The 227,880-nt window shown below is 66.1% G+C and carries 201 protein-coding genes, 1 tRNA gene, 1 other RNA gene and 1 pseudogene (2 of these 204 running past the window's edge); 97 read left to right on the forward strand and 107 right to left on the reverse strand.

Features of this window, described 5'->3' with window-relative positions:
• Positions 1 to 1,721 carry the 3' portion of a putative bifunctional diguanylate cyclase/phosphodiesterase gene (locus ACQR1H_RS08810; RefSeq protein WP_434907425.1) on the forward strand. Its footprint begins 493 nt before the window's first position, so the window shows 1,721 of its 2,214 coding nt (coding positions 494–2,214); the start codon falls outside the window, past its left edge; its stop codon occupies positions 1,719 to 1,721.
• On the opposite strand, the gene ftrA is transcribed toward ACQR1H_RS08810, so the two are convergent.
• Positions 1,695 to 2,726 (reverse strand): transcriptional regulator FtrA, encoded by a 1,032-nt coding sequence (ftrA, locus tag ACQR1H_RS08815; RefSeq protein ID WP_434907426.1) that lies wholly within the window; start codon positions 2,724 to 2,726, stop codon positions 1,695 to 1,697. The genes ACQR1H_RS08810 and ftrA overlap by 27 nt on opposite strands.
• Positions 2,727 to 2,825: 99 nt before the next feature.
• Between ftrA and ACQR1H_RS08820 the strand changes: the two genes are divergently transcribed.
• Entirely contained in the window at positions 2,826 to 3,224 is a 399-nt protein-coding gene (locus ACQR1H_RS08820) for a rhodanese-like domain-containing protein (protein WP_434907427.1), read from the forward strand.
• A gap of 186 nt (positions 3,225 to 3,410) precedes the next feature.
• Here ACQR1H_RS08820 and ACQR1H_RS08825 read toward each other — a convergent pair whose 3' ends face one another.
• Entirely contained in the window at positions 3,411 to 5,378 is a 1,968-nt protein-coding gene (locus ACQR1H_RS08825; RefSeq protein ID WP_316239329.1) for a methyl-accepting chemotaxis protein, read from the reverse strand.
• 337 nt (positions 5,379 to 5,715) lie between these two features.
• The gene (lepA, locus tag ACQR1H_RS08830; protein WP_316183120.1) at positions 5,716 to 7,527 is read right to left on the reverse strand and encodes a translation elongation factor 4; all 1,812 of its coding nucleotides are present in this window, start codon (positions 7,525 to 7,527) and stop codon (positions 5,716 to 5,718) included.
• A 116-nt stretch (positions 7,528 to 7,643) separates the two neighbouring features.
• Between lepA and ACQR1H_RS08835 the strand changes: the two genes are divergently transcribed.
• On the forward strand, positions 7,644 to 9,248 hold the full coding sequence (locus tag ACQR1H_RS08835; protein ID WP_434846495.1) for a glycosyltransferase family 39 protein: 1,605 nt from the start codon (positions 7,644 to 7,646) through the stop codon (positions 9,246 to 9,248).
• A 60-nt stretch (positions 9,249 to 9,308) separates the two neighbouring features.
• Here the strand turns inward: ACQR1H_RS08835 and ACQR1H_RS08840 are convergent, their stop codons facing one another.
• From ACQR1H_RS08840 to ACQR1H_RS08860, 5 genes are all read right to left on the reverse strand, one after another.
• Complete coding sequence (locus tag ACQR1H_RS08840) at positions 9,309 to 9,638, reverse strand: HPr family phosphocarrier protein (RefSeq protein WP_315800505.1); 330 nt, start codon at positions 9,636 to 9,638, stop codon at positions 9,309 to 9,311.
• A complete protein-coding gene (locus ACQR1H_RS08845; protein ID WP_006611446.1) occupies positions 9,635 to 10,036 on the reverse strand; it encodes a PTS sugar transporter subunit IIA in 402 nt (133 codons plus the stop codon). The genes ACQR1H_RS08840 and ACQR1H_RS08845 overlap by 4 nt, the downstream gene beginning before the upstream one ends.
• Before the next feature lie 195 nt (positions 10,037 to 10,231).
• The gene (locus ACQR1H_RS08850) at positions 10,232 to 10,693 is read right to left on the reverse strand and encodes an HPr kinase/phosphorylase (protein WP_315800504.1); all 462 of its coding nucleotides are present in this window, start codon (positions 10,691 to 10,693) and stop codon (positions 10,232 to 10,234) included.
• A complete protein-coding gene (locus tag ACQR1H_RS08855; RefSeq protein ID WP_315800503.1) occupies positions 10,690 to 12,495 on the reverse strand; it encodes a sensor histidine kinase in 1,806 nt (601 codons plus the stop codon). The genes ACQR1H_RS08850 and ACQR1H_RS08855 overlap by 4 nt, the downstream gene beginning before the upstream one ends.
• Positions 12,496 to 12,721: 226 nt before the next feature.
• Positions 12,722 to 13,423, reverse strand: a complete 702-nt coding sequence (locus ACQR1H_RS08860) for a response regulator transcription factor (protein WP_006611449.1) — start codon at positions 13,421 to 13,423, stop codon at positions 12,722 to 12,724.
• A 217-nt stretch (positions 13,424 to 13,640) separates the two neighbouring features.
• Here ACQR1H_RS08860 and ACQR1H_RS08865 point away from each other — a divergent pair, with 217 nt between their 5' ends.
• The 3 genes from ACQR1H_RS08865 (at position 13,641) to ACQR1H_RS08875 (ending at position 16,660) form a co-directional block, all read left to right on the forward strand.
• Positions 13,641 to 14,366 carry a HugZ family protein gene (locus ACQR1H_RS08865; protein WP_316183117.1) on the forward strand — a complete coding sequence of 242 codons (726 nt, stop codon included), beginning with the start codon at positions 13,641 to 13,643 and terminating at the stop codon, positions 14,364 to 14,366.
• A 298-nt stretch (positions 14,367 to 14,664) separates the two neighbouring features.
• The gene (locus ACQR1H_RS08870; protein WP_315800502.1) at positions 14,665 to 14,937 is read left to right on the forward strand and encodes a hypothetical protein; all 273 of its coding nucleotides are present in this window, start codon (positions 14,665 to 14,667) and stop codon (positions 14,935 to 14,937) included.
• A 109-nt stretch (positions 14,938 to 15,046) separates the two neighbouring features.
• Complete coding sequence (locus tag ACQR1H_RS08875) at positions 15,047 to 16,660, forward strand: phosphoenolpyruvate carboxykinase (protein WP_434886851.1); 1,614 nt, start codon at positions 15,047 to 15,049, stop codon at positions 16,658 to 16,660.
• Between the two features lie 252 nt (positions 16,661 to 16,912).
• Here the strand turns inward: ACQR1H_RS08875 and ACQR1H_RS08880 are convergent, their stop codons facing one another.
• The 3 genes from ACQR1H_RS08880 to ACQR1H_RS08890 all read right to left on the reverse strand — a co-directional run bounded on the left by ACQR1H_RS08880 (position 16,913) and on the right by ACQR1H_RS08890 (position 20,870).
• Positions 16,913 to 17,728 (reverse strand): acyl-CoA thioesterase, encoded by an 816-nt coding sequence (locus ACQR1H_RS08880; RefSeq protein WP_434886850.1) that lies wholly within the window; start codon positions 17,726 to 17,728, stop codon positions 16,913 to 16,915.
• A 105-nt stretch (positions 17,729 to 17,833) separates the two neighbouring features.
• Complete coding sequence (locus ACQR1H_RS08885) at positions 17,834 to 20,341, reverse strand: glycogen/starch/alpha-glucan phosphorylase (RefSeq protein ID WP_434907428.1); 2,508 nt, start codon at positions 20,339 to 20,341, stop codon at positions 17,834 to 17,836.
• 226 nt (positions 20,342 to 20,567) lie between these two features.
• Complete coding sequence (locus ACQR1H_RS08890) at positions 20,568 to 20,870, reverse strand: GIY-YIG nuclease family protein (RefSeq protein WP_434838479.1); 303 nt, start codon at positions 20,868 to 20,870, stop codon at positions 20,568 to 20,570.
• Between the two features lie 178 nt (positions 20,871 to 21,048).
• Here ACQR1H_RS08890 and ACQR1H_RS08895 point away from each other — a divergent pair, with 178 nt between their 5' ends.
• Complete coding sequence (locus ACQR1H_RS08895; protein ID WP_315800497.1) at positions 21,049 to 21,480, forward strand: hypothetical protein; 432 nt, start codon at positions 21,049 to 21,051, stop codon at positions 21,478 to 21,480.
• Positions 21,481 to 21,609: 129 nt separating this feature from the next.
• Here the strand turns inward: ACQR1H_RS08895 and ACQR1H_RS08900 are convergent, their stop codons facing one another.
• Both ACQR1H_RS08900 and pyrE read right to left on the reverse strand, forming a co-directional pair.
• Positions 21,610 to 22,425 carry a DUF2865 domain-containing protein gene (locus tag ACQR1H_RS08900; RefSeq protein ID WP_315800900.1) on the reverse strand — a complete coding sequence of 272 codons (816 nt, stop codon included), beginning with the start codon at positions 22,423 to 22,425 and terminating at the stop codon, positions 21,610 to 21,612.
• A gap of 188 nt (positions 22,426 to 22,613) precedes the next feature.
• A complete protein-coding gene (gene pyrE / locus ACQR1H_RS08905) occupies positions 22,614 to 23,171 on the reverse strand; it encodes an orotate phosphoribosyltransferase (protein WP_315800496.1) in 558 nt (185 codons plus the stop codon).
• Between the two features lie 167 nt (positions 23,172 to 23,338).
• Here pyrE and ACQR1H_RS08910 point away from each other — a divergent pair, with 167 nt between their 5' ends.
• Positions 23,339 to 23,965, forward strand: coding sequence for a glutathione S-transferase family protein (locus ACQR1H_RS08910; RefSeq protein WP_316183114.1), 627 nt, complete (start codon positions 23,339 to 23,341; stop codon positions 23,963 to 23,965).
• Between the two features lie 222 nt (positions 23,966 to 24,187).
• Here ACQR1H_RS08910 and ACQR1H_RS08915 read toward each other — a convergent pair whose 3' ends face one another.
• From ACQR1H_RS08915 to ACQR1H_RS08935, 5 genes are all read right to left on the reverse strand, one after another.
• Positions 24,188 to 24,823: a LysE family translocator gene (locus ACQR1H_RS08915; RefSeq protein ID WP_315800494.1), complete on the reverse strand. Its 636-nt coding sequence runs from the start codon at positions 24,821 to 24,823 to the stop codon at positions 24,188 to 24,190.
• A gap of 85 nt (positions 24,824 to 24,908) precedes the next feature.
• Positions 24,909 to 26,108: a glycosyltransferase family 87 protein gene (locus ACQR1H_RS08920; protein WP_316239325.1), complete on the reverse strand. Its 1,200-nt coding sequence runs from the start codon at positions 26,106 to 26,108 to the stop codon at positions 24,909 to 24,911.
• Positions 26,109 to 26,765: 657 nt separating this feature from the next.
• Positions 26,766 to 27,740: an IS110 family transposase gene (locus tag ACQR1H_RS08925; protein WP_434907314.1), complete on the reverse strand. Its 975-nt coding sequence runs from the start codon at positions 27,738 to 27,740 to the stop codon at positions 26,766 to 26,768.
• A 675-nt stretch (positions 27,741 to 28,415) separates the two neighbouring features.
• Entirely contained in the window at positions 28,416 to 31,493 is a 3,078-nt protein-coding gene (polA, locus tag ACQR1H_RS08930) for a DNA polymerase I (RefSeq protein ID WP_316239324.1), read from the reverse strand.
• A gap of 282 nt (positions 31,494 to 31,775) precedes the next feature.
• Positions 31,776 to 32,828, reverse strand: a complete 1,053-nt coding sequence (locus ACQR1H_RS08935) for an acyltransferase family protein (RefSeq protein ID WP_316216742.1) — start codon at positions 32,826 to 32,828, stop codon at positions 31,776 to 31,778.
• 151 nt (positions 32,829 to 32,979) lie between these two features.
• Here ACQR1H_RS08935 and ACQR1H_RS08940 point away from each other — a divergent pair, with 151 nt between their 5' ends.
• From ACQR1H_RS08940 to ACQR1H_RS08955, 4 genes are all read left to right on the forward strand, one after another.
• Entirely contained in the window at positions 32,980 to 34,299 is a 1,320-nt protein-coding gene (locus ACQR1H_RS08940; RefSeq protein WP_316216741.1) for a UDP-glucose dehydrogenase family protein, read from the forward strand.
• A 129-nt stretch (positions 34,300 to 34,428) separates the two neighbouring features.
• A complete protein-coding gene (gene hrpB / locus ACQR1H_RS08945; RefSeq protein ID WP_434907429.1) occupies positions 34,429 to 36,903 on the forward strand; it encodes an ATP-dependent helicase HrpB in 2,475 nt (824 codons plus the stop codon).
• 161 nt (positions 36,904 to 37,064) lie between these two features.
• Positions 37,065 to 37,565, forward strand: a complete 501-nt coding sequence (locus ACQR1H_RS08950) for a TIGR02281 family clan AA aspartic protease (RefSeq protein WP_316183297.1) — start codon at positions 37,065 to 37,067, stop codon at positions 37,563 to 37,565.
• A 191-nt stretch (positions 37,566 to 37,756) separates the two neighbouring features.
• A complete protein-coding gene (locus tag ACQR1H_RS08955) occupies positions 37,757 to 39,256 on the forward strand; it encodes a phosphomannomutase/phosphoglucomutase (RefSeq protein WP_434907430.1) in 1,500 nt (499 codons plus the stop codon).
• 63 nt (positions 39,257 to 39,319) lie between these two features.
• Here ACQR1H_RS08955 and ACQR1H_RS08960 read toward each other — a convergent pair whose 3' ends face one another.
• From ACQR1H_RS08960 to ACQR1H_RS08980, 5 genes are all read right to left on the reverse strand, one after another.
• Positions 39,320 to 40,786 carry a methyl-accepting chemotaxis protein gene (locus tag ACQR1H_RS08960; protein ID WP_315800487.1) on the reverse strand — a complete coding sequence of 489 codons (1,467 nt, stop codon included), beginning with the start codon at positions 40,784 to 40,786 and terminating at the stop codon, positions 39,320 to 39,322.
• A gap of 20 nt (positions 40,787 to 40,806) precedes the next feature.
• Positions 40,807 to 41,136 (reverse strand): hypothetical protein, encoded by a 330-nt coding sequence (locus tag ACQR1H_RS08965; RefSeq protein WP_315800486.1) that lies wholly within the window; start codon positions 41,134 to 41,136, stop codon positions 40,807 to 40,809.
• A gap of 112 nt (positions 41,137 to 41,248) precedes the next feature.
• On the reverse strand, positions 41,249 to 41,749 hold the full coding sequence (locus ACQR1H_RS08970; protein WP_315715344.1) for an Lrp/AsnC family transcriptional regulator: 501 nt from the start codon (positions 41,747 to 41,749) through the stop codon (positions 41,249 to 41,251).
• A gap of 130 nt (positions 41,750 to 41,879) precedes the next feature.
• Positions 41,880 to 42,824, reverse strand: coding sequence for an NAD(+) diphosphatase (gene nudC, locus ACQR1H_RS08975; RefSeq protein ID WP_434907431.1), 945 nt, complete (start codon positions 42,822 to 42,824; stop codon positions 41,880 to 41,882).
• 3 nt (positions 42,825 to 42,827) lie between these two features.
• A complete protein-coding gene (locus tag ACQR1H_RS08980; protein ID WP_315715346.1) occupies positions 42,828 to 43,247 on the reverse strand; it encodes an HIT family protein in 420 nt (139 codons plus the stop codon).
• A gap of 145 nt (positions 43,248 to 43,392) precedes the next feature.
• Between ACQR1H_RS08980 and ffs the strand changes: the two genes are divergently transcribed.
• The 5 genes from ffs to ACQR1H_RS09005 all read left to right on the forward strand — a co-directional run bounded on the left by ffs (position 43,393) and on the right by ACQR1H_RS09005 (position 46,942).
• An RNA gene (gene ffs, locus ACQR1H_RS08985) (signal recognition particle sRNA small type) lies at positions 43,393 to 43,489 on the forward strand.
• A gap of 146 nt (positions 43,490 to 43,635) precedes the next feature.
• Positions 43,636 to 45,474: a DNA polymerase III subunit gamma/tau gene (locus tag ACQR1H_RS08990; RefSeq protein ID WP_315800483.1), complete on the forward strand. Its 1,839-nt coding sequence runs from the start codon at positions 43,636 to 43,638 to the stop codon at positions 45,472 to 45,474.
• A 76-nt stretch (positions 45,475 to 45,550) separates the two neighbouring features.
• Positions 45,551 to 45,871, forward strand: coding sequence for a YbaB/EbfC family nucleoid-associated protein (locus ACQR1H_RS08995; RefSeq protein ID WP_315715348.1), 321 nt, complete (start codon positions 45,551 to 45,553; stop codon positions 45,869 to 45,871).
• Between the two features lie 25 nt (positions 45,872 to 45,896).
• Complete coding sequence (recR, locus tag ACQR1H_RS09000; RefSeq protein ID WP_315715349.1) at positions 45,897 to 46,496, forward strand: recombination mediator RecR; 600 nt, start codon at positions 45,897 to 45,899, stop codon at positions 46,494 to 46,496.
• Positions 46,497 to 46,516: 20 nt separating this feature from the next.
• Complete coding sequence (locus ACQR1H_RS09005; protein ID WP_315800898.1) at positions 46,517 to 46,942, forward strand: hypothetical protein; 426 nt, start codon at positions 46,517 to 46,519, stop codon at positions 46,940 to 46,942.
• A 166-nt stretch (positions 46,943 to 47,108) separates the two neighbouring features.
• Here ACQR1H_RS09005 and ACQR1H_RS09010 read toward each other — a convergent pair whose 3' ends face one another.
• Positions 47,109 to 48,491: an AmpG family muropeptide MFS transporter gene (locus ACQR1H_RS09010; protein WP_315800482.1), complete on the reverse strand. Its 1,383-nt coding sequence runs from the start codon at positions 48,489 to 48,491 to the stop codon at positions 47,109 to 47,111.
• Between the two features lie 43 nt (positions 48,492 to 48,534).
• The gene (locus ACQR1H_RS09015; RefSeq protein ID WP_434907432.1) at positions 48,535 to 49,767 is read right to left on the reverse strand and encodes a DNA recombination protein RmuC; all 1,233 of its coding nucleotides are present in this window, start codon (positions 49,765 to 49,767) and stop codon (positions 48,535 to 48,537) included.
• Positions 49,768 to 49,937: 170 nt separating this feature from the next.
• Here ACQR1H_RS09015 and def point away from each other — a divergent pair, with 170 nt between their 5' ends.
• From def to ACQR1H_RS09035, 4 genes are all read left to right on the forward strand, one after another.
• On the forward strand, positions 49,938 to 50,465 hold the full coding sequence (gene def, locus ACQR1H_RS09020) for a peptide deformylase (protein WP_315800481.1): 528 nt from the start codon (positions 49,938 to 49,940) through the stop codon (positions 50,463 to 50,465).
• 137 nt (positions 50,466 to 50,602) lie between these two features.
• On the forward strand, positions 50,603 to 51,538 hold the full coding sequence (fmt, locus tag ACQR1H_RS09025) for a methionyl-tRNA formyltransferase (RefSeq protein WP_434907433.1): 936 nt from the start codon (positions 50,603 to 50,605) through the stop codon (positions 51,536 to 51,538).
• A 116-nt stretch (positions 51,539 to 51,654) separates the two neighbouring features.
• A complete protein-coding gene (truA, locus tag ACQR1H_RS09030; RefSeq protein WP_434881936.1) occupies positions 51,655 to 52,392 on the forward strand; it encodes a tRNA pseudouridine(38-40) synthase TruA in 738 nt (245 codons plus the stop codon).
• 154 nt (positions 52,393 to 52,546) lie between these two features.
• A complete protein-coding gene (locus ACQR1H_RS09035; protein WP_434907434.1) occupies positions 52,547 to 54,604 on the forward strand; it encodes a methyl-accepting chemotaxis protein in 2,058 nt (685 codons plus the stop codon).
• A 17-nt stretch (positions 54,605 to 54,621) separates the two neighbouring features.
• Here ACQR1H_RS09035 and dapE read toward each other — a convergent pair whose 3' ends face one another.
• The 10 genes from dapE to rpmH all read right to left on the reverse strand — a co-directional run bounded on the left by dapE (position 54,622) and on the right by rpmH (position 63,770).
• Positions 54,622 to 55,776 carry a succinyl-diaminopimelate desuccinylase gene (dapE, locus tag ACQR1H_RS09040; protein WP_434894915.1) on the reverse strand — a complete coding sequence of 385 codons (1,155 nt, stop codon included), beginning with the start codon at positions 55,774 to 55,776 and terminating at the stop codon, positions 54,622 to 54,624.
• A gap of 59 nt (positions 55,777 to 55,835) precedes the next feature.
• Entirely contained in the window at positions 55,836 to 56,681 is an 846-nt protein-coding gene (gene dapD / locus ACQR1H_RS09045; protein ID WP_315800476.1) for a 2,3,4,5-tetrahydropyridine-2,6-dicarboxylate N-succinyltransferase, read from the reverse strand.
• Positions 56,682 to 57,030: 349 nt separating this feature from the next.
• Positions 57,031 to 57,726: a pyrimidine 5'-nucleotidase gene (locus tag ACQR1H_RS09050; protein WP_434838493.1), complete on the reverse strand. Its 696-nt coding sequence runs from the start codon at positions 57,724 to 57,726 to the stop codon at positions 57,031 to 57,033.
• 220 nt (positions 57,727 to 57,946) lie between these two features.
• Positions 57,947 to 59,005 carry a DUF1036 domain-containing protein gene (locus ACQR1H_RS09055; RefSeq protein ID WP_316239487.1) on the reverse strand — a complete coding sequence of 353 codons (1,059 nt, stop codon included), beginning with the start codon at positions 59,003 to 59,005 and terminating at the stop codon, positions 57,947 to 57,949.
• Between the two features lie 125 nt (positions 59,006 to 59,130).
• On the reverse strand, positions 59,131 to 60,027 hold the full coding sequence (argB, locus tag ACQR1H_RS09060) for an acetylglutamate kinase (RefSeq protein WP_315800474.1): 897 nt from the start codon (positions 60,025 to 60,027) through the stop codon (positions 59,131 to 59,133).
• Positions 60,028 to 60,102: 75 nt separating this feature from the next.
• Positions 60,103 to 60,474 carry a DUF423 domain-containing protein gene (locus ACQR1H_RS09065; RefSeq protein WP_316183285.1) on the reverse strand — a complete coding sequence of 124 codons (372 nt, stop codon included), beginning with the start codon at positions 60,472 to 60,474 and terminating at the stop codon, positions 60,103 to 60,105.
• Positions 60,471 to 61,130, reverse strand: coding sequence for a ribosome biogenesis GTP-binding protein YihA/YsxC (gene yihA, locus ACQR1H_RS09070; RefSeq protein ID WP_315800472.1), 660 nt, complete (start codon positions 61,128 to 61,130; stop codon positions 60,471 to 60,473). Before yihA ends, ACQR1H_RS09065 begins: the two co-directional genes overlap by 4 nt.
• 184 nt (positions 61,131 to 61,314) lie before the next feature.
• Entirely contained in the window at positions 61,315 to 63,180 is a 1,866-nt protein-coding gene (gene yidC, locus ACQR1H_RS09075; protein ID WP_315800471.1) for a membrane protein insertase YidC, read from the reverse strand.
• A 22-nt stretch (positions 63,181 to 63,202) separates the two neighbouring features.
• The gene (gene rnpA / locus ACQR1H_RS09080) at positions 63,203 to 63,604 is read right to left on the reverse strand and encodes a ribonuclease P protein component (RefSeq protein ID WP_315800470.1); all 402 of its coding nucleotides are present in this window, start codon (positions 63,602 to 63,604) and stop codon (positions 63,203 to 63,205) included.
• Between the two features lie 31 nt (positions 63,605 to 63,635).
• Positions 63,636 to 63,770 carry a 50S ribosomal protein L34 gene (gene rpmH / locus ACQR1H_RS09085; RefSeq protein WP_006609582.1) on the reverse strand — a complete coding sequence of 45 codons (135 nt, stop codon included), beginning with the start codon at positions 63,768 to 63,770 and terminating at the stop codon, positions 63,636 to 63,638.
• Positions 63,771 to 64,270: 500 nt separating this feature from the next.
• Here rpmH and ACQR1H_RS09090 point away from each other — a divergent pair, with 500 nt between their 5' ends.
• From ACQR1H_RS09090 to hisC, 3 genes are all read left to right on the forward strand, one after another.
• On the forward strand, positions 64,271 to 65,746 hold the full coding sequence (locus ACQR1H_RS09090) for a sensor histidine kinase (RefSeq protein WP_315715364.1): 1,476 nt from the start codon (positions 64,271 to 64,273) through the stop codon (positions 65,744 to 65,746).
• Positions 65,747 to 66,016: 270 nt separating this feature from the next.
• Positions 66,017 to 66,093: transfer RNA gene (locus ACQR1H_RS09095), tRNA-Arg, on the forward strand.
• Between the two features lie 93 nt (positions 66,094 to 66,186).
• Positions 66,187 to 67,254, forward strand: a complete 1,068-nt coding sequence (hisC, locus tag ACQR1H_RS09100) for a histidinol-phosphate transaminase (RefSeq protein ID WP_434886839.1) — start codon at positions 66,187 to 66,189, stop codon at positions 67,252 to 67,254.
• Between the two features lie 28 nt (positions 67,255 to 67,282).
• Here the strand turns inward: hisC and ACQR1H_RS09105 are convergent, their stop codons facing one another.
• The 8 genes from ACQR1H_RS09105 to ACQR1H_RS09140 form a co-directional block, all read right to left on the reverse strand.
• Positions 67,283 to 68,206 (reverse strand): cobaltochelatase CobT-related protein, encoded by a 924-nt coding sequence (locus tag ACQR1H_RS09105; protein ID WP_434907435.1) that lies wholly within the window; start codon positions 68,204 to 68,206, stop codon positions 67,283 to 67,285.
• A gap of 106 nt (positions 68,207 to 68,312) precedes the next feature.
• Complete coding sequence (locus ACQR1H_RS09110) at positions 68,313 to 69,137, reverse strand: NAD(+)--dinitrogen-reductase ADP-D-ribosyltransferase (protein ID WP_410051421.1); 825 nt, start codon at positions 69,135 to 69,137, stop codon at positions 68,313 to 68,315.
• Complete coding sequence (locus ACQR1H_RS09115; protein WP_315800467.1) at positions 69,134 to 69,295, reverse strand: hypothetical protein; 162 nt, start codon at positions 69,293 to 69,295, stop codon at positions 69,134 to 69,136. Before ACQR1H_RS09115 ends, ACQR1H_RS09110 begins: the two co-directional genes overlap by 4 nt.
• A complete protein-coding gene (locus ACQR1H_RS09120) occupies positions 69,296 to 70,486 on the reverse strand; it encodes a vWA domain-containing protein (protein WP_434907436.1) in 1,191 nt (396 codons plus the stop codon).
• Complete coding sequence (locus ACQR1H_RS09125) at positions 70,483 to 72,864, reverse strand: DUF5682 family protein (protein ID WP_434907437.1); 2,382 nt, start codon at positions 72,862 to 72,864, stop codon at positions 70,483 to 70,485. Before ACQR1H_RS09125 ends, ACQR1H_RS09120 begins: the two co-directional genes overlap by 4 nt.
• A gap of 1 nt (position 72,865) precedes the next feature.
• Positions 72,866 to 73,969, reverse strand: a complete 1,104-nt coding sequence (locus tag ACQR1H_RS09130) for an ATP-binding protein (RefSeq protein ID WP_316239458.1) — start codon at positions 73,967 to 73,969, stop codon at positions 72,866 to 72,868.
• A 29-nt stretch (positions 73,970 to 73,998) separates the two neighbouring features.
• Positions 73,999 to 75,393, reverse strand: a complete 1,395-nt coding sequence (locus tag ACQR1H_RS09135; protein WP_434907438.1) for a DUF5691 domain-containing protein — start codon at positions 75,391 to 75,393, stop codon at positions 73,999 to 74,001.
• Between the two features lie 2 nt (positions 75,394 to 75,395).
• Positions 75,396 to 76,826, reverse strand: coding sequence for an SWIM zinc finger family protein (locus tag ACQR1H_RS09140; RefSeq protein ID WP_434907439.1), 1,431 nt, complete (start codon positions 76,824 to 76,826; stop codon positions 75,396 to 75,398).
• Between the two features lie 196 nt (positions 76,827 to 77,022).
• On the opposite strand from ACQR1H_RS09140, the gene ACQR1H_RS09145 reads away from it, so the two are divergent.
• Positions 77,023 to 77,181: a hypothetical protein gene (locus tag ACQR1H_RS09145; protein ID WP_434907440.1), complete on the forward strand. Its 159-nt coding sequence runs from the start codon at positions 77,023 to 77,025 to the stop codon at positions 77,179 to 77,181.
• A 451-nt stretch (positions 77,182 to 77,632) separates the two neighbouring features.
• Positions 77,633 to 77,956 (forward strand): hypothetical protein, encoded by a 324-nt coding sequence (locus ACQR1H_RS09150; RefSeq protein WP_434907441.1) that lies wholly within the window; start codon positions 77,633 to 77,635, stop codon positions 77,954 to 77,956.
• Between the two features lie 109 nt (positions 77,957 to 78,065).
• Here ACQR1H_RS09150 and ACQR1H_RS09155 read toward each other — a convergent pair whose 3' ends face one another.
• Positions 78,066 to 79,622, reverse strand: a complete 1,557-nt coding sequence (locus ACQR1H_RS09155; RefSeq protein WP_434907442.1) for a glycosyltransferase family 39 protein — start codon at positions 79,620 to 79,622, stop codon at positions 78,066 to 78,068.
• A gap of 433 nt (positions 79,623 to 80,055) precedes the next feature.
• Here ACQR1H_RS09155 and ACQR1H_RS09160 point away from each other — a divergent pair, with 433 nt between their 5' ends.
• Positions 80,056 to 80,727: a response regulator transcription factor gene (locus ACQR1H_RS09160; protein WP_315800459.1), complete on the forward strand. Its 672-nt coding sequence runs from the start codon at positions 80,056 to 80,058 to the stop codon at positions 80,725 to 80,727.
• A 5-nt stretch (positions 80,728 to 80,732) separates the two neighbouring features.
• A complete protein-coding gene (locus tag ACQR1H_RS09165) occupies positions 80,733 to 82,172 on the forward strand; it encodes a sensor histidine kinase (RefSeq protein ID WP_434907443.1) in 1,440 nt (479 codons plus the stop codon).
• A 31-nt stretch (positions 82,173 to 82,203) separates the two neighbouring features.
• On the opposite strand, the gene ACQR1H_RS09170 is transcribed toward ACQR1H_RS09165, so the two are convergent.
• Both ACQR1H_RS09170 and ACQR1H_RS09175 read right to left on the reverse strand, forming a co-directional pair.
• Positions 82,204 to 83,367, reverse strand: a complete 1,164-nt coding sequence (locus ACQR1H_RS09170) for a TAXI family TRAP transporter solute-binding subunit (RefSeq protein ID WP_315800457.1) — start codon at positions 83,365 to 83,367, stop codon at positions 82,204 to 82,206.
• A 274-nt stretch (positions 83,368 to 83,641) separates the two neighbouring features.
• Positions 83,642 to 84,592 (reverse strand): aldo/keto reductase, encoded by a 951-nt coding sequence (locus ACQR1H_RS09175; RefSeq protein WP_434881991.1) that lies wholly within the window; start codon positions 84,590 to 84,592, stop codon positions 83,642 to 83,644.
• Positions 84,593 to 84,841: 249 nt separating this feature from the next.
• Here ACQR1H_RS09175 and ACQR1H_RS09180 point away from each other — a divergent pair, with 249 nt between their 5' ends.
• The gene (locus ACQR1H_RS09180) at positions 84,842 to 86,086 is read left to right on the forward strand and encodes an NF038122 family metalloprotease (protein ID WP_434907444.1); all 1,245 of its coding nucleotides are present in this window, start codon (positions 84,842 to 84,844) and stop codon (positions 86,084 to 86,086) included.
• A gap of 61 nt (positions 86,087 to 86,147) precedes the next feature.
• On the opposite strand, the gene ACQR1H_RS09185 is transcribed toward ACQR1H_RS09180, so the two are convergent.
• Positions 86,148 to 87,335 carry a TCR/Tet family MFS transporter gene (locus ACQR1H_RS09185; protein WP_434863974.1) on the reverse strand — a complete coding sequence of 396 codons (1,188 nt, stop codon included), beginning with the start codon at positions 87,333 to 87,335 and terminating at the stop codon, positions 86,148 to 86,150.
• Between ACQR1H_RS09185 and ACQR1H_RS09190 the strand changes: the two genes are divergently transcribed.
• From ACQR1H_RS09190 to ACQR1H_RS09200, 3 genes and pseudogenes are all read left to right on the forward strand, one after another.
• Complete coding sequence (locus ACQR1H_RS09190) at positions 87,313 to 87,597, forward strand: hypothetical protein (protein ID WP_315800454.1); 285 nt, start codon at positions 87,313 to 87,315, stop codon at positions 87,595 to 87,597. The two genes, ACQR1H_RS09185 and ACQR1H_RS09190, sit on opposite strands and share 23 nt — an antisense overlap.
• A 66-nt stretch (positions 87,598 to 87,663) precedes the next feature.
• Positions 87,664 to 87,941 (forward strand): annotated as a pseudogene (locus tag ACQR1H_RS09195) (type II toxin-antitoxin system RelE/ParE family toxin); the annotation flags it as partial.
• A gap of 16 nt (positions 87,942 to 87,957) precedes the next feature.
• The gene (locus ACQR1H_RS09200) at positions 87,958 to 88,263 is read left to right on the forward strand and encodes a HigA family addiction module antitoxin (protein ID WP_434863975.1); all 306 of its coding nucleotides are present in this window, start codon (positions 87,958 to 87,960) and stop codon (positions 88,261 to 88,263) included.
• A 78-nt stretch (positions 88,264 to 88,341) separates the two neighbouring features.
• Here ACQR1H_RS09200 and ACQR1H_RS09205 read toward each other — a convergent pair whose 3' ends face one another.
• On the reverse strand, positions 88,342 to 90,408 hold the full coding sequence (locus ACQR1H_RS09205; RefSeq protein ID WP_434863976.1) for an acyltransferase family protein: 2,067 nt from the start codon (positions 90,406 to 90,408) through the stop codon (positions 88,342 to 88,344).
• Between the two features lie 197 nt (positions 90,409 to 90,605).
• Here ACQR1H_RS09205 and ACQR1H_RS09210 point away from each other — a divergent pair, with 197 nt between their 5' ends.
• Positions 90,606 to 91,136: a hypothetical protein gene (locus tag ACQR1H_RS09210; protein ID WP_434863977.1), complete on the forward strand. Its 531-nt coding sequence runs from the start codon at positions 90,606 to 90,608 to the stop codon at positions 91,134 to 91,136.
• Positions 91,137 to 91,444: 308 nt separating this feature from the next.
• Here ACQR1H_RS09210 and ACQR1H_RS09215 read toward each other — a convergent pair whose 3' ends face one another.
• The 4 genes from ACQR1H_RS09215 to ACQR1H_RS09230 all read right to left on the reverse strand — a co-directional run bounded on the left by ACQR1H_RS09215 (position 91,445) and on the right by ACQR1H_RS09230 (position 95,778).
• Positions 91,445 to 91,732, reverse strand: a complete 288-nt coding sequence (locus ACQR1H_RS09215; protein WP_434863978.1) for a type II toxin-antitoxin system RelE/ParE family toxin — start codon at positions 91,730 to 91,732, stop codon at positions 91,445 to 91,447.
• Positions 91,729 to 92,019 carry a CopG family ribbon-helix-helix protein gene (locus ACQR1H_RS09220; protein WP_316183268.1) on the reverse strand — a complete coding sequence of 97 codons (291 nt, stop codon included), beginning with the start codon at positions 92,017 to 92,019 and terminating at the stop codon, positions 91,729 to 91,731. The genes ACQR1H_RS09215 and ACQR1H_RS09220 overlap by 4 nt, the downstream gene beginning before the upstream one ends.
• A gap of 930 nt (positions 92,020 to 92,949) precedes the next feature.
• Positions 92,950 to 94,974 (reverse strand): YgiQ family radical SAM protein, encoded by a 2,025-nt coding sequence (locus ACQR1H_RS09225; protein WP_315805266.1) that lies wholly within the window; start codon positions 94,972 to 94,974, stop codon positions 92,950 to 92,952.
• A 117-nt stretch (positions 94,975 to 95,091) separates the two neighbouring features.
• The gene (locus tag ACQR1H_RS09230; RefSeq protein ID WP_315805265.1) at positions 95,092 to 95,778 is read right to left on the reverse strand and encodes a hypothetical protein; all 687 of its coding nucleotides are present in this window, start codon (positions 95,776 to 95,778) and stop codon (positions 95,092 to 95,094) included.
• A gap of 106 nt (positions 95,779 to 95,884) precedes the next feature.
• On the opposite strand from ACQR1H_RS09230, the gene ACQR1H_RS09235 reads away from it, so the two are divergent.
• From ACQR1H_RS09235 to ACQR1H_RS09250, 4 genes are all read left to right on the forward strand, one after another.
• A complete protein-coding gene (locus ACQR1H_RS09235) occupies positions 95,885 to 96,577 on the forward strand; it encodes an HAD family hydrolase (protein ID WP_315805264.1) in 693 nt (230 codons plus the stop codon).
• Positions 96,578 to 96,698: 121 nt separating this feature from the next.
• Entirely contained in the window at positions 96,699 to 97,157 is a 459-nt protein-coding gene (locus tag ACQR1H_RS09240) for a hypothetical protein (RefSeq protein WP_434873475.1), read from the forward strand.
• Between the two features lie 131 nt (positions 97,158 to 97,288).
• Positions 97,289 to 98,119: a hypothetical protein gene (locus ACQR1H_RS09245; protein WP_434873513.1), complete on the forward strand. Its 831-nt coding sequence runs from the start codon at positions 97,289 to 97,291 to the stop codon at positions 98,117 to 98,119.
• Positions 98,120 to 98,143: 24 nt separating this feature from the next.
• Positions 98,144 to 98,974, forward strand: a complete 831-nt coding sequence (locus tag ACQR1H_RS09250; protein ID WP_316182807.1) for a type 1 glutamine amidotransferase — start codon at positions 98,144 to 98,146, stop codon at positions 98,972 to 98,974.
• Positions 98,975 to 98,979: 5 nt separating this feature from the next.
• Here ACQR1H_RS09250 and ACQR1H_RS09255 read toward each other — a convergent pair whose 3' ends face one another.
• Positions 98,980 to 99,690 carry an LrgB family protein gene (locus ACQR1H_RS09255; protein ID WP_434907445.1) on the reverse strand — a complete coding sequence of 237 codons (711 nt, stop codon included), beginning with the start codon at positions 99,688 to 99,690 and terminating at the stop codon, positions 98,980 to 98,982.
• Positions 99,665 to 100,084, reverse strand: coding sequence for a CidA/LrgA family protein (locus ACQR1H_RS09260; protein ID WP_315805260.1), 420 nt, complete (start codon positions 100,082 to 100,084; stop codon positions 99,665 to 99,667). Before ACQR1H_RS09260 ends, ACQR1H_RS09255 begins: the two co-directional genes overlap by 26 nt.
• 110 nt (positions 100,085 to 100,194) lie before the next feature.
• On the opposite strand from ACQR1H_RS09260, the gene ACQR1H_RS09265 reads away from it, so the two are divergent.
• The 4 genes from ACQR1H_RS09265 (at position 100,195) to ACQR1H_RS09280 (ending at position 105,151) form a co-directional block, all read left to right on the forward strand.
• Positions 100,195 to 101,076, forward strand: coding sequence for a LysR family transcriptional regulator (locus tag ACQR1H_RS09265; protein ID WP_434907446.1), 882 nt, complete (start codon positions 100,195 to 100,197; stop codon positions 101,074 to 101,076).
• A 192-nt stretch (positions 101,077 to 101,268) separates the two neighbouring features.
• Positions 101,269 to 102,096 (forward strand): class II glutamine amidotransferase, encoded by an 828-nt coding sequence (locus ACQR1H_RS09270; protein WP_434907447.1) that lies wholly within the window; start codon positions 101,269 to 101,271, stop codon positions 102,094 to 102,096.
• A 26-nt stretch (positions 102,097 to 102,122) separates the two neighbouring features.
• Positions 102,123 to 103,898, forward strand: coding sequence for an N-acetylglutaminylglutamine amidotransferase (locus tag ACQR1H_RS09275; protein WP_434907448.1), 1,776 nt, complete (start codon positions 102,123 to 102,125; stop codon positions 103,896 to 103,898).
• A gap of 20 nt (positions 103,899 to 103,918) precedes the next feature.
• A complete protein-coding gene (locus ACQR1H_RS09280; protein ID WP_316239440.1) occupies positions 103,919 to 105,151 on the forward strand; it encodes a carboxylate-amine ligase in 1,233 nt (410 codons plus the stop codon).
• A 7-nt stretch (positions 105,152 to 105,158) separates the two neighbouring features.
• On the opposite strand, the gene ACQR1H_RS09285 is transcribed toward ACQR1H_RS09280, so the two are convergent.
• The 3 genes from ACQR1H_RS09285 to ACQR1H_RS09295 all read right to left on the reverse strand — a co-directional run bounded on the left by ACQR1H_RS09285 (position 105,159) and on the right by ACQR1H_RS09295 (position 108,040).
• Positions 105,159 to 106,364 (reverse strand): amidohydrolase family protein, encoded by a 1,206-nt coding sequence (locus ACQR1H_RS09285; RefSeq protein WP_434907449.1) that lies wholly within the window; start codon positions 106,362 to 106,364, stop codon positions 105,159 to 105,161.
• Positions 106,365 to 106,472: 108 nt separating this feature from the next.
• Entirely contained in the window at positions 106,473 to 107,105 is a 633-nt protein-coding gene (locus ACQR1H_RS09290; protein ID WP_316239439.1) for an alpha/beta hydrolase, read from the reverse strand.
• Entirely contained in the window at positions 107,102 to 108,040 is a 939-nt protein-coding gene (locus ACQR1H_RS09295) for a ring-cleaving dioxygenase (protein WP_315805253.1), read from the reverse strand. Before ACQR1H_RS09295 ends, ACQR1H_RS09290 begins: the two co-directional genes overlap by 4 nt.
• A 138-nt stretch (positions 108,041 to 108,178) precedes the next feature.
• Here ACQR1H_RS09295 and ACQR1H_RS09300 point away from each other — a divergent pair, with 138 nt between their 5' ends.
• The 3 genes from ACQR1H_RS09300 (at position 108,179) to puuE (ending at position 110,957) form a co-directional block, all read left to right on the forward strand.
• On the forward strand, positions 108,179 to 109,084 hold the full coding sequence (locus ACQR1H_RS09300; protein ID WP_434907450.1) for a LysR substrate-binding domain-containing protein: 906 nt from the start codon (positions 108,179 to 108,181) through the stop codon (positions 109,082 to 109,084).
• A gap of 83 nt (positions 109,085 to 109,167) precedes the next feature.
• Positions 109,168 to 109,524: a hydroxyisourate hydrolase gene (gene uraH / locus ACQR1H_RS09305; RefSeq protein WP_315805251.1), complete on the forward strand. Its 357-nt coding sequence runs from the start codon at positions 109,168 to 109,170 to the stop codon at positions 109,522 to 109,524.
• A gap of 5 nt (positions 109,525 to 109,529) precedes the next feature.
• Positions 109,530 to 110,957 carry an allantoinase PuuE gene (puuE, locus tag ACQR1H_RS09310; protein ID WP_434907451.1) on the forward strand — a complete coding sequence of 476 codons (1,428 nt, stop codon included), beginning with the start codon at positions 109,530 to 109,532 and terminating at the stop codon, positions 110,955 to 110,957.
• A gap of 218 nt (positions 110,958 to 111,175) precedes the next feature.
• Here the strand turns inward: puuE and ACQR1H_RS09315 are convergent, their stop codons facing one another.
• Positions 111,176 to 112,540: an amidase gene (locus ACQR1H_RS09315; protein WP_315805249.1), complete on the reverse strand. Its 1,365-nt coding sequence runs from the start codon at positions 112,538 to 112,540 to the stop codon at positions 111,176 to 111,178.
• A gap of 80 nt (positions 112,541 to 112,620) precedes the next feature.
• Between ACQR1H_RS09315 and uraH (ACQR1H_RS09320) the strand changes: the two genes are divergently transcribed.
• Complete coding sequence (gene uraH / locus ACQR1H_RS09320) at positions 112,621 to 112,962, forward strand: hydroxyisourate hydrolase (RefSeq protein WP_316182818.1); 342 nt, start codon at positions 112,621 to 112,623, stop codon at positions 112,960 to 112,962.
• Positions 112,963 to 113,513: 551 nt separating this feature from the next.
• Here the strand turns inward: uraH (ACQR1H_RS09320) and ACQR1H_RS09325 are convergent.
• The 8 genes from ACQR1H_RS09325 to ACQR1H_RS09360 all read right to left on the reverse strand — a co-directional run bounded on the left by ACQR1H_RS09325 (position 113,514) and on the right by ACQR1H_RS09360 (position 120,627).
• Entirely contained in the window at positions 113,514 to 114,329 is an 816-nt protein-coding gene (locus ACQR1H_RS09325) for an ABC transporter permease (RefSeq protein WP_316216698.1), read from the reverse strand.
• Positions 114,326 to 115,195 carry an ABC transporter permease gene (locus ACQR1H_RS09330; protein WP_434907452.1) on the reverse strand — a complete coding sequence of 290 codons (870 nt, stop codon included), beginning with the start codon at positions 115,193 to 115,195 and terminating at the stop codon, positions 114,326 to 114,328. Before ACQR1H_RS09330 ends, ACQR1H_RS09325 begins: the two co-directional genes overlap by 4 nt.
• Positions 115,196 to 115,199: 4 nt before the next feature.
• Complete coding sequence (locus tag ACQR1H_RS09335; RefSeq protein WP_434907453.1) at positions 115,200 to 116,246, reverse strand: ABC transporter substrate-binding protein; 1,047 nt, start codon at positions 116,244 to 116,246, stop codon at positions 115,200 to 115,202.
• A gap of 24 nt (positions 116,247 to 116,270) precedes the next feature.
• A complete protein-coding gene (locus tag ACQR1H_RS09340; RefSeq protein WP_434907454.1) occupies positions 116,271 to 117,356 on the reverse strand; it encodes an ABC transporter ATP-binding protein in 1,086 nt (361 codons plus the stop codon).
• 149 nt (positions 117,357 to 117,505) lie between these two features.
• The gene (locus tag ACQR1H_RS09345) at positions 117,506 to 118,255 is read right to left on the reverse strand and encodes an aspartate/glutamate racemase family protein (protein ID WP_434907455.1); all 750 of its coding nucleotides are present in this window, start codon (positions 118,253 to 118,255) and stop codon (positions 117,506 to 117,508) included.
• A gap of 65 nt (positions 118,256 to 118,320) precedes the next feature.
• The gene (locus ACQR1H_RS09350; RefSeq protein WP_434907456.1) at positions 118,321 to 118,773 is read right to left on the reverse strand and encodes a DUF3429 domain-containing protein; all 453 of its coding nucleotides are present in this window, start codon (positions 118,771 to 118,773) and stop codon (positions 118,321 to 118,323) included.
• A gap of 4 nt (positions 118,774 to 118,777) precedes the next feature.
• On the reverse strand, positions 118,778 to 118,957 hold the full coding sequence (locus ACQR1H_RS09355) for a DUF2256 domain-containing protein (protein WP_434907457.1): 180 nt from the start codon (positions 118,955 to 118,957) through the stop codon (positions 118,778 to 118,780).
• Between the two features lie 194 nt (positions 118,958 to 119,151).
• Positions 119,152 to 120,627, reverse strand: coding sequence for an amidase (locus ACQR1H_RS09360; RefSeq protein ID WP_434898473.1), 1,476 nt, complete (start codon positions 120,625 to 120,627; stop codon positions 119,152 to 119,154).
• A 273-nt stretch (positions 120,628 to 120,900) separates the two neighbouring features.
• Between ACQR1H_RS09360 and ACQR1H_RS09365 the strand changes: the two genes are divergently transcribed.
• The 4 genes from ACQR1H_RS09365 to ACQR1H_RS09380 are packed head-to-tail and all read left to right on the forward strand — an operon-like array spanning position 120,901 to position 126,790.
• Positions 120,901 to 121,320: a hypothetical protein gene (locus ACQR1H_RS09365; RefSeq protein WP_434907458.1), complete on the forward strand. Its 420-nt coding sequence runs from the start codon at positions 120,901 to 120,903 to the stop codon at positions 121,318 to 121,320.
• 58 nt (positions 121,321 to 121,378) lie between these two features.
• The gene (ihpA, locus tag ACQR1H_RS09370) at positions 121,379 to 122,647 is read left to right on the forward strand and encodes a divalent metal ion exporter subunit IhpA (RefSeq protein WP_434907459.1); all 1,269 of its coding nucleotides are present in this window, start codon (positions 121,379 to 121,381) and stop codon (positions 122,645 to 122,647) included.
• A complete protein-coding gene (gene ihpB, locus ACQR1H_RS09375) occupies positions 122,644 to 123,630 on the forward strand; it encodes a divalent metal ion exporter adaptor subunit IhpB (RefSeq protein WP_434907460.1) in 987 nt (328 codons plus the stop codon). The genes ihpA and ihpB overlap by 4 nt, the downstream gene beginning before the upstream one ends.
• Complete coding sequence (locus tag ACQR1H_RS09380) at positions 123,623 to 126,790, forward strand: efflux RND transporter permease subunit (protein ID WP_434907461.1); 3,168 nt, start codon at positions 123,623 to 123,625, stop codon at positions 126,788 to 126,790. The genes ihpB and ACQR1H_RS09380 overlap by 8 nt, the downstream gene beginning before the upstream one ends.
• A gap of 60 nt (positions 126,791 to 126,850) precedes the next feature.
• Here the strand turns inward: ACQR1H_RS09380 and ACQR1H_RS09385 are convergent, their stop codons facing one another.
• Complete coding sequence (locus ACQR1H_RS09385; protein ID WP_434863994.1) at positions 126,851 to 127,417, reverse strand: hypothetical protein; 567 nt, start codon at positions 127,415 to 127,417, stop codon at positions 126,851 to 126,853.
• Between the two features lie 345 nt (positions 127,418 to 127,762).
• On the opposite strand from ACQR1H_RS09385, the gene ACQR1H_RS09390 reads away from it, so the two are divergent.
• Both ACQR1H_RS09390 and ACQR1H_RS09395 read left to right on the forward strand, forming a co-directional pair.
• Positions 127,763 to 128,158 carry a GFA family protein gene (locus ACQR1H_RS09390; RefSeq protein WP_434907462.1) on the forward strand — a complete coding sequence of 132 codons (396 nt, stop codon included), beginning with the start codon at positions 127,763 to 127,765 and terminating at the stop codon, positions 128,156 to 128,158.
• Positions 128,159 to 129,302: 1,144 nt separating this feature from the next.
• Positions 129,303 to 130,559 carry an aminopeptidase gene (locus ACQR1H_RS09395; RefSeq protein WP_434907463.1) on the forward strand — a complete coding sequence of 419 codons (1,257 nt, stop codon included), beginning with the start codon at positions 129,303 to 129,305 and terminating at the stop codon, positions 130,557 to 130,559.
• Between the two features lie 102 nt (positions 130,560 to 130,661).
• On the opposite strand, the gene ACQR1H_RS09400 is transcribed toward ACQR1H_RS09395, so the two are convergent.
• A complete protein-coding gene (locus ACQR1H_RS09400) occupies positions 130,662 to 131,126 on the reverse strand; it encodes a DUF4399 domain-containing protein (RefSeq protein WP_315805232.1) in 465 nt (154 codons plus the stop codon).
• Positions 131,127 to 131,453: 327 nt separating this feature from the next.
• Here ACQR1H_RS09400 and ACQR1H_RS09405 point away from each other — a divergent pair, with 327 nt between their 5' ends.
• On the forward strand, positions 131,454 to 131,906 hold the full coding sequence (locus ACQR1H_RS09405) for a cupin domain-containing protein (RefSeq protein ID WP_315805231.1): 453 nt from the start codon (positions 131,454 to 131,456) through the stop codon (positions 131,904 to 131,906).
• Here ACQR1H_RS09405 and ACQR1H_RS09410 read toward each other — a convergent pair.
• Entirely contained in the window at positions 131,903 to 132,721 is an 819-nt protein-coding gene (locus ACQR1H_RS09410) for an MBL fold metallo-hydrolase (protein WP_434907464.1), read from the reverse strand. The two genes, ACQR1H_RS09405 and ACQR1H_RS09410, sit on opposite strands and share 4 nt — an antisense overlap.
• Before the next feature lie 105 nt (positions 132,722 to 132,826).
• Between ACQR1H_RS09410 and ACQR1H_RS09415 the strand changes: the two genes are divergently transcribed.
• Entirely contained in the window at positions 132,827 to 133,732 is a 906-nt protein-coding gene (locus ACQR1H_RS09415) for an alpha/beta fold hydrolase (protein WP_434847829.1), read from the forward strand.
• Positions 133,733 to 133,737: 5 nt separating this feature from the next.
• Here ACQR1H_RS09415 and ACQR1H_RS09420 read toward each other — a convergent pair whose 3' ends face one another.
• The 3 genes from ACQR1H_RS09420 to ACQR1H_RS09430 all read right to left on the reverse strand — a co-directional run bounded on the left by ACQR1H_RS09420 (position 133,738) and on the right by ACQR1H_RS09430 (position 136,911).
• On the reverse strand, positions 133,738 to 135,264 hold the full coding sequence (locus tag ACQR1H_RS09420; RefSeq protein WP_315805228.1) for a permease: 1,527 nt from the start codon (positions 135,262 to 135,264) through the stop codon (positions 133,738 to 133,740).
• On the reverse strand, positions 135,261 to 136,010 hold the full coding sequence (locus tag ACQR1H_RS09425; RefSeq protein WP_316182836.1) for an ABC transporter ATP-binding protein: 750 nt from the start codon (positions 136,008 to 136,010) through the stop codon (positions 135,261 to 135,263). Before ACQR1H_RS09425 ends, ACQR1H_RS09420 begins: the two co-directional genes overlap by 4 nt.
• Before the next feature lie 145 nt (positions 136,011 to 136,155).
• Positions 136,156 to 136,911: a transglutaminase-like cysteine peptidase gene (locus ACQR1H_RS09430; RefSeq protein ID WP_434907465.1), complete on the reverse strand. Its 756-nt coding sequence runs from the start codon at positions 136,909 to 136,911 to the stop codon at positions 136,156 to 136,158.
• A 606-nt stretch (positions 136,912 to 137,517) separates the two neighbouring features.
• On the opposite strand from ACQR1H_RS09430, the gene ACQR1H_RS09435 reads away from it, so the two are divergent.
• Both ACQR1H_RS09435 and ACQR1H_RS09440 read left to right on the forward strand, forming a co-directional pair.
• Positions 137,518 to 143,829 carry an Npun_F0296 family exosortase-dependent surface protein gene (locus ACQR1H_RS09435; RefSeq protein ID WP_434907466.1) on the forward strand — a complete coding sequence of 2,104 codons (6,312 nt, stop codon included), beginning with the start codon at positions 137,518 to 137,520 and terminating at the stop codon, positions 143,827 to 143,829.
• Between the two features lie 47 nt (positions 143,830 to 143,876).
• Positions 143,877 to 146,102 (forward strand): CHASE2 domain-containing protein, encoded by a 2,226-nt coding sequence (locus ACQR1H_RS09440; RefSeq protein WP_434890280.1) that lies wholly within the window; start codon positions 143,877 to 143,879, stop codon positions 146,100 to 146,102.
• Between the two features lie 59 nt (positions 146,103 to 146,161).
• Here ACQR1H_RS09440 and ACQR1H_RS09445 read toward each other — a convergent pair whose 3' ends face one another.
• Entirely contained in the window at positions 146,162 to 146,557 is a 396-nt protein-coding gene (locus tag ACQR1H_RS09445; protein ID WP_315805224.1) for a hypothetical protein, read from the reverse strand.
• Between the two features lie 45 nt (positions 146,558 to 146,602).
• Between ACQR1H_RS09445 and ACQR1H_RS09450 the strand changes: the two genes are divergently transcribed.
• Positions 146,603 to 147,658 (forward strand): hypothetical protein, encoded by a 1,056-nt coding sequence (locus tag ACQR1H_RS09450; protein WP_434873501.1) that lies wholly within the window; start codon positions 146,603 to 146,605, stop codon positions 147,656 to 147,658.
• Positions 147,659 to 147,739: 81 nt separating this feature from the next.
• Here ACQR1H_RS09450 and ACQR1H_RS09455 read toward each other — a convergent pair whose 3' ends face one another.
• Positions 147,740 to 149,335, reverse strand: a complete 1,596-nt coding sequence (locus ACQR1H_RS09455; protein ID WP_434907467.1) for an ABC transporter substrate-binding protein — start codon at positions 149,333 to 149,335, stop codon at positions 147,740 to 147,742.
• A 247-nt stretch (positions 149,336 to 149,582) separates the two neighbouring features.
• On the opposite strand from ACQR1H_RS09455, the gene ACQR1H_RS09460 reads away from it, so the two are divergent.
• From ACQR1H_RS09460 to ACQR1H_RS09505, 10 genes are all read left to right on the forward strand, one after another.
• Positions 149,583 to 151,202, forward strand: coding sequence for an ABC transporter substrate-binding protein (locus tag ACQR1H_RS09460; RefSeq protein WP_434873503.1), 1,620 nt, complete (start codon positions 149,583 to 149,585; stop codon positions 151,200 to 151,202).
• A gap of 169 nt (positions 151,203 to 151,371) precedes the next feature.
• A complete protein-coding gene (locus ACQR1H_RS09465) occupies positions 151,372 to 152,325 on the forward strand; it encodes an ABC transporter permease (protein ID WP_315805220.1) in 954 nt (317 codons plus the stop codon).
• Positions 152,326 to 152,327: 2 nt separating this feature from the next.
• Positions 152,328 to 153,230, forward strand: coding sequence for an ABC transporter permease (locus ACQR1H_RS09470; RefSeq protein WP_315805219.1), 903 nt, complete (start codon positions 152,328 to 152,330; stop codon positions 153,228 to 153,230).
• 223 nt (positions 153,231 to 153,453) lie between these two features.
• Positions 153,454 to 154,503 (forward strand): ABC transporter ATP-binding protein, encoded by a 1,050-nt coding sequence (locus ACQR1H_RS09475; RefSeq protein ID WP_434898477.1) that lies wholly within the window; start codon positions 153,454 to 153,456, stop codon positions 154,501 to 154,503.
• A 29-nt stretch (positions 154,504 to 154,532) separates the two neighbouring features.
• Positions 154,533 to 154,730 carry a hypothetical protein gene (locus ACQR1H_RS09480; protein WP_434898478.1) on the forward strand — a complete coding sequence of 66 codons (198 nt, stop codon included), beginning with the start codon at positions 154,533 to 154,535 and terminating at the stop codon, positions 154,728 to 154,730.
• Positions 154,727 to 156,139 carry an amidase gene (locus ACQR1H_RS09485; RefSeq protein ID WP_434898479.1) on the forward strand — a complete coding sequence of 471 codons (1,413 nt, stop codon included), beginning with the start codon at positions 154,727 to 154,729 and terminating at the stop codon, positions 156,137 to 156,139. The genes ACQR1H_RS09480 and ACQR1H_RS09485 overlap by 4 nt, the downstream gene beginning before the upstream one ends.
• Before the next feature lie 235 nt (positions 156,140 to 156,374).
• Entirely contained in the window at positions 156,375 to 157,358 is a 984-nt protein-coding gene (locus tag ACQR1H_RS09490) for an ABC transporter ATP-binding protein (protein WP_434890285.1), read from the forward strand.
• A 124-nt stretch (positions 157,359 to 157,482) separates the two neighbouring features.
• Positions 157,483 to 157,752 (forward strand): GlsB/YeaQ/YmgE family stress response membrane protein, encoded by a 270-nt coding sequence (locus ACQR1H_RS09495; RefSeq protein WP_316182845.1) that lies wholly within the window; start codon positions 157,483 to 157,485, stop codon positions 157,750 to 157,752.
• Between the two features lie 194 nt (positions 157,753 to 157,946).
• Positions 157,947 to 159,689, forward strand: a complete 1,743-nt coding sequence (locus tag ACQR1H_RS09500; RefSeq protein ID WP_434907468.1) for a type I secretion system permease/ATPase — start codon at positions 157,947 to 157,949, stop codon at positions 159,687 to 159,689.
• Complete coding sequence (locus ACQR1H_RS09505) at positions 159,686 to 161,026, forward strand: HlyD family type I secretion periplasmic adaptor subunit (protein ID WP_315805212.1); 1,341 nt, start codon at positions 159,686 to 159,688, stop codon at positions 161,024 to 161,026. Before ACQR1H_RS09500 ends, ACQR1H_RS09505 begins: the two co-directional genes overlap by 4 nt.
• Positions 161,027 to 161,237: 211 nt before the next feature.
• On the opposite strand, the gene ACQR1H_RS09510 is transcribed toward ACQR1H_RS09505, so the two are convergent.
• The 3 genes from ACQR1H_RS09510 to ACQR1H_RS09520 form a co-directional block, all read right to left on the reverse strand.
• Positions 161,238 to 161,720 (reverse strand): CinA family protein, encoded by a 483-nt coding sequence (locus ACQR1H_RS09510; protein WP_316239416.1) that lies wholly within the window; start codon positions 161,718 to 161,720, stop codon positions 161,238 to 161,240.
• A gap of 87 nt (positions 161,721 to 161,807) precedes the next feature.
• Positions 161,808 to 163,118 (reverse strand): MFS transporter, encoded by a 1,311-nt coding sequence (locus ACQR1H_RS09515; RefSeq protein WP_316182847.1) that lies wholly within the window; start codon positions 163,116 to 163,118, stop codon positions 161,808 to 161,810.
• A gap of 120 nt (positions 163,119 to 163,238) precedes the next feature.
• Positions 163,239 to 164,159, reverse strand: coding sequence for a transcriptional regulator GcvA (locus tag ACQR1H_RS09520; RefSeq protein ID WP_315805209.1), 921 nt, complete (start codon positions 164,157 to 164,159; stop codon positions 163,239 to 163,241).
• A gap of 113 nt (positions 164,160 to 164,272) precedes the next feature.
• On the opposite strand from ACQR1H_RS09520, the gene ACQR1H_RS09525 reads away from it, so the two are divergent.
• Positions 164,273 to 164,476 carry a DUF1127 domain-containing protein gene (locus tag ACQR1H_RS09525; protein ID WP_315805208.1) on the forward strand — a complete coding sequence of 68 codons (204 nt, stop codon included), beginning with the start codon at positions 164,273 to 164,275 and terminating at the stop codon, positions 164,474 to 164,476.
• Positions 164,477 to 164,553: 77 nt separating this feature from the next.
• Entirely contained in the window at positions 164,554 to 165,150 is a 597-nt protein-coding gene (locus ACQR1H_RS09530) for a GNAT family N-acetyltransferase (protein ID WP_434907469.1), read from the forward strand.
• A 254-nt stretch (positions 165,151 to 165,404) separates the two neighbouring features.
• Here ACQR1H_RS09530 and ACQR1H_RS09535 read toward each other — a convergent pair whose 3' ends face one another.
• Both ACQR1H_RS09535 and ACQR1H_RS09540 read right to left on the reverse strand, forming a co-directional pair.
• Complete coding sequence (locus tag ACQR1H_RS09535) at positions 165,405 to 166,106, reverse strand: SDR family NAD(P)-dependent oxidoreductase (RefSeq protein WP_315805206.1); 702 nt, start codon at positions 166,104 to 166,106, stop codon at positions 165,405 to 165,407.
• A gap of 95 nt (positions 166,107 to 166,201) precedes the next feature.
• Entirely contained in the window at positions 166,202 to 167,221 is a 1,020-nt protein-coding gene (locus ACQR1H_RS09540) for a glutathione S-transferase family protein (protein WP_434838537.1), read from the reverse strand.
• Between the two features lie 110 nt (positions 167,222 to 167,331).
• Between ACQR1H_RS09540 and ACQR1H_RS09545 the strand changes: the two genes are divergently transcribed.
• Positions 167,332 to 169,116, forward strand: coding sequence for an acyl-CoA dehydrogenase family protein (locus ACQR1H_RS09545; protein ID WP_434907470.1), 1,785 nt, complete (start codon positions 167,332 to 167,334; stop codon positions 169,114 to 169,116).
• A gap of 214 nt (positions 169,117 to 169,330) precedes the next feature.
• Positions 169,331 to 170,419 carry a Zn-dependent alcohol dehydrogenase gene (locus ACQR1H_RS09550; RefSeq protein WP_434838539.1) on the forward strand — a complete coding sequence of 363 codons (1,089 nt, stop codon included), beginning with the start codon at positions 169,331 to 169,333 and terminating at the stop codon, positions 170,417 to 170,419.
• A 183-nt stretch (positions 170,420 to 170,602) separates the two neighbouring features.
• Here the strand turns inward: ACQR1H_RS09550 and ACQR1H_RS09555 are convergent, their stop codons facing one another.
• The 3 genes from ACQR1H_RS09555 to mbfA all read right to left on the reverse strand — a co-directional run bounded on the left by ACQR1H_RS09555 (position 170,603) and on the right by mbfA (position 173,734).
• A complete protein-coding gene (locus tag ACQR1H_RS09555) occupies positions 170,603 to 172,072 on the reverse strand; it encodes an amidase (protein WP_434907471.1) in 1,470 nt (489 codons plus the stop codon).
• Between the two features lie 82 nt (positions 172,073 to 172,154).
• Positions 172,155 to 172,685, reverse strand: coding sequence for a cytochrome b (locus tag ACQR1H_RS09560; protein WP_315805201.1), 531 nt, complete (start codon positions 172,683 to 172,685; stop codon positions 172,155 to 172,157).
• A gap of 77 nt (positions 172,686 to 172,762) precedes the next feature.
• Positions 172,763 to 173,734 carry an iron exporter MbfA gene (mbfA, locus tag ACQR1H_RS09565; protein ID WP_315805200.1) on the reverse strand — a complete coding sequence of 324 codons (972 nt, stop codon included), beginning with the start codon at positions 173,732 to 173,734 and terminating at the stop codon, positions 172,763 to 172,765.
• A gap of 201 nt (positions 173,735 to 173,935) precedes the next feature.
• Between mbfA and ACQR1H_RS09570 the strand changes: the two genes are divergently transcribed.
• Entirely contained in the window at positions 173,936 to 174,658 is a 723-nt protein-coding gene (locus ACQR1H_RS09570) for a hypothetical protein (RefSeq protein WP_315805199.1), read from the forward strand.
• Between the two features lie 73 nt (positions 174,659 to 174,731).
• On the opposite strand, the gene ACQR1H_RS09575 is transcribed toward ACQR1H_RS09570, so the two are convergent.
• The 4 genes from ACQR1H_RS09575 to ACQR1H_RS09590 form a co-directional block, all read right to left on the reverse strand.
• Positions 174,732 to 175,118, reverse strand: a complete 387-nt coding sequence (locus ACQR1H_RS09575) for a hypothetical protein (RefSeq protein WP_316216414.1) — start codon at positions 175,116 to 175,118, stop codon at positions 174,732 to 174,734.
• 95 nt (positions 175,119 to 175,213) lie between these two features.
• The gene (locus tag ACQR1H_RS09580) at positions 175,214 to 176,284 is read right to left on the reverse strand and encodes an alpha/beta fold hydrolase (protein WP_315805270.1); all 1,071 of its coding nucleotides are present in this window, start codon (positions 176,282 to 176,284) and stop codon (positions 175,214 to 175,216) included.
• A gap of 230 nt (positions 176,285 to 176,514) precedes the next feature.
• Positions 176,515 to 178,053, reverse strand: a complete 1,539-nt coding sequence (locus ACQR1H_RS09585) for an acyl-CoA synthetase (RefSeq protein WP_434890292.1) — start codon at positions 178,051 to 178,053, stop codon at positions 176,515 to 176,517.
• Between the two features lie 170 nt (positions 178,054 to 178,223).
• The gene (locus ACQR1H_RS09590) at positions 178,224 to 179,396 is read right to left on the reverse strand and encodes an acetyl-CoA C-acetyltransferase (protein WP_315805196.1); all 1,173 of its coding nucleotides are present in this window, start codon (positions 179,394 to 179,396) and stop codon (positions 178,224 to 178,226) included.
• A 138-nt stretch (positions 179,397 to 179,534) separates the two neighbouring features.
• On the opposite strand from ACQR1H_RS09590, the gene ACQR1H_RS09595 reads away from it, so the two are divergent.
• The 8 genes from ACQR1H_RS09595 to ACQR1H_RS09630 all read left to right on the forward strand — a co-directional run bounded on the left by ACQR1H_RS09595 (position 179,535) and on the right by ACQR1H_RS09630 (position 188,781).
• Positions 179,535 to 180,194 carry a TetR family transcriptional regulator gene (locus ACQR1H_RS09595; RefSeq protein ID WP_315805195.1) on the forward strand — a complete coding sequence of 220 codons (660 nt, stop codon included), beginning with the start codon at positions 179,535 to 179,537 and terminating at the stop codon, positions 180,192 to 180,194.
• A 90-nt stretch (positions 180,195 to 180,284) separates the two neighbouring features.
• Positions 180,285 to 181,043 (forward strand): SDR family NAD(P)-dependent oxidoreductase, encoded by a 759-nt coding sequence (locus ACQR1H_RS09600; RefSeq protein ID WP_315805194.1) that lies wholly within the window; start codon positions 180,285 to 180,287, stop codon positions 181,041 to 181,043.
• Positions 181,044 to 181,199: 156 nt separating this feature from the next.
• Complete coding sequence (locus ACQR1H_RS09605) at positions 181,200 to 182,006, forward strand: enoyl-CoA hydratase/isomerase family protein (RefSeq protein ID WP_434892710.1); 807 nt, start codon at positions 181,200 to 181,202, stop codon at positions 182,004 to 182,006.
• A gap of 41 nt (positions 182,007 to 182,047) precedes the next feature.
• Positions 182,048 to 183,916 carry an AMP-binding protein gene (locus ACQR1H_RS09610; protein ID WP_434907472.1) on the forward strand — a complete coding sequence of 623 codons (1,869 nt, stop codon included), beginning with the start codon at positions 182,048 to 182,050 and terminating at the stop codon, positions 183,914 to 183,916.
• Positions 183,917 to 184,051: 135 nt separating this feature from the next.
• The gene (locus ACQR1H_RS09615; RefSeq protein WP_434907473.1) at positions 184,052 to 185,179 is read left to right on the forward strand and encodes an acyl-CoA dehydrogenase family protein; all 1,128 of its coding nucleotides are present in this window, start codon (positions 184,052 to 184,054) and stop codon (positions 185,177 to 185,179) included.
• Between the two features lie 155 nt (positions 185,180 to 185,334).
• A complete protein-coding gene (locus ACQR1H_RS09620; RefSeq protein ID WP_434907474.1) occupies positions 185,335 to 186,579 on the forward strand; it encodes an acyl-CoA dehydrogenase in 1,245 nt (414 codons plus the stop codon).
• 122 nt (positions 186,580 to 186,701) lie between these two features.
• Positions 186,702 to 187,949, forward strand: coding sequence for an acyl-CoA dehydrogenase (locus tag ACQR1H_RS09625; protein ID WP_434907475.1), 1,248 nt, complete (start codon positions 186,702 to 186,704; stop codon positions 187,947 to 187,949).
• A gap of 184 nt (positions 187,950 to 188,133) precedes the next feature.
• Positions 188,134 to 188,781, forward strand: coding sequence for a nitroreductase (locus tag ACQR1H_RS09630; protein ID WP_434907549.1), 648 nt, complete (start codon positions 188,134 to 188,136; stop codon positions 188,779 to 188,781).
• A gap of 636 nt (positions 188,782 to 189,417) precedes the next feature.
• Here ACQR1H_RS09630 and ACQR1H_RS09635 read toward each other — a convergent pair.
• From ACQR1H_RS09635 to ACQR1H_RS09650, 4 genes are all read right to left on the reverse strand, one after another.
• Positions 189,418 to 190,101 carry an acyl-homoserine-lactone synthase gene (locus ACQR1H_RS09635; RefSeq protein WP_316182865.1) on the reverse strand — a complete coding sequence of 228 codons (684 nt, stop codon included), beginning with the start codon at positions 190,099 to 190,101 and terminating at the stop codon, positions 189,418 to 189,420.
• 82 nt (positions 190,102 to 190,183) lie between these two features.
• Positions 190,184 to 190,918 carry a helix-turn-helix transcriptional regulator gene (locus ACQR1H_RS09640; protein WP_316182866.1) on the reverse strand — a complete coding sequence of 245 codons (735 nt, stop codon included), beginning with the start codon at positions 190,916 to 190,918 and terminating at the stop codon, positions 190,184 to 190,186.
• Between the two features lie 158 nt (positions 190,919 to 191,076).
• Positions 191,077 to 191,871, reverse strand: coding sequence for an enoyl-CoA hydratase/isomerase family protein (locus tag ACQR1H_RS09645; RefSeq protein WP_434873389.1), 795 nt, complete (start codon positions 191,869 to 191,871; stop codon positions 191,077 to 191,079).
• Positions 191,868 to 192,980 carry an ion transporter gene (locus tag ACQR1H_RS09650; RefSeq protein ID WP_316182868.1) on the reverse strand — a complete coding sequence of 371 codons (1,113 nt, stop codon included), beginning with the start codon at positions 192,978 to 192,980 and terminating at the stop codon, positions 191,868 to 191,870. Before ACQR1H_RS09650 ends, ACQR1H_RS09645 begins: the two co-directional genes overlap by 4 nt.
• Positions 192,981 to 193,273: 293 nt before the next feature.
• Between ACQR1H_RS09650 and ACQR1H_RS09655 the strand changes: the two genes are divergently transcribed.
• The 4 genes from ACQR1H_RS09655 (at position 193,274) to ACQR1H_RS09670 (ending at position 196,044) form a co-directional block, all read left to right on the forward strand.
• The gene (locus ACQR1H_RS09655; protein WP_315713745.1) at positions 193,274 to 193,942 is read left to right on the forward strand and encodes a Crp/Fnr family transcriptional regulator; all 669 of its coding nucleotides are present in this window, start codon (positions 193,274 to 193,276) and stop codon (positions 193,940 to 193,942) included.
• A 20-nt stretch (positions 193,943 to 193,962) separates the two neighbouring features.
• A complete protein-coding gene (locus ACQR1H_RS09660) occupies positions 193,963 to 194,844 on the forward strand; it encodes a DUF6537 domain-containing protein (RefSeq protein ID WP_315805184.1) in 882 nt (293 codons plus the stop codon).
• A 317-nt stretch (positions 194,845 to 195,161) separates the two neighbouring features.
• Positions 195,162 to 195,512 carry a DUF3307 domain-containing protein gene (locus ACQR1H_RS09665; protein ID WP_315805268.1) on the forward strand — a complete coding sequence of 117 codons (351 nt, stop codon included), beginning with the start codon at positions 195,162 to 195,164 and terminating at the stop codon, positions 195,510 to 195,512.
• A gap of 139 nt (positions 195,513 to 195,651) precedes the next feature.
• Positions 195,652 to 196,044: a hypothetical protein gene (locus ACQR1H_RS09670; RefSeq protein WP_315805267.1), complete on the forward strand. Its 393-nt coding sequence runs from the start codon at positions 195,652 to 195,654 to the stop codon at positions 196,042 to 196,044.
• Positions 196,045 to 196,068: 24 nt separating this feature from the next.
• Here the strand turns inward: ACQR1H_RS09670 and ACQR1H_RS09675 are convergent, their stop codons facing one another.
• A complete protein-coding gene (locus tag ACQR1H_RS09675; protein ID WP_316238207.1) occupies positions 196,069 to 196,389 on the reverse strand; it encodes a YkgJ family cysteine cluster protein in 321 nt (106 codons plus the stop codon).
• Complete coding sequence (locus ACQR1H_RS09680; RefSeq protein ID WP_315713748.1) at positions 196,382 to 197,080, reverse strand: helix-turn-helix transcriptional regulator; 699 nt, start codon at positions 197,078 to 197,080, stop codon at positions 196,382 to 196,384. Before ACQR1H_RS09680 ends, ACQR1H_RS09675 begins: the two co-directional genes overlap by 8 nt.
• Before the next feature lie 219 nt (positions 197,081 to 197,299).
• Between ACQR1H_RS09680 and ACQR1H_RS09685 the strand changes: the two genes are divergently transcribed.
• Positions 197,300 to 198,028: a glutathione S-transferase family protein gene (locus ACQR1H_RS09685; protein WP_434907476.1), complete on the forward strand. Its 729-nt coding sequence runs from the start codon at positions 197,300 to 197,302 to the stop codon at positions 198,026 to 198,028.
• Positions 198,029 to 198,218: 190 nt separating this feature from the next.
• Here the strand turns inward: ACQR1H_RS09685 and ACQR1H_RS09690 are convergent, their stop codons facing one another.
• Complete coding sequence (locus tag ACQR1H_RS09690) at positions 198,219 to 198,842, reverse strand: pyridoxamine 5'-phosphate oxidase family protein (RefSeq protein WP_434907477.1); 624 nt, start codon at positions 198,840 to 198,842, stop codon at positions 198,219 to 198,221.
• Between the two features lie 120 nt (positions 198,843 to 198,962).
• Between ACQR1H_RS09690 and ACQR1H_RS09695 the strand changes: the two genes are divergently transcribed.
• The gene (locus ACQR1H_RS09695) at positions 198,963 to 199,847 is read left to right on the forward strand and encodes a LysR family transcriptional regulator (RefSeq protein WP_434907478.1); all 885 of its coding nucleotides are present in this window, start codon (positions 198,963 to 198,965) and stop codon (positions 199,845 to 199,847) included.
• 5 nt (positions 199,848 to 199,852) lie between these two features.
• Here ACQR1H_RS09695 and ACQR1H_RS09700 read toward each other — a convergent pair whose 3' ends face one another.
• Positions 199,853 to 200,266, reverse strand: a complete 414-nt coding sequence (locus ACQR1H_RS09700; RefSeq protein ID WP_434883632.1) for a PaaI family thioesterase — start codon at positions 200,264 to 200,266, stop codon at positions 199,853 to 199,855.
• A 407-nt stretch (positions 200,267 to 200,673) separates the two neighbouring features.
• On the opposite strand from ACQR1H_RS09700, the gene ACQR1H_RS09705 reads away from it, so the two are divergent.
• The 4 genes from ACQR1H_RS09705 to ACQR1H_RS09720 all read left to right on the forward strand — a co-directional run bounded on the left by ACQR1H_RS09705 (position 200,674) and on the right by ACQR1H_RS09720 (position 204,260).
• Positions 200,674 to 201,693 (forward strand): TRAP transporter substrate-binding protein, encoded by a 1,020-nt coding sequence (locus ACQR1H_RS09705; RefSeq protein WP_316182874.1) that lies wholly within the window; start codon positions 200,674 to 200,676, stop codon positions 201,691 to 201,693.
• A 252-nt stretch (positions 201,694 to 201,945) separates the two neighbouring features.
• Positions 201,946 to 202,455: a TRAP transporter small permease gene (locus tag ACQR1H_RS09710; protein ID WP_434907479.1), complete on the forward strand. Its 510-nt coding sequence runs from the start codon at positions 201,946 to 201,948 to the stop codon at positions 202,453 to 202,455.
• A 6-nt stretch (positions 202,456 to 202,461) separates the two neighbouring features.
• Complete coding sequence (locus ACQR1H_RS09715; protein WP_315805176.1) at positions 202,462 to 203,781, forward strand: TRAP transporter large permease; 1,320 nt, start codon at positions 202,462 to 202,464, stop codon at positions 203,779 to 203,781.
• Complete coding sequence (locus ACQR1H_RS09720) at positions 203,781 to 204,260, forward strand: DUF3237 domain-containing protein (RefSeq protein ID WP_434907480.1); 480 nt, start codon at positions 203,781 to 203,783, stop codon at positions 204,258 to 204,260. The genes ACQR1H_RS09715 and ACQR1H_RS09720 overlap by 1 nt, the downstream gene beginning before the upstream one ends.
• A gap of 180 nt (positions 204,261 to 204,440) precedes the next feature.
• Here the strand turns inward: ACQR1H_RS09720 and ACQR1H_RS09725 are convergent, their stop codons facing one another.
• Positions 204,441 to 204,767 (reverse strand): hypothetical protein, encoded by a 327-nt coding sequence (locus ACQR1H_RS09725; protein ID WP_434873387.1) that lies wholly within the window; start codon positions 204,765 to 204,767, stop codon positions 204,441 to 204,443.
• 929 nt (positions 204,768 to 205,696) lie between these two features.
• Here ACQR1H_RS09725 and ACQR1H_RS09730 point away from each other — a divergent pair.
• The 6 genes from ACQR1H_RS09730 to ACQR1H_RS09755 all read left to right on the forward strand — a co-directional run bounded on the left by ACQR1H_RS09730 (position 205,697) and on the right by ACQR1H_RS09755 (position 212,088).
• Entirely contained in the window at positions 205,697 to 206,500 is an 804-nt protein-coding gene (locus tag ACQR1H_RS09730; protein WP_315805726.1) for a crotonase/enoyl-CoA hydratase family protein, read from the forward strand.
• Position 206,501: 1 nt separating this feature from the next.
• The gene (locus tag ACQR1H_RS09735; RefSeq protein WP_434907481.1) at positions 206,502 to 208,403 is read left to right on the forward strand and encodes a feruloyl-CoA synthase; all 1,902 of its coding nucleotides are present in this window, start codon (positions 206,502 to 206,504) and stop codon (positions 208,401 to 208,403) included.
• Between the two features lie 26 nt (positions 208,404 to 208,429).
• Positions 208,430 to 209,194, forward strand: a complete 765-nt coding sequence (locus ACQR1H_RS09740) for an SDR family NAD(P)-dependent oxidoreductase (protein ID WP_434846259.1) — start codon at positions 208,430 to 208,432, stop codon at positions 209,192 to 209,194.
• Positions 209,195 to 209,403: 209 nt separating this feature from the next.
• On the forward strand, positions 209,404 to 209,823 hold the full coding sequence (locus tag ACQR1H_RS09745; RefSeq protein WP_316238200.1) for an acyl-CoA thioesterase: 420 nt from the start codon (positions 209,404 to 209,406) through the stop codon (positions 209,821 to 209,823).
• A gap of 213 nt (positions 209,824 to 210,036) precedes the next feature.
• Entirely contained in the window at positions 210,037 to 211,182 is a 1,146-nt protein-coding gene (locus tag ACQR1H_RS09750; RefSeq protein ID WP_315805730.1) for an ABC transporter substrate-binding protein, read from the forward strand.
• Between the two features lie 99 nt (positions 211,183 to 211,281).
• Positions 211,282 to 212,088, forward strand: a complete 807-nt coding sequence (locus tag ACQR1H_RS09755; RefSeq protein ID WP_315805731.1) for a shikimate dehydrogenase family protein — start codon at positions 211,282 to 211,284, stop codon at positions 212,086 to 212,088.
• Positions 212,089 to 212,117: 29 nt separating this feature from the next.
• On the opposite strand, the gene ACQR1H_RS09760 is transcribed toward ACQR1H_RS09755, so the two are convergent.
• From ACQR1H_RS09760 to ACQR1H_RS09770, 3 genes are read right to left on the reverse strand one after another with little or no spacing between them, the layout of a single operon-like run.
• A complete protein-coding gene (locus tag ACQR1H_RS09760; RefSeq protein ID WP_316216437.1) occupies positions 212,118 to 212,843 on the reverse strand; it encodes an ABC transporter ATP-binding protein in 726 nt (241 codons plus the stop codon).
• The gene (locus tag ACQR1H_RS09765; protein ID WP_315805733.1) at positions 212,840 to 214,609 is read right to left on the reverse strand and encodes a branched-chain amino acid ABC transporter ATP-binding protein/permease; all 1,770 of its coding nucleotides are present in this window, start codon (positions 214,607 to 214,609) and stop codon (positions 212,840 to 212,842) included. Before ACQR1H_RS09765 ends, ACQR1H_RS09760 begins: the two co-directional genes overlap by 4 nt.
• Before the next feature lie 3 nt (positions 214,610 to 214,612).
• A complete protein-coding gene (locus tag ACQR1H_RS09770; protein WP_316238199.1) occupies positions 214,613 to 215,653 on the reverse strand; it encodes a branched-chain amino acid ABC transporter permease in 1,041 nt (346 codons plus the stop codon).
• 196 nt (positions 215,654 to 215,849) lie between these two features.
• On the opposite strand from ACQR1H_RS09770, the gene ACQR1H_RS09775 reads away from it, so the two are divergent.
• Entirely contained in the window at positions 215,850 to 216,356 is a 507-nt protein-coding gene (locus tag ACQR1H_RS09775) for a MarR family winged helix-turn-helix transcriptional regulator (RefSeq protein WP_434907482.1), read from the forward strand.
• A gap of 18 nt (positions 216,357 to 216,374) precedes the next feature.
• Here the strand turns inward: ACQR1H_RS09775 and ACQR1H_RS09780 are convergent, their stop codons facing one another.
• From ACQR1H_RS09780 to ACQR1H_RS09820, 9 genes are all read right to left on the reverse strand, one after another.
• Positions 216,375 to 217,655, reverse strand: a complete 1,281-nt coding sequence (locus ACQR1H_RS09780) for a glycerate kinase type-2 family protein (protein ID WP_434907483.1) — start codon at positions 217,653 to 217,655, stop codon at positions 216,375 to 216,377.
• 28 nt (positions 217,656 to 217,683) lie between these two features.
• Positions 217,684 to 218,907, reverse strand: a complete 1,224-nt coding sequence (locus ACQR1H_RS09785) for an ABC transporter substrate-binding protein (protein WP_315805736.1) — start codon at positions 218,905 to 218,907, stop codon at positions 217,684 to 217,686.
• 249 nt (positions 218,908 to 219,156) lie between these two features.
• Entirely contained in the window at positions 219,157 to 220,380 is a 1,224-nt protein-coding gene (locus tag ACQR1H_RS09790) for an ABC transporter substrate-binding protein (protein ID WP_315805737.1), read from the reverse strand.
• A gap of 313 nt (positions 220,381 to 220,693) precedes the next feature.
• Positions 220,694 to 221,917 (reverse strand): ABC transporter substrate-binding protein, encoded by a 1,224-nt coding sequence (locus ACQR1H_RS09795; RefSeq protein ID WP_315805738.1) that lies wholly within the window; start codon positions 221,915 to 221,917, stop codon positions 220,694 to 220,696.
• A 10-nt stretch (positions 221,918 to 221,927) separates the two neighbouring features.
• A complete protein-coding gene (locus ACQR1H_RS09800) occupies positions 221,928 to 222,944 on the reverse strand; it encodes a branched-chain amino acid ABC transporter permease (RefSeq protein ID WP_316238196.1) in 1,017 nt (338 codons plus the stop codon).
• A 2-nt stretch (positions 222,945 to 222,946) separates the two neighbouring features.
• On the reverse strand, positions 222,947 to 223,825 hold the full coding sequence (locus ACQR1H_RS09805) for a branched-chain amino acid ABC transporter permease (protein ID WP_315805740.1): 879 nt from the start codon (positions 223,823 to 223,825) through the stop codon (positions 222,947 to 222,949).
• A 13-nt stretch (positions 223,826 to 223,838) separates the two neighbouring features.
• The gene (locus ACQR1H_RS09810) at positions 223,839 to 224,552 is read right to left on the reverse strand and encodes an ABC transporter ATP-binding protein (protein WP_315805741.1); all 714 of its coding nucleotides are present in this window, start codon (positions 224,550 to 224,552) and stop codon (positions 223,839 to 223,841) included.
• Positions 224,549 to 225,346 carry an ABC transporter ATP-binding protein gene (locus tag ACQR1H_RS09815; RefSeq protein WP_434838553.1) on the reverse strand — a complete coding sequence of 266 codons (798 nt, stop codon included), beginning with the start codon at positions 225,344 to 225,346 and terminating at the stop codon, positions 224,549 to 224,551. Before ACQR1H_RS09815 ends, ACQR1H_RS09810 begins: the two co-directional genes overlap by 4 nt.
• 66 nt (positions 225,347 to 225,412) lie before the next feature.
• Positions 225,413 to 226,309 (reverse strand): IclR family transcriptional regulator, encoded by an 897-nt coding sequence (locus ACQR1H_RS09820; protein WP_315805743.1) that lies wholly within the window; start codon positions 226,307 to 226,309, stop codon positions 225,413 to 225,415.
• 213 nt (positions 226,310 to 226,522) lie between these two features.
• Between ACQR1H_RS09820 and ACQR1H_RS09825 the strand changes: the two genes are divergently transcribed.
• A protein-coding gene (locus ACQR1H_RS09825) for a 3-hydroxyacyl-CoA dehydrogenase NAD-binding domain-containing protein (protein ID WP_315805744.1) crosses the window boundary here: on the forward strand, positions 226,523 to 227,880 show its 5' portion. 736 nt of this gene lie beyond the right edge of the window; 1,358 of the gene's 2,094 nt are visible here — the first part of the coding sequence; the start codon lies at positions 226,523 to 226,525; its stop codon lies off the right edge, out of view.

Below are 227,880 nucleotides of genomic sequence, written 5' to 3' on the forward strand. Positions count from 1 at the left end.
GCATCGTTGGCCTGCGCGTCGACATTACCGAATTGAAGCAGCGCGAGGAGTCGTTCCGCCTGCTGTTCGACGGCAATCCGGTGCCGATGATCGTCTGCGCGACGGATGATGGGCGCGTGCTCGGCGTCAACGAAGCGGCGGCCCAGCATTACGGCTATAGCCGGGACGCCTTCGAGCGGCTCAGCATCCGCAGCCTGCAGGCCTATGACAGCGAGCCGCCCTGGGCAGGCGAGCAGTCCAGCGAGGAGCAGGCGGCGCGCACCTGGAAGCATGTCCGCGCCGATGGCGCCCTGATCGATCTCGCGATCTATTCGCGCCATCTTGTCCACAACGCCCAGCCCGCGGTGCTGCTGGCGCTGATGGACATCACCGAGCGCAAGCGCGCCGAGGCGCGGCTCGCCTTCCTCGCCCAGCACGACGCACTGACCGGCCTGCCGAGCCGCAACCTGCTGCGCCAGAAGATCGATGACAAGCTTGCCCAGATGCGGCGCGGCTCCGAGAAGATCGCTGTGCTGGTGCTTGGCCTCGATAATTTCAAGTCGATCAACGATACCCTCGGCCACGCGGTCGGCGACCGGCTGTTGCGCGGGGTCGGCAAGCGGTTGCGCTCGGTCCTGCGTCAGGAGGACATCGTCGCGCGACTGAACTCCGACGAGTTCGCGGTGGTGCAGGGAGGGCAGGCGCGGCCGGAGGATGCGGCCCAGCTCTGCCGCCGGCTGCTGGAGGCGATCGCCGATCCCTATCTCATCGACGGCAGCTCGGTGACGATCGGCGCCACGATCGGCATCGCCATGGCGCCGAACGACGGCGACGACGCCGAGAAGCTGCTCAAGAATGCCGACATGGCGCTGTCGCGCGCGAAGAACGAGACGCGCGGCACCTTCAGCTATTTCGAGTCCGGCATGGATGCGCGGGCGCAGAGCCGGCGCAAGATCGAATCCGAGCTGCGCGAGGCCATCCAGCGCGACCTGCTACAGCCGCATTATCAGCCGCTGATCGACCTCTCGACCGGACGCATCACCGGCTTCGAGGCGCTGGCGCGCTGGCCGCATCCCGAGCGCGGCATGATCCCGCCGTCGGAGTTCATCCCGGTCGCCGAGGAGACCGGCCTGATCTCGGCGCTTGGCCGCGCGATGTTGCGCCAGGCCTGCAACGACGCGGCGAAATGGCCGGACGACGTCCGTGTCGCCGTGAACATGTCGCCGCTGCAGTTCCGCGTCGGCAATGTGCTGTCGCTGGTGATGGACGTGCTCAAGCAGTCGGGCCTGCCGGCGAGCCGGCTCGAGCTCGAGATCACCGAGACGCTGGTGCTGGAGAAGAGCGGCCAGGTGCTGGCCACCCTGCATGCGTTGCGCGCGCTGGGCGTCCGCATTTCGATGGACGATTTCGGCACCGGCTATTCCAGCCTGAGCTATCTGCGCAGCTTTCCGTTCGACAAGATCAAGGTCGATCAGTCCTTCATCCGCGGTCTCGCCGCCAATCGCGAGGCGCAGGCGATCGTCCGCTCGATCGTCAGCCTCGGCAAGGGGCTCGGCGTGACGATCACGGCCGAGGGCGTCGAGACGGAGGCGGAGCTCCGCTGTCTGCGCGCCGAGGGCTGCCATGAAGGGCAGGGCTATCTGTTCAGCCGGCCCCGGCCCAATGTCGACATCGTCCGGCTGTTGCAGGCGCAGCGGGACGCCATGGACGGCGCCTCACCCGGCAACGCGCTGGTGGCTTGAGCGAGCGACGCTGGCCGCTGTTGGACGCGCCTCGAAGCGCCGGCGATAAGCCGCGGGTGATGTTCCGACGATGCGCCGGAAAGCGACGCGAAAGGTTTCGAGCGACCGGTAGCCGCACTGCGCGGAGATGTCCGCCAGGGAGAGCGTCGCATTCTCCAGCAGCTCCCGCGCCCGCGTCATGCGCTCCTGCTGTAGCCAGGCCGCGGGGCTCGCGCCCGTGCTGTCCCTGAACGACCGCAGCAAGGTCCGCTCGCTCATTCCGGCGCGTTTGGCCATCGCGCTGATCGCGATCGGCTGCGCCAGTCGCGCGCGTGCCCAATCCATGACGTCGCCGATCGTCCGTCCCGGGCGGATCTGGACCGGTGCGACGACGTATTGCGCCTGCCCGCCGTCCCGGTGCGGCGGCATCACCAGCCGCCGGGCAACGCTGTTCGCAACCTTGCTGCCGAAGTCGCGCCGGACCAGATGCAGGCAGGCGTCGATGCCCGCCGCACTGCCGGCCGAGGTGACGACATTGCCCTCGTCGACATAGAGCGTGTCCTCCTCGATGCGAATATTCGGATAGAGTCGCTTCAGGTCGGGGATGTGCCGCCAATGCGTGGTGGCGCGCCTGCCGTCGAGCAGCCCTGCCGCCGCCAGAACGAACACGCCCGAGCAGATCGACAGGCACCGCGCCCCGCGCGCCGCCGCCTGCGCGATGGCGCGCAGCAGGCGCTCGGGCGGCCGCTCGTTGCGATCGCGCCATCCCGGCACGATGATCGTGCTGGCATCCTTCAGCCGCGCAAGCGGCGCGCCGGCCTCGACCACGATGCCGCCGATGGCGCGTGACCTTCGTCCCTCGGCCGAAACCACCTTGAACCGGTACCACGGGAAATCGAACTCCGGCCGTGGCAGCCCGAAGACCTCGACCGCGATGCCGAACTCGAACGTGCAAAGCCCGTCATAGGCGATGACGGCGACGAGGCCGGGATCGTGCGGAGGGCTGCTGGCTGCGGCTGACGGCATTGGCGGAAACCTACCGGACTTTGTCCGATCCGTCACTTGGGTCGCCCGGCGCAGCGCGCGAGATTGGAGGAGCTGACGCAACGTCGCAGGAGAGAGACGATGACGACCGATGTCACCGAGGTGCCCGCAGCCCCGTCAGCCCAGGCGCTCGCCCATTTCGAGGCGATGCTCTCCTTCGAGACCGATTGCTGGGACGTGCACGAGAGTCTGCATGCAGCAGCTCCGGACTTCATCCTGGTGGATGTCAGGGGTCCGGCCTCGTTTGCCAGGGGGCATATCGCCGGCGCCATCAACATCCCGCACCGGACCATGACCGCGGAGCGGATGGCCGAGTACGCGAACCACAGGCTGTTCGTGGTCTACTGCGCCGGCCCGCACTGCAACGGCGCCAACCGCGCCGCGATCCGGCTTGCGCGGCAGGGACGGCCCGTGAAGATGATGATCGGCGGCATCACCGGCTGGCTCGACGAGGGCTTTGCGCTCACGGCCGGCGATTGAACCTGAGCACCCGGTTCTTACGCCATCCTCCGTGTCGTCCCGGCGAACGCCGGGATCCATACCGCGGGAGCTATCGAGGGACGGGGGCTGGCAGTTGTCTGCCTCACGCCAGCCGGTGGCTATGGATCCCGGCTCAAGGGGCCGGGACGACACCGGTTTTCGGAGGCGCAGCGTCGGCAACTATCACTATGCCGCCTTGCGCAAGCCCGCGAGGAAGGTGTCGACGCTCTTGAACAGGTCGTTCGCATGCTTGCCGAGGTCGCGCGTCGCGACCATGACGTGATCGGCGAGCTGGCGCGACTGCTCGGCCGCGTCGCTGGCGCCGACGACGTTCTGCGACACCTCGTTGGTGCCGGACGCTGCCTGCTGGACGCTGCGCGCGATCTCGCGCGTCGCCGAGCCCTGCTGCTCGACGGCGGCGGCGATGGTCGCGGCAATGCCGCTGATCTCCTGGATCGTGCCGCTGATGCCGCCGATGGCGCTGACGCAGTCGGACGTCGCGGCCTGGATCGAGGTGACCTGGCCGGCGATCTCTTCCGTCGCCTTGGCGGTCTGACCCGCCAGCTCCTTGACCTCGGCGGCGACGACCGCAAAGCCGCGGCCCGCCTCGCCGGCGCGCGCCGCCTCGATGGTGGCGTTGAGCGCGAGCAGGTTGGTCTGGCTCGCGATCGCGTCGATCAGGCGCAGCACGTCGCCGATCCGCTCGGCGGCGGCGGCGAGGCTCTCGACCATCTCGGTGGTCTGCCGCGCCTTGACCACGGCGCCGTCGGCGACCTTGCTGGAATGCGCGACCTGGCGGCCGATCTCGGTCACCGAGGAGGCGAGCTCCTCCGAGGCCGCGGCGACGGTCGATACGCCGCTGGAAGCTTCCTCGGACGCCGCCGCCGCGGCCGCCGTGCGCTGCGAGGTGCCGTTGACGCTGACCGTGATCTCGTGGACGACGCGCTCCATGTCCGCCGTCGCCTTGGCGACCGAGGACACGACGCCCTTGACGTCGGCCTCGAACCGGTCGGCCATCTGTCGCTGTAGCGCCTGCTTCTCCTGCTCGGCGCGGTGTTGCGTCGCCTCCTGCGACTCGCGCAGGCTGGCCGTCTCGATCATGTTGCGGCGGAACACGTCGACCGCCTGCGCCATCGTGCCGAGCTCATCCTTGCGCTGGCCGCCGGGGATCGCGACCTCGGTGTCGCCGCTCGACAGCCGGTGCATGACGGCAGTGATCGCGACCAGCGGACGCGAGATGCCGCGGGCGACGAACAGCGCGACGATGACGGCGAGCAGCAGGATCACGACCGTGCCGATGATCAGCTGCTGCTGCGCGCTGGCGGCGGCGGCCTCGTAAGCCGTGGTGTCCTTGATCAGCTCGAGCACGGCGATCGGGTCGCCGGCGTAGTTCCTGATCTGGCCGGCATAGACGGCGGCGGGCTTGCCGGCCAGGGTGGCATCGCGCAGCAGCGCCGTGCCCTTGAACACTGCGAGCACCTCGTCCGGGGTGGCGACGGTCTCGTCGCCGAACGTCGAGGACAGCCGCTTCGGCTGGCCGTCGTTGATCCAGTAGACGGCGAGATCGATGCCGAAGCGCTGCTTGGCGCGCTCGACGAATTCCTTGCCGAAGGCGGCGCCGACGTCGACGGTCGCGATCACCTTGCCGTCGCGCACGATCGGGGTCATGCCGAAGATGCCGAGCGACAGCCGGCTCTGCTCGACGCCGGCGATCAGGCGGCCGGTCTGGTTGGCCTGCACCACCGTGATGCGGCGCTTCGAGGTGTCGTCGCCGAACACCTTCGGCTCATGCACGCGATAGAAATTGGTGGCCGGCGGCGCCCATACGTTCACCAGCGGAATGCCTTGCGCCTTCAGCGACGTCATGGCGCCGCCGAGCAGGGCGCCGAGCGCGTCGCGGTCACCCTTGAGATAGGCATCGGCGATCGGCGGCAGCGCCGCCAGGGTGGAGCTCACCGCCAGCGCGGCGCGGCCTTCATAGTCGATGCCGGCCGACACGCTGTCGAACTGCAGCTTCAACTGCTGCTCCAGCGCCAGTCGGGTCAGGGCGCGCTGCTGGATGACGGAGAAGGTGCCGAGCACGGCACAGGCGATGGCGACGGTGAGCGAGAGCGCGATGATCAGGCGGGCGGAGATCGATCGGAGGCGGGACATTGGGGCATTCCTTGCTTTGCAGCAAGGGTCCCAGAATACCATTAAGGAACAGATACCGTAGTTGTACGGGAACACCGATTCAGCCGAGGGCGTCCCACGTTCCGCGTTCCCGTCGATCGCATTGGACGATCGGGGTGTCGTGGTCTTCCGTCACGACGTCGTCATGGCCGGGCTTGTCCCGGCCATCCACGTCGTTCGGCACGCTGACAACCACGTGGATGCCTGGGACAAGCCCGGGCATGACGGAGTAACTAATTGGCAGGTTGGCTCGTCGCGACTGCCCAGCCGGTCTATGGGCGATAGCCCTGCGGTCGATCGAGCGGGTGGCGATCCGCCCTCAGCTATCGACCTTGAGCGCGGCGATGAAGGCTTCCTGCGGGATGTCGACCTTGCCGAACTGCCGCATCTTCTTCTTGCCTTCCTTCTGCTTCTCCAGAAGTTTTCTTTTGCGCGTGATGTCGCCGCCGTAGCACTTCGCCGTGACGTCCTTGCGCAGCGCGCGCACGGTCTCGCGCGCGATCACCTTGCCGCCGATCGCCGCCTGGATCGGGATCTGGAACATGTGCGGCGGGATCAGGTCCTTCATCTTCTCGACCATGGCGCGGCCGCGCCCTTCGGCGCGGGTCCTGTGCACCAGCATCGACAGCGCATCGACCGGCTCGTTGTTGACGAGGATCTGCATCTTGACGAGGTCGGCCGGCTTGTAGTCGGTCAAATGATAGTCGAACGAGGCGTAGCCCTTGGAGACCGATTTCAGCCGGTCGTAGAAATCGAACACGACCTCGTTCAGCGGCAGGTCGTATTTGACCATCGCACGGGCGCCCACGTAAGTGAGCTCCTTCTGATTGCCACGGCGGTCCTGGCACAGCTTCAGCACGCTGCCGAGATATTCGTCCGGTGTCAGGATCGTGGCCTCGATCCAGGGCTCCTGGATCTCGGCGATCTTGACCACGTCGGGCATGTCCACGGGGTTGTGGATCTCGATCTCCTCGCCGTCGGTCAGCTTCATCTTGTAGATGACGGAGGGCGCGGTCGCGATCAGGTTGAGATCGAACTCGCGCGACAGCCGCTCCTGGATGATCTCGAGGTGCAACAGGCCAAGGAAGCCGCAGCGGAAGCCGAAGCCGAGCGCGGCGGATGTCTCCATCTCGAACGAGAAGCTGGCGTCGTTGAGCCGGAGCTTGCCCATCGCTGCGCGAAGCGTCTCGAAATCGTCGGCGTCGACCGGGAACAGGCCGCAGAATACGACCGGGATGGCCGGCTTGAAGCCCGGCAGCATCTCCGAGACCGGCTTGCGGTCGTCGGTGATGGTGTCGCCGACACGGGTGTCGGCCACCTCCTTGATCGCGGCGGTGATGAAGCCAATCTCGCCGGGCCCAAGCTCATCGACCTGCTGCATCTTTGGCGTGAAGAAGCCGACGCGCTCGACGTCATAGGCGGCCCCGGTGCCCATCATCCGGACGCGCTGGCCCTTCTTCATGACGCCGTCGACGATGCGCACGAGAACGACGACGCCGAGATAGACGTCGTACCAGCTGTCGACCAAGAGCGCCTTCAGGGTCGCATCGCGGTCGCCCTTCGGCGGCGGCAGCCGGGTGACGATCGCCTCCAGCACGTCGGGAATCCCGAGGCCGGTCTTGGCCGAGATCATCACCGCGTCGGACGCGTCGATGCCGATGACGTCCTCGATCTGCTGCTTGATCTTCTCGGGCTCGGCGGCCGGCAGGTCGATCTTGTTGAGGACCGGAACGATCTCGTGGTTGTTGTCGAGCGCCTGGTAGACATTGGCGAGCGTCTGCGCCTCGACGCCCTGGCTGGCGTCGACCACCAGCAGCGAGCCTTCGCAGGCGGCGAGCGACCGCGACACCTCGTAGGCGAAGTCGACGTGGCCGGGCGTGTCCATCAGGTTGAAGATGTAGTCCTTGCCGTCCTTGGCGCGGTACTGCAGGCGCACGGTCTGCGCCTTGATGGTGATGCCGCGCTCGCGCTCGATATCCATCGAATCGAGCACCTGTTCCTTGCCCGCCATCTCGCGGTCCGACAGGCCGCCCGTCATCTGGATCAGGCGATCGGCGAGCGTGGACTTTCCATGGTCGATATGGGCGACGATGGAGAAGTTGCGGATGTTGGGAATGGGGACGGTCGTCATGGGTCGCGCAGATAGCATCCCGAGCCCCCAACCAGCAACCATATTGCTGAATTTCCAGGGCCTTTCTTCACGCCAAGCTGATTCCCCGTGGCCCGAAAACAGGCTACCGAGGGCGGATGTCGAGTACCTCTCTTCCGCCTCTCGCGGCGCGCATGCGCGGCCGTCTCGGACCGCGGCGAATCTCCGCCTGGCTGGTGGCGCGCGCCACGGCGCCTGCAACGTCGGCCTGGGTGGTCATCGCCTTCGTGGTCGTCCATGCCGTGCTGTGGACCGCGATCCTGACCAATCTGAAGGCGGCGCAGGACGTCCACATGGACGTTGCCGAGGCCTATGCCTGGGGCAGCCGCTTCCTGTTCGGTTACGGCAAGCATCCGCCACTGTCGGGCTGGATCGCCGGGCTGTGGTTCTCGGTGTTTCCGGTCAAGGACTGGGCGACCTATGCGCTGGCGATGGCCGTGAACGGCAGCGGCCTCGTCATCGTCTGGCTCGCCAGCCTCAAGGTGGTCGACCGCCGCCGCGCCTTCTTCGTCATGGTGATGGTCGCGCTGTACCCGATCTTCAATTTCAAGGGCTTCAAGTACAACGCCGACCTGGTGCAGCTGCTGACCCTGCCGCTGCTGGTGCTGGCCTATCTCAACGCGTTTGAAAAGCGCAGCGCCGCCTCCGGCCTGTGGCTCGGCCTCGCCGGCGCGGCCGCGCTGATGACCAAATATTGGGTGCTGACCATGATCGGCGCCATCGGCCTTGCCGCGCTGCTGCACCCGGAACGGCTGCGCTTCCTGGCGTCGCCCGCGCCGTGGGTCGCGATCGTCGCCATGCTGGTGGCGATGATCCCGCATCTGGTGTGGCTGTGGCGGGTCGATTTCGTCGCCATCACCTATGCCGGGGATGTCTATACGCTGTCGGACCGGGGCCGGGCCGCCGAGCTCGTGCTCGGCTATGTCGGCCACAATCTGGCGCTGCTGGCTTTGCCGTTGGCGCTGGCGGCGCTGGTGATGGCCTGGCCGCCGCGCTTCGCCTTCCGCAACTGGCGCGGCGGTCCCAATCCCGGCGTGAATGTGAGCCAGGCGATCAATGTCTGGCTGGTGCAGGCGATCGTTGCCGTCGGGCCGCCGCTCGGCGGCCTCGCTTTCACGATCTACATGAAGACCGATTGGGGCATCTCGCTGTTCTTCCTGGTGCCGCTGGCGCTGGTCGCGATCCCCGCGCTGCGGCTGCGATCGGTCATGCTGCCGCGGCTCGCCGCCGTTTGGCTCGTATTGTCGCTGCTCACGCTGATCGCCTCGCCCTGGATTGCCCGGCGCGAGATGGCCGCCAATCCGAACGGCGCCACCGGCTACGGCGCCCGTTCGGAGCTGGCGCGGGAATTGACCAAAGCCTGGCACGCCCGATTCGGCTCGCCGTGGCCGCTGGTGGCCGGCTTTTCCGAGATGAACACGCCGATGACCTTCTACAGCCCGGACCACCCGCGGCCGTTCACCGTGCCCTACACGGCAGAGGAAACCTGGAGTTCCGGCCTGAGCACGCTGGAAGACCTCGAGCGCGAGGGGTTCATCGGCATCTGCGACACTACCGACAACCGGATCGCGGCCTGCGAGGCCTGGATGGCCAAGGAGGCCCCGAAGGCCGAGCCGCTGGTGATGACCACCCAGCGCTTCTTCCACGGCCAGGCGGGCCCTGCAATCGTTTGGAAGGTGTATATTCAGGGACCGGGCAGGTAACCCAGAGCACGTCATTCCGGGTTCGTGCTTCGCGCGCCCCGGAATGACGATCCTAGGTGGTCACACGCCTTCTTCGTGGAACTTGTCGTTCACCAGGTCGGTGATCGCCTGCAGCGCGGCGTCGGCCTCGGGGCCGGTGGCGGAGACCAGGATCTTGGTTCCCGGCGCCGCCGCCAGCATCATCAGGCCCATGATCGAGCGCCCGCCGACGGTCTCGCCGCCGCGCGTCACCCAGACCTCGGCCTGGAACTTCTCGACCATCTGCACGAATTTCGCCGAGGCCCGCGCATGCAGGCCGCGCTTGTTGGTGATCAGCAGCTCTCGCGAGAGGGCTCCGGCAGGGACGGCCGGGCCGGCGACGTTGTCCTGCGGAGCATCCTCGTCGCTCATTTGCCGGCGAGCACGCGGCTGGCGATGGTGACGTATTTGCGGCCCGCCTCCTGCGCCATGGCGATGGCGTCGGGCAGCGAGCGTTCCTCGCGCACCTTGGCGAGCTTCACCAGCATGGGCAGGTTGATGCCGGCGAGCACCTCGACCTTGGGCCGGCTCATGCAGGAGATGGCGAGGTTCGACGGCGTGCCGCCGAACATGTCGGTGAGAATGGCGACACCGTCGCCGGTGTCGACGCGGTTCACGGCTTCGATGATGTCGCTGCGACAGAGATCGGAATCATCGTCGGCGCCAATCGTGACCGCTTCGATTTGTTTTTGAGGACCCATGACGTGTTCCAGCGCCGCCCTGAACTCGTCGGCGAGGCGCCCATGGGTCACCAGTACCAGGCCAATCATCGGATACTCCTCGCGGGCGCCTTGGGTGCACCGCACGAACGCGCCACTTTGACCATCCGGAGCCCTCGCGCAAGGGGGCATATTCGCGAGTCTCCCGGATTCTGGCATACAGAATGGGAGCTGGCGGCGGTCTAATCGGTCGCGATAGTGGGGCTGATATGGTTACCAATTTGCTCCACACAATCGGCCGAAAGATTACCGGAACATGAAAGTCTGGGTGGTAATAAGTGCCGCCACAACCATCGGGAAGGGTGAAAAACCCGGCCCCACGGGTATCCGTGGCAATTCGATACCGTTGAGGTGAATCCGAAGCGATTCGGCGTTCGGCAGGCGGGCAGCGTCCTCGGCCATCAGGTCAACCACAAGCCCAAGTTTCGCCTCCGACACATGGTCGCAGGCGCGGATTCCAAGGCCGCGGATCTCGATCAGCCCGGCCAGGGCGGGCGCGGGGCTCACCCACATTTCCCCGCTGCGTGTGGCGAGATGAACACGGTCGTCGCCCACCAGAACCGTTGGCGGCAGCTGCCCCGCGCGTCCGGCGAGGATCAGATCGAAGGCGAGTCGGGATTTGCCGGAACCGGAGGGACCCCGGATCAGGACGGCCTGCTCCCCCACCTGGACGGCAGATGCATGGATGCTCGCCGTTTCGTTCGTCACGACGCCGGCAGCCGGACGATGAAGCGAGCCCCGGCCGAGGTCGGATGTCCGTCGGCGTCGACAGGGCCGGGCCGGTTCTCGGCCCAGATCCGCCCGCCATGGGCGTCGATGATCTGCTTGGAGATCGACAAGCCCAGGCCGGAATTCTGGCCGAAGCCCTGGTGCGGCCGGTCCGTATAGAACCGCTCGAAGATGCGCTGCAGGGCGTCCTCGCGAATGCCGGGACCGTCATCATCGACGGTGATCTCGATCTCCGAGCGCACGCGCCGGCAGGTGATGCGCACCTTGCCGCCGGCGGCGGAGAACGATTGCGCATTCGACAGAAGGTTGGAGATCACCTGGCCGAGCCGCGAATCATGACCGGGCACCGAGAAGGTGTCGTTGGCGCCGCGGCCCTCGAAGCGGACCTCGACGGTGACGTCGGTGCCGAGCTTGGTCTCGTTGGCGACCGAGGTCAGCGTGTTCAGCAGGCGGCGCAGATCGACCAGGGTCATGTCCTGGCGCTGCAGCTCGGCATCGAGCCGGCTGGCGTCGGAAATGTCGGAGATCAGCCGGTCGAGCCGCTTCACGTCATGCTCGATCACGGCCAGCAGGCGGGCGCGGCTGTTGTCGTTGCGCGCCAGCGGCAGGGTCTCGACCGCCGAGCGTAGCGAGGTCAGCGGGTTCTTGAGCTCGTGGGCGACGTCGGCGGCGAACATCTCGATCGCCTCGATGCGGTTGTAGAGCGCGTCCGTCATGTCGCGCAGCGCGCCGGAGAGATGGCCGATCTCGTCGCGGCGGCGGGTGAAGTCGGGGATCTCGACGCGGGTCTTGATGCGGCGGCGGACGCGCTCGGCGCTGTCGGCGAGCCGGCGCACCGGACCTGCGATGGTGCTGGCGAGCAAGAGCGACAGCACGATCATCACCGCGGAGGCAACGCCGCCGACCTTCAGAATGGCAAGCCGCTCGGCGGTGACCATCTGGTCGATGTCGTCGCCCTGCGTCGACAGCATCAGGGCGCCGTGGATGGTGCGCGAGCGCTGCACCGACACCGCGACCGAGACGATCACTTCACCGCGCGAGTTGACCCTGACCATGCTGCGCTTCTGGCCCTTCAGCGCGTCGGCGACTTCCTCGTAGCCGTTGCCGTTCTCGGGGCCGTATTCGCGGTACAGCGGCAGGTCGCCGCGATTGAGCCAAGTGCGCACCGAGATCAGCGCGCGCTCGACGAAGCCGGGCTTCTCGCTCGACGGCGGCGGCAGGTCGAACCGCAGCACGTTCTCCAGATTGCGGCTGTCGAGCAGCAGCCCGCCATTCGGATCGTAGATGCGCGCGCGCGTCTTGGTCGGCGAGATCAGCGTGCGCAGCACCGGCGCGACGCGTTCCGGATTGATCGGGAAATCGAGCGGCGAATATTCGTCCGGCGCGCCGTAGCTCTCGCCCGGCTTGAGATCGAGCAGGCGCTCGGGGTCGATGGTGATGGTGTTGGTCTGCACGGTTGCCGAGGCGGCGATGGCGCCGGCGATGATCTCGGCCTGCACCAGCAGACTCTGCGCGCGCGCGTCGATCAGGCCGGCGCGGAACTGCGACAGATACAGAATGCTTGCAACCAGTGCGAGCAAGCCGGCGATGTTCAGCGAGACGATGCGGCGGGTGAGGCTCGAGAACGACAGCGCGAACAGGAACTGTCCGGCGCGGCGCAGCCAGCTCAGCGGACGCTGCCAGCCGGAGACCCTCGGGGTCTCCTCCGCCGCGTCGGACGCGATCGTCGCCGCGGCGTCGTGGCCATTCACTGCTGGGTCAAGCTGCGTGCGATCGAGCAATGTGAGTGCTCCGATTCCGGATTTCGTAGGGGTTGTGCGGCGAATTCCCGTGAGAACTCGACTTGCCGCACCCGAATTCGCCGCAACAATGGCTCCGTTCCGGCATCTGCGCCCGGATAAACGCGCAGGAGGCGTAGCCTATCCAATCGAGACCGCGACGTCAGCGCGCAATTTCGCATGACGTCGCGCAAGGCAATGCTTCAGGTCCCTGCTTCAGGCCTTGGCTTCAGGTTTCCTTGAAGCGATAGCCGACGCCGTAGAGGGTCTCGATCATCTCGAACTCCTCGTCGACCATCTTGAACTTCTTGCGCAGCCGCTTGATGTGGCTGTCGATGGTGCGGTCGTCGACATAGACCTGGTCGTCATAGGCCGCGTCCATCAGCGCATTGCGGCTCTTGACCACGCCCGGACGCTGCGCCAGCGCCTGCAGGATCAGGAACTCGGTGACGGTCAGCGTGACCGGCTCGTTCTTCCAGGTGCAGGTGTGACGCTCCGGATCCATGCGCAGCAGGCCGCGATCGAGCGCCTTGGCGTCGTTCTCCTTCGGCAGCGCCGTCGGATCCTTGGGCTGCGAGCGGCGCAGCACGGCCTTGACGCGCTCCACCAGCAGGCGCTGCGAGAACGGTTTGCGGATGAAGTCGTCCGCGCCCATCTTCAGGCCGAACAGCTCGTCGATCTCCTCGTCCTTGGAGGTGAGGAAGATCACCGGCAGGTCGGACTTCTGGCGCAGCCGCCGCAGGGTCTCCATGCCGTCCATGCGCGGCATCTTGATGTCGAGGATGGCGAGATCAGGCTGGCTGGTCCGAAAACCGTCGAGCGCCGACGCACCATCGGTATAGGTCATGATCCGATAACCCTCGGCCTCAAGCGCGATGGAGACGGATGTCAGAATGTTGCGGTCGTCATCGACCAAGGCGATTGTGGGCATGAGCCTGCTTTCAGAGTCTGGTTACGCCGAGACTTCGAGAATCAAGATAAGGGCCGCGTATTTGGGCTTCGAACATGGTCAACGAGCAATGCAAGCTGGGCTGAAGTGTGACCGAGTTCCACAAATACCATGGCAAAGTCTTGTGCCGTGCCCAGGTTTGTGGCCCGTTTAGCCGAAAAAAGGCCTTCATTGCAACTGGATGGACGAGGGAAAGACGATGTCTGCGAGCTTTAACCCTAACCGCGTCACGCATTCCCTGCTGCGCCGAAGCCGGCAGGGCGCCCTTGCGACCTTGATGGTTGGTTCTGGCGATCCCTACTGCTCCCTCGTCAACGTCGCCACCGCGTCCGATGGTGCTCCGATCATCCTGATTTCGCGATTAGCTGTGCACACCAGAAATCTACTTGCCGATTCGCGCGTGTCGCTGATGCTCGATGAACGCGCGCCGGGCGATCCGCTCGAGGGATCTCGCATCATGCTGTCGGGCAAGGCCGAGCAGGCCGCCGACGACAATCGCGAGGTGCTGCGCCGTCGGTATCTCAATGCGCATCCGTCCGCTGCGGACTATGCTGAATTCGCCGACTTCTCGTTCTTCGTGATTCGTCCGTCAGGCGCGCATCTCGTCGCCGGATTCGGCCGCATCGTCGATCTCAAGCCGGAGCAGTTTCTCACGGATATATCCGTTGCTGACGAACTGATTCTGGCAGAGCAGGGCGCCGTCGATCACATGAACGAAGATCACCGCGAGGCGCTCGCCCTCTACGCGACGAAGCTGCTCGGCGCCGAAGCAGCGGAGTGGCGGTGTAGCGGCTGTGACCCGGAGGGATTGGATCTGATGGCCGACGGCAGGACGCTGCGGCTCGAGTTTCCCGAGCGCGTGACCACGCCCGGGGCGTTGCGCAAGATGCTGGTGCGGCTTGCTGACGAGGCCCGCGCGAAGTGAGGTGTAGTTCGAGCCCACTTTGATGACTGTGCTCATCTCCCGTGACGGAAGACGGCGAAGTTCACGCATGAAGGCAGCTTGTGGTGAATCTCGATGTGCGCGCTCCATGTCCTGCAGAGGGTGAGCGTCGCGCAAACTTCGTGGCGTGGGCGCGAGTGAGCTCGTTGACGTCGCGGCCGGGAGAATCGGACGATGTGATCCCGCAGGCGCGAGGCCATCGTGAAGGGAAGCTGGCTGATCGGGTGTGGCGACGACACGGCCGATCACCGGCACATTCCGTCGGCTCGGGCGGCCTCCCTTGATCGGTTTCCGCGAGGCGCTGCGACAGCCGCTGCCGGATGCTCGGTCGTCGCTTGGTCTTCGTTTGCCTGCGCGAATCCGTCGATTCGAGCGTCGTTCGTCGTTCCTCGTGAAACCCAACCGCGCTGATATATCTGTTGCGTTGCAGCATCTGAGCGCGGCGCAGGTGGCTGCTGCTGGAATGTGCATGGCGCGGCAAAAGATGAGCTACGTGCATCACGAATTGCCAATAACCAATTGGGCCGGATCGTCTTGGCAAGACCAGCGTTGATCAGTATTAGGTCGGCGACCGCGCTTCGATAAGGCGATGTAACGGCAACGGTCACCGCGCAACGCGCGCGACTGCGCGCAACGGACGCGGGCTCTCAGGAGGGATCTTCGTGCAAGAGACGGGTATTCGCAACGGCGCCTTCGGTGCCGACAAGTTCGGCTTAAAGAACCTCAAGCAGGTGCACTGGAATCTCGGCGCTCCCCAGCTCTATCAGTATTCGCTGGCGGCGGGCGAGGCGGTGCTGTCGGCCGACGGGGCGCTTTGCGCGGATACTGGCGAGTTCACCGGTCGCAGCCCGAAGGACAAGTTCACGGTGCGCGACGCCTCCACCGAAAAAATGTGGTGGGCGGGCAACCAGGCGATCACGCCCGAGCAGTTCGAGGCGCTGCATCAGGATTTCATCAAGCACGCCGAAGGCAAGACCCTGTTCGCGCAGGATCTCTATGGCGGCGCCGACCCCACCTTCCGCATCAAGACGCGCGTTTTCACCGAGCTCGCCTGGCACTCGCTTTTCATCCGCACGCTTCTGATCCGCCCCGAAAAGATCGAGCTCGACACCTTCGTGCCGGAGCTCACGATCATCGACATGCCGAGCTTCCGCGCCGACCCGAAACGTCACGGCGTGCGCTCGCAGAACGTCGTCGCGATCGATTTCGCCCGCAAGATCGTCCTGATCGGCGGGTCTTATTATGCCGGCGAGATGAAGAAGAGCGTGTTCACGACGCTCAACTACTATCTGCCCGCGCGCGGCGTGATGCCGATGCACTGCTCGGCCAATGTTGGGCCGAAGGGCGACACCGCGATCTTCTTCGGCCTGTCCGGCACCGGCAAGACCACGCTGTCGGCCGATCCGAACCGCACCCTGATCGGCGACGACGAGCACGGCTGGGGCCCGTCCGGCGTGTTCAACTTCGAGGGCGGCTGCTACGCCAAGTGCATCAAGCTGTCGCGGGAAGCCGAGCCGCAGATCTTCGCGGCGTCGACCCGTTTCGGCGCCGTGCTCGAGAACGTGGTGCTCGACGAGGACAACCGCGTCCCCGATTTCGACGACGGCTCCAAGACCGAGAACACCCGCTCCGCCTATCCGCTCGACTTCATTCCGAACGCTTCGCGCACGGGTCGCGCGCCGCATCCGAAGAACGTCGTGATGCTCGCCGCCGACGCCTTCGGCGTGCTGCCGCCGATCGCAAAGCTGTCGCCGGCGCAGGCGATGTACCACTTCCTGTCCGGCTACACCGCCAAGGTCGCCGGCACCGAGCGCGGCCTCGGCAACGAGCCGCAGCCGGAGTTCTCGACCTGCTTCGGCTCGCCGTTCCTGCCGCTCGATCCGTCGGTCTACGGCAACATGCTGCGGCAGCTGATCGCCGAGCACAATGTCGACTGCTGGCTGGTCAACACCGGCTGGACCGGCGGCAAGTACGGCACGGGCTCGCGCATGCCCATCAAGGTGACGCGTGCGCTGCTGACGGCGGCACTCGACGGCTCCTTGCGCAACGTCGAGTTCCGCACCGACAAATATTTCGGCTTCGCGGTGCCGACCGCGCTGCCGGGCGTGCCGAGCGAGATTCTCGACCCGGTCAACACCTGGAAGGACAAGGCCGAGTTCGACAAGACCGCGCGCGCGCTGGTCGGCATGTTCCAGAAGAATTTTGCCAAGTTCGAAGCCCAGGTCGACGCCGAGGTCCGTAACGCCGCGCCGGATCTGAAGCTGGCGGCGGAGTAGGGCTGCAAATGCGAAGGGGTCGGCCGCATTGCGGCTGGCTCTTACTATTTTCCCGCTCCCTCTGCTGATGCACGAGAGGGGCGAACTCAAGCCCCATCCACCGCTGTCGTCCCGGCGAACGCCGGGACCCATAACCACAGGGCGGTGTGATGCGGCATGCTGGCCGCTCCAGCCTTCGCCAAATTGCCGACGGTGGTTATGGGTCCCGGCTCAAGGCCGGGACGACACCGTTCATTTTGCCGGCGTCCAGGCTCACGCCTTGAAATACGCGATCTGCGTCGTCGTCGCGAGCAGCCGGCCGGACGGCGACCACAGCTCGCCATGCTGGTCCTGGTAGCTGCGGTTGAACACCTTGGCGTCTGCGGTCGCGAGCACATGCGTGATGTCCTCGGCGGCCAGTTCCTCGCGGCTGACGTGGAAGTAGGTGGTCAGCGACACCGTGCCGAACGGAATCAACTCGCCACGGACATGGAACGCGCGGCCGAAGAAGGCGTCCGACATCGACAGCAGCGACAGGCAATCCAGCTTGCGCGGCTTGCGGTCGGAGATCCACAGCCGCGAATAGGCGCTGCGCGGTTCGTCTGAACGACTGCCGAAGTCCGGCCGTCCCTCCACGAAGCGGAAGTCGTACTGCTTGGTCCAGGACATTCCCGCATCAGGATAGCGCCTGACCTGATCGAACGGCGGCGCGTCGGGCTTGACGGCCGGCTGGTGCGACCACGATGGCCGGCGCTCGGCGAAGACAGCGGTCGCCAGCGTGACCGCGTCGGCATCGCCCTGGCTCAGCTCGACGCACCAATGCTGCGAGGAGCGGTTGGCCTTCACCAGCCGGACGTCGAGATCGAACGGTCCCTCCGCGATCGGCGCGCAATAGTTGACCGTCATCGCCAGCGGATCGCCGGCGATTTGCGGATGCTGGATCAAGGCGCGCAGCACGGTCGCCGCCGTGACGCCGCCGAACGGGCCGACGAAAGCCCAGTAGTCCGGGCTGGTCCTTCCCTGCCAGCGGCTGTCACCGGCGGTGACGCGGGTGGCCTCGTCGAACAGGTGAACTGGCGGTTCGGTCATGCATTCCTCCCGACGGTCATCGTATGATGGCCGTCAGGTGAAACGCAATGGAACGCCTCTGCAATGACGTCATGGGTCATTGCTGAAGGCGAGGGGAAGGGCCCGTCACGCCCGCTGCGCGTGCACCGGTGCCATCACCGGGCCGACCGGCACGTTCCAGATGTCGTCGGCATATTCGCGGATGGTGCGGTCGGAGGAGAACCACGCCATGCGCGCGACGTTGAGGATCGAGGCGCGGGTCCAGGCCGGCACGGTCTGCCAGCGTGCATCGATGCCGCGCTGGGCCTCGTAGTAGGAATCGAAATCGGCCGAGACCATGTAGTGGTCGAGATGGCGCAGCGCATGTGCGATGGGCTCGAACCGGCCGGGCTCGTCCGGCGAGAACGCGCCGGACGCGATCGCGTCGATCGCGCGCGCCAGCCGCGGTGACCGGTGGATCACGTCGGTCGCGTCCAGCCCCTGCTTGCGGCGGAGCATGACCTCGTCGGCCTCCATGCCGAAGATCGCGATGTTGTCGGCGCCGACATTGTCGCGGATCTCGATATTGGCGCCGTCCAGCGTGCCGATGGTAAGCGCGCCGTTCAGCGCCAGCTTCATGTTGCCGGTGCCGGAGGCCTCCATGCCGGCGGTCGAGATCTGCTCGGAGAGATCCGCCGCGGGAATGATCGCTTCGGCCAGGCTGACATTGTAGTCCGCCATGAACACGACCTTCAGCTTGCCGCCGATCGCGGGATCGTTGTTGACGACCTCGGCGACGTCGTTGATCAGCTTGATGATCAGCTTGGCGTAGCGGTAGCTCGCCGCGGCCTTGCCGGCGAAGATCTTCACCCGCGGAACCCAGTCGCGCTGCGGATCATCTTTCATGTCCTGGTACAGGGCGACCGCTTCCAGGATGTTCAGGAGCTGGCGCTTGTATTCGTGAATGCGCTTGATCTGCACGTCGAACAGCGCGCCCGGATCGAGGCGCACGTTCATGCGCTCGCCGATCAGGCGCGCCAGCAGCACCTTGTTGTGGTGCTTCACGCTGCGGAACTTCTGGTGGAAGCCGGCGTCGGCGACGTAGCTCTCGAGGCTCGAGAGCAAGGTCGGATCGTCGACGACGGCGTCGCCGCAGGCCTCGCACAACAGGTTCGTCAGCTTGGGATTGGCCAGGGTCAGCCAACGGCGGAAGGTGATGCCGTTGGTCTTGTTGGTGATGCGGCCGGGATAGAGATGGTTGAGATCGTGGAACACGGTCTCCTTCATCAGGTCGGAATGCATCGCCGAGACGCCGTTGATGCGGTGCGAGCCGACGAAGGCGAGCTGGCCCATGCGCACGCGGCGGCCGCTCTTCTCGTCGATCAGGGACACCGAGGCGCGGTAGTCGATGTCACCCGGTGCGCGCTGCTCGGCGAGCGCGAGATGCTGCGCATTGATGCGGTAGATGATCTCGAGATGCCGCGGCAGCAGCCGCTCGAACAGCTCGACCGGCCAGGTCTCGAGCGCCTCCGGCAGCAGCGTGTGGTTGGTGTAGGACAAGGTCGCGACGGTGACCTTCCACGCCTCGTCCCAGCGGAAATTGTGCAGGTCGACCAGGATCCGCATCAGCTCGGCCACCGCGAGCGAAGGATGCGTGTCGTTGAGCTGCACCGCGGCCTTCTGCGCCAGGCTGCGCAGCTGGCCGTCGGAGCCGAGATGGCGCTTGACGAGGTCCTGCAGCGAGGCCGAGACGAAAAAGTATTCCTGGCGCAGCCGCAGCTCGCGGCCCGCCGGGCTCTCGTCGTTCGGATACAGGAACTTGCAGATCGCCTCGGCGCGCGCCTCTTCGGCGGAGGCGCCGAGATAGTCGCCGGAGTTGAACACGTCGAGCTTCAGCGGATCGGGCGAGCGCGCCGACCACAGCCTGAGCGCATTCACATGCTGGCCGCGCCAGCCGACGATCGGCGTGTCATAGGCGACCGCCTGCACGGTTTCGCCGGGATGCCAGATCGCGCGGTCGCGGCCCTTGTCGTCGACATGCTCGACGCCGCCGCCGAAATGGACATGATAGACCACCTCGGGGCGCTGGAACTCCCAGGGATTGCCGAACGACAGCCAGACGTCGGGATATTCGTGCTGCCAGCCGTCGACGATGACCTGGCGGAACAGGCCGAAATCATAGCGGATGCCGTAGCCGATCGCCGGGATCTGCAACGTCGACATGCTCTCCATGAAGCACGCCGCCAGTCGTCCCAGGCCGCCATTGCCGAGCGCGGCATCCGGCTCGCATTTGCGCAGGTCCATCAGGCCGACGCCGAGATCGCCGAGCGCGGTCTCGAACACCTTCATCAGGCCCATGTTGTTGAGCGCGTCGGTGAACAGACGGCCGATCAGGAATTCGAGGCTGAGATAATAGACCCGCTTGCGCCCGGCATCGTAGCTCTCCTTGTCCGCGGTCAGCCAGCGATGCACGATGCGGTCGCGCAAGGTCAGCGCCGCGGCGTGATACCAGTCCTGTTGCGTCGCCTGGCTCGCCTCCTTGCCGATGGCGAGGCGAAGCTTGGCCAGGATGTCGCTCTTGATCTCAGCGACCGCCAATTCGTCGACGGGCTGGCCGGTGCTTACGAAGCTGCGCTGGGACGGCTGATCTGTCACCTTGGAAACCTGTGATGCTACGAGGAACCGGTAAAAGCATACGATGGTTGCGCGCGGTCCGAAACCCGGGGAAAGGCTGGTCCGCACAGCAAGGTGATGGAAAATGATGCAAAGTTCAGGCCGGGTTCCGGGCAGGGAACGCGGAAGGCTGTTGCTGCGGGTGCGTGGGAGAGATGGATCGAGGTCTCTCGACCGTCGTCATCCCGGCGAAAGCCGGGATCCAGACTCACCGGCCTACGATCAGGCCCGACAAGTCACTCCAATCAGGGTTGTCCGTCTCAATCAGCTCGACCTTCCAGTCGCGATGCCAATTCTTGAGCTGCTTCTCGCGGGCGATCGCCTCTAGCGGGCGCGCGAAACGTTCGACATAGACAAGCCGAAAAACCTTGTACCTGCTGACGAACTTGGACCCTCGCCCGGCACGGTGGTCTTCAAGGCGCTTCCTGACATCGTTGGTCACCCCGATGTACAGCGTGCCGTGGTGGCCACTGGCAAGAATGTAGACCGTCCATGCGGCCTCAGTGCTCATAGCGCGTGCCAAACAATCGGCTGCGGTGGGTCTGGGTCCCGGCTCGGGGGCCGGGACGACGACAATTGACTTCCTTTTTCAAATAGAACAAATTAAGAACAATTTAGCAAGCGATCGTTATCCCTACAGCGATTCGATCCGCCAGCCCCCGGCATCAGTGCATCCCGCGAGGACACCCATGTCCAATATCGCCTTCGATCCTCTGGCCCTGACCCGCATTGCCGACTTCGCGCGCAGTCTGACGCGGCTGCACAAGACCGCGCGGCGGCGGGCCGTCGACGACGACCAGATCGACCGCGCGTTCAACGCGGTGTGCATGTCGGTCTGGGGCTACACCACCGACGACATTTCCGACGACCTGTTCTCGGCCACCGACCACACCTTCCTCGATGGCCTGGACGAGGCGCGGGCGCGCATCTTTGCCGCCGAGCAAGGCTACGACCTGGTCGACGACGAAGGCATGCTGTCGGACTGGTGGGGCTTCTGCTGGATGATCCTCGCCGAGAAGCGCGGCCTGCTGACGCCGGACAACCGCGCCGCCGCGCGGGCGGCGATCGAGGAAAAGTACCTGGAAGCGCCGAACGTCATCGGCGTAATCGTGGGACGCTAGGTCAGCGTTCCGTCATTGCGAGCGCAGCGACGTGTCCGCCGAAGCCCGCAGGGCGAAGGCGGAAGCATCCAGGGTGGAGTGCGAGACTCTGGATTGCTGCGCTGCGCTCGCAATGACGAGGACTAAAATTCAATCCACGTCCGCGCGTTTGGCGCGGCCCGTGGCCGGCTTCGGCGCGATTGCCATCGGCGGCGCGACGCTGACATTGCCGGCATTGGCCTCGGGCGGCGGCATGGCGGCGAGCGCATCGGCCGCCAGCATCTCGGCGCGCACCGGCGCCACCTTCATCTCGCTCAGCTTGGCCCGCGTGTCCGAGGTCAGCCCGGGATAGGAGGCGACCGGCTTGAAGTCGGCCGGCTGGCCGCCGCTGCCGCGCGTGCCCGAATAGGCGACGAGGCCGTCGCTGGTGGCGACCACGTCGCCGGGACGCAGCGAGGTGTCGAGCGACAGGTCGACCGGCGCCAGCCCGGCCGGATCGCGGCCGTTGCAGGTGCAGTCGGCGCGCAGCGCCTGCCGATAGGCGAACGCGGTCTCGCTGTCGGCATAGCGCTCGCCATTGCTGGCGGTCGCGTAGTCGATGTTGGAGCCGTAATAGATCCTGGTCGGGCTCGCCGGGCAGAACGCCTGGCACATCTGCGCCGGCGAGGCGAGGCCGCGCGTCAGCGGAAAATAGCGGCCGTCGCAGGTGCGCACGCAGAACGCCGCGCCTGATCCAGACGCCACGCGCGGCTGCGGGGCGGCCTGCGGGTTGGTGCCGAACGGATCGAAGGAGCTGCCCTGCGCTGGCCGCTGCGATTGCGGCTTGTTGAAGCCGCCGAACAGGAAGTCGAACAGGCCCTGGGCCGACGCCATCCGCGGCGCCAGCGCGCCGGCGGCGACGAGGCCGACCGTCGCCGCGACAGCGACGTGGCGGGACCTCCGCCGAAACGACAACACGCTACGCAACGCCCGCTCCATCGCCAGGATCTTCACCGCAAAGCCACGCCGTGACGCGGCAACCCACGTCGCCCGATCATGTGCGATCGAACGCGCCATGCCCAAGGCACGGCGTCATCAGCTTTGCGGTAACCTTAACGGGCGTTGGTAAATGAGCGGTATGCGCGGACGGCGAATTGCGCCGCGCGCCAGGCGCCTCAGAGGAATTCGCGCGCCTTGTAGAGCGCCTGGAACGGCAGGCCGGCCTGGGCGAAGGTCTCGGCGGCGCCTTCCTCGCGATCGACCATGGTGAACACCAGCGCCACCTCGGCGCCGGCCTCGCGCAGGGTTTCCACCGCCTTCATCGCCGAGCCGCCGGTGGTGGTGACGTCCTCGACCACGACGATGCGTTTGCCCGCCAGGGTCTCGTCCCGGGCGAGGCCCTCGATCGCCAGCCTGGCGCCGTGCTCCTTCGGCTTCTTGCGCACGAAGAAGGCCGCGATCGGATGGCCCTTGATCCAGGAGATCTGGGCGATGGCGCCGGCCAGCGGCACCGCGCCCATCTCCAGGCCGCCGATATAATCGAAGCCTTCGTCCTTCAGCGCCTCATAGGTGAGCTCGGCGAGCAACGTGGCGCCCTCCGGGTCCATCATGGTCGGCTTCAGGTTGAAATAGAAGTCGCTCTTGCGGCCGGAGGCCAGCGTGATCTCGCCACGGCCGAACGAGCGCCTGCGGATGATCTCGAGGAGGCGGGCGCGGGAGGCGGATTTGGACACGGCGTTTCCCCTGAGGGTGGATTCTTGGGTGGCGCAATCTATCGGGGGCGGGCGGCGGAGACCAGCCGCCACGATGTCCCATCAACAACGCTACGTTTGAAGCCGGATGCAGTTTCGAGCTAATGGGAGCCCGCGACCAAGCAAGGACGATTGGGAAGGATGCCCGTATGACGATCGAGCTGTACACCTGGAACACCCCGAACGGGCGCAAAATCTCGGTCGCGCTGGAGGAGATGGCGCTGCCCTACCGCGTCATTCCGGTCGACATCACCAAGGGCGCCCAGATGGCGCCGGAGTTCCTGGCGATCAGCCCCAACAACAAGATCCCGGCGATCGTCGATCCCGACGGCCCGGATGGCAAGCCGGTCAGCGTGTTCGAGTCCGGCGCCATCCTGCTCTATCTGGCCGAGAAGACCGGCCAGTTCCTGCCGAGATCCGTCGCCGAGCGGATCCCGGTCTATGAATGGCTGATGTGGCAGATGGGCGGTTTCGGCCCGATGCCCGGCCAGGTGCACCATTTCATCGCGTTGACCGACGAACAGGACCGCGCCTACGGCCTCAAGCGCTACATGGCCGAGACGGTCCGGCTCTATGGCGTGCTCGACCGCCGGCTGGCGCAGCACGAGTTCGTCGCAGGCGCGCTCTCGATCGCCGACTTCGCCATTCTCGGCTGGGCCTGGCGCCACCCGCGCCACAAGGTCGATCTGGCCGACTTCCCCCACGTCAAGCGCTGGTACGATACCCTGATGGCCCGCCCCGCCGTGAAGCGCGGCATGGAGGCGAAGCTGGATTGATGGCCGCTGCTCTGTCGCTGGGGGGCGATGCTGTCTTCCGCGCCGGCGGTGCGCTCCCTCTCCCGCTTGCGGGGGAGGGCCGGGGAGGGGGAGCCACGCGGGCGGTATCGCTCTAGCGCGAACATGCCCGCCCCGTCGCATGCCGGCGCGTGAGCCGGCCTCCTCCACATCCCCCGTCGCTAAAGGGAGCTTCGGCGGACAGGACGGAGGAGCCGATGGAAATCACCCGCGCCGCGCCTCCAGCGCCATCCGCACCGCAAGTCCCGCGAGCACCGTGCCCATCAGATAGCGCTGTACCAGCGCCCAGCTCGGCCGTGTCGCCAGGAACAGCGCGATCGATCCCGCCGCCATGGCGATCATGGCGTTGACGCTGACGCTGATCACGATCTGGATCGCGCCCAGCACCACCGACTGCGTCAGCACGCTGCCGACAGCGGGATCGATGAACTGCGGCAGCAGCGCCAGATACAGCATCGCGATCTTCGGGTTCAGCAGGTTGGTGGCGAGCCCCATCAGGAACAGCCGACGCGGGCTGTCGATGGCGAGCTTCCTCACCTGGAATGGCGAGCGTCCGCCCGGCTTCACCGCCTGCCAGGCCAGATAAAGCAGGTAGGCCGCGCCGGCGAGGCGCAGCGCGTCATAGGCGAACGGCACGGCAAACAGCAGCGCCGTGATGCCGAACGCCGCGGCCAGCATGTAGGCCAGAAAGCCTGTGGCGACGCCGCCGAGCGAGATCAGGCCGGCGGCGTGGCCCTGCGTGATCGAGCGCGAGATCAGATAGATCATGTTCGGCCCGGGCGTCAGCACCATGCCGAGCGAGACGAGCGCGAAGGCGAGCAGGGACGATGTGTGCGGCATGACTGGCTCGATGATCGGGATCTCTGCCGCCTGCTTTAGCGCGGACGATCACGCATCGTCATCCGATCGATTGCACCGAGAGCAATCAGCCCGCCGGCGGCGGCGCGGCGTTCAGCGCCGGCAGCCGTCTGCCGGAGCGGTCGAACACACCGGCGATGCTCAACGCCAGCAGCACCAGCAGAATGGCCGCTACCAGCGGCACGGAGTGCCCGATCATGGCGAGCAGGCAGGCGCCCAGCGCGATCACCACGCCGATCTCCAGCGGCGCGATCGGCTCTCCGGCGTCGCTCCGCGCCTTCCAGTGGATCGCGATCCCCGCCGCCACCATCGGCATGTCATAGATCATCGCATAGGGCGTGGCGATGATGCTGCCGACCGCGACCAGCGCGATCGCCTGCTGCGTTGAGCCGCGTCGCCACGCATCCCAGACCATCACGACGATGGAGCAGGACAACAGCAGCTGAACCAGGTAGCCGATCGGCGGCGGCGCGCCGAGCGTGTGCAGGCCGGCGATGACCGTCGGCATCATGTGATCGAGGCTGGGCTGGTTGGCCTGCAATTGCGCCTGATAGCTCGGAAACTTCACGATCCATTCGAGCCAGATCCACGGATCGAGCGCAGCGCTGGTAACGACCGCGACGATCACGGTGGTGGCGATGGCCGACAGGATGGCGCGCCAGTTGCGCGACGCCAGCAGCACGACCGGCATCAACAGCACGAATTGCGGCTTGTAGGCGAGCAGGCCGAGCAGGACGCCGGCAATGACGGGATGGCGCGCGAGCAGGCGCAGTCCGCCGATCAGCAAGGCCGCCGAGAGAAAACCGTTCTGGCCGGTGATCGCGTTGATCAGCGTCGTCGGCGCGGCGAGCAGCGCAAGGCCCGACAGCGAGCGCCAGTCGCGGCCGAGCGTCGCCAGGCCATGCAGCGCGAACGTCACCGAGATCCAAGAGACATAGGCGACAGGCAGCGCCAGCATCCCCAGTGGGATCAACGCCAGCAGGAAGGTCGGCGGGTAAGGATAGGGAAATCCGCCGCCGCCGAGGGCGGGATCCAGCGTCTGCTGGTAGCGCGCGAGCGCGACAGGATCGTAGATGCCGGCGCCAGACAGCGCGGCATACTTGCCGAACGACCACAGGCCGAAGAAGTCACCGAACGCCGGCTGCGGCGAGGACAGCGCCCAGCTGACGAGATAGGCGCCATTGTAGAGCACGAGCGCGGCCAGCACGATCAGCAGCGCGCGCCGGTCGCGCATCTCGGGGTGGGCTGCGGATGAGATCGCGGTCATGGGAGCCTGTCGAGGCCAGGGTGTTCGGCGCCATCGGCGCAGTCGTGGCGTAGGGTTGGTCGATGCCGTCACGCGATCACGCGCACGCGGTGCCCCTCCAACTCTGCCAGGGCACGCTGCACGCCGTGTTACCGGTCGTCCGGATGACCAGGCGCGATCTCATCGTGCCTAACGACAGGTAAAATCGCCGCGGGGGCCGAGTGACCTCGGTTGGGGGCCGGCGTCGCCGCCGCATCAAGCAACGTTCTCGCCCCAAAACTTTCTTGTTGCTATTTTTCCGAAACCATGGTTTGATCCGTGCATCCCGTCCTCATGCAGAGGGGCGTACGCGTCGTCACGATACGTAGAGGCGGGGAGCGGTGGCCGCGGGCCTGTCAGGTGCTGATGCGCTGGACGATTGGCAGCTCGCGGACGTTCAAGCCGTGTGGTCCTGGCGCCCCGAAGCTGGCGCCAAGCCTGCGTGACATCACGTGTCGCGCTGGTGACGGGGGCAAACAAGCCGGTCCCCGGGGAGCAACTGTCTTTTTTGTAGACCGGTGATCGGCCGGCCTCAAGGCTGGCGCGAAGGCGCGCCACCGCCTTCGGCGGCTGACGGCCTTGACCCCGTCCGCTCGCCGGTCTGTTGGCTTGGCGTGCGCTCGGGCGGAGCCCGAGCGGCTATGAGGCGCTCGACCCGTTCACAACGTGGAGCGCCGGATTCCACTTTTGGCAGCGTTTGACCATGACGTTGAGAATGCAGATCAGCTTGCGCATGCAGGCGGTCAGCGCGACCTTCTTCAACTTACCTTGGGCGAGCAGGCGCTCGTAGAAGGCCTTCAGGACTGGATTGCACCGCGTCGCGGCGCCCACGCAGGCCATGTAGAATGTGTTGCGAGTTCTGCGGCGTCCGCCCTTGACGTGCCGATCCCCGCGACGCCGGCCACTGTCATCATCGTACGGCGCAACACCCAGCAGCGCCGCGACGGCTTTGTCGCTGGTCTGGCCGAGCTCCGGCATGGTTGCTATCAGCGTAGCACACGTCGTGCGGCCGATGCCCGGAACGCTTTCGATGATCTCGGCGAGCTCCGCAAAATGCGGCGTGCTTTCGATCAGGGCGGAGATCTCTGCCTCGAGCTCGGCCAGCTCGGCGCTGATCGCCTTGGCGATGCGCGTATGCAGACGCTGTACTTCTACAGGCAATTTATGCTCGCCCTGGTTCTTCAGTCTGACCAGCATATCTTTCGTCGCTTGGCGCACATTGACCATCTGCTGAAGCTTCTCTCGGGCGGCATCGTAGGCTTGCACCGCAGCTTCGTTGAAGGTCTCGGCGAACCAGGCGATCGTGTCCGCATCGATACTGTCGTTCTTGGCCAGGCGCCCGGCCGATTGAGCGAAGCTCCGCACCCGCTTTGGATCGACGATACGAACGTCGATCTTGGCGGCTCGCACCAGTTTGGCCCACTCCCGCTCGTAGCCGCCGCTGGCCTCCATCACGACCTTGGTGACGCCGTGCCGGCGCAGCCACGCCACGAAGTCGCGCTGGCCTTCCTTCGTCCTTTCAAACATCTGCTTGGACCCGGGCGCTCGGGTACAAGCATCGACCTTATCCTTGGCGACATCGACACCCGCGACAACGAGATCATTCTGTGCCATCATCCAGCTCCCTTCCTTGCAAGGTGCGGGCTCGAAGCCCGTGCAACTGTTCGGGTTGAAGGAAGACACCGGACCTGTCCCACGCTCCCCGACAGGCTCTAGGGCCTTTGAGCACGATCGGGCTCAGATCCAGCGACGGGCGGTTGGTCAGAACCGCCCGTTCGCACATTCTGGCAGGTTTCGAACACACAAGAGCGCGGAGCAGACGTTCAACCCATCGCGCAGGGAGGGCCGGGTCTGTCCGGCTGAACCTGTGGTACCTGCCGCCTGCATTTTTTTCGCAGGCGGGCCACGGGCCTCAGTCGGGGCCCGGCCTTCCCTGCGCCCTTTGCGCCGTTGCAAAAGGGCCGACTGCTCGCAAGCCTCGGGCACGATGTGCCGCGAGAATGCAAAGCCTTGTCCTTATTCTGTCGTCAGTTGTTTGAAACGTGAATGCGTCTTCTCGCCCCGCTGTCGTCCCGGACAAGCCGTGACGCGCGCCAGCGCGGCACGGCGCCGATCCGGGACCCATACGCCGCGGCGGTCGTGTCGGGCAAAGGGCCAATGACCAGTGCGCCTCAAACCATTCCCTGGGGGTATGGATCCCGGCTCAAGGCCGGGACGACAGAAGGGGGCGGCGATACAGCGAGGCCTCCACCAACCGTCGATGATGCAGGAGGGCGCCGTGTTATCAGCTCAATGCGCCTCGTCCCAATTATCAGCCGCGCGTGCGTCGACGTGCAGCGGGACCGACAGCAGCACGGCCGGGAACGGCGCGTCCTGCATGACGTGCTGCACGACCGGCAGAGTTGCCGCGACCTCGTCGTCCGGGACCTCGAAGATCAATTCGTCATGCACCTGCAGCAGCATCTGAGCCGACAGCTTCTTTTGCGCCAGCGCCTCTTCCACCCGCGTCATGGCGCGGCGGATGATGTCCGCAGCCGTGCCCTGCAGCCGCGCGTTGATCGCGGCGCGCTCGTTGAAGGCGCGGACCGAGGCGTTCGACGCCTTGATCTCCGGGTAATGGCACTTGCGGCCGAACAGCGTGACGACATAGCCGTTCTTGCGGCAGAACTCGCGGGTCTCGTCCATATAGTCGCGGATGCCGGGGAAGCGCTCGAAATAGCGCTTGATGTAGGCCGAAGCCTCCTCGCGGGCGATGCCGAGCTGGTTGGCGAGGCCGAAGGCGGAGATGCCGTAGATGATGCCGAAATTGATCGCCTTGGCCCGGCGGCGGACTTCGCTCGGCATGTCCTTGATCGGCACGCCGAACATTTCCGAGGCCGTCATCGCGTGGATGTCGAGCCCGTCCTTGAACGCCTGCTTCAGCACGGGAATGTCGGCGATCTCCGCCAGCAGCCGCAGCTCGATCTGCGAGTAGTCGGCCGACACCAGCTTGTGGCCGGGTGCGGCGATGAAGGCGCGGCGGATCTTGCGACCGTCCTCGGTCCGGACCGGGATGTTCTGCAGGTTCGGCTCGTTCGACGACAGCCGTCCCGTCGTGGTCGCCGCCAGGGCATAGGTGGTGTGCACGCGATGCGTCTGCGGATTGACATAGGTCGGCAGCGCATCGGTGTAGGTCGATTTCAGCTTCGAGACCTGGCGCCATTCCAGGATCTTGCGCGCGAAATCGTTGCCTTGCTCGGCGAGGTCATCGAGGATCGATGCGGATGTCGACCAGGCGCCGGTCTTGGTCTTGGTGCCGCCCGAAAGCCCCATCTTGCCGAACAGGATGTCGCCGATCTGCTTGGGGCTGCCGACATTGATCGGCTCGCCGGCCAGCTCCTGCAGCTCGGCCTCGACGCGCGCCGCCGTCTGGGCAAAGTCGCCGGAGAGGCGCGACAGCACCTGCCGGTCGATCGAGATGCCGCGCCGCTCCATGCGTGCGAGCACGGAGACCAGCGGCCGCTCCAAGGTCTCGTAGACGGCGGTCATGCGCTCGGCCGTGAGGCGCGGCTTCAGCACGCGCCAGACCCGATGGATGACATCGACGGCTTCCGCGGAATGCGCGGTGGCGCGATCGATTGCGACCTGCTCGAAGGTCAGCTTGTTCCGGCCGCTGCCGATCAGCTCGCTCTCGCTGAGCAGCGCGTGGGCGAGCACATGCTCGGCCAGCGAGTCGAGCTTGTGCGAGCCGCGTCCGGCGTCGAGCGCGTAGCTCATCAGCAGGATGTCGTCGACATTCGCAAGGATGATGCCGTGTTGCGCCAGCAGCACGGCGAGGAACTTGATGTTGTAGCCGATCTTCAGCAGCCCGGCCGTTTCGAGGATCGGCTTCAGCGCCGCAAGCGCATCGCTCTCCTTGATCTGGTCGGGCGCGAGCCCGGCATCGAACAACCCGCCGCCATCGCCGGCCTGGCGATGCGCCAGCGGGATGTAGCAGGCCTCGTTCGGCGCCAGCGCCAGCGAAAGGCCGCACAGGCTCGCCTGCATCGGGTCGATCGAGCTGGCCTTCACATCGATCGTGACGCGGCCGAGATCGTGCACGCGCGCCAGCCAGGCGTTCAGCTCGGGCAGGCTGCGGACAGTCTGATACTTGTCGCGATCGATCCGCGCGCTCTTGGCCGCCTCCGCCCTGGTCTCGGCGAGACCAGCGGGCGTGCCCTTGCTCATTGCGGACTTGTCTATCCGCGGATCTCCGGTGCGAGGGCTCCCTCCCCCCTTGTGGGGGAGGGTTGGGGAGGGGGGTGCTCCGGAGGGACCGCTCGTGGAGCGCCCCCCTCCCTGACCCTCCCCCACAAGGGGGGAGGGAACGGAGGGAGCAGTGCCTGCGCCACTTTTCAACTGCTCATCCGCCGTCACATCCGCCGGATCGATCTGCGAATACTCCGCGACGCGTCGCGTCAGCGTCGAGAACTCCATCGCCTTGAGGAAGGCGATCAGCTTGCGCGGATCGGGCTCGTGGACGGCCAGATCGTCCAGCGGCACCTCGAGCGCGACCTTGTCGTCGAGCAGCACGAGTTGGCGCGAGATCCGCGCCTTCTCGGCGTTCTCGATCAAAGCCTCGCGTCGCTTCGGCTGCTTGATCTCGACCGCGCGCGTCAGCAGGCCTTCGAGGTCGCCATAGTCGGTGATCAACTGCGCCGCGGTCTTGATGCCGATGCCGGGCACGCCCGGCACGTTGTCGGTGGAATCGCCGGCCAGCGCCTGCACCTCGACCACCTTCTCCGGCGGCACGCCGAACTTCTCGATCACCTCGGCGACGCCGATGCGTCGGTCCTTCATCGTGTCGTACATCGTGACGCAGTCGTTGACGAGCTGCATCAGGTCCTTGTCGGAGGACACGATGGTGGTGGTGGCGCCGCGCTCGCAGGCGAGCCGCGCATAGGTCGCGATCAGGTCGTCGGCCTCGAAGCCCGACTGCTCCAGGCACGGCAGGTCGAAGGCGCGGACCGCCTCGCGGATCAGCGCGAATTGCGGGATCAGGTCGTCGGGCGCCGGCGGCCGGTGCGCCTTGTAGTCGGCATAGATCTTGTTGCGGAACGTGACCTCGGACTTGTCGAACACGATCGCCAGATGCGTCGGCCGGTCGGTCTCGGGCATGTCGCGCAGCAGCTTCCACAGCATGTTGCAGAAGCCGAGCACGGCATTGAGATTCAGACCGTCGGACTTGCGGTTGAGCGGCGGCAGCGCGTGATAGGCGCGGAAGATGTAGGACGAGCCGTCGACCAGGAACACATGATCGCCTTTGGCCGCGCCCTTCGCCAAATTCTTGGCGGCGGCAGGCACAGGGGCGGCGGGCGTGGCGGCGGCTTTCTGGGGAGCTTTGGGCATGGCCGCAATGTAGGGAATTTGGCCGGGATTGACACCCTCGGAACGGCAGAATCCGGCGCGTTCCCCACGCAAATCGGCGCCGGCTGTGAGCCGTGCTCGCGCCAAAAACTCCGCTGTCGTCCCAGGCAAGCCCCGACGGCGCGAAGCGCTGGCGGGGCGCCGACCCGGGACCTACACTCCCAGGCGGTGATGAGGCGGCATGCTGGAGCCACAGCGTGCCTCACATGGAGGACGGCGGTTATGGGTCCCGGGTCTTCGCCCGGGACGACACCATGGATGTGGCTACTCCGCCGGCTGCAACACAGCCTTCGGCTTTGGCGGCGCGATCCAGAACGCGATCGGGCGTTCGAACAGGAAGCGGGCGCCGGTACGCAGCGCGAGGCGCCAGATCGCGAGCGCGCCGAGCACGCCGGCGATGGTGACGAGCAGCGAGATCGTTCCGATGTCCGTGATGATCCCGGTCTTCAGCAGCACCGTACGCGTCGCCGCCATCGGCAGGAAGAAGGCGAGATAGATCACGATCGAATGCTCGCCGCAGAACCGCAATGCGTTGAGGAGCTGCGCGCGCGCCAGCAGCGTGCCGGCGATGATGATGGCGACGGCGCCGGCATAGCCGAGCATGAGGGAGACAGCCGGCCACTCGCTGACGCCGAGGTTCACCAGCGACTGGTTGATGACAGCCCAGGCGAGCAGGCCGATGATCGCGAGCATGGGCTGCGCGCGGGCCCGGTCCGACACTGCGAAGATGTAGGTCGCGAACAGATAGCCCGAATAGATGTAGACGAAGCGGGCGCAGAATTCGTCGATCACGGTCCAGCCGGTAACGATGTGCGCCATTTCGAGGCCGGCCGCGATGCCCCAGATCACCGGCGCCGGCAGCCTCCGTGTCAGTTTGATGACGACGAAGAAGATCGGCAGCAGATAGATGAACCACAGCGTGCCGAACGGCTCGATGAAGGATTCCAGATACATATAGCCGGCGTGCGGCCAGCCGGACGCGGCGGCGAAGCCGGGCGCCTTGAAGCCGAACTGGATGGTCACCCACAGCACGTAGAAATAGGCGAAATGCACGACCTTGCGGTCGAGATAGGTGCGCCAGTCGCGGTTGATGACCAGTGGCAGAAACAGGCCGGAAATCAGGAAGAAGTCGGGCATCCGGAACGGCTTGGCGAAGGCGACGAAGGCGTGCATGAAGCCGGTCTCGCCGGCGGCGAGCTCGACGCCCAGCACCGAATGCATCATCACCACCATGATGATGCAGATACCCTTGGCGTAGTCCACCCAGTCGATGCGCGTCTCGGTTCCGGCCGTTTTCGGCGTACCATTCGCGGTCATGCTGTCCCTCTTTGGCGCGGAGCTGCCGCATTGTCGGGCAGAGCCGTTAATACTCCTCTCTGTCATCCAAACGTCATGCCGTTTTCTAAATTCCCCTTGAACCGCAAATGGTTTAAGACGCGAAAGTATTAACCTTGAAGGATGGGTTTCGATGCGAATTGCGATGATCGGCACGGGCTATGTGGGTCTGGTGTCCGGTGCCTGCTTCGCCGATTTCGGTCACCAGGTGACCTGCGTGGACAAGGACGAGAGCAAGATCGCCGCGCTGCATCGCGGAGAAATCCCGATCTTCGAGCCCGGGCTGGATGCGCTGGTCGCGGCCAACGTGAAGGCCAAGCGGCTCGATTTCACCACCGATCTCAAGCAGCCGGTCGCGGAAGCCGACGCCGTGTTCATCGCGGTCGGTACGCCGTCGCGGCGCGGCGACGGTCACGCCGACCTCACCTACGTCTATGCCGCAGCGCGCGAGATCGCCGCGTCGCTCACTGGCTTCACGGTCGTCGTGACCAAATCGACCGTGCCGGTCGGCACCGGCGACGAGGTCGAGCGCATCATCCGCGAGACCAACCCATCGGCCGATGTCGTCGTCGCTTCCAATCCGGAATTCCTGCGCGAAGGTGCCGCGATCCGCGATTTCAAATGGCCGGATCGCATCGTCGTCGGCACCGCTGACGAGCGCGGCCGCAAGGTGCTCGGCGACATCTATCGCCCGCTGTCGCTGAACCAGGCGCCGATGATGTACACCGAGCGCCGCACCGCCGAGCTGATCAAATACGCCGCCAACGCGTTCCTCGCCACCAAGATCACCTTCATCAACGAGGTCGCCGATCTCGCCGAGAAGGTCGGCGCCGATGTGCAGGAGGTGGCGCGCGGCATCGGCCTCGACAATCGCATCGGCTCCAAGTTCCTGCATGCCGGTCCGGGCTTCGGCGGCTCGTGCTTCCCGAAGGATACACGTGCGCTGATCAAGATCGCGCAGGACTACGACACGCAGCTGCGCATCGTCGAATCGGTGCTGGCGGTGAACGACAACCGCAAGCGTGCGATGGCGCGCAAGGTGGCGCATGCCGTCGGCGGCAATCTGCGCGGCAAGACAGTCGCTGTGCTCGGCCTCACCTTCAAGCCGGAGACCGACGACATGCGCGAGGCGCCGTCGATCCCGCTGGTGACGGGACTGCTCGACATGGGCGCCAAGGTGCGCGCGCATGATCCCGTCGGCATCGAGCAGGCCAAGAAGGAGCTGCCGGAGATCGCCTATTACGACGATCCCTATGCGTGCGCGACGGGCGCCGATGCGATCGTGCTGGTGACCGAATGGGTGCAGTACCGCGCCATGGACCTCGATCGCCTCAAGGAGGTGATGGCGAGCCCGGTCGTCGTCGACCTGCGCAACGTCTACCGCCCGGATGAGATGGCGGCGCACGGTTTCGTCTACGAGAGCGTGGGCCGGCCGTCGGTGAAGGGCGCGTGATGCGGCGTGCGTGACATGGCGTTGTCATCCCCCGCGAGGGCGGGGTATCCAGTACGCCCGATCTTCGTCGTCCGCGAGATCGCTGTTTACTGGATTGCCCGCGTTCGCGGGCAATGACGGGTTCGACGATTGCCGCTTCGCTTCGACACACCGCTGCCCATCGATGCCGTGCTGGACGAACTGTCCGGCGCGCTCGAGCGCAGCAACACCGCCGTGCTGGTGGCGCCGCCTGGCGCCGGCAAGACGACCCGGGTGCCGCTGGCGCTGCGCGATGCGCCGTGGATCGGGACCAACAAGATCATCGTGCTGGAGCCGCGCCGGATCGCCGCCCGCGCCAGCGCCGAGCGGATGGCGAAGTCGCTCGGCGAGCGTGCCGGCGAGACCGTCGGCTATCGCGTGCGCTTCGGTTCGAAAGTGTCGCGCGCAACCCGCATCGAGGTCGTCACGGAAGGCATCTTCACCCGGCAGATTCTCGATGATCCCGAACTGACCGGCGTCGCCGCCGTGCTGTTCGACGAATTCCACGAGCGCTCGCTCGATGCCGATCTGGGCCTCGCTTTGGCACGCGATGCGCAGCAGGGGCTGCGCGAGGATCTCCGCATCCTCGTGATGTCGGCGACGCTCGACGGCGCCCGCGTCGCCAGCCTGCTCGGCGATGCGCCGGTGGTGGAGAGCGAAGGCCGCGCCTATCCGGTCGAGACGCGCTATGTCGGCCGCAAGCCGGATGCGCCGGTCGAACGCCAGATGGCCGAGACGATCGCCGCGGCGCTGCGCGCCGACGCGGGCTCGGTGCTGGCGTTCCTGCCGGGGGCCGCCGAAATCCGGCGCACCCAGACCATGCTGGCCGAGCGCGTCCACGATGCCAGCGTCGAGATCGTGCCGCTGTTCGGCGCGCTCGATTCCGCCGTGCAGGACCGCGCCATCTCGCCCGCCCCGAAGGGGCAGCGCAAGGTGGTGCTGGCGACCTCGATTGCCGAGACCTCGCTGACCATCGAGGGCGTGCGCATCGTGGTCGATTCCGGCCTCGCCCGGGTGCCGCGCTACGAGCCGGACATCGGCCTGACCAGGCTGGAGACGGTGCGGGCTTCGCGCGCCGCCGTGGATCAGCGCCGCGGCCGCGCCGGCCGCACCGAGCCTGGCGTCTGCTACCGGTTATGGGACGAGCCGCAGACGGCCTCGCTGGCGGCCTATACGCAGCCGGAAATTCTCAGCGCCGACCTGTCCTCGCTGGTCCTCGATCTGGCGCAATGGGGTGTCAGTGACCCCTCCACGCTGAGCTTCCTCGATCCGCCGCCGCAACCGGCTTGGAAGGAGGCGAGGGACCTGCTGCGCGAGCTCGATGCGCTCGATGCCGATGGCAGGCTGACCGACGAGGGCCGGCGGCTGCGGGCGCTGGCGCTGCCGCCGCGGCTGGCGCGGATGATCGTCGATGCCGCCGACCACGGCGCGGCGGCGCAGGCCGCCGACATCGCCGCCATCCTGACCGAGCGCGGGCTGGGCGGCGACAGCGTTGATCTCGAGGTGCGGCTCGATCAGTTCCGCCGCGACCGCTCGCCGCGCGCGCAAAGTGCCCGCGACCTGGCGCGGCGGTGGGCGCAGCAGGTGTCGTCCGCGTCCGCCCCCGCCGGAGAAGCGGATATCTCCACCGGCCTGATGCTCGCCTTCGCCTTTCCCGACCGGGTGGCGCGCAATCGCGGCAATGGCAGCTTCGTGCTCGCCAATGGCCGCGGCGCTGCCGTCGACCCAACCTCGTCGCTGGCGCGCGTGCCCTATATCGCGGTCGGTGAGCTGACGGGAACGGCGGCCAGCGGCCGTATCCTGCTGGCGGCCCCGCTGGCGATCGAGGACATCGAGCGCCACTTCGCTGCGCATATCGAAGCCAAGGACGAGGTCAGCTTCGATCATGGCGCGATGGCATTGCGGGCGCGCCGCAAGCGCAAGCTGCACGCGATCACCATGGCCGATGCGCCGGTCGCGCTGACGCCGTCGGAGGAGACCGCGCGCATCTTCGCGGAAGGAATCTGCGCGGCCGGGCTCGACCGGCTGCCCTGGTCGAAGGCCGCCAGGCAATGGCGCGATCGCGTCACCTTCCTGCGCAAGGCGGAGGGCGACAGCTGGCCGGACCTGTCGGACGCGGGCCTCGCCGAGCGGCGGGAGGAGTGGCTGGTGCCGCTGCTGGCCGACAAGACCTCGCTCAAGGACGCCTCGCCCGGCGACGTCTCCGATGCCGTGATGGCGCTGCTGCCGTGGGATCTGCGCGCCCGGCTCGACCGGGAGGCGCCGACCCATTTCGAGGCGCCGACCGGCACCATGCTGGCGATCGACTACGAGGCTGAGCAGGGGCCCACCATCGCGGTCCGGCTGCAGGAGCTGTTCGGCCTGAACGTCCATCCCTCGATCGCGCGGGGCGCGGTGCCGCTGGTGCTGGAGCTGCTGTCGCCGGCGCAGCGGCCGGTGCAGGTGACGCGCGATCTGCCCGGCTTCTGGCGCGGCTCCTATGCCGCGGTCCGCACCGATCTGCGCGGCCGCTATCCGCGCCATCCCTGGCCCGACGATCCCGCCCATGCCGAGCCGACCCGGCGGGCCAAGCCGCGGGGGACATAGCTCATGCAAATTGTACCGCCGCCGTCGTTGTCGTTAACGCTTCACTCATCGTTTTCGCCAAAATGGCGGCGGCAGCCGGTCACTCGCAGTCGCCCGTCAGCGGCTTTGATGGTCAAATCGGTTGCGGGGTAAAGTCGGGCGTTTGCGTCATGCGTAACATAATGATCTTTGCGGCCGTTCTCGTCGGTCTCGGCACTTTCATGGCGCAACTGGCCGATCGCCTGACCCCCGCGTCGGCATCCGCGACACCGTCCGCGCGGGTTGCCACGGTGGAATCCTCTGCCGCGGGCCAGCGCAGCCTCAGCATTCCGACCGACCGTCGCGGTCACTTCCGCGCCGACGGCCGCATCGACGGTCAGCGCATCAGCTTCATGGTGGATACCGGCGCCTCGATGGTCGCGCTGAACGAGAGTTCGGCCGCCCGCTTCGGCCTCCGTCCGGCGCGCGGCGACTACACCGCCACCGTGACCACGGCGAACGGCACCGTGAAGGCGGCCCGCGCCAGGCTCGCGATGGTCGAGCTCGGCGAGCTCACCGTGCGCGACGTCGATGCCCTGGTGCTGCCCGATACCGCGCTGTCGGAGAACCTGCTTGGCCTGTCGTTCCTGTCCAAGCTGAAGCGCTTCGCCTACGCCAACGGCCAGATGGTGTTGGAGCAGTAGGCTGCGCCTTCACCGCATCTTGGTGCATGCAGTGACGGCCCCCATATACCGGCAGGCGGATTGGTTCAGCGGACGGGGCGGTCCCGCCTGATTGTTGCCTGCATTCATCTGCCTTCTGCCATTGTCGTCCGACGTCGTATCAGGCACGACTGCATTCTTCCGTTGATGTGATTTCCCGAGGCCGTCTCCTGATGTTTCCGAAACCCAAGCCCGTCCTGGTTCCCAATACCTACGCCTTCGAATCCGAGCCGATGGTGAAGCCGACGGGCTTCCGCGAATATGACGCGCGCTGGCTGTTCAACAAGGAAATCAACTTGATGGGGGTGCAGGCGCTCGGCATGGGGCTGGGCGCGCTGATCGCCGAACGCGGCGTGAAGCCGGAGATCGTCACCGGTCATGATTTCCGCGGCTACTCCGCCTCGATCAAATACGCGCTGATCTCCGGGTTGATGGCCGCCGGCTGCAAGGTGCACGACATCGGCCTTGCCGTGACGCCGATGGCCTATTTCGCCCAGTTCGAGCTCGACGTGCCCTGCGTCGCCATGGTGACGGCCTCGCACAACGACAATGGCTGGACCGGCGTGAAGATGGGCGCCAACCGGCCGCTGACCTTCGGTCCCGAGGAGATGACACGGCTGAAGGAGATCGTGCTCAACGCCGAATTCAAGAACGCCGGCGGCGGCTCCTATCAGTTCCACGAGAATTTTCCTGCGCGCTACATCGCCGATCTCACCAACCGGCCCAAGCTGAAGCGCAGGCTGAAGGTGGTGGCGGCCTGCGGCAACGGCACCGCGGGCGCGTTTGCGCCGCAGGTCCTGGAGGCGATCGGCTGCGAGGTGATCCCGCTCGACACCGAGCTCGATCACACCTTCCCGAAATACAATCCCAATCCCGAAGACATGGAGATGCTGCACGCCATTCGCGACGCCGTGCTCGCCCACAAGGCCGATGTCGGCCTTGGCTTCGACGGCGACGGTGATCGCTGCGGCGTGGTCGACAACACCGGCGAGGAGATCTTCGCCGACAAGGTCGGCGTGATGCTGGCGCGCGACATGTCGGCGATCCACGAGGATGCGCAGTTCGTCGTGGACGTGAAATCGACCGGCCTGTTCATGACCGACCCGGTGCTGCAGGCGCAGGGCGCGAAGACCGAATATTGGAAGACCGGCCATTCCTACATGAAGCGCCGCACCAACGAGCTCAAAGCGCTCGCCGGCTTCGAGAAGTCCGGCCACTTCTTCTTCAACAGGCCGTTCGGCCGTGGCTATGATGACGGCCTGGTCTCGGCGATCGCGATCTGCGAGATGCTCGACCGCGCGCCGGGCAAGTCGATGGCCGACCTGAAGGACGCGCTGCCAAAGACCTGGTCGTCGCCGACCATGTCGCCGCATTGTGGCGACGAGGTCAAATACGGCGTCGCCGACGCCGTCGTGAAGCACTTCCAGGCGCTGCAGCAGCAGGGCAGCAAGGTGGCGGGGCAGCAGATCCGCGATCTCGTCACCGTCAACGGCGTCCGCGTCACGGTCGAAGACGGCAGCTGGGGTCTGGTGCGGGCCTCATCGAACAAGCCCGAACTCGTGGTGGTGGTCGAAAGCCCGGTGTCCGAGCGGCGCATGCACGACATGTTCGAGGCGGTCAACGAGGTGCTGCGGACGCATCCCGAAGTCGGCGCCTACAACCAGACGATCTGAGGCCGCGTCGATGATATCCCGCTAGGGCCGATGCTCGCGCCGATCCCATCCCATTCGATGGGATCAAGCGGCCCTCAGGGAGCTCAGGAACTGATCGACCTCGGATTTGAGCCGGCTCGATTGCGAGGTGAGTCCGTTCGCGGATTCCAGCAGCCGCGAGGCGGCGCTGCCGGTCTCGTCGGAAGCGCGGGTCACGCTGCCCATGCTTTGGCTGACCAGCCGCGTGCCTTCGGCCGCCTGCTGTACGTTGCCGGAAATTTCCCCGGTGGCGAGGCCCTGCTGCTCGACCGCGGTGGCGATCTCCTTGGAGATGTCGTCGATCTCGGCAATCGTTCCCCCGATCGCCTGGATGGCGGAGACGGCGTCACCCGTTGCGCTCTGGATGCTCTGCACCTGGCTGGAAATTTCCTCGGTGGCCTTCGCGGTCTGGTTGGCGAGCGCCTTGACCTCGCTTGCCACGACGGCAAAACCCTTGCCGTGCTCGCCGGCGCGCGCCGCCTCGATGGTGGCGTTCAGCGCCAGCAGGTTGGTCTGGCTGGCGATCGTCTGGATCAGCGTTACCACCTCGCCGATCTTCTGGGTGCCGGCAGCCAGGCTCTCGACCACCGTGTTGGTGCGGCGAGCTTCGTCCGCCGCTTTCGCGGCGATCTCCGCTGAGCGCGTCACCTGCTGTGAGATATTGTTGATCGACGCGGTCAGCTCTTCCGTTGCGGCAGCGACCGTCTCGACATTGGTCGACGCCTGTTGCGAGGCGCCGGCCGCGGCCGACGTCTGGCGCGAGGACTCCGCGCTGCTCCGGCTCATCGACGAGGACAGGCTCTGCATCTCGTTGGCGGCGACGGCCACCGCCTCGACGATGCCGCCGATCTTGCGCTCGAAGCCTTCGGCGAGCTCGCGACGGGCAAGATCGGCCTGCTGCTTGACGCGTTGCTCGGCCTCGAACCGCTCGGCGTTGGCGCGCGCCTCGGCAGCGATCGCCGATTCGGCTTCCGCGGTCTTGCGCGCGCTGGTTTCGAACAGCTGCGTCAGCTTGAGCGCAAGGGCGATGAGAACGCCGGCCTCGATCAGCAGGATGACCGCATGCAGCACAACGCGGCCGAAATCAGCGCCGCCCGGGTAGATCGCTGCAGGAAACACGAAGTTCAGGACCAGATGATGAAGCGCGACGGCGACCGTGCCGGCCAGGATCGGCCGGTAGTCGCAATATGCGACCAGACAGGCGAGCGCGGCGAAAAAATACATGTGCAGGTCGATCTGCCAGGCATGTCCGGACATCTGGTAGACGAGCACGGATACGCCGCCCATGACGGCGACTGCGACGGTGAGCTGGGTCGACAAGGCGTCGCCGGCGCTGCGCCAGGAAAGGGTTGCCACCACTGCCATGACGACCATGAGCATGGTCGGCATCAGCCAGTCGCCGCGCGACAGCCCGATGATGAGGGAGAGCGGAACGTGAACCCAGAGCATCGCCAGCAGAAGCTTGCTGGTCGTGTGCCGGAGGGTTGCCAGATCGCTGGTCTCGACGTTCATTTCCGATTCCCCCAAAGAGATCATTTTGCAAAGCAGGCAGAGACCGCCTGCGGATCGATGATGAGCCAGGCTCCGGCCTCGCGCAGCCGCGCCGAGCCGTCATGTTCGCCGGGACGAACGACCAGCAGCGATGAAATGGCCGTTGTGCGCACGAGCGCGGCGTCAGCCGAGGCCGCGGCGAGCATCGCGTGTTGCGCGCTCCACCAGGGTGGGAAAGCGACGGCCACGATTTCGCTCCCCGCGCGCACTTGGAGTGACAGCGCGGCGACCGCGACAAAGCTCGCGATCAGAAGCGCCGTGGCATTGAGCCACGGGCGCGAAGACTGAGGTATGGTTGCACCGGACGTCATCGCATCCAAGAATAGAGGGATGGGAATAACTTCCGGTAAACGTTCGTTAGGGATGACGACTGAGGTTGGGGACGCTAGCGCTGCAACATCGAAGCGGCCCGGAATGCTCGGCTCAGACCGGCGGCACCGGCAGCGCCGTGACCGACTTGATCTTCTCCATGGCGAAGCGCGAGGTGACGTTCTTGAGGGGCACCGCGCTGATCAGCTTCTTGTAGAAGACATCGTAGCTCTGCATGTCCGCAACGACGACGCGCAGCATGTAGTCGACGTCGCCGGCCATCCGGTAGAACTCCATCACCTCCGGCATCGAGCTGACCGCCTCGGCGAATTTGCGCAGCCAGGCCTCGGAATGGTCCGCGCTCTCCACCGACACGAACACGGAGATGCCGAGCCCGATCTTGTTCTGATCGACCAGGGCCACCCGGCGCAGGATCACGCCATCGGCCTCCAGCCGCTGGATGCGCTTCCAGCACGGTGTCGACGACAGTCCGACCCGATCGCCGATCTCGGCGACGGACAGCGATGCGTCCTCCTGCAGGACCATCAGAATCTTGCGGTCAATCGCATCGAGCCGGCGATTGGCCTCGGAGCCTTGGGCGGCGACATCGGTCATGGAGAAATTTGTTCCATATGAAGGCTATATGACCCTCATATAGAGAAAATCGTTCCAAGGCAAGGATCGGCCGTTCAGCCCTTTGCCGCCGGGTCTGGCCGTTTCCGCGGCGAGGCAGGATGGTTTCCTGTTACCGCTCGTCGTTCTCTTTCAGCCAGCGGCCGACCAGATGATGAGCAATGGCGAACGGGTGCGGTCCTGCCAAGCCATCCGGATGCTGCCGCAGCAGCATCTGCCGGGCCTCGTCGCGGCTGAACCAGCGCACGTCCTCGAGCTCGGTGCGGTCGATGACGATGTCTTCGTTGAGTGCCCGGGCGCTGCAGCCGATCATCAGCGACGACGGGTAGGGCCAGGGCTGGGTCATGTAATAAGTCACGTCGGTGCAGCGAATGCCGGATTCTTCGAACACCTCGCGCCGGACGGCGTCCTCGATCGTCTCAGCCGCCTCGACGAAGCCGGCGAGGCAGGAATACATGCCGGTCGGAAACTGCTTCTGCCGCCCGAGCAGGCACTTGTCGCCGGAGGCGACCAGCGAGATCACGACCGGATCGGTGCGCGGGAAATGCTCCGTCTTGCAGCTCGGGCATTCGCGCTTCCAGCCGCCCTCGCGCATGGCGGTCTTGGCGCCGCAATTGGCGCAGAAGCCGTGGCGCTGATGCCAGGACACCAGGGACTTGGCCATCGCGATGGTGGCGAGCTGGTCGACCGGGATCGCGCCCTGCATCGCCATGCCGCGCAGCTCGGTCACGGACACGTCCTCGCGCCGGGCGAGCTTCTCGACCGCGGCCGGCGAGATGCCCATGCCGAACACGGCCGCTCCGTCCTGCAGCCCGAGGAAGATCGTTCCCGGATTGGCACCGAACTTCAGCGCCTCGTCGATCGACAGCAGCGCGCGCAGCTGGTCGCCCTCGCGCTTCAGCACCAGCGAATCGCGATGCACGACATAGGCCCGCGTCGACGGCTTGCTCTCGAAGGCAATCAGCTTGTCGTCGTGGAAGCGCAGATGGGCGGCGCGATCGATCGGATGGCCGACGAAGGCCGGCTTGCCCAGCGGAAACAAGTCGAATGGCGACATCTCTCACCCTAGCCAGATCTTGCGCCTGATAGCGCTGATGAACTGCTGCACCTCCTGCGCATCGTGGGGCACAGGCGGCGCGGCGCCCCACACCGGTCGCGGCCAGGCCACGTCACTTGTGCGTCGCGCGATGATGTGGACGTGCAACTGCGGCACCATGTTGCCGAGCGCGGCGACGTTGAGTTTGTCGCATTTGGTGATCTCTTTGAGCGCGCGTGACGCCCGCGTGATCTCGGTCATCAGTTGCGCCTGCGCGACCTCGTCGAGATCGATGATCTCGACCGCGCCCTCGCGCCGCGGCACCAGCAGCAGCCAGGGATAGTTCGCGTCCTTGATCACCAGCACGCGGGACAGCGGCAGGTCGCCAATGTCGATCGTATCCTTCGCAAGTTGCGGATGCAGCGACCAGGCTGATTCGGGCATGCGGCGGTTCCTGGCGGATGGTCAGGCGGGGAGCTCGACGGCACCTAAAGCCTTTCCGAGCTGCGGCACAAGCCCGCGGGGCGGTAGAGCGGGCCGGCGAAGCTCGCGCTTGCTTTCCGGACCGTTTGGCCCCAAATAGGCGGCGGGAGATTGGCGGTGGACGAGCCACTCGCCAACCGGGTCAGGTCCGGAAGGAAGCAGCCCTAACGAGGTCCGGATCGGGTCGCTCGTCAGTCTCCTACCTGTTTTTTCGAGCGAATCGCGCAAAGATGGCGGGGACCCCGCGCAGGGCGGGCGCTCGACCGCGCTCCGGTTGATTGCGTCGAGGCTGATGGCGTCGACGATCGCGATCGATGCCGGACTGGAATGCTCACTTGCGGATCGCTCGATGACTGACGCTGGCGCCCCACCTGTTCCGCCTGACAGCGCCGACGCTCCCGCCAAGCCCTACCGGGTGCTGGCGCGCAAATACCGCCCCTCCAGCTTCGCGGATCTGATCGGCCAGGAGGCCGTGGTGCGCACCGTCTCGAACGCGTTCGAGACCGGCCGGATTCCGCAGGCCTGGATCCTGACCGGCGTCCGCGGCGTCGGCAAGACCACCACCGCCCGCATCCTCGCCCGCGCCCTGAATTACGAGCTGCCCGACGGTTCGGTGAAGGGCCCGACGATCCACATGCCGGTGCTCGGCACCCATTGCCAGGCGATCATGGAAAGCCGGCACATGGACATCCTGGAGATGGACGCGGCGTCGCATACCGGCGTCGACGACGTCCGCCAGATCAACGACAGCGTCCGCTATGCGCCGGCCAGCGCGCGCTACAAGGTCTACATCATCGACGAAGTCCACATGCTGTCGACGGCGGCGTTCAACGCCTTCCTGAAGACCTTGGAGGAGCCGCCGGAGCACGCCAAGTTCGTGTTCGCCACCACCGAGATTCGCAAGGTCCCGGTGACGGTGCTGTCGCGCTGCCAGCGCTTCGACCTGAGGCGGGTCGAGGCCGACGTGCTGATGAAACATCTTTCGGGCATCGCGACCAAGGAAGGCGTGACGATCGAGCCCGAGGCGCTCGGCATCATCGCGCGCGCCGCCGAAGGCTCGGTGCGCGATTCCTTGTCGCTGCTCGATCAGGCGATCGCGCACAGCGCCGGCGAGGTCCGTGCCGACGATGTCCGGCAGATGCTCGGCCTCGCCGACCGCACTCGCGTCATCGACCTGTTCCACCATCTCGCCAGCGGCGACATCGCCGCCGCCTTCAAGGAATTCCGCGAGCAATATGACGTCGGCGCCGACCCCGTGGTCGTGCTGTCGGACCTGGCCGAGTTCGTGAACTTCGTCACCCGGGTGAAGGTCGTGCCGGCCACGGCTGACAACGTCGCCTTCAGCGAGACCGAGCGGCTGCGCGCGCGCGACTTCGCCACCAAGCTATCGATGCGCGTGCTGTCGCGGATGTGGCAGATGCTGCTGAAGGGCATCGCCGAGACTCAAGGTGCGACGCGCCCGGCTGCAGCGGCGGAAATGGTGCTGGTGCGGATTGCCTATGCGGCCGATCTGCCGACGCCTGACGAAGCCATTCGGATGATCGACCAGAACGGTGGTGGCTCGCCGATCGTCACGAACGGCGGCGGGGCACGTCCTGCGCCGGCATCCACCATGAGCGCGGGAACGCCGCCTGTGATGACGTCGGCGCCGATGCAGGCGCCGCGCGCGCAAGGCCCGACGCTCGCCGCGGTCGGCGGTTCGATGCGCCCGCAGGCGATGTCATCGCAGCCGTCACCGGCATCGCAGGACCAGCCCGCGCTGCGCTTGGCGAGCTTCCAGGAACTCGTCGCGTTGGCCGGCAAGAATCGTGACCTGATCACCAAGAGCGCGCTGGAGATGGACGTGCGGCTGGTCCGCTTCGAAGAGGGACGGCTGGAGATCGCGCTGGAACGGACGGCGCAACGCTCGCTTGTCTCGGACCTCGGCCGCAAGCTGGAAGACTGGACCGGCCGGCGCTGGACGGTGATCGTTTCCAACGAGCCGGGTCAGGCGACCTTGCGCGAGCAGAATCTGCGCGCCAAGAGCGAGCGCGAGGCGGCGGCGGAGGCCGATCCGCGCGTACAGGAGATCCTGGCGCGGTTCCCGGGCACCAAGGTGGTCGAAGTGCGCCGGCTCGCCCCCGAGCCGCCCGAATCGGACGCCAGTGCTGTCGAGCCGCCCGACGAGTCCGACGATGACGATTTCTAGAGCATGATCCGGAAACGTGGAAACCGGTCTTCCGAAAGATCATGCTCAACAAGAAGGCTGATGATGAGGTGCTCCGATGGCTGACTTTCTCGGCATGATGAAACAGGCGGCGCAGCTGCAGACGAAGATGCAGGAAATGCAGGAGGAGCTCGGCAACGTCGAGGTCGAGGGCATCTCGGGCGGCGGTCTGGTCGCCGTGCGCATGACCGCCAAGATGGACGTGAAGAGCATCAAGATCGATCCGTCGCTGCTCAAGCCGGAGGAGGCCGAGATCCTGGAAGACCTGCTGGTCACCGCGCACGGCGACGCGCGGCGCAAGGCGGAAGCCGCGATGCAGGAGAAGATGCAGGCCATCACCGGCAAGCTCGGCCTGCCGCCAGGCTTCGGTTTTGGTTAGTTGACCCGATGACATTCGTGAACTGATGGCCGTCGCCGGTCCTGAGATCGAACGCCTGATCCAGCTGCTTGCGCGCCTGCCCGGCCTCGGGCCGCGCTCGGCGCGGCGTGCCGCGCTCCATCTGATCAAGAAGCGCGAGGCGCTGATGGTGCCGCTCGCCTCGGCGCTGCAGGTCGCGATCGACCGCATCCAGGTCTGCAAGACCTGCGGCAACATCGATACCCAGAATCCCTGTACGGTGTGCACCGATCCGCGGCGCGATCCCGCGATGATCGTCGTCGTCGCCGATGTCGCCGATCTCTGGGCGCTGGAGCGCGCCAAGGCCTCGAACGGCCGCTATCACGTGCTCGGCGGCACCTTGTCGCCGCTCGACGGAGTCGGTCCGCAGGACCTCACCATCGACGCGCTGGTGCAGCGCGCGCATGCGCCGGAGGTGCAGGAGATCATCCTCGCATTGAACGCGACGGTCGATGGCCAGACCACCGCCCACTACATCACCGACCTCCTGCAGGAGGCGAACGTCAAGGTCACGCGGCTGGCGCATGGCGTGCCGGTCGGCGGCGAGCTCGACTATCTCGACGAAGGCACGCTCTCGGCCGCGATGCGGCAGCGGACCTTGTTCTAGGCACAGACGAAAGTGGAATGATGACGAAACGCGGATTCGGCAAACGGCTGGCTTTGGGCGCGATTTGGGTGGCGCTCTCGGCTCCGTCCGTCCTGGCGCAGCAGAGCGAGACACCGCAGAAGGTCGGCAAGCCGCTCAATGCTGGTGACGTGCTGTCCGGCGAGCTGAACGCGCTGAAGCTGAAAGGCGCCAAGCCGGGCCAGCCCTCCGCCGCCTATCAGATCACCAGCGAGCCGCGCCGCCTGCCGCCGCCGAGCGGGCTGTGCAATCTCGAGACCGGCCCGGAGACGTTCCAGCTCGTCACCGCGAACACGGCGCAGGCGTCGCAGCTCAAGGGGCTGCTCGGCAAGCAGATCGCGGTCAAGGTCGACGAGATCGCCTGCGCGCAGGATGCGGGACAGATGAGCGAGGCGGTCGTGACCAAGTGGAGCTTGGTGAAGCGTTGAGGCCGCTGGGAGCATTCACGCGAATGCAACGCCACGATTTCCGCTGTCATCGCCCCGCTTGACCGGGCGATCCAGTACGCCGCGGTCTCGCGGTCGATCGCCGACGTCTCCGCAATGCCGGATCACCCGCCTTCGCGGAGGATGACAGTCTAACTCCAGGCGGCAGCTAGACCTTCACTGGCCCCAATTCATCGAAATGCCCGCGCCGCTGCAGCCAAGCAAGCAGCACGAGGCTCGGGATCGCGACGAGCGCGCAGATGACGAAGAATGTGGGCCAGCCGGTCGCCTTCGCCACATAGCCCGCGCCCGATGACAGATAGGTTCGTCCAACCGCGGCGAGTGCGGTGAGCAGCGCATATTGGGTCGCGGTGTGCAGCGGATTCTGGCACAGCGCAGAGAGATAGGCGACGAAGATCACGGTGCCGATCGCGCTGGTGAAGTTCTCCGCAGAGATCGCCAGCGCCAGCGCCCATTGATTGACGCCGACGATGGCGAGCCATGAGAACGACAGGTTGGCCAGCGCCTGCACGATGCCGCCGATCCACAGGCTGGTGGCGAGCGAATAGCGCCGCGCGACGAAGCCGCCGGCAAAGCCGCCGGCGAGCGTGGCGGCGAGGCCGACGCCTTTCACGATCGCTGCGTAGTCGACCTTGCTGAAGCCGAGATCGATCACGAACGGCGCGGTCATCGTGCCGGAGAAGGCGTCGGTGAACTTGAACAGCACGACGAAGGCGAGCGCCGTGAGCGCATCACGTCGGCTGAGGAACTCGACGAAGGCTCCGGCGGCCGCATGCATCACGCGGGTGAGCGCGGTGTCCGCGCCCATCGCGGCCTCCGCCTGCTGCGACTGTGCCGGCTCGGTCGCCGCGAGGGCCGTGATCGTGCCAATCAGCACCATTCCGGCCATCGCGACATAGCCCCACATCCAGGACGACGGACGCGTCAACCCCGAGTTCTCGAATGCACTGACCACCACCAGCGCGCCGGCGGTCGAGACCAGCATGCCGATGCGGTAGGCGGCGACATACGCCGCCATGCCCGCGGCTTGCTCGCTCTCCGGAAGGCTCTCGACGCGGAAGGCATCGACCACGATGTCCTGGGTCGCCGACATCGCGGCGACCAGCAGCGCGGCCAGCGCGACCATGAACGGCGCATGCGCCGGGTCAGTCACGGCCAGCAGCAGGATGGCCGCGATCAGCAGCAATTGCGCGAACACCAGCCAGCCGCGCCGCCGCCCGAAGGCGCGCGTCAGCAGCGGCACGTGCAGCGCGTCGACCAGCGGCGCCCAAAGGAATTTCAGCGTGTAGGGCGTGCCGACCAGCGCGAACAGCCCGATGGTCCCGAGATCGACGCCGAGCTCGCGCATCCAGATCTGAAGCGTCGAGCCGGACAGCGCCAGCGGCAGACCTGAGGAGAAGCCGAGGAACAGCACCACGAGCACGCGCGGCTGCAGGTAGACGGCCATGCTCTCGCGCCAGGTGGGGGCGGGCTTGGCCTCAGGCTTTGCAGCGGTTGCTCTGATGTCGGAGGCGGCGTCAGGTGCGGTCATCGGTGGGTGGTAGCAGATCTGGACAGCTTTCGCGACGCCGCGGTCATTCCCCCGCCTGCATCCGCCCCGCCAGCGGAAACAGGTCCGGCGTCGCGCCCGCGCCCGGCGCAATGCGCGGAGAGTCCGCCGGCGCATCCGGCTTGCTGAAATCGAGCTCCTCGATCCGCGCGGCGCGCTTCTCGATCTTGTCGGCGGAGATGAGGATCTGGCGGATGTCCTCGCCGACATCGCCAAAATGCTTCTGCAGCTTGAGCACGCGCTCGCGCAGGCGGCCGAGGTCGTCGCCCAAATGGATCACCTCGTTGCGGATCTGGTCGGCGGCGTCGCGGATGCGCGCATCCTTCATGATCTGCTGCATGACCTGGATCGCGAGCATCAGCAGCGACGGCGACACCAGCACGACACGGGCGCGATAGGCTCTCTGGATGACGTCGTCGAAGCCGTCATGGATCTCGGCGTAGACCGACTCCGACGGCACGAACATCAGCGCCGTGTCCTGCGTCTCGCCGACCACGAGGTACTTCTCGGCGATGTCGTTGACGTGGCGCAGCACGTCGGTGCGCAGCCGCTGCGCGGCGGCGCGCTTTTCGTCCTCCGTCTCCGCGTCGTGCAGCGCGGTCACTGCCTCGAGCGGAAACTTGGCGTCGATGCACAGCGGCCGCGTGTCGGGCAGGAACACGACGCAGTCCGGCCGCTTGCCGCTGACGAGCGTGTACTGGAAGGCGTAGCTGCCCTTCGGCAGCCCGTCCTGGACGATCGCCTCCATGCGCGCCTGGCCGAATGCGCCACGCGACTGCTTGTTGGCGAGCACGTCGCGCAAGGTCGTGACCTGTGTCGTGAGCTCGCTGAGATCGCGATGCGCGTTGTCGATGATGCCGAGCCGCTCGTGCAGCACGCGCAAGGAATCCATGGTGTGGCGCGTGGTCTGCTCCATCGATTGGCCGACGCGATGGGTGACGGCGTCGAGCCGCTCGTTGACGCTGCGCGCCAGGTCCACCTGCCGCCCGGCAAGCAGCTGCGCCATCGCGTCGACCCGGCCGGAGGCCTCGCTCTGCACCCGGATCATCTCGCCGAACCGCTGTTCGATCTCATCGGCGCGTATCGCCTGCTGGGCCGCGAGCTCGGCGCCGCGCCGGCCGGAGCGCACCACGGCCGCGACGATCATCAGCAGCAGGAGCAGAACCAGCACGCCAAACCCGATCAGCGCGTCGCTGGCGCGCACGGGCAGATCGCCGATCATGACGACGACAGGATTGAGGGACTGGCTGGCGGTCATCACCCCCCATCTATCCGATTCGCAAGAGCTCGCGAACGAAGAGAGAACATTTATGGTTAAGGCCGGGTAAAGAATCATGGTTAACGAGACATTGAAATTCATGGTTAGCGAAGTCTTAACTGCGAGCCATCACATTGACCGCGCCGGTTCCGCGGCTTAAATCGCGCGCCATGTCCCTAAGAGAAATCATCATCCTGCCGGACCGGCAGTTGCGGCTGGTGTCCAAGCCGGTCGAGAAGGTCACGCCGGAGATCCGGCAGCTGGTCGACGACATGTTTCAGACCATGTACGACGCGCCAGGCATCGGGCTCGCAGCGATTCAGGTCGCGCAGCCGCTGCGCGTCATCACCATGGATCTGGCCAAGCCCGACGCGAACGGGGAAGGCAAGCGCGAGCCGCGCGTCTTCATCAATCCGGAGATCGTTGCCAAGTCGGACGAGCTGTCGGTCTACGAGGAAGGCTGCCTGTCGATCCCCGAATATTACGAGGAGGTCGAGCGGCCGGCGCGTGTGCGCGTGCGCTTCACCGATCTCGACGGGCTGGTCCGCGAGGAGGATGCGGAGGGGCTCTACGCCACCTGCATCCAGCACGAGATCGACCATCTCAACGGCGTGCTGTTCATCGACTATCTGTCGAAGCTCAAGCGCGACCGCGTGATGAAGAAGTTCACCAAGGCCGCCAAGCGCGCCGGCGAGTAACGATCAACTCTCTCCTCCGTCATGCCCGGGCTTGACCCGGGCATCCACGTCTTGCCTCTCGCGTTGGCATTGCGACGTGGATGGCCGGGACGAGCCCGGCCAATGACGGCAGGATGAAGCCTTGAGGGGCGCACCAGATGCCGCTTCGCCTGATCTTCATGGGCACGCCGGATTTCGCCGTGCCGACCCTGCTCGAGCTCGCCGGCCACGGCCACGAGATCGTGGCCGTCTACACGCGCGCGCCGAAGCCGGGTGGCCGCCGTGGCTTGGCCTTGGTCCCGACTCCGATCGAGACCGAGGCGCGGCGGCTCGGCATTCCCGTGCTCACGCCGAAGACGCTGAAGACCGAGGACGCGCTGGCTGCGTTCCGCGCCCACCAGGCCGACGCCGCCGTCGTCGTCGCCTATGGCATGATCCTGCCGCAGGCGATTCTCGATGCACCAAAACTCGGCTGCTACAACCTCCACGCCTCGCTGCTGCCGCGCTGGCGCGGCGCTGCGCCGATCAACCGTGCCATCATGGCAGGGGACGCCGAAAGCGGCGTGATGGTCATGAAGATGGATGTCGGTCTCGACACCGGCGACGTCGCGATGGCCGAGCGTCTGCCCATCACTGACGCGATGACGGCGTCCGACCTGCACGATCGCCTGTCGCGCATCGGCGCCGACCTGATGGTGCGGGCGATGGCGGCGCTGGCGCGCGGCGGGCTGACGTTGACGAAGCAGGCCGAGGGCGGCGTGACCTATGCGGCCAAGATCGAGAAGGCCGAGGCGCGGATCGACTGGACGAAGCCGGCGCATTCAGTGCTGCGTCACATTCACGGCCTGTCGCCGTTCCCCGGCGCCTGGAGCGAGGTCATGCTCGATGGCGAGGCGGTGCGTTTGAAGATCCTGCGCTGCGCGCTCGCCGACGGCCGGGGCGAGCCGGGCGCCGTGCTCGACGAGCAGCTCACCATCGCCTGCGCCGACGGCGCCATCCGCGTGACCGAGCTGCAGCGCGCCGGCAAGGGCCCGATGAAAGCCGCGGATTTCCTGCGCGGCACGCCCGTCGCGCCGGGCCTGCGCTTCGGCTGACCAATTCAGCTCGTCATGCGCGGGCTTGACCCGCGCATCCATCTCGCGAACAAGCTTCGTCCATGGATGGATTGCCGGGTCAAGCCCGGCAATGACGGCCAAACGCGATCGAGGCGATGCCCCGCTACAAGCTCACCATCGAATATGACGGCGCGCCGTTCTGCGGCTGGCAGCTGCAGGCGACCTTGCCGTCGGTGCAGGGCGCGCTGGAAGCGGCGGTGCAGGCGACCTGCGGCGTGCCGACGCGCGTGCACGGTTCTGGCCGTACCGACGCCGGCGTCCACGCCATGGGGCAGGTCGCGCATTGCGACATCGCCAAGGAGTTCCGCCCCGACAAGCTGCGCGACGCACTCAACGCGCATCTGCGGCCGAACCCGGTTGCGGTGCTCCATGCCGAGATCGTACCCGACAGCTTCGAAGCGCGGTTCTCCGCGCGGAAGCGCCACTATCGCTATCGCATCGTCAATCGCCGCTCCAATCTTGCGCTCGAGGTCGGTCGCGTCTGGCGCGTGCCGCAGCGGCTGGATTCGGAGGCGATGCATGCGGCGGCGCAGCGGCTGCTCGGCAAGCATGATTTCACGACCTTCCGCGATGCGGAATGTCAGGCGAAATCGCCGGAGAAGACGCTCGATCAACTCGATGTCGTGAGGGACGGCGATGCGATCACCATCCTCACCTCCGCGCGCTCCTATCTGCATAGCCAGGTGCGCTCGATGGTCGGCTCGCTGGTGTGGGTCGGGCAGGGCCGCTGGACCGCAGATGATCTCGCCGCCGCGCTCGCCGCGCGCAATCGCGCCGCCTGTGGCGTCGTCGCGCCACCGGAAGGGCTCTATCTCGTGAAGGTCGACTATTGAGGTCGTTCCCGCGTGGAACCCGGCCCGTCGCGTACCGCGACGAGAGGCTGTCCTAATTAGTTGCTGCTTCGAGTTGCGCGATAGGCCTCATTAACTTCAAATTGAATCCCTCCCTGCTATCCGGACCTCAGGCTGCTCTCCAGCGAGGTCGATCGTGCGCATTCGTCAAGTCTTCCTGCTCTCTCTGCTGCTCGGGGCCGTCATCGGCCTGCTCGCCACCGTGCTGTTCGCCTGGCAGCAGCTGACCTCGCTGCAAGCGGCCCGGACAGCGGGCGCCGATGCGCAACTGCTGGCCGCCATGCTGCGGCTCCCGGAAAAGCTCAATGTGGAGCGCGCCTGGATCAATCCGCGACTGGCATCGGCCAACCCGGCGACGGCGGAGGAGCTCGCGGGGCTCAAGAAGATCACCGGCGGCTCCGATGAGGCGCTCGCCAAGGCGCGCAGCCTGGCGCAGCTTCGCGAGGACGTCGCAGCGCTCGATTCGATCGAGCAGAGGCTGCGCACGCTGCGCGGCGCGGCGCTCGATGCCGTGGCCGAGCCCAAGGCGTCCCGGTCTGAGGCTGTCGTCCGCGACTACGTGCCGCAGATGTTCACGGTCCAGGGAGCCACCGGCAGCCACGTCGAGGTGATCGTGCGCCGGATCAATGCGGCCAACCCCGCGGTCGGCCAGGCCGCGCGGCTCGCCGTGATCGGATGGGATCTGCGCGACTGGGCCGGCCGCGCCACCACGACGCTCATCCGCATGATCGCGACCAAGCAGCCGATGGCCGGCGAGCCGGCCGAGGCGCTCGCCGCGTTCAAGGGACGCATTGAGCGGATCTGGGCGACGGCTAAGCTTGCCGCTGCCGAGATCGATCAGAAGCCGATCTTCGCAGCGATGACCGGGGTGGAAAACGGCTATTGGGCGCGCGGCGGCGAGCTGTATACGTCGCAGGTGGCGCCGAATCGCGGCAAGGTGCTCGAGCTCGACCCCGATCAATTCCTGCGGTCGCTGTTTCCGATCCTCGACACCATCCTGCCGCTGCGTGATGCCGCGCTGACCGAGGCGCTGCGCCAGAGCGAGGCCGCGCTCGGCGACGCCCAGCTCCGCTTCGTGCTGGCGCTCATTCTGCTCGTCGTCAACATTGCCGCCGCTGCGCTCGGAACACTCTGGTTCAACGCTCGGGTCATCAAGCCTCTGTCCAACCTGACCGAGCTGATCGGGCGCATCGCCAGCGGCGCGCGCGATGTGGAAATCGCCTACCGCGACCGCACCGACGAGGTCGGTACGCTCGCCCACGCCATCGGCGTTCTGCAGGAGAAGTCGGCCGAGGCCGATCGGCTGGCGTTGCAGGGTGCCGATGCCGAGGCGCGGCGCGATGCGCGGCGGCAAAAGATCGAGGCGCTCACCCGTCGCTTCGGCGACGTCATCGACACGCTCTGCGGCCGGTTGAGCGACGCCGCCAGTGGCCTGAAACTCTCGGCCGAGACCCTCGACGGCTCCGCCAGCACCACGGCGTCACGTGCCACCGCCGTGGCCGATGCGGCGGCGCAGGCAACCTCCGGCGTCAACACAGTCGCGGCGGCCTCCGAGGAGCTCGACGCCTCGATGAAGGAGATCACCCGGCAGATCGCGGAAGCCGCGTCGGAATCCTCCAACGCGACCAGCCAGGCGCTCGACACCACCGACAAGGTCCGCACGCTGGCCGGCAGCGCGACACGCATCGGCGACGTCGTCCAGCTCATCCGCGCCATCGCCTCGCAGACCAATCTGCTGGCGCTCAATGCCACGATCGAGTCGGCGCGCGCAGGCGAGGCCGGCAAGGGTTTTGCCGTCGTCGCATCCGAGGTGAAGAGCCTGGCGTCGCAGACCAGCAAGGCCACCGAAGAGATCGAGAGCCAGATCGCCGCGATTCAGGACGAGACCGGCAGCACGGTCGCCGCAATCGAGAAGATCGCAGCCGTGGTGAATACGATCAGCGGCGTCACGGGAGCTGTCGCGACGGCCGTGGCCGAGCAGAGCGCTACGACACGCGAGATCGCCCGCAGCGTGCAGCAGACGGCGAGCGGTACCAACGACGTCTCGTCGTCGATTGCGCTGGTCAGCGCGGCCGCAGCCGAAACCCGCGGCTCGGCGCGCTCACTGCTCGATTCTGCTGCCAGCCTAGCCGGCCAGGCGACGGATTTGCGCCGCGAGGTCGATCAGTTCCTGGCGGAGGTGAAGGCCGCCTGATCGGAGCGGCACGCCGCTCACGCGAAGTAGCGATCGAGAATGCCGCGATAGATCTTCGTCAGGGTGGCGATGTCGGCGACCGAGGCGCGCTCGTCGATCTGGTGCATGGTCTGGCCGACCAGGCCGAACTCGATCACCGGGCAGTAGCTCGAGATGAAGCGCGCGTCCGAGGTGCCGCCGGTGGTCGATAGCTCGGGCTTGCGGCCCGTCACGCTCTCGATCGCGGCAACCGCGAGGTCGGTGAACGGTCCGGGCTTGGTCAGGAACACGTTGGAGTTCGACGGCAGCCAGTCGATGTAGGCGCGGATGCTGTTGCCGCAGGCCTTGGCCAGCCGCTGCTCGACCAGCGCGCGCAGCGACTCCTGCGTATGGCAGTCGTTGTAGCGGATGTTGAACTTCGCCCGCGCCAGTCCCGCGATGACATTGGTCGCGGTGTTGCCGACGTCGACCGTGGTGAATTCGAGGTTCGACGGCTGGAATTGCGCGCTGCCATGGTCGAGCGGCTCGTCCGAAAGCGCGACGATCAGGCGCGAGATATCCGGGACCGGGTTGGAGGCGCGGTGCGGGTAGGCGACGTGGCCCTGCTTGCCCTCGACGATCAGGGTGCCGGACTGCGAGCCGCGGCGGCCGATCTTGATGCAGTCGCCCATGACTTCTTGATTCGACGGCTCGCCGAGCACGCAATGGTCGAAGCGCTCGCCGCGCTCGGCCGCCCATTTCAACAGCTTGATGGTGCCGTTGATCGAGACGTCCTCCTCGTCGCCGGTGATCAGGAACGAGATCGAGCCCTTCGGCCGTCCACCATTGTCGCGCAGATAGTCGAGTGCAGCCGCCACGCTGCAGGCGATGCCGCCTTTCATGTCGACGGCGCCACGGCCATAGATGTAGCCGTCCTTGACCTCGCCGGAGAATGCGCCAAGGCTCCACGCAGCCTCGTCGCCGGGCGGCACCACGTCGGTGTGGCCGGCGAACGTGATGTGCGGCCCCTCGGTGCCGATCCGGGCGTAGAGATTGTCGACGTCGGCGGTGCCCGCTTCCGAGAAGGTCACGCGATGGGTCTGGAAGCCGGCTTGCTTCAGCAGGTCCTCGAGCACGCCGAGCGCCCCGGCATCGGCGGGGGTCACGGAGGGACAGCGGATCAGGTCGCGGGTGATGGTGAGGGCATCGGTCATGCCCTCGCTTAACATGGGCGTTCGGGCGGCGGCTAGTGCGGCCGCCCGAACGTGGACGATCAGTCGCGCAGCAGCTCGTTGATCGAGGTCTTGGAGCGGGTGCGCTCGTCGACGCGCTTGACGATGACGGCGCAGGCGGTGGAGGGGCCGATCTGGCCGTTCTTCATCGGCTTGCCCGGCAGCGCGCCCGGCACCACGACGGCATATTCCGGCACCTCGCCGACGAAAACCTCGCCGGTCTCGCGGTCGACGATCTTGGTCGACGCGCCCAGGAACACGCCCATCGACAGCACCGCGCCCTTGCGCACGACCACGCCCTCGGCAACCTCGGAGCGCGCGCCGATGAAGCAGTCATCCTCGATGATCACGGGACCGGCCTGCAGCGGCTCCAGCACGCCGCCGATGCCGACGCCGCCGGAAATGTGCACGCGCTTGCCGATCTGGGCGCAGGAGCCGACCGTCGACCAGGTGTCGACCATGGTCGCCTCGTCGACATAGGCGCCGAGATTGACGAAGGACGGCATCAGCACGACGTTCTTGGCGATGAAGGCCGAGCGGCGCACGATTGCGCCCGGCACGGCGCGGAAGCCGGCGTCGCGAAAACGGTTCTCGCCCCAGCCCTCGAACTTCGACGGCACCTTGTCCCACCACGACGCCTGGCCGGGGCCGCCGGGGATCACGCTCATGTCGTTGAGGCGGAACGACAGCAGCACCGCCTTCTTGAGCCACTGGTTGACGCTCCACTTGCCGTCCGTGCCCCGCTCGGCGACCCGGGCCTCGCCCTTGTCGAGCAGCTCCAGCGCGCTCTCCACGGCGTCGCGGACCTCGCCCTTGGTCGTGGTCGAGACGCCATCACGGGCATCGAAGGCGCTGTTGATGGTGGATTCCAGGGCGGACAGTGACATCGGTCGATCCTCGCTTGGTCCCGGGCCGACCGGGATAGACTTGTAGAAGCTGGGAGCAGGGCGGCTTTTTCCGGGTTTGGGGCAAGGGAGTCAAGGCACCCACCGGCGTCGTCCCGGACAAGCGGAGCGCCCGGCTGTCGCTATTGAGACGACTTTATATCGCGAGCGCCGATCCGGGACCCATAACCACAGGGAGACATATTGGGCACATCCTTAGCCACTCGAGTGCCCCACACATCCGCCTGTGGTTATGGGTCCCGGGTCAAGCCCGGGACGACGCTGAGTTTGTCGGACGGCCATCGCATCTCATGTCCGCCGGACGCTTCGCTTGTCCGGGACGACAGCGGAGCTATTCAGCCAGCAGCCGCTGCAAGAACCCGGTCAGATCATCCGTGACGTGGTCGACATGCGGATCGTCCCGGCCCGACAGCTCCCAGTCTTCGCGCACGACCTCCTTGGTGCCGTCGGGCACCACCAGCACCGTGGTCATGCCGAGGTCGTGCGGGACGACGAGGTTGCGGGAGAGGTCCTCGAACATTGCGGAGCGCGTCGGATCGACATCGTGCAGCCGGACGAATTTGTCATAGGTCTCGCGCGCGGGCTTCGGTGTCAATTCGGCGGCGATGATGTCGAACACGCCGTGGAAATGGTCTGCGATGCCGAGCCGGCTCAGCACCGCGCCGACATGGTCCACCGAGCCGTTGGTGAGGATCAGCTTGCGTCCAGGCAGTCGCTCGATCGCCGCGCCCATCGCCGAGTTCGGCTCCAGCGGCGAATGGTCGATCTTGTGCACGTAGGCCAGGAAGTCGTCGGCATGCACGCCGTGCTCGGTCATCATGCCGCGCATCGTGGTGCCGTAGCGGCGGTAGTAGTCCTTCTGGATGCGGCGCGCTTCGTCCGCATCGACCTTGAGCCAGTTGGACACGAATTCGCCGATCCTGGCATCGACCTGCTGCCACAGATTGACGTGATGCGGATACAGCGTGTTGTCGAGATCGAACACCCAGGTGTCGACGTGATCGAAGGCGCGGGGGGACTTTGTCATGTGTGCCTCGGTCCATCATGCGTGGGTTCATTCGGCCACAGTGGCGCGGCATATTCCGCTGTCGTCCCGGCGAACGCCGGGACCCATACCGCGTGATCTGTCTTGAGGCAGGATGGCTGACGCTGGCGGCCCAAACCACGGCCGGTGGCTATGGATCCCGGCGTTCGCCGGGATGACGGCGGAATTTGTTGCGGTATCCCGGGACTCATCGATGCGTCCATCACGGCAACGCAAACCGCAGCGTCTTGCCGCCGCGGGTGATGTCGACCGAAGTGAAGCCGGTGGCCGCGAAGCCGCGGCTCGGGCAGTCGCCCTGCTCGGAGGTCTCGAACTTGTTCTCGCGGGTGCAGAGCTGCACCAGGCCGCCCCAGTTCAGCGGCTTGTTCTTCAGCTTGATGGTGCGGTTCTCATCGTCGACCGCCTCGGCGAAGCTGTAGACCTTCTTCGGCTGTCCGGTGATGTCGGGATGCAGGCACTTGCCGGCATCGATCCGGTACCAGCCGCGGCTCACCACGGTGCGGCCGTCGTCGGTGCCGACCGCCGCCATGACCTTGTGCGGTGTGTCGTTGCACCAGGTCAGTCCCACCGGGGATGGTGTCTGCACCGCATCGACCATCGTGGCGAAGAAGCTCGGCTGCGACACGACATCAGAAGACAAGCCGCGGCTTTTCAGGAACGCCGCGAGCGCGGCCTGCGTCTTCGGTCCGTCGACGCCGTCGATCGGTGAGGCGTCATAGCCGGCGATGCCGAGCAGCCGCTGGATGCCGGCGAGCCGCGCCTGCTCGTCGTCATATTCGGCGCTCTCGGCGAGATAGGCGATCAGGGTGCCGTCATCGGTCTTGCTCGGCGTGACCTGTGTGAAGGCCGCCGGCGTCTGCCCGGTGCGGCACTGCCGGGCGGCGGCGATGACGAAATTGTCAGGCGCCACGCACAGCTGGTCGTTGCCGTTCTCGGCGAGCGGCGACGCGCCGTAGAGGCTGAGCGCACGCGCATGCAAGAGAATGCGGTCGGCGGTCAGCGTCCCCTGCAGCACCACGCGGCAGGTCGCCGGATCGAGCCGGAACCAACCGCGCGTCGCGGTCGCCGCCTTCTCGTCGATGCCGATTGCGGCCTCCACAACGTAGCTCATGCGATTGCAGAGCTTGAGGTCGGCGCGGGCAGGGGTGGTGAAGGCGAGGAGCGGAAGGAGGACCGTTAGGGCAAGTAAAGCGCGCGCCAGGATGGACTTCGCTCGTCCACCCTCTCCGCCGTCATGGCCGGGCTTGACCCGGCCATCCATCTTTTTGCGAGCACCAGAGAGTAAGGCGTGGATGCCCGGGCCTTCGCCGCGCCGAAGCGGCTTCGGCCGCGCAGGCGGGTCAAGCCCGGGCATGACGACCTTTAATGTGGTGGCGGCCGTATCCATCACTTGTGGATCAGCGTGCCCGTGCCCTGGTTGGTGAACAGCTCGAGCAGCACCGCGTGCGACACCTTGCCGTCGAGGATGACGACGCCCTGCACGCCCTGCTCGAGCGCGTAGATGCAGGTCTCGACCTTGGGGATCATACCGCCGGAGATGGTGCCGTCGGCGATCAGCTTGCGCGCGTCCTTGATCGAGATTTCCGGGATCAGCTTCTTCGACTTGTCGAGCACGCCGGGCACGTCGGTCAGCAGCAGCAGCCGCTTGGCCTTCAGCGCGCCGGCGACGGCGCCGGCGAAGGTGTCGGCATTGACGTTGAAGGTCTGGCCCTCCTTCGAGGTCGCGAGCGGCGCCAGCACCGGGATCAGCTCGTAGCCGATCAGCTGGTTCAGCAGCGTGAGATCGACCTTGTCCGGCTCGCCGACGAAGCCGAGATCGACCACCTTCTCGATGTGGCTGTCGGGATCGACCATGGTGCGGGTCGCCTTGACGGCGCGCACCATGTTGCCGTCCTTGCCGCACAGCCCGACGGCCTTGCCGCCAGCCTCGTTGATGTAACCGACCAGCTGCTTGTTGATCGAGCCGGCCAGCACCATCTCGACGATCTCGATGGTCGCGGCATCGGTGATGCGCAGGCCGGCCGCGAATTCCGAGACGATGCCGAGGCGCTTGAGCATGGTCGCGATCTGCGGCCCGCCGCCATGCACCACCACCGGGTTGATCGCGGTCTGCTCGAGCAGCACGATGTCGCGCGCAAACGCCTTCGCGGTGTCCTCGTCACCCATGGCGTGGCCGCCATATTTGATGACGATGGTTTCGTCGTCATACTCCTGCATGTGCGGGAGTGCTTCGGACAGGATGCGGGCCTGATCGAGCGGGCTGATGGTGGTCGCGTCGGTCATGTCTGGGAGGTCTCGGCTGTCAGGGGCGTCGCGCCGCGTTCTAGCCGATTGGAGCCCGCGGCGCAAAGCGCCGGATCAGGCCCGCCGCGGCCACAGCGCGCAGACCGCGAGTGCGAGCCAGCTCGCGATCTGCAGGCTGCCGCCGATCGGTGCTGCGAACGGAAACAGCCGGTCGCCGGTGAACTGCCGCATCAGGAGGTCGCCCGCGAACAGGGCTGGGCCGAGCACGAAGCCGATCGCCGTGGCCAGGCCGATGCGCCTCGCGACGACGCCGCGTTCGGCCAGCGCGATGGTGCCGAGCAGGGCGCAGGCATGGAACAGCAGCATGGTCGAGGCGGTCGCGAGCCGGGATGCATCGGGATCGTGCGCGGCCTTGGCCGCCAGCGCGACGCCGGCGGCGCCCATCAGCCCGGCCATTGCGACCAGGATTCGCCACGGCGTCATCATGTGCTCCGCTCTTCCAGCAGCCGCACCATGGCGGCGCGCAGCTCCGGCATGCCGGTGCCGGATCGTGACGACGTCGCCAGCACCTGCGGGAACGCCGCCGGATGCTTGGCGAGCGCGGCCTCGGTCTCGGCGATCCGGCTTGCGAGCTCGGCCGGCTTGATCTGATCGGCCTTGGTCAGGACGAGCTGATAGCTGACGGCGGACCGGTCCAGCGTCTTGAGGATCTCCTGATCGACTTCCTTCAGCCCATGACGGGCATCGATCAGCACATAGACGCGGGCGAGCGAGGCGCGGCCGAGCAGGAATTTGTGAATCAGCTCGGTCCAGGACGCGACCTTGGTCTTCGCCGCGGCGGCATAGCCATAGCCGGGCATGTCGACCAGCCGCAGCGGCGCATGCTCGGGCCCCTCGAAGAAGATCAGCTCCTGGGTGCGGCCCGGCGTATGCGAGGTGCGCGCCAGCGCGTTCTGGCCGGTCAGCGCGTTGATCAGGCTGGATTTGCCGACATTGGAGCGGCCGGCGAAGGCGACCTCGATCGCCCCCATCGGCGGCAGGCTTTCGATCGACGGCGATGCGTGCGTGAAGCGCCACGCCTGCGCAAACAGCTTGCGGCCTTTCTCGATCAGGCGGTCGTCTGCATCGGCGCTGGTGGTCATGACAAGCCTTCGCTCTTTGTCATGCCCGGGCTTGACCCGCCTGCGGGGCCGAAGCCCCTTCGGCGCGGCGAAGGCCCGGGCATCCACGCCCATTGCGCGGGATATCAAAACGTGGATGGCCGGGACAAGCCCGGCCATCACGGTAGATGGTTCGTTGCTTCAGCAGCTCACACCGCCTTGGTCGTCAAGCCGCTTTTTTTCTGAACGTGCCGCGGATGTTGTCGAACAGCTCCACCTTGACGCCGTTGCGGCGCATGATGAAGCCCTGCTGCAGCACCGACAGCGTGTTGTTCCATGCCCAGTAGATCACGAGACCGGCCGGGAAGCCCGCGAGCATGAAGGTGAAGATCAGCGGCATCCAGTTGAAGATCATCGCCTGGGTCGGATCGGGCGGCGTGGGGTTCAGCTTCATCTGGAACCACATCGTGATGCCCATGATGATCGGCCAGATGCCGAGCGCGAGGTAATGCCCGAACAGCGGCAGCTGGGTCGGATCGAAATGCAGGAGCCCGAACAGCGTGAACAGATTGGTCGGATCCGGCGACGAGAGGTCCTTGATCCAGCCATAGAACGGCGCGTGTCGCATCTCGATGGTGACGAACAGCACCTTGTAGAGCGAGAAGAACACCGGGATCTGCAGCACGACCGGCAGACAGCCGGCGACCGGGTTGATCTTCTCCTTCTTGTAGATCTCCATCATCTCCTGCTGCTGCTTCATCCGGTCGTCCGGATAGCGCTCCTTGAGCGCCTGGAGCTGCGGCTGGATCGCCTTCATCTTGGCCATCGAGGCGTAGGACTTGTTGGCGAGCGGGAAGAACAGGAGCTTCACCAGCACCGTCACCAGCAGGATCGAGATGCCGAAATTGCCGAAGAAACGGAAGAAGAAGTCGAGCGCCAGGAACATCGGCTTGGTCAGGAAGTAGAACCAGCCCCAGTCGATCAGGAGATCGAAATGGTTCAGCCCGAGCTTCTGGTTGTAGCCGCCGAGGCCGCCGATCGGGAAGTTGATGCCGACGACGCCGGCCTCCTTGGCGCCGGCGAACAGCCGCGTGGAGACGCTGGTCGAGCCGCCGGCCGGCACCGTCTGCGGGGTCTCGACATAGTCCGTCTGGTAGCGATGCTGGTTGTCGACCAGCTTCGACGAATAGTTCGCCTGCAGGCGGGCATCCGTCATCGGCAGCAGCGCCGCCGCCCAATATTTGTCGGTGATGCCGAGCCAGCCATTGGTGACGTCGAACTTCGCCGCCTTCTCGTCGTCCATCTTCTTGTAGGTGAATTCCTGCAGGCCCTTCTCGCCGAGATAGCCGATCAGGCCTTCGTGCAGGATGTAGTAGCCGGACACGTGCGGCGTGCCGTGGCGCGAGATCAGGCCGTAGGGATACAGCGTCACCGGCGCGTTGCCGGCATTGGTGACGTCATCCTTGATGGTGAAGAGATAGTGGTCGTCGACGGAAATGGTGCGCTGGAAAGTCAGGCCGTCGCCGTTGGTAGTGGTCAGCTTCACCGGGGTCGACGGCGTCAGCGCATTCGAGCCGTCCTGCTGCCAGACCGTGTTCTGGTCGGGCACCTGCACCTTGGCGCCGGCGGCGTTCACCCAGCCGAACTCGGCGTAATAGGGTTCGGCGGTGTTGGACGGCGAGAACAGCACGATCGCCGGCGATTTCGGATCGACCGTCTCGCGGTACTGCACGAAGGCCAGATCGTCGATCCGCGCGCCCTTGAGCGAGATGCTGCCGGTCAGCCGCGGCGTGTCGATCTTGACGCGCGGCGTGGCGGCGATGGCGGTGTCGCGCGGCATCACGCCGGTGCTGGTCACGGCGCCGCCCGGCGCGCTCGGGCTGCCGGTCGCGGTCGCGCCCGGCTGCGGGGTGGCTGACGGCGCGGCGCTGTCGGGCTGGGTTGCCGGCGCCTGCTTCTTGGCGAGTTCGGCCTGCATCTGCGCCTGCGCGCGCTGCTTCTCCATCTGCGGGCCGTTGTAGAAGACCTGCCACAGGATCAGCACGAGGCCGGATAGAATGACGGCGAGGATGGTGTTGCGATTGTCGGTCATCGTTTTCTTATCGTCTCGTCGTTCAATCCGGTTTGCGGGAATGCGCGTCCGGAGCGGAAGCGTTCTGCTGGTTCAGCTTGCGCGGCTGCGGCTTGGCCTGCGGCCGGTCGAGGCGGCGGAGCGTCGCCTGGAGGTCGGCGAGCATGGTCTGGAAATCGCGTGACAGGGCATCCCGCCGGCCGACCAGCACGTAGTCACTGTGCGGCCGCATCGACAAGGGATCGAGCCGTTTCACAAGCTCGCGCAACCGCCGACGGATACGATTACGCTCCGTGGCGGTGCCATTCTTCTTGGTGACGGTAAAGCCGATCCGGACCGGGCCCTGGTCCGGCCGTTCCCGGCGCTGGACCACGAAGGCAGGGCTGTTCGCCCGCACGCCATCGGCAACGGCGAGGAAGTCCGCCCGCTGCCGTAGCCGATCCATGATGGAAATCTCCGGGACAGACGCCCTGGCTTCAGGCGCTGAGACGCTTGCGGCCCCGGGCGCGACGCGCGGCAAGGACCTTGCGGCCGCCGGTGGTGGCGAGACGGGCGCGGAAGCCGTGACGGCGCTTGCGCACCAGTTTGCTGGGTTGATAAGTCCGCTTCACGGGTCGTTCTCCGCTGACGGGCAATTTGCCAGTTGACAACTTGCCTGCTTGAAATGTCGATTGATGTCCGGTGATGCTTCCGGGCCCGAAATGGACCGCTGCCGGCCCTGAAATCGAGCCGCTCCCGGGCGAGCCGGGTCATCGCGGACGGTTGGCGCGGCTTATAAGGGAGCGTCCCGCCTTCGTCAATCGCGGCAAGGCGTCATAGGCGGTGCAGGGATCGACGACGCCGAGATCTCGTAAAGACCTTCGTCACCAGCCGCGGGTCAGCGTCGCGAACGACACGAGGCAGGACGAGAACGCAAGACCCTGCGCACAAGACGAAGGCAAGAATAGCCTCGGCGCGGCGGGGTTGAAGATGTCAGAGATCATGCAGTTTTGGGTTCCATTATGAACGATTTGGAAACCGGAACATGAGCGATCCGTAATTTGACCGGACTCCGGTGCAGTCCCATCTTGCGGTCCCGTAAGGGTGGGGGTGTCTCTTACAAGGGCGATACGTGACCGAGAGCGACAACCAGCCAATCCTGGAGCGTCTGCGACCGAAACGGTCGCGCCGGCTCGGCTTGTCTGGAAAGCTGCTGCTGTTGACCATTCCGCTGGTGATGATCGCGGAGGTGCTGATCTACGTGCCGGCGATCGCCAATTTCTGGACCAACCGGCTCAACGACCGCCTGGCGGCCGCCAATACCGCTGCGCTGGTGCTCGACGCCGCACCGTCCGGCATGGTGCCGGATTCGCTGGCGCGGCAGATCCTCACCTCCATTAACGCGCGCGGCGTCGCCATCAAGATGGGCCAGCAGCGCCGCCTGCTCGCGAGCGCCGACCTGCCCGCCTCGATCGACCACGACTTCGACATGCGCGACATGACGGCGTGGTCGTCGATCGTGAATTCGCTGACGATGATGACGGAGACCGGCGATCACACCATGCGCGTGATCGGGCCGGCGCCGGGCCGGGCCCAGTTCATCGAGGTGGTCACCGACGAGAAGCCGCTGCGCAAGGCGATGTACCGGTTCTCGCGCAACCTGCTCGGCGTGTCGCTGCTGCTGGCGGTGCTGACCGCGGCGCTGGTCTATCTTGCTCTGCATTTCCTGTTCGTGCGGCCGATGCGGCGCCTCACCGCGAGCCTCGTCGGCTTCCACGAAAATCCGGAGAGCGTGGCGCGAATCATCGTGCCGAGCCAGCGTTCCGACGAGATCGGCGTCGCCGAGCGCGAGCTTGCCGACATGCAGCGCGACCTCGTCTCGATGCTGCATCAGAAGAGCCGGCTCGCCGCGCTCGGCCTCGCCGTGTCCAAGATCAACCACGACCTGCGCAACCTGCTGGCCTCGTCGCAACTGCTGTCGGACCAGCTCGCCAGCGTGCCAGATCCGCGGGTGCAGCGCTTCGCGCCGAAGCTGATGCGCTCGCTGGAGCGCGCCATCGCGTTCTGCCAGTCGACCTTGTCCTACGGCAAGGTGCAGGAGCCGGCGCCGGACCGCCGCATGGTGGTGGTCGAGCCCGTCGTCGCGGAGGTGCGGGAGACCGCCGGCCTGTCGCCGGATGCCTCGATCACCTGGATCGCGGCGATCGAGCGCGGGCTGAAGATCGATGCCGATCCCGACCAGTTGTTCCGCGTGCTGCTCAACCTGGTGCGCAATGCCGCCCAGGCCCTGGACAGCCTCGCGGCGGATGCGGGCGTGCGCCAGATCCGCATCACCGGCCGCCGCGAGGGCGGGGTGGCGATTCTGGAGGTCTCGGACACGGGTCCCGGTGTTCCGGCGAAGGTGCGAGAGCACCTGTTCGAGGCCTTCCGCGGTGCCGGTCGTCCGGGCGGCTCGGGGCTGGGCCTTGCGATCGCGGCCGAACTGGTCCGGGCCCATGATGGCGACATCCAACTGGTCGAAGGGACCCTGGGGGCCACCTTCCGAATCACGATCCCTGACCGCCCTGTCGAGCTGCAGACCTTCTGGACCGAGCGCGCCAGCGCCTGAACCGGACCGGCCCACCTGCCATTCCGGCGGGCGATGCCGCAGGCGTCGAGCCCGGAACTCCTGGCGTGTCGGAACGAAGCCCGTCCGCTCCGGCCATGCCGAACCGCGCCGGCGCGTCTGCGGAAAAATGGTCTCAAAATGTCCCGCTCCAGCCTTGCCAAGCGGTCTCCGAGCCGTTAGTCAGGGGCCCTTCGCGAGGCCTGCCGGCGTTTGCCGCTCCGGCCTTCCGGGATCCGGCCCCTGGCCCGGAGCCTGCCAAATGCGAAAAACGCGCCCGTAGCTCAGCTGGATAGAGCATCAGACTACGAATCTGAGGGTCGGACGTTCGAATCGTTCCGGGCGCGCCATTTGCCGATGATCCACACCACGTTCAGTTCGCACGACCATCGCTTCCGATCGATGCGTCGATCGGCGGATCTCGGGTGCGCAGGAGAACAATCGTGAGTCGCTTCTGGTCAGAGCTCGTTCATGGGCTGTCGCCCTATGTGCCCGGCGAGCAGCCGCAGATCCCGGGCCTGGTCAAGCTCAACACCAATGAGAGCCCGTTCGGACCCTCGCCCAAGGCGATCGAGGCCATACGGGCGGCCGCTGCCGACACCTTGCGGCTCTATCCGGATCCGCAGGCAACGCAGCTGCGCGAGGCGCTCGCGGCCTATCACAAGGTCTCACCGGAGCAGGTGTTCGTCGGCAACGGCTCGGACGAGGTGCTCGCGCACACCTTCGCGGCGCTCCTGAAGCAACCCGCGCCGCTGCTGTTCCCCGACGTGACCTACAGCTTCTATCCCGTGTATTGTCGCCTGCTCGGCATCGACTACACGACCGTTCCGCTCAATGCCGAGATGCGCGTGCGTATCGACGATTATGTCGGTCGCCCCGGCCCGGTGATCATCGCCAATCCGAACGCACCGACGGGCATCGCGCTGCCGAGCGCCGAGATCGCGCGACTCGCGGCGGCGCGTCGCGACGCGGCCGTCGTCATCGACGAGGCCTATGTCGATTTCGGCGCCGAGACCGCGATTCCGTTGATCCGCGACTACCCCAACCTGCTGGTGGTGCAGACGATGTCGAAATCGCGCGCGCTCGCAGGACTCCGCGTCGGCTATGCGATCGGCGATGCCGCGCTGATCGAGGGCCTGACGCGGGTCAAGGACAGCTTCAACTCCTACCCGCTCGGCCGGCCCGCCCAGGCCGGCGCGATCGCCGCGATTGAGGACGAGGCGCACTTCCAGCAGGCGCGCTCGGTCATCATGAAGAACCGCGCCGACCTCACCGCTGCGCTGGTTCGGCTCGGCTTCGAGGTGCTGCCGTCCAGCGCCAATTTCGTCTTCGCCCGGCATCCGGACCATTCCGGCCAGGCGCTGTCCGCAGCCTTGCGCCAGCGCGCAGTGCTCGTCCGCCATTTCACCGCCCCGCGGATCGCGAACTATCTGCGCATCACGATCGGCTCGGAGACGGAGCTTGCGCGGCTGACGGACGCGCTGCGCGAGGTGCTGGCGAAGAACGGTTGAGCCGTTTGCAGAGGCGCGTGCGAACGTCTCAGACACTTGCCAACAGTCGCTCGATGCGAGCCACCACCGTGCTCTCCAACTCCTCGGGAGAGCCGATCATCACTCCGCTGCCGTAGTAGCGGTCGACGGGGTGGCCGATTCCGATCGCCGCGATCCGAATGTCACCTGCAGCCTCGATCCGGCGGATCTGCTCGGGCAGGTGATGATGAAGATAGCGCTCGCCGTTCTCCATCAGCGTGGAGTCGTCCATCGGCGCGCCGTCGGACAGCACGATCAAATATTTGTACCGCTCCGCGCGTTGTCGCAGGCGCGCGGACGCCCAGGCGATGGCTTCGCCGTCGATGTTTTCCTTGAGAAGTCCTGGGATCAGCATCGCCGCGGCGTGTCGCGCGGTCAATGTCTCGTCGGCGCTGCAATAGACGATATGCAACAAGTCGTTCAGCCGCCCTGGATAAGGCGGCCGCCCGTCCTTCAGCCATTTCTCCCGGCTCCGGCCGCCCTTCCAGTGGGCGGTGGTGAAGCCGAGCACCTCGTGTTTGGCGCCGATGCGCTTCAGCAGATCGGAGGCGACCAGCGCGGCGCGGGCCGCGAACAGAATGGGATCTCCGCGCATCGATCCGGAATGATCGATCAGCAGCGACACCAAGATATCGTCTGCCTCGATCGACGCAGGCGGCTCGCCGTCCGTCGCGGGTCGCGCGGCCAACTCATTTTCGAGCGCGAACAACGGCGCTGGATCTGCCGCGGGATAGCGCTTCGACCAGCTTCGATCTGGATCGCCGAGCGCGGCCAGGAAGCCGTCCAGCTCCTCGGCGCTGATTTCGACATCGAACTCCCGGGTGTAGACTTGGTACCCTCGCGAGGGATCGAATGGCACCGATTGTCGCTTCGCCTTGCGGCGCGGCGGCAGGACAATCCAGATCGTCAGCGCAATCAGCGCGCTCAGGAACATCGTCAGGGAGACGTCACGCCACACCGGGGCGGTCTCCAGCGCGCGTCGTCACGGCTCGTCTCCTCGCGCGTTCCTCGACATCGGGCGCGGTCATGCTGCGATCCGCTCACACATAGTCGACGCTCACGCGGTAGTCGCCGCCGATCACGAGGTATTCGCCTTCGCCCTTCAGCGCATGTGACGACAGCAGGCCGTTGAAGAACACGATCTTGCTGACGGGAATCCTCGCGGTGAGAATCATGTCGCCGAAGCAGCCCGCAGTGTCGCGGTCGGAGGAGAACGAGACGAGGTTGTTGAGCCGGACCACCGCCTCGCGCCGTGTCGTTTGCTCCACGATCCAATGCTCGTCGAACGAATTGACGCCGCGATGCAGCGTCAGATGCGTCTCGTCCGGAAAGGCGAAGCGGCGGATCGCCCATTGGCAGAATTCGAACAGCAGATCGAGTTGCACCCAGATTGCATTGTTGTGGAAGCGGCTCGACATCTTCTCCTGGACATAGGTCGTCCAGGCCCGGCTTGCCACGCGTTCGATGATCTCCTTGTGGTAGGACGGACCGAGGCCGAACCGGCTCTCGACCCAGCCCTTGAGCACGGCGCCTTCCGGGCCGTTGCTGTCGAAGCCCCAGCCCTGGATCAGCCGCAGGAAGGACGAGCGGAAACGCCGCTGGCCGCCGGACGTCGTGGCGCGTTGCTCAGGATCGAGGCCGAACATCGCCATCATGTAGGTGGTGAAGGCTTCGCCGGCTTCGGCGAGATGTTCGGCCTGGTCGAGCATCGTGAACAGGCTGGGGTTCATCTCCGTGACGCCCCAGATGTGCAGCGGCACCGCGCTGTCGTTGAAGGCACAGCTCGCCAGCCACGCGGAGGGACGCCCGACGAGATTGGTCGAATGGCCGATGCCGCGGTGGGCGCGCTGTGCTGCGTCGTTCATGGCCGGCATGATGCCGTGTGGCAGGCCGAGAGCGCAATCCTCGTGGAGTCGTCGAGGAGCATCAGCCAGATGACCAGCAATCCGCCGGCCAAACCGACCACGGGCAGGACCGCATAGCGCCCGAGTTGCAGGATGCAGATGAGAACCAGGCGCTTCATTCACACGCCCGAGACGCCGTCCTCCGGCCGCACCAGCTTGATGTCCTGTGCTGCGGCCCACGACCAGATGTCCTGGCGCTTCAGCGCGGTTGCCATCAACTCCGGAAACTGGTGCGGCGTGCAGGCGAACACCGGGCAGCCGAGCGAGGCCAGGATTGCGGCATGCTTGCCGTCATAGGCCGGACGGCCGTCGTCGTTGAGCGCCAGCAGCACGATCAGGTTCACGCCCGACGAGACCAGCGCCTTGGCGCGGGCCAGCATCTGCTCGGCGATGCCGCCCTCGATGAGATCGCTGATCAGCACCATGTGCGTCCGCGCCGGCTCGCGGACCAGGCGCTCGCAATAGGCCAGCGCCTGATTGATGTCGGTGCCGCCGCCGAGCTGCACCGAGAACAGCACCTCGACCGGATCGGCCAGCTCCTCGGTGAGGTCGATGATGTTGGTGTCGAACACCACGAGCTTCATCGCGATCGCCGGGATCGAGGCCAGCACCGCGGCGAAGATCGAGGAGTAGACGACGGAGGTGCCCATCGAGCCCGACTGGTCGACGCAGAGGATCACCTCCTCCAGATTGGTCCGGCGCGCGGCGCGCGCATGCCCGATCAATGTCTCCGGCACGATGGTGCGATGCTCGGCCTGCCAGTGGCGCAGATTCCTGCCGATCGTGCGCGGCCAGTCGATGTCGCCGGCGCGCGGCCGGCGGGTGCGGCGGCGGCGGTCGACCGCGCCGCGGATCGTCTCGGTGGTGCGGGCGTCGAGCTTTTCCATCAGCTCCTTCACCACCCTGGCGACGACCTGGCGCGCCGTCGCCTTGGTCTTCTCCGGCATCACCGCGCGCAGCGCCATCAGGTCGGCGACGAGATGCACGTCGGCTTCGAGGGCGGCGAGGAACTCCGGCTGCAGCAGCATCTCCTTCAGACCGAGCCGCTCGAACGCGTCCTTCTGGATCACCTGCACGACCGGCGCGGGAAAGAACTCCCTGATGTCGCCGAGCCAGCTCGCCACGCGCGGCGCCGAGCCGCCGAGGCCGCCACGTCGGCCCCCGCCGCGCTTGCCGCCGGAGCCGGCGTCATAGAGTCCGGCCAGCGCCGCATCGAGCCGCCGATCGCGATCGGACAGGCCGGCCTGGTCGTCGCCGCCGAGCACGAGGCGCCAGCGGCGGTTGCGCTCGGCAGCAGCGTCGTCGCTCATCGATTGGCCTCCTTGATCGGCCGGTCGGCGCCCAGGATGGTCAACAGCAAGGGCAGAGCCGCATCGAAGCCGGCAGCGCTGGCCGACAGCGCTGCGAGCGGCTGCAGCGGACTCGCATCTGAAGTGGAAGCGACGGCCAGCGGCCGCTGCCTGGCCAGCTCGTCGAGCAGGCGCCGCCGCTCGTTGCGGTCGAAGCTCGCGAAGGCACGGCGCATCACCGGCAGCAGGTTGTTGAACGCCTCGTCGTCGATCGCAGCCAGCCAGCCGTCGATGATCCGGCGCAGCATCTGGTCGTGCAGCAGCACCTGGCCGCTCTGGCCGAGAAACCCGTCGAGCCAGTCGCCGGCCTCCAGGGTCGGCACGCTGTGGGAGAGCGCGCGCGACAGTGCCAGCGCGGCCTGCTCCGGTGAGACGATGCCCTGATCGTACAGCAGGCGGCCCGCCAGGCCCTTCACCAGCGGATGCGCTGCCGCATCGGCGGCGACATGCAGCAGCGCGCGGCTCCAGCCGTCGCGCAGGCCGCGATCCTCGATCAGCCCGATCGCGACGTCGAGCCGCGCCAGCCTGCCGCGCAGATCGGCGGCGACGTCGGCTTGCAGGTTGCGGCAGGCATAGACGAGGCCGGCACAGATCGCCTCGACGAGGCTGGTCACCAGCAGGCGCAGCGCCTCGGTCGGCAGCGCCCGCGCGGTGCCGTAGCGCAGGATTTCGGCGAGCGGCGGCACGGCCTCGGTGAGGTCGGCAACGTCGCTGGTCGCAGCCGAGCGCTGTTGCAGCAGCGCGATCGTCGTTTCGGCCGCCTCGCTCAGACCCGCTTCGAGACAGCCGCGCACGAGGTCCGCGACGGTGTTCAACGAGGTCGCCGCCTGCGCGTGGGTGACGGCGGCGTTGCCTGCGGCCTGCGCGACGGTCGTGCCGTGCACCAGCGCCTCGACCAGACGAACCGAGAATTCCGGCTCCCAGCGCAGCCGCCAGTTCTCGCGAAAGGTGCCGCGGCTCTGTCCCGATCCCTGCAACCGTCCCCACGGCACCTGGATCAGCGCGAGGCGATGCAGGAGCTGCGACTTGGCAAGCCCTGCCTCGCTGCGCAGGTCGAGCGCGATGTCGGTGTCGAGCGCCTCGGGCTTCAGCTTCAGCTTGCGCTGCCAGCGCGCGAGATCGGCGGCGAGCGGCATCTGCGGCACGCTGTCGTCGATCTCGCCGACACGTTGCCCGATGATGAGCTGCTGCTCGATCAGGCGGAACGGCGCCGTCTCGCCTTCGCAAAGCGTGGCAAGGCTCGCCTCGCGCATCTCGGCCAGTCCCGGCAAAGCGACGTCGCGCAACGCGGCCAGCGTGATCGCCAGCCGCGACGCCTCGATCACGGTGGCCGTCGATGCCGGCCGGCCATTCCGGCGCAACAGTTCGGCGACGCGCGCCTGCCAGCGGGTCGTGAAGCCGGTAGCGTCGAGCGCGGCGACCTGACCGTGCTGCAATCCTTGCCAGAGATGCGCGTACCAGCCGGGCGAGATCACGCCGGCGCCATAGCCGGAGCTCGCGGCGAGCCGCGTCTCGGTCCAGGGCACCCACGTCGCGGTCACCTTGATCTGCGGCAATCCCTTCAGCAATGCGCGATCATCCTTCAGCGCGACCTTCTTGCGCAGCGCCGGCACGTGCCAGGCGCCGCAGATAACGGCGACCGTGCCGTCCTGCGCGCTCAGCGCCGCTGCGATTTCCAGGCGCATGTGCGCTTCGCGGCGCAGCTCGCGCTGGGCTTCATCGGCCGGCTGATAGGGCAGGGGATCGATCGTCTCGCGCAACGCCGCGATGGCAGCTTCCAGCGCCGCAAAGATCTCCGGTCCATGCGTGCCCTGCTCGACGATCGCGTTCCACCAGGACTCGCTGTCGTCATAGCCGGCGAGCGTCGCGAGATAGGCCAGCGGATCGCGCCGGATCTGTGCCAGCTCCGGATCGGTGGCCTCGGGCTGCTCCTGCGCAGCCGCGTTGGCGTCCTCCGGCGTGGCCTTGCCTTCATCGCTCTCCGGCTTCGCCGCCTTGGCCCGTTCGGCCAGCCGATGCGATGCCGGCAGATCGATGAAGCGGACCGGTCGCTGCTTCGCCAGCGCCCAGCGGATCGCCTGCCATTCCGGCGAGAACACCGCGAACGGGAAGAAGCTGGCGTTGCTCGCATCGTCCTGCGCATGGACCAGCAAGGCGATGGGCGGCACCATCGCCGGCGATGCGGCGAAGGAGATCAGCTCATCGGCATCCGGCGGACCCTCGATCAGCACGACCGCCGGATCGGCGGCGTCGAGCGCCGCCAGCACCGCGCGTGCCGAGCCCGGCCCGTGATGACGGATGCCGAGGAGGTGCAGGCGATCGGGCGAAGCTGCGGCCACGTCACATCACTTCGCGGATCGCGCCGTAGAGATCGGCCCATGGCTTGCGCTCGCGCACCACGGTTTCAAGATATTCCTGCAGCACGACCTTGTCCTGCACCGGATCCTTGACGATGGCGCCGACGAGGTTCGCCGCCATGCTCTGCGCGTCGATCACGCCGGAGCCGAAATGGCCGGCCTCCGCCCAGGCGCCGATCGTCACCGCGATCGCCTCCGCCGTCGACAGCGAGCCTGACGGCGACTTCAGCTTGAGCCGGCCGTCGAGCGTCTGGCCGTCGCGCAGCTCGCGGAACACCGTGACGATGCGCATGATCTCCTGGTCGGCCGGCGCGATTGTCGGCAGCTCCAGCCCGCCGCCGATCTCGCCGACCCGCTTGGTGACGATCTTCACCTCCTCATCCAGGTCGGCGGGCAGCGGCAGCACCACGACATTGAAGCGCCGCTTCAGCGCCGAGGACAATTCGTTGACGCCCTTGTCGCGCGCATTCGCCGTCGCGATCATGTTGAAGCCGCGCCGGGCGTGCACGGCGTCGTTGATCTCCGCGATCGGCATCAGCTTCTCCGACAGCACCGTGATCAGCGTGTCCTGCACGTCCGACGGCATGCGCGTCAGCTCCTCGAAGCGCACGATCCGTCCCGCCTCCATCGCGCGCATCAGGGGCGTCGCCACCATGGCTTCGCGCGACGGGCCCTTGGCGAGCAGCAACGCGTAGTTCCAGCCGTAGCGGATCTGGTTCTCGTCGGTGCCGGCCGTGCATTGCACGATCAGCTCGGACGAGCCGGAGATCGCGGCGGCGAGATGTTCGGAGACCCACGATTTCGCGGTGCCGGGCACGCCCAGGATCAGCAGCGCGCGATCGGTCGCGAGCGTCGCCACGGCGGTCTCGATCAGCCGGCGGTTGCCGATATATTTCGGCGTGATCTCGACCCCTGATTTGGTGCGGCCGCCCATCAGATAGGTCACGACCGCCTGCGGCGACAGCCGCCACTGTGCCGGCCGCGCCCGCGTGTCCTCTTGCGCCAGCGCCTCGAGCTCGTGGGCATGCAATGCTTCCGCGGAGCGGCGCAACTGGCCGTCGGTCGGGCTCGCATCGGCATTTGTCATGGGTGTGCTCCGGACATTTTGATTGCGCGTTACGTCGGCAACGCGAGAACGAGGTCGGCGAAATCCTTGGCCGCCCGCGCGGTGGCGGGGGACAGCGGCGTGAGCGTGGCGATGAAGGTGGGCATCGTCGCGCGCGGCATCAGCGCAGCCATGAGCACCAGCCGGCCGTCGTCCTTCTGCGCCGCCGGCGTCGTCGCGTCGGCGAGGTCCTGGATCGCCTTCTGCCAGACTTGCGACCCAAGCACGCGTTCGGCGACCTCCGCTGCGAGCGGCTGGCGGGCCTTCGCCGCGAGCGACATCAGCGCATATCCGTGCAGCGCGTCGCCGCCGCAGAGGCGCGCGCCGATGATGCGCAGCACGGTGTTGTCGTCGCCCTCGGCTGCGGCGGCATCCATCAACAGCATGAGCACGCGGTGCTCGGATGGCGGCAGTGCGGCGATCAGCGCCTCGGGCGACACGCCGACCGCCCCGGCGAGAGCGGTCAGTTGCAGTCCGCCGAACAGCCGCTCGCGCAACGCCTCGGCCTCCTGCCATTTCAGGCCGTCGGCCGGCAGCTTGAAGGTCACTGTCGATGCCGAGCCGAGGCCGATCTTGGCGAGGAACGAGCCCGCGCGCTGGAAGCATTGCGCGGCCTCGGTCAGCCGGGTGCCGCGCTGGGCGCGTTCGGCGATGCGCGTGAGGAGCTGTGCGGCGATCTGCTTGATGCTGTCGGCGCGATCGGCGCTCAGGCTCTCCAGAAACGGCTGGTCGTCGGGGCCGAGGCCGACCATCAGCGCATCGAGCAGCGCAGCGCGGACCGGCGCGGGCTCGCTCTTCCACACCGATTCGATCAGCGCGCGGCCGTCGGCGGGATTGTTGCGGCGCTGCTCCGCGACGAAGGCGCGCCGCTGCGCCTTCGGGAAGGTGGTCCAGTTCTCCAGGGTGATGCGTTCGAAGAACAGGCCCTTCGTCGCGTCGTCATCGGCGTCGGAGGCGATCAGCGCCAGATAGGCGCGCTCGGCGAGGCCCTGGTCCTCGGCGTTGGCCTTGATGTGCGGCACGAGATCCGGCAGATCGAACGGATGCGGCCGGCAGCCCGCGGCCTGGATACGGCGCAGCGCGAGCGGCAACGCGCTCGGCGCGAGCGACTTCTCGACGCTGCGCGCCAAGGCCCTGAGCGCGCGCCGCGCCGGTTCGGGCAGGATGGGCCGCGCGTCCTGGTGCAGCCGCAGGGCGGCATCCGCCAGGGGATCGGCGACAGGCGCCGTCGCGCCGGCAAAGCGCTGCCATTGCGCCGCCAGCGCCAGCAGCGGCAGCGCCGGCTCGCGTCCTTGCGGCAACAGCTCGGCGATCGCAGGCGGGGTCGTCAAGGGCTGCCGCGCCAGGCCAAGCAGGAAGGATTGGCGCAGGCGGGCATGGCTCTGGGGATCGATTGCGCTCGCCATCGTCAGCCCTCGTGATGCCAGCGGCCGAGCGCCGTTTCGGTGGCGAGCACCTGCGCAACGCGGCCGTCCCACAGACACAGCAGCGACAGGTCGTCGAGGCCGAGCAGCGGGGTCAGCTGGTCGAACTGGCTGCGTTCCACCGCGATCGCATCTCCGGCCTTGTCGGTGATGGCGAGCGCGCCCTTGCCGGCGGTGTGGAGCGTGACGCCCGCAAGCAGCAGCGGCCAGCGATCGAGCCACGGCAGCGCGGCGAGCCGCGCGGTGTAGTCCTGCAGCGCTGGTGCGAGCCCGGGCAGCGGCCGCGGCCAGGTCGCGGTCGCTGCGGTCTTGCGGCTCGCCAGCAGCCCGCGCAACGGCGCGGCGGACGGATAGAACACGACCTCGCCGTCGATGGTCTCCCCGGGCGCGAACGGAAATCCGGCGCCGCCGCCGGACACCGGCACGAAATCGACCAGCACCGCGGCGCGCGGCTGGCTGAGGTCATCGCCAGTGTTGACGAGCCATGTCTCGAGCCTGCGCAGCTTGTCCGGCTGCACCTCGGACAGGTTGGCGGCAACGATCCACACGCTGCTTGCGCGCGGCGCCGCGGCGTCCGCCAGCAGCTCCTCGCGGCGCAGCGACCAGCCGACCGCGCGTCGGACATCCTCGCGCAGCGGCGCCGGCAGGCGGTCCTGATGCCGGTAGGCCGAGGCGATCAAGGTCATCGTGCCGAGCTGCTCGATGGCGAGATCGGCGCGACGATCCTCGCGGACACGAAACAGTTCGGACGAGAGCTGATCGAGCCGCGCAGCGAGGCCGCCGGCCTTGGCATCGACCAGCCGTGTCGACAGCGTGCGCGCGGCGGATGCGGCGCGGGTAGCGAAATCGGCAAGCCCCTGGTTGAGCTGATCCGCGATCCAGCGCTCCAGTTCGTCGAGCCCGGCGAGGATCGCGGCCTCGCGCTCGGCCCTGATGCGCTGGCGTTGCGCCTCGGCGCGCGCGGCAGCCTTTGGATCGGCGGGAGCAATCGTCGCGGTCTCTGCCAGCGCAGCATCGAGCGAAGGCGGCGCGCCCGCATCATCGCCCTCCGGCTTCGGCTTGCCCGGCGCGCGGCCGCTCGAGCCGCGCCGCCGCGCGCTCCAGTCGTCGACCCATTGCGGCGGGCTGGTGGTCTCGAACCGCTCCGGCTTGTCGACCCGCAGCCACAGCACCGCCAGCACATGTTTGCAGGGAAACTTGCGGCTGGGGCAGGTGCATTTGTAGCCGCTGCCTTCGGCTGCCGTGACCACGCGATACGGTGTCGCGCCGGAGCCCTGGCATTCGCCCCACAGCACCTCGGCATCGCTGCTCGCGGCCAGCACCGGCCAGTTGGCGGGCTTCACCAGCTTCAGCGCTGCGGCGAGTGAGGCCTGATCAGGCGCCAGCCCTTCGATTCGTTCGCGTGTCAGAGACACCCACTCTCCCAACCGGCTGATCGCGCGATGCCGCACTCCCTAGCAGATGGTTGTGGAGCCGCACAACAATTCGAGCGCGCCGCCCGCCGATTTCCTTTCGCGTCGCACGGACTGGGCAAAGCGTGCAACGCTCGGCTTGTGACGCGCACGTCGGCAGAATTGCGATATTTCCCGGGCGCACATGCGGCGGACGTCGATGCCTTCGACGCTGCGGCTCGGACGGAACGACATTGTCGCTGCGCAGGCGAAACAGTTGGCGTTTGAAGCGCAATGGCGCGCTGCCTGGCTCGTCGTCGTCCATCACGTCGAAGCCGGCTGTTCAAACGCGCGGGAATTGTTCCCGGTCATGCACTGATGAGATGCCCGGATCGTCTGCGTCGGACTGTAATCCTGCGGTAAGGCGCGTGACGCTAACTCCGAAGCGTCCTTACGACCGACATCACATCGGTTTCACCATCGACAGCGGGGCATGATGAGCCAATGCTCGCCGTCTCTCGATGTGATGCCCGATCGGAAAGACATTGGAGCGGCGTCGCAGCCCTGAAGCCCGACCAGATCAGGTCGGCTCCGTCCCACCTGCGGCACCTTCCATCATGAGCTGGCGCCGCATGGCTTCGAACGTCGTCGGAGTCCAGTGAGTGGGCCGTTCGGTTTGTGTCCCAGCCCCACACGTCCGAACGGCCTGCCATGATGGACCTGGCGTCACGCTCGCGCTCACACTCTCGCTGCGCCGTTTGTAATGATGCTGTAAGCCGCAGCCACGAGTCTCCCGCAACGACGGCTGAGCCGATCGCAAGGAGAACCCAATGAAACGAATTTGCGCGCTCATGATCGTGGCCTCGACCATCGCGGGCACGATCGCCACGCCGGCCAACGCCGGCGGAAATCGCGGAGCGGCGGTCGCCGCCGGCGTCGTCGGCGGTCTGGCGATCGGAGCCCTGATCGGGTCTGCGGCAACCGCCCGTTCCGCACCGACCTATGTCGACAGCTACGAGGACTATCCGCCGCCGCGGGTCGTCTATCGTGGTCACCGCGTCTATGAGTATGATGCGGACGACGGCAACTATGGCGACGGCTATCTGTCCGGCTACCGCGACGGCTATTCCGACGGCTCCTGGGACAACGACTGAGACCGCCGCCCGAGCATACGATGCAAGGCCCCGCAGATGCGGGGCCTTGTTATTTATCTGCATGCTCGGATCCGCCGACGATGTTGCCGCGTCCCGCGTTATCTCAGCCCTATGGTTCGCTCGGCCGTGTCACCAGGAAGGCCACCACCGTTCGTGTGCAACCCGTCCAGCCGAGCAGCCGCGCCTGCACCGTGAACTCACGCCTGACGTAGTTGCCGGATCGGGCGGCCGCCGCTTCCGCGGCGCCGATACAATCCGCCTGGTCGCGAAAGCACAGCGAAATCCAGCCTTCGCTGCCAGAGTCCGCACCGGTCTTGTGGGCTGAGATGGGCAGACCGTAAGCGGGATGGTCAGCGCTGTAGAAGGCGGTCGCGAGCGCAAGGCTCTCGGTGCCGCCGACATGCGCGAGCGGTGTTCCTGTCAGATCCCGCCATAGCCGCGTCGCTTCCTGTGCAGTCTGCTGGTAGAAGGTGCGGCCTTCCTCATAGCCGTGCCGGTTGCGGTAGAAGGCGTGCAGCGGCGCCGCGACGATCGCGGCCAGGACGGCGATCCCGGCCGTCAGCACCGCGATGTTGACGGTGTGGAAGCGGGCAATCGGATAGCTTGCGCCGCAGACGACCACCACGACGAACAGGAACAGTCCCTGCAGCGCCCACAGCGATGGCAGGTCGGTCCCCATGATCAGCGCGTTGACGACGGGCAGGCCGACCGTGCCGATGGCGATGTACGACAACAGCCGGAGGCCGTCGTTCAGCGTGGTCATCTCCGTGGCGAAGGACCTGATCCTGGCGCCGGCGACGATCAGCCAAGTGACGGCTGGCACGGCCATCGCGGCTGCGAGCCCCAAGAGGAAGAACAGGGCATCCCGCGACGACGTTGCCAGGGTGGAGCGCGCGTGCATCAGCGCGTGCTGGATGGGCGCGGCGTCATGTCCGACCAGCCAGTCGAGATGCATCGACAGCGCGGCGAGGCCGGCGACCGTGGAGATCCATGGTGAAGCCGACGTGAAATAGGCGCGCCGCTGCGGATGCGCTGTGGCGGCGAAGGCAAAACTCATCACCAGGAAGATCGAGTAGTACTTGCCGAGCACGGCGAGTGCGGTCGTCAGACCCGCGGCGGCAGCCCAGGACGTCGTTCGCGTTTCGAACGCGCGCAGGAAGCAGTAGGTGGCGAGCGGCCACGTCGCCAGCTGCACCGAGTTGGCGTTGAAGCGCTGCGCGTGAAACTGATAGGCCGGCGTCAGCATCAGCAGCAGCAGCACGATCACCCGCTTGTCGCCGCCGACGAAGCGGCGCGAGACGAGATCGACGAACCACAGCGCCAGCGCCGCATTGGTCATCGCCATCAGGTGGAACGACCAGTCGGAAAGCGGGAAGACGGCGGTCCAGGCGCCGGCGATCCAGCCCATCAGCGGCGGATGCTTGTCGTAGCCCCAGGCGAACGTCCGCCCGAACGTCCAGGTCTCGATCACGTCAGGATGCAGGCCGGCACCGGCATAGGCGATCGAAAGATAGACCGTCCACACGGCCACGAAGCACGCCAGCAGCAGCGGCACGGCCCAGCCGGCCTCGATGCCGTCCAGCCAGCGCAGGAATGGACGACGCCAGGCCGCCGGATGACAGTCCGACCGTTCGGCGACGGTCGAGAACGCAAAGTCATAGAACATGTCGATGTCGATCAATGATGAGGCAACGGATGTGACGCGCGATCGACGCCCCCGGCCGATTAGGAATGGCGGATCGCCCGGTATGTCCGGTCGATCATGCGGCAGGCTTCATGCGGGCGAATCCTCGGCGCGTGTTTGAGCGCGCCAGTCTCGGCCAAGACGATTACGAAAGGCTGACGTTACCGGCCTGCCGGCTGATGGAAAATCGGATGTCCGCGGCCTGGCCCGTCATGCGACTGCAATCGCGCCGGCCGAGAAACCGTTCAGCTTGCAATCGGAGATGTCGCGACAGGCGTGCAATCGGCCTTGTCAGAACCAGTCAACTTCGATTGAGCCACGAAAAACAACGGTACCAGAACGCCGCCACGTAATCCTATTGTAATCCGTCCGTAATGATAGGAACAGCCGATTGTCGGTGATGCGGGAGGATGGCGTGCGCGTTCTGGTCGTTGAGGATGATCCCCAGCTCGGGCTCTGGCTGCGGGATGCACTCGCGACGGCGTTCGGCTCGTCGGACATCGTCACGACGCTCGACGAGGCGCGGGCGGCGATCGCGGTGCGCAATTTCGAGCTCGTGGTGATCGACCGCGGTCTTCCGGACGGCGACGGGCTGGCGCTGCTGCCGGATCTGCGGCAGCAGAAGCCGAGCCCCGCGACCGTGGTGCTGACGGCGCTCGACGATCCCGCCGACATCGCACGTGCGCTCGACGAGGGCGCGGACGACTATGTCGCCAAGCCATTTGAGCCTATTGAACTGGTGGCACGGGCGCGGGCGGTGCTGCGCCGTCTATTTCTCGACCGCGGCGCGATGGTCTCGATCGCCAATCTGGGATTCGACATCGTCAACCGTGCGGTCTGCGTCGACGAGGCGCCGATCGTGGTGCCCAGGCGCGAACTTGCGATCCTCGAGGCGCTGGTTCGCCGCAGCGGGCGGGTCGTGCTGCGCGAGACGTTGGAGACCGCAGCCTACGGCTTCGAGGACGAGATCCAGTCGAACGCGATCGAGGCCCATGTGTCGCGGCTGCGCCGCCGCCTGCGCGAAGCCAATTGCAAGGCCACGATCAGGCCGGTGCGCGGCCTTGGCTATCTCCTCAGCGGCGAGTGACGCAGATGAGGTGGCAGAAGCTGAGCCGCATCCGGCGCTCGATCACGCTGCTCTCCGCGACGCTGATTGCGGTCGTCACCACCATCATGCTGATCTGCGCCGCCGCCTTGCTGATCCGCTTCGGCGGCGACGATGACGGCACGTGGGGTGCGGCCGACGTCGCCGACGCGCTGAAGGAGGCCGTGGCCCGCGATGCCGGCGGCCAACTGATCGTCAAGCAGACGCCCCGCCTCGACACGATCATGCAGGACTTTCCGACGTTCTGGTATGTCGTCTCCGACAAGAGCGGCGAGGTGAGCTACGGGCCGATTCCGAAATGGCGGCCGCACAAGGGGCCGTCGTCGCAGGACGGCACCAGCTTCCTGGCCTACGCGATCGACGGCGAGACGAGGCGCCTGAAACGGATGACGGCAGTCCGCAACACACCGGTCGGCGAGGTCTGGATCGAGACCGGCGGCGTCGCCTACACCTCGACGCAGCTCATGATGGGCACCTTGACCGACGCGACCATCGTCGCGCTTCCGATCATCCTGGTCCTGGTCGCGACGGTGCTGGCGGCGCTGCTGTTCGTGCCGACGCTGATCGCGCGTCCGGTCCGAGCGGTCGCGCGCGCCGCCGAGATGATCGACGGCGTGCCCGACGGCCGAAGGCTGCCCGAGCGCGACGCGCCCGCCGAACTGCTGCCGCTGGTCACCGCCTTCAATCGTGCCCTGACGCGCATCGACCACGCCGCCGAGGCGCAGCGCAACTTCCTGTCCAACGCGGCCCACGAGCTGCGCACGCCGTTGACCAACGCCCGTACCATGCTGGAGGCGGTGCCGGATGCCGGCCTGCGCGCGAAGCTCGTCGGCGAGAACCAGAAGCTGTCGTCGATCGTCACGATGCTGCTGCAACTGGCGCGGATTTCGATGGAGCCGGATGAGCCGGGCGAGATCGACCTGGTCGCGCTGGCGCGGCGCGTCACCGCCGAGCACGTGCCGATGGCGCTGCAGGCCGGGCTCGAGATCGGCTTCGCCGGCTGCGATGCGCCGGTCCGGATCCGCGGCTCGGAGCCCGCGATCGCGGTCGCGCTCTCGAACCTGATCAGGAATGCGGTCGCGCATGCTGGCGCGGGCGGTCCCATCCTGGTCGAGGTCGACTCCGCTGCCCGCCTGCGCGTGATCGATTCGGGGCCCGGCCTGCAATCCGATCAGCCCGAACGCCTGCTGCAGCCGTTCGAGCGCGGCCACGCCCGCGGCGAAGGCATGGGGCTCGGGCTCTCGATCGTGTCGCAGGTCATGGCGACGCATCAGGGCGGCGTCGCGCTGCGCGAGACGCCGGGCGGCGGCACCACGGTCGAGCTGAGCTTCGCGCGCGCCGCGCCTCAGCACGGCGGCGCTGCGAATGCGGCGCTGCCGGCCGTCCGGCGCACGGCCGAGCAGGCGGGATTGCTGCCGCCCTCCTGACGCCGGGACGTCGCTTCCGGCGGTTCGGTGCTCAGCGTGGCTCCCTGCTGCGCTGCCACTTCAGGAAGTCGCTGTAGAGTCTCGCGGCCTCGTCCGGCGACATCCGCGCCTGCGCCTTGCGCTCGTCGAGAAACTTGCGGAATTCGGCCGGGTTGGCGTCCTGGCCCGGCGACTGCATCGCGCGGGCGCCGTCGAGCCATTCCTGCGCCGCCTTGAAGCGGATCATGCCCTGCACCGGCGCCGACAGCACGGTGTCGCGCCATTTCGGATGCCGCGGCGGCGACTGCAGCACCTGGATCTTGCCGAACAGCGCGTCGACGAACCGCGCGGTGCGGCGATAGCGTTCGCTGTTCTCCGGCCAGTTGTAGACCATCAGCACGGTGGAGGCCGCGACCGCGTCGACCTTCGTGCCCGGCGGCACCAGGTTGGGATATTCCTCCGACGAGAACGTCGTCGGCAGATAGATGTCCTGCAGCACGCGGTCATACGGGACCGGCAGCAGATGCAGCCTGCCGCCCTCGTTCTTGATGCCCTTGATGATCGGCGCGTCCTTCGACACCGAGGCGATCCAGGCATCACCCTGGCCGTCGATCAGCTTCTGCAGGCCGCCGGTCGGGTCGGTCTGCGAATCGATGTCGGCCTGGATGCCGAGCCGCCGGAAGATCGTGCGCGCCGCCGGGAGGCCGATCGAGCGCTCGGCGAATACGCGCTTGCCGTTGAGATCCGCGAGCGAGCGGATCTCGCGCCGCGCGATGATGTGAACGTCGTTGTGGAACAGCTTCGCGATGTAGCGCACGCGCTGGGCAATGTCTGGAATGTTGTATTCCGTCTTGACGAATTCCAGCGCGTCGGTGGCGACGAAGCCCATGTCGATGTTCTTCAGCATGACGATGTCGATGAGGTTCTGCGCCGAGCCCTTGCCGAGGATCGGCAGCACGCGCAGGCTCTCGCCATCATCCAGCACCGCCGCCATGTCGGAGCCCATCACCGACATCGGCCCGCCGATCGGCGCGGTGATCACGGTGACGGTGCCGGAGTTCAGCGCCTCGCGGTCCGGCAGCGTGCCCACCGGGGCGCCGGCCGGCGCGCGCTGCGGTGATTGCTGCGCCCGGGCGCTGCCGGTCGGCGCCACGAGGGATGACAGAACCGATGCAAATACGAATGCGCCAACAGCTACGCGCGCGACACGATTCACCGAACGCTTCCTCGATACATTCTAAATTAGAGGTGGACTTAGCAGTTCGATCCCGGCCGAAGTTTGGCCGTGAGGTGACGATCGGCGAATTGCTGCAAAGTCGCCCGGCCCGCTGCACGGCTGTGCTGAAAATGCGGTGCAGGAGCGTGATGGCGTGCGAGGACAGCCGCTGGCGGCGCCCTGTCCTCGATCACAGGCCGAGTTCGGTGGAGAACGATCGTCCTGCGTGCGTGTCGAAACGCCGCACGCCTGGTTGAATGATGGTCGTGTGCGCTCACGCGCTCGCCGCGTCGAGCCGCGCGACCTGGTCCGCGGTCAGCGCGAGCTGCGTCGCCGCCACGAGGGTGTCGACCTGCTCGGGCCTGGTCGCGCTGGCGATCGGCGCCGTCACCGACGGCTTGGCCAGCAGCCACGCCAGCGCGATCGAGGCCTGCTGCGCTCCGGTCTCCCTCGCGACCGAATCCAGCGCGGCGAGGATGCGCATGCCGCGCTCGTTCAAGTATTTCGGTATGCTGCGCTGGCCGCGCGGGCTCTTGCCGAAATCGGCCTCCGAGCGGTACTTGCCGGTGAGGAAGCCGGCGGCCAGCGAGAAGAAGGTGATGACGCCGACGCCGTTGTCCTCGCAGACGCGCTGCAGCGCGCCTTCGTAGGATGCGCGCTCGGCGAGGCTGTATTCCGGCTGCAGGCTCTCATAGCGCGGCAGGTTGTTCGCCTTGGAGATGTCGAGTGCGGCCTGCAGCCGCTCCGCCGAGAAATTCGAGGCGCCGATGACGCGCACCTTGCCGGCCTTGATCAGTCTGTCATAGGCCGCCAGCGTCTCCTCCTGCGGCGTCGCCTCGTCGTCCTTGTGCGACTGATAGAGGTCGATCACGTCGGTCTGCAGCCGGCGCAAGCTATCCTCCACCGCGCGCGCGATGTAGTCGGCCTTCAGCCCGACCTTGCCGTCGCCCATGTCCATGCCGACCTTGGTGGCGAGGATGACGCGATCGCGGTTGCCGCGCAGCTTCATCCATTTGCCGATGATGGTCTCGGACTCGCCGCCGGTGTGGCCGGGCACCCAGCGCGAATAGACGTCCGCCGTGTCGAGGAAGTTGAGCCCGGACTCCAGCACCTTGTCGAGCAGGCGGAACGAGGCTGCCTCGTCCACCGTCCAGCCGAACACGTTGCAGCCGAAGCAGAGGGGCGGAACGTTGAGGCCGGACCGGCCGAGCGGGCGCATCTTCATGGGGAGGCTCTCGATGATGATGTTGGATCGATCTGTGGCGGACGCCTGCCGCAGATTGCCGTCATTCGCCGCGCGTGACCAGCGCGGCAGGAGCATGGCGGGGCTTCCCGGCCGCATCCAAACCATGGCGCGGCTGCCGCGAAGAGGGTCCGGCCGCGTCAGACTTTTCACTCACTTGCCGATGATGGTCGCGGCTTGCGAACGCCTCGCAGCTGGAGACGCGGGGGCCATGATCGAGGAGTCCGTCTGATGAACACGCTGACCTATGACCAGCTCGGACTGAGCTCGGAGGGCCTCATGATGCCGGACCCGGCCGCGGCGGCGAAGACCACGACCACCAATACGGCCGCGGCCGCCTCGCCGTTCGTGCTGCCGCCCGGCGCGGTGTCGGATCCGGTGGTGCATGCCGACGGCTCCGAGACCGTCGCGGTTCACACCGGCGGTCTGACCTTCAACCTCACCTTCGATGCCGCCGCTGCGGCTGCGCCCGAAAGCTTCCGCGCCGGCGTCGAGCAGGCGGCGGCGATCCTGTCCTCGGCGATCACCGATCAGGCCACGGTGAACCTCGCGATCGATTTCGCCGGCACCGGCGGCGGCGCCGGCGCCAATGTCAGCAACGGCGTGCTCGCCAACTATACGCAGCTGCGAACCGATCTGCAGGATCACGCGGCGGCCGGCGACACCGTGTTCGACAATCTGCCGACGACCAGGGCGGTGCAGGGCCATTCCCAGGTGTTCGTCGCCAACGCGCAGGCCAAGGTGCTCGGGCTGATCGATCCAAACAGCACGACGACGGAGGACGGCTTCGCCATCTTCAACACCGACATCCCGACTCAGTCCCTGGTCGGCGTCGCGCTGCACGAATTGTCGCATGCGCTCGGGCGCGTACCGTCGCCGGGCAATCTCGACATCTTCGATCTGTTCGATTTCACCAAGCCGGGACAGCATCTGATCAACAACAACATCGCGGCCGGCCCTCCCGCTTATTTCTCGCTCGACGGCGGCGTGACCAAGATCGCCGATTACGGCCAGATGTCCGACCCGGCCGACTTCCTCAACACCGGCATCCAGGGCGCGCGCGATCCCTTGAACGAGTTCTACAACCCCACCACGTCGCAGACGCTGTCGCCGATCGATCTCGTGGTGCTGGAGACGCTCGGCTACAACATCAAGACGCCCGACACGCAGGCGCTGCTGGCCCAGATCCCGCAGGCCGCAGGCGTCGCCGCGCCCGTGCAGACGCCGGCGCAGGCCGCCGCCATCGCCTCGGCGGTGGCAGCCGAGACCGCCGCCAGCCTGACCAAGCTCGGTGACGCCGCAGGCGCTGCGCAGGTTCTGGCGAACGCGCAGGCCGATGCGACCGCGGCCAACGAGAGTGGCAGCACCCATGCCGCCGGCACCATGCACGAGGCCGCGGTCCACGACCCCTATGCCGGCAACTCCCACTACGACTCCATGATGGCCCTGCATCTGCACAGCATCACCGCGAACTGAGAGGCGTGCGGGCGAGCGCTGTCCCCGAGGCAAGGGCGGCGCAGGCGATCGTTCCGAGACGTCAGGGCACGGACACCGGCTTGGCCGGGCGCAGCGTGACAACGACGGGAATGGCGATCGCGTAGATGGCGACGACCGACAGCCAGATCGCCCCGGGCCATTGCTCCCTGACGGCGAAGTACAGGCTCGAGAAGCCGAGCGGCGCAACGATCGAGGCGAGGCTGACGGTGGCGGCGAGCACGCCCTGGAACTGGCCCTGTAAATTCTCGTCGACCTGCCGGGTGGCGAGCGACTGCAGGGCCGGCATGCCCATGCCGCCGAGGGCGAACAGCGGCATGGCGCCAAACACCATCCAGCTCTGCCTGGCGAACGCCATGGCCGTGAGAGCCGTGCAGACACAGGTCACCCCGGTCAGAATGGCGCCGCGCTCGGTCAGCAATCTCACCGCCGGACCGGGAAGGAACATCTGGGCCAGCATCTGGCACACCCCGAAGGCGCCGAGCGACAGGCCGATCCAAAGACCGCTCCAGTGGAAGGTGTCGCCACCCCACAGCGCCCAGCAGACGCCATAGGCCTCGCCGGTCGCGCTGAACAGGAAGAAGAGGAGAACCACCGGCAGCAGGCTCCTGACGGCGAGCACCCAGCGCAGCGGCCGCAGCGGGTTCAGAACTGCGATCTCGATCCTGCCGGGGTCCGGCGGTCGCGATTCCGGCAGCATCAGCAACGCCAGCAGGGCGTTGCATCCGTTCAATGCCGCCGCCACGACGAACGGCAGCCGCAGCCAATGGTCGCCGAGCGCGCCGCCGAGCACGGGCCCGATGATGAATCCCATGCCGAACATCGCATTGAGCAGGCCGAAGCGGCGGGGCCGCTCGTCCTCGCGCGAGATGTCGGTGATGTAGGCCGTGGCCACCGAGACGTTTGCGCTGGTGACGCCAGCGACGGCGCGGCCGAGCAGGAGCATCCAGAGATCTGACGCCGCGGCCAGGAACAGGTAGTTGACGATGGCGCCGGCCAGCGAGACCAGCAGCAGCGGGCGCCGGCCGAGTCGATCGCTCAGCGAGCCCAGCACCGGCGCGCAGATGAACTGCATCGCCGCGTAGAGCGCCGTCATGACGCCGAGAAGGGACGCCACGTTGTCGGCGTGCGTCACGTCGTGCAGCAGCGACGGCAGGATCGGAAAGATCAGCCCGATGCCGGCGGCATCGAGCACGATGGTCAGATAGATGACGGCAACAGCCCTGGTCATGGCGCGCTCCGGTCCACGCGAGCCGATGGCGCAGATACGCGCGACCGCTCGCTGGAGCCTGACGATCGGTCAGGCGATTGATGTGTGGGAGACGCTGGGCCGGTCCATGCCAGAACGGCAGATGGACGGCTTGTACTCGGCCGCAGGCAACGGCCGCTTTTCGCGACAGGCGCCATCTACACGCGGCGATCGGGTAGCGCAAGCCGCTTTTTTCCGAACGCCGATCGGCGCGTTCGATGCATGGTCGAGCGCCGGTCAGTGAGCGCTCCGCCGCAGCAGGTACTAAGCGGTCGCTTGACGATGTATCATCAACTGATACATATCCGCGATGATCAGAAGCTTCCGGGGCAAATCACCGAAGCCGTGTTCAATGGCGAAAGCCCGAAAGGCTTTCCGTCCGATCTGGTCAAGGTGGCTCGTCGGAAGCTGCGCTACCTCAACGCCGCGGCCGATCTCGGCGACTTGAAATCGCCTCCCGGCAATCGCCTCGAGGCGCTCGTTGGAGATCGCCACGGACAGCATTCGATCCGCATCAACGATCAGTTCCGGGTGTGCTTCGTCTGGACGGCAGAAGGCCCCGCGGAGGTGGAAGTCGTGGACTATCACGAGAAGGGACGCTGCGATGACCAAGAAACTCAAGCCCATGCACCCCGGGGAGGTTCTGCGCGAGGAATTCCTCATTCCGCTCGAGATGTCCGCCGGTGCCCTCGCCAAAGTGTGCGGCCTGCCGCGGACACGGATCGAGCGCATTGCCAGCGAGCAGACCGGCATCACGGCCGACACCGCGCTCCGGCTCGCCAAGGCGCTCGACACGACGCCGGAGCTCTGGCTCAATCTGCACACCGACTACGACGTCCAGATCGCGAAGCGCGATCTCGGCAAGATTCTCGATCGTATCGCGACGGTGAACAAGCCGCGGGCGGCTTGAGCGGACCGGTCGGGTGATGGCAGGCAGACGCGGATGGGGCTTGGGATGTCTCGTGGTCCAGCCCAGCGATGCGCGTCTTCACGGCACGGCCGGCCGGTCATCGGGAGCCCCCGTCCTGCCATGCGGCTGCGCATCGCTGCGCGTGCCCGGCGGCAGGACGTCGCGTTGGATCAACGGGGTGAGCAGGTGCTCGGCGAGATAGAGGGACGCGAGGGGACGCAGGTGCGCATTGTCGAAGCTCACGAGACCCTCGCGCCGGTTGCGATCGAGATAGATCAGGCAGCCTTCTCGATTGCAGAAGAAGTCATGAAGGCTCTGATACTCGAACGGTTCGTCGGCCCGGAGCTCGTTCCGAAACGCCTTGTCGATGCCGAGCGCATGCTGGTCCAGGTGCGTCGCGATACGTGCCGGCGTGAACTGCCAATAATGCTGCATGACCACCTTGAAGAGGAACGGCTCCCAATGCGGCGCCAGTCCGAGCACGATCACCCGTTTCACGCCGATCCGTTTGATGTCCCGGGATACTTCGCGCAGGTACTCCGTATCGAAGGAATTGTTGAATGAGATGACCACGACATCGGGAACGACATTCTTGATCGTCGACAGCGCAAATGAGTTGGACATCTCGCAGTAATCCGTCGTCAACTTGGCCAGATCGATCGGGTGTGGACGGCACCCCGACGCATAGACCAGCAGCAGGGACGTATCGGCCGGCAGCGTCTTCCGTAAGCCGTAGAAGAGATGGGCCGAATGAGAGTCGCCCCAGAGCAGCACCGTTCTGCGGGAGTGGCTGGTGTAGCAGTCCGGGCTGATGCCGTCCCGCGGGACGCGCGTGGGAAGCGCGCTCTCGAAGTTGTAGAAGTTGCATTGGTTCTGGTTGATCTCTACCAGCTCTTCCCGGGCCGGCGACACGCCCGTGCGGAACGAATCGAAATAGGCTGCGTAGCTGTTCAGATCGCCCGGCTGAAAGGTCCAGCCGTAGGTCATGGCCAGGGCGCCGATTCCAGCGAGCGTCGCCAGGGCACCGCCGAGCAGTGGGAGCGAGCGCAAGGGCGATTGCCCGAACCGGATTGGACGTTCGAGAAATCGATAGGTGATCCAGGCCAGACCGGCGCTCAGCGCGACGACGCCGCAGCGCAGCGGCGCGGAGCCCGCCTCGCCCATCCAGGCCCGGGTCAGGACGAGCAGGGGCCAGTGCCAGAGATAGAGCGGGTAGCTGATCAGCCCGATTCCGACCAGGACAGGATGCGAAAGAATCCGGCGGGCGACCCAGCTAGACGGTCCGGCGCCGACGAGCATGCAGGTCGCTGCGACAGGCAGCAGTGCCGCCCACCCGGGAAATGGCGTATTTCTCGAAATCAGGATCAGGCTCGCCGCCAACAGAGCTATTCCCGACGCCGCGAGCCGATCGGAAACGACCGATCGATGTCCCGTGTCAGGGACGGCGCCGAGGAGCGGCCTGGTGTATGGCGACGATGCGATCGCCAGCAGACCGCCTGCAAACAGCTCCCATGCGCGCGTGAGCGGGGAGTAGAACGCCTCGGTCGGGCTCGTGCCCATGGCTCTGATGTTCAGCAGAAATGACCCGACGAGCAGCAGCCCCACGAGGTACGGCAAGGCGCGCTTCCTTGTCCGCCAGCACAGCCACAGCAGCAGCGGCCAGAGGATGTAATATTGCTCTTCGATGCCGAGCGACCACAGGTGAAGCAGCGGCTTCGTTTCCGCGGCCAGGTCGAAATAGTTGGCCTCCTTCCAGAACAGCAGGTTCGCGGCAAATCCGGCGCTCGCCGCGACCTGCTTGCCGAGCTCCTTGTATTCGTCGGTGCACAGAAGAATGCACCCGAGCAGGAGGACGGCCAAGAGAACTACGATGAGGGCAGGGAAGATGCGCTTGACACGGCGCGCGTAGAAGGTCCGAAGACGAAATGATCCGTTCGCCAGATCCGCAACGATGATCGAGGTGATCAGGAACCCGGATATGACGAAGAAGATGTCGACTCCGATGAAGCCGCCGCGAAGCACATGGGGAAAGGCGTGGAACACGACGACGGACATGACTGCGACAGCTCTCAGTCCGTCGATATCCGGCCTGTAGGCCGTGCCGACCACGGGAGCCGGTTTCGAGCCGGCCACTGGCGCGTGCATGTGCGCTCTCTCCTCCAAAAGAACGTTCGGCTTCCAATCGGCTTGGCTGCCGTCAATTGCGCGAAAATTTCTATTTCACAATTATGACGGATGGCGCAGGCCAAACGCAATCACGAATGAGCGTCGTGAGGAGGTGATCGCCAAGTCGGTCGCGAACGTCGAAGCCGTCCGCGGTGAGCCCGCGCTCATGACGCCGCGTGGCTATTGTCTGTCTCCCGCAAAACGACGTATGTGAATCCGGTGGCACGGTGATCGCTCGGGGCGATACGATCGATGGCGCAGGGGGATGGACGATGGGGATCAAGGCAGCTCTGCCTGCGGCGGCGATCGCCGTTCTGACGGCGGGTGGATGTGCGATGTCGCCGGAGGGCTTGAATTCGCGCGACGTCGCCGACAGCAGGAGCTTTTCCGAAAGCTATGAGGAGATCTACCGCCGCCTGATCGAGACCGGCAAAAGCTGCAATCCACCCGTCCGGGTCTTTGGCAATCCGGCCAACCCGGGCGGGGGACAGATCGAAGCCGAAGGCGAGCTGCACCGCGACCGCGGCTTCGCGGAGTTTCGCCTGGTCGCAGGCAGCTATGGGGTCCGGATGAACTACTTCGCCTCGGCGCGCATCGAAAAGTCCGGCTCAGGCTCGCGCGTGACCATCAAGGTCAGCAACCCCCTGGGAGCAGGCCCCTTGAGCAGCCGCATCTACCGCTGGGCCGGTGGAGATACGAGCTGCTAGCTGGGGCGTTTTCGCCGAAATTCGCCTGCGATTGCAGCAGGCGACTCCCGGGCCGTGGACGTCGTTCATCGAAAGCTCGGACAGCTGCGTCGGCTCCAGCTTCATACGAACCGCCAAAACGGACATCTCTCTGACGGGAGCAACGGCGGATGACCAGGAATTCATCGCGCGCGCCCGAATGGGTGTCGAACGGCTGGTCGACTAAGTCGAACGCTTGCGCCGGATCTCTTAAGCGACCAAGAGTGGACGCCAATGCATCATGATGAGGCTTTGCGCAAGCATTCTCCTGACCCTTGACGGAATGTGCTTCAAAGGGACTCGGGCCAACGCCGGGCGCTGTGAAGCACGCGCAGGATTTGGATTGCATCGTTGGACAGCCGGTACGGCACGATGTAGGGCGTCTTCGGAATGACGAGCTCACGCGTGCCCTGAACGCGGCCTGGCCGTCCCATTTTTGGGCGATTGGCCAACAGCGTCTCGACATTCCGAAGAATATGGAGTGCGACGCGCTGAGCTGCCGCCGGATCGTCTTGTGCGATGTAGGCCCTCAAGGCGACGAGGTCGGCGATCGCCTCAGGGGACCAGATCGGGGTCATGATCCCTTCGAGGCAGCCTTGGTCGTGCTACCGGGGACTGCCTTCTCGGTTTCCGTTCCCCAAGACGCAACCCAGTCCCTGACCTCATGATGTGGAATGCCCTCGCCACGATCGAGCGACGAGATGGCTTGCTGGATGCTCTCCACCTGCCACTCATACACATCGAGAGAGCCGTTGATCAGCTCGGCAGCGACGACGTCGCGGCTCCGGCCCGTACTTTTGGCTAACCGTTCGAGGCGCTCGTTGACGCTCGCATCGACGTGCACGGTCAAGGTGGTCGAGGGCATCACGCAGTCCTTCGGCTCAGGCAAGCATCGAATATAGGACCGACGATTGCGCTGCGCAATTGCTGGCCAAGACCACTCGTTGAGCGCCGTTCTCTGCCCGACGAGCAATCCCCGTAGTCCTCTCATGCGCAAACTGCCCGTCGAGCCAGTTTGTCGCATGCTGCGCGCCTTGTGTCGTCGGGCAAATCAAGTGGATGCTCTCGGCCATCCCGTTTGCGATGAAGAGGGACGTTTCGGCCGATCGTCACGGAGCGTAGCAGCGGGGAGCGGTGGACGTGTCGGGCTCGGGGCTTTCGCGCAAGCGGGCCGGCGAATGAGCCTGGGACGTACGGTCAAGTCGCGTGGTCCTGGCCTCCCGACGCTGAGGTCAAGCCGGTCGATGAAGCGGAGACGCGTCTCGCCGGTGATGGGGGCAAACAAGCCCGGTCCCCAGGGAGATCGCGAAGCAGCCGTTAAAACCAGCGCGCGGGGAAGGCCGGGTCGTCCGGCTGGACTCGTGGTACCTGCCGCCTGCATTTTTTTCTGCAGGCGGGCCACGGGCCTCAGTCGAGGTCCGGTCTTCCCCGCGCCCTCTCATTGTCGAGGGCGATGTCGGCAGCATCACCTGGGCGCGGATGGCGTCGCGGGAGTGCGGTGGGCTGTTCGGAAAAATCGTGGAGTGGATGTGGTGGCGGGAACGGGCGCGGATACGTCGCAGACGCGGGCGCTTCCGGTGCGCATGCGTTGGCGAGATGGCGGCAACAAATTCGGTGTCGTCCCGGGCTTGACCCGGGACCCATAACCACAGGCGGATGTGTGAGGCAGGCTGGTGCTTCAGGATGTGCCCAACACGTCTTCCTGTGGCTATGGGTCCCGGGTCAAGCCCGGGACGACAGCGGAGAACGAGGCGGGTGCGTGCCCATGCCATCAAGCTTGGCGCGCGCTCGACAACTACTTCCTGATCTTCACGCCCTTGGTCGTGAAGCGCTGCGGCCGCTGTTCGGGTCGCACAGGCCGCCGCGTGACGGCAGCCTTTCCCGTCCCCGGCGGCTGATGTGCGGGCACCAGCTGATCCGGGCGGGAGCCGATCAAATCGGCGCGGCCCATGGCGCGCAGCGCGTCCCGCAGCACCGGCCAGTTGTCCGGGTCGTGATAGCGCAGGAACGCCTTGTGCAGCCTGCGCTGCTTGAGGCCCTTGATGGCCTCGACCTTGTCGCTGCCGCCATGACGGACGCCGCGCAGCGGGTTGACGCCGGTGTGGTACATCGCGGTCGCCGTCGCCATCGGCGACGGCAGGAAGGTCTGGACCTGATCGGCGCGGTAGCGGTTCTTCTTCAGCCACAGCGCGAGGTTCATCATGTCCTCATCGCTGGTGCCGGGATGGGCGGCGATGAAATACGGGATCAAATAGTACTTCTTGCCAGCCTGCGCCGCGGCGGCGTCGAACATCTGCTTGAAGCGGTGATAGGTGCCGATGCCCGGCTTCATCATCTTGTCGAGCGGACCACGCTCGGTATGCTCCGGCGCGATCTTCAGGTAGCCGCCGACGTGATGCGTCACGAGCTCCTTGATATAGGCCGGGCTCTCGACCGCGAGGTCGTAGCGCACGCCCGAGGCGACCATCACGCGCTTGACGCCCTTGACCTCGCGGACCTTGCGATAGAGCCGGATGAGATCGTCATGCGAGGTGTTGAGGTTCGGGCAGATCTCCGGGAAGACGCAGGACGGCCGGCGGCACGCGGCCTCGACCTTGGGGTCCTTGCAGGCCATCCGGTACATGTTGGCGGTCGGGCCGCCGATGTCGGAGATCACGCCGGTGAAGCCCGGCGTCTTGTCCCGGATGCGCTCGATCTCCTGCAGGATCGAGCCTTCCGAGCGGCTCTGGATGATGCGGCCCTCATGCTCGGTGATCGAGCAGAAGGTGCAGCCGCCGAAGCAGCCGCGCATGATCGTCACCGAGAACTTGATCATGTCCCAGGCCGGGATCTTGGCGTCGCCATAGGACGGATGCGGCGCGCGGGCGTAGGGCAGATCGTAGACGCTGTCCATCTCCGCCATGGTCAGCGGGATCGGCGGCGGGTTGAGCCAGAGGTCGCGGTCGCCATGACGCTGCACCAGCGGACGCGCATTGCCCGGATTGCTTTCCCGGTGCAGCACGCGCGAGGCGCGCGCATAGGCCTCCTTGTCGGCCTCGACCTGCTCGCAGGACGGCAGCCGGACCACGACACAGCCCTTCTCGCGCGCCGCGCCTTCATCGGCGGAGTCGAGATCGTCGGCGTGCAGTTCGATGTAGGTCTCGGGCACTTTCCGGAACAGCGCGGTGCCGCGCACCGACTGGATGTCCTTCGGCGCTTCGCCGCTGGCGATGCGGTGCGCGACCTCGATCACGGCGCGCTCGGCATTGCCGTAGATCAGGATGTCGGCCTTGGCGTCGGCCAGCACCGAGCGGCGCACCTTGTCGGACCAGTAGTCGTAATGCGCGATGCGGCGCAGCGAGGCCTCGATGCCGCCGAGCACGACCGGCACATCCTTGAACGCCTCGCGGCAGCGCTGCGCATAGACCAGCGTGCAGCGGTCCGGCCGCCTGCCGCCTTCGCCGTTCGGCGTGTAGGCGTCGTCGCTGCGGATGCGGCGGTCGGCGGTGTAGCGGTTGACCATGGAGTCCATGTTGCCGCCGGTGACGCCGAAGAACACGCGCGGGCGTCCCAGCGCCTTGAACGGCTCGGCCGAATGCCAGTCGGGCTGGGAGATGATGCCGACGCGAAACCCCTGGGCCTCGAGCAGCCGGCCGATGATTGCCATGCCGAAGGAGGGGTGGTCGACATAGGCGTCGCCGGTCACCAGCACGATGTCGCAGACGTCCCAGCCGAGCGCGTCCATCTCCTTGCGGCTCATCGGCAGGAACGGCGCAGGCTTGAGGTCGGCGCGGTGGCGCGGCCAGGAACTCAACGGGGGGGCGGTGAGGGCGATGTTCATCGCCCACGCATAGAGCCGCGGCGCTGCGAGTTCAACCAAAGCCCCGGTCGCAGGCGAGGGCCGGTGGTCAAATTGTCCGGAATGGTTCCCGCAGCGTTGCGCGGCCGACCAGCCGTCTCAGTTGAGGTGATGCGACGCGCCGTTGCGGCGCTTGAGCCAGCCATGGCCGAAATAGGCCAGCAGCGCGGCTGCGGCGAGCATGATCCAGATCGAGGGCATCTTCGAGCGCGGGCTGCCGCCGGCCTCGCCGACCGTGACCGGCCCGGTGCCGGGCTCGGTCATCGACACCAGCCGCAGGCCGGCGGCGTCGGTCGCGCGCCGCATGTCGGCGATAGCGGAATGGGGCAGCGGGTCGGCGGCGAACGGCCGACCAGTCGCCGGCGCGGGCTCGTCGGACGCGGCGAGGTCGCCCGGCGGCGGCTCCATGGCGGATTGCGCGGCGTGGCTGCCGGCGGGCAGCTGGGCGAAGGAGTTCAGGTTCGCCGGCCGATGCGGCTTCGGCCCATGCTGCGCCATCCGGTCCGGCTTCTCGGCCTTGTCCATCTTTTTCGGCGTCATGCTCTGCGGCACCGCGACCCGCACCTGCGGCCGCGAATAGGACGCGGGCTGGGTGACGGCCAGCATGCGGTCGGACCAGGCCATATAGGCCTTGCAGAGATCGTTGCAGTATTGGCCGTTGACCATGTCGGCGGATCCGGCCTGCGCGGCGCCGGGCGCGGCAACACAGATGATCGAGACCAGCGCGGCGGCCGCTCCGAGCCTCGACGATGTCAAAACAGGCAATGCGCTCAACTGGCCGATCATCGCAATTTCCCCCGTCGCGGTTTCACGCCGTTTGAGGAATAACGACAGCCGGTCTGGTCGAGAGTTGGATCAGATCGCGTCAACATCCGGATGAGTTGAGGTCAATTTGCTGATGCGAGGCGTTATCAATAAGCGGCGGGCTTTGCTGTTCGACATCGACGGCACGCTCGCCGATACCGACGCGCTGCACCTGCAGGCCTTCAACGCGGTGTTCGGGCCGTATGGCCATGTGTTCGACCGCGCGCGGGCGGCACGCGAACTGCTCGGCCGATCCAATTTGTCGATCTCCGCCCAATTTCTGCCCGATGAGCCGCCCGAGCGGCGCGCGGCGGTCATGGCGCAGAAGGAGGAGGTGTTTCGCAGCCTCGCCGCCGGCGCGGTGCAGCCGCTGCCGGGCCTGATGGCGTTGCTCGATCGGGCCGCGGCGGCGGCGATTCCGGTGGCGGCCGTCACCAACGCGCCGCGCGCCAATGCCGAGCTGATCCTGCACGGGCTCGGGCTGATGGACCGGTTTCGCGCCGTGATCATCGGCGACGAACTGCCGCACGGCAAGCCGCACCCGCTGCCCTATCTGGAAGGCCTGCGCGCGATCGACGCCGTGCCGGAATGGTCGGTCGCCTTCGAGGATTCCCGCGCCGGCATCGCGGCGGCGACGGCGGCTGGCATCGCCACCGTCGGCATGCGCACCAATCTCGCTCATGACGAGCTGATCGCGGCGGGCGCGGCGCTGACCGCGGCGGCGTTCGATGACGCCGACGTGCTCGATCTGGTGATGGCGCGGCTGGGAGAGCGACTGTGAGCGACGCCGCGGAGCTGACATATCGCTGACATCAGGCAACAGCTTGCGGTCACCGCGCTTGCGCGATGGTCTCGACCAACGCGGCCGCTCGCTTGGCCGTCACGAGATCAAGGTGAGACGCATGCGCAAGTTGTTGATCGCGGCCGGCCCCTCGGAACAGCCGTTCCGGCTGATGTTGCAGGTCGATGACGAAGGATCAGCATCCAATCAGCGCGGCCGTCGCGACAGTGGAGCCGGGCGAGCCAAGCGCGGCCGCGCCAAGCGTTCGGCCCGGCCGTTTCGCTGGGCGCAGCCGTCGCGCGCAATGGCCGCCATCCTTCGCGGCTTGCGGGCGACGCTGCTGGCTCTCTCTCCCGTGGAGATCCGGAACGATGTGAGCGTACGGCAGGAGGCCTCGCGGGACACGTCGCCGGTCGTGCCACGGCTTCGCGCCGTCAGCGGCTGCGGAGGAGCGCGCGAGGCCGCCGCCGTGCCGGCCGGCGCGCCCAACGCGGTCTTCTGCGCTGCGGCCACGCCGCGCCATCACGTCCGGTCGATGGAATCGCCACGCGCCCAGCGCCGGCGGCTGCGGGCGCGCTGATCGCATCACCGCATGGGTGCCCTGCATGCTCCGTCCGTCGCCCCTTGCTTGTCCGCAGCCCGATGCCGTGATTGAAACGGACGGTGCGCGCCAGGCTCGCTGGGCTCGCCTCGCAGGAGGACGGATCGATCATGTTCGTGGCGCGTGTCGTGCCGATCGCCGTCGCCTTTTTCTGCGCGACCGCCGCCCTCGCGGCCGACAGGCCCGGCGAGACCAAAGACACGGTGCTGGAGCCGTCGCCCGCCAATCTGGCGCTGACGTGGAGCGGGGCCAACCTGGTGTTGCCGGCGACGCTTGCCGGCGGACGGCGCTGGGAGGGCCGTGCGGAGGACGCGCCCGACGTGATCGGGATCGCGCCGCTCGCGATCGTGATGCACGGGTCAAGCGGCGTGGCGCCGGCCGTGAAGGAGTTCCAGGCCTGGCTCGCCGACGAGCTCGGCGTGGCGTCGGTGGCGCCCGACAGCCTCGCGATTCCCGACCGGCTGACCTACACCTCGCCGGTCGACGTCGCGACCTATGAGCGTGTCCACGCCCTGCGGCTGGCCGAGCTCGAGAACGCGCTGAAGGCGTCGCGCGACTGGAGCTGGGTCGACCGGCTGCGGATCGTGCTGGCGGGCACCAGCGAGGGTGCGGTGGCGGTCGGCCGCTACGCCGGCAAGGACGTGGCGGCGCGGCTGATCTATTCGTGGTCGTGCGAGGACAACTACTTCGTCAGCGCGCCCCGGCTCGGCATCGGTCCGAACGAGCCGGTGCTGAACGCGATTTCCGCGCGCGATCCCTATTTCTCGGCTGCCAATCCCTGGAACAAGGACCGCGCCGTCACCGGCTCCTGCGCCGCCGCGCTCAAGGACGATGCCAAGGCGGAGGTGATGGTGATCGATGCCGACGTCCATACGATCCTGAACCGGCCGGAGGTGCACGAGCGGAGCGCGCGATTCCTGCGCGGCGTGTTGGAGCCATGATGGGCCGGGCGGAGGATTGACGACGTGCTGAGACTGCTCGTGCTCGAAGGCAATTCGCTGGACGGAAGGCGCCGCTGGGCCGAGATCGCAGGTGCCACGCCGTCGGAGAGCTACGCCGACGTGCTGCGCGCGCTCGCGCCAGAGGCGGCGATCGACATCGCCACGCCCGCCGATGCCGATGCGCGCCTGCCGCAGCCGATCGAGGCCTATCAGGGCATCGTCATCACGGGATCGGCGCTCAACATCTATCAGCGCGAGCCGGAATCGCTGCGCCAGATCGAGCTGGTGCGCACGGTCTTCGCGCGGGGCGTGCCGATGTTCGGCTCATGCTGGGGACTTCAGCTCGCCAGCGTTGCGGCCGGCGGCGAGGTGTCGCTCAATCCGGCCGGCCGCGAGGTCGGCTTCGCGCGCAAGATCGCGCTGACGGAGGCGGGCCGCGATCATCCGATGCATGCGGCGCGGGGCGCCGTGTTCGATGCACCGGCGATCCACAGCGACATCGTCACCAGGCTGCCGCCGGATGCGACGGTCACCGCGCGCAATGCAATGAGCGAGGTGCAGGCCGCGGAGATCCGCAGCGGCCGCGGCCGGTTCTGGGGCGTGCAGTATCATCCCGAATTCAGCCTGCAGGACATCGCCTGGGTGATCCGCCGCATCGGCCGGCCGCTGGTCGAGGAGGGGTTCTTCGCCGATCCGGCGGAGCTCGAGCGCTACGCCGCCGATCTCGCGACCCTGCATCATGACCGCGCCCGGCGCGACATTCTGTGGCGGCTCGGGCTCGATCAGGACGTCGCGAATGACCGGGTGCGGCAGGCCGAGATCAGCAACTGGATCGTCTCGCTCGGGCGGGGCTGAGCGCTCTACCGCATGAACTGAATGATGAGCGGCGTCAGCGTCACGTTCATCAGCCCGACCAGCACCATCACGAGGCCGGCGACCGCGCCTTCCTCGCGGCCGATCTGGTGGGCGCGTGCGGTGCCCGCGCCATGCGCGCCGACCCCGAACAGGGCGCCCTTGGCCAGCGTCGAGCGCAGCGGCAGCCGTGCGAGCACGACGTCGCCGACGGCCGCGCCGATGATGCCGGTGAGCACGACGAACACGGCGGTGAGATCGGGGATGCCGCCGATCTCGCCGGAGACTTCCATCGCGAACGGCGTGCTGATCGAGCGCGGCAGCAGGCTGAGGCGCAACTCGCCGTCGATGCCGAGCAAATAGGCCAGCGCCCAGCTGGTCGCCACCGCGGTGAGGCTGCCCGCGACCATGCCGGCCAGCAGCAGCGGCCAGCGGCGGCGGATCAGAGCCCGCTGCTCGTAGATCGGCACGGCGAAGGCGACGGTGGCCGGCCCGAGCAGCGCCACCAGCCAATGCGTGCCGCGGATGTAATCGCGGTAGGAGACGTTGAGCGCGAGCGCCGCGATCATCAGCAGGGCCGGCGCCACCGCGAGCGGCATCAGCCACCAGCGCGGCCAGCGCCGGTGCACGCGCTTGGCGAGCAGATAGAGCAGGATCGTCGCGAGCGACCAGACCGCCGCCTGGATCAGCGGCTCACGCCACAGCGCGGCGAGGGTCATGACGCTCGGTCCAACGGTAGCAGAGGTCGATTGTGAGCGCGGTCACGCACATCACGGCGGTGGTGCTGACGACGATCAAGGCAAAGATCTTCAGGCCGAGCAGGCCAAACAGCTCACGATGGTCGAGCAGCGCCAGCACCGCCGGCACGAAGAACAGCAGCATCTCCGCCAGCATCCAGTTCGCGCCGCGCTTGATGCTCGCGACCTTCAGTCCGCCGGCCAGGATCAGGACGAGCGCCAGCGCCATGCCGATGATGCCGCCGGGCAATGGCAGGCCGGTCGTCCGGACCAGCGCCTCGCCGACGGCCCAGAACAGGCCGAGCAGACCGATCTGCGCCAGCCGGTTGCGGCGGATCAGGCGATGAACCCCAATGGAAATGCTGCGATGCATCATGCGGTGGCGTCCGAAAAGTGATTGCGCTTGCAATGTATGCCGCATCGCAACATGTAGAAAGCGAATTGAATGAATGATAATAAGTCGAATATGGAATATTTTGCCTGATTATGGAACTTCGTACCCTCAGGACCTTCGTCGAGGTCGTCCGCCAAGGCGGCTTCTCCCAGGCCGCCAAGGTGGTGTTCGCGACCCAGTCGACCGTGAGCAAGGCCGTCAAGCAGCTCGAGGACGAGCTGGGATTGCAGCTCTTGGACCGGCTCGGCCACAAGAGCCGCATGACCGCCGCCGGCGAGATCGTCTATCGCCGTGCCATTCGTCTGCTGGCGGAGCGCGATGATCTGCAGGCGGAGCTCGCCGAGCTGCGCGGCTTGAAGCGCGGCGTGCTGCGTCTCGGCCTGCCGCCGATCGGATCGAGCACGCTGTTCGCGCCGTTGTTCGCGCTCTACCGCCAGCTCTATCCGGAGATCGAGATCCGGCTGGTCGAGCACGGCAGCGACCGGCTCAGCGAATTGCTGGCTGCAGGCGACATCGATTTCGCCGGCCTGCTGCCGCCGATCGCCGATGAGTTTGCCGCGCAGATCGTGCGCCGCGAGCCGCTGATGGCGCTGGTCGCGGTCGATCATCCGCTGGCCCGCCGCGAGACCATCACCCTTGCAGAGCTGCGCGAGACGCCGTTCGTGCTGTTCGAGGCCGGCTTCGCGCTCAACCGAATCCTTCGCGAGGCGTGCCGCCGCAACGGCTTCGAACCTGTCGTGGCTGCGCGCAGCACCCAGATCGATTTCATCGCCGAGCTCGCCGGCGCCGGTCTCGGCGTCGCCTTCCTGCCGCGCATGATCGCGACCCAGCGCACGCAGGTGCCGATCAGTCTCGTCCTGCTTGATGAGCCCGGCACCGAATGGACATTGGCGATGGCCTGGCGCCGCGGCGCCTATCTGTCGCCTGCGGCTGCGGCGTGGTTGAGGCTGGTACGCGAGCGCGGCGAGGCTTGAGCAATCACTGCGACGATGTCGCTTCAACGGTGAGAGACGTGCGGCAAGGGATCCCAGTCCTACGGCCTGACTCACAGCGCGCGACTCGCAGCGCGGAACCAGCTCTGCTCCGAAGGCGTTTCCGCATGATCCGAAAAGAACGTGACACGTTTTTGCGTGCCTCGAGCTCATTCATTGAACCGGAGGGCAAGGATGTGCCGTTGGATCGCCTATCGCGGAGAAACGACCGCCTTCGAGCATTATGTGACCGAGCCGGAACATTCCCTGGTGACGCAGAGCATCCGCGCGCTGGAATCGACCGCGGGCACCAATGGTGACGGCTTCGGTCTCGGTTGGTACGGCGATCATCCAGAGCCGGGGCTTTATCGCGAGACGCGGCCGGCCTGGTCGGATGAGAATCTCCGCTATCTCAGCCGGCATCTGCGCTCGCATCTGTTCTTCGCTCATGTCCGCGCCGCGACCGGCACGGCGGTCACTCGCCAGAACTGCCATCCCTTCGCCTGCGGCCGCTGGCTGTTCATGCACAACGGCTTCGTCGGCAGCTGGAACAGGCTGCGGCGCAAGGTCGAGGCGCTGATCCCGGACGCGCTGTATCCGTCGCGGCTGGGCACGACCGATTCTGAAGCCGTGTTCCTCGCCATTGTCGGTGCCGGCATTGATCCGGACCCGATCGGCGCGACGCGCGAGGTGCTGCGATCACTCTGTGAGCTCGTCAATGAGGATGGTCTGCGTGAGCATCTGCGCTTCACCTCGGCGCTGTCCAACGGCCACGATCTCTATGCGTTTCGCTTCGCCGAGAATGACCGCGCCAATTCGCTGTATTTCCGCGAAGACGGCAATCAGGTGATCGCGGTCTCCGAGCCGTATGACAAGGAGCCTGACTGGATCGAGGTGCCGCCGGACCACGTGCTGGTCGCGCGCGCGGCAAAGCCCGCCGAAATTGTTCCGCTATTCGCCGCAGGGACTGCTGATTTTGCCGCGGAACGCAAGCGATCACAACGGGTTGTCGGAGGTACTTAGAACAGCAGGAACTGAAAGATCCCGCGATGTGCGGCATTTGTGGCGAAATCAGCTTTTCCGGAAGGCCCTCATTGTCCACGCTCGGCCGCATCAACGATGCGATGCAGGCGCGTGGTCCTGATGCGGCCGGCCTCTACGTGCAGGGCGGGCTTGCGCTCGGCCATCGCCGCCTGAGCATTCTCGATCTCTCGGCTGCGGCACAGCAGCCGATGATCGACGCGGCGCTAGGTCTCGGCCTGGCATTCAACGGCTGCATCTACAATTTCCGTGAACTTCGCGACGAGCTGAAGGCGAAGGGCTATCGCTTCTTTTCCGACGGCGACACCGAGGTCATCCTCAAGGCCTACCATGCCTGGGGCAAATCCTGCGTGCAGCGCTTCAAGGGGATGTTCGCCTTTGCGCTGTGGGAACGCGACAGCGGGCGCGTTCTGCTGGCGCGCGACCGTCTCGGCATCAAGCCGCTCTACTACACCGATGGTCCTCACGGATTTCGCTTTGCGTCGTCATTGCCGGCGCTGCTGGCGGGCGGCGAGGTCGATACGGCGCTCGATCCGATCGCCTTGCATCACTTCTTCAGCTTCCACGCCGCCGTTCCGGCGCCGCGCACGATATTGCGCGGTGTGAAGAAGCTCGAGCCTGCCACTCTGCTCACGATCGAGCCCGACGGCACGCAGCATCGCGAGCGCTACTGGAGGTTCTCGGTCGGCGAGCAGCGTCCGACCGATCGCGCCATGAGCCAGGAGGAGTGGTCGGAGGCGCTGCTCGAGGCGATGACGACAGCGGTCGACCGCCGGCGCGTGGCCGACGTGCCGGTGGGCGTGCTGCTGTCCGGCGGCCTCGATTCGTCGCTGCTGGTCGCGCTGCTGTCGAAGCTCGGACACGAGGACATCCGCACCTTTTCGATCGGGTTCGATGCGGTGGGCGCGCATTCCGGCGACGAGTTTCGTTACTCGGATATCATCGCGCGGACGTTCGGGACCAATCACGAGCAGATCAGGATCGGCGGCGACCGCGCGCTGCAGGCGCTCCCCGGCGCCATTGCTGCCATGTCGGAGCCGATGGTCAGCCATGACGCCGTCGCGTTCTATCTGCTGTCATCTGAGGTCGCCAAGCGCGTCAAGGTGGTGCAGAGCGGACAGGGAGCCGACGAAGTATTCGGCGGCTACAGCTGGTATCCGGGCTTCCTCTCGGCCAATGATCCCGTTCAGCAATATCAGAACGCCTATTTCGACTGGACGCATTCCGACATGCAGCGGCTGCTGGCACCGGAGATGCTTGGCGACGACGACGCGAGCCTGGCATTCGTGGAGCGCTTCTTCGCAGCTCACGCTGGAGCTTCGGCGGTAGACAAGGTTCTGCAGGTCGACACCGAGATCATGCTGGTCGACGATCCCGTGAAGCGGGTCGACAACATGACGATGGCGTTCGGGCTGGAAGCGCGGGTGCCGTTCCTGGACCACGAGGTCGTCGAGCTGGCCGCGCGCATGCCCGCCGAGCTGAAGGTGAAGAACGGCGGCAAGCATATTCTCAAGGAGGCGGCACGCCGCTGCGTGCCGGCGGAGGTGATCGACCGCCCGAAGGGATATTTTCCGGTGCCCTCACTGCGCTATCTGCGCGGCCCGTTCCTCGACTACGTCCGCGACCTGCTCAACGACGACAAGGCGCGCGCACGCGGTCTCTACCGACGCGATTTCATCGACCACATGTTGCAGCACCCCGAGGCCGAGATGAGCCCGAAGGGACATTCGCGGTTGTGGCAGGCGGCCCTGCTGGAGGCATGGCTGCAGACTCACGGCATTTGACGTCGGAGAGGATTGATCACATGGGATTGGATCCACGCATCCTAGAGAAGCTGCGGCTCGGCCTGAGCGATGACGAGCGGCGCCTGGTGATCCGCTCGGCCACCGGCAGCGAGGAGGTCACGGAATATTCGTTCGGCATCGAGGAGGAGTACTTTCTCGTCGACGCGCAGACGCGCGATGTCGCGATCCGGACGCCGGACGACCTGTTCGAGGCCGCCAACTGGTCGACCGGCGGGCAGGCGATGCGCGAGATGCTGCAGGCCCAGCTCGAGGTCGCCACCAACGTCCATGTCGATGTCGGCGATGCGCGCGAGGAGCTGAAATTCCTGCGGCGCGAGGTTGCCAGCGTGGCGAGCCAGTATGGCCTGACCATCCTGGCCTGCTCCACGCATCCGACCGCGACGTGGCGCAGCTCACTGCCGAGTCCCAAGCCGCGCTACGCGGAGATGATGGAAGACCTGCGCATCGTGGGCCAGCGCAACATGCTGTGCGGCATGCATGTGCACGTCCAGTTGCCGGACCCGGACCTGCGCTTCGCGGTCATGCGGGCGATGCTCCCCTACATCCCGGTGTTCATCGCGCTCTCGGCGTCCTCGCCATTCTGGAATTCGCGCGAGACGGGCCTGAAGGGCTATCGGCTCGCCGCCTACGACGAGCTGCCGCGCAGTGGCCTGCCCGAGCTGTTCACCTCGAAGCAGCAATATGATCGCTATGTGGCGGCGCTGACGAAGTCCGGCGTGATGCCGGACGAGAGCCATGTCTGGTGGGCGATGCGCCCGTCGCTGCGGCATCCGACGCTGGAGCTGCGTGCCCCCGACGTCTGCACCTCGGTCGACGACGCCGTGGCAATTGCCTCGCTCTATCGCGCCTTGGCGCGCCATCTGTACCTGAACCCCGATCTTGCCGAGGCCGTCGGCAACGTCGAGCGTGCGATCGCGGTCGAGAACAAGTGGCGGGCGCAGCGCTATGGCACCGACTGTCTGTTCGTGACCGAGGACGGTCCGGTGACGGGCCAGGAGATCCTGAACCGCATGATCGCGGACGTCGCGCCGCATGCGGAGGCGCTGGGATGTCTCGCCGAGGTCGAGCACTGCCGGATCATCATGCAGTTCGGCAGCTCGGCCGACTATCAGCTGCAGGCCTATCGCGAGTCCGGCGGGCAGTTGTCGGCGGTGACGCGCTGGATCGAGGCCGCCACCGTGTCGCGCGCCGAGCCGCCGCGCTCACAGGCACCGGTCGAGCCCGCCCAATGACGCCGGCCTAGATCGGTTGCCTGATCACACGGCCGTCGCGCGCCACGAGGCGGCCGTCCTTGTAGACCGAGCGGCCCTTTGGCACGGCGACGACGGCCTGCAGAACGTGCTCGGCATCGAGGGTGACAAAGTCGGCCCGCGCGCCGGCGCGCAGGCCGTAATCGGCAAGCCTCAAGACCTTGGCGCCGGCCTCGGTGACGAGGTCGAAGGCCATCCGCAACTCGTCATCGACATAGAACCCGGAGCGGTAGCCGACCATCATGGCGCGGTTCAACAGATCGCCGTCGCCGTAGGGCCACCAGGAGTCGCGGATGTTGTCGTTGCCGCTGAACACGGTGACGCCGGCCGCGCGCAGCAGCGCCACCGGCGGGAAGGGCCGCGCACCCGGTGCATTGGTCATGATGGCAACGCCAGACGCCGCCAGGACATCGGCAATCTTCTTCAGCGGGTCAGCAGGCAGGTCGCCGAGCGCATAGGCGTGACTGACCGCGACGTGGCCCTGCATGCCGAGGGCGCGCGTGCGCGCCGCGATCTGCTCCAGCTCGAACAGCCCGAGCATGCCCGGATCGTGCAGATGGATATCGACGTCGACGCCGTGTTTCTGGGCTGTGCCGAACACGACGTCGAGATGCTTCTCGACGTCGCGGTCGAAGCTCGCGGGATCGAGCCCGCCGACGAGGTTGGCACCGAGCCGGATGGCCTCGTCGAGCAGCTCGGGCGTGCCCGGGCTCTTGAGGATGCCGCTCTGCGGAAAGGCGACGAGCTGGATCTCGATCAGCTCGCGATACTCGTCGCGTACGCGCAGGATCGTTTCCAGCGATGTGAGGCCGACGGAGCCGTCGACCATGACGTGGCTGCGCATCCGCGTGGTGCCGTGGCCGATGCAGAGATCGAGCTGGTTGCGGGCGCGCACGTCCATCGGCGCGGCCGCGGCCATGTTCTGGGCCTGGAAGGTGACGCGCTCATGCACGTCGAAGCCGTTGGTGCAGGGTTTGTGCGGCTTCCACGCATCGCCATAGAAGCTGGTGTCGAGATGGATGTGGCCCTCGACGAAGCCGGGCACGACCAGCGCGCCGCCGAGATCGACCACCTCGCGCGCCTCGGGGCGCTCGGTCTCGGCGAGAAGGCCGCTGATGCGGCCGCCGTCGACCGTGATCGCATGGCGCGCGCCGCGGTCGAGCCGCGCATTGATGAACAGCTTGTCGACGGCCATGCCCAAGATCCTTCCCATCCATCCGCCAGCATCGGAGCCGCGCGAGGGCGATCCGATGCGTGATGAGACGACATTCTTGGTCAGGAGCGGCCGGAGCCGCAAGCATCTTCAGGCGGCAATCGCCTGCGGCAGTCCGGCGATCCAGTCGCGCGCCAGTGCGATGTCCGCCTGCGACAGCTGGTGACCCGCCGGCAGCGTCGTGTGGGTGACGTCAGCGCCGGCCTCGGTGAGCTCAGTGCACAGCTTCGCCGAATTGCTGGCGGGCACGATCGGATCGGCCAGCCCCGACAGCATCAGCACCGGCTGACGCGTCAGCTTGACCGCCGGCGGCTGGCTCAGTGGCACCATGGCTCGGAACAGCACCGCGCCGGCCAACGCCTCCGGTTGCAACAGCAGCAAGGCAGCGGCGATGTTGGCGCCGTTGGAGTAGCCGACCGCGACCGGCGCTCCGATCCCGTAATGCCGACGCGCCTCGCCGACGAACGCGCCGAGCTCCCGCGCGCGGCGGCGGACGTCGTCCTCGTCGAATACACCTTCCGCCAGGCGGCGGAAGAAGCGCGGCATGCCGTGCTCGAGCACCTGCCCGCGTGGCGAGAGGAGAGCCGCGCCGGGCGAGAGCGTGGCGCCGAGCGGCAAGAGATCGTTCTCGTCGCCGCCGGTGCCGTGCAGGAGCAGCAGCGGCGCTGCGCCGGCCGCGCTTGCGGGCTGGAAGCGGTGGGTGAAGGACAATGTGGCGGTCATGATGCGGCCTCCTCGAGGTTGGGCAGCACGCCCTCGATCTGCTTGCGATGCGATTCGAGGAAAGCGGGCAGCTTCAGGTTTTGTCCGAGCTCGGCGACCGGCTCGTCGACCGCGAAGCCCGGGATGTCGGTCGCGATCTCGAACAGCACGCCGCCCGGCTCGCGGAAGTAGATCGAGCGGAAGTAGTTGCGGTCCTTCTGCTCGGTCGGATGCAGGCCGTGGCGATCGACCAGCCGCTGCGCCATCACGCCCTGTTCGGCGTCGTCGGCGGCGCGGAAGGCGATGTGGTGGACGGAGCCCGCGCCCTGCGCGCCGCGTAGAAAGCCCTTGGCCTCGTAGATGTCGACCACGCTGCCTTGCGCATCGCCCGGCGCCTTGAACCGGATCACCGAGCCTTCGCGGCCCGTCTCGGCAAAGCCGAACACGTCGGTCAGCACGGCTGCGGTCTTCTCGGCGGAGTCGAGCAGCAGGGTGACGCCGTGGAAGCCGCGGATGGCGTGCTCGGCCGGGATGTCGCCGTTGCTGTAGCCGGGCTCGTTCTCCGCGCCGGGGATGCCGACCAGCGCGAGCGCCATGCCGTCGGGATCGGTGAACGGCAGCACCGACTCGCCGAAACGCTTCTCCAGCGCCTCATAGGCGATGCCCTTCTCGGTCAGGCGCTGCGTCCAGTAGCCGAGCGAGCGCTGCGGCACGCGGAACGCGGTCTGGTGGGTCTCGCCGACGCCGCGACGGCCCGGCCGCACGCCGGCCCAGGGGAAGAAGGTCAGGATGGTGCCGGGGCGGCCGGTCTCGTCGCCGTAATAGAAGTGATAGGTGCCGGGATCGTCGAAATTGACCGTCTTCTTGACGAAGCGCAGCCCGAGGTCGCGGGTGTAGAAGCCGAAATTGCGGATCGGGTCGCCGGCGATGGCGGTGACGTGGTGAAGTCCGGGCATGTGAATCTCCTGTCGGTAGGCCCAAAAGGGCCGCTTGAATTCCTGGACGCCATATTGGTCTGCTTTGATTTGGAGACAATCCGTGCTCTTGTGACGTCTCTGTCTACGATTTGGCGACAATGACGGCCCGGAGACCCTATGGACAAGCTGAGCAGCCTGCGGGCCTTCGTGAAGGTGGTCGAGAGCGGCAGCTTCGCCGAAGCCGGCCGGCAGCTTCGGCTGTCGCGCTCAGCAATCTCGAAATATATCGGCGAGCTCGAGCAGAGCCTCGGTGCGCAGTTGATCGTCCGCACCACCCGCCATGCCAGCCCGACCGAGACCGGACAGCTCTATTTCGAGCGCGCAGTCTCGATCCTCGCCGAGCTCGACGCCGCCGATCAGGCCGTCAGCCAGTCGCAGGCCGCGCCGCGTGGGCTGTTGCGCGTCAATGCGCCAATGTCGTTCGGCACCATGCGGCTCGGGCCGGTCGTGGCCGATTTCATGGCCCGCTATCCCGAGCTGCAGTTGCAGATCGTGCTCAGCGACGACCTGCTCGATCCGGTGCAGGACGGCTTCGACGTGACGTTGCGTATCGCCGAGCTGGAATCGTCGAGCCTGGTGGCGCGGCGGATCATGCCGGTCGAGCGCGTCATCTGCGCCGCGCCGGCCTATCTGGCGCGGCACGGCACGCCAGAGAGCCCGGAGGAGCTGCGCCGCCACACCTCGCTGACCTACGGCTTCCTGCTGACCGGCAATCAGTGGAAGCTCACCGGCCGCGACGGCGACCACTGGGTCCAGCCGGCGTGGTCGTTGTGCGTCAACAATGCCGAAGTGCTGCGCGATGTCGCCATCAAGGGACAGGGCGTTGCGCTGATCCCGCGCTTCATCGCGGCGGACGCGCTCGAGAGCGGCGCGCTGGCCGCGATCCTGTCGGACTATGCCGCGCCGCCGCTGGCGCTCTATGCGATCTATCCGCCGACGCGGCACCTCTCGGTCAAGGTGCGGCTGTTCATCGACTTCCTGGTCGAGCACTTCGGCAGGGAGCGCGACGTGACCAGCCCCTAGGCTGCAACTGAACGGCAAATCGCCTCGAACCTTTAACCGGGCGCTGATAGGGTTCCGAGCCGGCAGCAGAGAGGGAACGATGCATGGGGCGGCTGAGCACGCATATTCTGGACACGGTCAGGGGCAAGCCCGCGGCCGGCGTCGCGATCGATCTCGATGTCCTCGAACCCGACGGCTCCTGGCGCCGCGTCAAGCAGGTGCGGAGCAATGCGGACGGGCGGACCGATCAGCCGATGCTGGCGGACGATGACTTCGCCACCGGCACCTACATGCTGACCTTCCATATGGGAGCTTATTTCAAGACCCATGGCCTCGCCTTGGGCGACCCGCTGTTTCTCGATCTGATCCCGCTCCGCTTCTCCGTCGCCGATGCCGGCGCGCACTACCATGTGCCGCTGCTGGCGACGCCCTGGAGCTACCAGACCTATCGCGGGAGCTGAGCCGGATGAGTGCTGACGTCTATCCGCGCGACATGGTCGGCTACGGCCGCACGCCGCCGCATCCGCGCTGGCCCGGCGATGCCCGCATCGCGGTGCAGTTCGTGATCAACTACGAGGAGGGCGGCGAGAACAACATCCTCCACGGTGACGCTGCCTCCGAAGCCTTCCTGTCCGAGATCGTGGGCGCCCAGCCGTGGCCGGGCCAGCGCCACATGAACATGGAGTCGATCTACGAGTTCGGCTCGCGCGCCGGCTTCTGGCGGCTGTGGCGGATGTTCACCGCCCGCAAGCTGCCGGTCACGGTGTTCGCGATCGCGAGCGCGATGGCGCGCAATCCTGATGCTGTCGCCGCGATGAAGGAAGCCGGCTGGGAGATTGCCTCCCACGGCCTGAAATGGATCGACTACCGCGATGTCCCCGAAGCCGACGAGCGCGCCGATATCGAGCAGGCGATCCGCCTCCATGCCGAGCTGACGGGCGAGCGGCCGCTCGGCTTCTACCAGGGCCGCACGTCGGAGCGCACGCTCGACATCGTCCTCAACCAGCAGGGCTTCGTCTACAGCGCCGATTCCTATGCCGACGAATTGCCGTACTGGATCGCAGGGCCGCACGGCCCGCAACTGATCGTGCCCTATACGCTCGATGCCAACGACATGCGCTTCGCCACCCCGCAGGGCTTCAATTCCGGCGATCAGTTCTTCGCCTATCTGAAGGACAGTTTTGATACGCTCTACGCCGAGGGTGAGGAAAGCCCGCGCATGATGTCGGTCGGGCTGCACTGCCGGCTGGTCGGCCGCCCCGGGCGCGCGGCCGCGCTGGCGCGCTTCCTCGACTACATCACCGGCCATGACAAGGTCTGGGTCGCGACCCGGCTGGACATCGCCCGGCACTGGATCCGGACGCATCCGCCGGCTGGTGCATGGCGGCCATCGCATATGTCGCGCGTGCTGTTCGTCGAGCGCTATGGCGACATCTTCGAGCACTCCCCGGAGATTGCCGACCGCGCCTATCGTGCCGGCCTGTCCGCGTTCGACGACGCCGCGGATGCGCTGCATACGACGCTCATGAACGTCGTCCGCGCCATGAGCCGCGACGAGAAGCTGAAGCTGATCCGCGCCCATCCGGAGCTCGCCGGCCGCGAGGCGCTGGCGGGTGAGATGACGAACGACTCGATCGGCGAGCAGGGTCGGCTCGGCTTCACCGCGCTCTCGCGCGCCGAGTTCGAGCGCGTCGCCGACATCAACCGCCGCTATCGCGACAAGTTCGGCATGCCGCTGATCGTCGCGCTCGCGCTGCACGCCGACCGCCCCTCGGTCATCGCCGAGATGGAACGCCGCATCGGCAACGATATGGATACCGAGATCGCCAACGCGATCGACCAGATCGGCCACATCACGCGGGCGAGATTGGCGAAGAAGTTCGAGCAGGGGTGAGCAGGCGGGCTGGTGTCGTCGCCTGTTAGTTGGTTCGGTGCGCGCGCCTCGCAGCCGGTGGGCTCCCTCTCCCCGTTCTTACGGGGAGAGGGTTGGGGTGAGGGGCAGCCGCACGAGTGGTGTTCGTTGTTGGACCTGTACCCCCTCACCCGGATTGCATCTGGCGATGCAATCCGACCTCTCCCCGCAAGCGGGGCGAGGTTAAGACCGCCGTGAGCTCATTCAAACGAACCAAGCAACACTCTCTCCGCCCGCGCCGCCACGTCCAGCAGCATCCGATCGCGCCCGCGTGCGGCGATCAGTTGCAGGCCGAAGGGCAGGCCCTGCGAATTGGTCCCGCACGGAATCGAGATCGCCGGCACGCCGGCGTGGTTGGCGTAAGGCGTGAACACCGCGTGCGCCCGCGGCATGGCGGGTTTGCCACCAATCTCCGCTGGGCCGAGCTGCGTGAACGGCCAGGCGACGCAGGGCACGGTCGGCGCGAGCAGCACGTCGACCTCGGTGAAGAACGCCGCAAACGCGCGCGCGATCTGCGTGCTCGCTTCCATCGCGCGCGCCACGTCTGCGCCGCTCAGGCCGAGGCCGCGCTCGATCTGTTTGGCGATGTCCGGGTCGAACTGCGTGGGATCGCTGCGAAAGCCTTCGCCGTAGAGTGCGGCCAGCCCGGCGTGCTGCAGCGGCATCACCGCGTCCTCGGCGAGGCCTGCCGGCCAGATCGGATTCTTGTCCTCGATTGTCATGCCACTGGCGCGGAGCCGGGCGACGGCCTGCTGCAAGCCGGCACTCACCTCGTGATCGACGGCGACATCCAAGCCGAGCCGCGGCGAGAATGTCACGCGAAGCGGCTTCTCCTGATCGGCCGCGGCCACATCGAACGCATCGGGATCGCGCGGATCGGCACCGGCCATGACCTCGAACGCAAGCCTGGCATCGGCGACATCGGCGGCGATCGGCGCAATCACCGAAATCCGCCAGAACGGCTCGGCAAAGCCCGGCCCATAGGGGATCGCACCATAGGACGGCTTGAAGCCGACCACGCCGACATGGGCCGGCGGCCGCCGGCTCGAGCCGCCGGCATCGGTGCCGATCGCGAGCGGCACGAGCCCGGCCGCCACCGCCGCAGCCGGCCCGCCGGACGAGCCGCCGGGCGTGAGCTGCTGATCCAGCGGATGGCGGGTCGGCCCGTACAGGAGCGAGGTCGTCACGCCCTTGCAAGCGAATTCGGAGGTCGCGCCGATGCCGACAATGACGGCGCCAGCGCGCCGCACCCGCGCGATGGCGATCGCATCCTCTGGCGCAATGAAATCGGTGAACAGCCGCGAGCCCTGCGTGATGCGCCAACCCTCGACCCAGATGTTGTCCTTGACCACGATCGGCACGCCAGCCAGCGGGAGCTGCTCTCCGACTGCAACACGCGCGTCGACGGCATCGGCCTCAGCGTACGTACGTTCGGGATCGATCGTGACGACGGCGTTGAGGTCGCGCGCCGCGGCAATGCGCGCAAGCGCCTGCTCGGCCGTCTCTCTGGCCGACGCCTGCCGTTCCAGGACAGCGCTTGCGATCTGGGATGCCGTCACGGACATGATGTCTCAGTCCATTGCGTGGCTGGCGCGACGACCGATTTCGCGTCTATCATCGCAGCAAAGACAGGATGAGGTGGGTGATGGCCGGCGGGATCTCGGTTCATGCGGTTGACGTGGCGAACGGGCGCCCCGCGCGTGGCCTGCGCGTCGCGATTTGGCGCGTGACGCCGGATCGCACGCTGCTCGCGGAGGGACAGCTCGGCGCCGACGGCACGCTGCAGGCGCCAGTCGTCAAGGGCGAGGGCGTCACGGCCGGCGAGTATGAGGTGCTGTTCCATGTCGGCGAGTTCTTCGGGGCAAACGCTCAAACGAAATTCCTCACCACTGTGCCGTTTCGCTTCGCGATCGACAAGGTCGAGGAGCATTTTCACCTGCCGCTGAAATTCACGCCCTGGGGCTATTCGATCTTTCGTGGGGCCTAGTGCGTCGCGCGCGGCCGTCCTTCGAGACGCCCGCCTGCGGCGGGCTCCTCAGGATGAGGGCTGATTTCGCGGCGAGATATTCACCCTCTCCATGAACACACGGCTCATAGTTCACGTGTAGCTCCAGCTTCGGCGCCGGACTCTCTTCTCGCTTCCCGATCTCTGGTCTTTTGATGCAACCTCCGCAACGCTGCGCGATGCAGTGCCCTCGCCCCTTGTGGGAGAGGGCATCGCCGGCTGATCCTCAGGCTCGGTCGGGTGAGGGGTCCTCTCCGCGAGCGCAACTCGTTGAGACAGACCCCTCACCCGACCGAGATCGTTGCGCTATTGTAAATGCCCTCTCCCATAAGGGGCGAGGGCGCAGTCACGGCCGTCCCGCCCGCGGCAAGGTCGATCGGTTTCTCGCTTCTCCATGAGGTTGCTCTCCATGAACACGCTGACAGCATGTTCATGGTCCTGTGTGCAGCGGCCGCTCCGCCGCTTGACCCTCATGATAAGGAGCGCCGCCCAAGCGGCGCGTCTCGATCCATGAGGCCCCCGACCTCGCGCCACTAACCCGTCAGCCGCTTCGACAGTCCCGTCGTCCTCTCCATGATCGCCATCAGCGCGATCGTGGCGATGATCAGCACGCTCGACAGTGCAGCGATGGTGACGTCGAGCTTGCCTTCGAGGTCCTGCCACATCCGGATCGGCAGCATGTCGGTGGCGGCATCGCGCAGGAACAGCGACACCGGCACGTTGTCGAACGACGACATGAAGGCGATGAACGCGCCGGAGATGATGCCGGGGCGGATCAGCGGCAGCACGATGCGGCGGAACGTGTAGAGCCTGCTGGCACCGAGGATCGCCGAGCTTTCCAGCAAGGTCGGCTCGAGCTGGGCCAGGGCGGCGACGGTGTTGCGGACGACGTAGGGCACGCAGACGATGGTGTGGCCGATGACGAGTGTCAGCAGCGACACCGGCAGGCCGACCAGCGAGAAGAACATCAGCGCCGCAAGCCCGAAGGCGAGCGCGGGCAGCACCAGCGGCGACATGAACAAGGAGTCCAGGAGCTTTGCGGTCAGCGTCTTGGAGCGCGAGATCGCCAGCGCCGCGGCGACCCCGAGCACGATCGAGAGCCCCGTCGACCACAGCGCGACGACGACGCTGTTGCGCGCGGCGAATTGCAGTTGCCAGGCGTTCCACAATTCGACGTACCAGCGCGTCGAATAACCGGGCGGCGGGAATTTCAGCGAGAAGCCGGACGTGAAGGAGACGATGACCACGACCAGCGACGGCGAGACGATCAGGATCAGCGCCATGATGGCAATGACCGTCATCACGATCTGGAAGCTCAGCGCTTCCCAGTTTTTTCGCCGCCTGCTCATCGCGCCTCTCCATAGCCGCGGGCACGCCGCCCGAGCATCGAGAACAGCGCGACGATGGCGAGCACCGCGAACAGGAAGATGATCGAGATCGCCGCCGCGAACGGCCAGTTCTGCAGGGTCGAAGCCTGCTGGTACAGATACATCGGCATGAACAGCATCTGGCCGCCGCCAACCAGCGACTGGGTGATGAAGGCGGTGATCGCCGCAGCATAGGTCAATGTGCAGCCGGCGATGATGCCGGGCATCGACAGCGGCAGCATGACCTTGACGAAGGTGCGCCAGCTGCCGGCGCCGAGCGAGGCCGAGGCGTCGGACAGGTTGGGGTCAATGCGGCCGATCGCGGTGATCAAGGGCAGCACCATCAGCGGCATCTGCACCTGCGCAAGCGCGGCGATGAGCCCGCCTTGCGTGTAGATCATGCGCAGCGGCGTGCCGATCAACCCGAGTGATTGCAGAACGGAGTTGATGATGCCCTGCCGTCCCAGAATGACGATCCAGGCGAAGGTCCTGACCACGACGCTGGTGAGCAGCGGCAGCAGCACGATCATGATGATGAGCGTCTGCACCCGGCTGCCGGAGCGCTGGTAGAGCCAGGCGATGGGATAGCCGAGCACGAGGCAGGCGAGCGTCACCTCGGCGCCGAGCAGCAAGGTCGAGCCGAGCACGGCGAGGCTGAAGGGGTCGGTCAGGAACTTGATGTACTGGCCGAGCCCCCACACCGTCGCCGCGGTGTCGTTGTGCAGCGAGAGAAAAAGAAGTTGCGCCAGCGGCAGCACGAAGAAGATGGCGAATGCCAGGCTCAGGGGCAGCGCAAGCCCCAGGCTGAAGCTGGTCACGTCTCCAGGCGCTGCCGTCGCGCTCTTCATCGCGTCAGATCTTGATGTCGCGGTTGAACTTCTCGATCCAGGACGCGCGCTGCTCGTTGATCTTCTTCCAGTCCTGGAACACGAACTTCTTCTTCAGCTCCGCGGTGTCCTTGGCCAGCACCTTGGCGATCTCGCCGGTCATCGCGACCTTGGTGTTGGTCGGCACGATCAGATAGGGCGGGTTCATCAGCGCCGTCTGCACCTCCGGCGACAGCGCCGCCTCGATCAGCTTGAAGGCGAGCTCCTTGTTCGGCGAGTTCTTGACGATGTGGATGGTGGTCTTGAAGGCGATGGCGCCTTCCTTCGGCGCCACGAACTCGACCGGCACGCCCCGGGCCTTCAGGATCTGGATGGCGTTGAAATTGCCGGGCGAGATGTCGATCTGGCCCTGCTGGAACAGGGTCGCCAGCGCGCCCGGATTGGCGGCGACGGCGGCGAGGTTCGGCTTCAGCTCCTCCAGCGCCTTGAAGCCCTCATCGACATTGGCCTCCGAGCCGCCGCGCATGCGCGCGATCTCGACCAGCCAGCCGGTGCCGAGCGTGGAGTTCAGATTGGTGATGCCGACCTTGCCCTTGAATTCGGGCTTCCACAGATCGGCCCACGACGTCGGCGGCGTCTTCACCGTCTCGGGATTGTAGGTGAGGCCGACGACCTGGAAGAACGGCGCCGGGCCCATGGCGTCCTGCGCTTCGGGAATCAGGTCCTTGAAATAGGTGCTCTTGTCGGCCGGGTAGGGCTCGACGAGATCCTGTCCGATCGCGACCAGCGCCGGACCGGGATCGTGCAGCATGACGTCGATCGGCGGATTGGCCTTGGCGGCGTTGACCTTGGAAATCTGGTCGACCGACAGCATCGGATCGAGCACGATTGCCGCATCAGCGTTGGCCTTGCGGAAGGCGGGGACCAGCACGGCCTTGTGTGCTTCTTCCCAGCTGCCGGTGAAGGTCGCGAACACCAGCGGCCGTGCCTGCGCGAGGCTGAGACCGGGGAAGGCGTGCATGGCTCCCAGCGTCAACGCGCTGGTCAGGAGCCGGCGGCGGTCAAGCATCATGTTTCACTCCGATGTGGTGGTTGTTCATTGCGGGAAGACGGTCGCGAGTCCGGGCGCGAGCGGCGCGACGCGCACCGGCGTGCCGGCCTCGCGCAAAGGCGTGCCGCCGGTGCGGGCCTGCGAAATCTTGATGCTCGATCCGTCGCGCGCCTTGATCTCATGGACCACCGTGGCGCCGAGCGGCAGCGCCATGCCGATCTCGCCGGCAAAGCCGGAGTCATCGCCGACGAAGGTGAGATGCTCGGGACGCAGGCAGACGGTGACCTTGTCGGAGGCACGGACCGGCTGCGGCGCTCGGGCGATGATCTCGCCGCCGGCCTCCAGCGCGACCTTGACGCCGTTAGCATCGGCCGTCACGACCACGCCCTTCATCTTGTTCGCGGTGCCGACGAAGCTGTTCACGAACAGCGTCTGCGGCTGGTCGTAGATCTCGGACGGTGTGCCGAACTGTTCGAGATGGCCATGACTGAGCACCGCGACGCGATCGGCCATCGACAGCGCCTCCTCCTGGTCGTGGGTCACGATCAGCGTGGTCGTGCCGGCCATGCGCTGCAGCCGCTTGACCTCGATCTGCATGTCCAGCCGCAGATTCTTGTCGAGCGCGGCGAACGGCTCATCGAGCAGCAGGATCGACGGCTTGATCGCGAGCGCGCGCGCCAGCGCCACGCGCTGCTGCTGGCCGCCGGACAATTGTCGCGGCAGCCGCTCGCCGAACGGGCCGAGCTGCACCATGTCGAGCAGCCGCTGCGCCTCCTTGTTGCGCGTCGCCTTGTCGACGCCGCGCGCGGCGAGGCCGTAGCCGACATTCTCGGTGATCGAGAGATGCGGAAACAGCGCGTAGTTCTGGAACACGATGCCGACCGCGCGGCGATTGGGCGGCAGCGCGTCGACGACGTCGTTGCCGATGATGACGCGCCCCTCGCTCTGGCCGATGAAGCCGGCGATGATGCGCAAAAGCGTGGTCTTGCCGCAGCCCGAGGGCCCGAGCAGGGCAATGATCTCGCCGCCTTTCACGTCGAGATTGATGTCGGAGACGGCGATCGCTCCGCTGGCGAAGCGGTGCGTGATCCGATCCAGAACGAGCGACTTGGCGTCCGATACGCTGGCCATGGGCTTCCTGCTCTATTCGTTTGAAAAAGCAAGAAGCGTGCCGCCTTTTCAGGCAGCGGCGGCGGCTTGTGTACAGAAGTGGAAGTGGGGGTAGGGGAGTAGGACGAGTTTCGCCCCGAGCGCCAGCTAACAAGATTGGCTCGGCCCAACTATCCGTCGCGATGCTCCAGTCGCGCGGCCAAGGCCTCCGGCAGCCCCGTGGTCGGCTTCGCGGCCGGGCGGCGGAAGGTGCCGGCGGTGGCCTTGCGCATCCTCAGCGCCAGCAGTGCCTCGGCCTGCTTCACCGCCGCGATCACCTGGTCGACCACGGGCACCGGAATGCGGTGCGCGACGCGCGCGGCAAGGCCCGACAGCGGCGCGCCGGCAAAGATCAGCACGTCGGCATCGTTCTCCTCGACCGCGCGCAGCGCCAGCTCGACCAGCAGCTCTTCCTTCTCGTGCTGCACGTCGGAGATCTGCTTGAAGCTGCCGTCGAGCATGCGGATGCCGGCGCAGCGCTCCATCAGCCCGTGCATGCGCACGCACTCCTCGTACCAGGGGCCAAGCGCCTGCGCGAAGGTGACGATCGCGAAGCGCCGACCGGCCATGCAGGCCGTCAGCATCGCCGCTTCCGCAAGCCCGATCACCGGCACGTCGAACAGCTCGCGCGCCGCGAACAGGCCGGGATCGCCGAACGCGGCGACGATCGCGGCGTCGAACGTGCCGTTGCGCTCCGCCAGCATCTCCAGTGCGACGGCGCCGCCGATCTGCGCCTCGGCGCGGGTGGCGATATAGGGTACGCCGCGCGGCGCGGTGCAGGGGATCAGCGTGGTGCCGGGCGCGGCGGCCTCGCGGCCGACCTGCAGCATCAGCTCGGTGATGTCGGTGCGGATGTTGGGATTGAGCAGCAGGATGTTCATGGCGCCTCGCGAGTGGATATCCGAGCTTGCCCGAGGGATTGCTGCGTTGTCCAGAACGGTGGCCGTCAGGGCGCGCCTTCGACCACGATGCCTATCAGCGTGGCAAGCAGAGAGAGGATCGCACCGATGCTGAGCAGCCGCCGCAGCTTCAGGAACCAGGCGCGCGGGTGGTCGCCGCCGAAGCTGTACTCATCGGAGACCTGCGCCGTCAGCAGCGCGACTGTGAGCAGCACCAAAGCGGGCAGCGGCGGCAGCAGCAGCGCGACCCAGCCGAGCAAAGAGGGCGTCACCCCCCAGCTCATGCGCGGCCAGCCTGCCAGGACCGGCGTCTGCACGGCGATGCCCCAATGGATCGCGCCGAGAAAGCTCACGATGACCGCGCCATAGCCGATCTGCGCGCGCAGCGCGGCCAGCCGGATCGGATCATCACCTGCGATCGCCAATACCGCGAGGCCCGCGAACGGAACCAGCCCGGCGAGGCCGAGAATGCGCATCGGAGCGGGGACGCCGGACATCATGACGCTAGCCTTCTCGGCACTTGGCGACCGCAGTGGAGGTCCGGCCGCGGTCGGATCGGCAGCGGTCCGAACAGTATTTCACCTCGTCCCAGTCGCGTGCCCATTTGCGCCGCCACGCGAACGGGCGGCCGCACGTAGCGCATATCCTGGTCGGCAGGTCGGCCTTGCGCCGCATCTTCGGCATGGCGTCACCACGGGACCGGCGTGCCGCGCCGGGGCAGGGCCGCATCCGCTGCTGCCTTGCCGGAGCGCGTCGCGATCCGTTCGCCCATCATGTTCGTCCTCGCCGACCAGTGCGCGGCGCCGGCTCCGGCCGGCACCATCCACGCTGGGCAACGATCGACGGGCAACGACGGATCAGTGGCCCGTGGTCGCGGCTCAGGCTTTGGTCACATGCACGGCGGGTGTCGCACCGCCGTTCCACTTGCCGTCGATCGCGCGCTCGATCTGGGCCGCGAGCTGCAGCAGCAGGCCGTCGTCGGCCTGCTTGCCGATCGCCTGGATGCCGAGCGGCAGGCCGTGCTCGTTGGTCGCGAGCGGCAGCGAGATTGCGGGGATGCCGCAGAGATTGGCGAGCGGCGTGAAGGCGAAGTTGCGCCACAGGTTCTCGAACCAGTCGAGCACGGACGGATTGTCGCTGATGGTCAGATATTCGGTGGTGCCGATCTTCGGCGTCGGCAGGGCCGTGATCGGAGTGAGGATGATGTCCCAATCCTCGAAGAAGGCACCGAAGGCACGCGACGTCGTGTTGAACACCGCCTGCATCGCCGCGCGCTCGGCAAAGCTCGTATCGCGACCCGCTTCCCAGATGCGGATGTTGATCGGCTCGATCAGCTCGGCCGGCGGCCGCTCGAGCTTGCGCGACGCGAGCAGGTTGTTGATGACGATCGCGAAGTTGGAGATGTAGCAGGTCGTCTGCGCGGCGAACGCGGCGCGATAATCGACGTCCGGCAGCGCGTAGCCGACGTGGTGGCCGAGGCCTTCCAGGAACTTGCCGACACCCGCCAGCTCTGAAGCGATGTGCGGCGTGGCGCGGTAGTCGCCCCATTGATGCGACAGCGCGATCCTGAGCTTGCCGGGATCGCGCTTGATCAGCTCGACATACGGCTCCGGCGTGGTCCAGTACGGCATGAACTCGCCCGGCGCGCCGCCGCGGCAATGGTCGACGAACGCCGCGGTGTCGCGCACGCTGCGCGACTGGCAGCCCTGGATCGAGACAAGCCCGGAGAGATCCGACAGATGCGGCGCGATCGAGAACACGCCGCGCGAGACCTTCAGGCCGATATTGCCGTTGACGCCGGCGGGAATCCGGATCGAGCCGCCGCCATCGGTCGCATGCGCGATCGGCACGACGCCGGCGGCGACCATCGCCGCGCTGCCGGCCGAGGAGCCGCAGGTCGTGTAGTCCGTGTTCCAGGGATTGCGCGTGACATAGACGGCCGGGTTCTCCGCCGAGCTGCAGACGCCGAACTCCGGCGTCGTGGTGCGCCCCATCAGGTTGAGGCCGGCCTTGCGCATCTTCCCCGTGAGATGCGTATCGGCGGCGGGGCGGTTGCCGCGCATGTAGAGCGAGCCCTGCTCCTGCAGCCGCCCGGCCATGGTCGGTCCGAGATCCTTCATCAGGAACGGCAGGCCGGCGAAGGCGCCGTCGGCATTGGCGCCCGCCTTGATGGGATCTTCGACGGCGTCGGCAAAGACCTCGACCACGCCCGACAGCGCGGGATCGACCTTGGCAATGCCTTCAGCCGCCTGCCGCGCCAGCTCCGCCGCCGTCAGTTCGCCATTGCGAACGCGCGCCGCCAGCGCCATGCCATCATGCCGGGCCCACTCGTCCCAGCTCATCGCCAACGTCATCTGTCTTCCGATCTTTCGCGCGGCGCATCGCGTGTTCGATGAGTTCGCGCCTTGCATGTTCCGCGACGCGAACCTTAGTTTGCGAAGGCGGCGAGTCAATCAAGCACGCTGCATGCCGCCAATACGGCGCGCTCATGCGCCACGGCTTACCGGTGATCGCACAGGTCCACGCGCGTTCCGGAAATCGGCACTCGGGCGCTCCTTCGGCCGATCGCGGCGGATGCACGCTGTGCCGCGCCGGGCGCGCCGTTCCCGGTTCCTCTTGTTACATTGTTGCTGATCGACAACCGCGCCGGCCGCGTGCTATCCGCTGGCCGAACAGGGGGCGCGGTGCGCAGCATTGGCAAACGAGATGACACGAGCCGTTCGCGCATGCTGCGCCGGATCGCGGCCGCCTGCCTGATGCTCGCCTATGTGCTCGCCGGCGCGCTGCACGGCGCCTGTGACATCGACGTCGCCCATCCCTCCGCGGGCAAGCCGGAGATCGCGTCGCTGCTCGACCGCGCCGGCCACACCGATCAGCGCGGCATCACCGACCATCATTGCCATGGCTGCTTCTCGGTGGCCGTGCCGCAGCCGCAGTTCGCCGCGGTCCCGGCCGAGGTCGTGGCCGCAACCGAGTGGGCCATTCCCCCGCTCGGTGCCGGCGTCCTCCCCGAGTCCGAGTCTCCGCCGCCAAGACGCCTGAGCTGACGCAACGTGCCGGACGGCCGACGCCGTCCATCCTTGCCCGTCCAGACAGGTTCATCTCATGCCATTCCCCGGGATGGCTGCGCGCGCCATCGGCGCCGCAGCCCTGCTCGCTCTGTCCGTGCACGCGTCAGCGGCGCAGACGCTGACCCTCCGCGCGGCGCTGTCGCGCGCGCTCGCCGCCAATCCACGGCTGTCCGCCGCCGACCGCGACATCGGCATCGCCTCCGGCCAGCGGCTGCAGGCGGGCGCGCTGCTCAATCCCGAGCTGTCCTATGAGCAGGACAATTCATTCGGCTCGGGTCAATATCGCGGCACGCGGTCGGCCGAGACCACCTTGCAGATCAGCCAGGCGTTCGAATGGTTCGGCAAGCGCGACGCCCGCATCGCCGCCGGACAGGCCGGCGTGCGGGTCGCCGAGATCCAGCGCCAGGCGGTGCGGCTGGAAGTGCTGTCGGAGACCGCGATCGCCTTCGTGACGGTGCTCGCCACGCAGCGGCGCATCCAGATCCTCGACGATCAGGTCGCAGCCCTCGATCGCCTGACGCCGCTGCTGCGCCGTCGCGTCGAGGCGGGCGCGTCGTCGCCGGCGGAGACCGGCCGCGCCGAGGTCGCCTCGGCGCTGGTGCGGGCCGATCGCGAGCGCGTCAAGGCGACGCTGTCGAGCGCGCGCCGCGAGCTCGCCGTGCTGATCGGCGACAGCTCGGCGAAGCTCCCGGCCGTCACCGGCCGGTTCGATGCGACCGGCCAGCCGCCGGCGTTCCAGACCGTGATCTCCGCCATCGATGCCAATCCGCAGCTCGTCCGCTGGACCGCGGTCTACGCCCAGCGCAATGCCGAGCTGCTGCTGGCCCGGCTCAAGCCCTATCCCGATGTCCGCATCAGCGCCGGCTGGCGGCATTTCAACGACACCCAGGATGATGCCGTCAGGCTCAGCGTCTCCGTGCCGATCCCGGTGTTCGACCAGAACCAGGGCAACATCCTCTCGGCGCAGGAAAGCCTCGCCAAGACCGAAGCCGAGCGCAAGGCCAACCGCAACGCGCTGCTGGTGATCGCCGGCCGCGCCTACGACTCGCTGCAAGGCTCGCTGCGGGAATTGTCGGTGTTGCGCGAGATCGCGATCCCCAGGGCGCAGGAGGCCGCCGACGAGATCGCGCAGGGCTACAGCGCCGGCCGCTTCTCTTTGCTCGAAGTGCTGGACGCGCAGGCGAGCGTGGCGCAGGCGCGGCTGCGCGAGCAGGAGGCGCTGCAGAACATCCATGTCGCCGTGGCGACGATCGAAGGCCTGGTCGGCCGTCCCTTCACCCTGGCACGGGAGACCGCGCGATGAGACCATTCACCATCATCCTGATTGCCGTCCTCGCCGCCGCGGCTGGCGCCGGCGCATCGCGGCTGCTGCTCGGGGCGGAGCCGCATGCCGACGCAACGGTCGGCCATGCCGATCATGCCGAGAAGGCGGCGCCGAAGGATCATGTCGAGCAGGACGAACATGGCGCCGACCGCATCCGCATCAGCGACGTCAAGCTCGCCGCCGCCGGCGTCGCGCTCGCCGAGGCCGGCCCTGCGACCTTGTCCGATACGTTGTCGTTCAACGGCGTGCTCCGCGCCAACCAGGAAGCATTGGTGCAGGTCACCCCGCGCTTTCCCGGCATCGTCCGTGCCATCAAAAAGCGCATCGGCGACACCGTCGCCAAGGACGAGCTGCTCGCGGCGATCGAGAGCAACCAGAGCCTGACGGCGTATGATCTCAAGGCGCCGATCGGCGGCACCATCATCGACCGCCAGATCTCGCTCGGCGAATACGCCTCCGAGCAGAAGCCGGCCTTCGTGGTCGCCGATCTCTCGACGATCTGGGTCGACCTGTCGATCTACCGCCAGGACCTCAGGCGCGTCCGGCTCGACGACGAGGTGCTGATCGACCCCGATGACGGACGCGGCGCGATCCGCGGCCACGTCTCCTACATCGCGCCGGTCGGCGCCAGCGAAACGCAGACCGCGCTCGCCCGCGTCGTGCTGGCCAATCCCGACGGCCGGCTGCGTCCGGGCCTGTTCGTCACCGCGCGGCTGGTTCTCGCCAAGCGCAGCGTTGCCGTGGCGGTCCGCGCCAGCGCGATCCAGACCCTGGAGAACAAGACCGTCGTGTTCGTGCGCGAGGAGGGCGACAAGATCGAGGCGCGTCCCGTCGCGCTCGGCGAATCGGATCCGACCTATGTCGAAATCCGCGACGGTCTCTCTGCCGGCGAACACTACGTCGCCGAGAACAGCTTTGTGGTGAAGGCGGAGATGGGCAAGGGGGAGGCCGAGCATGATTGACGCGATCCTCGCCTTCGCCGTGCGCCAGCGTTGGCTGGTGCTGCTCGTCGCGCTCGCTGCGGCCGGATTCGGCGCCTGGAATTTCACCCGGCTGCCGATCGACGCCGTACCTGATATCACCAACGTGCAGGTGCAGATCAACACCAAGGCACCCGGCTACTCGCCGCTCGAGACCGAGCAGCGCATCACCTTCCCGGTCGAGACCGCGATGGGCGGCCTGCCGAAGCTGGACTACACCCGCTCGCTGTCGCGCTACGGCCTCAGCCAGGTCACCGTCGTATTCCAGGACGGCACCGACATCTATTTCGCGCGCCAGCTCGTCAACGAGCGCATCCAGCAGATCAAGGACCAGCTGCCGCCGGGCGTCGAGGTCGCGATGGGACCGCTCTCGACCGGGCTCGGCGAGATCTTCATGTATGCGGTCGAAGCCAGGCCCGGCGCCAAGACGCCTGACGGCGCGGACTACTCGCCGACAGATCTGCGCACCATCCAAGACTGGATCATCCGGCCGCAACTGCGCGGCGTGCCGGGCGTGATCGAGGTCAACACCATCGGCGGCTTCGAGCGCCAGTTCCACGTGCTGCCGGATCCCGGCCGTCTCATGGCCTACAAGATCAGCTTCCGCGACGTCATCGCCGCGCTCGCCTCCAACAATGCCAATGTCGGCGCCGGCTATATCGAGCGCAATGGCGAGCAATATCTGGTGCGTGCGCCGGGCCAGGTCGGCAGCGCCGCCGAGCTGAAGGACATCGTGATCGGCGCCCGCGGCGGCACGCCGGTGCGCATCGGCGACGTCGCCGAGGTCAGCGAAGGGCGCGACCTGCGCACGGGAGCGGCGACGCTCAACGGCGAGGAGACGATCCTCGGCACGGCGATGCTCCTGATCGGCGAGAACAGCCGCGCCGTGGCGCAGCGCGTCGCGGCCCGGCTCGACGACATCGCCAAATCGCTGCCCGAGGGCGTGGTCACGCGCACGCTCTACGACCGCACCCATCTGGTCGAAGCGACGATCCGCACCGTGGAGAAGAACCTGCTCGAAGGCGCCGCGCTGGTCGTCGTCGTGCTGTTCCTGCTGCTCGGCAACATCCGGGCCGCGCTGGTCACCGCCTGCATCATCCCGCTGTCGATGGCAATGACCATCACCGGCATGGTCGAGAGCAGGGTCAGCGCCAACCTGATGAGCCTCGGCGCGATCGATTTCGGCATCATCGTCGATGGTGCCGTCATCATCGTCGAGAACTGTCTGCGGCTGCTGGCCCAGGCGCAGCATCGCAAGGGCGGGCTGCTCACGACCGCCGAGCGGTTGCAGACCATCGTCAGCGGCGCGCGCGAGGTGATCGGCCCGAGCCTGTTCGGCACCGGCATCATCGCCGTGGTCTATCTGCCGGTGCTGACCCTGACCGGCGTCGAGGGCAAGATGTTCACGCCGATGGCGCTGACGGTGCTGATGGCGCTCGGCGCCGCCGTGCTGTTCTCGATCACCTTCGTGCCGGCGGCGGTCGCGATCTTCGTCACCGGCAAGGTCTCCGAGCAGGAGAATCTCGTCATGCGCGGTGCGCGACGGATCTACGCGCCGCTGCTGCGCGGCGTGATCGCGCACCGCCTGATGGTCGCGGCGGTCGCCGTGATGATCGTCGCGGCGAGCGGCTTTGCCGCGACGCGCATGGGCGGCGAGTTCATCCCGAGCCTCGACGAGGGCGATGTCGCGCTCGCGGCGTTGCGCATCCCCGGAACGAGCCTGACCCTCTCGGTCGACCTGCAGAAGGCGCTGGAGGCGCGGCTGCGGCTGATACCCGAAGTGAAGGACGTCTTCACCCGCATCGGCACGGCGGAGGTGGCGACCGATCCAATGGCGCCGTCGCAGGGCGACGGCTACATCATGCTGAAGCCGCGCCAGGAGTGGCCCGACCCGGCGAAGCCGAAGGCGCAGCTCGTCGCCGAGATCGAGGCGGCGGCCGACGAGATCCCCGGCAGCAACTACGAGATCTCGCAGCCGATCCAGCTGCGCTTCAACGAGCTGATCTCCGGCGTGCGCAGCGACGTCGGCATCAAGATCTTCGGCGACGACCTCGACATCCTGCAGGGGGCGGCGCGCCAGGTCGAAGCCGCGATCCGTGGCGTCAATGGCGCCACCGACGTCAAGACCGAGCAGGTCGCGGGGCTGCCGATCCTGACGGTCAGGATCGACCGCCAGGCGTTGTCGCGCTACGGCCTCAGCGTTGCCGAGGTGCAGAGCGTGGTGGAAATCGCGATCGGCGGCAAGGCTGCTGGGAAGCTGTTCGACGGCGACCGCCGCTTCGACATCGTCGTCCGGCTCCCCGAGCGTCTCCGCGGCAATCTCGATGCGATCCGCGCGATCCCGATTCCGCTGCCGGCGGGTGAGGAGGCGAATGCCGCGCCGCTGCGCACCGCGTTCTCCTCGGTCGCACAGCCGCGCTATGTGCCGCTGTCGTCGGTGGCCGCGGTCGCCTCGGCGCCGGGGCCGAACCAGGTCAGCCGCGAGAACGGCAAGCGGCGGATCGTCGTGTCAGCCAATGTTCGCGCCCGCGACCTCGGCTCGTTCGTGACCGACGCGCAGGCCGCGGTCGCCGAGAAGGTCAAGCTGCCGCCGGGCTATTGGATCGGCTGGGGCGGTCAGTTCGAGCAACTGGTGTCGGCGACCAAGCGTCTCACGATCGTGGTGCCGATCGCGCTCGCACTGGTGTTCCTGCTGCTGTTCATGAGCATGGGCTCGTTCGCCGATGCCGCGCTGGTGTTCTCCGGCGTGCCATTGGCGCTGACCGGCGGCATCGCCGCGCTGCTGCTGCGCGGCCTGCCGCTGTCGATCTCGGCCGGCGTCGGCTTCATCGCGCTGTCCGGCGTCGCCGTGCTCAACGGCCTGGTCATCATCGCCTTCATCGAACGGCTACGCCGGGAGGGACGCTCGGTGCGGGCCGCGGTGGAGGAGGGCGCGCTGGCGCGATTGCGGCCGGTGCTGATGACGGCACTGGTCGCCTCGCTCGGCTTCGTGCCGATGGCGATCGCGACCGGCGCCGGCGCCGAGGTCCAGCGCCCGCTCGCCACCGTCGTGATCGGCGGCATCATCTCGTCGACGATGCTGACGCTGCTGGTGCTGCCGGCGCTCTACGTGCTGTTCAGACGCGAGGCGCGGAGCGTGTAGGCGGAAGCGGCATGCAGCTCGCGACTTCGTAGCTGCATGCCGCGCGCGCTGGCGTCGAACCTAGTTGAAGGCCATCGGCGCCGCGCTGGCCATCCAGCCGTCCGGCCGCGCGTTGCGGGCGAGCCGCTGATATCTCGGCGCACGGGCTTCGCGCGTGACACGCGCCGCTGCGCCGAACATCGTGGAACCGCCCGTCGGGTTCACGATCGTGTAGCCGGCAATCGAGCGCGGATGCTCGCGGGTGACGTGACCGCCGGAATTGCCGTCGTGCACATACCAGATGTTGCCCGCGACCTGCTGCTGCAAGATCATGACGTGGCCGGAGCGGACCGCCGCCATGCCCGGTGCGGGAGCCGCGCGTGGAAAGCGACGCCAGTTGGATGCGAGATTCAACTCGGGAATGACCCGGCCGAACGTATAGAGCGACGCTTCGCAGCCACAGAAGGCATGCGGGCATCCCGACGGCCGGCCACCGACAACGCGGCCCTCGCCGGGGATCGAGGCCATGGCGTTCATGAAGGAGTGATGATGACGGTACGAGTAGTGATGATGATGGTGACGAGGACGCGCCTCGGCTTGAACGGAGAGAGCCAGCAATGCGGCGACGACAATAACAACGCGGTACATTTGGAGGACTCCTGTACGCTGTGAAATCCCCTGCCGCGCGCCAATCAACCTCTAAACATGTCCTCAAAGTGACCGAATCCCCTGTGAGCCATGCATTTGCGCGACAGCGCTGTCCGGTCATCCCGGTTCCAATTCATCAGGAGTGATTGACTCTCGATGTCGAGGATGACTCACAAACAGTCGAATGTTCCGCGTGGGAAGACCATGCTACCTACTAACAATGCGGCGACCGAGGCTGGCCTTCAGTCGTCCTGATAGCTGCAAAGATGCAGTCAGGATGAGTAACATCCTCCACGCGTGAGGCGCTTTTGCACATTCCGTTCCAGATCACGACAGGAGATCGTCATGACCACGTTCCGCGGCAGTTGCCTCTGCGGCCGCGTCGGCTTCGAGGTCGAGGGGCCGTTCGACAAATTCCTCAATTGCCATTGCTCGCGCTGTCGCAAGGCCAGCGGCACGGCGCACTCCTGTGAGGTCGTCGTCAAGGCGGCGGCGCTGCGCTGGCTGCGCGGCGAGGCGAGCGTCACGCGGTTCGACCTGCCGCAGGCGCGCAGCTTCGCCGCGGCCTTCTGCAGTACGTGCGGCAGTCCGATGCCGCATCTGACGCGCAGCGGCCGAGAAGCGATCATTCCTGCCGGCGGCTTCGATGAGCCGCTCGGCACCGTACCCGATCGCCACGTGCACTGGGCGTCACGTGCCGACTGGTACGTCGATGGTGGTGGGCTGCGTGTCGACGACTGACTCGATCGAGAATGCCGCCCGTCGGGCGACTCATGTCGTTGGGCTGTGATGAACAGGCCTGTTCCTGCTCCTGATCTGCTCGATCGCCGCTGCGTCTGGAGACTGATTTCCTGAGCAGGTTCAGGCCGATTTGGGCTGTCCAGTCCCGGCAGAAAAAATATCCTGCTTGGCGGTTTCGGAAAATCATGATTGTTTGTCGCTGTCCCGCCTCATCGACGAGGGGCGTATCGCGGTCGTCACGACACGTGGAGGCGGGATGTGATGGGCGGGCCGGTTTGCAGCGTGGTCATTCGCGCGGACGAACAACATCGGCTCGCACGGTCAAGTCGCGTGGTCCTGATACTCCGATGCCAGTATCAAGCCTGCGTTGGCGCCAATGGCGCCGCGTGGGTGACGGTGACCAAAAAGCCCGGCGCACCGGGGAGAACGCGAAGCAGCCGTAAAGCCATCGCGCAGGGAGGGCCGGATCATCCGGCTGGACCTGTGGTACCTGCCGCCTGCATTTTTTGAGCAGGCGGGCCACGGGCCTCAGTCGAGGTCCGGCCTTCCCTGCACCCTCTCGTTTGAAGAGGGTGAGACCACTGTATCACTCGGACGCCTGGGGCGCCGCGAGGCGATGGACGCACATCTCCATATGCCGCTCAAAATTGTTGATCACGACGCGCCACTGGCTCAGTGCCGACCCTCCCCCTCCAGGGCAGGGCTATCGCATATGGAGATACAGGGCCATCGCGATGAACGATTCTGCAGGTTAGTTACTCCGTCATGCCCGGGCTTGTCCCGGGCATCCACGTCGTTCTCAGCATGCCGACCGACGTGGATGGCCGGGACAAGCCCGGCCATGACGACGCGGAGAGAGGTAAGCGCAAAACCTCGATCGCCATATGTGATAGCCCTGCCCTCCGAGGGAGAGCGCCACCGAGCTCGCGGCTCAGCTTTGGAAAGCGACGGGTGCGGACCCACAGGGCCGTTTTGAGGTGTCAGCCATGTCTCCGAACGCCTTCACGGCAGTTGTCCGGGCCATGCCCTGCACGACGACGAAGGCGGAGAGGCGACGCAGGAGCCGTCCCTCCTTCGCCATTGACCGCCCGACCGTTTGGCCTATCTCTTCAACACCGCAAAGAAACGGAACTGGACACCCCTGATGACCGCACATGTCAGCAACTTCGATGCCGCCATCGATCCCGTGAAGCTCGACCGCCTGGCCGAGGTCGCGGTGAAGGTCGGCTTGCAGCTTCGGCCCGGTCAGGATCTGCTGCTGACCGCGCCGTCGGTGGCGCTGCCGCTGGTGCGCAAGGTCGCCGAGCACGCCTACAAGGCCGGCGCGGGGATCGTGACGTCGTTCTTCTCCGACGAGGAGCTGACCTTGGCGCGCTATCGTTTCGGCCATGACAACAGCTTCGATCGCGCCGCCGACTGGCTCTATCAGGGCATGGCCAAGGCGTTCTCGGAGAACACCGCGAGGCTCGCCATCGTCGGCGACAATCCGATGCTGCTGTCCGGCCAGGATCCGGCCAAGGTGGCGCGCGCCAGCAAGGCCAACTCCAAGGCCTATCAGCCGGCGCTGGAGAAGATCACGAATTTCGAGACCAACTGGAACATCATCGCCTATCCGAGCCTCTCCTGGGCCAAGCTGGTCTTCCCGGATGTCCCGGAAGAGGTCGCGGTGGCGAAGCTCGCGGACGCGATCTTCGCGGCGTCGCGCGTCGATCGCGAGGATGCGGTGTCGGCCTGGGAGCGCCACAACGCGGTGCTGCGCGAGCGCACCGAATGGCTCAACGGCCAGCGCTTCAGTGCGCTGCATTACACCGGACCCGGCATGGACCTGACGATCGGTCTCGCCGACGGCCATGAATGGGAGGGCGGCGCCTCGACCGCCAAGAACGGCATCACCTGCAATGCCAACATCCCGACCGAGGAAGTGTTCACGACGCCGCATTGCCGTCGCGTGTCGGGTCACGTCGTCAGCTCCAAGCCGCTGTCCTATCAGGGCACGCTGATCGACAACATCCAGGTGAAGTTCGAGGAGGGCCGCATCGTCGAGGCCAAGGCCTCGAAGGGCGAGGAAGTGCTGAACAAGGTGCTCGACACCGACGAGGGCGCGCGTCGGCTCGGCGAAGTCGCGCTGGTGCCGCACTCCTCGCCGATCTCCAAGAGCGGCCTGTTGTTCTACAACACGCTGTTCGACGAGAACGCCGCCTCGCACATCGCGCTCGGCCAGTGCTACTCGAAGTGCTTCGTCAACGGAACGTCGCTGTCGCCGCAGCAGATCGCCGCCCAGGGCGGCAACCAGAGCCTGATCCACATCGACTGGATGATCGGCTCGGCCGACACCGACATCGACGGCCTCCATGAAGACGGCCGCCGCGTCCCGGTGTTCCGCAAGGGCGAGTGGGCTTGAAGGGCGAGTGGGCCTGACGCATGACGGGCCGGCGCCACGTGCACCGGCCCGAAGCGGGCCGCGAGCAATGCTCGCGGCGGTGTCGTCGTCGGTCGAACAGTCCTACTGCTTGGCGCTGCCGGTGGTGGCCTGCACGTCGATCGTGATCCGTTCCGACATGACCGGCTTGTTGTGCGGGATGTGGCTCCAGTCGCCGAGCACGAGCTGCAAGGTGTGCTTGCCCGGCGTGAGATTGACCGAGGCTTCGGTCTGGCCCTTCCCGAAATGCACGTGGCCGGCATCGACCGGGATCGCCTCGTTGAGCGCATCGCCCTCGAGCGCGGGCGCGTCGATCAGCAGATGGTGGTGGCCGGTGTTGGGAGCCTCGGTGCCGGACGGCGCGACGCCCATGCCGGACAGGCCGAAGCGGATCAGCACCGGCGAGGAGACGGTGTCGCCGTCCTTGAGGTTGATGAAGTAGGCCTTGGCATTCTCGGGGGCGGGCGTTTCGCCCGCCATGACGACGCCGGTGGTTGCAAGGGTGGCGGCAGACAGCGTGAGGGCGAAGGCGAGGCTCAGTCGGCGCATCCTGGGAAATCCTTATCTCTGCGAAGGCGGCAAATCTCTAAAGGTGACGGCACAACTCAGGATGGGCAGGGCGACCGGAGGGGCGCCTGTCCGCATCTTGCAGTGCGGCTAAACAGTAGATCAGCAGGTTTGGCGAGGCCGCGAACAAATTGCGGCGTTCGCGTGAAGTTTATAGCGCTGGCGTGGTTGTGATGCGACGGCTGGTCGCGGCGATTGGTTCAAATCTTAACGACTGCGGAAAGCAGCCATTAGGTGCAACCGGCTACGCTCGCAGGCTCATGCCGGCGTTCGCCCGGTCATTTCAGTCCCATGCATTTGAGGTCCAAGATGTCTCCGTCCTTGATCGAAACCGCCAATCTCACCGTCGACCTGGCGCCCGCTCCGATCGAGCCATCCTGGATCATCGAGGGCAATCCGACCGCGACCTCCTGCACCATCGCGCGCAGCAGCGACGGGCTGGGCTCGACCATCGTCTGGCATTGCACCGAGGGCAAGTTCAACTGGTATTACGATTTCGACGAGACCATCCTGATCCTCGAAGGCGCGATCACGCTGGAGAGCGATGGGCTCCCGGCGAAGCGCTACGGGCCGGGCGACGTGATCTTCTTCCGCGACGGCGCGCATGCCAAATGGCATGTCGAGGGCCACGTCAAGAAGCTCGCCTTCTGCCTGAAGACGCAGCCCTATGTGCTCGGCCTCGCGGTGCGCGTGATCAACAAGCTCAAGCGCATGTTCCTGACGCCGGAAGGCCGCCGCGGCACCAGCCTCGCGGGCGCCTAGACGCCGTCGAGAATGATCACCGTCGGCATCGAGGGCAGCAGCTCGCGCGACATCTTCAACGTCCGCTCGCCGCGCCGGTCGATCTCGAACTGCTGGCCGATCTTGCGCATGAACTCGTCGAGCGGCGTCGCGAAGCGGTGCATCGGCAGCACCACCGAGGCGCGCAGACGCTTGGTGATCTCGGAGATGCCGTCGAGCGACATCGTATAGGTGCCGTCGATCGGCACCATCACCACGTCGAGCCGGCCGATCGCGGCGAAATGCGTCTCGTCCAGCTTGACGTGCAGATGGCCGAGATGGCCGATGCACAGGCCGGCAACCTCGAAGATGAAGATCGAGTTGCCGTCCTTGATCATGTCGATGCCGATGGAATCTCCGAAATAGCGGCGGATGTCGGTGGTGATGTTGCGGATCAGCACGTCGCCGATCCGCTCGTAGATCTGGGCCGGCTTGCCGTCGTCGCCCCAGCCATGCAGCACGTGCGGGATGCGCGGATCGGGCGCCAGCGTGTAGTGCGTCGAATGCGCCCGGTTCATGGTGATGACGTCGGGCAGCCGCCCGACCTGATAGGCGCCGCTGTAGTCGGTGGCGATGCGGATGCCCATCGGCGTGTCGATGAAGTAGGTCGAGTGGCCGGCATAGGTGATTGTCACCTCGTTGCCGGCCGCCGCCGTCCGGCGCAGGCTGACCGGCATGGCGCGCGGCGGGCCGCCGGCCATCGCCAGGCACTCGCTGGTGCGCGGCCCCGATTGCGCCACCGCGGGCGATGCGAACGCGACCAGGACGGCAAGCAGCGAGACCAGCGAGCGCAGCATGGCAGTTCCCCTTCAACAGCGCGTGCGAGTGTAGCGAGGAATTGCGATCAGAACTATCCTCGGCAACGCCCGGCTCGAGAGCGCGGCGCGATGCGGGAGGATGGCATGACGGATCAGGTGTTGCAGCCGCTGCGCGAGATCGACGCAGGCGTGCTCCGCATTGCCTATTTCGAGGGCGGGCCGGCCGACGGTCCCGTCGTCATCCTGCTGCACGGCTATCCGTACGATATCCACGCCTATGTCGAGGTCGCGCCGCGGCTCGCGGCACAAGGCTGCCGCGTCGTCGTGCCCTATCTGCGCGGCTATGGACCCACTCGTTTCCGCGACGCATCGACGCCGCGCTCGGGCCAGCAGGCCGCGGTCGGCGCCGACCTGATCGCGCTGATGGATGCGCTGGCGATCCCGCGCGCGGTGTTCGCCGGCTATGATTGGGGTGGCCGCGCGGCCTGCGTCGGCGCGGCGCTGTGGCCCGAGCGCTGCACGGGTCTGGTCTCCGTGAACGGCTATCTGATCCAGGACATCGCGCGGGCGCTGGAGCCGGCGCCGGTGACGCGCGAGTTCGCGTTCTGGTATCAATGGTACTTCCAGACCGAGCGCGGACGGGCCGGGCTCGCGGCCCACCGCGCCGAAATCGCACGGCTGCTGTGGCAGCAATGGTCACCGCACTGGCGCTTCGACGATGCGACCTTCGCGCGCGCGGCGGAGGCGTTCGACAATCCCGATCACGTCGATGTCGTGATCCACAGCTATCGGCATCGCTACGGGCTGGCCGAGGGGGACCCGCGCTATCAGGACATCGAGCAGCGGCTGGCGAGCCTGCCTGTCATCGCGGTGCCCACGATCACGCTCGATGGCGACGCCGACGGCGTGATCCCGGCGACGGACGGCCAGGCGCATGCTGCGAAGTTCAGCAACCGGATCGGCCATCGCGTGATCCCTCGGGCCGGCCACAATTTGCCGCAGGAAGAGCCGGCGGCGTTCGCCGCCGCCGTGATGGAGGTGCTGCGCTGAACGCTTCAGGTCCGTGCCGGGCTCAGCTTCCAGGCCGCGAGCAAGAGGCCCGCGGTCATCAGGCCGCAGACGATCGCAGCCTCGGGCAGCGCGAGCGCCAGCGCCGCGGTCGCCGCCCAGCCGATCGAGGAGAAGGCCTCGGCAAAGGTCGCCAGCCGCGACGAGGTCTGGCGGCGCCGGAACTGGCTGCGCCGCGCCTGGATCCGGAACCAGAGCTGGATGGCCGTGGAGGAGACGGTCGCAACCAGAACGGCAACGGCTGTGACCACCGCCTGCGCCGGCGCGACCCAGCCGAGCGCGAGCACGAGAGGCGCAAAGATCATCGCGATCGTGATCAGCACGACCTCGACCTTGGCGCGCACGATGCGCGTCCCCGGCAGCGGCGCCGTCGCCACCAGTTCGGGCGCGTCCTCGCCGGAGATGGTGAGCCAAGCGAGGCCGCCCGCGAGCTGGCCCGCCGCCATCACGACGACCGGCGTGATCAGGAACACCGCCTGCGAGCTGTCGGAGTAGCTGCGCCACAGCAGCAGCGCCGGAGGCACCAGATAGAGCAGTTGCATCAGCGTCTGCGAGATCAGCCAGGGATCGCGCCGCAGCAGCATGAACTCCTTGCGCCGCAGCGCCTGCTGCCGCGAGCCGCCGCGAAACGACCTGACGCGTGCGCCGGCGCGGCTGGAGACGCCCTGGGCCGCGGCGCTGATCGCGGTGTCGGCGAAACGCGGCGAGAACATGATCATGACGACGCCGAGCAGCAGCAGTCCGGTGGCCAGCAGAATCAGCAGCGCCTGGCCGTCGCCGAGCGCCGCTCGGGCCGGCAGCCAGACAAGACTGTCGGGATCGGGCGCGATGGCGGCCGCGGCATCCGAGGTGAGGACGGCGAAGCGCGACAGCGTGCCATAGGAGACGATCGCTGCGATCTGCAGCACGATGACGAAGCCGGCGCCGATCACGGCCGCCAGGATCTGGGCGACCAGCCGCGTTCGCGCCGGGCCGATCAGGCGGAACAGGACGATCGTGATGGCGATGGCGATAGCCGCCGCCGACAGGCCGACGGCTGCGACCACGACGAACGCCGCGAGCCAGCGCGCGCCACCCTCGATCAGGAGCACGTCGACGAAGGGGGTCGCGAGCAGCAGCGCCATGCTGGTCACGGAGAGCGCGATCGCCGCGATCCGGACGGAGAAGATCTCGGCCAGCCGCACCGGCGACGACATGATGAGATCGAGGTCGGCTCGGGCGTAGAACACGCGGGTGACAGACTCGATCGCCTGCGACAGCATCAAGGCCCAGGACAGCATGATGGTCGCGGTGATGACGATCAGCGCGGTCTTGTCGAGCGGCGGCGCGAGATCGGCGTAGCGGCCGACCACGACCCAGGCCGGCAGATGCATGAGGGCGCCGAACAGCACGAGACCGATGATGGCGGCCCGCGTGCGGCGCCGCCGGCCGGCCGTGATCATGCCGAGCCATTCCCGCCAGGCGAGCCGGAGCTCGTGACGGGCGAACCAGGCGAGCGTCGCCGCCCGCGTCATGCCGCGGACTCGACGTCGACCAGCGCGATGAACAGCTCCTCCAGGCTGGTGTCGGTGCGCCCGTTCTGCTGGCGGAGCTCGGCGAGCGTGCCCTCGGCGACGACGCGTCCGGCGGCGATGACGCCAATCCGGTCGGCCATGCGCTCGGCGACTTCGAGAATGTGCGTGGTCATGATCACCGTGCCGCCGCGGCGGACGCGCTCGGCCAGCAGGCCCTTGACGTGCCGCGCCGACACCGCGTCCAGGCCGGTCAGCGGCTCGTCCAGGATGATCAGCCGCGGGTCGTGGATCAGCGCGCCGGCGAGCGCCACCTTCTGGCGCATGCCCTTGGAGAAGCCTTCGCAGCGCTCGTGCAGATGCGGCTCCAGCCCGAGCGAGACCAGAAGCTCGGTTGCCGCCTCACCTGATCTCGCGGGATCGATGCCCCACAGTCCGGCGACGAATTCGAGATATTCGAGCGGCGTGAGCTTGTCGTAGATCATGGGCTCGTCGGAGACCCAGGCCATCACCTGCTTGGCGGCGATCGGGTCGCGCAGCGCGTCGATGCCGAAGATCTCGATCCGCCCGGCATCCGGCCGCAGCAGGCCCGCGACCATGCGCAGCGTGGTCGTCTTGCCGGCGCCGTTCGGGCCGACCAGTGCGTAGAATTCACCCGAGCGCACCACGAGGTCGAGCGCATCGACCGCCGGCCGCTCGAAACATTTCGTCAGTCCTCGCACGGCGAGGGCGGGGCTGCCTGGGATCATGACGGCACTATCGCCTCGTTCGGTTGGCGTCTGCAATGTGGATGCAACTCGTTGCGGCGTGGTGAACGGACCCGCGGTGCCGACCGGTTCCGCGCTCCCGCCGTGGTCCTGCGCCATTGGAGAGCTGCACCGCTGCGGGCGATGGTCAATGGTTCACGGAACCCGTGCTCTCAGGCGACAGCACCCGGGCCTCTGCCATCAGCGGCAAGGCCTGATACCGGGAGATGCCGGTCTCGTCGATCACGAACAGCGGCCGAACCTGCCGCGCGTCGCTGTCCTGGACCATTGCCATGCGCTGATTGTCGAGCATGAGCCAGCGCCCGTCTAGGCGCGCGGCCGCGACGGCGTGATCTTCGCCGCGGACGACGTCGTGCAGGATCACGATCCGCAGATCGTCGGCGGCAATGCCGGCCATCTGAAGCGCGACGAACTTGGCGATCGCGTAGTCCTCACAGTCGCCGGCCCGGTGCTCGAACGTCACAAGAGGAGAGGCCCAGACATCCATCTGGCCATATTGAGCGAGGTCGCTGGCGGGGCGGATGGCCAGGTTGATCGCGCGATTGATCTGGCCGAGCCGTGCCCGCCCCTCGCGGAGACGGCCCTGATCGATGATCGTGAGCAGGCTGAGGGCGGCGGGGGAAACGCAGCGCTCGCGGTCGCCATCGCACAGCGCAAGCTGCACGCGCTCGTCCTCGAGCTTGCGCGCGAGCGCCAGCCACTTGTCGCGCAACGCGCCGGCGTCGAGGACGACCCGCGGCAGGGCGAAAGGCTCCGCATCCTCGATGGCGGCGAGCCCCAGTGGGCGCACGGCAGGACCGGCGCTCGCCGGACTGCCGAGCCATATGGCGGCGCTGGCGGCCGCGGCCGCCAGCGATGCGCGCATCAGCGCGAGAAAATTCATGTGACGCCCCGTGCCCGGATCTCGGTCGGCGCGATGCAGCGCCTGACGGAACCGGATGCTTGTTGGCGGTCAGCATGGATGTGGAGGCTTGGCCTCTGCTTAAAACCGGCACGCGGGCGATCAAATCGCAGGATTTACGCTGAACGTTGTGTTGCTCCGATGCGACAAATCCTAGCGAAAGCTGAGCGATGGTCGCGAAGGTCGGAAGGGTTCGCGGTGAAGTTGTGCTTTGAACTCAGCCGCCGCTCCCGCCAAATTGATGCAATTGGTCGATTCTTGTTCTCCCACCCACAGTCCTGCACTTGAAATCCGTTGTCAGGGGTAAGCCGGTGCGGATGTCGATGTCGGCAAAGGTATTGGCTGGTCTATGAATACTTGGAATTACTTCTATTTTCTGGAGAGACATGAATTTTGACTTGGCCGGTTCCGCCCGGAGCCAGCTGTAAAGAGGACAGAAACTCGACAACATCGTAGCGATCCTGCGGAAGCCGCCGTTTTTGGCCACCTGAAGCACAAGCTGAAGGTGGTTCCGCCAGACACTTGCCAGTGATATGCACGCCTTGAACACTCATTCTTATGTATTCATTAACCATAGTCGGTGGCCCCGTGAATTACGCTGGCAATTCTGACGCCGCGCTTTTCTCCGACGGCCGGGGCGCCTCCTCGCACGGTCACGTGCGGCTGGAGGCGCCGCACGCCCATGCGCCGACGGACGCGATCGTCGTTCCGGACGCGCATTTTCTGTTCAACGCCGATTTCAAGCGCTCCGGCCTCGACCTGATCCTCTCGTCCGATGGGCGCGAGATGGTGCTGCCGGACTATTTCAAGGGCGAGAAACGGGCGCCCCTGGCGTCACCCGATGGTGCGCATCTGACCGGCGACCTCGTCAATGCGCTCTCCGGCGCGGTGCAGGTCAGCCAGGCCGGGGCGGCTGCGAGTGTGAGCAAGGTCATCGGCCATGTGACCAAGCTGCAGGGCACCGCGACGGTCATCCGCAACGGCGTTTCGATTCTCCTGCACAACGGCGACAACGTCGAGAAGGGCGACGTCGTCCAGTCCGGATCGGATTCGACGCTCGGCATCACCTTCATCGACGGCACCGTGTTCGGCCTGTCGTCCAATGCGCGGATGGTGCTGAATGAGATGGTGTACGACCCCAACGGGTCGAACAATTCCTCGCTGATCAGCCTCGTCGCCGGCACGATCTCGTTCGTGGCCGGCGAGACCGCCAAGCACGGCGACATGAAGGTCGACACGCCCGTGGCGACCATGGGCATTCGCGGCACGGCGGTGCTGGTCGAGATCGATTTCACAGTGCCGGGGCAGGGCAGTCTGCCCGATGCCAAGTTCCAGGTGTTGGTCGAGCCCGATGGCCACACCGGCTCCTACGTCCTGTTCGACAAGACGACGCTGCAGCCGATCGCTGTGGTGAATCAGGCCGGACAGCAGATCCAGATCAGCAACGGAATCGTGAATCAGAGCGCTGTCCCGCTCACGCCGGACATCCAGAAGCTCATCAACGACGTCTTCTCGATCAAGTTCACCGACAACACCAATCCGAAGTCGAACACCCACTTCACCGATATCGGGGTGCCGCAGACGCTGACGCCGCTGACCTTGCCCAACGGCACCAGCGCAACGCCGGTGGTTCGCGTGGTCGACGACACCGGCCCGACGACCGGGACTGGCCAGACCGGCGAGCAGCCGTCGCACATCCCAGGTCCGCCGGACGTCAGGATTCTCGATGCCGGCGGCCGGCTGACGACGGCCTTCGGATTGATGGAGCGTGCCGGTCAGACCGGGAACGGCACCGATCTCGACACCGTTCTCAGCCGCATCAATTTCGTCGACATCAACGGCATCGACCGGCCGACGGTGTCGGTGAGCTTCAAGTCCTATGCCTACAAGAGTGCGCAGCAGACTGATGTCACGGGCTCGTTGAACGCCCTGCAACTGCAGGACGTCATGGCGACGGCCGTGAAGATCGCGGTCACGCCAGATCCGAACAACAAGAACTATGGCACGGCGACGCTGACCTACAGCGTTCCCGACAACTACTTCGACTTTCTGGCGGCCGGCGAGACGCTTACGCTGACCTACCTCGTACGCGTCGACAACAATTTCGCGCCGTCCAATGAATTCACCGTGGTGCCGATCACGATCACGGTGACGGGCACCAATGACAAGCCCGAGATCGTCGCAACCGTGCAGACGATCGCGTTCGAGGGCGGCACCAGCGTGCCCGGCGGGCCGCTGACCTCGGACGATCCGACCTCGGGCACGCTGACCTTCAAGGATGTCGACCTCACCGACAGCCATACCGTCTCGGCCAAGCTGACCGGCGCGGTTCTGGAAGGCGGCGGCAGCATTCCGCCGGCCCCACTGGCGCTGTTCGAACAGGCGCTGACGGCATCACTGGCCTCCGACAGCACCGGGAGCGGCACCGGCAAGATCAATTGGAGCTTCGCCAACCTGCCGGTCTACGTCGCGGATTTCATCCCCGCAGGCCAGACGCTGACGCTCACCTACACGGTGACCGTGACGGACTCGCAAGGCGCGACATCGACGCAGACGGTCACGGTCACGATCACCGGCACCGACGATCCGGCGGTGGTCTGGATTGCCACGACGCAGCCTGGCGAGAGCAGCGGCGGGCAGGTTCATCTGTGGAGCGACGGCGCGAACTGGGCAACCGGTCTGGCTCCGACCGCCGATGATGACGTCATCATCATCACCGATCAGCTGCACGGCCTGACGCCGGCCTTCCCGGTGAGGATCGATGACGGCGCCTACGCCTCCGCCAAATCGGTCACGCTGAATGACTTTGGCGGCGGCGCCGTCCCCGAACTCGACAATCACGGCTTGCTGACGATCGGCGGCGCGCTGACGGCCAAGGCCGACTCTCGCATCGTTAACTTCTCGGGCGCCACGATTACGGTGAATGGTTCGGCGCAGATGCTGGACCAGAGCGAGCTGCACAATGCCGGCGCTGTGGTGCTGGATGGCGGCGGCGTATTCGGGGCTGCGGCCAGCATCATCAACACCGGGACGGTCGAGCTGTCGGCTGGCACGCTGACCGTGCATGGCAACGTCGCGAATGCCGATCAGGACAGCTCCGGCTTGATCAGGGTCGACCTGGGCGCCACCCTGACACTCGACGGCGGCAGCATCGACGGCGGCACCATCCTGATCGATGGCGTGCCGATCGTTCAGAATATCGGCACGCTGGACGAAGGTGGGCAGACGCCACCGCAAGCCAACGGCCTGCTCGCCCTGAAAGACGGGGCCGAGATCAGCAATGGCGAACTGACCAATTTCGGTACGATCGATGTGTCTGGCGCCGGAAATGCCATCTCGAACGAGATCGTCACGAACGCCGGCCTGATCGACATCAAGCCGGATGGCGCGCTCGCGCTCGACGACGACACCAGCGTCGACAATACCGACGGTACGATCACGGTCGAAGACGGCGCGACGCTGACCCTCTCGCAGGCGCGCATCAGCGGCGGCACGCTGACCAATGAGTCCGGTGGAACCGTCGCCCTGACCGGCGCAGCCGCGCTGATCGGCGGCACGCTCGACAATTCCGGCATCGTCGCCGTGTCCGGCAGCGGCAATACGTTCGAAGACGAGACGATCACGAATGCGAGCGCCGCCGCGATCACTATTGCGGTGAGCAGCGCGTTGTCTCTGTCCGGCACGAGCATCGCCGGCGGCGCTGTCAGCAACGACGGGACGGTCTCCGTCGATGGCGACAGCACGATCGACGGCAGCGCCGTCGCGGGCGGCGCGCTATTGATCGGCGAGACCGGTCCGCTCGCGGAGATGACGGCCATCCTCACCGTCCAGGGTGGCGCGTCGTTGACCGGCGTCGACGTCACGATCGGCGACGGGTCGAGGCTCGAGGTCGCCGCAGAGGAGAGCGCCACCCTGGTCGGCGTCACCGTCGACAATTTCGGCACGGTCCAGGTGGACGAAGCCGCGCTGCTGCTGATCGAGCACAGCACGATCACCGGCGGCGATCTCATCAACCACGGCATCGTGCATGTCGAGACCGAGGCGGCGACGACCTTCGACAATGTCACCATCGACAACACCGGCGGCCAGATCATCATCGATGAGGACGGTGTGGTCCCGGTGGCGTCGACCCTGGTGCTCGATGGAAGCACGACGATCACCGGCGGCACGTTGGACATTCGGATCGCCGGCACGTTGGAGATTGCCGGCCACGATGTCGTGACCCTTTCGGGCGTGGACATCGACAATGTCGGCAAAATGACCGTCGATCTCGGTGCGACGCTCGATCTCGCCGGCACTGCGGTGAGCGGTGATGGCAGTCTCTATATCTATGGGACGATCACAGCGAGCGGCGCGAGCGGACTCAGCGGAACCATCTACAACGACGGCACGATCGAGATCACGGCCGGGACGTTCGAGATCAACGGGGATGTCACCGGCTCGGGGCTGATCAAGGTGGATGCCGGCGCGACGCTGACCGTCGATGGCCACGTCGACCAGGTCATCGACTTCAGCAGCGAAGGCAGCAGCGAGATCGTCATCGACGGCGCCAGCTTCTCCGCCAAACTCGCCGGCCTCGGAGCAGACGACAAGATCGATCTCCAGACGATCAAATGGAGTGACGCGACGACGGCGTCCTATGATGCTGACACGGGCGTGCTCACCGTCATCGACGGCGAAGGGCACAGCATCGCTCTGACCCTCGTCGGCGATTTCAGCGACTTGCATTTCGCCGGCAGCAAAGACGCCAATGGCGGGACGTTGATCACGGTGACGGCCAAGGACGACGTGCCGGTGGTTACAGATCCCGGCAAGCCGGGTGCGTTGACCGAAACGGGGGCTCAGACGGGCTCGTCTGATCTGCAAAGCGTCACCGGGACCATTCATTTCAGCGACGTTGACCTTACCGATCGCCCGACAGCGTCGATCCTGCCTCATGCGCAGAGCGTGACATGGGTCGCGGCCGATGGGCACACCGACTTGTCCAGCCAGCTCACGCCGGAGCAGATCGCCGCGTTCGAGCAGGCGCTGCAACTGAGCCAGGGCGGCAATGCCAACAATGGCAAGGTCGGCTGGACCTATGCCATCGCCGACGGCAAGCTCGATTTTCTTGGCGCCGGGCAGACCATCAAGGTCACCACCACGGTGACGCTCGACGATCATCATGAAGGCGGGACCGCGACGTCGACGATCGTCGTCACCATCACGGGCGCCAACGATCTGCCGGTCGTGACGAGCGATGCGCAGGCGGCCGTCATCGCGGAGCGCACGGCCAAGTCAGGATCGGACCTGCCCGACACCGCGAGCGGCACCATCACTTTCACGGACGCTGATATCACCGACACGCATGTCCTGAAGGTGATCGGCGACGTCGCGACCTCGGGTAACGACGGCGGCCTGCCGTCGGACATGTCCGTGCTCAAGAGCTGGCTGTCGCTCGGCGCGCTCACCGAATCCGGCAAGGGTGCGGGGTCGCAGGCTTGGAGCTTCGCTGCCGGCGACAAGGCGTTCGACTACCTCGGCGTCGGCCAGCACGTGACGCTGACCTACACGGTTGCCATCGATGACGGCCATGGCGGCGTGGTCGAGGTGCCCGTCACCATCACCGTCAATGGTGCCGAGGATGCGCCCGTCATCACCGGTGAGACGAACCCGCCGGTCCAGACTGTCATCTTGGCAGAGCAGGCGAGGGTGCTGGCGAGCTCCGCCAAAACGAACACGGAGGGCATGCCCACCGAGACGTTCGATCACGTGTCGGAAGGCGCGATCTCCGACAACGGACGCGGCCACGGCAGCTTCTACAGCGAGGCGCTGCACGCGACGTTCACGGCCTCCGGCAATGCGGGAATCGTGCACGGCTCGTCGCCGGTATCCGCGGCGCCCTACATGGTCGACGGGGCGGACAAGACCAACTATCTCAGCATCGGCAGCCAAGCCCAGGAGACGATCACCTTCGACAGCGTCAAGAACAGCTTCGGGCTGTATTGGGGGTCGGTCGACAGCTACAACAGCATCTCGTTCTACAACGGCAACAAGCTGGTGGCGTCCTACTCGGGCAGCGACGTCGCGCCGCTGCTCGCCAATGGCGGGCAGGCGTCGCTGGCCTCGAACGGCTATGTCGAGTTTCTCGGGCTGTCGCCGTTCAACAAGGTGGTGCTCGCCAGCAGCCAGAATGCGTTCGAGCTCGACAACGTCTCGGCGGGCACCATCGCCGATCAGCCGGTGAAATTGGCGAGCGACATGTCCGGCACCTTGACGGTGCTCGACAAGGATGTCGGCGACACGCTGACCGCTTCGGTGCACGACAATGGCGTGATCAAATACAATGGCTCTCTCAGCCTGCCCTCGAATGCCCATGTCCAGGCGCTGGCCGATGCCCACGCGATCACCTTCGACAGCGCGACATCCGATGGCGGTGCCGATGTCCTGCACTGGACGTATCATCCGGCCGACGTGAACCTGGATTTCCTCAATCCCGGCGACACGCTGACCGTGACCTATCAGGCGGAGGTCAGCGACGGCCACGGCGGCACTGCGAGCAAGGCACTGACCGTCACGTTGGCCGGCAACAGCGCCTCGACGATCAACGGCACCGATCAGAACGACAATTTCGTCAATGTCGGCGGCGGTGTCACGATCTTCGGCAAGGGCGGTAACGACACCTTCGTCTTCAATCCGCATTTCGGCAGCGCCACGATCGGCGATTTCGATCTCAACAAGGACATCGTCGAGCTCGATCATTCGCTGTTCGCCAGCGTGGACGCGATGGTGGCCGCCGCGCAGTCGGCCAACAACGGCCACGACACCGTCATCACCGATGCGGCGCATGATACGCTCACGCTCAAGGGCGTGACGCTGGATCAATTCAAGGCGCATCACGACGGCTTTCACCTGGTCTGAGTCCGCGGCGTTCGGGCTGCAGGCCACGGTGTGATATCGGTTGCTGCATGAAGCGATTGAGAGCAGTTCCCCGGTGGTTTGCACGCAGGTTTGGCTATGCGCGCCTGATCTGCCTGCTGCTGCTGGTCGCGTTCGCGGCGCTGCGCGTCGCTGATCCGGCCCTGGTGCAGGAGTTGCGTCTTCGTACCTTCGATAATTTCCAGGCGCTCAGTCCGCGGCCCAAGACGGTTCGCCCGGTCACCATTGTCGACATCGACGAGAAGAGCCTCGCTGATCCCAAGCTCGGCCAGTGGCCATGGCCGCGGACGCGCATCGCCGAGATCATCGAGAAACTGACCCAGCTCGGCGCCCTTGTCATCGCCTTCGACGTCGTGTTTGCCGAGCCGGACCGGCTCAATCCGGCTATCGCGGCGGATACCTTCCCCGGTCTGGATGAGGTGACACGCGAGAAGCTGAAGGCGTTGCCGTCAAACGATCAGGTGTTCGCCGAGGCCTTGCGAAGATCGCGCATCGTGCTCGGTGAGACGGCCAGCCTCGAGAAGCGCACCGATCTGGACAAGACACTGCCCGTGACCGGCTTTGCGATGCTGGGTGACCCGATCCCGTTCATGGAGCCGTTTCCTGGGCTGCTGCGCAACGTGCCGGTGATCGAGCATGCGGCGGCGGGGCGTGGCCTGTTCACGATCCCGCCCGAGCGCGACGGCATCATCCGCCGGGTGCCGATGATCATGCGGGCACAGGACGTCACGATGCTGGCGCTGAGCTTCGAGATGCTGCGGGTTCTGACCGCCACGGACACGGTGTTCGTCAAGGCTGAGGAGGGCGGCATCACCAGCCTTGGCCTGCGTGGGTTTCAGATTCCGACCGACGGCAACGGCAAGATCTGGGTGCACTACGCCAATCATGATCCATCCATCTATGTCTCTGCCATCGACGTGCTCGAAGGCCGCGTGTCACCGGAGAAGATTGCGCGGAAGCTGATCCTGATCGGCCCGTCCGCCATCGGGTTGAACGACATCAAGACCACTCCGGTGTACTCGGCCATGCCGGGCGTCGAGGTACACGCCCAGGTGCTGGAGTCGGTGCTGACAGGCTCAATTCTGACACGGCCTTATTGGGGCGTTGTGGTCGAGTTCCTTGGGGCCGTCCTGCTCGGTTTTCTCGTCATTGTGTTCGCGCCGCAGCTCGGCGCCATCACCCTGGTGATGGTTGGGGGACTGTTCGCGAGCGCGCTGCTCGGCCTCTCCTGGTACTTCTACACCCAGCACCGGCTGATGATCGACTTCACCTATCCGATGCTGTCGACAACCGCGGTCTACCTGACGCTGATCTTCGCCAATTTCGTCCGCGAGCAGGAGCAGCGCCGGCAGATGCGCTCCGTGTTCGGGCAATATCTGTCGCCCGTTCTGGTCGAGCAGTTGGCGGACTCGCCGCCCAAGCTCGGCGGCGAGGAGCGCGAGATCACGGTCATGTTCTCGGACGTGCGCGGTTTCACCACGATCTCGGAGAGCTACAAGCACGATCCGCAAGGCTTGACCCAGCTCATGAACCGGTTCCTGACGCCGCTCACCGACGCCATCATCGCCCGCAAGGGCTATGTCGACAAATATATGGGCGACGCCATCATGGCGTTCTGGAACGCGCCGCTCGCCGACAAGGACCATCAGATCAACGCCTGCGAAGCCGCGCTCGACATGCTCGACCGGATCGACCGGGTGAACGGCGAGCGCGAGCAGGAGGCCGCGCATGGCGGCCACGTCTACATTCCGCTCAAGGTCGGCATCGGCCTCAACACCGGCATCGGCGTGGTCGGCAACATGGGCTCCGATCTGAAGTTCAACTATTCGGCGCTCGGCGACAGCGTCAACCTCGCCTCCCGCCTCGAAGGACAATCCAAGGAATACGGCTTCCCGATCATCGTCGGCTCGGCGACGGCCATGGCAGTCAAGGACAGGCTCGCCATCCTCGAGCTTGACTTCATCATGGTGAAGGGCAAGACCGAGCCGGAGGTGATCTATGCCATCACCGGCCGCGAGGACGTGATGCATTCCGAGCGCTTCCAGCTGCTGCGCAACCTCACCATCGAGATGCTGGCCGCCTATCGCAACTGCGACTGGGACGAGGCGCTGGCTGCAATCGAACGAGGGCGGAGGAAGGACGAGGCGAAGGAGCTGGCTAAGCTCTACGATCTCTACGAGGCGCGCATCCGCCACTATCGGGTCGATCCGCCGCCCGAGGATTGGAACGGCGCCTACGCGCTGTTGACGAAGTAGCAATCCGTCGAAGGATGGACCCGGCCGCGCTGACGGGCATGGCGCGGCGACGATGGTAATCAATTGCAGATCACATAGGCCGAATAGGGCGGGCAACGCGTGCTGCGTTTCTCCGTGCCGGGAGCGTGGCGGGCGGGACGCGACGGCGGAAGGCTCCGTTTGATACGCGGTGGCTTGCCTCCCTCGTGCGCCAGCGGCGATGGCGCGACGACGTTGCCAGGCTTCGTGGAGGATGTCTGCGCGTCCACCACCGCGATGTTGCCGGCAAGCGCGAGCGTGACGACAACGAGTTTGACTGAACGAAAGCGCCTCCGGCGCTGCAGGATCGGCACGGCGTCGGCGCGATCCAGCAGATGTCGAGCGCTTGGCGTTTGTTGCGCGGCTGCAACAGCGGGATAGGAAAGATTCGGGAGCATGTGCGTCGGATTGTACTCGTTATAGACGTGCAATACCATAATGAACCACTTAAGGTGGCAAAATGCTGCAAATGGGGGGCATTGATGCAGTCTTTCGAGGATACAAGTGCGGCTGCTCCAATGAAGGAGAAGCCGGCATGGGGGCCAGTCAAGCGTTTCGCTCCGCCATATCGTTTCACTCGGCCACACTGGGGCAGCCTCATCGCGGCGGCAGCGTGTGTGCTTGGGGCCAGCGGGGTGTCCGCTGCGGATCTTCCGGTCAAGGCGCCGCCGGCGCCGGTTTCGCTGTGGGAGTTCGAGGTCGGCGCTCGCTATTTCTACAGTTCGGGCCGTACCCGTTACACGCTGGGTGATCCTTTCGTCGCAGGCCAGATCAATTCCCAGCTGACCTACAAGAATCTCAACAGCCATGCCGGCGAAGGCTTCGCCAGGGTCGATCACAATGTCGGCTTCTTCGCCAAGGGCTTTGCTGGCGGCGGAAACATCTTCAGCGGCACGCTCAACGACGAAGACTATCCGCCGGCAGTCATTCCATACTCAAACACGGTCAGCGACGTGAACAGCGGCAGGCTGTGGTACGGCACGATCGACGCCGGCTACAATTTCTGGAGAGGGCCTGCGTTCAAGGTCGGCGCCTTCATCGGCTACAACCATTTCTATGAGACCGTCAACGCGTACGGATGTACTCAGGTCGCGACCAACCCGTTCATCTGTGGTCTCGCTCCGGTTGCCGGAGGCGTGCTGGTGCTCAGCAAGACCGAGAACTGGGACTCGCTTCGTGTGGGGTTGAACGGCGTCTTCCATCTGGGTCAGAACTGGAACGTCACCCTCGATGGCGCCGTTCTGCCCTATGTCCGGCTGAGCGGATTCGATAATCATTGGCTGCGGCCCGACATCAATCCGCTTCCGCAGTCCGGAAACGGCTGGGGCTATCAGCTCGAAGGTATCGTGTCTTACGACGTGACGAGAAACTTCAGCGTCGGTCTCGGGGGGCGCTATTGGTACGCTCGGACGACATCCGGGACCACGCAATTCCCGGGCGTCCCGGGATCGCCCACGACATTCAGCTACGAGCGGTACGGCGGCTTTCTCCAAGCATCATACAAATTTGACTCGGGCGCGTTCGTCGTCGGCAAATGACATATTGGCTGTTGTGCTGAAGAAGAAGCCCGGCAGACGGCCGGGCTTCTTTGCGAGTGCGCGGCAACCGGCGCCGAACCGCTACTCCACGCCGATCGTGGTCAGGTCCTGGAACCAGTGCTGGGCCTGCACGAACTTCTTCACTTTGGGCGACAGCGCGTGCGGGTTGGTGTCATGGACGACCCACACCAGCGCGGCATCGTCGACGACCAGCGCATGCGCCTGTGCGATCAGCTCGTCCTGCTTCGCCGGATCGAAGGTCTGCTTCGCCTCGCTGATCAGCGCATCGACCTTCGGGTTCTTGTAGCCGCCCCAGTTGACGCCGGTAGGCGCGATCTGGTCGGAGGCGAAGAAGCGCACGATCGCGTAGAGCGGATCGGAGGTCACATAGGCGATGTTGTTGGCGGTGATGCCGGCGTTCATCTCGTCGGCGGCGCCCTTGCGCCAATGCGTGTACAGCGTCTCCAGCTCGACGACCTTGAAGTCGATGTCGATGCCGATCTCCTTGAAGCTCTGCTGCAGATATTCGTTCATCGGCAGCGACAGCATCTGGCCCGTGCCGCCCTGTGCGATGATGAAGGTCGTCTTCAGCGGTTTGTCCTTGGAGTAGCCGGCATCCTCGACCAGCTTCTTTGCTGCGGCGAGATCATATTTCAGGTCGAAGGTGGGCTTGCCGAACCACGGGCTCGACGGGTCGACCTGGCCCTTGGCGGGCTTCGCCAGGCCGTTCATCAGACCGACCACCTCGTCGCGATTGATCGCGAGGTTGAGCGCCTTGCGCAGCCGGATGTCGGTCCAGGGCGATCCCGGCAGTACGCTGAGATGATAGTTCCAGACGTGCGGCGTGACGTTGTCGACCAGCTTCATGCCGGCGGCCTTGAGCTGCGGCACGGCGTCGGGCGCCGGCGTTTCGATCAGATCGACTTGGCCGGCCAGCAGCGCGTTGGTGCGCGTCAGCGCCTCGGGCATCGGCACCAGCACGAGCTTGTCCGTCTTCGGGATGCGATCCTTGTTCCAATATTCGGAATTCTTCGTGAGCTCGGCCAACTCGCGCGGCACCAGCTTGGTCAGCTTGAATGGACCGGTGCCCGAGGGCTGGCTGGCGAACTTGTCCCAGTCCTTGCCGAGCTTCTCGTATTGCGCCGGGCTCGAAATCAGGAACCACAGCATCTGATAGGGGAAGAACGAGTCGACCGTCTTGGTCGTGATCTCCACTGTGGAGTCGTCGATCTTGGCGTAGCTCGCCACCGACGGAAGCCGCGTCTTCACCTGCGCGCTCTGCCGCTTGTCGAACTGCGGTGCCTTATCGTTGAGCACCTTGTCCAGATTCCAGATCACCGCGTCGGCATTGAAGTCGCTGCCGTCGTGGAACTTGACGCCCTTGCGCAGGGCGAAGCGCCACTTCGTCTTGTCGGCGTCGTCGACCTTCCATTCGCTGGCGAGGCCCGGAACGAGCTTGCCCGGTTTGTCGGCGACGCTCATGTCCCAGGCCACTAGCGGATCATAGATCGTGTAGCCGGTAAACTGATAGGCGCCGGCGCCGCGATCGGGCTGGCCCGTCGTCAGCGGAATGTCCGCCATCGAGATGCCGTAACGCAGGACGGTTTCGGCGCGCGCGGCAACCATGGAGAGGCCGAGGGCAAGCGCCGTGGCGAGCAGGGACAATCTAGTACGCATCAGGATGAAGCTCCGTGGGGACCCGGATCAAATTCGATGCCAAAATCCTGCAATCCGGGTGCCAAAGCTCAAAACGGATCATTTGAGTACAAACGTTGTGACCTCGCGTCGCAGGGCGACGGTCCGGCGCAGCGCTGGCATAGCCGTTGCATAACGCTGCACAGAATTTAGCCAGCTGATCGGAGATAAGATCGTGCTCTCGCGTATTGCGACTTCAATCGACAAACATGCAGCCGTTGCGGCCGCGATGATGACGACCGTAGCGGTCCTCGCGCTACCGGCAACGGCCGGCGCGGAATCGGTGCTGCGCATCGGCATGACTGCGGCAGACATTCCGCGGACGCTCGGCCAGCCCGATCAGGGCTTCGAGGGCAACCGTTTCACCGGCCTCACGATGTACGACGCGCTGACGATGTGGGATCTGTCGTCGGCGGACAAGCCGAGCGTCGTCATCCCCGGTCTCGCCACCGAGTGGAAGGTCGACGATGCCGACAAGACCAAGTGGACGTTCAAGCTGCGTCCCGGCGTCACCTTCCATGACGGCGCGCCGTTCAATGCCGACGCCGTGGTGTGGAACGTCGAGAAGGTGCTGAAGCAGGACGCGCCGCAGTTCGATCCGAGCCAGGTCGGCGTCACCGCCTCGCGCATGCCGACCTTGGCGTCGGCACGCAAGATCGACGATCTCACCGTCGAGCTGACGACCAAGGAGCCGGACAGCTTCCTGCCGATCAACCTCACCAATCTGTTCATGGCGAGCCCGACGAAGTGGCAGAAGCTGTATGAGTCCGCAACCGGCGCCGACGACAAGGCGAAGTCGCAAGCCGCCTGGGCCGCCTTCGCCAAGGACGCCTCAGGCACCGGTCCGTGGAAGATGGCGAAGTTCACGCCGCGCGAGCGGCTGGAGCTCGTCAGGAACGAGGCCTACTGGGACAAGGCACGCATTCCCAAGTCCGACAAGATGATCCTGCTGCCGATGCCGGAGGCGAACGCGCGCACCGCGGCGCTGCTGTCCGGCCAGGTCGACTGGGTCGAGGCGCCGGCGCCTGATGCGCTGCCCGAGATCAAGCAGCGCGGCTTCAAGCTCTACGCCAATGAGCAGCCGCATGTCTGGCCGTGGCAGTTCTCGCGCATCGAAGGCTCGCCGTGGAACGACATCCGCGTCCGCAAAGCCGCCAATCTCTGCGTCGATCGCGAGGGTCTGCGCGACGGGCTGCTTGCCGGCCTGATGGTGCCGGCGACCGGCACGTTCGAGAAGGGCCATCCCTGGCGCGGCAACGTCACCTTCGAGATCAAATACGACAAGGCGGCCGCGCAGAAGCTGATGCAGGAGGCGGGCTTCGGGCCGAACAAGAAGCTCGAGGTCAAGATCCAGACCTCGGCGTCGGGCTCGGGCCAGATGCAGCCGCTGCCGATGAACGAATACCTGCAGCAGGCGCTGGCGGAGTGCTATTTCGACGTCAAGCTCGACGTCATCGAGTGGAATACGCTGTTCACCAACTGGCGGCGCGGCGCCAAGGATCCGTCCGCCAACGGCGCCAATGCCACCAACGTGACCTATGCTGCGATGGATCCGTTCTTCGCGCTGGTGCGCTTCCTGCAGTCGTCGATGGCGCCTCCCGTCTCCAACAATTGGGGCTTCATCAACAATCCGAAGTTCGATGAGCTGGTGAAGAAGGCGCGCCAGACCTTCGATCCGGCCGAGCGCGACAAGGCGCTGGCGGAGCTGCATGCGGCTTCGGTCGATGACGCCGCGTTCCTCTACGTGGCGCATGACGTCGGTCCGCGCGCGATGAGCCCGAAGGTGAAAGGCGTGGTTCAGCCGAAGAGCTGGTTCATCGACTTCTCGCCGATCTCGGTGGAGCCTTAAGGCTCCATCCTCAACTCCTCGTCATGGCCGGGCTTGACCCGGCCATCCATGCTTGACCCGCGGAGGGAGCGGTGTGGATGCCCGGGCCTTCGCCGCGCCGAAGCGGCTTCGGCCGCGCAGGCGGGTCAAGCCCGGGCATGACGATCGATAGACCTTCAATAGGTGACTCGTGCTTTCTTATGCTGCCAGGCGGATGGTCTATGCGATCCCGATCATCATCGGCGTAGCGCTGGTCTGCTTCATGCTCGTTCACATCACGCCCGGTGATCCGCTCGTCGCGGTGCTGCCGGCCGACGCGTCGCAGGAGCTCGCGCAGCAGCTGCGCGTCGCCTACGGCTTCGACAAGCCGCTGCCGGTGCAGTTCGGGCTGTGGCTGTGGCGCGCCGTCAATGGCGATCTCGGCAGCTCGATCGCGACCGGCCGGCCCGTGCTCGCCGAGGTGCTGCGCGCGGTGTCCAACACCGTGACCCTGGCGATCGCAGCGGCCATCATCGGCTTCTCGCTCGGCCTGTTCTTCGGCCTCGTCGCCGGCTATTTCCGCGACAGCTGGATCGACAAGGTCGCGACCTCGATCGCGATCGCCGGCGTGTCGGTGCCGCATTACTGGCTCGGCATGGTGCTTGTCATCATCTTCTCGGTCGAGCTGAACTGGCTGCCCGCGGTCGGCGCCGGTCCGTCCGGTTCGGGCGCATGGTCGTGGGACTGGGCCCATATCCGCTTCCTGGTCCTGCCCGCGATCACAACATCGGTGATTCCGATGGGCATCATCACCCGCACCGTGCGCGCGCTGACCGGCGACATCCTCAGCCAGGATTTCGTCGAGGCGTTGCGCGCGAAGGGCCTGCGCGAAACCCAGGTGTTCCGCCATGTGCTGAAGAACGCCGCGCCGACCGCGCTGGCGGTCATGGGCCTGCAGCTCGGCTACATGCTGGGCGGCTCGATCCTGATCGAGACGGTGTTCTCTTGGCCCGGCTCGGGCCTGCTGTTGAACTCGGCGATCTTCCAGCGTGACCTTCCGCTCTTGCAGGGCACGATCCTGGTGCTGGCGATGTTCTTCGTCATCCTCAATCTCGTGGTCGACATCGCGCAGGCCGCGATCGATCCGCGCATCAAGCGAGGCTAACGATGAGCGTCAGTCCCCCCGGCGCCATCGACGACGCCTCGCTGCAGGCCGCGCCGGTCGCGAACGCACGCGGCTATTGGGCGACCGTCGGTCGCCGGATCGTCCGCGACAAGGTCAGCATGGTCTGCGTCGCGATCCTGCTGCTGATCTTTCTCTCGGCGCTATCGGCGCCGTATCTGCATCTCGCCGATCCCTACCAGGGCTCGATGATCCGGCGCCTGCGCCACATCGGCACGCCGAACTATCCGCTCGGGACCGACGAGCTGGGACGCGACATGCTGGCGCGGCTGATCTATGGCGGCCGGCTGTCGCTGCTGATCGGCATCTCGCCGGTCATTCTCGCGTTCGGCATCGGCACCATGCTGGGCCTCGTCGCCGGCTATGTCGGCGGCTGGGTCAACACCGCGATCATGCGCACCATCGATGTGTTCTACGCGTTCCCCTCGGTGCTGCTGGCGATCGCGATCTCCGGCGCACTCGGCGCCGGCATCACCAACTCCATCGTCTCCTTGACCATCGTGTTCGTGCCGCAGATCACCCGCGTCGCCGAGAGCGTCACCACGGGCGTGCGAAACCGCGACTTTGTCGAGGCTGCGCGGGCCTCCGGCGCGAATGCCTTCACGATCATGCGCGCGCATATGCTCGGCAATGTGCTCGGGCCGATCTTCGTCTACGCGACCGGCCTGATCTCGGTGTCGATGATCCTCGCCGCCGGTCTCTCCTTCCTCGGCCTCGGTACCAAGCCGCCGGAGCCGGAATGGGGCCTGATGCTGAACACCTTGCGTACCGCGATCTACGTCAACCCCTGGGTGGCGGCGCTGCCCGGCGTGATGATCTTCGCGGTCTCGATCTGCTTCAATCTGCTGAGCGACGGCCTGCGCAGTGCGATGGATATCCGGAGCTGATGGGCATGGCCATTTTAAACAACGGTCGAACGGCATCGGCAGTGCACCTCTCCCCGCCTGCGGGGAGAGGTCGGATCGCATCGCAAGATGCGATCCGGGTGAGGGGGTACAGGTCTCACCACATACACTTCCCGTGCGGCTGCCCCTCACCCCAACCCTCTCCCCGTAAGAACGGGGAGAGGGAGCGCAGCGGCATCTGCCGCACCTACCTGGGTCTATCGCTATGAGTGAAGCAACAGCTGTCATGGGTCTTGCCCCGATCGAGGATCTCGGCGGCAAGGCGCAGCCATTGCTGCGCGTTGATGGGCTCACGAAGCACTTCCCGGTGCGCGGTGGCCTGTTCGGCGCGCGCAAGACGGTGCGCGCGGTCGATGATGTCTCGTTCGCGATCGGCAAGGGCGAGACGGTCGGCATCGTCGGCGAGTCCGGCTGTGGCAAGTCGACGACGGCGCGGCTCCTGATGCATCTGATGGACCGCGATGCCGGCGAGATCATCTTCGACGGCCGGCAGGTCGGCCAAGAGATGTCCCTGCGCGAGCTGCGCCGCGGCATGCAGATGGTGTTCCAGGACTCCTATGCTTCGCTCAATCCGCGACTGACGATCGAGGAGTCGATCGCGTTCGGGCCGAAGGTGCATGGCATGGCGGATGGCGCGGCGCGCGCGCTTGCCCGCGATCTGCTCGGCAAGGTCGGGCTGCGGCCCGCAACCTTCGCCAACCGCTATCCGCACGAGATCTCCGGCGGTCAGCGCCAGCGTGTCAACATCGCGCGCGCGCTGGCTCTCTCGCCACGGCTCGTCATCCTCGATGAGGCGGTGTCGGCGCTCGACAAGTCGGTCGAGGCGCAGGTGCTGAACCTGCTGATGGACCTGAAGCGCGAGTTCGGCTTGACCTATCTGTTCATCAGCCACGACCTCAACGTCATCAACTACATCTCCGACCGCGTGCTGGTGATGTATCTCGGCGAGGTGGTCGAGCTCGGCCCCGTCGAGCAGGTCTGGGCCAAGCCCGCGCATCCCTACACGCGCGCGCTGCTCGCTGCGATGCCGTCCTCCGATCCCGACCGGCGCACCGAGGTGCCGCCGATCTCGGGCGATCCGCCGAACCCGATCGATCCGCCTTCCGGCTGCCGCTTCCACACCCGCTGCCCGTTCGCCGAGGCGCCATGCGCGAATGTCGCGCCAAGACTGACGGAGCTGGATACAATGGGACATCAGGCCGCCTGCCACATGGCGATCCCCGGCTCGGGACACAGCCGGGCGCCGGCCGCCTGACGAGCGGACACCAGCAGCGAGAAGCGTCAATGACCAGACCCACGCCCCAGCAAGTCAGTGCCATCGCGGAGGCCTCCGGCCTGCCGATCGACAAGGAGGTTGCAACCCGGATCGCCGACTCGATCGGACCGGCGTTCGACAACTTCGCGGCCGTTGCCGGCACGCTGCCGTTCGACCTGGAGCCGGCGAGCTATGTCGTGGCGCAGACGCTGAAGGTGGGCCGATGAGCACCGAACCTGGCTTGATGACCCTGATGGACGTCGCGAAGGCGATCGCGGACAGGAAGCTCTCTTCGGTCGAGGTGACGCGCTCCTGTCTGCATCGCATTGCGCAGTGGCAGCCGAAGCTGAACGCCTTCATGGCGATCGAGTCCGAGCCGGCGCTGAAGGCCGCCGCCGAGGCCGATGCCGCGCTTGCCAAGGACGGCCCCAAGGGTCCGCTGCACGGCGTTCCGCTCGCGCACAAGGACATGTATTACGAGGCCGGCCACATCTCGACCTGCGGCTCGCTGATCCGGCGCGACTTCGTCGCAACGACGACCTCGACCGCGCTGCAGCGGCTGAAGGATGCCGGTTCGATCCGGCTCGGCACCTTGCAGATGGCCGAATTCGCCTACGGCCCGACCGGGCACAACGCGCATTACGGTCCGGTGCACAATCCCTGGAAGCTCGGCTACGTCACCGGCGGCTCGTCGTCCGGCTCCGGCTCGGCGGTCGGCGCGCGCCTGACGTTTGCGGCGCTCGGCTCCGACACCGGCGGCTCGATCCGCATGCCCGCGAATTTCTGCGGCGTCACCGGCCTGAAGGTGACCTGGGGCCGCGTCAGCCGCGCCGGTGCGATGCCGCTGTCGCAATCGCTCGACACGGTCGGGCCGCTGGCGCAGACGGCGGAGGATTGTGCGCTGATGCTCGGGCTGATGGCTGGTCCCGATCCGGAGGATCCCACCGCCAGCGCGGCGCCCGTGTCGGACTATGTCGCCGCCACCCAGGCCTCGATCAAGGGTCTCAGGATCGGTGTGCCCAAGGCGTTCTATGTCGACGACCTCGATCCTGAGGTGGCGCGCTGTCTCGATGCGACCATCGCGGTGCTGAAGACCGAGGGTGCCGATGTGGTTCAGGTCGAGCTGCCGGATCAGCGCCAGCTCACCGCAGCCTGCCAGCTCGTGCTCGCGGTCGAAGCGGCGGCCTTCCATAAGCGCTGGATGATCGAGCGTCCGCAGGACTATGGCCCGCAGGTGCTGATGCGGCTGCAGAACGCGCTCGCCGTCTCCGGCGTCGCCTATCTCGAAGCGTTGCGCTGGCGCGGTGCGGCCCTGGCGGCGCATGTCGCGGCAACCTCCGGCGTCGATGCCGTGATCGCGCCGGTGTCGCCGCTGGTGACGCCGTCGATCGCCGACAGCGATGTCGGCGGCGCGCCCGGCGCGGAAGCCGTGATCCAGCGCATCACCCGCTTCACGCGCCCGGTGAACTATCTCGGCCTGCCGTCGCTGGCGATCCCGACCGGCTTCACGTCGACGGGACTTCCGGTCGGCATGCAATTGATCGGCCGCTCCTTCGATGAAGCCACCATCCTGACCATCGGCGCCGCGTTCCAGCGCGCGACGGATTTCCACGCCAGGGTGCCGACGCTGCCATGAAGCGTAGCGCTCGCTCCTCACATTCGGTGTCGTCCCGGCCAAGCCTGACGTCGCGCAGCGACGGCAGGCGCAGAGCCGGGATCCATAGCCACCGGCCGTCGTTTTGCGATGGCTCGGAGTGGCGATGGTGCCGCAATTGTGGATCGGGAGTATGGGTCCCGGGTCGGCGCGCGACGGCGCGTTGCGCCGCCGTGCTTGCCCGGGACGACACCGAGTTTGTCAGGATCAGATTGCCATGACCAACCTCGTCGAGATCGACAACCTCACCATCCGCTTCACCGGCGAGCGCACCGTGCATGCGGTGAACGATGTCAGCCTGTCGCTCGGCGATGGCGAGGTGCTCGGGCTGCTCGGCGAGTCCGGCTCGGGCAAGAGCGTGACGATGCGGGCGCTGATGCGGTTGTTGCCGAAGAAGCGCACGCAGATCGCAGGCCACGTCAAGGTGCTGGGCCGCGACGTGCTGGCGATGAGCGATGACGAGCTGTCGCAGTTTCGCGGCCGCTCGGTGTCGATGATCTTCCAGGAGCCGGGGCTGGCGCTCGATCCGGTCTATACGATCGGCCGGCAGATCGCCGAGACCGTGATGCGCCACGAGGGCAAGAGCTACGCGGAAGCCTCCGCGCGGGCGCTGGAGATGCTCGACGTCGTCCGCATTCCCTCGGCCAAGCGGCGGCTGGAGTCCTACCCGCACGAGATGTCCGGTGGCATGCGGCAGCGCGCGATGATCGCGCTGGCGCTGGCGTGCCGGCCGAAGGTGCTGCTCGCCGACGAGCCCACCACCGCGCTCGACGCCACTGTCCAGATCCAGATCCTGCTGCTGCTGCGCGAACTGCAGCGCGAGTTCGGCATGTCCGTCATCTTTGTCACCCACGACATCGGCGTCGCCATCGAGATCTGCGACCGCGTTGCCGTGATGTATGCCGGAGAGATCGTGGAGCAGGGCAGCTTGCGCGATATCGTCCGTCAGCCCGTGCACCCCTATGCCCGGGGCCTGCTGGCTTCGACCATTCACGGCGCAAAACGCGGCGAGCGGCTGCAGACCATCCCGGGCACGCCGCCCTCGCTCGACCAGGCGCCGCGGAGCTGCTCGTTCGCACCGCGCTGCGGCCTGGCGCAGCCGCGCTGCGCGGAGGCGCCGCCGCCGAACGTCGCGCTCGGCCCGCAGCGGCTGGCGCGCTGCATCCTCGCGGAAGCTTCGGCAAGTGTGGCGGCAACGTAACGGTTGGCCCGAAACGCTCCATTCCCAGGCCGGAACTGTGCATCGCGTGTCGAAGCGTCGCGGTCGCCTCGCTAAGGTGCGGCAATGCGCGCCCTCGATCGGCCGCGCCGGTTGAGGACATGCCATGCACGTATCGAACGAAGGTATCTTGGTCATCCTGTTTGTCGGTCTGATCGCTGGCTGGCTGGCCGGCAAGATCGTCCGCGGCACCGGCTTCGGCCTGGTCGGCGACATCGTGATCGGGGTGCTCGGCGCCTTGGTCGCGAGCCTGATCTTCCCGCGGCTCGGAATCCGGATCGGGACCGGCCTCGTGTCGGAAATCGTCTATTCCGCGCTCGGCGCCATCATTCTCCTGCTGGTGGTGCGGCTGGTGCGGACCGGCGGGCGGCTCTAGGGCTCGCGATCCTGCGCGGCTGAACGTTTGCACCGGGCTATGCGACATACCCGAACACATCACTAATTTACGCTAAAGTGAGCATCGTTGGACGCTCACCGCGGGAATCAGTATATTTCGCCTTGTTTGCCGCCAGTTTGTGCCTTTGATCGGCGGTCATGCAGCTCATTTGATCAATTGAAGAGATGGTGGTGATGGCGGCCGCACCTCACGTGAGGCAATCCGAGCTCAGCGATGCCTTGCGCGGTTGCCGCAGCGCCTTCATCGGCGTCGGGGTGATGAGCTGCATCATCAACCTGCTGTATCTCACCGGCTCGATCTTCATGCTCGAGGTCTACGACCGGGTGCTGCCGAGCCGGTCCGTGCCGACGCTGATCGGCCTCATCATCATCGCCGCCGGGCTGTACGCCGCCCAGGGCGCACTCGACATGATCCGCAGCCGCATTCTCGGCCGGATCGGCACCGCGCTCGACGAGAGCCTGAACGCGCGGGTGTTCGACACCGTGGTGCGGCTGCCGCTGTCGGCGGGCGGCCGCAACGAGGGGCTGCAGCCGCTGCGCGACCTCGACAACATCAGGAGCTTCCTCGGCAGCCAGGGGCCGGGCGCGTTCTTCGACCTGCCGTGGCTGCCGCTGTATCTGGCGATCTGTTTCGCCTTCCACGTCATGCTCGGCGTCACCGCGCTCGCCGGCGCCATCATCCTCGTCACCTTGACGCTGATCACCGAATTCCTCACCCGCTCGCCGGCCAAGGAGGCGATGGGGCTCGCCGCGCGCCGCAACGATCTGGTCACCGCAAGCCGCCGCAACGCCGAGGTCCTGGTCGCGATGGGCATGACCGGGCGCATGCTGTCGCGCTGGAGCGAAACCAACGAGAAATATCTCGCCGGCAACCAGCGCGCCAGCGATGTCGCCGGCGGCCTCGGCGCCATCGCCAAGGTGCTGCGCATGATGCTGCAATCGGCGGTGCTCGCGGTCGGCGCCTATCTCGTGATCCACCAGGAGGCGACCGCCGGCATCATCATCGCCGGCTCGATCCTGAGCGCGCGGGCGCTGGCGCCGGTCGATCTCGCGATCGCGCATTGGAAGAGCTTCGTGGCGGCGCGCCAGAGCTGGCGCCGTCTCAGCCATCTGTTGCAGACGATGCCGCAGCGATCGGCGCCGACCCTGCTGCAGCCGCCGGTCGGCAAGCTCTCGGTCGAGGCCATCTCGATCGTCGCTCCGGGGGATCAGAAAGCGATCGTGCAGGACGTCAGCTTCGCGCTGTCGGCCGGCAACGGCCTCGGCATCATCGGTCCGAGCGCGTCGGGCAAGTCCTCTCTGGTCCGCGCGCTCGTCGGTGTCTGGCGTCCGGTGCGCGGCCATGTCCGGCTGGACGGCGCCGCGCTCGACCAATGGTCGACGGATGAGCTTGGCCGCCATGTCGGCTATCTGCCGCAGGACGTCGAGCTGTTCGCCGGCACCGTGGCGCAGAACATCTGTCGCTTCGACCCGAATGCCTCGGCCGAGGGCATCATCGCCGCTGCCAAGGAGGCCGGCGTGCATGACATGATCATCAAGATGCGCGAGGGCTACGATACAGAGATCGGCGAGCAGGGCGCGGCGCTCTCCGCAGGGCAGGCGCAGCGTGTGGCGCTGGCGCGCGCGCTCTATGGCAACCCGTTCCTGATCGTGCTCGACGAGCCCAACTCCAATCTCGACACCGAGGGCGACGAGGCGCTGTCGCGCGCCGTGCGCTCGGCGCGGGCGCGCGGCGCCATCGTCGTCGTCGTCGCGCACCGGCCGATCGGCATCGAGGCGGTCGATCATGTGCTGGTGATGAAGGACGGCCGGGCCCAGGCGTTCGGTCCGAAGGAGACGGTGCTGGCGCAGGTGCTGCAGCCGCGTGCGCCGTCGCCGATCAAGATCGTCTCGGAAGCCGGAGTGGCGAAGCCATGAGCAGTCAGGTCATTGCCGGTCCACTTCCTGGCGGCCGCAAGACGGAAAGTGTGCGCGAGTCGATCCGCCGCCACCTGCTGATCGGCATGGGCGTCGTCGTCGCGGTCGCCGGCGGGTTCGGCGGCTGGGCCGCAACGCAGCAGATCTCCGGCGCGCTGATCGCGCCCGGCCAGATCGTGGTCGAATCCAACGTCAAGAAGGTGCAGCATCCGACCGGCGGCGTGGTCGGCGAGCTCCGGGCGCGCGACGGCGACGTCGTCAAATCCGGCGACATCGTCGTCAGGCTCGACGACACCGTGACCAAGGCGTCTCTCGCCATCGTCACCAAGAATCTCGATGCGCTGCAGGCGCGCGCCGCGCGGCTGGAGGCCGAGCAGCGCGGCTGGGCCAAGATCCTGTTTCCGCCGCAGTTGCTGCAGCGCATGAGCGATCCCGAGGTCAAGAGCCTGACGGCGAGCGAGACCAAGCTGTTCGAGGTCCGCGTCAACGGCCGCATCGGCCAGAAGGCGCAGCTGCGCGAGCGCGTCACCCAGCTGAACGAGGAGATCGAGGGGCTCTCGGCGCAGGTCAGTGCCAAGGACCAGGAGATCGCGCTGGTGCAGAAGGAGCTCGACGGCGTGCGCCAGCTCTATGAGCAGCATCTGGTGCAGCTGTCGCGCCTGACCACCTTGGAGCGCGACGCCGCCCGGCTCAACGGCGAGCGTGCCCAGTTCATCGCGGCGCGGGCGCAGGCCAAGGGCAAGATCAGCGAGACCGAGCTGCAGATCATCCAGGTCGATAAGGACATGGTCAGCGAGGTGTCCAAGGATCTGCGCGAGACCACCGACAAGATCGGCGAGTTCGTCGAGCGCAAGGTCACCGCCGAGGATCAGCTCCGCCGCGTCGACATCCGCGCGCCGCAGGACGGCATGGTGCTGCAGTCCTCCGTGCATACCGTGGGCGGCGTCATCACCGCCGGCGATACCATCATGCTGATCGTGCCGCAGAGCGACGATCTCCAGGTCGAGGCCAAGGTCAACCCGCAGGACATCGACAAGCTGCAGGTCGGTCAGAAGACCTTGCTGCGGCTGTCCGCCTTCAACCAGCGCACGACGCCGGAGCTGAACGGCGTCGTCAGCCGCGTCTCGCCCGACGTCACCACCGACCAGCGCACCGGCCAGAGCTACTACACCATCCGCGTGTCGATGCCGCCGGAGGAGATCGCACGGCTCGGCGACGTCAAGCTGATCCCGGGCATGCCGGTGGAAGCCTTCGTCCAGACCGGCGACCGCACCGTGATCTCCTACCTGATGAAGCCACTGCACGACCAGCTGATGCGCGCGTTCCGGGAGAAGTGAGATCGTCGGCCGGTCGCTGAGTGGCCACTGGCGGCGCCCCAATTTCGGTGTCATCCCCGCGAATGCGTGGATCCATAGCCACAGGCGGAAGTCGGTTTGCGCAACCGGCGCAACACGCAGCCTGCCCCAAGACAGATCACGCGGTATGGGTCCCGGGTCGGCGCCCGCCGCCGCTTCGCGTCGCCGGGCTTGCCCGGGACGACAGCGGAGGCTATTCGCCGAGCTTCTCCAGCAACAACTCCAGCGCGCTCTTCGCGAACAAACGCATATTGGCGAAGCGGTCGTTGCTGCCGCTTTCCAGTGTCACCACCGCCGACGCTGGCCCGGCCACGGCAAAACACGCATGGCCCGCCGCATCCCCGTAGCGATTGCCGGCAGGACCCGCGGCGCCGGTCTCCGACACTCCCCAATCAGTGGCAAAGCGCGTCCTGATCTGCCGCGCCAGCAGCTCCGCATACGGCTCGGACGCCGAGCGGATCCCTTTCATCGCGTCGTCCGGAATGTCCATCAGCACGCGACGCGCGTCTCGCGTATAGACCACGGCGCCGCCGAGGAAATAGGCCGAGGCGCCGGGCACCGCGAGCAGCGACGCCGCGATCAGGCCGCCGGCGGAGGATTCCGCCACCGCGATCGTCTGCTTGCGTGCGACCAGCCGCGCCGCGACCTGACCGGCGATGGCAATCAGTTCATCCATGGCAAACCTCGCTCCGGCTCCCGCCGCACCGTCAAAAAAATGGGCGGCATCCGATGATGCCGCCCGCGACGTGAACAGACAACCCGATCAGGCGGCCACGGGTTCGCGCGCCGCGACCGCCTGGCGGCCGCCGCGATAGACCGTCATTGCCGCGATGATGCCGAGCACGGCGGCGCACATCAGCCAGTAGCCGGGCGAGGCCTTGTCGCCGGTCTTGTTGATGAGCCAGGTCGAGACCGCAGGCGTCGCGGTGCCGAACAGCCCAGCGGCCAGCGCAAAGGCGATCGAGAAGCAGGTGGTGCGGACATGCGCAGGCACGATCTCGACCAGGCAGCCCAGCATGGTGCCGCTATAGACGCCGAAATAGAACGAGAACAGCATTTCGACAGTGAGCAGCTTGCCGAAGCTCGGCGCCGCCGCGAGCCAGTGCAACGCCGGGTAGGCGGTGAGGAATGCCAGCGCCGCGATGGTCACGAGCACCGGCTTGCGTCCGATCCGATCCGACACCGCGCCGCCGACCGGATTCCAGAGAAAGTTGGTCACGGCGACCAGCAAAGTGACGAGCAGTGAATCCGACGCCGACAGCTTCAGCTGCTTGCCGAAGCCGGGACCGTAGACGGTGATGAAGTAGAACATCGTCGTGGTCAGCACGGCGATCATCATGCCGAGGATCACGATGCGCCAGTTCTCCAGCGCCGAGGCGAACACTTCGCGCGCGGTCGGGTGCTTCTTCATCGCGAGGAAGGCCGGCGTCTCCTCCAGCGTGCGGCGCAGGAAGAAGATCAGCGGAATGATCAGGCAGCCGATGAAGAAGGGAATGCGCCAGCCCCAGGCGGCCACGATGTCCGCCGGCATGGCCTGGTTGAGCACGTAGCCGATGACCGACGCGACGAAGATCGCGACCTGCTGGCTGGACGACTGGAACGAGGTGTAGAGGCCGCGATTGCCGGGCGTGGAGATCTCGGACAGATAGACCGACACGCCGCCGAGCTCGACACCGGCCGAGAAGCCCTGCAACAGCCGGCCGAGCAGCACGATGATCGGGGCCGCGATGCCGATCGTCGCATAGGTCGGGCAGAATGCGATGACGATCGTGCCGATCGCCATGATGCCGAGCGTCACGATCAGGCCCTGGCGTCGGCCGATCTTGTCGACATAGGCGCCGAGCACGATAGCGCCGACCGGTCGCATCAGGGCGCCGAGCCAGAACACGCCATAGGCATTGAGCAGCGATGCAGTCTCGTTCTCCGATGGGAAGAACGCCTTGGCGATGATCGGCGCGTAGAAGCCGAACAGGAAGAAGTCGAACTGCTCGAGGAAATTGCCGCTGGTGGCGCGCAGGATCGCGCCGATGCGCGAATGGATCGTGGCCGGCTGCGGGATTGACGTTGAGGACACGCGGGGAGACTCCTACCGTCGAGAGGCTCGTGCGGAGGATTTCTACGCCGGCCGAGGGGAAAGGTGCGACAATCTGCCACGCCAGGCCCTGGCGGCCAATAGTTTTGCGCCTAAGGAGCCCTAGGCCTGAACAGAATTGGCCGCGGCCGACTTCTGCTGCACTGCACCCTTCAGCCATTGCCGGAACGCCTTCAGCTTCGGCGGATCGGTCCGGCCCTCCGGCGTCACCAGATAGAAGCCGGCATCGCTCGGCAGGGTCATCTTGAACGGCACCACCAGCCGGCCCTTGGCGATGTCGTCCTGGACGTAGGCCGTCCGCCCGATCGCAACGCCGAGCCCGTCGATCGCGGCCTGGACGGTCATCAGCGACAGGTCGAAGCTCAGCCGGCCCTGCCTCGACATCTCGACCGGCAGACCCGCCGCGGTCAGCCAGAGCCGCCAATCGTCGTCATAACCTCCGCTGGCCTGCAGCAGCGTGTGATGCGCGAGGTCCTCCGGACAGCGCAGCGGCTTGTCGCCCTGCAGCAGCGCCGGACTGCAGACCGGAAACAGCTCGTCGGCCATCAGCCATTCCGCCCGCACGCCCGGCCAGTGGCCGCGGCCATAGCGGATCGCGGCGTCGACGTCGTCCTTGCGAAAATCGACCAGGCCGGTCGAGGTCGTGATGCGCACGTCGATGCCGGGATGGGCCTCCTGAAAGGCCGTCAGCCGCGGCAGTAGCCATTTCGCCGCCAGCGAGGCGATGGTCGAGACCGTCAGCACCTTGGCGTTGTCCTTGCGAACCAGCCGTTCCGTTGCCAGCCGGAGATCGTCGAATGCGGCGCGCACGAGCGGAAGATAGTCGCGGGCCTGTGGCGTCAGCGCGAGACTGCGGTTCTGGCGGACGAACAGGCGGATGCCGAGCTCGTCTTCCAAGCGCTTGATCTGATGGCTGATGGCGGTCTGCGTCACGTTCAGCTCGGAGGCCGCGCGGGTGAAGCTCAGATGCCGCGCCGCAGCCTCGAACGCCCGCAATCCATTCAGCGACGGTAGCCGGGCCATTCGCGGCCTCCCGGTTCATGACGTTATTTCATCCGAAACGGTAGTAAATGTCGTTTGTGGATGAAGCGCAAGCGCTCGATATTGCAGCCTCAAGGAATTTTCAGGAGGCTTTCATGTCCGTCTACGTCTCCTCGTCAATGACGAAACATCATGGCCCGGGGTTCTGGTCCGGCGTCGTGGAGCTGCTTGCGGCCTGGCGCTTCCGCTACCGGACCCGGCACGAGCTTGCGCAGTGGTCGGAGCGCGACCTGCACGATCTCGGCCTGTCCCGCAGCGATATCGCCGCCGAGATCGATAAGCCTTTCTGGCGGGGTTGATCCCCCTCACTCATCCCGCCGCGCCGGCGCCGCTCCGCAAAGGAGGGCGCCGGCAAGCTTCCCCGTTGGAGCCGCGCATGCCGACGCCCGCCATTGCCGATCTCGCTGCCGGCTCCAACACCATTCACACGCGGCGCGGTGAGGAGGTGCGCCTGCGCTTCGTCACACCTGACGACGCCGAGGCGCTGCAGAGCTATGTCCGGTCCTTGAGCCAACGCTCGCGCCACAAGCGTTTCCTCGGCGCGCTCAACGAGCTGCCAAAGGCGGTGCTCGAGGATTTCGTCGCGCTCGGCCGCAACGACCGGTACAGCCTGATCGCGACGATGGACCATGACGGCGTCGAAGGCATCGTGGCCGAGGCGCGCTATGCATTCGATCGCGGCACCGGTCGTGTCGAGTTTGGCCTGTCGGTCCATGACCGCTGGCAAGGCCACGGCATCGGTCCGGCGCTTATCGCGAATCTGGACGGACGCGCGCTCGCGTTGGGTGGCGTGACCCTGTCGGGCGATGCGCTGCGCACCAACGACGTGATGATTGCATTGGCCCGCAAGGCCGGTTTCACGATCAAGCCGCATGCGGACGATTGGACCCTGGTGCGGTTCGAGAAGGCTCTGAGCGGAGCGGTGGCTCATTTAGTGGGGGCAGATTTACACGTGGTCGGTCGCGAGTCCTAAGTCCCAACGTCCGAGATCAATGGATGGATGTCATTACCCCGCCAAGGCGCGACGTCCAGTACGCCGCCGCCGCACCTTGTCACCAGCTATCAGTTGCGGCCACTGGATCGCCCGGTCACGCCGGGCGACGATAGGTTGTTACCATACGACCATCCATCCACGTCATTGCGAGCGCAAGCGAAGCAATCCGGAGTCCTTGCCCAGCCCTGGATTGCTTCGCTCGCAATGACGAGACTCGCGGGTCGCCTTTCGGCTCAAAACGTCTCCACCCACGGCCGCAGCTCCATCTCCCAGCTCCAGGCACTGCGTGGCTGCTGCAGCACGCTCCAATAACTCGCGGCGATGGCATCCGGATCGAGCATCGAATTGGGACGCTCCGCCGGCTCCTGGCGTTCCGCGCTCCTGATCGCGCCGTCGATGACGAAATGCGCGACGTGGATGCCCTGCGGCGACAATTCGCGCGCCATGCTCTGGGCTAGGCCGCGCAGCGCGAACTTGCCCATCGCGAACGGCGCCGACTGGGCGTAGCCCTTCACGCTGGCGGAGGCGCCGGTGAACAGGATGGCGCCGTGCTTGTTCGGCAGCATGCGCTGTGCCGCCTGCTGCGCCACCAGGAAGCCGCCGAAGGCGCTGATGGCAATCGACTGCTGCACGTCGGCCGGCACGAGATCGGTGAGCGCTCCGCGCGCCCGCGCGCTGGCGTTGTAGACCACGAGATCGGGCGCGCCGATCTCGCGCTCGACGATGCCGAACAGCCGCTCGACCTCCTCCGGATTGGTCGCATCGCAGGGGTAGGCGCGGGCGCCGGTTTCGTTGCAGAGCGCTCCGAGCTTCTCGATCTTGCGGGCGGCCAGCGCCACGCGGATCTTCTCGCGCGCGAACAGCCGCGCCAGCGAGGCCGAGAGCCCTTCGCCGGCACCGACGATGAGGGCGATCTTGTAGGCAGGGATGTCCATGGGCATGTCCTTGAGCCAGAGCGTCCGCAGACATCAAGCTAGTGCACCGGCGGCCGACTTCCTACGGCTCGTCCCCACATTTTTGCTGCGCGTCCTCAGGTGGGACGCGGCTGCAATCCGGCGAGGCAGCCGATCTCCTCCAGCACGACATCGAGCCGGCTGCGATCGTGCAGGAAGGCATATTTGCCGCGGAGCATCGCCAGCGAGCGCGCGTGATATTTCTGCGGCTTCTGCATCCACGTGAAGTCGCCGAACTGGACGCGAAAGGCATCGCGTTTCTCGGCCAGCGCCTGTTCATTGGCGAGCGTCCACGGCATGAACAGCGCGCCGACCTGGCGGGTCAGGATCGGCATCAGGGTCAGCGACAGTTCCGGCCACAGCTCGAACTCGCCTTCGGCGCGCGGCCATAGCATGCGGTGGATCCAGGCCAGCACATGCGGCGCGCGGCCTTCGATCAAAGCGCCCGCAGTCGGATCGGTCCACAGCTCGTAGAACTGGGCCCACAGTCCGAAATCGCCATAGGCCGGACGCCGGCCGAACAGATACGGCCTGACCGAGAGATGCCGTTCGAGCAGGTCGAGCATTTCGGCAAACCCCTGCTCAATCTGCGGCGCGTTGATCTCGTTCGAGCCGACGTACCACAGCCGCTCGACCATGCGCGCGCGGATCTTCTCGGCCAGTTCGCCGACCTCGATCTCGTCCGCCTTGGGGGCGCGGATGCGGGCGATGCGCCCGGCTGAGGCGCGCTGGTCGAGATCGCGGGCCCAGCGATAGTGGAACATCCACTTGTTGCCCCACTCGTCGCCGAACTCCTCGATCAGGGCCGAGATGAAGCTCGTCAGCGCGTCGCCTGGATGAATCGTCGGCTGCGGAAAGTCGAGCTCGAGCGCATCGATGATCGGCGTCGAATCCTGCATCGGCACCTCGTCGGGAGCGACCACCAGCGGAATGATCGGCATCTTGGCGTGCCGCGCGAACTCGGTCTCGCTTTCCGCGTTGCGCAATATCCAGTGATGCGGAATGCCCTTGTAACGCAGATACGATCGCACCTTGACCGAATAGGGCGACATCTCCGCCCCGAAGATGCGATAAACCTCCGTCGGCTGATTGGTCATGGATCTGCTCCCGGTTCGGCGCACGCCGCTGCCTGTTGTGTATCCGATCAGGCGCAACCTGTCGAAGAGTCCATCAGAGACTTGCGGAAACGAACGAGGGCTTAACGATCATGCATCAGTTCCTGAAGCGCGATGACGTGATGACCGGCGGCGCGAGGCCGGAGCTGCTGGCGCCCGATACCACCGGGCTGAACTTCTATCGCGCCGACCCCGCGCTCGCCGATCTCTTGCGCATCCATCTGCCCGAGGCGCTGTTTCGGCACCTCGTGCCGCATCTCGACCGCCTCGGCGAGCTCGCCGGCTCCTATCTCGACGAATGCGCCCGCCTGGCTGACCGCCATGGCCCTGTGCTGCACCAGCGCGACCGCTTCGGCCGCGACGTGCAGTGGGTCGAGTACCATCCGGCCTATCGCGAGCTCGAGCGCGCCGCCTTTGGCGAGTTCGGCATCCACGCGATGTCGATCCGCAAGGGCATTCTCGGCTGGCCGACCAAGTATCCGGTCACGGCCAAGCACGCCTTCACCTTCCTGTTCAACCAGGCGGAGTTCGGTCTGGGCTGTCCGATCAACGTCACCGACGGCTGCGCCAAGCTGCTGGCGAGCTTCGGCAGCGACGGGCTCAAGGCCAAGTACCTCGATGGCCTGACCCAGACCGACATGAGGAAGCTGACCCAGGGTGGCCAGTTCATGACCGAGAAGGAAGGCGGCTCCGATGTCGGCACGTTGACGACGGTCGCCGTGCCGGAGGGCGACCATTGGCGCCTGCATGGCGAGAAATGGTTCTGCTCCAATGCCGACGCGAAAGTGGTGATGCTGCTGGCGCGGCCACAAGGTGCCGAAGCGGGAACGCGCGGCGTCGGCCTGTTCCTGATGCCGCGCTTCCTCGATGACGGCAGTCAGAACCACTATCGGATCGTGCGCCTGAAGGACAAGCTCGGAACGCGCTCGATGGCCTCGGGCGAGATCAAGCTGGAGGGCGCCGTCGCCTATGCGGTCGGGAGGCTCGATCGCGGCTTTGTACAGATGGCCGAGATGGTCAACTCGTCGCGGCTCTCCAACGGCGTCAAGTCGACCGCGCTGATGCGGCGCGCCTGGCACGATGCCATCACCGTCGCGCGCAATCGGGTGGTGTTCGGAAAGCCAATCGTCGATCTGCCGCTCGGGCGGCGGCAATTGCTCAAGATCCTGCTCCCGACCGAGCAGGCGCTGTCGATGAGCTTCCTCACCGCCGACGCGCTCGACCGCGCCGAAGCGGGCAGCCAGGATGCCGCGGCGCTGCTGCGAATCCTGACGCCGACCCTGAAGTTTCGCGCCACGCGCGACGCGCGGAAGGTCTGCGGCGATGCGTTGGAGATGCGCGGCGGCATCGGCTATGTCGAGGAGTTCGTCACCGCGCGGCTGCTGCGCGACGCCCATCTCGGCTCTATCTGGGAAGGCACCGGCAACATCGTCGCGCTCGATGCGTTGAAGCGCGCCGTGGGCCGGCACGGTGCGGAGGCCGCGCTGGCCGCCGACCTGCATGCGCGGCTCGACGACAGTGCCGCCGTGCCGCAGGCCTGGCGCGATCAGCTGCATCGACTCGTGGATCGTGCCGTGGGCTTTGCGCGCGAGATCGCGGGACGCGCCGACAATGAGTCGGAAGCGCGCCGCGCCACCAGCCTGCTGTATCACGTGGCGAGCGCCGTCTCGACGACCTGGGAAAGCGCACGCATCCACGCGATGCGCGGCGACGCGCGGCGGTTGCTATTGGCGAAGCTCGTCGTCGATCATCGTCTGACGCCGTCCGATCCGTTCCGGCTCGCGGAAAACGAGACGGACGACGCGATGGCGACGCTGCTGCTCGGCGATCGCGTCGCAGGCATGGACGAGGTTGGCGAACTGATCTCGGCGGCGTAGTCTTGTGGAATGTCACGAAGATGGATCGCGAGCTCATGGCTTCTACTTTGTGCGAGTGATGAGCGAACAGGCTGGGGGTACAGGTCTAATCATTTGCACCACCCGTGCGGCTGCCCCTCACCCCAACCCTCTCCCCGTGAAGAACGGGGAGAGGGAGCGCAGCGGCTACGTCGAAATAGCCGGATAACAACTCACAATAACAGGGAGAACGCCAATGAAAGCCGCCGTGCTGATGGAGGTCAACAAGCCGCTCGTCATCGAGGACGTCAGCGTGCCCAAGCCGGGGCCGCGGGAAGTGCTGATCCGCACGGCGGTGGCGGGGCTCTGCCATTCCGATCTGCATTTCATCGAGGGCCTGTATCCGCATCCGCTGCCCGCGGTGCTGGGCCATGAATCCGCTGGGATCGTCGAGCAGGTCGGCGCCGATGTCACCTATGTGAAGCCGGGCGATCACGTCGTCACCTGCCTCTCGGTGTTCTGCGGCACCTGCGACAACTGCACGACGGGCCGTCCGGTGCTGTGCACCGACACCACGGTGAAGATGCCGCCAGGCGCCTCCAACCGGCTGTCATGGGCGAGAGCTGAGAAGCTGCATCAGTTCCTCAACCTGTCGTCCTTTGCCGAACAGATGCTGGTGCACGAGAATGCGATCGTGAAGATCCGCAACGATATGCCGCTCGAGCTCGCCGCGCTGATCGGCTGCGGCGTCATCACCGGCTATGGCGCCGTCGTCAACACGGCGCGGGTGCAGGCCGGCGAGACGGTGGCCGTGATCGGCTGCGGCGGCGTCGGCATGGCTGCGATCAACGGCGCCGAGATCGCGGGTGCCGGTCGCATCATCGCCATCGACACCAATCCGGCCAAGCTGCAGCTCGCGACGAAACTGGGCGCGACCGACATCATCAATCCCACTGAGGGTGACGCCGTGGCCCAGGTGCGCGAGCTCACCAAGGGGGGCGTGCATCACGCCTTCGAGGTGCTCGGGCGCAAGGAGACCGCCGAGCAGGCCTTCGCGATGCTGGCGCCGGGGGGCACCGCGACCATCGTCGGCATGATCCCGTTCGGGCAGAAGATCGAGCTGCACGGCTTCGACTTCCTGCGCGAGCGCCGCATCCAAGGCTCTTCGATGGGCTCCAACCACTTCCGCGTCGATATGCCCCGCCTCGTCGAGTTCTATCTGCGCGGCAAGCTGCACCTGGAAGACTGGATCTCCGCCAAGCTGAAGCTGTCGGAGATCAACGAGGGCTTCGCCAACATGAAAGCCGGCAAGACGCTGCGCAGCGTGATCATGTTCGATGCATGAGGGGCACGGTCGAGTGTGAGGAAGTTGATGGGGTTTGGCGGGTCTGCCTATTAGTCACTCGTCATGCCCGGGCTTGACCGGGGCATCCAGCCTCTGGAAGATGGATGGCCGGGTCAAGCCCGGCCATGACGATGTAGGACGGCGGAATTTGGTGAGGCGTTGTTGAAGAAGTCGAAGCACTAACTAATTCGCGAACCGTGGCGGCGGAACGAAGCCGCCGAACTCGCGCTCGATCAGGTCGGCGAGCTTGAGCGGCGTGCGGTCTTCGAGGAATGGGCCGACGATCTGCACGCCCACCGGCAAGCCGTTGGCGAGGCCGAGCGGGATCGCGGTCGCCGGCAGTCCGGGCAAGGTGGCGATGCCCGGCCAAGCGAGCTGATCGGCGTAGCAATGCTCGACGCCGTCGATGCTGATGCGGCGCTGCTCCTGGTCGGGCGAATGATCGTGCGGATAGGCCGGAGTCGGCATGATCGGGCAGATCACGGCGTCGAACTGCTCGAACAGCGTTCGCCATTGCGCGCGCAGCCGCGCCCGCGCCCCGCCGGCCTGAACCCAGTCGCGATGGCTGAGCGCGATGCCGCGCAGTCGCTCGGCCGCGAGGCTCGCCGCCTCCTTCGGCAATTGCGCGGCCGCCTGGCTGGCGCCGGCGTGGACCTCCGCCGGCATGGTGGCGCCGATGAAGCCGAGCAGCAGGCGCATGTAGAGCCGGCTCGATGCGGCGAAGTCCGGCAGCAGCGGGCTCTCTGTCGCGACGTTGACGCCGGCCCGTGCCAGGTCGGCCGTCAGCCGCTCGATCGCGCCGCGCACGGCGCTGTCGGTCGGCAGCAGCGGATCGCTCGCGACCACCAGCACGCGGAAATCCTGCAGGCGACCGTGACGCGCCGGCGGCAGGTCGAGGCGATACGCCTTGCCGGCCTCGAGCGGGTCGGGGCCTGCGATCACATCGAGCAGCAGCGACAGATCGGCGGCCGAACGGGCCATCGGGCCGACGACGGCGAGGTCGGCCTCGCCGGGCAGCGGCTGAAATGGCGGCGGCGTGTGGCCGCGCGAGGCCACCAGGCCGTAGCTCGGCTTGTGCGCGGTGACGCCGCAGTGAAACGCGGGGACCCGCAGCGAGCCGCCGATATCGGACCCGAGCGACAGCGAGCCGTAGCCGGCGGCCAGGGCCGCGGCCGATCCGCCTGACGAACCGCCTGGCGTGCGGCCGAGATCGTAGGGATTGTTGGTGATGCCGTAGATGTCGTTGTAGCTCTGCCAGTCGCCGAGCCCGAGCGGCACGTTGGTCTTGCCGAGCACGATGCCGCCGGCATCCTTCACGCGCGTCACCGTCAGCGCATCCTCGGCCGCGATGAAATCCCTGTGCTGCGGAAAACCCCAGGTCGTCGGCAGGCCGGCGACGTTGTAGGATTCCTTCACCGTGAGCGGAAGGCCGAGCAAAGGCCGCCGTTCGCCGCGCGCCAGCGCCGCGTCGGCGACGTCAGCGGCAGCGAGCGCGCGCTCGAAATCGCGCACGCAGACGGCGTTGATCTCGGAGTCATGACGTTCGATGCGATCGATGGCGAGCCTGGTCAGCTCCACCGACGAGATCTGACGGTCTGCCAATGCCTTCGCCGTGTCGACGGCGGTTGCGAACGTCCATTGCGGTGCGGCCAATGTCGATCCTCCCGGTGCGATGTTTGCCGGGAGTCTAACCGATGCGGATGGCGATCACTTGACCAAAATTGCGGACTATCCTCTAGCCCGGCAGCATCCGCTGCATGACGCGGTCGCGATAGATGAAGACGTGCGCGATTGCGGCGGCGACGTGAGCGACGATCAGGATCAGCAGCAGCCATTCGGATGCCTGGTGCAGCCCGTCGATGGCGCGGTTACCGGCCGGGTTGCGCGCCGCCAGCATCGGCAACGGAAGCAGGTAGAAGAACGACACGCTCCAGCCGCGGAAGGAGGCGAACAGCCAGCCGGTGATGGTGCTCGCCATCACCATCACATAGAGCATCCAGTGCACGACCTCCGAGCTCAGCCGCTGCCAGGGCGGCAGCGAACTCTCCGGCGCGACCGGATGGGTGAGCCGCCAGACGAAGCGCACGGCGATCAATGCCAGAATGGTGAGGCCGAACGAAATGTGCAGGATCATCGGCGCGCCGGGGGGCGTGTTGGCATGCAGGTCCGGCATCAGCCAGCCGATCGGATACTGGATGGCGAGCAGCGCCACCACCAGCCAGTGCAGGATCTTCGCGGGCGTGCCGTAATGCAAGCGTGGCGTCATGACGATTTTCCGTTGTGATCGGTCCGGCGCCATCAGCCTCGCGGCTGGACGTTTTGCAAGACGCCGGGGTGCGGAGGCTAGGCCGCTCCTATGAGAATTCCGACGCCGAGCACGATGATGCCGCCGAGCACGATCTGGAACACCGCCTGCAGGAACGGCGTGTCCATGTAGCGCGCGCGGATATAGGCGATCGCCCACAGCTCGAAGAACACCACGAGGCTCGCGATCGCGGTCGCGATCCAGAACGCGTTGGTCCAGGAGTCCGGGACGAGATAGGGCATCGTGTGCCCCAGTCCGCCGAGCGTCGTCATCGCGCCGCAGACGGCGCCGCGCAGCCACGGCGAGCCGCGTCCCGTCAGTGAGCCGTCGTCGGACAGCGCCTCGGCAAAGCCCATGCTGATGCCGGCGCCGATCGAGGCGGCAAGGCCGACCAGGAAGGTCTGGAAGTTCTGATGCGTGGCGAAGGCGGCGGCGAACAGCGGCGCCAAGGTCGACACCGAGCCGTCCATCAGGCCGGCGAGACCGGGCTGGACATATTGCAGCACGAACACGCGCCGCCGCGTCTCATCCTCCTTGTGCCGGACGTCCGGACTGAGGATCTTGTCGGTCAGTTTCGCCGCAACCTTCTCGTGGCCCTTCTCGGCCTCGGCGAGATCGCCGAGCAGCCGGCGCACGCCGACATCCTTGGCCTGCTCAGCGGCCTTGGCGTAGAAGCGCTCGGCCTCGAACTCCATCGTGCCGACCTCGCGGCGGATGGCGTCGAGCGACAGGTTCTTGGTCAGCCAGATCGGCCGGCGCTGCAGGAAGCCCTTGACGTTCTCGCGCCGGATCGGCGGCAGGTTCTTGCCGAAGCGCTCCTCATAGAGCTCGAGCAGCATGTGGCGGTGGCCCTTCTCCTCCTCGGCCATCTGCTCGAACAGCTTGGCCGAATCCGGATAGCGTTCCGCCAGATCCTCCGCGAAGCTCATATAGATGCGGCCGTCTTCCTCTTCGGCCGAGATCGCGATTGCCAGGATCTCGCGCTCGGTGAGGTCGGCGAAGTTCTTCATTCCAAGGTCCCCGGATCTCTCGCTCTCAACATTCGGCTGTTTAGAACGTTTCTAAAGTCTATATGGATTTGCCGCACCGCGGTCAAACTCCGGCCGCCGATTGGTCGCGAACGCTTTCGTGACCCCGCATTCAAGCTCCAGTCATGGAACTGCGAGGATAGTCCGTCGTTCGCGTTCCGCTCAGCCACCTAAGGAGTTCCAATGGACAGCGTCAAATACCGGCTCAACGATCCAGGGTTGGCGCCGCGCCGCACCCGGATGGATATCCCGGGCTGGGCAGGCGAACGCCAGCCGCGCGCGAATGGCTCGCATGAGCAGGTCTGGCATTGCGTACCATTCTCGGAAGGTGCGCAATATGGCATCGAGCTGTTTTATCCCTACGACTTCGAGCTGCAGGTCACCACGCGCGACGGCAAGCTCGAACTGTCCGGCGACTGGGGCGAGCCGCCGAGCCCGAGCTTGCAATGGCCGCCATTCCGCAATTTCGGCGATGCCTTCTACACCTACCAGATCCTGCTCGATCTCAAGGTGCCCAAGGGTTTCGCGATCCGGACCGAGCCGCATCCGCGCTTCTACACCGATCGCAGCGATACCTGCCCGATCGCGGTGCCGGCGCTGGTGCGCAATTTCTGGCCCATGCTGTTCTTCTGCGTCTTCAAGGCGCCCGCGGAAGGGCGGACGCATATCTTCCGTCCGGGCGAGCCGTTCGCGCAGGTGATCGTGATTCCGGAGGAGGCGAACTTCACGGTGGAGCCGATGAGCCCGGACGAGGCAGCCGAGCGCGAGCTGCAGTCACGCCGCATCCACGCCAGCCGGCCCGTGCTCGCCAAGGAGACCGAATGGGTGTCCAGCACCGACACTGTGTTCGACGGCACCTATCGCCATCTGCATCGCGCGGCAAAGGACAAGGCGCGCAAGGCCTGACCCTTCCGTCTTCCTCAAACGAAAGAGCGCCGACCTCACGGTCGGCGCCCCCCGAGCTGTCACCTCTCAACGATCAATAGCGATCGTAGTACCAGTGGTGATGGTGATGATGGTGGTGGTGATGGTAGTACCGGCGCGGCACCACATAGACCCGGGGGCCGTAGCCGTACCCATAGCCGGGGCCGTAGCCATAGCCGCGCCAATAGCCATGGTGGTGATGGTGATGATGATGGTGGTGATGGTACCACTGCGCGAGCTGCACCTTCGGCTCGGCCGCCGGCGGTCCCTGCTCGTCGAGCGCCTGCAGCACCCTGGCGGCATCGGGGATCGGCTCGAGCAGGTCGGCGTAGGAATTGGCCTTCAGGACATCGGTCGGGGCCGGAGCCGCCGACGCCTGCACCGTGCCGAGCGCGCCGACAGCGGCGACGGCGCCCAACAAGCCTGCGATCTTCTTATCCATAAATCATCTCCTGATGCGCATTGCCCGGATGCGGAAACGTCAACCCCGAATGTTCGTTCCTCGATTCGCCTAATACGTCGGAACGGCGTCCGAAATCAGGCTGTCGATCTGTTCAGGAACGTTAACAGGAGCTCATGGACTCGTTCATGTTGCTCCTGCTGCACCCAATGACCGGCGCGATCGATCAGCTCGCACAGCATCATGTTGGTGCACACTCGGGATTGCATCGATTCGAACACGCCGGGCCGTTGGTAGATGCCCCAGTCTTGCAGGCCGGAGATGAATGCAGACGGAACGTCGATGGTGCGATCCGACCACGTCTGCAATTCCGCTTCGAACAGGCCAGACGTGCCGCAGCGATACCATTGCAGCGCGCCCTGGAAGCCGGTCCGTTCATATTCGGCGGTATAGACCGCGAGCTCGCTGTCAGGCAGCCAGCGATTGGCCGCGATCGCCGCCGCGTCAGGCATCTCCTCGGCGGCGGTCTCGGCCATCGTCTTGCCGAGGTCCATTACGTAGTAGGTCGGCAGCTTGGCGAGCTCGGTCGCGTCCCAGGCCTGCAGGGGGTAAGGGACGTTGCCTGCCCAGTCCGCACTCTTGTGATGATAATAGGCGCGCAGGAAATCATGCAGCCCCTGCGGCGCGCGATGCATGTCCGTACTGGCCTGCCGCGTCGCGTAGTACCATTGATAGTGCTTGCGCGGCCGCGGCAGCGCCGCCAGTTCGCGATGCACCGGATCCGATTGCGGCGCGAGGGGCTGGCTGGCGATGTCGAACGGCGCTGCGGGTGGCCCGGGAAACGGTGCGCTCATCATCACGACCGACCGGAAGACATCGGGGCGGATCACAGCGCACCACGCCGCGACGGGGCTGCCGAAGTCGTGGCCGATGACGGAAGCGACATGGCGATGGCCGAAGGCATAGACCACGCCGAGCGCATCACGGACCAGATTGGTGAATCGAAACGGCGCGAGATCACCGTCATAGTCCGCGCTCCAACCCGTGGTGCGGCCATAGCCGCGCTGGTCCGGCGCCAGCACGTGATAGCCGGCCGCCGCCAGCGCCGGCATCACCTTGCGCCAGCTATAGGCGAGCTCGGGAAAGCCGTGCAGCAGCAGCACGCAGGGACGGCCGGGCGTCTCGAACCCGGCTTCCAGCACATGCATGCGCAGGCCGTTGATGCCGTCGACGAAGCGCGAGCGGATGGTGGGCGGAAGGGGGAGCGGGGGAAGAGACTGAGACACGTCGTGTACTCTCCTCACGTCGTCCCGGCGAACGCCGGGACCCATAACCACAGGACAATGTGGTGAGGCTGACTGGCCGCTCCAGCCTTCGCAAAACTCAAGACGGTGACTATAGGTCCCGGCTCAAGGCCGGGACGACACCGTTGGTGGGGCTAAGCCGCGCCCTTCTTCGGCCAATAGCGCTCGCGCAGGTGCCGCTTGACCAGCTTTCCGGTCGGTGTGCGCGGCAGCTCCGGCTCGAAGTCGATCGAGCGCGGGCATTTGATCGGTGACAGATGCTGGCGGCAGAACAGCATCAATTGCTGCTCGAGCTCCTTGCCGGCGCGCGCCATGTCGTGTGGCTGCACCACCGCCTTGACCTCCTCGCCCATCTCCTCGTTCGGCACGCCGAACACGGCGACATCGGCGACGTCGGGATGCGTGATGAGGACGTCCTCGGTCTCCTGCGGGTAGATGTTCACGCCGCCGGAGATGATCATGTAGGACTTGCGGTCGGTCAGATGGAGAAAGCCGTCGGCATCGAGATAGCCGACGTCGCCGAGCGTTGACCATCCCTTGTCGTTGTAGGCGCGCTTCGTCTTCTCCGGATCGTTGTGATAGGAGAACACCGGCGCGTCGGCGAAATAGACCGTGCCGATCTCGCCGGTCGGCATCTCCTGATCGTCTTCGCCGAGGATCTTGATCTTGCCGACCACGGCACGCCCGACGCTGCCGCGATGCTCCAGCCACTGCTTCGAGGTGCACACGGTGACGCCGTTGCCCTCGGAGCCCGCATAATACTCGATCAGGATCGGCCCCCACCACTCGATCATCCTGGCCTTGACGTCGACCGGGCAGGGTGCCGCAGCATGGATCGCGCCCTTCAAGGTCGAGACGTCATAGCTCTTGCGGACGTCCTCCGGCAGCTTCAGCATGCGCACGAACATGGTCGGCACCAGCTGCGACTGCGTGACCTTGTATTTCTCGACGAGTTTCAGGAACTCCTCGGCGTCGAAATGCTCCATGATGATGGAGGTGCCGCCGAGCACCGAGACCATCATGTTGAAGCGCAAGGGAGCTGCATGATAGAGCGGCGCCGGCGACAGGTAGATGCTCTCGGCATTCATGCCGCACATGTCGGCGCAGAGCACGCGCAGGAACTGGTTGGGCTGATCGATCGGATTGCCTTCGAAATCCTTCTTGATGCCCTTGGGACGCCCGGTGGTGCCCGACGAATACAGCATGTCGTAACCGGCGACCTGGTCGGGGATCGGCGTCTTGGGCTGGGCGCCGGCCTCCTTGTCCCAGGAGCGGAAGCCCGGCTCGGGCTCGTCGACCATGAAGAACAGCGGACCGTCCTTGGCGGTCGCGAGATCGCGCACCTGCTCGGCGCATTTCGGCGAGGTGATGAAGACCTTGGCGCCGCAATCCCTGATGATGTAGGCGATCTCGTCCTTGGTGAGATAGCGGCTGATCGCGGTGTAGTAGAGGCCGGAGCGCTGCGCGGCCCAGGCGATCTCCATGAAGGCGAGCCGGTTCTCCATCAGGAAGGCGACGTGATCGCCGGCCTTCAGACCCAGCGCGCGGAACAACTGCGCGCCCTGGTTCGAGAGCTCGTCGAGCTCGCGATAGGTGATGGCCTTGCCGGTGCCGGCCATCTGATAGGCGATCTTGTCCGGATGGTTCTTGGCGTGAATGGAGGGGTGGGTCATGAGGGCTCACCGCTAAATTAGGAAAATGGTGTCGTCCCGGCCTTGAGCCGGGACCCATAACCACAGGGGCCTGTGGTGAGAGCGAGCTGTGGCTCCAGCTCGCCCGACATTCAATTCGGTGGCTATGGGTCCCGGCGTTCGCCGGGACGACACCGTTATTGGGGCGCGACTTACAGCCGCTCGACGATCGTCACATTCGCCATGCCGCCGCCTTCGCACATGGTCTGCAGGCCGTAGCGCTTGTTGCGCTGCTTCAGCGCATGCAGCAGCGTGGTCATCAGCTTGGTGCCGGAGCCGCCGAGCGGATGGCCGAGCGCGATCGCGCCGCCATTGACGTTGAGCCGGCTGGGATCGGCGCCAGTGGTCTTCAGCCACGCGGTCGGCACGGAAGCGAATGCCTCGTTGACCTCGTAGAGGTCGATGTCGTCGATCGACATGCCGGCCTTCTGCAGCGCGCGCTGCGTGGCCGGCAGCGGCGCCTCCAGCATGATCACGGGATCGCCGCCCATCATCGTCATGTGGTGGACACGGGCGATTGGCTTGACGCCGAGCGACTTCAGGCCGCGCTCGTTGACGACCATCACGCCCGAGGCGCCGTCGCAGATCTGGCTCGCGGTCGCCGCGCTGAGCTTGCCGTTCTCGGCGATCAGCTTGACGCCCTTGATGCCGTCGAGGGTGACATCGAAGCGGATGCCTTCGTCGATGTGATGGGTGTCGGTCGAGCCGTCGGCCCTGACGATCTCGAGCGGGATGATCTCGTCCTTGAAGTGGCCTGCCTGCGTGGCGGCAATCGCGCGCTGATGGCTGTTATAGGCGTATTCGTCGAGCTCATCCTTGGAGAGACCGTACTTCTCCGCCATCATTTCCGCGCCGGTGAACTGGCTGAACTGGATGTTCGGATAGCGGCTCTCGATGCCAGGGCTCTTGTAGTGTCCGAAGCCGTTCTTCGCCGGAAGCGTGGAGGAGAGACCCATCGGCACCCGGGTCATCGACTCCACGCCGGCGGCGATCACGACATCCATCGCGCCCGACATCACTGCCTGCGCGGCGAAATGCAGCGCCTGCTGCGACGAGCCGCACTGCCGGTCGATCGAAGTGCCAGGCACGCTCTCCGGCAGCTTCGAGGCCATCACCGCATTGCGCGCGATGTTGTTCGACTGCTCGCCGGTCTGCATCACGCAGCCCATGATCACGTCCTCGACCTGGTCCGGCGCGGCGCCGGAGCGCTCGACCAGCGCGTCCAGCACCTTCGCAGCGAGGTCGGCCGGATGCCAGCCGGCCAGGCGGCCTCCCTTGCGGCCGCCGGCCGTGCGTGCAGCCGCGACGATGTAGGCTTCCGCCATGACGTGTCCTCCCTAGACTTGGTGTTCGTGATTGGCTGCGATTTAAATGCGCGATTGAGCCTTAGTCAATCGATCAATTAACTCTTGAGATCAACTCCGGCTTCGGCTTATCTGCCTCGATCAAGCGCGAGACATGTCTTGGGACCCCAGCTTCAGAACAGTGTGCCGGAGAAACTTCCCGCGGGGCGGAATGCGACAGCAGAGAAGCTGCTGGACGCCGCCAGCGAGCTGATGATCGCGAGGTCCTCGATCGAGATCTCGCTGAGCGACATCGCGCAGAAGTCCGGGGCAAACGCTGCGCTGGTCAAATACCATTTCGGCAACAAGGACGGCCTGCTGCTGGCGCTGCTCGCCCGTGACGCCGCGACCGAGGTCGCCAATCTCGAATATCTGCTGGCGCAGCCGCTGCCGCCGACGGCCAAGCTGAAGCTGCACATCAGCGGCATCATCCGCGCCTATCACCGGTTTCCCTACATGAACCGGCTGATCCATTATCTGCTGCACGAGAGCAGCGCCGAAGCGGCCGACGAGGTGTCGAAGTTCTTCGTGGCCCCGCTGCTCGATTTCCATCACAGGCTGATCGAGCAGGGCGTCGCCGAGGGCGACTTCCGCGCCGTCGACCCGGTGCTGTTCTACACCAGCCTGATCGGCGCCTGCGATCATTTGTTCTTCGGCCGCCACGCCATGTCTCGCGCGATCGGCGTCGGCCCCGTCACCGATGACGTCTGCCGCCAGTACATCGCCCATATGGAGGCGCTGATCTGCGGCGGCATATTGAAACGTGCGAATGGCGAATAGGGAGTAGCGAATAGGGGGATGCCCTACCTTCCCTGTTCGCTACTCCCTACTCGCCATTCGCCAACAACAAACAAACGGAGGAAACGCACCATGCAACTCAACAACGTTGCCGTTCTGATCACCGGCGGTGGCTCGGGCCTCGGCGCCGCCACGGCGCGCGCCATGGCCGCCAAGGGCGCGAAGATCGCCGTGCTCGACCAGAGCAAGGAGAACGCGGAGAAGGTGGCGGCCGAGCTCAACGGCGTCGCCATTCATGCCGACGTCACCGACGAGGAGCAGGTCAAGGCCGGCATCGCCAAGGCCGAAGCCGCCCACGGCATCGCGCGCGTGCTGGTCAACTGCGCCGGCATCGGCGGCTCGCAGCGCATCGTTGGCAAGGACGGCGTCTATCCGCTCGCCAAGTTCGCGCGCATCATCAACGTCAACCTGATCGGCACCTTCAACGTGCTGCGCCTGTTCGCCGAGCGCCTCGTCACCGCCGAGCCGATCGGCGAGGAGCGCGGCGTCGCCATCAACACTGCGAGCGTCGCGGCCTATGAAGGCCAGATCGGCCAGATCGCCTATTCGGCGTCGAAGGGTGGTGTCGTCGGCCTGACCCTGCCTGCCGCGCGCGATCTCGCCAGCCAGAAGATCCGCGTCAACACCATCGCGCCCGGCCTGTTCCTGACACCGCTGCTGATGGGCCTGAACGAAGAGGCCCGCAAGAGCCTGGGCGCCCAGGTGCCGCATCCGGCCCGGCTCGGCGACGCCTCCGAGTACGGCAACCTCGCCGTCCACATCGTCGAGAACCCGATGCTGAACGGCGAGACCATCCGCCTCGACGGCGCCATCCGCATGGCCCCGCGCTAGGCGGCATTCTCCGCTGTCGTCCCGGCCTTGAGCCGGGACCCATACTCCGCGGCGTCTGTGAGAGGCACTCTGGCAGACGCCGCGCTCTAACCAATCAGGCCGGTGGCTATGGATCCCGGCGTTCGCCGGGATGACACTGAGGCTGGAGCGCGCGCCATGTCCCAACCGCTGCTGATCGAACACGACAATGGTGTCGACCGGGTGACGCTCAATCGTCCGGAGAGCCTGAACGCGCTCGATCCCGCGTTGATCGATGCGCTCAATACCTACTTTGAAAGCCTGCAGCGCAACCGGACCACGCGCGTCGTCGTGCTCAAGGGGGCCGGCAAGAATTTCTGCGCAGGGCTCGATCTCAAGGCTGCGATGCAGCGGCGCGGCGGTGTCAACGAGCCGCCGAACGTGACCGAATCCCTGGACTCGCAGCGGCGCATCGCCGACATCGTGATGCTGATGCGGCGCTGCCCGCAGCCGATCATTGCGCTGGTGCAGGGCGCGGCGGCCGGCGGCGGCTTCGCGCTGGCGCTCGCGGCCGATATCCGCATCGCCGCGCGCTCGGCGCGGATGAACTGTGCCTTCATCAAGCTCGGCCTGGGGGGCTGCGACATCGGCACCAGCTACTTCCTGCCGCGCCTCGTCGGCGTCTCCGTCGCATCGGAGCTGATCCTCACCGGCCGCTTCATCGGCGCCGAGCGCGCGCTCATGGTCGGCCTGGTGTCGGAGATCGTCGAGGACGATATGCTCGAGAACGCGGCCGCGCCGTTCGTCGACGCGATGATGACGGCCTCGCCGGTCGGACTTCGACTGTCGAAGGAATGTCTCAACATGAGCGTCGATGCGTCGTCGATCGAAGCCGTCATCGCGATGGAAGATCGCAACCAGGTGCTGTGCAGCCGCTCGGAGGATTTCAAGGAAGGCATTACAGCCTTCCTCGAGAAGCGAAAGCCGGTCTATACCAACCGCTAGATATCAAGATCCGCAAAGGACGATATTTCGGGAGACGCAAAATGGACGGGACGGCAGCGAAGGTGTTGGAGAAGCCGGCATTCCGCGAGGTCAACTGGCTGGCGCGCGACATCGACGTCGAGCGCCGCACTGACGGCACGATCATCATCAAGTCGCGCATTCCGCTGCAGGCCTATGAGCCGCATCTGGCGGCGCCGCTCGCCCGCTGGGCCAAGGAGGCGCCGACGCGGACCTGGCTCGCGCAACGCAGCGGGGCCGAGCGGCAATGGCGCAAGCTGTCCTATGCCGAGGCCAAACGCACGGTCGATGGGCTGACGCAGGGCCTGCTCAATTTGAGGCTGGACGGCCGTCCCGTCGCGATCCTCTCCGGCAATTCGATCGAGCATGCGCTGATGACGTTCGCGGCCATGCAGGCACGGTCGCCGGCGGCGCCAGTGTCTCCGGCCTACTCGTTGATGAGTCACGATCACCTCAAGCTGAAATACCTGTTCGGACTGGTGAAGCCGGGCGTGGTCATGGTGCAGGACGGCCCGACCTTCGAGAAGGCGCTGAAGGCGCTCGATCTCGACGGCGTCACCGTCGTTCATGTCGCGCGTCCGTGCGAGGGCGTTGCGAGCATCAGCTTCGCTGATCTCGCCGCGACGCCGATCACCGGCGCGGTCGACGCGTCGATTGCGCAGATCACACCGGACACGGTCGGCAAGCTGCTGTTCACCTCCGGCTCGACCGGCATGCCCAAGGCGGTCATCAACACCCAGCGCATGATGTGCGCCAATGCGGCGATGATGATGCAGACGCGGCCGCGTGGACCGGAGGCGCCGATCTCCACGGTGCTCGACTGGATGCCGTGGAATCACACCATGGGCGGCAATGCGCTGTTCAATCCGCTGTTGATCGAGGGCGGCACGCTGTACATCGACGACGGACGGCCGATGCCCGGCATGTTCGACGAAACCATCCGGAACCTGCGCGAGGTGTCGCCGACCTATTACGCCAATGTGCCCGCCGGCTATGCGGCGCTGGCGGCGGCGATGGAGAAGGACGACGCGCTGTGCCGCTCGTTCTTCAAGGATCTGGGCATCATGGCCTATGGCGGCGCGCGGCTGCCGGACGATCTCTATGAGCGCATGCAGGCGCTGGCGGTGAAGACCACCGGTGAGCGCATCGTGTTCTACACCGGCTGGGGCTCGACCGAGACCGCGCCGACCTCGACCGGCACCTATTGGAACACCGAGCGCGTTGGCCTGATCGGCCTGCCATTCCCCGGCGTCGAGCTGAAGATGGTGCCGACCGGCGACAAATACGAGCTGCGCCTGCGCGGCATCAACGTGATGCCTGGCTATTTCGGTCAGCCGGAGCTGACGAGGAAGGCGTTCGACGAGGAGGGATTCTACTGCATCGGCGATGCCGGCGTATTCGTCGATCCCAACGATCCGGCGCAAGGCATCATCTTCGCCGGCCGCGTGGTCGAGGATTTCAAGCTCACGACCGGCACCTTCGTCCATGTCGGCTCGCTGCGCACCGATGCGATCGCAGCCGCAACACCGGCGATCCACGATGCACTGGTGACCGGGCAGGACCGCGAATATGTTGGTCTCCTGGCTTGGCCCAATCTGCACGCCTGCCGCCAGTTGGTCGGCGATCCCAATGCGACGTTCGAGGATGTGGTGAAGCATCCAGGGGTCATCGACTGCGTCCGCCGCGGCCTTCAGGCGCACAACAAGGACTGCGAAGGCGCGAGCAGCCGGCGGATCGCCCGTGTCATGCTGATGGTCGAGCCGCCGTCGATCGACGGGCACGAGCTGACCGACAAAGGCTACATCAACCAGCGCGCCGGCCTCGAGCGCCGCGCCGCGCTGGTCGAGCGGCTTTATGCGGCCAAGCCCGACAGCGACGTGATCGTGCTGTGATGCGGAATTTTAGAACCGTCATTCCGGGGCACTCGCGAAGCGAGTGAACCCGGAATCCAGAGATGAATCAGATCGAGATTCCGGGTTCGATGCTGCGCATCGCCCCGGAATGACGATCAGGAAGCAGGTGAGGCCATGAACTTCGATTTCTCCGACGACCAGAAGCAGTTGCGGGACCAGGCGCGGAAATTCCTCGCCGAGAAGTGCCCGCCCAAGGCGGTGCGCGTCGTGCTCGACGGCAAGGAGCCGTATGACCGCGCGCTGTGGAAAGGCTTTGCCGAGATGGGCTTCCTCGGCGTCGCCATTCCGGAGGAGTATGGCGGTGCGGGCGCCGGCCATCTCGAGCTTTGCGTGATCGCCGAGGAGGTCGGCCGCGCGCTGGCGCCGGTGCCGTTCTCATCGACCGTGTATCTTGCCGCGGAGGCGCTGATGCTAGCCGGCAGCGATGCGCAGAAGCAGGCCTGGCTGCCGAAGATCGCGAGCGGCGAGACGATCGGCACCTTGGCGCTGTTCGAGGGCACCGGCAATCCGTCGCCGAAGGCGATCAGGCTCGAGGCTGCCAACGGTGTGCTCAACGGCAGCAAAAAGCCGGTCGCCGACGGCGCCATCGCCGATCTCGTCATCGTCGCCGCGCGTACCGGCTCGACCGGCCGCGACAGCGACATCTCGCTGTTCCTGGTCGACACCAAGGCGGGCGGCGTCGAAGCCAAGGCGCTGACCAATCTCGATCCGACGCGCGGCCAGGCCGAGCTCACCTTCAATAACTGCAAGGCGGAGCCGCTCGGCGCCGCCGGCGAGGGCTGGAGCATCATCACCCAGGTGCTCGACCGCGCCGCGGTGCTGACGGCGTTCGAGCAGGTCGGCGGCTCCGACCGCGCGCTGGAGATGGGCCGCGACTACGCGCTCGATCGCATCGCCTTCGGCCGTCCGATCGGCTCGTTCCAGGCGGTCAAGCACATGCTGGCCGACATGTATGTGTCGGCGACCCTGGCGCGCTCGAATTCCTACTACGGCGCCTGGGCGCTCTCGACCAACGCCCCGGAGCTGCCTGAAGCCGCGGCCTCGGCGCGCATCAGCGCGACGCAGGCGTTCCAGCACTGCGCCAAGAACAACATCCAGGTCCATGGCGGCATGGGCTTCACCTGGGAGTTCGACTGCCACATGTACTACCGCCGCGCCAACGCGCTCGCGCTCGGTCTCGGCAGCCTGTCCTATTGGGAGGACCAGCTGATCGACCGCATGCGCAAGCGCAATGCGGCGTGACGCACGATGGGAATCCGTAGGGTGGGCAAAGCGACTTGTCCGACGAAGCCCAAAGGGCGAAGGCGGAAGCGTGCCCACCATCGGTGGCGCAGGATTGAATCGGTGGCCACGGCGCGTTGCGCCTTCGCCCACCCTACGAGATGAGAGGCTTGCCGATGAACTTCGATGACACTCCGCAGGAGGCCGCGTTTCGCAGCCAGGCGCGGGCCTGGATCGCCGCCAACGCGCCGAAGCAGTATGAAGACGAGCTGCGCGCGACCTCGCTCGGCCGCGTCGCGCTGAAGAACGCCAACATTCTCGAGGTTGCCAAGGCGTGGCAGAAGAAGAAGGCGGATGCCGGCTGGGCCTGCCTGCATTGGCCGAAGGACTACGGCGGCCGCGGCGCCTCGCCGATCGAGCGCGTGATCTGGCAGCAGGAGGAGGGGCCCTACGGCAAGCTCTCCGGCCTGTTCATCATCGGCCACGGCATGTGCGGGCCGACCATGATGGCCTACGCGTCGGAGGAGCATAAGCGGCAGTATCTGCCGCCGCTCGCCTCCGGCGAAAAGGTATGGTGCCAGCTGTTCTCCGAGCCGGCCGGCGGCTCCGACGTCGCCGGCCTGCGTACCCGCGCCGAAAAGCGCGGCGACGATTGGGTGATCAACGGCCAGAAGATCTGGACCTCGGGGGCGCATTATTCCGACTACGGCATTCTGCTGACGCGCACCGATCCGACCGTGCCGAAGCACAAGGGCCTGACGATGTTCTTCCTGGACATGAAGAGCCCGGGTGTCGAGGTCCGGCCGATCAAGCAGGCGAGCGGGCACTCGGATTTCAACGAGGTCTATTTCACCGACGTCGTGATTCCGGACTCGCAGCGGCTCGGCGCCGTCGATGACGGCTGGAACGTCGCGCTCACCACCTTGATGAACGAGCGCATGTCGATCGGCGCCGGCGTCGCCACCGGCTTCCCGGAGCTGTTCGACTTCTGCTCCAACCTGATGCTGGACGATCGTCCCGCGATCGAGGACCGCAACGTGCGCTCCAAGCTCGCGAACTGGGCGGTGAAGGCGAGCGGGCTGAAATACACCAGCATGCGCGCCATCTCGGCGCTGTCGAAGGGCGAGCGGCCGGGACCTGAGAACTCGATCGGTAAGCTGGTCGCCGGACCGATGATCCAGGACGTCGCAGCCTACGCGCTCGACCTGCAGGGTGCGGCCGGCGTGCTCAGCGGTCCCGAGGCCGAGCTTGCGGGCAAATTCCAGGCGATGCTGCTGCGCGCGCCCGGCACCCGTGTCGAAGGCGGAACCGACGAGATCATGCGCAACATCATCGCCGAGCGCGTGCTCGGCCTGCCCGGTGACATCCGGGTCGACAAGGACGTGCCGTTCAACAAGGTGCCGACCAAGGGACGTGCCTAGCAAGCGGAGTCGTAGGGCGGGTTAGCGCAGCGTAACCCGCCCTTGGCTCGTGCAATGCTGATCAAAGCGGCGGGTTACGCCTTCGGCCAACCCGCCCTCCGCATACGAAGCGAGGTTAGATCATGAACTTCGACGATACCCCTGAAGAAGCCGCCTTTCGCGACACCGCGCGCGCCTGGATCGCGGCCAACGCGCCGAAGGAGCTGGAGGGCGAACTCGCGAGTTCCTCGCTCGGGCGCATCAGGCTCAAGCACGCCGATATCGTCGAGGTCGGCAAGGCCTGGCAGAAGAAGAAGTCCGATGCCGGCTGGGCCTGCCTGCACTGGCCGAAAGCGTATGGCGGCCGCGGTGCTACGCCGATCGAGCGCGTGATCTGGCAGCAGGAGGAGGGCGTCTATGGCAAGCTGACGCAGCCGTTCCAGATCGGCGAGGGCATGTGCGGCCCGACCGTGATGGCCTATGGCAGCGAGGAGCATAAGCGGCGCTATCTGCCCAAGCTCGCCTCGGGCGAGGAGATCTGGTGCCAGCTGTTCTCCGAGCCCGCCGGCGGCTCGGATGTCGCGGGCCTGCGCACCCGCGCCGAGAAGCGCGGCGACGACTGGGTCATCAACGGCCAGAAGATCTGGACATCGGGTGCGCATTACTCGGACTACGGCCTGCTGATCACGCGCACCGACCCCAATGTGCCCAAGCACAAGGGCCTGACGATGTTCTTCCTGGACATGAAGAGCCCGGGCGTCGAGGTCCGCCCGATCAAGCAGGCCAACGGCATGCAGGAGTTCAACGAGGTCTATTTCACCGACGTGGTGATCCCCGACAGCCAGCGGCTCGGCGCGGTCGGCGACGGCTGGAACGTGTCGCTCACCACCTTGATGAACGAGCGCATGTCGATCGGCGCGCGGCTCGCCACGGGCTTCCCGGAGATGTTCGAGTTCTGCGCCAACCTGATGACCGAGAATGGTTTGGCGATCGATGACCGCGCCACGCGTTCGAAGCTCGCCTCCTGGGCGGTCAAGGCGAGCGGATTGAAGTACACGAGCTACCGCGCGATCTCGGCGCTATCCAAGGGGGACCGGCCGGGTCCCGAAAACTCGATCGGCAAGCTTGTCGCCGGCGTCATGCTGCAGGACATCGCGACCTACGCGATGGACCTCGAAGGCGCCGCGGGTGTGCTCACCGGTGCGGACGAGGAGGTGAACCAGGGGCAATTCCAGCAGATGCTGCTGACCTCGCCGTCGATGCGCATTGCCGGCGGCACCGACGAGATCCTGCGCAACATCATCGCCGAGCGTGTGCTCGGTCTGCCCGGTGACATCCGGGTCGACAAGGACGTGCCGTTCAACAAGGTGCCCACCAAGGGGCGCAGCTAACCCTCATCCTGAGGAGCTGCGCAGCAGCGTCTCGAAGGATGAGGCCGATATCCGGGCCTCATGGTTCGAGACGGCGCTGCGCGCCTCATCATGAAGGGACGTTTCTCCGTTGTAGTGAGAACCATAAATGAAAGCTGACGCCGCAGCCGCACAGGCCACTCCCATCACCGTTCTCGAAGAGCTGATGGCCGCGCGCTTCTCCTGTCGCAGGTTCCTGCCCGAGCCCGTGCCGCGCGCCACCATCGAGCGCATCCTGACGGCGGCGCAGAAAACCGCGTCGTGGTGCAACAGCCAGCCGTGGCGCGTCGAGATCACCTCTGGTGCGGCGACCGAGGCTTTCCGGAAGGTGATGTATGCGGCGGCCGCCAGCGGCAAGGCGGCGTCGGGCGACTTTCCTTTCCCGCGCGAATACACCGGCGTCTATCTCGAACGGCGGCGCGAGAGCGGTTTCCAGCTCTACAACGCGCTCGACATCCCGCGCGGCGACAAGGCGGGCTATGCCCGGCAGGCGCTGGAGAACTACAATTTCTTCGGCGCGCCGCATGTGGCGATCATCCACAGCGACGAGGCGCTCGGCACCTATGGCGCGATCGATTGCGGCGGCTACGTCACCAGCTTCATGCTGGCGGCGCAGGCGCTCGGCATCGCCACCGTGCCGCAGGCGGCGCTGGCGTTTCATTCCGACGTGGTGCGGCAGCACTTCGGGCTCGGCGCCGACCGCAAGGTGGTCTGCGGCATCTCGTTCGGCCATCCCGATCTCGGTGACAAGGCCAACTCCTACCGCACCCGCCGCGCCACGGTCGCGGAGACCGTCCGCTTTCACGACAAATAACGTCCCGTCCGTGGGGTCGCGCGCGCCTATTGTTTGCCGGTGGAGTTCCGTTATCCGGGACTCCGGAGGAGGGCGAGACGACCCGCGAGTCCATTTTTGTAAACCGAGTTTGCTGAACAAGGAGCAGCTCGGGCGGCGGCGCCATGATTTTGCCGAGGTGTCGTCCGAGTTCGGCAAGCGCGTTTCGGCAACGATGCGCGCGCTCTCCTGTCCGACCTTCACATCGAAAGCCGCCCTGAAATCAACAGTTTGTGTCTGTGATGCGCCAACCGAGACGCGTTGCTACGGGGACCAGACGTGTTGCGAGAGTCGGTGCAGGAGCGCTAATGGCTGCTGTTTGTCGAATTGGGCGCGCACTTTTCCTTCAGCTCGTGGGCTTCAAGCAATGATATTGACAAAATTCTCTCTAACATTTTGAGTTGCATCGCCCGAGCGTCAACGATGCAAAATTGCAGACGCTCGATGATCTTCTCGATTGAAGGTTCAGTCACGGCTCGAAACCTGAAGTGTCAGCGATGGATTCCATGAACACGCCGTCCAACCTTTATGCCCTCGAGGTGGATGAGGCGACGCTCCTTGGTCACCGCCTCTTGAAGGCCTTCCATAAGCTCAGGCTGAAGCGGCACCGGGAACAGCTCATTGCGCTGGCTGAGCGGCTGGTGGAAGATGAAGAAAGATATCCGGCAGGGCCTGGCGGCTGACGTCTTCGAGCCCTTGCCACGTCAGCGTCGGCCGCGTCAGGCCGATCTGCTCGCAGAGTGACTTCCATGTCGTTTCATCGCAGTCGACGAGCACGGCCATCACCGACATCCCGTCCATCATGTGAGGTACGCCGAGCGGCCGCGCTTTCCAGCCGCACTTCTCGAACCGCGGCAGCCACCAGGTTTCGAGCACGATCGAAAAGCCGGTCAGCCCGATCGAGATGCCGTATTCCATGATTGCAGTGAGCAGCAGCATGTCGACCCGCGGGCCGGCGTGCTCGCCGCGGCGCTCCGGGATCACGAAGATGCGCGACAGCTCGTAGACGTCGGGGCGCTGGATCGGGCCGCGCAGATTCAGATACGGGAAGATGTCGCTCATCAGCGTCGGCAGCAGCGTCGGCACCGCGCGCATCGAGCCGATCAACTGGCCCTTGTCGATGCAGAACAGATAGACCGAATCCTCGGTGTCGAACTGATCGATCTCGCGCCCGTCCGGACGATCGAGCGCCATCCACTTGCGCTGCTTGACGTAGATCTCGTGGCGCAGACGGTAATACGAATCGAAATATTTCTCGTACAGAGCGCGATTATCTTTTCGAACGACATGAATCTCAGGCATCGAAACCCCCGGTCGTCTGAATCAAATTGGGGTTTGCAGATTGCCGATGCGCTCGAATTGATCCAGTGGGAGAAACGACAGATCAGATCGAGATCTCGCCGTTGACAAGAGCGGTCGCAACCGTCGCCGTCTTGTTCTTGGTTGCTAGCTTGCGCTGCGCTTCTTCCAGATGCCACCGGACGTTGCGTTCGGAGACGCCGAGGATGCGCGCCGTCTCCCACGCGGTCTTGCCGCGCGCCGCCCAGCCCAGCACCTCGGCCTCGATCCGCGACAGGCGTCGGCCCTGGTTGCTCGCGGCCGAGCGCGCCAGCGCGCGCAGCCGGCTGTGGGTGAAGATGCTGATCAGGTGCAGCGCGCCCCGCGCGTCCGGAGCGAGATTCGGATTTTCGCCTGCAAGGCTGACGGCGCCCACGGCATCGTCGTAGTGGATGGGGACGCAGAAGCCTTCGTTCAATCGGAAGTCCTTCGCGCGCATCATCACCTCATGCGCGCCGGGCTCGTCCTCGCGGTCGTAGGGAGCCTCCGACCACGCGAATGGATTCAATGTCGAGATGCAGTGCCGCGGAATAGGATCGCAGCGGTGAAACTGCTCGCGCGCATACATGTCGAACCATTCCCGCGGCCAGCCGTTGGCGAGAATGGTTTGCTGCAGCGATTGGCCCGAGGTCGGCACGCCGGCCATGATGTAGGCGTGAAAGCCCAGGTCGCTGATCATCTTCTCGAACTGGGAGAGCACGCTCGCGCTGGTCTTCGACGCTTCGATCGCATCGACGTACTCCAGAGCTCGTCGTCCCCAATACGCGTCCATCACTTGCATGTGAAAGTCTCCGCCCGTGGTTCAAGCTAGCCACGGACAAAAAGCTGTCAACCGCAAATTGGGGCTTTACGTCGATAGTTCGTTGAGCGTGTGTCAGAACACCGGCTGGATACAGCAATTTGCATGCAAAATTTTATCAGTTCGGAGCATGGCTGCGCTCAGAATTTCGGTGTTTTCTTCTCTGCAAACGATTTCATACCTTCGCGGATCTCGGCTCCGCTCATGCTGTCCCGATGCCTGCGGCGAGCCGCCGCATCGTCGAGGGCTCCGCGTGCAAACTCGTTGATGGCGCGCTTCATGCCGCGCATGGCCTGCGGGGCGTTGCCGGTCAGAATGGCCGCCAGCCGGTCGACCTCCGCGTCGAGCGCATCGGCCGTCGCCACGCCGGTGAGATAGCCGATGCGCAGCATCTCGGCCGCGCCGATCTTCTCCGCCGTCAGGAACAGACGCTTCGCATTATCGACGCCGAGGCGGGACACGTAGCGCTTGATGCCGTTGGGGTAATAGTGCAGCCCGAGCCGCGCCGCCGGCATGAACATCTCGCTGGTATCGACTCCGATCCGGAAATCGCAGGCCAGCGCCAGATCGGTCGAGCCGCCATAGACCCCGCCGTTGAGCCGGCAGATCGTCGGCAAAGCGAGGTCCTCAAGCCGGTCGACGACCTCCTCGAATGCCGGGCTGGAAGCCTCGGCCTTATCCGCCGGCGTTGCGCCGATGGCGCCAAGGTCGAAGCCGGCGCTGAACGCCCGCCCGGTGCCGGTCAAGACCAGCACGCGCAAGGCGGCGTTGGCCTCGACCCGGTCGAACAGCGCCAGCAGCTCGGCGAGGTCCTCCGGCTGGAGCCGGTTGAGATGGCGCGGACGATTGAGCCGAATGGTGGCGCGGGCGCCGTCGATGGTGAGGAGCGGCATGCTCGGCGCGTCATCGGCCTGGGTGGTCCGTCCGGTCGTCATGTCCTGTTCTCCATGGTTCGGCGCCGCGCCTCGGCAGCGATGCTCTGCGCCAGATCGGGGTGGCGTGCCATCAGCACGCGGAAATCGACGAGGTCGAGGACCAGCAGCTTCGACAGCCCTGTCGTGCTGATGTCGGCCGAGCGCAGGTTGTTCCCGAGCAAGGCCATCTCGCCGAAGAACGCGCCCTCGCCGAGCCGGACCTTCTTGCCGGGAAGGTCGACCTCGACCTCGCCGGAGGCGATGAAATACATGCAGTCGCCCGGCTCGCCCTTGCGGATCACGGTGGCGCGGGGCGGCAGGTCGATGGTGCGCAGCATTTGCGTGACGTCGGCGATCGTCGAGGGCCCGAGGCTGGCGAAGAACGGTACCTTGCTGACTGATTCCCAGGTCTTGAGAAAGTTGTCGCGCCGGGTTTCCGCGGCGAAGCCGGTCGCCAGGATGCCGGTCCATAGGCCGAACACGCCGAGGCCGGAGATCATCACCGTGGCGGCGACCACCCGCCCGAGCGGCGTGACCGGCACCACGTCGCCATAGCCCGTGGTGGTCAGCGTCACGACCGCCCACCACAGCGCGGACGGAATGCTGCCGAAGGTGGCCGGCTGCTCGTCATGTTCGAGCGCGTATTCGGCGACCGATCCGACAAACAGCACCACCAGGAACAGCACCAGCACCGACAGCAGCGGACGCGCTTCCAACACCAGCACCCGGCGGAGCCGGCGCAGGCCAGGCACGCCGGGGATCACCTTGAGCACCCAGATGACCGCCAGCAGCCACGCCGTGCGTGCCTCCATGCCCGAGACCAGCGCGGTCGGCACGGCGAGAGCGGAGATCGTGTCCAGCAGTCCCCGGCCCGACATGAGGTAGGCGGCGACGCGATGCGCCCGGGCCGCCTGCTGAACCCGAACCGCCCATTCGACGACGAAAAAGACAAGGCATCCGCACAGCAGGGCGATGATCCAGCGCCGTCCGGCCTCGTAGGCCGGGTCCATCGTCAACAGCACCATGGCGCTCATGCCGAGCGCCACGGCCGCAAAGGCCGCCTTGGTCATGTTGCGTCCGGCCAGCGCGGTGACAAATGCCGCCAGGGCAGGGTGCTGCGGTTTGGTCATTGCTGGCGGGCGTCGGTCGCTGATCTCAGAGCCGCAGGAGATCGCGGCGGCGGCAAGGTGCCCCGATCGGGGGAATCCCGTCAACGATGCGGGCCGGTCGGTTGCGCGGGTGCCTCCGGCAGGTCCAAGCCGTCCTACTTCGAGCGGGAATTTTTGAGTGTCGGCTCAAATACCGGTTCAAACGTCGTCTGTTCGCCGTATATCAGAGGTCGGCATGGACACGCTAAATTAGGCAAAAGGAGGCCGGAACCGAGCGTCCGCCCTCCTGCGTCCCAAGAGTCTGGTTGATCCCAATGGATACCTCACACCTGGTCGAACATGCGGGCGCCGCCGGCAGCCTCTTCGCCTCGATCTTCGTGGTCGCCACGCTGTCGATGCGGACCATGATTCCGCTGCGGGTTTTCGCCATCCTCACCAACATCGTCCTGATCGCGACCGCGGTGCCGATGCACAACTATCCGGTCCTGATCCTGCACGGGGTGCTGCTGCCGCTCAACAGTTACCGGCTCCACCAGATGCTGCAACTGGTCCGCGACGTGAAGCAGTCGGTCAACAGCGACCTCTCCATGGAATGGCTGAAGCCGTTCATGACCGAGCGCAAATGCGGTCCCGGCGAGGTGCTGTTCTACAAGGACGAGAAGGCCGACAGCATGTACTACATCGTCAGCGGCCGCTTCCGCCTGGTCGAATCCGGCATCGAGCTGCCGGTGGGCGCGATCGTCGGCGAGTTCGGCATGATTTCCCCGTCCAATACGCGCACGCAGACGCTGGAATGCGTCGAGGGCGGGCTGATCCTGTCGGTGTCCTACGACCAGGTCGAGCAGCTCTACGTCCAGAACCCCGCCTTCGCCTTCTACTTCCTGCGCCTCGCCAGCGCCCGGCTGTTCCAGAACATCGAAACGCTCGAGCGGCGGCTGGCGCAACAGACCACCGCGCCGGCGCCCGTCGCCAAGCCGGCGTGATCCGGGGAGCCTGAAGCCCAGTGGAAAGCGTCCGGTCCTCGCTGCGATATCTGTTCGCCGACGTCATCGGCGACGACGATGGCGAGCCGCCTTTTCTGCCTCAGGGCCTGCCTGACGCCGCCGTGCCGACGGTGAGCGATGGCATCCATCTGCTGATGGAGTATCAGGGTGCGAGCTATGCGCAGCTCTACGTCGATCGCATCAAGCGATTCGTGCGCAGATCGAACGTCGATGCCGGCATGCTGTCTCAGATCGCGCAGCTGCTGGCCGCCCGCATGGCCTACGAGGATCCGATCCGGATCGCCCAGCTCAGATTGATCAGCCTCGACATGGGGCAGCGCCCGGGGGGACGCGAGAGCGATGACGTGCGGCGGTTTCGCCTCGACGAACTGATCGGTGCGCTGCCGCAGGCCGTGGCGGAATCGTTGCTGGCAGCCTTCGAGCAGGTCGGCTGGCTGGGCCGGCGCCGGGTCAAGGTCCGCTTCTCGGTTCGATCGCCGCTCGCCATTCGCCGTCTCAAGCTGATGGCCGGCCTGCGGCGCTGGCGGCTGCAGTCGGTGCGCTATGGCGAGGAGCGCGCCTGGGCCGAACGGTGGCTGCACATGATCGCGCGCGCGCTGGACAAGCAGCCTGCGGCGGCGTCCGCCGTGATCGGCACGGCGACCATGATCCAGGGGCAGGGCGACGGCTACCGGCAGGGTCTCGCCGATTGGCATGCCATCATCGATGGCCTGGCCAAGCCCACCTTCGATGGCGTGCTGCCGATCTCGGATCTCGCCTCCGCCATCGCCGAGGCGCGCGCCGTTGCGCTGGCAGAGCCGGGACAGGGCGCGCTGAAGCGGGCCATCGCGCAGATCCGGGCGAGGGCGCTGTCAGCACCGAAGACCGACGCCGCGGAATGAAACGCCGCGACTGCGGCCGGTTCGCAGATGCACGGTGGCGGGTAACCTTACCCCCCGCGGAATTGCCGGGAAGGGTAGCAGGGCGCGATTTGAGGTTCCCTTTCGCGTGCAATTCGCTACCGGAGATGTCATAAGCGTCGCATACGCGTCGAATTGGCCGGGTATTCTCATCAGATTGCGCTGAACGCCTCCAGTTCCCCGTGCGTCCAAGGGTTGGTTCCCAGGGTTGGTTCCAAGGGTTAGTCGTAGCGAGAGCGTCAGCTTTGTCTTTTCCTTCTTTGTCGTCGCAGGTTCCGGTTGGTGCGCTGGTCGGCTGGATGCTGCTGCTGACCTTCAAGCACATCATTGGCGACTTCGTTCTGCAGAACGCCTGGATGGCCTATGGCAAGGACCAGCGGAAGGGCTGGGCGCTGCCGCTGTTGGTGCACTGCCTGATCCATCTCGCCGTCGCCATGGTCCTGATCCTGATCGTCGCGCCGAGATTCTGGTTCGTCGCCGTGATCGACTTCGCCATTCACATCACCATCGATCGCATCAAGGGCATCTGCTCGTCGCGGTTCGGCATGAACACCGAGCACCGATGGTTCTGGACCCTGATCGGCGTCGACCAGGCGCTGCATCACCTCACCGGATTCGGGCTCTCGATCTTCATGGCCGCGAACGGCTGAGTCCGGTCGCGGTGCGTCGCGGCGAAGCTGCGCCGACGGCGGCAGCCCCGTGTCAAGCCGGGGGTGGGACGACCGTTCGGTTTGGTTAACCGGACGTTAGCGATTCGCGCCGCATCGTCGCGCCATGGCAATCAAACAGATGCTTCAAAGTCGCGATGCGTTCGACAGCGATTCGTGCCCGGTCGGCGACGAGCTTCTCGGCGAGCTCTACCGTGCCGACGCCAACGGGCTGCCCGCGCTGGTCGAGAGCGTCTCCGCCGATGTGAGGGCCATGCTGGCGCTGTTCTGTTACAGGCGCACGCATCTTCACCCGCTGGCGCTTGCGATTGCATCCACCTGCAGCGAGCAGGACCTGTCGCAGTTCGGCGGCCGGGTCGGATCGGCGCTGTATGCGCAGTCCCGCGGCGGTCGGGCGGGTCCGGCCAGCGCGACCTCGAGCCGCAAGCCGATCTCGCTGTCGACCAAGCCGCTCTCGGTGATGAAGCCGTTCGAGGACGATCTCGACGACAGCCCCGAGCCGGTCACGGCCTGACTCCCCGTCTTCCTGGCCTTTGGCTCAGGCGAGCACCGGCAGCCCGAACTTGCGCCGGGCCATCGCGCATTCGGCGTCACCCGGCATGCAGATGCGGCACACCTCAGGGCGGATCGCGTAGATCCGGCACGCGACGGCGCGCGCGATCTCGCCATCGAGCGCGCAGCAGCGGTCGCCGTCGCAGCGCATGCCCGACAGCCGTTCGTTGACCAGCTCGGCCGGGATCAGGTCGAGGGCTTCATCCTCCTCGATCGTGAAGCGCGGCCAGTTCGACGAATAGGCGCAGCACGCGCCGCAGCTCTGACAGGGGCTGCTGTCAGTCTCGCCAGACATCAGTTCAGACATCCTTGGGAACCTCCCACACCAGGCTGCGCCGCCATTTGGCGCGCAGCGCTTCGCGCCTTTCAGGATATTTGTCGTCGAGATAATCCGCCTCGACGACACGGTCGGTCCTGAAGCTGCGGAAGTCGCGACGCAGCTCGCACCAGGCGGCGAGGATGCGCACCGCGTCATGATAGCCGATCGCGATCGGCCAGATCACGCGCTCGCTGTCGCGGCCCTGCTCGTCGCGATAGCGTAAGCGGATCTTGCGTCCCTCGTGGATCTGCGAACGCGTGCGTGACATGTCGATGCGGTCCGGCTCGCGCATCCACGGCCGCGGCGCGCGGCTCGCCGGCTCCAGTACGAATGGCCTTAAGCGCTCCGGCACGGTGTCGGCGATCTTGGCCATCAGGTCTTCCGCCGCGCGCGCCAGCACCGGGTCGGCGTTGACCGCGACCCATTGCGCGCCAAGCACCGCCGCCTCGATCTCGTCCGGCGTCAGCATCAAGGGCGGCAGATCGAAACCCTTCTCCAGGATGTAGCCCATGCCGGCCTCGCCGCGGATCGGCACGCGCTGCCCGATCAGGGTGGCGATGTCGCGATAGATCGTGCGCTTCGAGGTCTCGAGCTCGGCCGCGATCGCATCCGCCGTCAATGGGCGGCGCGTGCGTCTCAGCACCTGGATGATCTGGAACAGCCGGTCGGCGCGTCTCATGGTGTGTCCTGCGAGCGGCGAGCACCCCCGCCGATGCTGACAGGATGCTGGCAGCAGCCTGTCCTTATACCGGGCCAACAACGAGATTGAAGGGGTGATGTCGATGATGATGTTTTATGGCCTTGGCCTGGCCACCACGCTACTGCCGCTGCTGACACCATGGTGGCAGCAGCACGTTCGTAGCGTCCGGCGTCTGCTCAGGAAGTCGGGAGTGCTGTCATGATCACATTGTTCGGTTTGGGCGCGGGCTTCGGCCTGCCGGAGATCAGCCCCTTCGTCACCAAGACGGAGGTGCAATTGAAGATGGCGGGCCTCGACTATCGGAAGCAGCGGGCGATGCCGCCGGCGTCGCCGAAGGGGCAACTGCCCTTCATCGACGATGGCGGCGAGCTGATTGCCGATTCGACCTTCATCCGTGCCCACATCGAGCGCAAATACGGCTTCGACTTCGATTCCGGACTCGACGTGCGCGCGCGGGCGCAGGCCTGGGGGTTCGAGCGCATGATCGAGCATCATCTGTATTTCGCGCTGGTCGGGGCGCGCTGGGTCGATCCGGTCAACTTCGCCAAGGGGCCGGCGCATTTCTTCGACGGCGTGCCGGCCGACAAGCGCGAGAAGCTGCGCGAGGACGCGCAGTTTCGTGTCGCCGAGAACTATCTGATCTCCGGGCTCGGCCGGCACGCGCCGGACGAGGACGTCGATCTCGCCGCGCGCTCGCTGCGCGCGCTGTCGGTGCAGCTCGGCGACCGGCCTTATCTGATGGATGATCGTCCATGCGGCACCGACGCGACCGCGTTCGCCGTCATCGCCGGCATTCTCACGCCGTTCTTCGACTCCGAGCTCCGCCGCAGGACCGAAAGCTTCGGCAATCTCGTCGCCTATGCCGAGCGCATGATGGCGCAGTACTATCCCGAGTTCGATTGGGGCAGGGCGGCCGAGGCCGCCTGAGTTCTTAAGCCCCACCCACGTCATTCCGGGGGCAAGGCCGCAGGCCTTGAACCCGGAATCTCGAGATTGTTTTGCGCTCTACTCATGTCGAGATTCCGGGTTCAATCGCCCGTGCACTACCGCGCACGAACGATTTGCCCCGGAATGACGACCAAGCACAGGTCCACAGTGCTGAAGGCAGAGGACTTCGTCAGAGGGCCTCGCCCTTCAACCGCGTCACCTCCGCCTCCAGCTCCGCGATGCGCGCATCGCGCACGGCCAGCGCTTCCGCGACGTCGGCCGCGTCGAACTTCTGCGGGATGTGCTGCGGGCAGTTGGTGTCCCAGGCGCTGATCGTGAACAGCATGACCTGCTCGGGCCGCGCCTTGTAGCCTCTCGGAATCAGCGAGGCCGTCAGCGCGGCATCATCCTCGACCACCCGCGCCGTCCCCCAGATCTTCACCCGGCGGCGATGCGCGTAGTCCATGATGAAGATGTAGGCGTGCGGGTTCTCCGACAGATTGCCCTGGGTGATGTACTGCCGGTTGCCGCTGAAGTCGGCGAACGCCAGCGTGTGGCTGTCGAGCACCTTGAGAAAGCCCTTCGGTCCGCCGCGATGCTGGATATAGGGCTGGCCGTCGGCCGAGGCGGTCGCGAGATAGAAGCTCGTGGCCTCGGCGAGGCGGCCGGCGAGATCGGCGTCGACCTCGTGGCGAAAGCCGCGGCTCTGCTCCACATGCGCGTAGCTCTCGCGCGACCCCTTGCGGGCCTGGATCGCCTTGACGGCGGGTGAGAACATGACGTCGCCGGGTGCCTGGATGGTTGGCTGGGTCATCGCAATGACTCCTTGTCGCTGCGGCCGTGACTGCCGCCGTGAAGGCAATATGGTCCCAATCCCCCAGGGAAATAATCTGACCAGTTGACATTGGATCGTTGCAGATGCTGCAATAATCTGATGGACCGCATCGATGCCATGCAGGCGTTCGTGACCGTCGCCGAGCTGAACGGCTTCGCACCGGCAGCGCGCCGGCTCAAGCTGTCGCCATCGGCGGTCACCCGGTTGGTCGCCGCGCTCGAAGCGCATCTTGGCGTCCGCCTGCTGCAGCGGACGACGCGCTCGGTGACCCTGACCGATTCCGGACGACGCTATCTCGAACGCGCGAGCCGCATTCTGGCTGATCTGGCGGAGGCCGAGCGCGCCGCGGAGAGCGAGCGCCTGCAGCCGGTGGGGCGGTTGGTGGTCTCGGCGCCGGTCGGCTTCGGCCGGCTCCATGTCGGTCCGGTCATGGCCGCCTATCTGAGCCGCTATGCCGAGGTCGCGGCCGAGCTGCGCCTCGAGGACCGCCAGATCAATCTGGTGGAGGACGGCGTCGACTGCGCCGTTCGGATCGGCCATCTCGGCGATTCGTCGCTCGTGGCCCGCCAGGTCGGCAGCATGCGCCGGATCGTGGTCGGGGCTCCCGCCTACTTCAAAGGCCAAGGCGAGCCGCGGACACCCGATGCGCTGGCGAAGCACCAGACCATCCAATTCGGCCCGGCCGACGAATGGCGCTTCGTCAAGGAGGGCAGGGAACTGCGGATTGCGGTCAGCCCGCGGCTCGTTACCAACAATGCCGACGCCGCGATCCAATATGCCGAGGCGGGCGGCGGCGTGACACGGGTGATGGCCTATCAGGCCGCCGACGCGCTGCGTGGCGGCCGCCTCAAGCGGGTGCTGGCGAAATACGAGCCGCCGCCACTTCCCATCCACATCGTTTTCCCGAGCTCCCGGCTCCTATCAGCCAAGGTCCGCGCCTTCATCGACTTGGTCGCGACGACCTGCGACTGGCGCTTCGGCTGACGACGTCACTCCTTCTTCGGCACCACGCGAAACGTCGCGTTCGCCCGCGCGATCACGGCGTCGTCGGCCAGCACCAGGCTCTGCACGAAGCAGACGGTGCGTCCGCTCTTGATGACGTCGCTCTCGACGCTGAGCCACTGCCCGATCCCGGCGCTGCCGATGTAGTCGACTGCGAGGTTGATCGTCACCAGCGACGCCTCCCAGCCCAGCGCCTGGGCGCAGCTGTAGCCCATCGCATTGTCGGCCAGCGATGCGATCAGGCCGCCATGGATCAGCCCGCGCGAATTGGTGTGCGGCACGGCGAGCCGCAGGCCGAGGATGACGGCCTTGTCGGTTCTCTTGGCGTAGAGCGGCTCCCAGGGATCGGTGAACGGGCTCTTGCGGAAATGCGGCTCGAAGCCGGCGGGAATGCTGCTCACGCGTGTCTCGATCGTTGCTGGCGATGTCCGCAGTCAACGACGTCTCCGCGCGTTTTGCACCGCCTACAAAGTTTCAAACGTGTTTTGCGCCGATGTTTGAAACGGTGCGCGCCGACGCCGGCGGAGATGGCGCACGATGTCGCAGGGCCGCTCGACCCCTCGTGGCAATCTCGCGGTGTGCCGACGCAGCCGTGCAATTTCGGGTGCACTCAAGATGCTTAACGTGTTAATGAATTGGTCGCGCGGCTGCAACTTTCGTCTGCCAGACTTGCGCTGGCTGGCGCGATAGGGGCAGGCTCGCGCGTGCCGCGACGGCAGGTCTGCCGTCACGCTTGCAATGATGGTTATATGCTATAACAATGAAGCAAAGGGCCCTCGAAGGCCCATGATGGAAGGAGAGGATCCCGATGAGGAAGACGCTTCTGGCGTTGGCGCTGGCTGCCGGTGTGACCACCCCCGCGCTCGCGCAGGACAAGACGTTCGAGCTGAAGATCTCGCACTGGGTGCCCGCCAGCCATCCGCTGCAGAAGGCGCTGGAGGATTGGGCCGCGTCGGTCGAAAAGGCCTCGGGCGGCACCATCAAGGGCAAGGTGTTCCCGGCGCAGCAGCTCGGCAAAGCCTTCGACCATTACGACATGGCGCGCGACGGCATCGCCGATGTCACTTACGTCAATCCCGGCTATCAGCCCGGCCGTTTCCCGATCATCGGTGCAGGCGAGCTGCCGTTCCTGGTCTCCGACGCCAAGGGCGGCTCGGAAGGTCTGGACGCGTGGTACCGCAAATATGCCGAGAAGGAGATGAAGGACGTCAAGTATTGCCTCGCCTTCGTCCACACGCCCTCGGCTTTCCACACCCGCACCAAGAAGGTCGTCGTGCCCGAGGACGTCAAGGGCATGAAGATCCGCCCGGCGGATGCGACGATCGCCAATTTCGTCACCCTGCTCGGCGGCACCAATGTGCAGTCGTCGGCGCCGGAAGTGCGCGACATCATCGAGCGCGGTGTCGCTGACGGCGTCACCTTTCCGGCGGGCTCGCTGGTGCTGTTCGGAGTCGACAAGGTCACGAAGTACCACATGGACGCGCCGTTCTACGTGACGACCTTCGTGTTCGTCATGAACAAGGACAAGTACAACCAGATGTCGGCGATGCAGAAGAAGGCGATCGACGACAATTGCAACACGGAGACCGCCGGCAAGGTCGGCGAGCCCTGGGGCAAGTTCGAGGACGCCGGCGTCGACAAGATCAAGGCCGAGTCCGGCCAGGAGGTCTACAAGCTGACGCCGGAGCAGACCGCTTTGTGGAAGAAGGCCTCCGAGCCGCTGTTCAAGACCTGGGCCGACGGCGTCAAGAAGACCGGCGTCGACGCCGAGGCCGCCATGACCGAGCTGAAGGCCTCGCTCGCCAAGTACAACGCGCTGGCGCAGTAGCGCTCTTTACATCGCGCTGTTGCGCAGCAGACGGTGCGCTCCCTCTCCCCGTTCTGACGGAGAGAGGGTCGGGGTGAGGGGCAGCCGCACGGGTGGTGCGAGCCGTTAGACCTGTACCCCCTCACCCCAACCCTCTCCCCGCCTTAGCGAAGCTTCGCTTCGCCCTGGCGGGGCGAGGGGGCCCACCGCCTGCTGCGCGGCAGCGCGCGCTCCAATCTTCAAGCCTACGACCAGATTTCAAACGGGGACGCCATGCAGCGCGCCTACATGGACCGGATCATCGATGCGATCGAATGGATCGCCGCGTTCTTCGTCGGCATCGTCGCGCTCGACATCTTCCTGTCGGTGCTGCTCCGCAACACGCTGAACTATTCGATCCCCGATTCCTTCGACATCGGGCGCATGCTGCTCGGCATCCTGATCTTCTGGGGCATCGCTGCGACATCCTATCGCGGCACACACATCACCGTGGATCTGATCTGGGGCAATGTCGGCCCGCGGTATCAGCGCTGGATCGACATCTTCGCAACGCTGGTGCTGCTGTTCGTCGTCACGATGCAGACCTGGACCCTGTTCGACAAGGTGCGCGGCACCTATGAGGACAACGTCCTCACCTTCGATCTGCACATGCCGACCTGGCCGTTCTTCGCAATCGCCTGGATCGGCGACGTTTCGGCGGTGCTCCTGATCGCCATCCGGACCTATCGCCTGATCTTCCACCCCGAGGAGATTCATGACCCTCACGTCAAGCCCACGGAGTAGTGCCGCATGAGTACGGATGCGGTTGCCGTCATCGGCTTCGTTGCGCTGTTTGCGCTGATGCTGCTGCGCGTGCCCGTCGGCATGGCGATGGGACTCGTCGGCGTGTCCGGCTTCGCCTATCTCGTCAACGGCACGGCGGCGTTGAAGCTGGTCGGCCAGACCTCGATGCGCACGGTCACGGACTACACGTTCGGCGTGATCCCGATGTTCCTGCTGATGGGAACGTTCGTGTCCAACTCCGGCATGAGCCGCGAGCTGTTCCGCGCCGCCAACGGCTTCGTCGGCCATCTGCGCGGCGGGCTCGGCATCGCCACCGTCGCCGCCTGCGGCGGCTTCGCTGCGATCTGCGGCTCGTCCGTGGCGACTGCCGCGACGTTCTCGGCGGTGGCCTATCCCGAGATGCGCCGCTTCGGCTATCCGCAGTCCTTCGCCACCGGCGTCATCGCCGCGGGCGGCACGCTCGGCGCGATGCTGCCGCCGTCGACCGTGCTCGCCGTCTACGGCATCATCACCGAGCAGGACATCGGCAAGCTGTTCATCGCCGGCATCATCCCCGGCCTGTTGGCGATGACCATGTACATGATCACCATCACGGTGATCGGCCGTGTCAGGCCGGATTTTCTCCCGAAGGGCGAGGCGCCGCCGTGGCGCGAGCGCATCGCGGGCCTGAAAGGCATCTGGGCGCCGGTGCTGCTGTTCCTGTTCGTGATCGGCGGTCTCTATGGTCTGCCGTTCCTGCCGCGCTTCACGCCGACGGAAGCCGGCGGCGTCGGCGCCACCGGCGCATTCCTGATCGGCGTGTTCACCGGCCGGCTCGACAAGGACAAGATCCTGGCTTCGCTGCTGCAGGCCACGCGCACCGCGGCCGCGGTGTTCACCGTGCTGATCGGCGCGCTGATCTTCGGCTACTTCCTGACGGTGACGCAGACGCCGCAGAAGGTGACGGAGTTCCTCACCGGCCTCGGCCTCGGCCCCTACGGGGTGCTGGCGCTGATCATGGTGATGTATCTCGTGCTCGGCTGCCTGATGGATGCGATGGCGATGATCATCCTGACCGTGCCGATCATCTTCCCGGTCATCTCCCATCTCGGCTTCGATCCGATCTGGTTCGGCGTCATCATCGTGATGACCGTCGAGCTCGGCCTGATCCATCCGCCGGTCGGCATGAACGTCTTCGTCATCAAGAGCGTGGTGAAGGACGTGTCGTTCTCGACGATCTTCAAGGGCGTGCTGCCCTTCGTGGTCACCGACCTGATCCGCCTGGTGATCCTGATCGCCTTCCCGCTGCTGGCCACCTGGCTGCCGCAACAGATGATGGCCCGCTGATGACGACCCCGATCCTCGAGACCCGCTACGTCTTCACCCTCGCCGTGATGATCGGCGACGTCACCAGTGCCGGCGAGACCGGCATCGGCGTGCGCCGGATCATCCCGATCCATGGCGGCGAGGTGAAGGGCCCCGGCCGCGCCGGTGAGGGCATCAGGGGCAGGCTCTGCAATTTCGGCGCCGACTTCCAGATCATCCGTCCGAACGAGCTGATCGACCTCGAAGCCAAATATGGCTTCGAGACCGACGACGGCGCGACGATCTACGTCGAGAACCGCGGCATCCGCTTCGGACCGGTCGACCTGTTGCAGAAGCTCAAGCGCGGCGAGCCCGTGGACCCCAAGCTGATCTACTTCCGCACCCATCCGCGCTTCGAGACCGGCCACGAGAAATATCGCTGGCTGATGGAGCACGTCTTCGTCGGCTCCGCCGCGAGGCACGCGGACCGCGTCATCATCGACGTGCACGTGGTGCTCTAGGCCGCACGGCCTGCCCCAACTCCGTCATTGCGAGCGCAGCGACGACGTGGCCGACGTGCTGCTTATGGCCGGGCTTGTCCCGGCCGTCCACGTCGCTAGCCTGCTGGGGAAGACGTGGATGCCCGGGACAAGCCCGGGCATGACGGAGCCAAAATAATGGCAGTTGGTCTCTCGTTGAGACTAGTCCTCGTCGTCCCAATCCGCCGCCCGGCCATAGCCGCCGTGGTCGCAATTGCGATAGCGCTGGGCCGGCACGTAACGGTAGCGCTCGTAGCCGTAGCCGTCATACGCCGCGTCGCGATAGTGCGACCGGTAGACCGGCGCGGGCTCATAGGCTTGCGCTTCCGACGCCAGCGCGCCGCCGACGAGAGCGCCGACCAGGAGACCACCGATGAGCGCCGCGTTGCGGCCGTCATGGGCCTGAGCCGGCGCCGCGCCGGCGAGCAGGGTGGCGGTCACGGCGAGCGCGGCAACGCCGCCAGCAAGAGATGTCTTCAGCGAAACCATGGTCCCCTCCATTGGGAAGTGTGGTGACGGTAGAGGTTCTACAGCGCGCGCTTTGAAGGCACCCTGAATGCGATGTTGTCGGCCGTTCACTTTGCTGTCGGCCACGCTGCCCGCCGCAACAGCGGTGTCGTCCCTGCGAACGCAGGGACCCATACCGCGGAATCTGTCGGTTGGGCATAACTGGCAGTCCTCATCTCACGAGGGCCGGTGGTTATGGGTCCCTGCGTTCGCAGGGACGACAGCGGAGAGCGGTGAGGCGCCGTTGCCTCCGATCCTTGATTTTTGCAAAACAAAAATATCTTGCGTTTTTCCAGAAGTTATGATCATATCGCGCCATCCCGTCCCAAGCCGAGGGGCGTTGCGCGCGATCGTCACGACACGCGGGGCGGGGAGCGGTGGCCGCGATCATGTCGCAGCGTGTCTTCGGGCGCGCGGACGAACGATGTGACGCGGACGTGAAGTCGCAGCGTCCTGACACCCCGTTGCCGGTGTTACGTTCGCGACGGCGCCAACGCGCCGCGCGGATCATGGTGGCCAACAAGCCGGTGCACCAGGGAGACTGCGTATAAGCGTGAAAACCATCGCGCAGGGAAGGCCGGGCGTTTCTCGGCTGCACCTGTGGTACCTGCCGCCTGCATTCTTTTCGCAGGCGGGCCGCAGGCGTCAGCCGACGCCTGGCCTTCCCTGCGCCCTCCGCACCGGAGGGTGAACACGATCAGCAAAGCCCCGGGCGTGATTTCGCCGCGGGAATGCCGGATCATGTCATTTGCCTTTGCGCGCAGGCGGGCCTTACCATGCTGCGTCTGGCCGCGCCCCCCCCCCCGCGGCTTGTTGTTTTGCATCGCACAACATGATGTCGGGCGTCGCTTATTGACTCCCGCGAAGATCGTTATAAAACATAACTATTCTGAACAGGACACAATCAAGCGATGGGAAACGCCGACACCGCCACGCCAGCGGGCGATCCGTCTCTGCTGCAGATCGAACAGCAGGGCGCCGTCCTGACGATCGGGCTCAACCGCCCGGCCAAGCGCAACGCGCTGAATGACGGCATCATCCTCGCCATCGGCGAGCGCTTCACCAGCCTGCCCGACGACGTCCGCTGCGTCGTGATCCACGGCCTCGGCGACAATTTCTCCTCCGGCCTCGATCTCTCCGAATTGCGCGAGCGCGACGCGACCGAGGGCCTGGTGCACTCGCAGATGTGGCATCGCGTGTTCGACCGCATCCAGTATTGCCGCGTGCCGGTGATCGCCGCACTGAAGGGGGCCGTCATCGGTGGCGGTCTCGAGCTCGCCTGCGCCGCGCATATCCGTGTCGCCGAGCCGTCGGCTTACTTCGCGCTGCCCGAAGGCCAGCGCGGCATCTTCGTCGGAGGCGGTGGCTCGGTGCGGCTGCCGCGCCTGATCGGCGTCGCCCGCATGATGGACATGATGCTGACCGGTCGCGTCTATTCCGCGACCGAAGGCTCGTCCTACGGCTTCGCCCAATATCTGGTCGAGGCCGGTGCCTCGATGACCAAGGCCATGGAGTTGGCCGCCAAGATCGCGGGTAACGCGCCGCTGACGAATTTCGCGGTGCTGCAGGCGCTGCCGATGATCGCGGAGGCCAATCCGCAGACCGGCCTGCTGATGGAATCGCTGATGGCCACCGTCGCGCAGAGCGACAAGGAGGCCAAGAGTCGCATCCGCGCCTTCCTCGATCACAAGACCGCCAAAGTGAAGCCGACGTGACATGACCACACAAACAATAAGAAGCACACAGGGAGGAACGGACGACACGGCGCGCACCGCCAGTGTTCATCCGTTGCGCGCGATCTCGTTCAACGATCCCGCGGTCACCGTCGATCGCCGCGACGACGGCACCATCTATCTCCGTCCGAAGCAGCCGCTCGGCGACTATCCGCAGCGGATCACGGACCGGCTGCATCACTTCGCCAAAGCCACACCAGAGCGCGTGTTCATGGCCGAGCGCGTCGGGCCCGAGGGCTGGCGCGAGCTGACCTATGCCACACTGCTGGCGGCGAGCCGGCACATCGCCTCGGGGCTGCTCGCCCGCGGACTCTCGCCGGACCGCCCGGTGATGATCCTGTCGGGCAATTCGATCGATCATGCCCTGGTCGCGTTCGGCTCGCTCTATGCCGGCGTGCCCTTCTGCCCGGTGTCGCCGGCCTACTCGCTGGTGTCGCGCGACTACGGCAAGCTCGCTTATCTGATGAAGCTGCTGACGCCGGGCCTCGTCTTCGTCGACGACGCCGACAAGTTCGCCGACGCGCTCGTCGCGAACGTGCCCGACGGCACCGAGATCGTGGCCTCGTTCGGCTCGGTGCCGGGCCGCAAGGTCACGATGCTCGCCGATCTCATCGCGTCGCCGCTGTTTGCAGGCCTCGATGCTATCAACGACAAGATCGGTCCGGACACGATCGCGAAATTCCTGCTCACCTCTGGCTCGACCGGCAATCCGAAGGCCGTGATCAATACCCAGCGCATGATCTGCGCCAACCAGGTGATGATCCGCGAGACGCTCGCCTTCCTCAAGGACGAGCCGCCCGTCATCATCGACTGGCTGCCCTGGAATCACACCTTCGGCGGCAACCACAATATCGGCCTGACCTTGTTCAACGGCGGCTCGATGTATCTCGACCAGGGCAAGCCGGTGCCTGGCGGCATCGAGGAGACCGTGCGAAACCTGCGCGAGATCTCGCCGACGGTCTATTTCAACGTCCCCAAGGGCTATGAGTCGCTGCTGCCCTATTTCCGCGAGGACCCGGCGCTGCGGAAGTCCTTCTTCCAGCGGCTGCACGCGATGTTCTTCTCCGGCGCCGCACTGGCGCCGCATGTCTGGAACGAGCTCGACGAGCTCTCGGTGGCCGAGACGGGCACTCGCGTGCCGATGCTGACGGGCCTCGGCTCCACCGAGACCGCACCGTTCTTCATGTCGGTCAATCCGCGTACCAGCCGCTCCGGCCATGTCGGCCTGCCGGTCTCCGGCAACGAGGCCAAGCTCGTTCCCAACAACGGCAAGATGGAAGTGCGCGCCAAGGGGCCGAACGTGACGCCGGGCTATTGGCGCCTGCCGGAGGTCTCGGCCGCGGCCTTCGATGACGAAGGCTACTACAAGATGGGCGACGCGCTGAAGCCCGTCGATCCCGACGACTTCAATGCCGGCTTCGATTTCGACGGCCGTGTTGCCGAGGACTTCAAGCTGGCGTCGGGCACCTGGGTCTCGGTCGGTCCTCTCAGGGCGCGCTTCATCGCCGCCTGCGCGCCGCTGGCGCGCGACGTCATCATCGCAGGCATCAACCGCGACGAGATCGCGGCCATCGTCGTGCTCGATCTCGACGGCTGCCGGCTCATCAATGCGACCCTGCCGATGGACGATCTCGCCGCGACGGCGGCGGATCCGCTCATCGTCCAGGCGTTCCGCGAGCGCTTCGCCAAGTTCCAGGGCACCGCGACCGGCTCGTCGACGCGGATCACGCGCGCCGTGCTGCTCGGCGAGCCGCTGTCGATCGACAAGGGCGAGGTCACCGACAAGGGATCGATCAACCAGCGCGCCGTGCTGGAGAACCGCAAGGACCTGATCGAACGCATCTACGCCGCGACGCCGGACGGCGACATCATCATCGCCGGCTGATCGACGCATCCAAGGGAGAAACGACAATGTTGTTGAAGGATCAGGCCGCCATCGTCACCGGCGGCGCCTCCGGCCTCGGGGCCGCCACCGCCCGCAAGCTCGCGTCGCAGGGGGCCAAGGTCGCGGTGTTCGATTTGAACGCCAAGCTGGCGGCGGAGGTTGCCGCTGAGATCAAAGGTGTTTCGGTGGTGTGCGACGTGTCCGACGCCGCCGGCGCTGAAGCCGGCGTCGCCGAGGCGGTCAAGGCGCTCGGCCAGCAGCCGCGCGTGCTGGTGAACTGCGCCGGCATCGGCGTCGCCAAGCGCGTCGTCGGCCGCGACGGCCCGATGCCGCTGGCCGATTTCGAGAAGGTCATCAAGGTCAACTTGATCGGCTCGTTCAACATGCTGCGCCTGGTCACCAACGGCATGACCAAGCTGGAGCCGCAGGCGACCGGCGAGCGTGGCGTCGTCATCAACACCGCGTCGGTCGCCGCCTATGACGGCCAGATCGGACAGTCGGCCTATTCGGCTTCCAAGGGCGGCATCGTCGGCATGACCCTGCCGATCGCGCGCGAGCTCGCGCAGTTCGGCATCCGCGTGCTGACCATTGCGCCCGGCCTGTTCCTGACGCCGCTGCTCGCCAACCTGCCGCAGGAGGCCCAGGACTCGCTCGCCGCCGCGATCCCGTTCCCCCGCCGTCTGGGTCATGCCGACGAGTTCGCCGCGCTGGCGCTGCACATGGTCGAGAACGCCTATCTCAACGGCGAAGTCGTCCGCCTCGACGGCTCGCTGCGCATGGCGCCGAAGTAGGATTGATGCGCCGAGCTACTCGCCAGAGGCTCGCTGCCAGCCTCTCCCCGCGCGCGGGGAGAGGCCGGATTGCATCGCCAGATGCAATCCGGGTGAGGGGGCTCTCCGCGAGTCTGGTGCGCGTGGCTGCCCCTCACCCCAGCCCTCTCCCCGTAAAGAACGGGGAGAGGGAGCGCACCGTCTACACGGCTGATAGCGAGGCCAAACCAATGTTCATCCACCGCCGCGACGTGCAGATCCAGTGGGGCGACTGCGATCCCGCCAACATCGTCTACTACCCGCGCTACTTCGCGATGTTCGACGATGCGACCTCCGTCATGTTCGAGGCGGCCGGGTTCTCCAAGCAGGACATCGTCCGTCGCTACGGCCTGGTCGGCATCCCCATGGTCGACACCCGCGCCAAGTTCTACATCCCATCGACCTATGGCGACTGGATCACGATCGAGAGCCGGATCGAGAGCATCAAGCGCTCGTCCTTCGACGTCACCCATAAGGTGTTCAAGGGCGAGGCGCTGGCGATCGAGGGATTCGAGACGCGGGTGCTGGTCGGGCGCGATCCGGCCGACCCGGACAAGCTGAAGTCGGCGCCGTTTCCCGAGGAGATGCGCGCCAAGTTTCTCGGTGGATGAGGCTGGAATGGGTGCGACATGCGACCGTCTTAAGGATGTTCAGCTGTCATGCTTTGGTCGACTGGTGAGGCGTGATCTTCTCGTGTTCAATGCTATGATCACGTTTGGACACATATCGGCCGGCCATGTTGGAAGGCGCCCCGGACAAGGGGCGGGACTGCAAACAGGATCGGCGGATCACGAGCTGAACCGAAAAGATCAAGGGAGGATTTTATGAGGAAGGCCTATCTGGCGGCGGCTGGCGTCATCGCGATGCTCGCAGCTGCTCCTGCGCTGGCGCAGACCAGCGAGATCACCATCGGCATCACCACGACCACGACGGGGCCGGGCGCGGCGCTCGGCATCCCCGAGCGCAATGCGCTCGAGTTCGTGCCGAAGGAGATCGGCGGCGTGCCGCTCAAGGTGATCGTGCTCGACGATGGCGGCGATCCGACCACGGCGACGACGAATGCGCGCCGCTTCGTGACGGAGTCGAAAGCCGACATCATCATGGGCTCGGCGCTGACGCCGCCGACCATCGCGGTGTCCAACGTCGCCAACGAGGCCGGCATTCCGCATTTCGGCCTGGCGCCGTTCCCGGTCACGCCTGAGCGGATGAAATGGTCGGTGGTGATGCCGCAGCCGGTGCCGATCATGGGCAAGGTGCTGTACGAGCACATGAAGGCGCACAACATCAAGACCGTCGGCTACATCGGCTACTCCGACTCCTACGGCGATCTCTGGTTCAACGATCTGAAGAACCAGGCGGTGCCGATGGGCATCACGATTGCCGACGAGGAGCGGTTCGCGCGCCCCGATACGTCGGTCACCGGCCAGGTGCTGAAGCTGGTCGCCGCCAATCCGGACGCGATCCTGGTCGGCGCCTCCGGCACCGCGGCGGCGCTGCCGCAGACCGAGCTGCGCGAGCGCGGCTACACCGGCCTGATCTATCAGACCCACGGCGCCGCGAGCATGGACTTCATCCGCATCGCCGGCAAGGCGGCGGAGGGCGTGATCATGGCCTCCGGCCCGGTGATGTCGCCGGAGACGCAGGACGACAGCGCGCTGACCAAGAAGCCCGGCCTCGAGCTGAACAAGGCCTATGAAGCCAAGTATGGCCCGAACAGCCGCAGCCAGTTCGCCGGTCACTCCTTCGATGCGTTCGAGATCCTCAAGCGCGTCATCCCGGTGGCGCTGAAGACCGCCAAGCCCGGCACGCCGGAGTTCCGCGAAGCCATCCGCCAGGCGCTGATGACCGAGAAGGACATGGCGGCCTCGCAGGGCGTCTACAACTTCACCGAAAAGGATCGCTCGGGCCTCGACGACCGCTCCCGCATCATCCTGACCGTGAAGGACGGGAAGTACGTCCCGGCGAAGTGAGCCGCGAGACCATAGCTTCTGATTGAGAAAGGCCGGCTCCGTGAGCCGGCCTTTCGGCCATTTGGACGAGGATCTTTGTAGTTTTCCGAGAGGCCCGCCATGATCCCAGCCCCCACCGGCGCCACAAGGCTCCACATCATCATCGGCGATCCGATCGCACAGGTGCGTGCGCCGGCCGGCGTGAGCCAGGCGTTTGCCGAGCAGGGCAGCGATGCGATCCTCGTCCCGGTCCAGGTCGCGCCAGGCGATCTCGCGGACTTCCTGGCGGCAATGACTCGGGTCAGGAATCTCGACGGCATCGTCGCGACGATCCCGCACAAGTTCGCCTGCTACCGCGCCTGCGCGACCGCCACCGAGCGTGCGCAGTTCATCGGCGCCGTCAACTTGATGCGGCGTGGTGAAAGCGGCGGGTGGCACGGTGACATGGTCGATGGCCTCGGCTTCGTCGGCGCGGCGAAAGCCAAGGACTTCGATCCCGCAGGCTGCCGGGCGTTGCAGATCGGCGCGGGCGGAGCGGGTTCGGCGATTGCGCTGGCGCTGATCGATGCCGGCGTGCGCGAGCTTGCCATTCACGACAGCGATCCCGGACGCCGCGATGTGCTGATCGCGCGCCTCAACGAGCGGGGCAAAGGCCGCGCCGTTGTCGGCGGCACCGATGCCAGCGGCTTCGACCTGGTCGCGAATGCGACGCCGGCGGGCATGCAGCCCGGCGATCCCTTGCCGGTCGACATGGCGACCGTCAGCCCGTCGGCCTATTGCGGCTGCGTGATCACCCGGCCGGAGGTGTCGCCGTTCATCGCCGCTGCGCGCCAGCGCGGCTGCCTGACGGCGACCGGCACCGACATGTACCGGGCGCTGGAGCGCGTGATGGTCGATTTCCTGCTGTCGAAGGAGGCGCCCTCCTGAAGCAGCGCCTCACCCCATCGACATCAGGCTCAGCTCGCAGCCGCCTCGGCAAAGCCGAGATAGCTCGCCGCCACGCGCTCATCGGTGGCGATCTCGCTGGCCTTGCCGTTGAGCACGAACTCGCCGAGCTCCATGACATAGGCGCGGTCGGCGACCTTGAGCGCGGCCTTGGCGTTCTGCTCGACCAGCAGCACCGAGACGCCTTCCTGGCGCAGCCTGGCGACGATCTCGAAGATGCCGGCGACGATGATCGGCGCCAGACCGAGGCTGGGCTCGTCCAGCATCAGCATCTTCGGCGCGCCCATCAGCGCCCGGCCCATCGCCAGCATCTGCTGCTCGCCGCCGGAGAGCGTGCCGGCAAGCTGCTTGCGCCGCTCCTTGAGCTTCGGAAACAGCGTGTAGACGTGCTCGAAGCCGCGCGCGGCGTGCGCCTTGCTCATGCGGAACGCGCCGAGCTGCAGATTGTCCTCGACGTTCATGGTGGCGAACAGCTCGCGATGCTCCGGCACCAGGCACAGTCCACGCGCGACGCGGTCCTCGATCTCATAGCGTGCCAGGTCCTCGCCCAGGAAGGAGACGCGGCCCTTCAGCGGAAACACGCCCATGATGGCGCTGAGCAGCGTAGTCTTGCCGGCGCCGTTGGCGCCGATGATGGTGACGATCTCGTTCTCGGCGACGGTCAGCGAGACCGATCTGACAGCCTCGACCTTGCCGTAGGAGACGTGGACGTCGGCGACTTCCAGCAAGGTGCTCATGCAGCGGCTCCGAGATATGCCTTGATCACCTCGGGATTGGTCTTGATCGCGGCTGGTGTGCCCTCGGCGATCTTGGTGCCGAAATCGAGCACCACGATGCGGTCGGCGAGATCCATGACAAATCCCATGTCGTGTTCGACCAGCAGCACCGACATGCCGCCGGCGCGGAGGTCGCGCAGCAGCGCGCCGAGGCGCTGCTTCTCCATGTGGCGCAATCCCGCGGCCGGCTCGTCGAGCAAGAGCAGCATCGGATCGACGCACAGCGCGCGGGCGATCTCGACGATGCGCTGCTGGCCGAGAGACAACGAGCCAGCAAGCTGGTGCATCTGGTCGCCGAGCCCGACGCGATCGATCTGGCGCGCGGCTTCCGCGAGCAGCTTGGCCTCGTCGGCGCGGTCGAGCCGGAACATGCTGGTGAGCGCATTGGAATGGCCGCGCAGATGGGCGCCGATCGCGACGTTCTCCAGCACCGTCATGTCCGGCACCAGCTTGACGTGCTGGAAGGTGCGGGAAATGCCGAGCTTGACGACGTCCTGCGGCGGGGCGTTGCCGACGGCCTTGCCGAGCACCGAGATGTTGCCGGAGGTCGGCGGCAGCACGCCGGTGATCAGGTTGAAGGTCGTGCTCTTGCCGGCGCCGTTCGGGCCGATCAGCGCGACGATCTCGCGGGCCTGGACGTCGAAGGAGACGTTGTTGACCGCAACCACGCCGCCGAACTGCTTTCGCGCGTTGTCGACCTGCAGCAGGACGTTGGGCGTCGTCGCGGACCGCTCGCGGGCCGGCAGCTTGATTGTGGTGTCCGGCTTCTTCGCCAGCGGCTTGAACGGCAGGCGCGCCGTCAGCCACGGCCACAGGCCGGTCGGAGCGAGCTGGAGGAGCGTCACGAGCAGGATGCCGAACACGATGGTCTCGAGCTGGCCCTCGCCATGCAGCAGCAGCGGGAGGTAGCTTTGCAGGACCTCCTTCAGCACAACGACGATCGCAGCACCCAGCACGCCGCCCCAGACATAGCCGGCGCCGCCGACGACGGCGACGAACAGATATTCGATGCCGGCCTGGGCGCCGAACGGCGTCGGGTTCACGGCGCGGGTGAAGTGCGCATAGAGCCAGCCCGAGAGGCCGGCGAGCACGGCGGCATAGATGAACACCAGCAGCTTGGCGCGGGGTGCGTAGACGCCGAACGCTTCCGCCGCGATGTGGCCGCGGCGCAGGGCGCGAATGGCGCGACCGGTGCGGGAGTCCAGCAGGTTCATCGTCAGCAGCGCAGAGATCAGAACGGCGGCCCAGATCGCGAAATAGATCGTGCCGGGATCGAGCATCTTGAGGCTGCCGATCGACAGCGGCGGGATGCCGGAGATGCCGTCATTGCGGCCGAGGAAGGCGAGCTTGCTGAACAGGTAGTACAGGCCGAGACCCCAGGCGAGCGTGCCGAGCGGCAGATAGTGGCCGGACAGTCTGACCGTGACGAGGCCGAGCAGCACCGCGGCGAGGCCGGAGACCAGCAGCGACAGTGGCAAGGTCAGCCAGGGCGAGATGCCATACTGCGCCGAGAGCACCGCGGTCGTGTAGGCGCCGAAGCCGACGAAGGCGGCCTGGCCGAACGAGGTGAGGCCGCCGACGCCGGTCAACAGCACCAGGCCCATCGCGACCAGCGCGGACAGGCCGATATTGTCGAGCAGCACGATCCAGAACGGCGGCATGCCCGGAATGAACGGGATCGCCGCAACGATGACGGCAAAGACGATGAGAGGCCAACGCTCGCGCACGGCTCAATCCTTCTCTTCTTCGACCGCGGGCGCGGCGAGCGAACGCAGCAGCAGGACCGGGATCAGCAGCGTGAAGACGATCACTTCCTTGAAGTTCGAGGCGTAGAACGAGGAGAACGCCTCGACGATGCCGACGACGAGCGCGGCGACGGCGGTCAGGGGATAGCTGATCAGGCCGCCGATGATCGCGGCGATGAAGCCTTTGAGGCCGATCAGGAAGCCGGTGTCGTAATAGAGCGTCGTGATCGGGACGATCAGGATGCCCGAGAGCGCGCCGATGCTGGAGGCCAGCAGGAAGGCGATCTGGCCGGACAGCGTGGTGCGGATGCCGACGAGGCGGGCGCCGAGCCGGTTGACGGCGGTGGCGCGCAGCGCCTTGCCGTAGAGGGTCAGGCCGAAGAACAGCCAGAGGCCGACGATGAAGGCGATGGTGATGCCGTAGACCGCCATGCCCTGTCCGGTAAAGCGCAGCGAGCCGAGCGTCGCGCTGGCATTCAGCAGCGTCGGGCCACGCTGGCCTTCGGCGCCGAAGAACAGCAGGCCGAGGCCCTGCAGCGCCAAGTGAACGCCGACCGAGGCGATCAGCAGCACCAGCACCGAGGTGTGCGCGAGCGGCTGGAACACGATGCGGTAGAGCGACAGGCCGATGCTGGCCACGATCAGCAGCGACAGCACCAGGCTGACGCCGGCGGGCATGCGCTGGTTCGCCGCCCACATGCTGGCGAGCAGAATGGCCACCGGGAGGACCACGTTGAGGCCGAAGGTGCGCACGATCTTCGGCGCGTGCAGCGTCTTGCGCATGGCGTAAAGGTCGAAGGCGAAGGCCGCGAGCCCGATCACGACGGCGAGCTTCGCCGTGCCCGGCATTTGGCCGGCAGCGAGCGAGGCATAGGTGAGGGCGCCGTAGGTGACGAATTCGCCCTGCGGGATCAGGATCACCCGGGTGACGGCAAACACCAGCACGAGCGCCAGCCCGAGCAGCGCGTAGATCGCGCCATTGGTAATGCCGTCCTGCAACAGGAACAGCAGGATCGTTGTGTTCAAGACCGGACGCTCCCCCTCTGTGGTGACCGGATGCGGGCGACGCCATGCGCCGTCCGCAGGTCGGGGCAGTTGAATTGGGCTGCCCGTGTTTGATATAGTGGATAACAATTATCGATTATAATCTCAAGGCCGCTGTTCCGGCTGCGGCGTTCGAGACCAGGGATGGAAGCAAATGCGATGAATTTGGCGGACCGTGATGGCCGATAGCGCCAAGCCCGTCAGCAAGAGGGAAAGCCGCAAGGAAGCTGCCGTAGCGGCCGATGAGACGCAAGCGGTCCTGCTCGGCGAGCTGTCGGATCTGCTTGGCTATGTGCTGAAACGGGCGCAGTTGAAGGTGTTCGAGGACTTCCTGCGCTGCGTCGCGCCGCTGCAACTGACGCCGGCCCAGTTCTCGGTGCTGCTGCTGCTCGACGCCAATCCGGGCCGGAACCAGACCGAGATCGCCAACACCCTGGGCATCCTGCGGCCGAACTTCGTGTCCCTGCTGGACAGCCTCGAGAGCCGCGACCTGTGTGCGCGAGTGCGTTCGGCCAACGACCGGCGCTCGCACATCCTGATGCTGACCGAGAAGGGCCGCGCCGTGCTGGCCCGCGCCAAGAAGCTGGTGGTGTCGAAGCACGAGGCGCGGCTCAACGAGCTGCTGGGCCCGGATGGGCGCGACGCGCTACTGGCGATGCTCACCAAGATCGCGGAGGAGTTCTGAAGGACGCAGGCGCGCCCCTCAATCGACCAGGATGACCCTGACGTCGTTCACGTTGGTGAGCGTCGGTCCGGTCTGCAGCAGGCCGCCGGTCGCGGCGAAAAATGCGGTGGCGTCGTTGTTGGCGAGATAGGCCTGCGGATCCAGCCCCTGCGCCCGCATCGCGGCGATGACCTCGGCATCGACAAGCGCACCGGCCGGATCGGAGGCGCTGCCGCCGCCGCCATCGGCGCCGTCGGTGTCGCCGGCGAGCGCCGCTATGCCCTCCATGTCCTTGAGGAGGTCGGCGAGCGCCAAGGCATATTCCTGGTTCGGGCCGCCGCGGCCCTGGCCGCGCACCGTCACGGTGAGCTCGCCGCCGGAGATGATCGCCATGCGGCGGCCGAGCGCGCGGGCCTCGCGCGCCAGCTTGGCGTGATCGGCCGCGACATCGCGGGCCTCACCCTCGAGATCGGCGCCGAGATCGAGCACGTCGTAGCCCGCCGCCTTGACGCTGGCCACGGCGGCCTCGAGCGAGCTGGCGGGGCGCGCGATCAGCTCGAACGAGGCGCGGGCGAAGGCGGCATCGCCGGGCTTGCAGCTCTCATTGGCGGCATCATCGAGCGCCCGGCTGATCGCCGGGTCGACCTCGAGCTTGTATTTGGCGACGATGCCGCGGGCATCGGCCAGCGTGGTCGGATCGGGCACCGTCGGACCCGATGCGATCGCCGAGGGATCGTCATGCGGCACGTCGGAGATCGTCAGGGTCACGATCTCGGCCTTCTGCCCGGCCCGCGCCAGCCGGCCGCCCTTGATCCGCGACAGATGCTTGCGGACCGTATTCATTTCGCCGATCGGTGCGCCCGAGCGGAGCAGCGCGCGGGTCAGTTGCTGCTTCTGCGCGAAGCTGACGCCGTTCACCGGCGCGACCCAATTGGCGGACCCACCACCGGAGAGCAGCACCAGCATCAGGTCGCCGGGCTCGGCGGTTGCCGCCAGTTGCAGCGTCTCGTCGGCGGCCTTCAGCCCGGCCTCGTCTGGCATCGGATGTCCGGCCTCGATGACCTTCACCCGCCGGGTCGGCACGCCATGGCCATGGCGGGTGGTTGCGATGCCGGTCAGCTTCGCGGGATCGAATCCCAGCGTGTCCAGGTAGTGGCGCTCGGCCGCGACCGCCATTGCGGCCGCGCCCTTGCCGGCGGCGAGACAGATGATTCGTCCTTTGGGAGCCGCCGGCAGGAATGCCGGCAGCACCATGTCAGGATGCGCCGCGGCGACCGCGGCATCGAAGATCGCGCGCAACAACGGACGGCGGCTGGTCATGCGGCGCCGCCCGCGTGCCGTGCGCAGCCTATTTCAGTTCGCCGCTCATGACCTCGCCGAACAACTGCCAGCGCTCGCCCTTGAACTGCATCAGCTGCAGCTGCTCGATCGGCTGGAAGTCGTCCGGACCGGTGGTCAGCGTGATGCCGGGCAACAGCCCGCCCTGCGCAAACTGCTTCAGGCTTGCCGCCTGCTTCATGACATTGGCGCGGGTCAGTTCGTCGCCGCATCGCTTCAGCACCTCGACCATCGTGGTGGCGATGTTGTAACCGGTCAGCGCCGACGAATCCACGGGGTTGATCTCCGGCAGATATTTGGCGAGCAGTTCCCTGAACGCGCCGAGACCGGGGTCGTTGGCCCATTGCGGATCGGAGGCATCCTTGGCATAGGCGGCCGAGATCACCCCTTGCGAGTTCTCGACGCCGGCCGGCCGCATCACGGCCGCGGTCGAGGCGCTGACGTTCGAGATGATGGTCAGCGGCTTCCAGTTCATCTCGCCGAGCTTCTTGATCGCCTGGGCGCCGGACTTCGGTGTGGTGAACAGCACGACGATGTCGGGATTGGCCGACTTCATCTTGACGATGTGCGACTCGACCGTGGGTTCGGCGATCTCATAGCTCTCCTCCAGCACGACGCGGGAGGTGTCGCCAAGGCCGTCCTTGAGACCCTTCAGATAGTCCTTGCCCATGTCGTCGTTCTGGTAGAGCACCGCGATCTTGCCGGTCGGCTGCTGCGCGGTGAGGTATTTGGCGTAGATGCGGGCTTCCGACTGATAGCTCGGCAGCCAGCCCATGGTCCACGGATTGGTCTTGGGCTCGTTCCACTTGGTGGCGCCGGTCGCGACGAACAGCTGCGGCACCTTCTTGGCGTTCATGTATTTCTGGATCGCCGTGTTGGGCGCAGTGCCGAGCACGCCGAACAGGAACAGCACCTCGTCGCTCTCCACCAGCTTGCGTGCCTGCTCCACCGTCTTCGGCGGCGAATAGGCGTCGTCGTACGAGATGAAATTGATCCTGCGGCCGTTGATGCCGCCCTCATCATTGACCTTCTTGAACACAGCCGACATCGCCTTGCCGACCGAGCCGTAGGCCGAGGCCGGGCCGCTATAGGGCACGATGTTGCCGATCTTGATCTCGGTGTCGCTGGCGCCGGTGTCGTATTTCTTGTCGGCATAGGCGCTGCCGGCAGCGGCGCCAACCAAGGCGAGGCCGAGCAGGCTGGAGAGCGTGCGGCGGGTGAGGGCAGTGGTCACGTGGGGACTCCTTCTCGGCCTTGGAGCTTGGCCTTGTTGTTGGATTCGCCCGCAGCACGGGCGACTCGTTTCACTCCGGACGAGTCCCCATAGCGCAGCCGCGCGCTCGGCGTAACCGCCGCCGCTGCATGACCGCCTCTCTTTCAACTCCTAGCTTAAGAAATTCTTGGCAAAGACAGCAAAGATGCCTGGAGAGAGCGCCTCCTGCGGCGCGAAGCCGCAGGAGGCGGTTTCAACTGCGTTCCGTCGTTAGCCGCCGACGTCGGCGGAAATCACGTCGCCGAACAGCTCCCACTTCTCGCCCTTGAAGCGCATCAGCTGCAACTGGCTGACGGGCGCGAAGTCGGTCGCCGAGGTGTTGATCGTGATGCCAGGCAGCAGCATCTCGGTGCGGAAGTTGCGCAGGGATGCGGCCTGCTTCATGACGTTCTCGCGGGTGAGGTTGTCGCCGCACTGCTTCAGCACCTGCACAAGCGTCTGGGCCACGCTGTAGCCGACGACGGTGCCGCCATCGAGCTTGTCGCCATCCGGGAAATCCTTCGCCATGAAGTCGAGGAACTGTTTCATCCCGGCATCATCCTTCCATTGCGGATCGGAGACGTCCTTGAGATAGGCCGCCGAGAGGATGTCCTGTGAATTCTCATAGCCGGCCGGTTTCAGCACGCTGCCGACGGAGGCGGAGACGTTGTTGAGGATATGCAGCGTCTTCCACTCGATCTCCTTGACCTTCTTGATTGCCTGCGCCGCAAATTTCGGCGTGGTGATGTTCACGAATACGTCGGCGCCGGTGGACTTGAGCTTGACGATGTGATTGTCGATCGAGGGTTCAGCGGTCTCGTAGCTCTCCTCCATGACGATCATTGAGGCGGCCTTGGCTCCAAGCCCATCCTTCAGCCCTTTCAGATAGTCCTTGCCGTAATCATCGTTCTGATACAGCACCGCGATCTTCGCGTCCGGCTTTTCCTTCAGCAGATATTTTGCGTAGATTCTGGATTCGCTCTGGTAGTTGGGCTGCCAGCCCATGGTCCAGGGGAAGTCCTTCGGATCGTTCCATTTGGTGGCGCCGGTGGCGACGAACAGCTGCGGGACCTTCTTCGAGTTCATGTATTTGTGGATCGCCGAGTTCGGCGGCGTGCCCAGCGAATTGAAGATGAACAGCACTTCATCGCTCTCGACCAGCTTGCGTGCCTGTTCGACCGTCTTCGGCGGCGAATAGGCGTCGTCATAGGAGATGAAGTTGATCTTGCGACCGTTGATGCCTCCCTCGGCGTTGATCTTCTTGAAGTAGGCCGCTTCCGTCTTGCCGATGATGCCGTAGGCCGAGGCCGGCCCGCTATAGGGCATGATGTTGCCGATCTTGATCTCGGTGTCGGAGGCGCCGGTATCGTATTTCTTGTCGGCGGCGATTGCGGAGCTCGAGGCGAGAACGATGGCGGCAGCCGAGGCGAGGGCGGCCCTTCGCGTGATCATCATGGTGCGTTTCTCCCGTGTTGGTTTGGTTGACGTGTCTCGGCCGCCTTGATGGCGGCTCTTGTTCTGGCTGGAACTATAGCAGAGCTGCACCGGGGTGGTTGCGACATCACGGCACGGTCCGTGTTTTCGCGGTGCCTTGGCGGTCCATATCATGTGCAACTGCGAGAGGTCTCCGCAATCTCGGCGGGTGAGTGCTCTGCAAGAACAGCCTGAGATGAATAGTTCGACGCCGATCCAGATATGAAAAAGCCCTCCGCGCCGATGGCGCGGAGGGCCAGTGGAGATCGGCACCGCTTTCTGCGGCGATGCGCGATTACTCGATGGCGCCGCTGATCGCCTCGCCGAACAGCTCCCACTTCTCGCCCTTGAACCGCATCATCTGCAATTGCTCGATGGGCGCGAAGTCGGTAGCCGAGGTGTTGATCTTGACGCCCGGCAGCAGCGTGTCGGGCGCGAAGTCCTTCAGGCTCGCGGCCTGCTTCATCACGTTGGCGCGGGTCAGGTCGTCACCGCACATCTGCAGCACCTTCACCAGCGTCTGCGCGGCGCCGTAGCCGTAGACGGTCGAGCTGTCGAGCTTGTTGGCGTCGGGATAGTACTGCGCGAGGAAGTCGAAGAACTTCTTCATGCCGGGATCATCGTTCCACTGCGGATCCGCAGCATCCTTGGCGTAGGCGGCCGAAAGAATCCCTTGCGAGTTCTCGAAGCCGGCCGGCTTGATCACGCTGCCGACCGAGGCCGACACGTTGACGACCAGATGCGTCGGATGCCAGTCGATCTCGGCAAGCTTCTTGATCGCCTGCGCCGCGAACTTGGGCGTGGTGACGCTGAAGAAGACGTCGGCGCCGGAGGCCTTCAGCTTGACGATGTGGCCGTCGATCGAGGGTTCGGACGTCTCGTAGCTCTCCTCCATGACGATCATGGACGCGGCCTTGTCGCCGAGGCCGTCCTTGAGGCCCTTCAGATAGTCCTTGCCGAAATCGTCGTTCTGGAACAGCACGCCGACCTTGGCGCCGGGCTTGTCCTTGAGCAGGTACTTCGCGTAGATGCGGCCCTCGCTCTGGTAGCTCGGCTGCCAGCCCATGGTCCAGGGGAAGTTCTTCGGGTCGTTCCACTTGGTGGCGCCGGTGGCGACGAACAGTTGCGGGATCTTCTTGCCGTTGAGATATTTCTGGATCGCCGAGTTCGAGGGCGTGCCGAGCGGGTTGAAGACGAACAGGACCTCGTCGCTTTCGACCAGCTTGCGCACCTGCTCGACCGCCTTGGGCGGCGAATAGGCGTCGTCATAGCTGACGAAGTTGATCTTGCGGCCGTTGATGCCGCCCTCGGCGTTGATCTTCTTGAAATACGCCTCCTCGGTCTTGCCGATCACGCCGTAGGCGGACGCCGGTCCGCTGTAGGGCATGATGTTGCCGATCTTGATCTCGGTATCCGACGCGCCGGTATCGTATTTCTTCTGGGCGAGTGCTGCGCCCGAGGTGAGGGCGATGACCGCCGTCGCGATCGCGGCGATTCGTAGTTGTTGAACGACCTGCAAGAGTTCCTCCTTAGTTCTTTCTGAGTTTGCCGAGCAGCTGCTGCGCCACCATCGCCACCTGCCGCGAGCCGTGCGGCACGAGGAAGATGACGAGGAACAGCAGCACGCCGAACACCGCGCCGGACAGGCCCTTCGAAATGCCTTCGGCGATGTTGGGAACGAAGATGATGAATGCCGCGCCGACGAACGATCCGGGCAGCCAGCCGACGCCGCCGACGACCATGCCGAGGAACAGCGAGATCGCGAGCACGATCGTGTAGCTGTCGGGTGCCACGAACTGCACGGCGATGGCGCCGAGGCCGCCGGCGACGCCGGTGATGCCGGCGCTGACGCCGAACGCCAGCGTCTTGTAGGTCGCGACGTCGATGCCCATGGCGGATGCCGCGATCTCGTTGTCGCGGATCGCCATGAAAGCCCGCCCCGAACGCGAGCGCAGGAGGTTCACCGAGAACACGTAGATCGCGATCGTGATCGCCAGTGTGAAGTAGTACAGCCACATGTCCTGCGACATCGGCAGGCCGAACGGCGCGTCCGGCTTGGTGACGACGAGGCCCTGCACGCCGCCGGTCCATTCCTCGAAGAAGCCGAGCTTGAGGATCTGCGGCATCGCGGTGGCGAGCGCGAAGGTGGCGAGCGCGAGATACACGCCCGAGAGCCGCAGCGCCGGCTGGCCGAACAGGAAGCCGGCGCCGAAGCAGATCACGCCGGCGACCGGCAGGGTCAGCGCGTAGTTGACATTGTACTGCTCCATCAGGATCGCCGACGTATAGGCTCCGATGGCGTAGAAGGCGCTGTTGCCGAGCGAGAACTGGCCGGATCCGCCGGTCAGGATGTTCAGCGCCAGCACGGCCAGCCCGTAGATCAGCAGCATCGTCATCTGGAAGATGATGAAGTTCTTGACGAACAGTGGCACCACCAGGAGCAGCAGCACGACCACGAATGTGGTGCCGGAGCTCAGGGTCATGGCCCGCTTCGGAACGGCCTCGACCGCGGGCGCCTGGGATGTGATGTCCTCGATTGCGCTCATGATCAGACTCGCTTCACGATGTTGCGGCCGAACAGGCCGGCGGGCTTGATGACCAGGACGGAGATGATGAGGGCCAGAGCGATCGGCAGCTTCATCTCGTTGCCGACATGCGGGATGTAGGTTCCGGCGAGATTTTCGAAGATGCCGACCAGGAAGCCGCCGAGCACCGCGCCGAACGGGCTGGTCAGGCCGCCGAGCACGGCGGCGGCGAACCCGTAGATCAGCACGCCGCCCATCATGTTCGGCTCGAGGAAGACCACCGGCGCGATCAGCATGCCGGCGATCGAGCCGATCGCTGCCGCCATGCCCCAGCCGAGCGCGATCATCCACGACGTGTTGATGCCGACCAGCCGCGCCGACTCGGGCACCGCCGCCGCCGCACGCATCGCAAGCCCGACCCTGGTGTACTGGAAGAAGAAGTACAGGCCGATCAGCAGCAGCAAGGTGATGCCGATCATGCCGGCCTGGTGCGTCGAGATCAGCTGGCTGCCCAGGAACGGCGACGATCCGAACGGCGTCGGATACTGCTTGATGGTGAAGTCCCAGGTCAGTCCGGCAAAGGAGTTGATGATCGAGTACAGCGCGATGAAGCCGGCGACCTGGGTCAGGATCGGCGCCTTGGTAAGCGGCTTGAACAGCACGCGCTCGATCGCGATGCCGCCTGCAAACGACAGGGCCAGCGTCGCCACGAAGGCGACCCAGTAGGGCAGGCCCCATTGCATCAGCTGCCAGGAGATGAATGTCGAGAACATCGCCATCTCGCCTTGCGCGAAGTTGAGATGGTCGATCGCCTGGTAGATCATCACGACCGCGAGCGCCATGCAGGCGTAGATCGCGCCAGTCGCAATGCCGGCCAGGACCTGGTTGGTGAACAGCTCCATTGTCCCGCCTCCGTTAGTAGCCCAGATAGGATTTGCGAACGTTCTCGTCGTTCGCGATGTCCGAGGCCGCGCCGGACATGACGATGCGGCCGGTCTCGATCACATAGGCCTGATCGGCGAGCTCCAGCGCGAGCTGCGCGTTCTGCTCGACGACGAGGATCGAGACCTTTTCCTCGCGGTTGATCTTGCCGAGGATGCCGAAGAGGTCGCGGACCACCAGCGGCGCGAGGCCGAACGACGGCTCGTCGAGCAGCATCAACCTGGGACGCAGCATCAGCGCCCGCGCCACGGCCAGCATCTGCTGCTCGCCGCCGGACAGGGTGCCGGCCTGCTGCGTATGACGCTCCTTCAGCTTGGGGAAGTAGGAATACATCCGCTCGATGTCGGCGACGATGCCCGCCTTGTCGGAGCGGGTGATGGCACCGAGCTGCAGGTTTTCTTCCACCGTCATGTTGGTGAAGGTGCCGCGACCCTGCGGCACATGGGCGATGCCGAAGCGCACGATGCTCTCGGTCGATTTGTTGTTGAGCGGCTTGCCCTCGAACTCGATCGCACCGGTCGAGCGCACCATGTTGCAGATCGCGCGCAGGGTGGTGGTCTTGCCGGCGCCATTGGCGCCGAGCAGGGTCGTCAGCGAGCCTTCGTTGAGAGAGAAGGAGAGGCCGTGCAGGGCCTGGACCTGGCCGTAATAGGCGCGCAGGTCCTTGACGTTGAGCAGCGCCGTCATTGATCCTTGCTCCCGAGATAGGCCTTGATGACGTCGGGATTGGCCTGCACCTGCGCGGGCGTGCCCTCGGCGAGCTTGCGGCCGAAATTCAGCGCCACGACGTGGTCGGCGATCGACATGACCAGGCCCATGTGATGCTCGACCAGCAGCACGGTGATGTGGCGGTCGTCGCGGATACGGCGGATCAGGTCGCCGAGCACATAGACTTCCTCGTGATTGAGGCCGCCGGCGGGCTCGTCAAGCAGCAGGATCTTCGGGTCGGCGGCCAGCGCGCGCGCCAGCTCGACGCGCTTCTGGGTGCCGAACGGCAGCCCGGACACGGTCTTGTGCGCGACCTCCTCGAGGTTGAGATAGGCGAGAATCTCGTGAACCTTGGTATTCACCGAAGTCTCGCTGCGGCGGATCCAGGCGAGACGAAGCGAATCGGAGATGATGTCGCTCGAGGTCCGCGCATGCGTGCCGACGCGGACGTTGTCGAGCACCGACAGGTTCGGGAACAGCGCCACGTTCTGGAAGGTGCGGCCGATGCCGATCTCGGCGATGCGGTGTGGCGGCCGCTTCAGGATGCTGTGGCCTTCCATCAGGATGTCGCCGGAGCTCGGCTGGTAGAGCCGGCTGAGGCAGTTGAACAGCGTGGTCTTGCCGGCGCCGTTCGGGCCGATGAGGCCGAGGATCTGGCCCTGGCGCATGTCGAACGAGACGCCGTTCAGCGCCACGATGCCGCCGAACACGACGCTGACGTCGCGGACGGCGAGCAGCGGATCGTTGGTCTGGGCGAGTTGTGCCTGCGTCATCTCGTCTCGCCCCTCCCGAAATCGTTCAGGTCAGGACGCGGCGCCAGCCGACCGCGATGATGCAGGCTATCTGATACCCTCGGCAACACGGGCAACTTTTCCTCCTGGCTTCGGCTTTTTATTGAGTTCTTTGTGAGACGAATTGTTCGCATGAACATTCGTCTGATTAGTTTGCGGCGCAAGTCCGCCAAGCGCTGCTTCGATTTTCCTTACCATCGCCACGAGACGAGGTCCAATGTCGGTGAGCAGGCGCTCTTCCGTGAAGCGGAATGCAGGCGCGCCGCAATTGATCGCGTAAGGACCCGTTCCATCGTTGAGCCTCAACGCCGCGCCGACGGCGTGAACGTCATCCTGCCATTCGCCGGCCGAGATCGTGAAGCCGTACTTGGCGACGGTTTCGCCGGCGCGCTCGATCCCGTCACGGATCTTGGGCCAGCGGTTGCCGTAATGCTCGCGCATCTCGCGCATCAGCACGGCGCGTTCCTCTTCGGGCAGCGCCCAGAGATAGGCCCGGCCCATCGCGGTGGTCGCAATCGGAATGCGCGAGCCCACGTCGAGCTCGACGTTGACGACGCCGTGCCGGCTCTGGCCGATATAGATCATGCTGAGCCGGTCGCGGCCGCCGATTGCCACCGCACCGCCGGTCTCGCGCATCAGCTGCTCGCGGAACGGCTCGGAGAGCTGGCGCACGCCGAGATTGGCGAGCGCGGCGTAGCCGAGCAGCAGCGCTGACGGCGCCAGCTGATATTTCTCGAAGCGGGGAACGGGCGTGAGATAGCCGAGCTTGGTCAGCGTGTAGGTCAGGCGCGACACGGTCGGCTTGGGCAGGTTGGTGCGCGCCGCGATCTCCTGGTTGCCCAGCAGGCCGTCATTGGGCCGGAAAGCCCTGAGCACCTCGAGGCCGCGCGACAGCGCAACGACGAAGTTGCGATCGGTCGCAGCTTTCTTCCCTGGGCGTTTCATGTCATCGGCTGTTGATTGATGAGCCTCGTTGACAACGCTCGTGCTTCAAAATAACCCTGGCTGTCAAGATGTGGAATTAGATTTCGCACTGCGGAATTGATGTCCGGCAGCGGGTAGACGCAAGCAAGGCTGAACCTCTGCGCAAATGAAGAGCCAAGAAGGGGTCGGAACGTTAACCGGCCGCAAAGAAACGACATCCCAAGGAGCTTACGCGTGAGCGAAGTGGCAAAGCTTGATCGTCATGACATCATCGGCATCGTCACCATCGACAGTCCGCCCGTCAATGCGCTGAGTGCCGCAGTTCGCGGCGGCATCCTGGACAACGTCAAGGCGGCGATCGACGATCCCGCAATCAAGGCCATCGTGCTGACCTGCGGCGGACGCACCTTCATTGCCGGCGCCGATATCACCGAGTTCGGCAAGCCGCCGAAGCCGCCGGCGCTCAACGACGTGCTGAGCACGATCGAGAACAGCCCCAAGCCGGTCATCGCGGCGATTCATGGAACGGCGCTGGGCGGTGGTCTCGAAGTGGCGCTCGCCTGTCATTATCGTGTCGCCACCAAGGAGGCGAAGCTCGGCCTGCCCGAGGTGAAGCTCGGCCTGCTGCCGGGCGCGGGCGGAACGCAGCGCCTGCCGCGCGCGGTGGGGCCGGAGCTCGCGGTCAAGATGATCGTCGCCGGTGATCCGATCGGCGCAGCCGAAGCGCTGAAGGCGGGCCTGATCGAGGAGATCGTCGAGGGGCCGGCATCGGGCGGCGAAGCCTTCGCGCGCAAGGTGGTGGCGGAGAACCGTCCGCTGCGCAAGCTGCGCGACGATGACTCCAAGATCGCCGCGGCCAAGGCCGATCGCTCGATCTTCACCAATGCGGTCGCTGCGATCACCAAGAAGTCGCGCGGGCTGGAGGCGCCGTTCGCGGCGGCCGATGCGGTCGGCTATGCGATCGATCTGCCGTTCGACGAGGGCTTGAAGCGGGAGCGCGAGGGCTTCCTCAAGCTGCTCACCAGCGACCAGTCCAAGGCGCAGCGCTACGCGTTCTTCGCCGAGCGCGAGGCGGCCAAGATTGCCGGCGTGCCCGAGGGCACGAAGGGCCGCAAGGTCGAGCGCGTCGCCATCATCGGCGCCGGCACCATGGGCGGCGGCATCGCGATGTCGTTCGCCAATGCCGGCATCCCGGTCACCCTGATCGAGACCGCCGAGGAGCAGCTCAAGCGCGGCATGGGCATCATGCAGAAGAACTGGGAGGCGACCGCCGCGCGCGGCGGCATTCCGGCGGACGCCCCGGCCAAGCGCATGGCGCTGATCGACGGCAAGGTCGGTCTCGAGAACGTCAAGGACGCCGACCTCGTCATCGAGGCGGTGTTCGAGACCATGGCCGTGAAGAAGGAAGTGTTCGGCAAGCTCGATCAATATGCCAAGCCGGGCGCGGTGCTGGCCTCGAACACTTCGTATCTGAACATCGACGCAATCGCCGCCGAGACCAGCCGTCCGCAGGACGTGCTCGGCATGCATTTCTTCTCGCCGGCCAACGTCATGAAGCTGTGCGAGATCGTGCGCGCGGAGAAGACCGCGCC

The organism is Bradyrhizobium sp. HKCCYLRH2015 (assembly GCF_051168215.1).
Taxonomy (GTDB): Bacteria; Pseudomonadota; Alphaproteobacteria; order Rhizobiales; family Xanthobacteraceae; genus Bradyrhizobium.

Bases quoted from the DNA above. Each gene is read 5' to 3' on its own strand.
- ftrA (WP_434907426.1), bottom strand. From the start codon at position 2,726: ATGCCGTCAGCCGCAGCCAGCAGCCCTCCGCACGATCCCGGCCTCGTC.
- ACQR1H_RS08820 (WP_434907427.1), top strand. From the start codon at position 2,826: ATGACGACCGATGTCACCGAGGTGCCCGCAGCCCCGTCAGCCCAGGCG.
- ACQR1H_RS08825 (WP_316239329.1), bottom strand. From the start codon at position 5,378: ATGTCCCGCCTCCGATCGATCTCCGCCCGCCTGATCATCGCGCTCTCG.
- lepA (WP_316183120.1), bottom strand. From the start codon at position 7,527: ATGACGACCGTCCCCATTCCCAACATCCGCAACTTCTCCATCGTCGCC.
- ACQR1H_RS08835 (WP_434846495.1), top strand. From the start codon at position 7,644: ATGTCGAGTACCTCTCTTCCGCCTCTCGCGGCGCGCATGCGCGGCCGT.
- ACQR1H_RS08840 (WP_315800505.1), bottom strand. From the start codon at position 9,638: ATGAGCGACGAGGATGCTCCGCAGGACAACGTCGCCGGCCCGGCCGTC.
- ACQR1H_RS08845 (WP_006611446.1), bottom strand. From the start codon at position 10,036: ATGATTGGCCTGGTACTGGTGACCCATGGGCGCCTCGCCGACGAGTTC.
- ACQR1H_RS08860 (WP_006611449.1), bottom strand. From the start codon at position 13,423: ATGCCCACAATCGCCTTGGTCGATGACGACCGCAACATTCTGACATCC.
- ACQR1H_RS08865 (WP_316183117.1), top strand. From the start codon at position 13,641: ATGTCTGCGAGCTTTAACCCTAACCGCGTCACGCATTCCCTGCTGCGC.
- ACQR1H_RS08880 (WP_434886850.1), bottom strand. From the start codon at position 17,728: ATGACCGAACCGCCAGTTCACCTGTTCGACGAGGCCACCCGCGTCACC.
- ACQR1H_RS08890 (WP_434838479.1), bottom strand. From the start codon at position 20,870: ATGAGCACTGAGGCCGCATGGACGGTCTACATTCTTGCCAGTGGCCAC.
- ACQR1H_RS08895 (WP_315800497.1), top strand. From the start codon at position 21,049: ATGTCCAATATCGCCTTCGATCCTCTGGCCCTGACCCGCATTGCCGAC.
- ACQR1H_RS08910 (WP_316183114.1), top strand. From the start codon at position 23,339: ATGACGATCGAGCTGTACACCTGGAACACCCCGAACGGGCGCAAAATC.
- ACQR1H_RS08915 (WP_315800494.1), bottom strand. From the start codon at position 24,823: ATGCCGCACACATCGTCCCTGCTCGCCTTCGCGCTCGTCTCGCTCGGC.
- ACQR1H_RS08920 (WP_316239325.1), bottom strand. From the start codon at position 26,108: ATGACCGCGATCTCATCCGCAGCCCACCCCGAGATGCGCGACCGGCGC.
- ACQR1H_RS08925 (WP_434907314.1), bottom strand. From the start codon at position 27,740: ATGGCACAGAATGATCTCGTTGTCGCGGGTGTCGATGTCGCCAAGGAT.
- polA (WP_316239324.1), bottom strand. From the start codon at position 31,493: ATGCCCAAAGCTCCCCAGAAAGCCGCCGCCACGCCCGCCGCCCCTGTG.
- ACQR1H_RS08935 (WP_316216742.1), bottom strand. From the start codon at position 32,828: ATGACCGCGAATGGTACGCCGAAAACGGCCGGAACCGAGACGCGCATC.
- ACQR1H_RS08940 (WP_316216741.1), top strand. From the start codon at position 32,980: ATGCGAATTGCGATGATCGGCACGGGCTATGTGGGTCTGGTGTCCGGT.
- ACQR1H_RS08950 (WP_316183297.1), top strand. From the start codon at position 37,065: ATGATCTTTGCGGCCGTTCTCGTCGGTCTCGGCACTTTCATGGCGCAA.
- ACQR1H_RS08955 (WP_434907430.1), top strand. From the start codon at position 37,757: ATGTTTCCGAAACCCAAGCCCGTCCTGGTTCCCAATACCTACGCCTTC.
- ACQR1H_RS08960 (WP_315800487.1), bottom strand. From the start codon at position 40,786: ATGAACGTCGAGACCAGCGATCTGGCAACCCTCCGGCACACGACCAGC.
- ACQR1H_RS08965 (WP_315800486.1), bottom strand. From the start codon at position 41,136: ATGACGTCCGGTGCAACCATACCTCAGTCTTCGCGCCCGTGGCTCAAT.
- ACQR1H_RS08970 (WP_315715344.1), bottom strand. From the start codon at position 41,749: ATGACCGATGTCGCCGCCCAAGGCTCCGAGGCCAATCGCCGGCTCGAT.
- nudC (WP_434907431.1), bottom strand. From the start codon at position 42,824: ATGTCGCCATTCGACTTGTTTCCGCTGGGCAAGCCGGCCTTCGTCGGC.
- ACQR1H_RS08980 (WP_315715346.1), bottom strand. From the start codon at position 43,247: ATGCCCGAATCAGCCTGGTCGCTGCATCCGCAACTTGCGAAGGATACG.
- ACQR1H_RS08990 (WP_315800483.1), top strand. From the start codon at position 43,636: ATGACTGACGCTGGCGCCCCACCTGTTCCGCCTGACAGCGCCGACGCT.
- ACQR1H_RS08995 (WP_315715348.1), top strand. From the start codon at position 45,551: ATGGCTGACTTTCTCGGCATGATGAAACAGGCGGCGCAGCTGCAGACG.
- recR (WP_315715349.1), top strand. From the start codon at position 45,897: ATGGCCGTCGCCGGTCCTGAGATCGAACGCCTGATCCAGCTGCTTGCG.
- ACQR1H_RS09005 (WP_315800898.1), top strand. From the start codon at position 46,517: ATGACGAAACGCGGATTCGGCAAACGGCTGGCTTTGGGCGCGATTTGG.
- ACQR1H_RS09010 (WP_315800482.1), bottom strand. From the start codon at position 48,491: ATGACCGCACCTGACGCCGCCTCCGACATCAGAGCAACCGCTGCAAAG.
- ACQR1H_RS09015 (WP_434907432.1), bottom strand. From the start codon at position 49,767: ATGACCGCCAGCCAGTCCCTCAATCCTGTCGTCGTCATGATCGGCGAT.
- def (WP_315800481.1), top strand. From the start codon at position 49,938: ATGTCCCTAAGAGAAATCATCATCCTGCCGGACCGGCAGTTGCGGCTG.
- fmt (WP_434907433.1), top strand. From the start codon at position 50,603: ATGCCGCTTCGCCTGATCTTCATGGGCACGCCGGATTTCGCCGTGCCG.
- truA (WP_434881936.1), top strand. From the start codon at position 51,655: ATGCCCCGCTACAAGCTCACCATCGAATATGACGGCGCGCCGTTCTGC.
- dapE (WP_434894915.1), bottom strand. From the start codon at position 55,776: ATGACCGATGCCCTCACCATCACCCGCGACCTGATCCGCTGTCCCTCC.
- dapD (WP_315800476.1), bottom strand. From the start codon at position 56,681: ATGTCACTGTCCGCCCTGGAATCCACCATCAACAGCGCCTTCGATGCC.
- ACQR1H_RS09050 (WP_434838493.1), bottom strand. From the start codon at position 57,726: ATGACAAAGTCCCCCCGCGCCTTCGATCACGTCGACACCTGGGTGTTC.
- ACQR1H_RS09055 (WP_316239487.1), bottom strand. From the start codon at position 59,005: ATGGATGGCCGGGTCAAGCCCGGCCATGACGGCGGAGAGGGTGGACGA.
- argB (WP_315800474.1), bottom strand. From the start codon at position 60,027: ATGACCGACGCGACCACCATCAGCCCGCTCGATCAGGCCCGCATCCTG.
- ACQR1H_RS09065 (WP_316183285.1), bottom strand. From the start codon at position 60,474: ATGATGACGCCGTGGCGAATCCTGGTCGCAATGGCCGGGCTGATGGGC.
- yihA (WP_315800472.1), bottom strand. From the start codon at position 61,130: ATGACCACCAGCGCCGATGCAGACGACCGCCTGATCGAGAAAGGCCGC.
- yidC (WP_315800471.1), bottom strand. From the start codon at position 63,180: ATGACCGACAATCGCAACACCATCCTCGCCGTCATTCTATCCGGCCTC.
- rnpA (WP_315800470.1), bottom strand. From the start codon at position 63,604: ATGGATCGGCTACGGCAGCGGGCGGACTTCCTCGCCGTTGCCGATGGC.
- ACQR1H_RS09105 (WP_434907435.1), bottom strand. From the start codon at position 68,206: ATGTTCCTGAGCGCGCTGATTGCGCTGACGATCTGGATTGTCCTGCCG.
- ACQR1H_RS09110 (WP_410051421.1), bottom strand. From the start codon at position 69,137: ATGAACGACGCAGCACAGCGCGCCCACCGCGGCATCGGCCATTCGACC.
- ACQR1H_RS09115 (WP_315800467.1), bottom strand. From the start codon at position 69,295: ATGAAGCGCCTGGTTCTCATCTGCATCCTGCAACTCGGGCGCTATGCG.
- ACQR1H_RS09120 (WP_434907436.1), bottom strand. From the start codon at position 70,486: ATGAGCGACGACGCTGCTGCCGAGCGCAACCGCCGCTGGCGCCTCGTG.
- ACQR1H_RS09130 (WP_316239458.1), bottom strand. From the start codon at position 73,969: ATGACAAATGCCGATGCGAGCCCGACCGACGGCCAGTTGCGCCGCTCC.
- ACQR1H_RS09135 (WP_434907438.1), bottom strand. From the start codon at position 75,393: ATGGCGAGCGCAATCGATCCCCAGAGCCATGCCCGCCTGCGCCAATCC.
- ACQR1H_RS09145 (WP_434907440.1), top strand. From the start codon at position 77,023: ATGCCTTCGACGCTGCGGCTCGGACGGAACGACATTGTCGCTGCGCAG.
- ACQR1H_RS09150 (WP_434907441.1), top strand. From the start codon at position 77,633: ATGAAACGAATTTGCGCGCTCATGATCGTGGCCTCGACCATCGCGGGC.
- ACQR1H_RS09155 (WP_434907442.1), bottom strand. From the start codon at position 79,622: ATGTTCTATGACTTTGCGTTCTCGACCGTCGCCGAACGGTCGGACTGT.
- ACQR1H_RS09165 (WP_434907443.1), top strand. From the start codon at position 80,733: ATGAGGTGGCAGAAGCTGAGCCGCATCCGGCGCTCGATCACGCTGCTC.
- ACQR1H_RS09175 (WP_434881991.1), bottom strand. From the start codon at position 84,592: ATGAAGATGCGCCCGCTCGGCCGGTCCGGCCTCAACGTTCCGCCCCTC.
- ACQR1H_RS09180 (WP_434907444.1), top strand. From the start codon at position 84,842: ATGAACACGCTGACCTATGACCAGCTCGGACTGAGCTCGGAGGGCCTC.
- ACQR1H_RS09190 (WP_315800454.1), top strand. From the start codon at position 87,313: ATGACGGCAACAGCCCTGGTCATGGCGCGCTCCGGTCCACGCGAGCCG.
- ACQR1H_RS09185 (WP_434863974.1), bottom strand. From the start codon at position 87,335: ATGACCAGGGCTGTTGCCGTCATCTATCTGACCATCGTGCTCGATGCC.
- ACQR1H_RS09200 (WP_434863975.1), top strand. From the start codon at position 87,958: ATGACCAAGAAACTCAAGCCCATGCACCCCGGGGAGGTTCTGCGCGAG.
- ACQR1H_RS09205 (WP_434863976.1), bottom strand. From the start codon at position 90,408: ATGCACGCGCCAGTGGCCGGCTCGAAACCGGCTCCCGTGGTCGGCACG.
- ACQR1H_RS09215 (WP_434863978.1), bottom strand. From the start codon at position 91,732: ATGACCCCGATCTGGTCCCCTGAGGCGATCGCCGACCTCGTCGCCTTG.
- ACQR1H_RS09220 (WP_316183268.1), bottom strand. From the start codon at position 92,019: ATGCCCTCGACCACCTTGACCGTGCACGTCGATGCGAGCGTCAACGAG.
- ACQR1H_RS09225 (WP_315805266.1), bottom strand. From the start codon at position 94,974: ATGAACATCGCCCTCACCGCCCCCCCGTTGAGTTCCTGGCCGCGCCAC.
- ACQR1H_RS09230 (WP_315805265.1), bottom strand. From the start codon at position 95,778: ATGATCGGCCAGTTGAGCGCATTGCCTGTTTTGACATCGTCGAGGCTC.
- ACQR1H_RS09240 (WP_434873475.1), top strand. From the start codon at position 96,699: ATGCGCAAGTTGTTGATCGCGGCCGGCCCCTCGGAACAGCCGTTCCGG.
- ACQR1H_RS09245 (WP_434873513.1), top strand. From the start codon at position 97,289: ATGTTCGTGGCGCGTGTCGTGCCGATCGCCGTCGCCTTTTTCTGCGCG.
- ACQR1H_RS09255 (WP_434907445.1), bottom strand. From the start codon at position 99,690: ATGACCCTCGCCGCGCTGTGGCGTGAGCCGCTGATCCAGGCGGCGGTC.
- ACQR1H_RS09260 (WP_315805260.1), bottom strand. From the start codon at position 100,084: ATGATGCATCGCAGCATTTCCATTGGGGTTCATCGCCTGATCCGCCGC.
- ACQR1H_RS09265 (WP_434907446.1), top strand. From the start codon at position 100,195: ATGGAACTTCGTACCCTCAGGACCTTCGTCGAGGTCGTCCGCCAAGGC.
- ACQR1H_RS09270 (WP_434907447.1), top strand. From the start codon at position 101,269: ATGTGCCGTTGGATCGCCTATCGCGGAGAAACGACCGCCTTCGAGCAT.
- ACQR1H_RS09275 (WP_434907448.1), top strand. From the start codon at position 102,123: ATGTGCGGCATTTGTGGCGAAATCAGCTTTTCCGGAAGGCCCTCATTG.
- ACQR1H_RS09280 (WP_316239440.1), top strand. From the start codon at position 103,919: ATGGGATTGGATCCACGCATCCTAGAGAAGCTGCGGCTCGGCCTGAGC.
- ACQR1H_RS09285 (WP_434907449.1), bottom strand. From the start codon at position 106,364: ATGGCCGTCGACAAGCTGTTCATCAATGCGCGGCTCGACCGCGGCGCG.
- ACQR1H_RS09290 (WP_316239439.1), bottom strand. From the start codon at position 107,105: ATGACCGCCACATTGTCCTTCACCCACCGCTTCCAGCCCGCAAGCGCG.
- ACQR1H_RS09295 (WP_315805253.1), bottom strand. From the start codon at position 108,040: ATGCCCGGACTTCACCACGTCACCGCCATCGCCGGCGACCCGATCCGC.
- ACQR1H_RS09300 (WP_434907450.1), top strand. From the start codon at position 108,179: ATGGACAAGCTGAGCAGCCTGCGGGCCTTCGTGAAGGTGGTCGAGAGC.
- uraH (WP_315805251.1), top strand. From the start codon at position 109,168: ATGGGGCGGCTGAGCACGCATATTCTGGACACGGTCAGGGGCAAGCCC.
- puuE (WP_434907451.1), top strand. From the start codon at position 109,530: ATGAGTGCTGACGTCTATCCGCGCGACATGGTCGGCTACGGCCGCACG.
- ACQR1H_RS09315 (WP_315805249.1), bottom strand. From the start codon at position 112,540: ATGTCCGTGACGGCATCCCAGATCGCAAGCGCTGTCCTGGAACGGCAG.
- uraH (WP_316182818.1), top strand. From the start codon at position 112,621: ATGGCCGGCGGGATCTCGGTTCATGCGGTTGACGTGGCGAACGGGCGC.
- ACQR1H_RS09325 (WP_316216698.1), bottom strand. From the start codon at position 114,329: ATGAGCAGGCGGCGAAAAAACTGGGAAGCGCTGAGCTTCCAGATCGTG.
- ACQR1H_RS09330 (WP_434907452.1), bottom strand. From the start codon at position 115,195: ATGAAGAGCGCGACGGCAGCGCCTGGAGACGTGACCAGCTTCAGCCTG.
- ACQR1H_RS09335 (WP_434907453.1), bottom strand. From the start codon at position 116,246: ATGATGCTTGACCGCCGCCGGCTCCTGACCAGCGCGTTGACGCTGGGA.
- ACQR1H_RS09340 (WP_434907454.1), bottom strand. From the start codon at position 117,356: ATGGCCAGCGTATCGGACGCCAAGTCGCTCGTTCTGGATCGGATCACG.
- ACQR1H_RS09345 (WP_434907455.1), bottom strand. From the start codon at position 118,255: ATGAACATCCTGCTGCTCAATCCCAACATCCGCACCGACATCACCGAG.
- ACQR1H_RS09350 (WP_434907456.1), bottom strand. From the start codon at position 118,773: ATGATGTCCGGCGTCCCCGCTCCGATGCGCATTCTCGGCCTCGCCGGG.
- ACQR1H_RS09355 (WP_434907457.1), bottom strand. From the start codon at position 118,957: ATGCCGAAGATGCGGCGCAAGGCCGACCTGCCGACCAGGATATGCGCT.
- ACQR1H_RS09360 (WP_434898473.1), bottom strand. From the start codon at position 120,627: ATGACGTTGGCGATGAGCTGGGACGAGTGGGCCCGGCATGATGGCATG.
- ihpA (WP_434907459.1), top strand. From the start codon at position 121,379: ATGCCATTCCCCGGGATGGCTGCGCGCGCCATCGGCGCCGCAGCCCTG.
- ihpB (WP_434907460.1), top strand. From the start codon at position 122,644: ATGAGACCATTCACCATCATCCTGATTGCCGTCCTCGCCGCCGCGGCT.
- ACQR1H_RS09380 (WP_434907461.1), top strand. From the start codon at position 123,623: ATGATTGACGCGATCCTCGCCTTCGCCGTGCGCCAGCGTTGGCTGGTG.
- ACQR1H_RS09385 (WP_434863994.1), bottom strand. From the start codon at position 127,417: ATGTACCGCGTTGTTATTGTCGTCGCCGCATTGCTGGCTCTCTCCGTT.
- ACQR1H_RS09390 (WP_434907462.1), top strand. From the start codon at position 127,763: ATGACCACGTTCCGCGGCAGTTGCCTCTGCGGCCGCGTCGGCTTCGAG.
- ACQR1H_RS09395 (WP_434907463.1), top strand. From the start codon at position 129,303: ATGACCGCACATGTCAGCAACTTCGATGCCGCCATCGATCCCGTGAAG.
- ACQR1H_RS09400 (WP_315805232.1), bottom strand. From the start codon at position 131,126: ATGCGCCGACTGAGCCTCGCCTTCGCCCTCACGCTGTCTGCCGCCACC.
- ACQR1H_RS09405 (WP_315805231.1), top strand. From the start codon at position 131,454: ATGTCTCCGTCCTTGATCGAAACCGCCAATCTCACCGTCGACCTGGCG.
- ACQR1H_RS09410 (WP_434907464.1), bottom strand. From the start codon at position 132,721: ATGCTGCGCTCGCTGGTCTCGCTGCTTGCCGTCCTGGTCGCGTTCGCA.
- ACQR1H_RS09415 (WP_434847829.1), top strand. From the start codon at position 132,827: ATGACGGATCAGGTGTTGCAGCCGCTGCGCGAGATCGACGCAGGCGTG.
- ACQR1H_RS09420 (WP_315805228.1), bottom strand. From the start codon at position 135,264: ATGACGCGGGCGGCGACGCTCGCCTGGTTCGCCCGTCACGAGCTCCGG.
- ACQR1H_RS09425 (WP_316182836.1), bottom strand. From the start codon at position 136,010: ATGATCCCAGGCAGCCCCGCCCTCGCCGTGCGAGGACTGACGAAATGT.
- ACQR1H_RS09430 (WP_434907465.1), bottom strand. From the start codon at position 136,911: ATGAATTTTCTCGCGCTGATGCGCGCATCGCTGGCGGCCGCGGCCGCC.
- ACQR1H_RS09440 (WP_434890280.1), top strand. From the start codon at position 143,877: ATGAAGCGATTGAGAGCAGTTCCCCGGTGGTTTGCACGCAGGTTTGGC.
- ACQR1H_RS09445 (WP_315805224.1), bottom strand. From the start codon at position 146,557: ATGGTATTGCACGTCTATAACGAGTACAATCCGACGCACATGCTCCCG.
- ACQR1H_RS09450 (WP_434873501.1), top strand. From the start codon at position 146,603: ATGCAGTCTTTCGAGGATACAAGTGCGGCTGCTCCAATGAAGGAGAAG.
- ACQR1H_RS09455 (WP_434907467.1), bottom strand. From the start codon at position 149,335: ATGCGTACTAGATTGTCCCTGCTCGCCACGGCGCTTGCCCTCGGCCTC.
- ACQR1H_RS09460 (WP_434873503.1), top strand. From the start codon at position 149,583: ATGATGACGACCGTAGCGGTCCTCGCGCTACCGGCAACGGCCGGCGCG.
- ACQR1H_RS09470 (WP_315805219.1), top strand. From the start codon at position 152,328: ATGAGCGTCAGTCCCCCCGGCGCCATCGACGACGCCTCGCTGCAGGCC.
- ACQR1H_RS09475 (WP_434898477.1), top strand. From the start codon at position 153,454: ATGAGTGAAGCAACAGCTGTCATGGGTCTTGCCCCGATCGAGGATCTC.
- ACQR1H_RS09480 (WP_434898478.1), top strand. From the start codon at position 154,533: ATGACCAGACCCACGCCCCAGCAAGTCAGTGCCATCGCGGAGGCCTCC.
- ACQR1H_RS09485 (WP_434898479.1), top strand. From the start codon at position 154,727: ATGAGCACCGAACCTGGCTTGATGACCCTGATGGACGTCGCGAAGGCG.
- ACQR1H_RS09490 (WP_434890285.1), top strand. From the start codon at position 156,375: ATGACCAACCTCGTCGAGATCGACAACCTCACCATCCGCTTCACCGGC.
- ACQR1H_RS09495 (WP_316182845.1), top strand. From the start codon at position 157,483: ATGCACGTATCGAACGAAGGTATCTTGGTCATCCTGTTTGTCGGTCTG.
- ACQR1H_RS09500 (WP_434907468.1), top strand. From the start codon at position 157,947: ATGGCGGCCGCACCTCACGTGAGGCAATCCGAGCTCAGCGATGCCTTG.
- ACQR1H_RS09505 (WP_315805212.1), top strand. From the start codon at position 159,686: ATGAGCAGTCAGGTCATTGCCGGTCCACTTCCTGGCGGCCGCAAGACG.
- ACQR1H_RS09510 (WP_316239416.1), bottom strand. From the start codon at position 161,720: ATGGATGAACTGATTGCCATCGCCGGTCAGGTCGCGGCGCGGCTGGTC.
- ACQR1H_RS09520 (WP_315805209.1), bottom strand. From the start codon at position 164,159: ATGGCCCGGCTACCGTCGCTGAATGGATTGCGGGCGTTCGAGGCTGCG.
- ACQR1H_RS09525 (WP_315805208.1), top strand. From the start codon at position 164,273: ATGTCCGTCTACGTCTCCTCGTCAATGACGAAACATCATGGCCCGGGG.
- ACQR1H_RS09530 (WP_434907469.1), top strand. From the start codon at position 164,554: ATGCCGACGCCCGCCATTGCCGATCTCGCTGCCGGCTCCAACACCATT.
- ACQR1H_RS09535 (WP_315805206.1), bottom strand. From the start codon at position 166,106: ATGGACATCCCTGCCTACAAGATCGCCCTCATCGTCGGTGCCGGCGAA.
- ACQR1H_RS09540 (WP_434838537.1), bottom strand. From the start codon at position 167,221: ATGACCAATCAGCCGACGGAGGTTTATCGCATCTTCGGGGCGGAGATG.
- ACQR1H_RS09545 (WP_434907470.1), top strand. From the start codon at position 167,332: ATGCATCAGTTCCTGAAGCGCGATGACGTGATGACCGGCGGCGCGAGG.
- ACQR1H_RS09550 (WP_434838539.1), top strand. From the start codon at position 169,331: ATGAAAGCCGCCGTGCTGATGGAGGTCAACAAGCCGCTCGTCATCGAG.
- ACQR1H_RS09560 (WP_315805201.1), bottom strand. From the start codon at position 172,685: ATGACGCCACGCTTGCATTACGGCACGCCCGCGAAGATCCTGCACTGG.
- mbfA (WP_315805200.1), bottom strand. From the start codon at position 173,734: ATGAAGAACTTCGCCGACCTCACCGAGCGCGAGATCCTGGCAATCGCG.
- ACQR1H_RS09570 (WP_315805199.1), top strand. From the start codon at position 173,936: ATGGACAGCGTCAAATACCGGCTCAACGATCCAGGGTTGGCGCCGCGC.
- ACQR1H_RS09575 (WP_316216414.1), bottom strand. From the start codon at position 175,118: ATGGATAAGAAGATCGCAGGCTTGTTGGGCGCCGTCGCCGCTGTCGGC.
- ACQR1H_RS09580 (WP_315805270.1), bottom strand. From the start codon at position 176,284: ATGCATGTGCTGGAAGCCGGGTTCGAGACGCCCGGCCGTCCCTGCGTG.
- ACQR1H_RS09585 (WP_434890292.1), bottom strand. From the start codon at position 178,053: ATGACCCACCCCTCCATTCACGCCAAGAACCATCCGGACAAGATCGCC.
- ACQR1H_RS09590 (WP_315805196.1), bottom strand. From the start codon at position 179,396: ATGGCGGAAGCCTACATCGTCGCGGCTGCACGCACGGCCGGCGGCCGC.
- ACQR1H_RS09600 (WP_315805194.1), top strand. From the start codon at position 180,285: ATGCAACTCAACAACGTTGCCGTTCTGATCACCGGCGGTGGCTCGGGC.
- ACQR1H_RS09605 (WP_434892710.1), top strand. From the start codon at position 181,200: ATGTCCCAACCGCTGCTGATCGAACACGACAATGGTGTCGACCGGGTG.
- ACQR1H_RS09610 (WP_434907472.1), top strand. From the start codon at position 182,048: ATGGACGGGACGGCAGCGAAGGTGTTGGAGAAGCCGGCATTCCGCGAG.
- ACQR1H_RS09615 (WP_434907473.1), top strand. From the start codon at position 184,052: ATGAACTTCGATTTCTCCGACGACCAGAAGCAGTTGCGGGACCAGGCG.
- ACQR1H_RS09620 (WP_434907474.1), top strand. From the start codon at position 185,335: ATGAACTTCGATGACACTCCGCAGGAGGCCGCGTTTCGCAGCCAGGCG.
- ACQR1H_RS09625 (WP_434907475.1), top strand. From the start codon at position 186,702: ATGAACTTCGACGATACCCCTGAAGAAGCCGCCTTTCGCGACACCGCG.
- ACQR1H_RS09630 (WP_434907549.1), top strand. From the start codon at position 188,134: ATGGCCGCGCGCTTCTCCTGTCGCAGGTTCCTGCCCGAGCCCGTGCCG.
- ACQR1H_RS09635 (WP_316182865.1), bottom strand. From the start codon at position 190,101: ATGCCTGAGATTCATGTCGTTCGAAAAGATAATCGCGCTCTGTACGAG.
- ACQR1H_RS09640 (WP_316182866.1), bottom strand. From the start codon at position 190,918: ATGCAAGTGATGGACGCGTATTGGGGACGACGAGCTCTGGAGTACGTC.
- ACQR1H_RS09645 (WP_434873389.1), bottom strand. From the start codon at position 191,871: ATGACGACCGGACGGACCACCCAGGCCGATGACGCGCCGAGCATGCCG.
- ACQR1H_RS09650 (WP_316182868.1), bottom strand. From the start codon at position 192,980: ATGACCAAACCGCAGCACCCTGCCCTGGCGGCATTTGTCACCGCGCTG.
- ACQR1H_RS09655 (WP_315713745.1), top strand. From the start codon at position 193,274: ATGGATACCTCACACCTGGTCGAACATGCGGGCGCCGCCGGCAGCCTC.
- ACQR1H_RS09665 (WP_315805268.1), top strand. From the start codon at position 195,162: ATGCTGCTGCTGACCTTCAAGCACATCATTGGCGACTTCGTTCTGCAG.
- ACQR1H_RS09670 (WP_315805267.1), top strand. From the start codon at position 195,652: ATGCTTCAAAGTCGCGATGCGTTCGACAGCGATTCGTGCCCGGTCGGC.
- ACQR1H_RS09675 (WP_316238207.1), bottom strand. From the start codon at position 196,389: ATGTCTGAACTGATGTCTGGCGAGACTGACAGCAGCCCCTGTCAGAGC.
- ACQR1H_RS09680 (WP_315713748.1), bottom strand. From the start codon at position 197,080: ATGAGACGCGCCGACCGGCTGTTCCAGATCATCCAGGTGCTGAGACGC.
- ACQR1H_RS09685 (WP_434907476.1), top strand. From the start codon at position 197,300: ATGATCACATTGTTCGGTTTGGGCGCGGGCTTCGGCCTGCCGGAGATC.
- ACQR1H_RS09690 (WP_434907477.1), bottom strand. From the start codon at position 198,842: ATGACCCAGCCAACCATCCAGGCACCCGGCGACGTCATGTTCTCACCC.
- ACQR1H_RS09695 (WP_434907478.1), top strand. From the start codon at position 198,963: ATGGACCGCATCGATGCCATGCAGGCGTTCGTGACCGTCGCCGAGCTG.
- ACQR1H_RS09705 (WP_316182874.1), top strand. From the start codon at position 200,674: ATGAGGAAGACGCTTCTGGCGTTGGCGCTGGCTGCCGGTGTGACCACC.
- ACQR1H_RS09710 (WP_434907479.1), top strand. From the start codon at position 201,946: ATGCAGCGCGCCTACATGGACCGGATCATCGATGCGATCGAATGGATC.
- ACQR1H_RS09715 (WP_315805176.1), top strand. From the start codon at position 202,462: ATGAGTACGGATGCGGTTGCCGTCATCGGCTTCGTTGCGCTGTTTGCG.
- ACQR1H_RS09720 (WP_434907480.1), top strand. From the start codon at position 203,781: ATGACGACCCCGATCCTCGAGACCCGCTACGTCTTCACCCTCGCCGTG.
- ACQR1H_RS09725 (WP_434873387.1), bottom strand. From the start codon at position 204,767: ATGGTTTCGCTGAAGACATCTCTTGCTGGCGGCGTTGCCGCGCTCGCC.
- ACQR1H_RS09730 (WP_315805726.1), top strand. From the start codon at position 205,697: ATGGGAAACGCCGACACCGCCACGCCAGCGGGCGATCCGTCTCTGCTG.
- ACQR1H_RS09735 (WP_434907481.1), top strand. From the start codon at position 206,502: ATGACCACACAAACAATAAGAAGCACACAGGGAGGAACGGACGACACG.
- ACQR1H_RS09740 (WP_434846259.1), top strand. From the start codon at position 208,430: ATGTTGTTGAAGGATCAGGCCGCCATCGTCACCGGCGGCGCCTCCGGC.
- ACQR1H_RS09745 (WP_316238200.1), top strand. From the start codon at position 209,404: ATGTTCATCCACCGCCGCGACGTGCAGATCCAGTGGGGCGACTGCGAT.
- ACQR1H_RS09750 (WP_315805730.1), top strand. From the start codon at position 210,037: ATGAGGAAGGCCTATCTGGCGGCGGCTGGCGTCATCGCGATGCTCGCA.
- ACQR1H_RS09755 (WP_315805731.1), top strand. From the start codon at position 211,282: ATGATCCCAGCCCCCACCGGCGCCACAAGGCTCCACATCATCATCGGC.
- ACQR1H_RS09760 (WP_316216437.1), bottom strand. From the start codon at position 212,843: ATGAGCACCTTGCTGGAAGTCGCCGACGTCCACGTCTCCTACGGCAAG.
- ACQR1H_RS09775 (WP_434907482.1), top strand. From the start codon at position 215,850: ATGGCCGATAGCGCCAAGCCCGTCAGCAAGAGGGAAAGCCGCAAGGAA.
- ACQR1H_RS09780 (WP_434907483.1), bottom strand. From the start codon at position 217,655: ATGACCAGCCGCCGTCCGTTGTTGCGCGCGATCTTCGATGCCGCGGTC.
- ACQR1H_RS09790 (WP_315805737.1), bottom strand. From the start codon at position 220,380: ATGATGATCACGCGAAGGGCCGCCCTCGCCTCGGCTGCCGCCATCGTT.
- ACQR1H_RS09800 (WP_316238196.1), bottom strand. From the start codon at position 222,944: ATGAGCGCAATCGAGGACATCACATCCCAGGCGCCCGCGGTCGAGGCC.
- ACQR1H_RS09805 (WP_315805740.1), bottom strand. From the start codon at position 223,825: ATGGAGCTGTTCACCAACCAGGTCCTGGCCGGCATTGCGACTGGCGCG.
- ACQR1H_RS09810 (WP_315805741.1), bottom strand. From the start codon at position 224,552: ATGACGGCGCTGCTCAACGTCAAGGACCTGCGCGCCTATTACGGCCAG.
- ACQR1H_RS09815 (WP_434838553.1), bottom strand. From the start codon at position 225,346: ATGACGCAGGCACAACTCGCCCAGACCAACGATCCGCTGCTCGCCGTC.
- ACQR1H_RS09820 (WP_315805743.1), bottom strand. From the start codon at position 226,309: ATGAAACGCCCAGGGAAGAAAGCTGCGACCGATCGCAACTTCGTCGTT.